At 60.4% G+C, this 228,227-nt stretch carries 210 protein-coding genes and 3 pseudogenes (2 of these 213 only partly in view); 100 read left to right on the top strand and 113 right to left on the bottom strand.

Annotation, left to right across the window (positions count from 1 at the left end):
• The 5 genes from hflK to AC1DIH_RS01340 all read left to right on the top strand — a co-directional run.
• Positions 1–692 carry the 3' portion of an FtsH protease activity modulator HflK gene (gene hflK, locus AC1DIH_RS01360; protein WP_477770311.1) on the top strand. 343 nt of this gene lie to the left of the window's left edge, so only the last 692 of its 1,035 coding nucleotides appear in the window; its start codon lies off the left edge, out of view; it ends in the stop codon at positions 690–692.
• Positions 689–1,570, top strand: coding sequence for a protease modulator HflC (gene hflC, locus AC1DIH_RS01355; protein ID WP_477770310.1), 882 nt, complete (start codon positions 689–691; stop codon positions 1,568–1,570). The genes hflK and hflC overlap by 4 nt, the downstream gene beginning before the upstream one ends.
• A 94-nt stretch (positions 1,571–1,664) precedes the next feature.
• Positions 1,665–2,888 (top strand): YjbE family putative metal transport protein, encoded by a 1,224-nt coding sequence (locus AC1DIH_RS01350; RefSeq protein ID WP_477770309.1) that lies wholly within the window; start codon positions 1,665–1,667, stop codon positions 2,886–2,888.
• A gap of 104 nt (positions 2,889–2,992) precedes the next feature.
• Positions 2,993–3,760 (top strand): SDR family oxidoreductase, encoded by a 768-nt coding sequence (locus tag AC1DIH_RS01345; protein ID WP_103316355.1) that lies wholly within the window; start codon positions 2,993–2,995, stop codon positions 3,758–3,760.
• A gap of 173 nt (positions 3,761–3,933) precedes the next feature.
• The gene (locus AC1DIH_RS01340; RefSeq protein ID WP_477770308.1) at positions 3,934–4,842 is read left to right on the top strand and encodes a cation diffusion facilitator family transporter; all 909 of its coding nucleotides are present in this window, start codon (positions 3,934–3,936) and stop codon (positions 4,840–4,842) included.
• 107 nt (positions 4,843–4,949) lie between these two features.
• Here AC1DIH_RS01340 and AC1DIH_RS01335 read toward each other — a convergent pair whose 3' ends face one another.
• The 7 genes from AC1DIH_RS01335 to AC1DIH_RS01305 all read right to left on the bottom strand — a co-directional run bounded on the left by AC1DIH_RS01335 (position 4,950) and on the right by AC1DIH_RS01305 (position 10,160).
• A complete protein-coding gene (locus AC1DIH_RS01335) occupies positions 4,950–6,083 on the bottom strand; it encodes an AGE family epimerase/isomerase (protein ID WP_477770307.1) in 1,134 nt (377 codons plus the stop codon).
• Positions 6,084–6,256: 173 nt separating this feature from the next.
• Positions 6,257–6,829 carry a HupE/UreJ family protein gene (locus tag AC1DIH_RS01330; protein WP_477770306.1) on the bottom strand — a complete coding sequence of 191 codons (573 nt, stop codon included), beginning with the start codon at positions 6,827–6,829 and terminating at the stop codon, positions 6,257–6,259.
• Positions 6,830–6,867: 38 nt separating this feature from the next.
• The gene (gene ureG, locus AC1DIH_RS01325; protein ID WP_054595395.1) at positions 6,868–7,482 is read right to left on the bottom strand and encodes an urease accessory protein UreG; all 615 of its coding nucleotides are present in this window, start codon (positions 7,480–7,482) and stop codon (positions 6,868–6,870) included.
• 23 nt (positions 7,483–7,505) lie between these two features.
• Positions 7,506–8,180, bottom strand: coding sequence for an urease accessory protein UreF (locus AC1DIH_RS01320; RefSeq protein ID WP_477770305.1), 675 nt, complete (start codon positions 8,178–8,180; stop codon positions 7,506–7,508).
• Positions 8,177–8,677 (bottom strand): urease accessory protein UreE, encoded by a 501-nt coding sequence (ureE, locus tag AC1DIH_RS01315; protein WP_427529554.1) that lies wholly within the window; start codon positions 8,675–8,677, stop codon positions 8,177–8,179. The genes AC1DIH_RS01320 and ureE overlap by 4 nt, the downstream gene beginning before the upstream one ends.
• Before the next feature lie 216 nt (positions 8,678–8,893).
• Entirely contained in the window at positions 8,894–9,526 is a 633-nt protein-coding gene (locus AC1DIH_RS01310) for a TetR family transcriptional regulator (RefSeq protein ID WP_401124554.1), read from the bottom strand.
• Between the two features lie 157 nt (positions 9,527–9,683).
• Positions 9,684–10,160: a hypothetical protein gene (locus AC1DIH_RS01305; RefSeq protein ID WP_477770304.1), complete on the bottom strand. Its 477-nt coding sequence runs from the start codon at positions 10,158–10,160 to the stop codon at positions 9,684–9,686.
• A gap of 388 nt (positions 10,161–10,548) precedes the next feature.
• Between AC1DIH_RS01305 and AC1DIH_RS01300 the strand changes: the two genes are divergently transcribed.
• On the top strand, positions 10,549–12,624 hold the full coding sequence (locus AC1DIH_RS01300; RefSeq protein ID WP_477770303.1) for an AsmA family protein: 2,076 nt from the start codon (positions 10,549–10,551) through the stop codon (positions 12,622–12,624).
• A gap of 60 nt (positions 12,625–12,684) precedes the next feature.
• Here AC1DIH_RS01300 and AC1DIH_RS01295 read toward each other — a convergent pair whose 3' ends face one another.
• Positions 12,685–13,611, bottom strand: a complete 927-nt coding sequence (locus AC1DIH_RS01295) for a LysR substrate-binding domain-containing protein (RefSeq protein WP_477770302.1) — start codon at positions 13,609–13,611, stop codon at positions 12,685–12,687.
• A 142-nt stretch (positions 13,612–13,753) separates the two neighbouring features.
• Here AC1DIH_RS01295 and AC1DIH_RS01290 point away from each other — a divergent pair, with 142 nt between their 5' ends.
• Positions 13,754–14,392 (top strand): FMN-dependent NADH-azoreductase, encoded by a 639-nt coding sequence (locus AC1DIH_RS01290; protein WP_477770301.1) that lies wholly within the window; start codon positions 13,754–13,756, stop codon positions 14,390–14,392.
• A 164-nt stretch (positions 14,393–14,556) separates the two neighbouring features.
• A complete protein-coding gene (locus AC1DIH_RS01285; RefSeq protein ID WP_477770300.1) occupies positions 14,557–15,447 on the top strand; it encodes an esterase/lipase family protein in 891 nt (296 codons plus the stop codon).
• A 105-nt stretch (positions 15,448–15,552) separates the two neighbouring features.
• On the opposite strand, the gene AC1DIH_RS01280 is transcribed toward AC1DIH_RS01285, so the two are convergent.
• Complete coding sequence (locus AC1DIH_RS01280; protein WP_477770299.1) at positions 15,553–16,428, bottom strand: DMT family transporter; 876 nt, start codon at positions 16,426–16,428, stop codon at positions 15,553–15,555.
• 96 nt (positions 16,429–16,524) lie between these two features.
• Here AC1DIH_RS01280 and AC1DIH_RS01275 point away from each other — a divergent pair, with 96 nt between their 5' ends.
• The 4 genes from AC1DIH_RS01275 (at position 16,525) to AC1DIH_RS01260 (ending at position 23,652) form a co-directional block, all read left to right on the top strand.
• Complete coding sequence (locus AC1DIH_RS01275; RefSeq protein ID WP_477770298.1) at positions 16,525–17,307, top strand: AraC family transcriptional regulator; 783 nt, start codon at positions 16,525–16,527, stop codon at positions 17,305–17,307.
• 189 nt (positions 17,308–17,496) lie between these two features.
• Positions 17,497–21,885 carry a dermonecrotic toxin domain-containing protein gene (locus tag AC1DIH_RS01270; protein ID WP_477770297.1) on the top strand — a complete coding sequence of 1,463 codons (4,389 nt, stop codon included), beginning with the start codon at positions 17,497–17,499 and terminating at the stop codon, positions 21,883–21,885.
• 161 nt (positions 21,886–22,046) lie between these two features.
• Positions 22,047–22,352, top strand: coding sequence for a PsiF family protein (locus tag AC1DIH_RS01265; protein WP_019693799.1), 306 nt, complete (start codon positions 22,047–22,049; stop codon positions 22,350–22,352).
• Positions 22,353–22,638: 286 nt separating this feature from the next.
• A complete protein-coding gene (locus tag AC1DIH_RS01260) occupies positions 22,639–23,652 on the top strand; it encodes an AI-2E family transporter (RefSeq protein ID WP_477770296.1) in 1,014 nt (337 codons plus the stop codon).
• Between the two features lie 144 nt (positions 23,653–23,796).
• Here AC1DIH_RS01260 and AC1DIH_RS01255 read toward each other — a convergent pair whose 3' ends face one another.
• Positions 23,797–25,071, bottom strand: a complete 1,275-nt coding sequence (locus tag AC1DIH_RS01255) for an Hsp70 family protein (RefSeq protein ID WP_477768479.1) — start codon at positions 25,069–25,071, stop codon at positions 23,797–23,799.
• Positions 25,072–25,367: 296 nt separating this feature from the next.
• Here AC1DIH_RS01255 and AC1DIH_RS01250 point away from each other — a divergent pair, with 296 nt between their 5' ends.
• Together AC1DIH_RS01250 and AC1DIH_RS01245 are read left to right on the top strand one after the other, a co-directional pair.
• Positions 25,368–26,318 (top strand): DnaJ C-terminal domain-containing protein, encoded by a 951-nt coding sequence (locus AC1DIH_RS01250; RefSeq protein WP_477770295.1) that lies wholly within the window; start codon positions 25,368–25,370, stop codon positions 26,316–26,318.
• Between the two features lie 23 nt (positions 26,319–26,341).
• Positions 26,342–26,647 carry a chaperone modulator CbpM gene (locus AC1DIH_RS01245; protein ID WP_477770294.1) on the top strand — a complete coding sequence of 102 codons (306 nt, stop codon included), beginning with the start codon at positions 26,342–26,344 and terminating at the stop codon, positions 26,645–26,647.
• A 41-nt stretch (positions 26,648–26,688) separates the two neighbouring features.
• Here AC1DIH_RS01245 and AC1DIH_RS01240 read toward each other — a convergent pair whose 3' ends face one another.
• Positions 26,689–27,825 (bottom strand): sensor histidine kinase, encoded by a 1,137-nt coding sequence (locus AC1DIH_RS01240; protein WP_477770293.1) that lies wholly within the window; start codon positions 27,823–27,825, stop codon positions 26,689–26,691.
• A 251-nt stretch (positions 27,826–28,076) separates the two neighbouring features.
• Between AC1DIH_RS01240 and AC1DIH_RS01235 the strand changes: the two genes are divergently transcribed.
• The gene (locus tag AC1DIH_RS01235) at positions 28,077–33,362 is read left to right on the top strand and encodes a dermonecrotic toxin domain-containing protein (RefSeq protein WP_477770292.1); all 5,286 of its coding nucleotides are present in this window, start codon (positions 28,077–28,079) and stop codon (positions 33,360–33,362) included.
• Between the two features lie 72 nt (positions 33,363–33,434).
• Here the strand turns inward: AC1DIH_RS01235 and ureC are convergent, their stop codons facing one another.
• The 24 genes and pseudogenes from ureC to cbiE form a co-directional block, all read right to left on the bottom strand.
• Positions 33,435–35,135: an urease subunit alpha gene (ureC, locus tag AC1DIH_RS01230; protein ID WP_477770291.1), complete on the bottom strand. Its 1,701-nt coding sequence runs from the start codon at positions 35,133–35,135 to the stop codon at positions 33,435–33,437.
• A 148-nt stretch (positions 35,136–35,283) separates the two neighbouring features.
• Complete coding sequence (locus AC1DIH_RS01225; RefSeq protein WP_429539031.1) at positions 35,284–35,589, bottom strand: urease subunit beta; 306 nt, start codon at positions 35,587–35,589, stop codon at positions 35,284–35,286.
• Positions 35,586–36,119, bottom strand: coding sequence for a GNAT family N-acetyltransferase (locus AC1DIH_RS01220; protein WP_054595412.1), 534 nt, complete (start codon positions 36,117–36,119; stop codon positions 35,586–35,588). The genes AC1DIH_RS01225 and AC1DIH_RS01220 overlap by 4 nt, the downstream gene beginning before the upstream one ends.
• A gap of 6 nt (positions 36,120–36,125) precedes the next feature.
• Positions 36,126–36,659 carry an N-acetyltransferase family protein gene (locus AC1DIH_RS01215; protein ID WP_477770290.1) on the bottom strand — a complete coding sequence of 178 codons (534 nt, stop codon included), beginning with the start codon at positions 36,657–36,659 and terminating at the stop codon, positions 36,126–36,128.
• Between the two features lie 9 nt (positions 36,660–36,668).
• Positions 36,669–36,971, bottom strand: coding sequence for an urease subunit gamma (gene ureA, locus AC1DIH_RS01210; protein WP_019693787.1), 303 nt, complete (start codon positions 36,969–36,971; stop codon positions 36,669–36,671).
• A 201-nt stretch (positions 36,972–37,172) separates the two neighbouring features.
• Complete coding sequence (locus AC1DIH_RS01205) at positions 37,173–38,012, bottom strand: urease accessory protein UreD (protein WP_477770289.1); 840 nt, start codon at positions 38,010–38,012, stop codon at positions 37,173–37,175.
• A 31-nt stretch (positions 38,013–38,043) separates the two neighbouring features.
• Positions 38,044–38,742, bottom strand: a complete 699-nt coding sequence (gene urtE, locus AC1DIH_RS01200) for an urea ABC transporter ATP-binding subunit UrtE (protein WP_427538185.1) — start codon at positions 38,740–38,742, stop codon at positions 38,044–38,046.
• Positions 38,743–38,876: 134 nt separating this feature from the next.
• Entirely contained in the window at positions 38,877–39,746 is an 870-nt protein-coding gene (gene urtD, locus AC1DIH_RS01195) for an urea ABC transporter ATP-binding protein UrtD (RefSeq protein ID WP_477770288.1), read from the bottom strand.
• 11 nt (positions 39,747–39,757) lie between these two features.
• A complete protein-coding gene (gene urtC, locus AC1DIH_RS01190) occupies positions 39,758–40,837 on the bottom strand; it encodes an urea ABC transporter permease subunit UrtC (protein ID WP_477770287.1) in 1,080 nt (359 codons plus the stop codon).
• A complete protein-coding gene (gene urtB, locus AC1DIH_RS01185; protein ID WP_477770286.1) occupies positions 40,837–42,339 on the bottom strand; it encodes an urea ABC transporter permease subunit UrtB in 1,503 nt (500 codons plus the stop codon). Before urtB ends, urtC begins: the two co-directional genes overlap by 1 nt.
• A gap of 156 nt (positions 42,340–42,495) precedes the next feature.
• Entirely contained in the window at positions 42,496–43,761 is a 1,266-nt protein-coding gene (gene urtA, locus AC1DIH_RS01180) for an urea ABC transporter substrate-binding protein (protein ID WP_477770285.1), read from the bottom strand.
• Positions 43,762–44,089: 328 nt separating this feature from the next.
• Positions 44,090–45,100 (bottom strand): FecCD family ABC transporter permease, encoded by a 1,011-nt coding sequence (locus AC1DIH_RS01175; protein ID WP_477770284.1) that lies wholly within the window; start codon positions 45,098–45,100, stop codon positions 44,090–44,092.
• The gene (locus AC1DIH_RS01170) at positions 45,097–46,056 is read right to left on the bottom strand and encodes an ABC transporter substrate-binding protein (RefSeq protein ID WP_477770283.1); all 960 of its coding nucleotides are present in this window, start codon (positions 46,054–46,056) and stop codon (positions 45,097–45,099) included. The genes AC1DIH_RS01175 and AC1DIH_RS01170 overlap by 4 nt, the downstream gene beginning before the upstream one ends.
• Position 46,057: 1 nt before the next feature.
• Positions 46,058–46,840, bottom strand: a pseudogene (locus tag AC1DIH_RS01165) (ABC transporter ATP-binding protein); the annotation flags it as partial.
• Positions 46,841–46,918: 78 nt separating this feature from the next.
• Positions 46,919–48,301 carry a PepSY-associated TM helix domain-containing protein gene (locus AC1DIH_RS01160; RefSeq protein WP_477770282.1) on the bottom strand — a complete coding sequence of 461 codons (1,383 nt, stop codon included), beginning with the start codon at positions 48,299–48,301 and terminating at the stop codon, positions 46,919–46,921.
• 137 nt (positions 48,302–48,438) lie between these two features.
• Complete coding sequence (locus AC1DIH_RS01155; RefSeq protein ID WP_477770281.1) at positions 48,439–50,568, bottom strand: TonB-dependent copper receptor; 2,130 nt, start codon at positions 50,566–50,568, stop codon at positions 48,439–48,441.
• 89 nt (positions 50,569–50,657) lie between these two features.
• Complete coding sequence (locus AC1DIH_RS01150) at positions 50,658–51,077, bottom strand: DUF2946 domain-containing protein (RefSeq protein WP_477770280.1); 420 nt, start codon at positions 51,075–51,077, stop codon at positions 50,658–50,660.
• 54 nt (positions 51,078–51,131) lie between these two features.
• Positions 51,132–51,611, bottom strand: coding sequence for a copper chaperone PCu(A)C (locus tag AC1DIH_RS01145; protein WP_477770279.1), 480 nt, complete (start codon positions 51,609–51,611; stop codon positions 51,132–51,134).
• Positions 51,612–51,658: 47 nt separating this feature from the next.
• Positions 51,659–52,060, bottom strand: coding sequence for a DUF2946 domain-containing protein (locus tag AC1DIH_RS01140; protein ID WP_477770278.1), 402 nt, complete (start codon positions 52,058–52,060; stop codon positions 51,659–51,661).
• A gap of 112 nt (positions 52,061–52,172) precedes the next feature.
• Entirely contained in the window at positions 52,173–52,496 is a 324-nt protein-coding gene (locus tag AC1DIH_RS01135) for a helix-turn-helix domain-containing transcriptional regulator (RefSeq protein WP_123423706.1), read from the bottom strand.
• Between the two features lie 4 nt (positions 52,497–52,500).
• Positions 52,501–52,836: a type II toxin-antitoxin system RelE/ParE family toxin gene (locus AC1DIH_RS01130; RefSeq protein ID WP_123423705.1), complete on the bottom strand. Its 336-nt coding sequence runs from the start codon at positions 52,834–52,836 to the stop codon at positions 52,501–52,503.
• A gap of 56 nt (positions 52,837–52,892) precedes the next feature.
• Positions 52,893–53,618, bottom strand: coding sequence for a cobalt-precorrin-6A reductase (locus tag AC1DIH_RS01125; protein ID WP_477770277.1), 726 nt, complete (start codon positions 53,616–53,618; stop codon positions 52,893–52,895).
• Positions 53,615–54,712, bottom strand: coding sequence for a cobalt-precorrin-5B (C(1))-methyltransferase (locus tag AC1DIH_RS01120; RefSeq protein WP_477770276.1), 1,098 nt, complete (start codon positions 54,710–54,712; stop codon positions 53,615–53,617). Before AC1DIH_RS01120 ends, AC1DIH_RS01125 begins: the two co-directional genes overlap by 4 nt.
• Entirely contained in the window at positions 54,705–55,916 is a 1,212-nt protein-coding gene (cbiE, locus tag AC1DIH_RS01115) for a precorrin-6y C5,15-methyltransferase (decarboxylating) subunit CbiE (protein WP_477770275.1), read from the bottom strand. The genes AC1DIH_RS01120 and cbiE overlap by 8 nt, the downstream gene beginning before the upstream one ends.
• A gap of 131 nt (positions 55,917–56,047) precedes the next feature.
• Between cbiE and cobG the strand changes: the two genes are divergently transcribed.
• From cobG to AC1DIH_RS01085, 6 genes are all read left to right on the top strand, one after another.
• Positions 56,048–57,355, top strand: coding sequence for a precorrin-3B synthase (gene cobG, locus AC1DIH_RS01110; RefSeq protein ID WP_477770274.1), 1,308 nt, complete (start codon positions 56,048–56,050; stop codon positions 57,353–57,355).
• Positions 57,348–57,974: a precorrin-8X methylmutase gene (locus AC1DIH_RS01105; protein WP_427529489.1), complete on the top strand. Its 627-nt coding sequence runs from the start codon at positions 57,348–57,350 to the stop codon at positions 57,972–57,974. The genes cobG and AC1DIH_RS01105 overlap by 8 nt, the downstream gene beginning before the upstream one ends.
• Positions 57,974–58,705 carry a precorrin-2 C(20)-methyltransferase gene (locus AC1DIH_RS01100; RefSeq protein ID WP_054598226.1) on the top strand — a complete coding sequence of 244 codons (732 nt, stop codon included), beginning with the start codon at positions 57,974–57,976 and terminating at the stop codon, positions 58,703–58,705. The genes AC1DIH_RS01105 and AC1DIH_RS01100 overlap by 1 nt, the downstream gene beginning before the upstream one ends.
• Complete coding sequence (gene cobJ / locus AC1DIH_RS01095; RefSeq protein WP_477770273.1) at positions 58,705–60,408, top strand: precorrin-3B C(17)-methyltransferase; 1,704 nt, start codon at positions 58,705–58,707, stop codon at positions 60,406–60,408. The genes AC1DIH_RS01100 and cobJ overlap by 1 nt, the downstream gene beginning before the upstream one ends.
• Positions 60,409–60,643: 235 nt before the next feature.
• On the top strand, positions 60,644–61,456 hold the full coding sequence (locus AC1DIH_RS01090; RefSeq protein WP_477770272.1) for a hypothetical protein: 813 nt from the start codon (positions 60,644–60,646) through the stop codon (positions 61,454–61,456).
• A 59-nt stretch (positions 61,457–61,515) separates the two neighbouring features.
• A complete protein-coding gene (locus tag AC1DIH_RS01085) occupies positions 61,516–62,166 on the top strand; it encodes a hypothetical protein (RefSeq protein WP_477770271.1) in 651 nt (216 codons plus the stop codon).
• 89 nt (positions 62,167–62,255) lie between these two features.
• On the opposite strand, the gene AC1DIH_RS01080 is transcribed toward AC1DIH_RS01085, so the two are convergent.
• The 16 genes from AC1DIH_RS01080 to gcbA all read right to left on the bottom strand — a co-directional run bounded on the left by AC1DIH_RS01080 (position 62,256) and on the right by gcbA (position 81,948).
• Positions 62,256–62,852: a MarC family protein gene (locus AC1DIH_RS01080; RefSeq protein WP_477770270.1), complete on the bottom strand. Its 597-nt coding sequence runs from the start codon at positions 62,850–62,852 to the stop codon at positions 62,256–62,258.
• 64 nt (positions 62,853–62,916) lie between these two features.
• Positions 62,917–65,694: a hybrid sensor histidine kinase/response regulator gene (locus tag AC1DIH_RS01075; protein ID WP_477770269.1), complete on the bottom strand. Its 2,778-nt coding sequence runs from the start codon at positions 65,692–65,694 to the stop codon at positions 62,917–62,919.
• Between the two features lie 99 nt (positions 65,695–65,793).
• Positions 65,794–67,089 (bottom strand): phosphoribosylamine--glycine ligase, encoded by a 1,296-nt coding sequence (purD, locus tag AC1DIH_RS01070; RefSeq protein WP_477770268.1) that lies wholly within the window; start codon positions 67,087–67,089, stop codon positions 65,794–65,796.
• 167 nt (positions 67,090–67,256) lie between these two features.
• On the bottom strand, positions 67,257–68,864 hold the full coding sequence (gene purH / locus AC1DIH_RS01065; protein WP_477770267.1) for a bifunctional phosphoribosylaminoimidazolecarboxamide formyltransferase/IMP cyclohydrolase: 1,608 nt from the start codon (positions 68,862–68,864) through the stop codon (positions 67,257–67,259).
• Positions 68,865–68,946: 82 nt separating this feature from the next.
• The gene (fis, locus tag AC1DIH_RS01060) at positions 68,947–69,267 is read right to left on the bottom strand and encodes a DNA-binding transcriptional regulator Fis (protein WP_007921650.1); all 321 of its coding nucleotides are present in this window, start codon (positions 69,265–69,267) and stop codon (positions 68,947–68,949) included.
• Positions 69,264–70,274 carry a tRNA dihydrouridine synthase DusB gene (gene dusB / locus AC1DIH_RS01055; protein ID WP_427529475.1) on the bottom strand — a complete coding sequence of 337 codons (1,011 nt, stop codon included), beginning with the start codon at positions 70,272–70,274 and terminating at the stop codon, positions 69,264–69,266. The genes fis and dusB overlap by 4 nt, the downstream gene beginning before the upstream one ends.
• 197 nt (positions 70,275–70,471) lie before the next feature.
• A complete protein-coding gene (locus AC1DIH_RS01050) occupies positions 70,472–71,734 on the bottom strand; it encodes a DUF3426 domain-containing protein (protein WP_477770266.1) in 1,263 nt (420 codons plus the stop codon).
• Between the two features lie 30 nt (positions 71,735–71,764).
• Positions 71,765–72,643: a 50S ribosomal protein L11 methyltransferase gene (gene prmA, locus AC1DIH_RS01045; RefSeq protein WP_216743484.1), complete on the bottom strand. Its 879-nt coding sequence runs from the start codon at positions 72,641–72,643 to the stop codon at positions 71,765–71,767.
• A 311-nt stretch (positions 72,644–72,954) separates the two neighbouring features.
• On the bottom strand, positions 72,955–74,316 hold the full coding sequence (gene accC / locus AC1DIH_RS01040) for an acetyl-CoA carboxylase biotin carboxylase subunit (protein ID WP_019693757.1): 1,362 nt from the start codon (positions 74,314–74,316) through the stop codon (positions 72,955–72,957).
• A gap of 17 nt (positions 74,317–74,333) precedes the next feature.
• A complete protein-coding gene (gene accB, locus AC1DIH_RS01035; RefSeq protein ID WP_054595440.1) occupies positions 74,334–74,798 on the bottom strand; it encodes an acetyl-CoA carboxylase biotin carboxyl carrier protein in 465 nt (154 codons plus the stop codon).
• A gap of 48 nt (positions 74,799–74,846) precedes the next feature.
• On the bottom strand, positions 74,847–75,299 hold the full coding sequence (aroQ, locus tag AC1DIH_RS01030; protein WP_019693755.1) for a type II 3-dehydroquinate dehydratase: 453 nt from the start codon (positions 75,297–75,299) through the stop codon (positions 74,847–74,849).
• Between the two features lie 131 nt (positions 75,300–75,430).
• Entirely contained in the window at positions 75,431–77,194 is a 1,764-nt protein-coding gene (locus tag AC1DIH_RS01025; RefSeq protein WP_477770265.1) for a protein-disulfide reductase DsbD, read from the bottom strand.
• A 93-nt stretch (positions 77,195–77,287) separates the two neighbouring features.
• Positions 77,288–77,752 (bottom strand): hypothetical protein, encoded by a 465-nt coding sequence (locus AC1DIH_RS01020; RefSeq protein WP_477770264.1) that lies wholly within the window; start codon positions 77,750–77,752, stop codon positions 77,288–77,290.
• On the bottom strand, positions 77,730–78,068 hold the full coding sequence (locus AC1DIH_RS01015) for a polymorphic toxin type 44 domain-containing protein (protein WP_145017187.1): 339 nt from the start codon (positions 78,066–78,068) through the stop codon (positions 77,730–77,732). The genes AC1DIH_RS01020 and AC1DIH_RS01015 overlap by 23 nt, the downstream gene beginning before the upstream one ends.
• Positions 78,069–78,263: 195 nt before the next feature.
• Complete coding sequence (locus AC1DIH_RS01010; RefSeq protein WP_427529596.1) at positions 78,264–79,307, bottom strand: methyl-accepting chemotaxis protein; 1,044 nt, start codon at positions 79,305–79,307, stop codon at positions 78,264–78,266.
• A gap of 970 nt (positions 79,308–80,277) precedes the next feature.
• Positions 80,278–81,948 (bottom strand): diguanylate cyclase GcbA, encoded by a 1,671-nt coding sequence (gene gcbA / locus AC1DIH_RS01005; RefSeq protein ID WP_477770263.1) that lies wholly within the window; start codon positions 81,946–81,948, stop codon positions 80,278–80,280.
• 291 nt (positions 81,949–82,239) lie between these two features.
• Between gcbA and AC1DIH_RS01000 the strand changes: the two genes are divergently transcribed.
• The 6 genes from AC1DIH_RS01000 (at position 82,240) to AC1DIH_RS00975 (ending at position 88,976) form a co-directional block, all read left to right on the top strand.
• Positions 82,240–83,307 (top strand): DUF2333 family protein, encoded by a 1,068-nt coding sequence (locus AC1DIH_RS01000; protein WP_477770262.1) that lies wholly within the window; start codon positions 82,240–82,242, stop codon positions 83,305–83,307.
• Between the two features lie 3 nt (positions 83,308–83,310).
• Positions 83,311–83,880, top strand: coding sequence for an NUDIX hydrolase (locus tag AC1DIH_RS00995; protein ID WP_477770261.1), 570 nt, complete (start codon positions 83,311–83,313; stop codon positions 83,878–83,880).
• Positions 83,881–84,072: 192 nt separating this feature from the next.
• Complete coding sequence (locus AC1DIH_RS00990; protein WP_054595446.1) at positions 84,073–84,444, top strand: translation initiation factor Sui1; 372 nt, start codon at positions 84,073–84,075, stop codon at positions 84,442–84,444.
• A gap of 220 nt (positions 84,445–84,664) precedes the next feature.
• Positions 84,665–86,578, top strand: a complete 1,914-nt coding sequence (speA, locus tag AC1DIH_RS00985; RefSeq protein ID WP_477768630.1) for an arginine decarboxylase — start codon at positions 84,665–84,667, stop codon at positions 86,576–86,578.
• Positions 86,579–86,811: 233 nt separating this feature from the next.
• Positions 86,812–88,194 (top strand): contractile injection system protein, VgrG/Pvc8 family, encoded by a 1,383-nt coding sequence (locus AC1DIH_RS00980; RefSeq protein WP_477770260.1) that lies wholly within the window; start codon positions 86,812–86,814, stop codon positions 88,192–88,194.
• Positions 88,191–88,976, top strand: a complete 786-nt coding sequence (locus AC1DIH_RS00975; RefSeq protein ID WP_477770259.1) for a DUF4123 domain-containing protein — start codon at positions 88,191–88,193, stop codon at positions 88,974–88,976. The genes AC1DIH_RS00980 and AC1DIH_RS00975 overlap by 4 nt, the downstream gene beginning before the upstream one ends.
• Before the next feature lie 197 nt (positions 88,977–89,173).
• On the opposite strand, the gene AC1DIH_RS00970 is transcribed toward AC1DIH_RS00975, so the two are convergent.
• Positions 89,174–90,514: an MATE family efflux transporter gene (locus tag AC1DIH_RS00970; RefSeq protein ID WP_477770258.1), complete on the bottom strand. Its 1,341-nt coding sequence runs from the start codon at positions 90,512–90,514 to the stop codon at positions 89,174–89,176.
• Positions 90,515–90,775: 261 nt separating this feature from the next.
• The gene (locus AC1DIH_RS00965; protein WP_054595451.1) at positions 90,776–91,069 is read right to left on the bottom strand and encodes a hypothetical protein; all 294 of its coding nucleotides are present in this window, start codon (positions 91,067–91,069) and stop codon (positions 90,776–90,778) included.
• A 312-nt stretch (positions 91,070–91,381) separates the two neighbouring features.
• Here AC1DIH_RS00965 and AC1DIH_RS00960 point away from each other — a divergent pair, with 312 nt between their 5' ends.
• From AC1DIH_RS00960 to AC1DIH_RS00940, 5 genes are all read left to right on the top strand, one after another.
• Entirely contained in the window at positions 91,382–91,684 is a 303-nt protein-coding gene (locus AC1DIH_RS00960) for a MazG-like family protein (protein WP_477770257.1), read from the top strand.
• The gene (locus AC1DIH_RS00955; protein WP_477770256.1) at positions 91,684–92,433 is read left to right on the top strand and encodes a methyltransferase domain-containing protein; all 750 of its coding nucleotides are present in this window, start codon (positions 91,684–91,686) and stop codon (positions 92,431–92,433) included. The genes AC1DIH_RS00960 and AC1DIH_RS00955 overlap by 1 nt, the downstream gene beginning before the upstream one ends.
• A 24-nt stretch (positions 92,434–92,457) precedes the next feature.
• On the top strand, positions 92,458–93,036 hold the full coding sequence (locus AC1DIH_RS00950) for a DUF4136 domain-containing protein (protein WP_477770255.1): 579 nt from the start codon (positions 92,458–92,460) through the stop codon (positions 93,034–93,036).
• A 28-nt stretch (positions 93,037–93,064) separates the two neighbouring features.
• A complete protein-coding gene (locus tag AC1DIH_RS00945) occupies positions 93,065–93,622 on the top strand; it encodes a DUF4136 domain-containing protein (protein WP_477770254.1) in 558 nt (185 codons plus the stop codon).
• 295 nt (positions 93,623–93,917) lie between these two features.
• Positions 93,918–94,685: a response regulator transcription factor gene (locus AC1DIH_RS00940; RefSeq protein ID WP_477770253.1), complete on the top strand. Its 768-nt coding sequence runs from the start codon at positions 93,918–93,920 to the stop codon at positions 94,683–94,685.
• Between the two features lie 556 nt (positions 94,686–95,241).
• On the opposite strand, the gene AC1DIH_RS00935 is transcribed toward AC1DIH_RS00940, so the two are convergent.
• From AC1DIH_RS00935 to AC1DIH_RS00925, 3 genes are read right to left on the bottom strand one after another with little or no spacing between them, the layout of a single operon-like run.
• A complete protein-coding gene (locus tag AC1DIH_RS00935; RefSeq protein ID WP_477770252.1) occupies positions 95,242–96,126 on the bottom strand; it encodes a type II secretion system F family protein in 885 nt (294 codons plus the stop codon).
• A 1-nt stretch (position 96,127) separates the two neighbouring features.
• Positions 96,128–97,012, bottom strand: a complete 885-nt coding sequence (locus AC1DIH_RS00930; protein ID WP_477770251.1) for a type II secretion system F family protein — start codon at positions 97,010–97,012, stop codon at positions 96,128–96,130.
• Between the two features lie 18 nt (positions 97,013–97,030).
• Positions 97,031–97,849: a CpaF family protein gene (locus AC1DIH_RS00925; RefSeq protein ID WP_477770250.1), complete on the bottom strand. Its 819-nt coding sequence runs from the start codon at positions 97,847–97,849 to the stop codon at positions 97,031–97,033.
• Here AC1DIH_RS00925 and AC1DIH_RS00920 point away from each other — a divergent pair.
• Both AC1DIH_RS00920 and AC1DIH_RS00915 read left to right on the top strand, forming a co-directional pair.
• Positions 97,746–98,090 (top strand): hypothetical protein, encoded by a 345-nt coding sequence (locus tag AC1DIH_RS00920; RefSeq protein WP_477770249.1) that lies wholly within the window; start codon positions 97,746–97,748, stop codon positions 98,088–98,090. The genes AC1DIH_RS00925 and AC1DIH_RS00920 overlap by 104 nt on opposite strands.
• A 259-nt stretch (positions 98,091–98,349) precedes the next feature.
• The gene (locus AC1DIH_RS00915; protein ID WP_427529418.1) at positions 98,350–98,799 is read left to right on the top strand and encodes a DMT family transporter; all 450 of its coding nucleotides are present in this window, start codon (positions 98,350–98,352) and stop codon (positions 98,797–98,799) included.
• A gap of 6 nt (positions 98,800–98,805) precedes the next feature.
• Here the strand turns inward: AC1DIH_RS00915 and AC1DIH_RS00910 are convergent, their stop codons facing one another.
• Together AC1DIH_RS00910 and AC1DIH_RS00905 are read right to left on the bottom strand one after the other, a co-directional pair.
• On the bottom strand, positions 98,806–99,660 hold the full coding sequence (locus tag AC1DIH_RS00910) for a MaoC family dehydratase (protein ID WP_477770248.1): 855 nt from the start codon (positions 99,658–99,660) through the stop codon (positions 98,806–98,808).
• Between the two features lie 2 nt (positions 99,661–99,662).
• Complete coding sequence (locus AC1DIH_RS00905) at positions 99,663–101,015, bottom strand: 3-oxoacyl-ACP reductase (RefSeq protein WP_477770247.1); 1,353 nt, start codon at positions 101,013–101,015, stop codon at positions 99,663–99,665.
• 291 nt (positions 101,016–101,306) lie between these two features.
• Between AC1DIH_RS00905 and AC1DIH_RS00900 the strand changes: the two genes are divergently transcribed.
• Positions 101,307–102,584: an acetyl-CoA C-acetyltransferase gene (locus AC1DIH_RS00900; protein WP_477770246.1), complete on the top strand. Its 1,278-nt coding sequence runs from the start codon at positions 101,307–101,309 to the stop codon at positions 102,582–102,584.
• On the opposite strand, the gene AC1DIH_RS00895 is transcribed toward AC1DIH_RS00900, so the two are convergent.
• A complete protein-coding gene (locus tag AC1DIH_RS00895) occupies positions 102,571–103,599 on the bottom strand; it encodes a bile acid:sodium symporter family protein (protein ID WP_477770245.1) in 1,029 nt (342 codons plus the stop codon). The two genes, AC1DIH_RS00900 and AC1DIH_RS00895, sit on opposite strands and share 14 nt — an antisense overlap.
• An 83-nt stretch (positions 103,600–103,682) precedes the next feature.
• Here AC1DIH_RS00895 and AC1DIH_RS00890 point away from each other — a divergent pair, with 83 nt between their 5' ends.
• Positions 103,683–104,474 (top strand): AraC family transcriptional regulator, encoded by a 792-nt coding sequence (locus tag AC1DIH_RS00890; RefSeq protein WP_477768604.1) that lies wholly within the window; start codon positions 103,683–103,685, stop codon positions 104,472–104,474.
• 93 nt (positions 104,475–104,567) lie between these two features.
• Here the strand turns inward: AC1DIH_RS00890 and AC1DIH_RS00885 are convergent.
• Together AC1DIH_RS00885 and AC1DIH_RS00880 are read right to left on the bottom strand one after the other, a co-directional pair.
• A pseudogene (locus tag AC1DIH_RS00885) lies at positions 104,568–105,164 on the bottom strand (methyl-accepting chemotaxis protein); the annotation flags it as partial.
• Between the two features lie 261 nt (positions 105,165–105,425).
• Positions 105,426–106,358: pseudogene (locus AC1DIH_RS00880) on the bottom strand (HAMP domain-containing protein); the annotation flags it as partial.
• 524 nt (positions 106,359–106,882) lie between these two features.
• On the opposite strand from AC1DIH_RS00880, the gene AC1DIH_RS00875 reads away from it, so the two are divergent.
• Positions 106,883–107,776 carry a PA4780 family RIO1-like protein kinase gene (locus AC1DIH_RS00875; RefSeq protein WP_477770244.1) on the top strand — a complete coding sequence of 298 codons (894 nt, stop codon included), beginning with the start codon at positions 106,883–106,885 and terminating at the stop codon, positions 107,774–107,776.
• A 54-nt stretch (positions 107,777–107,830) separates the two neighbouring features.
• Here AC1DIH_RS00875 and trmA read toward each other — a convergent pair whose 3' ends face one another.
• Together trmA and AC1DIH_RS00865 are read right to left on the bottom strand one after the other, a co-directional pair.
• Positions 107,831–108,910 carry a tRNA (uridine(54)-C5)-methyltransferase TrmA gene (gene trmA, locus AC1DIH_RS00870; protein WP_477770243.1) on the bottom strand — a complete coding sequence of 360 codons (1,080 nt, stop codon included), beginning with the start codon at positions 108,908–108,910 and terminating at the stop codon, positions 107,831–107,833.
• Positions 108,907–110,202, bottom strand: coding sequence for an NCS2 family permease (locus AC1DIH_RS00865; RefSeq protein WP_477770242.1), 1,296 nt, complete (start codon positions 110,200–110,202; stop codon positions 108,907–108,909). Before AC1DIH_RS00865 ends, trmA begins: the two co-directional genes overlap by 4 nt.
• Positions 110,203–110,406: 204 nt before the next feature.
• Between AC1DIH_RS00865 and AC1DIH_RS00860 the strand changes: the two genes are divergently transcribed.
• Positions 110,407–110,865, top strand: coding sequence for a DUF4879 domain-containing protein (locus AC1DIH_RS00860; RefSeq protein ID WP_347928825.1), 459 nt, complete (start codon positions 110,407–110,409; stop codon positions 110,863–110,865).
• An 80-nt stretch (positions 110,866–110,945) separates the two neighbouring features.
• Positions 110,946–111,497 (top strand): DJ-1 family glyoxalase III, encoded by a 552-nt coding sequence (locus tag AC1DIH_RS00855; RefSeq protein WP_427534060.1) that lies wholly within the window; start codon positions 110,946–110,948, stop codon positions 111,495–111,497.
• A gap of 6 nt (positions 111,498–111,503) precedes the next feature.
• On the opposite strand, the gene AC1DIH_RS00850 is transcribed toward AC1DIH_RS00855, so the two are convergent.
• From AC1DIH_RS00850 to AC1DIH_RS00840, 3 genes are all read right to left on the bottom strand, one after another.
• Positions 111,504–111,791, bottom strand: a complete 288-nt coding sequence (locus tag AC1DIH_RS00850) for a HigA family addiction module antitoxin (RefSeq protein WP_173860029.1) — start codon at positions 111,789–111,791, stop codon at positions 111,504–111,506.
• 14 nt (positions 111,792–111,805) lie between these two features.
• Positions 111,806–112,084, bottom strand: a complete 279-nt coding sequence (locus AC1DIH_RS00845; protein WP_019691583.1) for a type II toxin-antitoxin system RelE/ParE family toxin — start codon at positions 112,082–112,084, stop codon at positions 111,806–111,808.
• 61 nt (positions 112,085–112,145) lie between these two features.
• Positions 112,146–113,420: an MFS transporter gene (locus tag AC1DIH_RS00840; RefSeq protein WP_477770241.1), complete on the bottom strand. Its 1,275-nt coding sequence runs from the start codon at positions 113,418–113,420 to the stop codon at positions 112,146–112,148.
• Positions 113,421–113,818: 398 nt separating this feature from the next.
• On the opposite strand from AC1DIH_RS00840, the gene AC1DIH_RS00835 reads away from it, so the two are divergent.
• Genes AC1DIH_RS00835 through AC1DIH_RS00825 form a run of 3 tightly spaced genes read left to right on the top strand, consistent with a single transcriptional unit; the run spans position 113,819 to position 116,491 of the window.
• Positions 113,819–115,255, top strand: a complete 1,437-nt coding sequence (locus AC1DIH_RS00835) for a cytochrome ubiquinol oxidase subunit I (protein WP_103316873.1) — start codon at positions 113,819–113,821, stop codon at positions 115,253–115,255.
• Between the two features lie 3 nt (positions 115,256–115,258).
• Complete coding sequence (gene cydB, locus AC1DIH_RS00830; protein ID WP_477770240.1) at positions 115,259–116,266, top strand: cytochrome d ubiquinol oxidase subunit II; 1,008 nt, start codon at positions 115,259–115,261, stop codon at positions 116,264–116,266.
• Positions 116,267–116,323: 57 nt separating this feature from the next.
• Entirely contained in the window at positions 116,324–116,491 is a 168-nt protein-coding gene (locus AC1DIH_RS00825; protein ID WP_427534066.1) for a DUF2474 domain-containing protein, read from the top strand.
• Between the two features lie 81 nt (positions 116,492–116,572).
• On the opposite strand, the gene AC1DIH_RS00820 is transcribed toward AC1DIH_RS00825, so the two are convergent.
• Together AC1DIH_RS00820 and AC1DIH_RS00815 are read right to left on the bottom strand one after the other, a co-directional pair.
• Positions 116,573–117,697 (bottom strand): methyltransferase, encoded by a 1,125-nt coding sequence (locus AC1DIH_RS00820; protein ID WP_477770239.1) that lies wholly within the window; start codon positions 117,695–117,697, stop codon positions 116,573–116,575.
• Between the two features lie 204 nt (positions 117,698–117,901).
• Positions 117,902–118,618 (bottom strand): autoinducer binding domain-containing protein, encoded by a 717-nt coding sequence (locus AC1DIH_RS00815; protein WP_477770238.1) that lies wholly within the window; start codon positions 118,616–118,618, stop codon positions 117,902–117,904.
• A 334-nt stretch (positions 118,619–118,952) separates the two neighbouring features.
• Between AC1DIH_RS00815 and AC1DIH_RS00810 the strand changes: the two genes are divergently transcribed.
• The gene (locus AC1DIH_RS00810; RefSeq protein WP_477770237.1) at positions 118,953–119,729 is read left to right on the top strand and encodes a ferredoxin--NADP reductase; all 777 of its coding nucleotides are present in this window, start codon (positions 118,953–118,955) and stop codon (positions 119,727–119,729) included.
• 43 nt (positions 119,730–119,772) lie between these two features.
• Here the strand turns inward: AC1DIH_RS00810 and mscL are convergent, their stop codons facing one another.
• A complete protein-coding gene (mscL, locus tag AC1DIH_RS00805; protein WP_477770236.1) occupies positions 119,773–120,186 on the bottom strand; it encodes a large-conductance mechanosensitive channel protein MscL in 414 nt (137 codons plus the stop codon).
• Between the two features lie 284 nt (positions 120,187–120,470).
• Here mscL and katB point away from each other — a divergent pair, with 284 nt between their 5' ends.
• The 3 genes from katB (at position 120,471) to radA (ending at position 124,043) form a co-directional block, all read left to right on the top strand.
• Positions 120,471–122,012, top strand: a complete 1,542-nt coding sequence (gene katB / locus AC1DIH_RS00800) for a catalase KatB (protein WP_477770235.1) — start codon at positions 120,471–120,473, stop codon at positions 122,010–122,012.
• Positions 122,013–122,075: 63 nt separating this feature from the next.
• The gene (locus AC1DIH_RS00795) at positions 122,076–122,630 is read left to right on the top strand and encodes an ankyrin repeat domain-containing protein (protein ID WP_477770234.1); all 555 of its coding nucleotides are present in this window, start codon (positions 122,076–122,078) and stop codon (positions 122,628–122,630) included.
• Positions 122,631–122,675: 45 nt separating this feature from the next.
• Positions 122,676–124,043, top strand: a complete 1,368-nt coding sequence (gene radA, locus AC1DIH_RS00790; RefSeq protein ID WP_019691594.1) for a DNA repair protein RadA — start codon at positions 122,676–122,678, stop codon at positions 124,041–124,043.
• Between the two features lie 34 nt (positions 124,044–124,077).
• On the opposite strand, the gene AC1DIH_RS00785 is transcribed toward radA, so the two are convergent.
• Entirely contained in the window at positions 124,078–124,458 is a 381-nt protein-coding gene (locus tag AC1DIH_RS00785; protein WP_477770233.1) for a PilZ domain-containing protein, read from the bottom strand.
• Between the two features lie 170 nt (positions 124,459–124,628).
• On the opposite strand from AC1DIH_RS00785, the gene AC1DIH_RS00780 reads away from it, so the two are divergent.
• From AC1DIH_RS00780 to AC1DIH_RS00770, 3 genes are all read left to right on the top strand, one after another.
• Complete coding sequence (locus AC1DIH_RS00780) at positions 124,629–126,695, top strand: carbon starvation CstA family protein (protein ID WP_477770232.1); 2,067 nt, start codon at positions 124,629–124,631, stop codon at positions 126,693–126,695.
• Positions 126,696–126,710: 15 nt separating this feature from the next.
• On the top strand, positions 126,711–126,908 hold the full coding sequence (locus AC1DIH_RS00775; RefSeq protein ID WP_216742984.1) for a YbdD/YjiX family protein: 198 nt from the start codon (positions 126,711–126,713) through the stop codon (positions 126,906–126,908).
• Between the two features lie 251 nt (positions 126,909–127,159).
• Positions 127,160–127,978, top strand: coding sequence for a DeoR/GlpR family DNA-binding transcription regulator (locus AC1DIH_RS00770; RefSeq protein ID WP_477770231.1), 819 nt, complete (start codon positions 127,160–127,162; stop codon positions 127,976–127,978).
• A 9-nt stretch (positions 127,979–127,987) separates the two neighbouring features.
• Here AC1DIH_RS00770 and otnI read toward each other — a convergent pair whose 3' ends face one another.
• From otnI to AC1DIH_RS00730, 8 genes are all read right to left on the bottom strand, one after another.
• Positions 127,988–128,770, bottom strand: coding sequence for a 2-oxo-tetronate isomerase (otnI, locus tag AC1DIH_RS00765; protein ID WP_477770230.1), 783 nt, complete (start codon positions 128,768–128,770; stop codon positions 127,988–127,990).
• A 21-nt stretch (positions 128,771–128,791) separates the two neighbouring features.
• Positions 128,792–130,252, bottom strand: a complete 1,461-nt coding sequence (locus AC1DIH_RS00760) for a GntT/GntP/DsdX family permease (protein ID WP_477770229.1) — start codon at positions 130,250–130,252, stop codon at positions 128,792–128,794.
• A 191-nt stretch (positions 130,253–130,443) separates the two neighbouring features.
• Positions 130,444–131,082 (bottom strand): 3-oxo-tetronate 4-phosphate decarboxylase, encoded by a 639-nt coding sequence (otnC, locus tag AC1DIH_RS00755; RefSeq protein ID WP_477770228.1) that lies wholly within the window; start codon positions 131,080–131,082, stop codon positions 130,444–130,446.
• Positions 131,079–132,368 carry a 3-oxo-tetronate kinase gene (gene otnK, locus AC1DIH_RS00750; protein ID WP_477770227.1) on the bottom strand — a complete coding sequence of 430 codons (1,290 nt, stop codon included), beginning with the start codon at positions 132,366–132,368 and terminating at the stop codon, positions 131,079–131,081. Before otnK ends, otnC begins: the two co-directional genes overlap by 4 nt.
• Before the next feature lie 10 nt (positions 132,369–132,378).
• A complete protein-coding gene (gene ltnD / locus AC1DIH_RS00745) occupies positions 132,379–133,284 on the bottom strand; it encodes an L-threonate dehydrogenase (RefSeq protein WP_019690449.1) in 906 nt (301 codons plus the stop codon).
• 26 nt (positions 133,285–133,310) lie between these two features.
• Complete coding sequence (locus AC1DIH_RS00740) at positions 133,311–134,015, bottom strand: FadR/GntR family transcriptional regulator (protein ID WP_477770226.1); 705 nt, start codon at positions 134,013–134,015, stop codon at positions 133,311–133,313.
• Positions 134,016–134,179: 164 nt separating this feature from the next.
• The gene (locus AC1DIH_RS00735; RefSeq protein ID WP_477770225.1) at positions 134,180–135,799 is read right to left on the bottom strand and encodes a methyl-accepting chemotaxis protein; all 1,620 of its coding nucleotides are present in this window, start codon (positions 135,797–135,799) and stop codon (positions 134,180–134,182) included.
• A gap of 95 nt (positions 135,800–135,894) precedes the next feature.
• Entirely contained in the window at positions 135,895–136,335 is a 441-nt protein-coding gene (locus AC1DIH_RS00730) for a CBS domain-containing protein (RefSeq protein ID WP_477770224.1), read from the bottom strand.
• Positions 136,336–136,844: 509 nt separating this feature from the next.
• On the opposite strand from AC1DIH_RS00730, the gene AC1DIH_RS00725 reads away from it, so the two are divergent.
• A complete protein-coding gene (locus tag AC1DIH_RS00725) occupies positions 136,845–137,504 on the top strand; it encodes an MliC family protein (RefSeq protein ID WP_477770223.1) in 660 nt (219 codons plus the stop codon).
• Positions 137,505–137,585: 81 nt separating this feature from the next.
• Here AC1DIH_RS00725 and AC1DIH_RS00720 read toward each other — a convergent pair whose 3' ends face one another.
• From AC1DIH_RS00720 to AC1DIH_RS00705, 4 genes are all read right to left on the bottom strand, one after another.
• Complete coding sequence (locus AC1DIH_RS00720; protein WP_477770222.1) at positions 137,586–139,196, bottom strand: gamma-glutamyltransferase family protein; 1,611 nt, start codon at positions 139,194–139,196, stop codon at positions 137,586–137,588.
• A 156-nt stretch (positions 139,197–139,352) separates the two neighbouring features.
• Positions 139,353–140,150, bottom strand: a complete 798-nt coding sequence (locus AC1DIH_RS00715) for a transglutaminase family protein (protein ID WP_477770221.1) — start codon at positions 140,148–140,150, stop codon at positions 139,353–139,355.
• Complete coding sequence (locus tag AC1DIH_RS00710) at positions 140,147–141,097, bottom strand: alpha-E domain-containing protein (protein ID WP_477766978.1); 951 nt, start codon at positions 141,095–141,097, stop codon at positions 140,147–140,149. The genes AC1DIH_RS00715 and AC1DIH_RS00710 overlap by 4 nt, the downstream gene beginning before the upstream one ends.
• A gap of 3 nt (positions 141,098–141,100) precedes the next feature.
• Positions 141,101–142,510 carry a circularly permuted type 2 ATP-grasp protein gene (locus tag AC1DIH_RS00705; protein WP_477770220.1) on the bottom strand — a complete coding sequence of 470 codons (1,410 nt, stop codon included), beginning with the start codon at positions 142,508–142,510 and terminating at the stop codon, positions 141,101–141,103.
• Positions 142,511–143,429: 919 nt separating this feature from the next.
• On the opposite strand from AC1DIH_RS00705, the gene AC1DIH_RS00700 reads away from it, so the two are divergent.
• The 8 genes from AC1DIH_RS00700 to AC1DIH_RS00665 all read left to right on the top strand — a co-directional run bounded on the left by AC1DIH_RS00700 (position 143,430) and on the right by AC1DIH_RS00665 (position 150,189).
• Entirely contained in the window at positions 143,430–144,020 is a 591-nt protein-coding gene (locus tag AC1DIH_RS00700) for an amino acid synthesis family protein (protein WP_216742977.1), read from the top strand.
• 45 nt (positions 144,021–144,065) lie between these two features.
• Entirely contained in the window at positions 144,066–144,899 is an 834-nt protein-coding gene (locus tag AC1DIH_RS00695) for an alpha/beta fold hydrolase (protein ID WP_477770219.1), read from the top strand.
• Complete coding sequence (locus AC1DIH_RS00690) at positions 144,896–146,377, top strand: aldehyde dehydrogenase (protein WP_477770218.1); 1,482 nt, start codon at positions 144,896–144,898, stop codon at positions 146,375–146,377. The genes AC1DIH_RS00695 and AC1DIH_RS00690 overlap by 4 nt, the downstream gene beginning before the upstream one ends.
• 12 nt (positions 146,378–146,389) lie before the next feature.
• Positions 146,390–146,875: a flavin reductase family protein gene (locus tag AC1DIH_RS00685; RefSeq protein WP_477770217.1), complete on the top strand. Its 486-nt coding sequence runs from the start codon at positions 146,390–146,392 to the stop codon at positions 146,873–146,875.
• 45 nt (positions 146,876–146,920) lie between these two features.
• A complete protein-coding gene (locus tag AC1DIH_RS00680; protein WP_477770216.1) occupies positions 146,921–148,396 on the top strand; it encodes an NAD-dependent succinate-semialdehyde dehydrogenase in 1,476 nt (491 codons plus the stop codon).
• Positions 148,393–148,782, top strand: coding sequence for a carboxymuconolactone decarboxylase family protein (locus AC1DIH_RS00675; protein WP_046049783.1), 390 nt, complete (start codon positions 148,393–148,395; stop codon positions 148,780–148,782). The genes AC1DIH_RS00680 and AC1DIH_RS00675 overlap by 4 nt, the downstream gene beginning before the upstream one ends.
• Before the next feature lie 88 nt (positions 148,783–148,870).
• A complete protein-coding gene (locus AC1DIH_RS00670; RefSeq protein ID WP_019690463.1) occupies positions 148,871–149,623 on the top strand; it encodes a GntR family transcriptional regulator in 753 nt (250 codons plus the stop codon).
• Positions 149,624–149,625: 2 nt separating this feature from the next.
• Entirely contained in the window at positions 149,626–150,189 is a 564-nt protein-coding gene (locus AC1DIH_RS00665; RefSeq protein ID WP_477770215.1) for an NUDIX hydrolase, read from the top strand.
• 6 nt (positions 150,190–150,195) lie between these two features.
• Here the strand turns inward: AC1DIH_RS00665 and AC1DIH_RS00660 are convergent, their stop codons facing one another.
• Positions 150,196–150,489 carry a DUF1330 domain-containing protein gene (locus AC1DIH_RS00660; RefSeq protein ID WP_427527802.1) on the bottom strand — a complete coding sequence of 98 codons (294 nt, stop codon included), beginning with the start codon at positions 150,487–150,489 and terminating at the stop codon, positions 150,196–150,198.
• Positions 150,490–150,560: 71 nt separating this feature from the next.
• On the opposite strand from AC1DIH_RS00660, the gene ribBA reads away from it, so the two are divergent.
• From ribBA to AC1DIH_RS00620, 8 genes are all read left to right on the top strand, one after another.
• Complete coding sequence (ribBA, locus tag AC1DIH_RS00655) at positions 150,561–151,670, top strand: bifunctional 3,4-dihydroxy-2-butanone-4-phosphate synthase/GTP cyclohydrolase II (RefSeq protein WP_477770214.1); 1,110 nt, start codon at positions 150,561–150,563, stop codon at positions 151,668–151,670.
• 228 nt (positions 151,671–151,898) lie between these two features.
• Positions 151,899–152,924: an ABC transporter substrate-binding protein gene (locus AC1DIH_RS00650; RefSeq protein WP_477770213.1), complete on the top strand. Its 1,026-nt coding sequence runs from the start codon at positions 151,899–151,901 to the stop codon at positions 152,922–152,924.
• Positions 152,921–153,865: an ABC transporter permease gene (locus AC1DIH_RS00645; protein ID WP_477770518.1), complete on the top strand. Its 945-nt coding sequence runs from the start codon at positions 152,921–152,923 to the stop codon at positions 153,863–153,865. The genes AC1DIH_RS00650 and AC1DIH_RS00645 overlap by 4 nt, the downstream gene beginning before the upstream one ends.
• Positions 153,866–153,871: 6 nt before the next feature.
• Positions 153,872–154,681: an ABC transporter permease gene (locus tag AC1DIH_RS00640; RefSeq protein WP_123581628.1), complete on the top strand. Its 810-nt coding sequence runs from the start codon at positions 153,872–153,874 to the stop codon at positions 154,679–154,681.
• A gap of 17 nt (positions 154,682–154,698) precedes the next feature.
• A complete protein-coding gene (locus AC1DIH_RS00635) occupies positions 154,699–155,853 on the top strand; it encodes an ABC transporter ATP-binding protein (protein WP_477770212.1) in 1,155 nt (384 codons plus the stop codon).
• A 98-nt stretch (positions 155,854–155,951) separates the two neighbouring features.
• Complete coding sequence (locus tag AC1DIH_RS00630) at positions 155,952–156,437, top strand: flavin reductase family protein (protein WP_477770211.1); 486 nt, start codon at positions 155,952–155,954, stop codon at positions 156,435–156,437.
• Positions 156,438–156,473: 36 nt separating this feature from the next.
• Positions 156,474–157,517: an LLM class flavin-dependent oxidoreductase gene (locus AC1DIH_RS00625; protein WP_477770210.1), complete on the top strand. Its 1,044-nt coding sequence runs from the start codon at positions 156,474–156,476 to the stop codon at positions 157,515–157,517.
• A gap of 177 nt (positions 157,518–157,694) precedes the next feature.
• Positions 157,695–158,609 (top strand): LysR family transcriptional regulator, encoded by a 915-nt coding sequence (locus AC1DIH_RS00620; RefSeq protein ID WP_477770209.1) that lies wholly within the window; start codon positions 157,695–157,697, stop codon positions 158,607–158,609.
• A gap of 111 nt (positions 158,610–158,720) precedes the next feature.
• Here AC1DIH_RS00620 and madM read toward each other — a convergent pair whose 3' ends face one another.
• The 9 genes from madM to mdcA form a co-directional block, all read right to left on the bottom strand.
• Positions 158,721–159,485, bottom strand: coding sequence for a malonate transporter subunit MadM (gene madM, locus AC1DIH_RS00615; RefSeq protein WP_427527814.1), 765 nt, complete (start codon positions 159,483–159,485; stop codon positions 158,721–158,723).
• A gap of 1 nt (position 159,486) precedes the next feature.
• The gene (gene madL / locus AC1DIH_RS00610) at positions 159,487–159,903 is read right to left on the bottom strand and encodes a malonate transporter subunit MadL (RefSeq protein WP_477770208.1); all 417 of its coding nucleotides are present in this window, start codon (positions 159,901–159,903) and stop codon (positions 159,487–159,489) included.
• Positions 159,904–159,967: 64 nt separating this feature from the next.
• The gene (mdcH, locus tag AC1DIH_RS00605; RefSeq protein ID WP_477770207.1) at positions 159,968–160,888 is read right to left on the bottom strand and encodes a malonate decarboxylase subunit epsilon; all 921 of its coding nucleotides are present in this window, start codon (positions 160,886–160,888) and stop codon (positions 159,968–159,970) included.
• Complete coding sequence (locus tag AC1DIH_RS00600; RefSeq protein WP_477770206.1) at positions 160,885–161,505, bottom strand: malonate decarboxylase holo-ACP synthase; 621 nt, start codon at positions 161,503–161,505, stop codon at positions 160,885–160,887. The genes mdcH and AC1DIH_RS00600 overlap by 4 nt, the downstream gene beginning before the upstream one ends.
• Positions 161,499–162,302, bottom strand: a complete 804-nt coding sequence (gene mdcE, locus AC1DIH_RS00595) for a biotin-independent malonate decarboxylase subunit gamma (protein WP_477770205.1) — start codon at positions 162,300–162,302, stop codon at positions 161,499–161,501. Before mdcE ends, AC1DIH_RS00600 begins: the two co-directional genes overlap by 7 nt.
• On the bottom strand, positions 162,299–163,150 hold the full coding sequence (locus AC1DIH_RS00590; protein ID WP_477770204.1) for a biotin-independent malonate decarboxylase subunit beta: 852 nt from the start codon (positions 163,148–163,150) through the stop codon (positions 162,299–162,301). The genes mdcE and AC1DIH_RS00590 overlap by 4 nt, the downstream gene beginning before the upstream one ends.
• On the bottom strand, positions 163,143–163,442 hold the full coding sequence (locus tag AC1DIH_RS00585; RefSeq protein ID WP_477770203.1) for a malonate decarboxylase subunit delta: 300 nt from the start codon (positions 163,440–163,442) through the stop codon (positions 163,143–163,145). The genes AC1DIH_RS00590 and AC1DIH_RS00585 overlap by 8 nt, the downstream gene beginning before the upstream one ends.
• The gene (locus AC1DIH_RS00580) at positions 163,442–164,317 is read right to left on the bottom strand and encodes a triphosphoribosyl-dephospho-CoA synthase (protein WP_477770202.1); all 876 of its coding nucleotides are present in this window, start codon (positions 164,315–164,317) and stop codon (positions 163,442–163,444) included. The genes AC1DIH_RS00585 and AC1DIH_RS00580 overlap by 1 nt, the downstream gene beginning before the upstream one ends.
• Complete coding sequence (mdcA, locus tag AC1DIH_RS00575; RefSeq protein ID WP_477770201.1) at positions 164,317–165,987, bottom strand: malonate decarboxylase subunit alpha; 1,671 nt, start codon at positions 165,985–165,987, stop codon at positions 164,317–164,319. Before mdcA ends, AC1DIH_RS00580 begins: the two co-directional genes overlap by 1 nt.
• 404 nt (positions 165,988–166,391) lie before the next feature.
• Here mdcA and AC1DIH_RS00570 point away from each other — a divergent pair, with 404 nt between their 5' ends.
• The 3 genes from AC1DIH_RS00570 (at position 166,392) to AC1DIH_RS00560 (ending at position 167,860) form a co-directional block, all read left to right on the top strand.
• On the top strand, positions 166,392–167,054 hold the full coding sequence (locus AC1DIH_RS00570) for a carbonic anhydrase (RefSeq protein WP_477770200.1): 663 nt from the start codon (positions 166,392–166,394) through the stop codon (positions 167,052–167,054).
• A gap of 34 nt (positions 167,055–167,088) precedes the next feature.
• Positions 167,089–167,559 (top strand): cyanase, encoded by a 471-nt coding sequence (gene cynS / locus AC1DIH_RS00565; protein WP_477770199.1) that lies wholly within the window; start codon positions 167,089–167,091, stop codon positions 167,557–167,559.
• A gap of 109 nt (positions 167,560–167,668) precedes the next feature.
• Positions 167,669–167,860, top strand: coding sequence for a hypothetical protein (locus AC1DIH_RS00560; protein WP_019690485.1), 192 nt, complete (start codon positions 167,669–167,671; stop codon positions 167,858–167,860).
• A 70-nt stretch (positions 167,861–167,930) separates the two neighbouring features.
• Here AC1DIH_RS00560 and AC1DIH_RS00555 read toward each other — a convergent pair whose 3' ends face one another.
• The 6 genes from AC1DIH_RS00555 to AC1DIH_RS00530 form a co-directional block, all read right to left on the bottom strand.
• Entirely contained in the window at positions 167,931–168,284 is a 354-nt protein-coding gene (locus tag AC1DIH_RS00555; RefSeq protein ID WP_427527831.1) for a DUF1428 domain-containing protein, read from the bottom strand.
• A gap of 110 nt (positions 168,285–168,394) precedes the next feature.
• Positions 168,395–169,687: a sensor histidine kinase gene (locus AC1DIH_RS00550; RefSeq protein ID WP_477770198.1), complete on the bottom strand. Its 1,293-nt coding sequence runs from the start codon at positions 169,685–169,687 to the stop codon at positions 168,395–168,397.
• Between the two features lie 26 nt (positions 169,688–169,713).
• Entirely contained in the window at positions 169,714–172,791 is a 3,078-nt protein-coding gene (locus tag AC1DIH_RS00545; RefSeq protein ID WP_477770197.1) for an efflux RND transporter permease subunit, read from the bottom strand.
• Positions 172,788–173,981, bottom strand: coding sequence for an efflux RND transporter periplasmic adaptor subunit (locus tag AC1DIH_RS00540; protein WP_477770196.1), 1,194 nt, complete (start codon positions 173,979–173,981; stop codon positions 172,788–172,790). Before AC1DIH_RS00540 ends, AC1DIH_RS00545 begins: the two co-directional genes overlap by 4 nt.
• Entirely contained in the window at positions 173,978–175,378 is a 1,401-nt protein-coding gene (locus AC1DIH_RS00535; protein ID WP_477770195.1) for an efflux transporter outer membrane subunit, read from the bottom strand. The genes AC1DIH_RS00540 and AC1DIH_RS00535 overlap by 4 nt, the downstream gene beginning before the upstream one ends.
• A gap of 104 nt (positions 175,379–175,482) precedes the next feature.
• The gene (locus tag AC1DIH_RS00530; RefSeq protein ID WP_477770194.1) at positions 175,483–176,172 is read right to left on the bottom strand and encodes a response regulator transcription factor; all 690 of its coding nucleotides are present in this window, start codon (positions 176,170–176,172) and stop codon (positions 175,483–175,485) included.
• Positions 176,173–176,285: 113 nt separating this feature from the next.
• Here AC1DIH_RS00530 and AC1DIH_RS00525 point away from each other — a divergent pair, with 113 nt between their 5' ends.
• Positions 176,286–176,978 (top strand): response regulator transcription factor, encoded by a 693-nt coding sequence (locus AC1DIH_RS00525; RefSeq protein WP_477770193.1) that lies wholly within the window; start codon positions 176,286–176,288, stop codon positions 176,976–176,978.
• Positions 176,956–178,329, top strand: a complete 1,374-nt coding sequence (locus AC1DIH_RS00520) for a sensor histidine kinase (protein WP_477770192.1) — start codon at positions 176,956–176,958, stop codon at positions 178,327–178,329. Before AC1DIH_RS00525 ends, AC1DIH_RS00520 begins: the two co-directional genes overlap by 23 nt.
• Before the next feature lie 112 nt (positions 178,330–178,441).
• Here AC1DIH_RS00520 and AC1DIH_RS00515 read toward each other — a convergent pair whose 3' ends face one another.
• Positions 178,442–178,732, bottom strand: a complete 291-nt coding sequence (locus AC1DIH_RS00515; protein WP_477770529.1) for a hypothetical protein — start codon at positions 178,730–178,732, stop codon at positions 178,442–178,444.
• On the opposite strand from AC1DIH_RS00515, the gene pmrG reads away from it, so the two are divergent.
• From pmrG to AC1DIH_RS00440, 15 genes are all read left to right on the top strand, one after another.
• Positions 178,707–179,306, top strand: a complete 600-nt coding sequence (pmrG, locus tag AC1DIH_RS00510; RefSeq protein ID WP_477770517.1) for a lipopolysaccharide core heptose(II)-phosphate phosphatase PmrG — start codon at positions 178,707–178,709, stop codon at positions 179,304–179,306. The two genes, AC1DIH_RS00515 and pmrG, sit on opposite strands and share 26 nt — an antisense overlap.
• Before the next feature lie 528 nt (positions 179,307–179,834).
• Positions 179,835–181,484 (top strand): lipid IV(A) 4-amino-4-deoxy-L-arabinosyltransferase, encoded by a 1,650-nt coding sequence (gene arnT, locus AC1DIH_RS00505; RefSeq protein WP_477770191.1) that lies wholly within the window; start codon positions 179,835–179,837, stop codon positions 181,482–181,484.
• Positions 181,485–181,638: 154 nt separating this feature from the next.
• Positions 181,639–183,174, top strand: a complete 1,536-nt coding sequence (locus AC1DIH_RS00500; RefSeq protein ID WP_477770190.1) for an ArnT family glycosyltransferase — start codon at positions 181,639–181,641, stop codon at positions 183,172–183,174.
• Positions 183,175–183,497: 323 nt separating this feature from the next.
• Positions 183,498–184,514 carry an iron ABC transporter substrate-binding protein gene (locus tag AC1DIH_RS00495; RefSeq protein ID WP_477770189.1) on the top strand — a complete coding sequence of 339 codons (1,017 nt, stop codon included), beginning with the start codon at positions 183,498–183,500 and terminating at the stop codon, positions 184,512–184,514.
• A gap of 4 nt (positions 184,515–184,518) precedes the next feature.
• Complete coding sequence (locus tag AC1DIH_RS00490) at positions 184,519–186,132, top strand: ABC transporter permease (RefSeq protein ID WP_477770188.1); 1,614 nt, start codon at positions 184,519–184,521, stop codon at positions 186,130–186,132.
• A complete protein-coding gene (locus tag AC1DIH_RS00485) occupies positions 186,129–187,235 on the top strand; it encodes an ABC transporter ATP-binding protein (protein ID WP_477770187.1) in 1,107 nt (368 codons plus the stop codon). The genes AC1DIH_RS00490 and AC1DIH_RS00485 overlap by 4 nt, the downstream gene beginning before the upstream one ends.
• Before the next feature lie 469 nt (positions 187,236–187,704).
• Positions 187,705–188,844, top strand: coding sequence for a UDP-4-amino-4-deoxy-L-arabinose aminotransferase (arnB, locus tag AC1DIH_RS00480; protein WP_477770186.1), 1,140 nt, complete (start codon positions 187,705–187,707; stop codon positions 188,842–188,844).
• A gap of 5 nt (positions 188,845–188,849) precedes the next feature.
• Positions 188,850–189,869, top strand: a complete 1,020-nt coding sequence (arnC, locus tag AC1DIH_RS00475) for an undecaprenyl-phosphate 4-deoxy-4-formamido-L-arabinose transferase (RefSeq protein ID WP_054597464.1) — start codon at positions 188,850–188,852, stop codon at positions 189,867–189,869.
• Positions 189,866–191,857, top strand: a complete 1,992-nt coding sequence (gene arnA / locus AC1DIH_RS00470) for a bifunctional UDP-4-amino-4-deoxy-L-arabinose formyltransferase/UDP-glucuronic acid oxidase ArnA (RefSeq protein WP_427527861.1) — start codon at positions 189,866–189,868, stop codon at positions 191,855–191,857. The genes arnC and arnA overlap by 4 nt, the downstream gene beginning before the upstream one ends.
• Entirely contained in the window at positions 191,857–192,741 is an 885-nt protein-coding gene (arnD, locus tag AC1DIH_RS00465) for a 4-deoxy-4-formamido-L-arabinose-phosphoundecaprenol deformylase (RefSeq protein WP_477770185.1), read from the top strand. Before arnA ends, arnD begins: the two co-directional genes overlap by 1 nt.
• Entirely contained in the window at positions 192,738–194,387 is a 1,650-nt protein-coding gene (arnT, locus tag AC1DIH_RS00460) for a lipid IV(A) 4-amino-4-deoxy-L-arabinosyltransferase (protein WP_477770184.1), read from the top strand. Before arnD ends, arnT (AC1DIH_RS00460) begins: the two co-directional genes overlap by 4 nt.
• On the top strand, positions 194,384–194,728 hold the full coding sequence (gene arnE / locus AC1DIH_RS00455) for a 4-amino-4-deoxy-L-arabinose-phosphoundecaprenol flippase subunit ArnE (protein WP_427527867.1): 345 nt from the start codon (positions 194,384–194,386) through the stop codon (positions 194,726–194,728). The genes arnT (AC1DIH_RS00460) and arnE overlap by 4 nt, the downstream gene beginning before the upstream one ends.
• Complete coding sequence (arnF, locus tag AC1DIH_RS00450; protein ID WP_477766921.1) at positions 194,725–195,138, top strand: 4-amino-4-deoxy-L-arabinose-phosphoundecaprenol flippase subunit ArnF; 414 nt, start codon at positions 194,725–194,727, stop codon at positions 195,136–195,138. Before arnE ends, arnF begins: the two co-directional genes overlap by 4 nt.
• Positions 195,135–196,508 (top strand): UDP-glucose dehydrogenase family protein, encoded by a 1,374-nt coding sequence (locus AC1DIH_RS00445; protein ID WP_477770183.1) that lies wholly within the window; start codon positions 195,135–195,137, stop codon positions 196,506–196,508. The genes arnF and AC1DIH_RS00445 overlap by 4 nt, the downstream gene beginning before the upstream one ends.
• A gap of 14 nt (positions 196,509–196,522) precedes the next feature.
• Complete coding sequence (locus tag AC1DIH_RS00440) at positions 196,523–198,130, top strand: ArnT family glycosyltransferase (protein WP_477770182.1); 1,608 nt, start codon at positions 196,523–196,525, stop codon at positions 198,128–198,130.
• A 416-nt stretch (positions 198,131–198,546) separates the two neighbouring features.
• On the opposite strand, the gene AC1DIH_RS00435 is transcribed toward AC1DIH_RS00440, so the two are convergent.
• Positions 198,547–199,512 carry a LysR family transcriptional regulator gene (locus AC1DIH_RS00435; RefSeq protein ID WP_477770181.1) on the bottom strand — a complete coding sequence of 322 codons (966 nt, stop codon included), beginning with the start codon at positions 199,510–199,512 and terminating at the stop codon, positions 198,547–198,549.
• Positions 199,513–199,806: 294 nt separating this feature from the next.
• On the opposite strand from AC1DIH_RS00435, the gene argH reads away from it, so the two are divergent.
• The 9 genes from argH to AC1DIH_RS00390 all read left to right on the top strand — a co-directional run bounded on the left by argH (position 199,807) and on the right by AC1DIH_RS00390 (position 209,284).
• The gene (gene argH / locus AC1DIH_RS00430) at positions 199,807–201,234 is read left to right on the top strand and encodes an argininosuccinate lyase (RefSeq protein ID WP_477770180.1); all 1,428 of its coding nucleotides are present in this window, start codon (positions 199,807–199,809) and stop codon (positions 201,232–201,234) included.
• Between the two features lie 148 nt (positions 201,235–201,382).
• Positions 201,383–202,258 (top strand): amino acid ABC transporter permease, encoded by an 876-nt coding sequence (locus AC1DIH_RS00425; RefSeq protein ID WP_054597473.1) that lies wholly within the window; start codon positions 201,383–201,385, stop codon positions 202,256–202,258.
• Between the two features lie 20 nt (positions 202,259–202,278).
• On the top strand, positions 202,279–203,043 hold the full coding sequence (locus AC1DIH_RS00420) for an amino acid ABC transporter ATP-binding protein (protein ID WP_477770179.1): 765 nt from the start codon (positions 202,279–202,281) through the stop codon (positions 203,041–203,043).
• Positions 203,044–203,067: 24 nt separating this feature from the next.
• The gene (locus AC1DIH_RS00415; protein ID WP_427527883.1) at positions 203,068–203,892 is read left to right on the top strand and encodes an ABC transporter substrate-binding protein; all 825 of its coding nucleotides are present in this window, start codon (positions 203,068–203,070) and stop codon (positions 203,890–203,892) included.
• A 141-nt stretch (positions 203,893–204,033) separates the two neighbouring features.
• Positions 204,034–204,882 (top strand): polysaccharide deacetylase family protein, encoded by an 849-nt coding sequence (locus AC1DIH_RS00410; RefSeq protein WP_477770178.1) that lies wholly within the window; start codon positions 204,034–204,036, stop codon positions 204,880–204,882.
• On the top strand, positions 204,875–205,762 hold the full coding sequence (locus tag AC1DIH_RS00405; protein WP_477770177.1) for a polysaccharide deacetylase family protein: 888 nt from the start codon (positions 204,875–204,877) through the stop codon (positions 205,760–205,762). The genes AC1DIH_RS00410 and AC1DIH_RS00405 overlap by 8 nt, the downstream gene beginning before the upstream one ends.
• Positions 205,759–207,108 carry an MmgE/PrpD family protein gene (locus AC1DIH_RS00400; protein ID WP_477770176.1) on the top strand — a complete coding sequence of 450 codons (1,350 nt, stop codon included), beginning with the start codon at positions 205,759–205,761 and terminating at the stop codon, positions 207,106–207,108. Before AC1DIH_RS00405 ends, AC1DIH_RS00400 begins: the two co-directional genes overlap by 4 nt.
• Positions 207,109–207,243: 135 nt before the next feature.
• Positions 207,244–208,443 carry an MFS transporter gene (locus AC1DIH_RS00395; protein ID WP_477770516.1) on the top strand — a complete coding sequence of 400 codons (1,200 nt, stop codon included), beginning with the start codon at positions 207,244–207,246 and terminating at the stop codon, positions 208,441–208,443.
• A gap of 133 nt (positions 208,444–208,576) precedes the next feature.
• Entirely contained in the window at positions 208,577–209,284 is a 708-nt protein-coding gene (locus tag AC1DIH_RS00390) for an HPP family protein (protein WP_477770175.1), read from the top strand.
• An 11-nt stretch (positions 209,285–209,295) separates the two neighbouring features.
• On the opposite strand, the gene astA is transcribed toward AC1DIH_RS00390, so the two are convergent.
• The 7 genes from astA to AC1DIH_RS00355 form a co-directional block, all read right to left on the bottom strand.
• Positions 209,296–210,330: an arginine N-succinyltransferase gene (gene astA, locus AC1DIH_RS00385; protein ID WP_477770174.1), complete on the bottom strand. Its 1,035-nt coding sequence runs from the start codon at positions 210,328–210,330 to the stop codon at positions 209,296–209,298.
• Positions 210,330–211,265 (bottom strand): citrulline utilization hydrolase CtlX, encoded by a 936-nt coding sequence (gene ctlX / locus AC1DIH_RS00380; RefSeq protein ID WP_477770173.1) that lies wholly within the window; start codon positions 211,263–211,265, stop codon positions 210,330–210,332. Before ctlX ends, astA begins: the two co-directional genes overlap by 1 nt.
• A 346-nt stretch (positions 211,266–211,611) precedes the next feature.
• On the bottom strand, positions 211,612–212,088 hold the full coding sequence (locus tag AC1DIH_RS00375) for an Lrp/AsnC family transcriptional regulator (protein ID WP_054597482.1): 477 nt from the start codon (positions 212,086–212,088) through the stop codon (positions 211,612–211,614).
• 12 nt (positions 212,089–212,100) lie between these two features.
• Entirely contained in the window at positions 212,101–212,862 is a 762-nt protein-coding gene (locus AC1DIH_RS00370; RefSeq protein WP_054597483.1) for an ABC transporter ATP-binding protein, read from the bottom strand.
• A gap of 76 nt (positions 212,863–212,938) precedes the next feature.
• Entirely contained in the window at positions 212,939–213,649 is a 711-nt protein-coding gene (locus AC1DIH_RS00365; protein WP_427527898.1) for an ABC transporter permease, read from the bottom strand.
• Positions 213,646–214,371 (bottom strand): ABC transporter permease, encoded by a 726-nt coding sequence (locus AC1DIH_RS00360; RefSeq protein ID WP_102667261.1) that lies wholly within the window; start codon positions 214,369–214,371, stop codon positions 213,646–213,648. Before AC1DIH_RS00360 ends, AC1DIH_RS00365 begins: the two co-directional genes overlap by 4 nt.
• Positions 214,372–214,446: 75 nt before the next feature.
• Entirely contained in the window at positions 214,447–215,226 is a 780-nt protein-coding gene (locus AC1DIH_RS00355) for a transporter substrate-binding domain-containing protein (RefSeq protein WP_054597486.1), read from the bottom strand.
• 458 nt (positions 215,227–215,684) lie between these two features.
• Between AC1DIH_RS00355 and AC1DIH_RS00350 the strand changes: the two genes are divergently transcribed.
• Both AC1DIH_RS00350 and AC1DIH_RS00345 read left to right on the top strand, forming a co-directional pair.
• Positions 215,685–216,791 (top strand): enoyl-CoA hydratase/isomerase family protein, encoded by a 1,107-nt coding sequence (locus AC1DIH_RS00350; RefSeq protein ID WP_477770172.1) that lies wholly within the window; start codon positions 215,685–215,687, stop codon positions 216,789–216,791.
• A 3-nt stretch (positions 216,792–216,794) separates the two neighbouring features.
• Complete coding sequence (locus AC1DIH_RS00345; RefSeq protein WP_427527904.1) at positions 216,795–217,946, top strand: acyl-CoA dehydrogenase family protein; 1,152 nt, start codon at positions 216,795–216,797, stop codon at positions 217,944–217,946.
• A 109-nt stretch (positions 217,947–218,055) separates the two neighbouring features.
• Here AC1DIH_RS00345 and AC1DIH_RS00340 read toward each other — a convergent pair whose 3' ends face one another.
• The 6 genes from AC1DIH_RS00340 to AC1DIH_RS00315 all read right to left on the bottom strand — a co-directional run bounded on the left by AC1DIH_RS00340 (position 218,056) and on the right by AC1DIH_RS00315 (position 224,838).
• Complete coding sequence (locus AC1DIH_RS00340; RefSeq protein WP_477770171.1) at positions 218,056–218,829, bottom strand: enoyl-CoA hydratase; 774 nt, start codon at positions 218,827–218,829, stop codon at positions 218,056–218,058.
• Positions 218,830–218,843: 14 nt separating this feature from the next.
• Positions 218,844–219,971 (bottom strand): acyl-CoA dehydrogenase, encoded by a 1,128-nt coding sequence (locus AC1DIH_RS00335; protein WP_477770170.1) that lies wholly within the window; start codon positions 219,969–219,971, stop codon positions 218,844–218,846.
• Positions 219,972–219,980: 9 nt separating this feature from the next.
• Positions 219,981–221,174 carry an acetyl-CoA C-acyltransferase gene (locus AC1DIH_RS00330; RefSeq protein WP_103316484.1) on the bottom strand — a complete coding sequence of 398 codons (1,194 nt, stop codon included), beginning with the start codon at positions 221,172–221,174 and terminating at the stop codon, positions 219,981–219,983.
• 12 nt (positions 221,175–221,186) lie between these two features.
• The gene (locus tag AC1DIH_RS00325; protein WP_477770169.1) at positions 221,187–221,948 is read right to left on the bottom strand and encodes an SDR family NAD(P)-dependent oxidoreductase; all 762 of its coding nucleotides are present in this window, start codon (positions 221,946–221,948) and stop codon (positions 221,187–221,189) included.
• A gap of 16 nt (positions 221,949–221,964) precedes the next feature.
• The gene (locus AC1DIH_RS00320; RefSeq protein WP_477770168.1) at positions 221,965–223,629 is read right to left on the bottom strand and encodes an AMP-binding protein; all 1,665 of its coding nucleotides are present in this window, start codon (positions 223,627–223,629) and stop codon (positions 221,965–221,967) included.
• Between the two features lie 192 nt (positions 223,630–223,821).
• Complete coding sequence (locus tag AC1DIH_RS00315) at positions 223,822–224,838, bottom strand: AraC family transcriptional regulator (RefSeq protein WP_477770167.1); 1,017 nt, start codon at positions 224,836–224,838, stop codon at positions 223,822–223,824.
• A gap of 164 nt (positions 224,839–225,002) precedes the next feature.
• Here AC1DIH_RS00315 and efeU point away from each other — a divergent pair, with 164 nt between their 5' ends.
• The 3 genes in view from efeU to efeB are tightly spaced (at most 18 nt apart) and all read left to right on the top strand, a layout consistent with a single transcriptional unit that may run on beyond the window.
• Positions 225,003–225,854 carry an iron uptake transporter permease EfeU gene (efeU, locus tag AC1DIH_RS00310; RefSeq protein WP_477770166.1) on the top strand — a complete coding sequence of 284 codons (852 nt, stop codon included), beginning with the start codon at positions 225,003–225,005 and terminating at the stop codon, positions 225,852–225,854.
• 8 nt (positions 225,855–225,862) lie between these two features.
• Entirely contained in the window at positions 225,863–227,062 is a 1,200-nt protein-coding gene (gene efeO, locus AC1DIH_RS00305) for an iron uptake system protein EfeO (protein ID WP_477770165.1), read from the top strand.
• Between the two features lie 18 nt (positions 227,063–227,080).
• Positions 227,081–228,227 carry the 5' portion of an iron uptake transporter deferrochelatase/peroxidase subunit gene (gene efeB / locus AC1DIH_RS00300; protein ID WP_477770164.1) on the top strand. It continues 152 nt past the right edge of the window, so 1,147 of the gene's 1,299 nt are visible here — the first part of the coding sequence; it begins with the start codon at positions 227,081–227,083; the stop codon falls past the right edge of the window.

Here is a 228,227-nt window from a genome sequence, read left to right as displayed (position 1 = left end):
GCGCACGCGACAAGCAGATGCTCACCGGTGACGAAAACATCGTCGAAGCCGATTGCACGGTGTTCTGGCGGATCAAGGACGCGCGACTCTACCTGTTCAAAATCAGCGACCCGGAGCGCTCGGTGAAACTCGCCGCCGAAAGCGCGCTGCGCGAGGTGATTGGGCGTACGCCGATTCAGTCGGTGATGTCCGACAAGCGTGCGCAGATCGCCGATGAAACCCGGGACTTGCTGCAGCAGTTGCTGGACCGCGAACAGGCCGGGATTCTCGTCACTCAGGTGCAATTGCAACGGGTCGACCCGCCGCCACAAGTGATCGATGCGTTCAACGATGTGCAGCGGGCCCGCGCCGACCAGGAGCGCGCCCGCAACGAAGCCGAAGCCTATGCCAATGACGTGATTCCCCGCGCCCGTGGCGACGCGGCGCGTATCACCCAGGAAGCCGAGGCTTACCAGGCGCAAGTCGGCAACCTGGCCGAGGGCGAGGCCAAGCGCTTTCTCTCGGTTTACAACAGCTACGTGCAATCCAAAGACGTCACCGCCTGGCGCCTGTACATGGAGAGCATGGATGAGGTCCTGAAAAAGGCTTCCAAAGTCATCATCGACTCTTCCGGCAAGGGCATGTCCGGGGTGGTGCCGTACATGCCGCTGAGCGAGCCTGGCAAACCGCAGCAAAAGGACGCCCGACCATGAACCGCACCGTCAAAGGGTTGGCCGCAGCCAGCATCGCGATAGCGCTTTGGGCATTGGCGGCGTCGGCCTATGTCGTCGATGAATCACAGCAGGCACTGATCATCCGCTTTGGTGCGCCGATGGGCGTTGCCGGGGAGCCGGGGCTCAAGTTCAAGGTGCCGTTCAGCGACTCCATCGTGTTTTACGACAGCCGTCTGCAAACCCTGGCATCGCCGGCCGAGCAAGTGATTCTCGGCGATCAGAAGCGTATCGAGGTCGAGACCTATACGCGTTTTCGCATTAGTGATCCGCTGCGGTTTTATCAGGCTGTCGGGACCCTGGACCAAGCCAATGCCCAGCTGACGCAGATGGTCAGTTCCTCGCTGCGCCGTGAGTTGGGCGAGGTATCGCTGCGCTCGCTGTTGTCGCCGGCCCGTCAGCAGGAGGTCGCGATCATCGAGAAAGACGTCGCCGACAAGGCCCGCGCACTCGGCATCGAGGTGACGGAGGTGCGTCTGCACCGCGCCGATCTGCCGCTGGAGGCCAGTCAGGCGATTTACGACCGGATGAAATCCGAGCGCCAGCGCGAAGCCAAGGAGCTGCGCGCGCAGGGCTTTGAATGGGCCCAGCAAATCCAGGCCAAGGCCGACCGTGATCGCACGGTGTTGCTCTCGGAAGTCCAGCGCCAGTCGGCAATCACCCATGGCGAGGCCGATGCAGCGGCCAACCAGATCCTTTCGGCGGCGTTCAGCAAAGACCCGGAATTCTACAAGTTGTACCGCTCGTTACAGACCTACCGTCAGGCGCTGTCTGACAGTCAGCCGATGTTGGTACTGACGCCCGACGCGGAATTTCTCAAGCAGTTCCGGAACGGGCCGGCAACGACCAACGGCAAGTAGCGACGGCCATGAGTGACCTGCGTGCAGACCACCGGCCTGAGCGTTCGCCGGGATGATGTTCCGATGACACCGTTTTTTGCCAGGAAACCGCTCGATGTTATTTGATGGTGTACTGCACGCGCTGAGCATGGTCTTTGAAGTGTTCCTGCTGGACTTGATCCTGTCGGGCGACAACGCGTTGGTGATTGCCCTGGCCTGTCGCGGGCTGCCGCCGGATCAACTCAAGCGGGCCGTATTGATCGGCACCAGCGGCGCCATCGTCCTGCGGACGTTATTGACCACACTGGCCGGTTGGTTGCTGCTGGTGCCGTGGCTCAAATTGATCGGCGCGCTGCTGTTGCTGGTGATCGCCATACGGTTGCTGACCGAGGAAGAGGCGGGCGAAGAGGGCGATTCGTCAGGCGGTTCGCCGCAGACGCTGGGCGGCGCAGTGGTCACGGTGCTGACTGCCGACCTGATCATGAGCATGGACAACGTGGTCGGTCTGGCGGCGGTGGCCCAGGGCAGTGTCTTTTATCTGGTGCTGGGCTTGCTGTTGAGCGTGCCGCTGCTGATGTTCGGCAGCCTGCAAATCACTCGGTTGCTACAGCGTCAGCCGGTGCTGGTGTCGATTGGTGCGGCACTGCTGGGCTATGTCGCGGGGGATATTGCGGTCTCTGATCCAGTGGTCGTGGGCTGGGTCAACAGCCAGTCGCCTGCACTCAATCAAGTGGTGCCCTTGTTGTGTGCGGTGTATGTGGTTCTTCAGGCCCGGATCATTCTTCGGCAACGTGCGCGATTGCCCAGACCTGCGGTCATGCAGCCGGTTGCGCGGGCGGTCAGGTTTCAGGAACTGGTCAGCGAAACGGTTACGTTGCCTGTGGTGAAACCCGAGGTGGTCCTGACTGCATCGCCAGTACCTGCGATCGAAGCGTCCAGTGAGCAGCCGCCGCGTCGCCTGTTTGGCAATTACAACGGGCTGGCGACAGTGTTGGCGGGGCTTGCCGGTATTTTCGTGATCAGCGCTGCGTTGTATAGCCTGGTGGGCGGATTGTCCGGTGGCCTGCTGCCCACACCGCAAAAGGATTATGCGTATGTCTGCACCGGGGCGAGCACCACCCTTTACTATCGGCCCGGCGGCAGCACGATCCGGCTGGTCACGGGCGGCGGTGAAGCCAGCGGTTACGTGAGGTACAAGACCATTCTCTGGCAGACCCCGCAGAGCGCCCTCAAGGACTTGCACCTGACGCTCCCCAACGAGATCGAGAAAACCAGCGCCACGGTGGTCACCCTCAATGGCGGCAGCTTCTCGCAGATCCAGTGCGCACGCAGCCTGTGACGTGACCACCAATGACCCGGTTGCCGCTGCGCTCCGGGCCGGGCATGCTGCTGGTTGGTTTTCTATCCCAACGGCTGCGTATCAGCCCCAACCAGGAGAACACGATGTCCAACACCCTGTTTATTACCGGCGCGACGTCCGGTTTTGGTGAAGCCTGTGCCCGTCGTTTTGCCGAGGCCGGCTGGAAACTGGTACTGACTGGCCGTCGTGAAGAGCGTCTGAATGCCCTGTGCGCCGAATTGTCGAAGCAGACCGAAGTCCATGGCCTGGTGCTCGACGTGCGTGACCGCAAGGCCATGGAGGAGGCGATCGCCAACCTGCCGCCGTCGTTTGCCAAGCTGCGCGGGCTGATCAACAACGCGGGCCTGGCCCTGGGTGTAGACCCGGCGCCCAAGTGCGACCTGGACGACTGGGACACCATGGTCGACACCAACATCAAAGGCCTGATGTACAGCACTCGCCTGCTGCTGCCGCGCTTGATCGCCCACGGCCGCGGTGCCGGGATCATCAACCTGGGTTCCATCGCCGGCAACTACCCGTACCCGGGCAGCCACGTGTATGGCGCGACCAAAGCGTTCGTTAAACAGTTCTCGCTGAACCTGCGTTGCGATCTGCAAGGCACCGGTGTGCGGGTGAGCAACATCGAGCCCGGCCTGTGTGAAAGCGAGTTCTCGCTGGTGCGTTTTGGCGGTGACCAGGCGCGCTACGACGCTACCTACGCGGGCGCCGAGCCGATCCAGCCGCAGGACATCGCCGAGACGATTTTCTGGGTCCTCAATGCCCCGGCGCACATCAACATCAACCGTCTGGAATTGATGCCGGTGAGCCAGACCTGGGGCGGGTTTGCGATTGATCGCAGTAGCAAGGCGTAAGACCGGGTAACGGCCAATCGCGAGCGGGCTCGCTCCCACAAGGACACCGTTGAACCTGTGGGAGCGAGCCTGCTCGCGATGGCGGCAAATCGGCCAAAACATGGCATAAGGTACACTCCCTCTCGAAACCCCCACCGCAAACCGCGGTTTTCAGGGTTTCAGAAGGAGGAAATGTGAGTAACCGAGGTGAGCAGGTACTGCTCAAACAATCGACCATCCTGATGTTCGCCGTGGCGGTCGCCGCGATCGTCACGGGTTTTTTTTCTGGCTCCCAATCGATCTTGTTTGATGGGTTTTTTTCGCTGATCGCGACCTTCATCAAGGTCCTGATGCTGATCACCGCCAAGCTGATCGCCAAGGAAAGTAACCAGCGCTTTCAGTTCGGCTTCTGGCACCTCGAACCGATGGTGCTGCTGATCGAAGGCAGCTTCCTGCTGCTGATTGCGATCTACGCCTTTCTCAGCGGTATGTTCGGCATCATCCAAGGTGGCCGCGAGATCGAACTGGGCCTGGTGATCCCTTTTGCGGCGGTGCTTAGCGTCGTCTGTTTCAGCTATTTCTTCTACGTCCGTTATCGCAATCGCACGTTGAAATCCTCGCTGATCCAGTTCGACAACATCAGTTGGCTGGTGGACGCGATGCTCTCGGTCGGCTTGTTGGTGAGCTTCCTCACCGCGCTGCTGCTCAAGTCGCAGGGCTATGGCCAGTGGGCCGCTTACGTCGACCCGGCGATCCTGATCCTGCTGGCCCTGAGCATGCTCGCGCCGGCCTTCAATATCCTCAAGCCGGCGTTACGCGATGTGCTGGGGATTGTCCCGGACCAGTTGGATGACAAGGTTCGCCAGGTGATGGATGAGGCCAAGGCCGAGCATGGTTTTGCCGAGTACATCTCGTATGTGCAAAAGCACGGGCGGGCGCGGTTTATCGAGATTCACGTGGTATTGCCGGCGGATTACCGACTTGATGGCGTGGCTACGCTGGATGAGCTGCGTGAGCGGATTTCGGCGAAGCTCGGCAAGCCTGACGCGGCGCGTTGGCTGACCATCAGCTTTACCGGTGATCGCAAGTGGATTGCTGGCTGAAGACCGCGTCGCTGCCATCGTCGGATCGCCGCCCGGAGCAAGCTCGCTCCCACAGGTTCAACGGTGTCCTTGTGGGAGCGAGCCTGCTCGCGATAGCGGTCTTTCTGTCAGCCGAAATATTCGCTGAGGCCACGATAACAGGTCGCCAAATGGTAAGGCGTGGTCGACGGCATGTCCCGGCGGCTGACCGCGCCATCCCTGTCCAGGCACTCGTACCAGCCACCGGCATGCAGGAAACGCTGTTGCAAGGCGTTCAATTGACGTTCAAGCAGCGCCTCGCTGTCCGGGCGCAAAGTCAGGGCGCGCAGGTATTCTGCCTGGGCCCAGATGCGCTGGGTTTCATCGCGAGGTCGGCCGTCCAGTACAAGATCGAGCATCGCTCGCACTGCGCCTGTTTGCTGATTAACCCCCAGTTGCTCGGTGAACGGGAATGCGCGGGTCAGCGACGCGTGCAGTTTTGATCCGCGCAGCAACGCCGATGACTCCAGCAGGAAAAACCATTCGAACTGATGTCCCGGCTCAAACCAGTTATCCACAGCTCCCAGCGGCTTCTCCATCATCACCCCGTGCTGCGGGTCGATGAAGTGCTTTTGCATCGCCCCGCACAGTGCATTGAGCGCGGCCTCGACCGGGGCATCGTCGCGTACTGACAGCGTGGCGAGGAACGCTTCGGCCAGATGCATCAGCGGGTTCTGCAACGGCCCGGACTTGAGCGATGACCAGTCGCGGTCGAGGCTGGCTTCGTACAGACCGTCGTCTGTGGCGAAACGCTGAGCGACCACTTCCAGCGCGGCATTGAGCACCGACTCCACCAGCGGCTCGCGAACCTTGGCCCAGTAATGGGCGCAGGCAAACAGAATGAAGGCGTGGGTGTAGAGGTCTTTACGCTGATCCAGCGGCGCGCCATGGGCGTCGATGCTGTAGAACCAGCCGCCGTGCTCGGCATCGTGGAAATGCCGTTGCAGGGAGCGAAACAGTGCAGCGGCGCGCTCTTCGGCGGCCGGCACGTCACCGATCAGGCTGGCGAACAGATACAGCTGCCGCGCGCAGGCCATGGCCCGGTAGCGTTGTGGCGGCAATGGCCGGTGTTCGGCGTCCAGCGCTTCATACGGCAGCGCCATGTCTGCGTTCCAGCCGGGCCCTTGCCAGAGCGGCACGATCACGTCCTGGAAGTGCTGCTGCACAGTGGCGAACAGGGCGGTCAATTCAGGCTGGGAGGCGGAGCGGGGAGCATCGGGCATTGGCTGGCGTCGTCACGGCAGGAGTGTTTGCGCGACATGGTAGCAGGCCTGAGAGACGCAGTGTCTGTCCGTCCCCATCGCGAGCAGGCTCGCTCCCACAGTGGAACTGCGCACACAGTCCCATTGTGGGAGCGAGCCTGCTCGCGATGGGGACGGTACTGACAATAGAAAACTCAGCCGGCGAGCAGCCAGACTCCAGTCGCCGCCGAAGCTGCACCCGCCACCCGAACCAACGGCGCAGCGGCCTGAGGCAATACGCGCACCAGTGCGTAACCGGCAGCATGCAGGGCTGCGGTCGCGGCGACGAAGCCAGCGGCATACGCCCAAGGGCTGGACATCTCCGGCAACTCCAAACCATGCGCCACACCGTGGAACAAGGCGAACAGCGCTGTCGCGCCAATCGCCAGGCTCAACGGCGGACGCACCGCCAATGCCACCGCCAGGCCCAGCGCCAGCACCGAAGCGGCAATCCCGCTTTCCAGCGCCGGCAGGTTCAAGCCTTCAAACCCGAGCAGGCCGCCGATCAGCATGACGCCGATAAAGGTACACGGCAGTGCCCAGCGCGCTGCGCCCTTTTGTTGCGCGGCCCATAACCCCACGGCCAGCATCGCCAGCAAATGGTCGAGACCGCCAATCGGGTGGCTGATCCCGGCCAGCAAACCGTTGTCGCCATGGCCAGGGTGGGCAAAGGCCAGTGCGGGTGTGAGCAGCAGGGCTGCGGCGGCAAAAATGCGCTTGAGTGTCATGAATAAGCTTCCTTGTTGATAACGCCTGTGGATAAGTTTCAGGCAGCGGTCAGCAGCCCCTGGCGCTCGATGAAGGCGATGATTTCTTCAAGGCCCTGGCCGGTTTTCTGATTGCTGAAGACGAACGGCTTGCCGCCGCGCATGCGTTGGGTGTCGCTGTCCATCATCGACAGCGATGCGCCCACCAGCGGCGCCAGGTCGATCTTGTTGATCACCAGCAGGTCGGATTTACAGATCCCCGGTCCGCCCTTGCGCGGCAGTTTGTCGCCGGCCGAGACATCGATCACGTAGATCGTCAGGTCCGAGAGTTCCGGGCTGAAGGTCGCCGACAGGTTGTCGCCACCGGACTCCACCAGAATCAGATCCAGGCCGGGAAAGCGCCGGTTCAGTTGATCCACCGCTTCGAGGTTGATCGATGCATCTTCGCGGATCGCCGTGTGCGGGCAACCGCCGGTTTCCACGCCAATGATCCGCTCGGGGGCCAGCGCTTCGTTGCGCACCAGAAAGTCGGCGTCTTCGCGGGTGTAGATGTCGTTGGTGACCACAGCCAGGTTGTAGCGATCACGCAACGCCAGGCACAGGGCCAAAGTCAGCGCGGTTTTGCCGGAACCGACCGGGCCGCCGATGCCGACGCGCAGAGGTTGTGTGTTCATGTGATTCTCCAAAATAACAGGCCCTAGGAACGGAACAGACGACTGTACTGGCGCTCATGGGCCATGCACGCCAGGGACAGGCCGAAAGCGGCGCTGCCGTAATGTTGAGGGTCAAGGCTTGAGGCGTTCTGCTGAGCCTGTTGCAGCAGCGGCAGCAGTTCGCTGGTGAGGCGTTGTGCGGCTTGCTGGCCCAGCGGCAGGGTTTTCATCAACACCGCCAATTGATTCTCCAGCCAGCTCCAGAGCCAGGCGGCGAGTGCGTCTTGCGGGCTGATCTGCCAGGCGCGTGCGGCCAGCGCCCAGCCGAGGGCCAGATGCGGTTCACTACGTTGTGCGAGAAAGCTGCGGGCGGCGTCATCCAGTTCCGGCAAACCGTTGAGCAGTTGCTGCAGGGAATAGCCCATTTGCCGGCTTTCCTGATGCAACTCGCGGGTTTCCCGGCTGGCGCGGTGTTCTTCACAGCGTTGCAGCAGCTGTGGCCAGTCGTCATTGGCCGCGGCGGTGCAATGGGCAAGCAACAACGGGGCTTCGAAGCGCGCCAGGTTCAGCAGCAACTGATCGCTGATCCAGCGTTTGGCTGATTCCGGGTCGCTTACGCGGCCGTTATCCACAGCCATTTCCAGGCCTTGGGAATAGCTGTAGCCGCCAATCGGCAATTGCGGGCTGGCCAGACGCAGCAGCGCCCAGGCCGGGTTCACGTGCGTACGCCGAACTGATGCAGTTTCGGCGGATAGTTGAAGTCCTCGTCGCCGTGCCGCGAATGATGATGGCCACCGCCATAGGCACCGTGCTCCGGCTGGAACGCGGCTTCGATGTTTTCGGTCTGTGCGCCCAGCTGTTCGAGCATGGCTTTGAGCACGTAATCGTCGAGCAGGCGCAGCCAGCCATCACCGACTTGCAGGGCCACGTGGCGGTTGCCCAGGTGATAGGCGGCGCGGGTCAGTTCGAACGTATTGGCGCAGGTGACGTGCAGCAGTTGTTCGGGGCGGGCACAGACGCGGACGATGCGGCCGTCTTCGGCCTCCAGGCATTCGCCGTCGTACAGCGGCGGTTGCCCGCGCTCCAAAAACAACCCGACGTCTTCACCTTCGGCACTGAAACAGCGCAGGCGACTTTTACTACGCGCCTCGAAGTTCAGGTGCAACTCGGCGGCCCAGACGGGTTGAGGGTCGATTCTGCGATGAATCACCAGCATTGGAAGGCTTCCAGCAAAGGACAATGCTCAGGCTAGAGCAAGGGGCTTGCCAATCGGACGAGACGTAGGAAAACCCTGTCAGAGCGTAGAAGATGTTTCTGGATGTTGCGGGATTTTGAATAAGTGCGGGTGGGTTTGGTGCGTGCGGATTCTTGTGTGCACCCTTTTGTGGCGGTCTTGATCGTTCCCACGCGCAGCAAAGGAATTGATCGCTGGCTACTCGGTACTGCCGAGGCCTTGCCAGTGTTTGAGACCGATAAAGATAAAGCGCAGCTGTTGAGTGATCTTCGCCTGTGGCGTCAGGTGCGCGGGCAAGGCTTCGGCGGGCGGGTCGATGATGTCGGGGAGGGTGGCGAACACGCTTTTGACGATCAGGTCGGCCATGACCGACAACCCGGCAAAATCGAGGTGTTGCAGTTTGGGCATCAAGGACAGGTCGGCGGCCAGGTCCGAGCTGATGTTTTCGCGCAGTTTGCCGATGGCCAGGCGCACAGGCAGCGAGCCGCCATATTGTTCGCGCGCCAGAAACAGGAACTGCGAACGGTTGGCCGCGACCACATCAAGGAAAATTCGCACCGAGGCATCGATGATCCCGCCCATGACGAATTCATTGTGGCGCACCAGGCGGATGGTTTCGCGGAAGGTCTGGCCGACTTCGCTGACCAATTCCAGCCCCAGCTGATCCATATCGGCAAAGTGCCGGTAGAAACCGGTCGGGACAATGCCGGCGGTTTTCGCCACTTCACGCAGGCTCAGGCTGCCGAATCCTCGGCCGCATTCCATCAGGTGGCGGGCAGCGTCCATCAAGGCGTTGCGGGTCTGTTGTTTCTGTTCGGCGCGGGGCAGCATCAGGCGGCTGACTTCTAATCAAGGACAGCGGCGCACTCTAGCAAATCAGCTTTGCTGGCGTCGAACTTGAGTAAAGGAAGGTGAGGCGGGGAGTGCAAGCTACATAAAGTCAAAGCCCGATCCAGGAGATCGGGCTTTTTTCCAGGCCAGCATGGCCTTAGCTCAGGCTAGCGTTGCGTTCGATCACACGGTCACCACCACCTTCAGCAAGGGTTTGGCCTTGTGGGGTGCGATCGGAGCCGTCGGAAGCCAGGGTCTGGCCTTGTGGAGTGCGATCGGATCCGTCAGAAGCCAGGGTCTGGCCTTGTGGAGTGCGATCGGAACCGTCGGAAGCCAGGGTCTGGCCTTGTGGAGTGCGATCGGAGCCATCGGAAGCCAGGGTCTGGCCTTGTGGAGTGCGATCGGAACCGTCAGAAGCCAGGGTCTGACCTTGTGGTGTCTTGTCGTAGCCGTCCTGAGTGATCAGGCCTTTTTCTTTCAGGCGTTCGTTACCGTTGGCACCATCGGCAACCGTTTGGCTGTAAACCGAGTGGCTGGATTTGACTTGCGGAGTTGCCTGATCGGCAGCTGGCAGGGCAAAAGCGGTGCTGGCTAACATCGAAAGGGTCAGGCTAAGCAGTATTTGGCGTTTCATGATCGGTTGCTCCTTGGGAGGGCTATAAAGTGGGTACGAAGCTAATGCTACTCTCGATAAGTCGATATAAAAGTTCATAAAGACAATGGTAATAATCAACGGAATTGATTGTTCGGCGGAAAGCCTCTAGAACGGACGTTTCCGGGGAGCGCTTTTGCACCGAGGTGGGTATTTTCGACTCACTTGCGGGTCGAAAAAGTGCGGGGGCGGGTAACGCGAGCTGTCTGATCGGTCAGGAAAGTTGGTTTTTTCATGTCTGAATGGAAGGAGCGTTAAACCTGCGGGCCATTTGCCAGTCGTAGCTCCTATAATCGGCCGATTTTTGTCCTACCGTTTCCATGCAGGCGTCGCAGTCAGGGCGCTGAGTCGCAATCAGGAGTTCTGTGCAATGACGCGCACTCGTAAAATTCTCGCCTGGGTTGTCGGCAGCCTCGTGCTGCTGATGGCCGTGCTGGTGCTGATCATCGCGTTCTTCGACTGGAACCGGATCAAACCGCCGCTCACCACCAAAGTCTCCGAAGAACTGCACCGCCCCTTTGCCATCAACGGCAACCTGACGGTGACCTGGAAACGTGAAGTCGATGAAGGCGGTTGGCGCGCCTGGGTGCCGTGGCCGCATGTGGTGGCCGAGGACTTGAGCATGGGCAACCCGGACTGGTCGAAAAAGCCGCAAATGGTCAGCCTCAAGCGCGTCGAGTTGCGGATCTCACCGTTGGCGCTATTGGCGCAGCGGGTGGTGATCCCGCGCATCGACCTCACCGAACCCAATGCCGACCTGCAACGCCTGGCCGATGGCCGTGCCAACTGGACCTTCAAATTCGATCCGAAAGACCCGAACGCCGAACCGTCCCGCTGGACGGTAGACATCGGTGCTATCGGCTTCGACAAGGGCCACGTCAGCCTCGATGACCAGAGCCTCAACACTCAGCTCGACCTGCTGATCGACCTGCTGGGCAAGCCGATCCCGTTCAGCGACATCGTCGGTGATAAAGCCGCGAAGAAAGCCCTGGAGAAGGGTTCGGCGCCGCAAGACTATGCGTTCGCGCTGAAGGTCAAAGGCCAGTACCACGGTCAGAAACTGGCGGGCGAAGGCAAGGTCGGCGGGCTGCTGGCATTGCAGGACGCGGCCAAGCCGTTCCCGTTGCACGCGCAGGTGAAGATTGCCGACACCAGCGTCGAGTTGGCCGGCACCCTGACCGACCCGCTGAACCTCGGTGCGCTGGACCTGCGTCTGAAACTGGCCGGTACCAGCCTGGGCAATCTTTATCCCTTGACCGGTGTACCCCTGCCGGCTTCGCCGCCTTACACCACCGACGGTCACTTGATCGCCAACCTGCGCCAGGCGGACGGTGCGACGTTCCACTACGAGGCATTCAACGGCACCATCGGCAGCAGCGATATTCACGGCGACCTGACGTATGTCGCCAGCCAGCCACGGCCCAAGCTCAGTGGCGCAGTGGTCTCCAATCAACTGTTGTTCGCCGACCTCGCGCCGTTGATCGGCGCCGACTCCAACGCCAAGCAAAAGGCCCGGGGCGGCGAAAGCAAGCAGCCGGCAGACAAGGTGTTGCCGGTCGAGGAGTTCCATACCGAGCGCTGGCGCGATATGGACGCGGATGTCGAATTCACCGGCAAACGCATCGTTCAAAGTGAGAAGCTGCCGTTTACCGATCTGTATACGCACCTGGTGCTCAACGATGGTCAGATCAGCCTGGAGCCGCTGCGCTTTGGCGTAGCAGGCGGCAAGCTCGATGCGCAGATCCGTCTGAACGGCCTTGCCACGCCGTTGGAAGGACGGGCGAAACTGACCGCGCGCGGCTTCAAACTCAAGCAACTGTTCCCGGGCTTCGAGACGATGAAAACCAGCTTCGGTGAGCTCAACGGTGACGCCGACCTCGCAGGTCATGGCAACTCGGTGGCGGCGTTGCTGGGCAGCGCCAATGGCGATCTGAAGCTGTTGATGAACGACGGTGCGATCAGTCGTCAACTGATGGAACTGGCCGGGCTGAATGTCGGCAATTATGTGGTCGGGAAAGTCTTTGGCGACCAGGACGTGAAGATCAACTGCGCGGCGGCCGACTTCGACGTCAAGACCGGTCTGGCGACCTCCCGGCTGTTTGTGTTCGACACCGAGAACGCGATTGTCTACATCGACGGCACGGCGAACATGGCCAGTGAGCAGCTTGACCTGACCATCACGCCAGAGTCCAAGGGCGTGCGGCTGATCTCGTTGCGTTCGCCGCTGTATGTGCGCGGCAAATTCATCAAGCCGGACACCGGTGTTAAGGGTGTGCCGCTGATGTTGCGGGGCGCGGGGATGGTGGCGCTGGGCGTGATTGCCGGTCCGGCGGCGGGACTGCTGGCACTGGTGGCGCCGAGTGGCGGTGAGCCGAATCAGTGTGTGCCCTTGTTGGCGCAAATGAAGGCAGGCAAGGCGCCGGTGACGGTCAAGCCGACCAAATAGTCGGCTGTCTATGTGATCGTTCCCACGTGTGGGAGCGATCATCGTAGCCAGCGGCGGCACCTACGGGCGTTCGTGTGATGGCTGCGATTTTGGCAAAAGCCCCGAAAGCTTTGCCTCTTCATCCAGCCACTGGAAAAACGCCCGCACGGGCGGATGCCGTTCGCGACCGGGCACACACAATGCGCTGTAGCCGGCGCCATCCACCTGAACCTCAGGGCGATACCCCACCAGCAAACCACTGGCGACACTTTCCGACACCAGAATATTGCTCGCCAGCACCAGGCCCTGGCCGGCAATCGCCGCTTGCAGGGCGTAATGCTCTTCGTCGTATTCACGCGTGACGGGATGGCGACTCAGCCAGGTTTCCCCGGCTTGTGCGCACCAGGCTTCCCAGCCGTGGGCGTAGAGCTTGGAATTGTGCCAATTCACGCTGATCAGCGTCGGTGTCCGGCTGCTGCCCAGGGCGACTTGCTCGGGCGAGCCGTAGACCCCGAATTGCTCATCGAACAGGCACTGGCCGTAGAGGTTCGGGTAATCGTCGAGGCTGTAGCGGATCACCAGGTCGACACTCGCGTCCTGATGCAGGTCGATGACCTCGCAGTGGGTGTCCAGCCGCAGTTTGATGTTCGGGTGGCTGGCGTAGAAGCGCCCCAGGCGCGGCACCAGCCACAGCGTGGCAAACGCCGCCGTGGTGGAAATCATCAGCGTGCTGCCACTGCGTTGCGGGCGCAGGGTGTCGACGCTTTGCGCCACTTCGAGCAAGGCGCCATGCAGGCTGCGGAACAGCCGGTCACCGCAGTCGGTCAGTTTCACGCGGCGCGGCAAACGTTCGAACAACGGTACGCCGAGCCAGTTTTCCAGCGAGCGGATTTGATGGGAAATCGCCGTCGGCGTCACCGACAGTTCATCGGCGGCCGCTTTGAAGCTCAGCAGCCGTGAGGCGGATTCGAACGCGCGCAGGGCGGTCAGGGGCAGCGAGGCAAACATCCGGAAAGCTCCATGGATGAAATGGATTCATCCTGACTGACTTTTACTCATTTGAAGACAGGTGGCTGTGCGCTTCAAGCTTAAGTCCACCTGCTTCAACACAGTTTGATCTTTCAGGTTTAGTCATTTCAAGGGAATTCAGATGAGTAAGATTCTTGCAATACACGCCAGTCCTCGTGGTGACCGTTCGCACTCACGGCGGTTGGCCGAAGTGTTTCTTGCCGCGTGGCAGACCCATCATCCGCAGGCGCGGTTGACCCGTCGGGAAGTCGGTCGGGCGCTGATCCCGCCGGTCAACGAAGCGTTCATCGCCGCGGCGTTTCATCCTGAGCCCGAGTCTCGGCTGCTGTCGATGCAAGCCGACCTGGCGCTCAGCGATGAACTGGTTGGTGAGTTGCTCGGCCACGATTTGCTGGTGATCTCCACGCCCATGTACAACTTCAGCGTGCCCAGTGGCCTCAAGGCCTGGATCGACCAGATCGTGCGCCTGGGCCTGACCTTCAATCACTCGCTGGACAATGGCATCGCCCAGTACGAGCCATTGGTGAAGGGGAAAAAAGCCCTGATCATCACCAGCCGTGGCGGTTTTGGTTTTGGCCCTGGTGGCGAGAATGAAGCGATGAACCACGCCGATCCGCTGCTGCGCACCGCATTGGGTTTTATCGGCATCGACGACATCACCGTGGTCGCGGCCGAAGGTGAAGAGTCCGCCGAACGGACATTTGCGGTTTCATCCGCCGAGGCTGAGCAACGCTTGTTGGCGCTGTCCAGGGTGTTTTGAAATGGCCTGGGTGTTTCTGCTGATTGCCGCCGCGTGGGCTTGAAGTAGGGGGGCTGGAATGTCATAGACTGGTCGTGAAGGTGTCATCCTCGGTGGCGATGCTCAAGTCCGACGTCTTGCATCCCGCCCTGGGCCTTCTTACTCGATCACAAGGATGTCTGCCCATGTCGCAAGAGACCGCCACGCGTTATCCCTTGGTGCTGGTCCCGGGCATGCTCGGCTTTATTCGCCTGCTGTTCTACCCCTACTGGTACGGGATCATTTCGGCGCTGCGCCGGGGTGGGGCGACGGTGATCGCGGTTCAGGTTTCGCCGGTCAACTCCAACGAAGTGCGCGGTGAAGAGCTGTTGGTGCAAATCGATGAAATATTGCGCGAAACCGGAGCGGGCAAAGTCAATCTGATCGGCCACAGCCAAGGTTCGCTGACCGCCCGTTACGCGGCCGCCAAGCGCCCGGACCTGGTAGCCTCGGTGACGTCGGTAGCGGGGCCCAACCATGGCTCGGAGCTGGCGGACTATCTGCACAGACACTGTCCACCCGACAGTGCCAAAGGCCGTGTGCTGAGCGCCTTGTTGCAGCTGGTTGCGTGGCTGATGGGGCTGCTGGAAACCGGTCATCGCAGGCACAAATGGCCGGTGGATGTGCATGCCTCGCACAACTCGCTGACCAGCGAAGGGGTCGCGTTGTTCAACCGGTGTTATCCACAGGGATTGCCCGAAACCTGGGGCGGGCAGGGGCCGGAGCTGGTCAACGGCGTGCGCTATTACTCGTGGTCCGGGACCTTGCAGCCAGGCAAGACCGACCGTGGCGGCAACCTGTTCGACGGCACCAACCGCAGCTGTCGCTTGTTCGCCACCACCTTCGTCCGCGAAGCGGGGCATTGCGACGGTATGGTCGGGCGCTACAGCTCGCACTTGGGCACGGTGATTGGCGATGAATACCCGCTGGATCACTTCGACATCGTCAACCAGTCGCTGGGGCTGGTGGGCAAGGGCGCGGATCCGGTGCGGTTGTTTGTCGAGCATGGTCAGCGGTTGAAGGCGGCGGGAGTGTAGTCGCTTTTGTGGCGAGGGAGCTTGCTCCCGTTGGGTTGCGCAGCAGCCCCAAAACAGGCGACCGCTTCGCGGTCGAGCGGGAGCAAGCTCCCTCGCCACAGGGGATCAGGTGCGACCTAACACCGTGGTCCAACGCTCCGAAAGAATCACCCCGCCCAACGTCAGCACTCCACCCACCAGGTGATACAGCGCCAGTTGCTCATGCAGCACCACCGCGGCAATCAATGCGGTAATCAGTGGCAGCAGGTTGAAGAACAGCGTGGTTCGGCTTGGCCCCAGACGCACCACCGCTTGCATCCACGCCAGTGGCGCGAGCATCGAGGCCAGCAGGCAGGCATAAAGCACCAGTGGAATGTTCTGCAAGGTCGGGCCGACTTTGGGCGAGGCCAGGAACAGCGGAAACAGCACCACCACCGCCACCAGCACCTGCAAATACAACAACACCAGCGGCGGCAAACGCAGCTGCCATTTTTTCAGCAAGGTGCTGTAGACCGCATAGGCCAGGGTCGCGATCAGCATCATCGCATCGCCCAGGTTGACCCCGTGTTCCAGCAGCGCGCCCAGGCTGCCGGACGACACCACCACCAGCACGCCGGCAAACGACAGCACCGCACCGGCCAGCGCGCCTGCGGTCAGCCGTTGGCCGAGGCTGATAATGGCCATGGCCAGCGACATCAACGGCATCAGCGACAGGATGATGCCCATGTTGGTGGCCGAGGTCAGCGTTGCGGCGAAGTAGGCCAGGCTTTGATAGACCGCCATGCCAAGCACGCCGAGGACGAAGACCTTGCCCAGGTTCGGGCGAATGACCGCCCAATGACGCATCACCGGTCTGAGCATGAACGGCGTGAACAGCAACCCGGCGAGCAGCCAGCGATAAAAACCGATCTCGGCGGGAAAGATCGCGCCGACCGCCAGTTTGTTGATCACGGTATTGCCGGCCCAGATGAAAATGGCCAGCAGGGGATAAGCGTATTGCATGGGGGAAAACCAGAACGTTGATGAGGGGTGATTATCGCTTGTCTGGATGCGCGCCTATACTGCGATCCAGACAACCTGCCCCTGATGACGGACAGCATGAACAGTAAACACATCGATCTGCTGGATTTCAGCGAACTGCCGGCCCCCGTGTACTTCCGCTATGCCGACTTTGATGCTCACCGCTTTGCCTCGGCCCATCGTCATCCGTGGGGCACGCTGGAGTATTCGGCCCACGGCGTATTGCACATGGAAATCGGCGGCAGCCGCTTCATGTCGCCGCCGCAATACGCGGTGTGGGTGCCGCCGCAGACCGAGCACAGTTTCTACAGCAACCAGCCGATCAATTACCGCGCTGTTTGCCTCGCGCCACCCCTGTGTCGCGACCTGCCGCAACAGGCCTGCACGCTGGCGATCAGTGACATTCTCAAGGCGATCCTCAAGGACTTCGCCGTCCGCGACGTCAAGATCCCCGAGCGCCCGGCAGACAAGCGCCTGGCCGAGGTGTTGGTCGATCAGCTTCAACAAGCGCCGGTGCATAATTGTTATTTGCCTTACGCCAGCAGCGCCGGATTGCTCAGTGTGCTCGAAGCCTTGCAGGCATCGCCGGGCGATAATCGGCCGTTGGCGCAGTGGGCCGAGCAGATCCACGTCAGCGAACGTACCCTGGCCCGGCAGTGTGTTCGGGAGCTGGGCATGAGCTTCGGTGAGTGGCGCCAACGCCTGCGTTTCCTCGCTTCGATCGAAGCGCTGGACAGCTCGCGCAGCATTCAGGAGATCGCCTTCGATATGGGCTACAGCACGTCGTCGGCGTTTATCGCGATGTTTCAGCGCCAGGCCGGTTGTACGCCCGAGCACTACCGTCGGTACAACATTTTTTGAACGGTTTGATGACACGTTGAGTCGGCTGTTGGTTATATCGACTCATGAAACTTCAGCAAGAAATATCTTACGATCTAATCAGACGTGCACTCCATTAATGGGGCACCGAGCGTTGTACGCTTTTAGCGATGCGGCGCCACTATTTCTTAAGGGGCTGTTCATTCAAATAATTAATTCAGGTAGTGTCAGATGGTTTCGTCATCAACAAACAGTACGTCGCCTGCCAACGTTACTCAGGCAAGTATTCACCACGAATTTATAGAGCGTGCACTTCCTGCCTGGCTGACCCTGGCGACGCCGCACAGGCTTCGGGCCCTGAAAGTGAGCGGTGCAGGTATTCCTGAGTGGATCAGGAATGCTTCCAAAGCTGAACACCTCAGCATGCTCAACGCCGTGGAAGCAAGTTGGTCGTCACAGAATGATGTCGACAAAATGCTGATGGATTTGCAAGACGTCTATACATTTTCCGAGCCATTGCTGCGTCAGGCGTTAAAGGAAAAATACGGGGTTGAAGATGACGTCAAGGACACGTTCCTGAAGTTGTACTCCGAAGTAAAGTTGTCTCCATGGACCCATAACTTTGATGGCGGTGCGACCAGTCGTACTGTTTCCTTGCTGGATGCGGCGCTGCACAACTTTTCAAGTTCCGAGGTGTTTTTGTCGGGGTCGGAGTTTATCTCCCGGCCTGATGCGCAGGGACGTTTTGATATAAAGAAGATACGAAACACTATGTCCATTGAGCAATTCACGGCACTGTGTCGCGAGTTGGATATTGGCGCCAGGTACAAACACTACCTGGAAAGTTACTTGCGCCCCACCGATGGTCTGGCCCGCGGGGTCTTACAGCACAAAATCATAAAAAGCCAGCAGGCCGCGCTGAAAGTCGCCCTGCAAACCGCGCTCTTGAAAAAAGACATCGGGGCGCAGGCGTATCTCGTTGTGCAGGGCGTGATCAAGGGGCTTAAAGGCCTGACCCTGGACGGTATTCCCGTTCGTTACTATCACCTGACGATGCTCGACACGCTCCTCAAAGGCATCGTGCTCATCGCCGCGGATCTCGATGCGCCCTATGGCGCAAACAGGCGAATCATTGCCTATGTGCCGCACGATCCCGAGCATCCATTGAAAGAGTACGCCTCGCTCATCGAGTTCAGCCGCGAACTGACTCGCCAATTACGTGACACCGGCCAGGCGTCGTCACCTGCACAGACCTCGTCCGGACTCAGTTATCAGCAGTTCTTCAGTCGCTTTGTCGACCATCAGCAGCGTGGGCATTTTTTTGCCGCGCTCAATGGTCAACTGGTGCGGGTCACCCAGCACGATAAAGAATGGGGAGTGGACCTGCCCGTATGGCGAGAAACTCCTGTGGAAAACCCACGTCTGCACTTTGGCGTCGTGCGGTTCGAGAACGACACCGAGACCCGTTTCAACGGTGACTTGTGGGTTTATCTCTATCAGCAACAGCAAAACAAAATCCTCAACGACGCCCGGACGTTGGTCATTTCCACTGCCGATGCCGATCGTACGGAACGTTGGGCGTGGGTTGAAAATCTGCAAAAAATGCTCTCGGATATCTTCAATGTCGCGTTATTGGTGGTGACCCCTTTCGTGCCTTTTCTGGGTGAATTGATGCTGGCCTATACGGCTTATCAGTTGGTCAGTGAAGTTGTTGAAGGCGTACTCGATCTGTCTGAAGGATTGTATCTGGAGGCTGCTGAACAACTGATCGGTTTCACCGAGAGCGTGGTTCAACTGGCAGCGTTTGCCGGCGACATCAAGATTGGCGATCTGGCGTTCTCCAGGCTGTCACCCTTTATCGAAGGGGCAAAACCGGTCACCCTGCCCACTGGCAAACAACGCCTGTGGGGGCAGAATCTTGAGCCTTACCAGCAAAAGAACCTGGTTCTGGCCGCAGACTCAAAGCCCGACGCTCTATGGCTGCATCAGCACGACGGCAAGCCGATCCTGCGCCTCGATACATATCACTTCGAACTCAAAAGCGACCCGCAAACCGGCAAGCACCGGGTGCAGCATCCAACCCGGCCAGATGCCTATCAACCTGTGGTCGAGAGCAACGGGGCGGGGGCATTCGTGATCGAAGGTGAGCAGCCTCAGTCGTGGGATGAGCAGACGCTGATGGCGCGGATGGGGCAACCGCTTGACGGTTTGACCGATTCGTTCGACGACATCCGCACGGTCAGTCGCACCCATGTCGACGCGATGCGCCGGATGTATATCGACAATGAGCCTCCATTGCCGTTACTGAGCGATACCGCTACACGATTCAGGATTGATCGGGATATTCAGACGTTCATCGATCGGATCAGCAGCGAACAACCACAGCATTACTTGAAAGCCGATGTACGCACACAGCTGCAACTGCTGGATGGCGTGTGGCCCAGAGAAAGGCAACTGCAACTTGTTGCGCGCGATGGAAGCGTCATTTGGGAGACAGGTTCCAAGGAGTCTGCACCTGTGCGGATAAACGAGGACCGCCTGAACGATGGCGACCTGATTGCAACCTTGCTTTCGCACCTTGATGAAGGTGAAACAAAAACACTGATGGAAGACGTTTTCGGTACGTCGGTCACGACTACCGGGGCTCATGCAAAAATCCTGCGGGCGGAACTCGCTCGCCGTGCCCGTGCCAAGCGAAGCTTCATGTTCGATGCTCGCTACAAAGAACACGAGTTGCGCTGGAGTGCTCAGGTACAAGCCGTTCAGTCCGAAATGCCGGGGCTGCCTGGCGCTGTAGCGCAAGAGTTGCTGGCGGTCGCCACACCCGAGGAACTGCAAATAGTCGCCCAAGGGCGCTTGCCATCGCGACTCAAGGGGTTGGCGCTCTATGCGCGTGAAGAGGTGAGGGTTGCTCGTGCTTATGAGGGGCTTTATCTGGCGTCGGTCGAAAGCGTCGATACCGATACGCTGGTGCTGCATTCGCTTGAGAACCTGCCGGGCTGGCCCGCCGAGGTGTTCATTCAAGTCAGGCTGTTCGAGTACGAAGGCAGGGTGCTGGACAGTATCGGTACAGAACACGCCAAGCTTAAACGCACGATTGTCTCGCGCGCAGATGGCAGCTTCCAGACTTACGATGATCAAGGTAATGCCTTGCACGCAGAGACTGACCTCTACTCCTCGATCTTGCAGGCACTCCCGGATGCCGAACTGAGCGGTTTGAATATTCGCAGGAGTGACGTTCAGACACTGAAGCAGGCCGTACGTGACCACGCGGTAAGGCCTGACAGGTTGTCCACGATACTTTCGCAGTCCCCGGTCCCGATACCACCGGCTTTAAATCCCAGCTTGCTTCGTCTGCGTGGTGGTGCTCCCGCAGAGGAGGCGGTGGGGTCACAGCCGCCGAATATCCAGGAGGTTTTTGAGGATCTCGTTTTGCGGGCATATTCCTCTGAGCCCCAGCCGTCGGTAAAAAACGACTATTTGAGTGGGCTCGAGTTAATACACGACAACCTGTCGGTACTGGACCTGAATTATCTCCAGTGGGCGTTTCACGACGCTGCCGACAGTCCTTTGGTGACTGCAACAATGAGGCAGAGTGTCGAACTGTTGCCTGAGTTGAAAAAGCTGCTGTCCCCTGAGCAATTCACCGAACTGCTGGGCAACATGTTCATGGACGGTGAACCAACGCCCTTGTCGGATTCGCAGCGGGAGCTGGGAATGACCGCTCGTTACCTGAGGAGAACAGAACGTACGGATCAATATGAGTCGCTGGCCCTGGCAACGAAAGCAGGCAACGTCCCGTCGGGCATGCTGGCTGATTTGTATAGCTACGTGGAGATGCTGGGTGAGCATATGACCGCAGCCGATAAGGTCATTGAAGTCTCGTCGCAGACTATGGCCGATCTGAATATGGCGCAGCGTGCGATCACCCGCGCCAAGGAGCTTCTCCCCTTGTCCGGCAACCAACTACCGAGCATCTGGGAAAAGGGCGGATCGGCTATTGCCGCACTGAAAAACCTCCGAAAAATCGACTTGGCTACCGGCTTGCCTACGGCCGAGCTAACCATTGCCGAAGCTGCACAGGCCGCTATCAACATCAAGGGCGGGAACTGTTCGGAGAATTCGAAGGTGACGTTCTCGATCCTCGCGAACCAGCCCAGGACGTCTGAAATACACATTGTCAAAGCCAGCAACTTTGACCATCAGTATGTGGTCATTGGTGACTTGAGCCACCCGGAGCAATTGGTCGCTGCCGATTCCTGGCCAGAGTTTCCCGGTGCCCATCTGGTCAGCGAAGGCTATTTCACGTTTGATCCTGAACCGGTGCTGACCCTGAAGCCTGGCCCTGCCGTCGCTGAATATGCGTTTATCGACGATGCACCTTCTGGCCCTGCCGTTATTCCGCCTCGAGGCTCGGATGATTCAACGCTCAGGGCGATAAAAATTCCCAAGCTGCATCAGAAAGGCGGTTATGCCCAATGGACTTCATTGAAAGAGCTAGGCGCTACCTATGTAGCGCCTGATGAGCAAGCGGTTTCTTTCGAGCGACACAGCGCCTCGGTTATCGAGAATCGCCTCGAGACGTTTGAGGGCTACCACAAAGCGATCTCGTCCCGTTAACGGCCATTCTTGAAGCGTTGTTCGAGCCGGGGCCGAGTCACTGATAACTCGCTCCCGGCTTTTTTGCAGGTCGTCATAGTTGAAAGATGAAGGTGTAACGGCATTTGTCTACACTCCGTTCGAGGCCGTGCCCATCGGCGCGGTAACAAGGAGAAAACTCCATGAAGATGCTGCGTATCCCTTTGTTGATGATCGGTCTGCTGCTCTGTTCCCAGGGCTTCGCCGCCACGGCCCAGCAGAACAAAATGGCCACCTGCAACGCCGACGCCACCGCGAAAGCCCTCAAGGGTGATGAGCGCAAAGCCTTTATGAGTACCTGCCTCAAAGCCGCGCCAGCAGCAGAAGCGGCCAAGCCGATGACCCCTCAACAAGAGAAGATGAAAACCTGCAACGCCACCGCTACCGCGCAGGCGCTAAAAGGTGATGCGCGCAAAACCTTCATGAGCGATTGCCTGAAGAAAAAATAATCTGATTGAGTAACACACGGTCGAGTGTGGGGGCGAGCTTGCTCGCGATTCAGGCAACTCGGTATGACTGCTGAACGCGGTGATGCCATCGCGAGCAGGCTCGCTCCCACATTTGATCTCGGGGGGGCACAAAACCTGTGCCACGAACAATCCAGTGTGGGAGCGAGCCTGCTCGCGATGAGGCGGCAAGAACGCGGAAATACCCGCACTGTGCCCGAATCCCTAGTGCTGGCATCGGAAGGCTGGCAGACTGCCAATCCTTTAACGCCGTTTGTTTTGAGGCTGTATGCCAACGTTTTCTCAGCGTCACATGTTGCTGTCGGTCAGTTGGGTGATCATTTTTGGTGGGCTACTGCTGGTGATACCGCTGCGACTGTTGCCCAGTCTGCTGGCCGGGTTACTGGTGTTCGAACTGGTCAACATGCTCACCCCGCAACTGCAACGACTGATCGAAGGGCGGCGCGCACGCTGGCTGGCCGTGGCCTTGCTCGGCACGCTGGTGGTCAGCGTACTGGCACTGATTTTTGCCGGTGCTATCAGTTTTCTGCTGCATGAGGCGGAAAACCCCGGGGCTTCCCTGGACAAATTCATGCTGGTGGTCGACAAGGCACGCGGTCAGTTACCGCCGTTCATCGATGCCTATCTGCCGGCCAGCGCCGCCGAGTTTCGCGTGGCCATCGGCGAATGGTTGAGCAAGCACCTGAGCGATCTGCAACTGGTCGGCAAAGATGCCGCACACATGTTTGTCACGTTGCTGATCGGCATGGTGCTGGGGGCGATCATCGCCTTGCAGCGCATCCCTGACCTGACCCAACGCAAACCCCTGGCGGCGGCACTGTTCGACCGTTTGCACCTGTTGGTTCAAGCGTTTCGCAATATCGTCTTTGCGCAGATCAAGATTTCCCTGCTCAACACTTTTTTTACCGGGATCTTCCTGGCGGTGATCCTGCCGCTGTTCGGGATCAAGCTGCCGTTGACCAAAACCCTGATCGTGCTGACCTTCCTGCTGGGCTTGTTGCCGGTGATCGGCAACCTGATGTCCAACACGCTGATCACCATCGTCGGTTTGTCGCTGTCGATCTGGGTCGCGGTGGCGGCGCTGGGCTACCTGATCTTTATCCACAAGCTGGAATACTTCCTCAACGCGCGGATCGTCGGTGGGCAGATCAGTGCCAAGTCCTGGGAGTTGCTGCTGGCAATGCTGGTGTTCGAAGCCGCATTCGGCCTGCCGGGGGTGGTGGCGGGACCGATTTATTACGCGTACTTGAAGAGCGAGTTGAAGCTGATCGGGATGGTTTGATCTGGCATCTGTAGTGCCTGGACTGACATCATCGCGAGCAGGCTCGCTCCCACATTTGCTCACCTGTGTTCACACAGAGTGTGTTCACCGGAGATCCGGTGTGGGAGCGAGCCTGCTCGCGATGGACGCGCCGCGAAAGTCAGGTCAGGCCAAGGTACCGTAACGCTTCATCGCCTCGATCGCCAATCCGCTGCCGATGCTGCCGAAGATATTCCCTTCAACATGCTGCGCGTTCGGCAGCATCGCCGACACGCTGTTACGCAGCGCCGGAATCCCGCTCGAACCACCGGTGAAGAACACCGTATCCACCTGATCGACGCGCACATTGGCGTCGTTGAGCAATTGAGTCACGCTGTTGCGCACCCGCTCCAGCAGGTTGTCGATGGCCGACTCGAACAGCGCCCGGCTCAGTTCGACGCTCAAACCCGGCTCGATCCGGTCCAGCAGTACGTGGCGATTGTCGGCGTGGGTCAGCTGGATCTTGGTTTCTTCCACTTCCATTGCCAGCCAGTGCCCGGCGCGCTGGTCGATCAGCTTGAACAGGCGATCGATACCACCGGTGTCTTCGATGTCGTAACGCATGCTGCCCAAAGCCAGGGTCGACTTCTGCGAGTACACCGAGTTGATGGTGTGCCAGGTCGCCAGGTTCATGTGGTGGCTGGTGGGCATGTAGGCACCGCTCTTCATCCGGCTGCCGTAGCCGAACAGCGGCATCAGGCCCTGCAGACTCAGTTGCTTGTCGAAATCGGTCCCGCCGATGTGCACGCCGCCGGTGGCGAGGATATCGTCGTGACGGTTGTCGTGGCCGCGTCGTTCGGGGGACAGGCGCACCAGGGAGAAGTCCGAGGTACCCCCGCCGATGTCGACGATCAGCACCAGCTCTTCCTTTTCGATGGTCGACTCATAGTCGAACGCTGCGGCAATCGGTTCGTACTGGAACGAGACGTCCTTGAAACCGATGGCGCGGGCTACGTCCACCAGGGTGTTTTCGGCTTCCTGGTCGGCCATTTCATCGTCATCGACGAAAAATACCGGACGCCCCAGCACCACTTCTTCGAATTCTCGACCGGCGGCGGTCTCGGCACGCTTCTTCAGCTGGCCGATGAACAGCCCGAGCAGGTCCTTGAACGGCATTGCCGTGCCCAGGACGCTGGTGTCGTGTTTGATCAGCTTGGAACCCAGCAGGCTTTTGAGCGAGCGCATCAAGCGTCCTTCGTAGCCTTCCAGGTACTCGTGCAGCGCCAGCCGGCCGTACACCGGGCGGCGTTCTTCCATGTTGAAGAAGACCACCGACGGCAGGGTGATCTTGTCGTCCTCCAGCGCGATCAGCGTTTCCATGCCAGGGCGCAGCCAGCCGACAGTGGAATTGGACGTGCCGAAGTCGATACCGCAGGCACGGGCCGGAGATGCGTTTTTCATGTCTTTCAGGTTCCGGTTAAAAAACGGCCGCGCAGTGTATGTCAGAGCGGCGCAGAATCGAAGGCCGACTATCCGCTAAATTCAAGGTCATCGCTCACTTGAAAGACTATCCTTGCCCCCAAACTTACAGGCATGAGCCTGGCAGCCACTCTGCGATCAAGTGATCCACCCCGGCTGCCGATAAACTTCAGATGTGCTGCCCGATCGTATACTTGAGATTGGTCAAGCCTGCGACAGCCAATCAGTGCATGCTGTGTCTGGCTGCGTGATATCGATAACGGATGGTGATTCCCTCGATGGACTTCAAAGACTATTACAAGATTCTCGGTGTGGAGCCGACCGCTGACGATAAGGCGATCAAGGCCGCCTATCGCAAGCTGGCGCGCAAATACCACCCCGACGTCAGCAAGGAAAAGGACGCCGAGGCCAAGTTCAAGGATGCCTCGGAAGCCTATGAAGCGCTGAAAAGTGCCGACAAGCGCGCCGAATACGACGACTTGCGCAAATACGGCCAGCACGGCCAGCCGTTCCAGGGCCCGCCGGGTTGGCAGCGGCGAGGTGGTGCGGGTGGCTTTGGCGGTGGTCAGGACAGTGGCGACTTCTCGGACTTTTTCAGTTCGATTTTTGGTAACCGTGGCCCGGGTTTCGGGGGTGGACAGTCTGGTCGCAGTGCCGGTCGTCGAGGGCAAGACGTGGAAATGGAATTACCGGTTTTTCTGGAAGAAACCCTGTCGACCGAATCGAAGAAGGTCAGCTTCCAGGTGCCGCAGTACAACGCGGCCGGCCAGCACGTCAGCAATACCAGCAAAAGCCTGAACGTGAAGATTCCGGCGGGTGTCACCGACGGTGAGCGCATTCGGCTCAAGGGCCAGGGCGCACCGGGTGTCGGTGGCGGCGCCAATGGCGACCTGTACCTGACCATTCGTTTTGCGCCGCACCCGAAATACGACGTCGAAGGTGAAAACCTGATCATCACCTTGCCGCTGGCCCCGTGGGAGCTGGCGCTGGGTGCAGAGGTCGCGGTGCCGACCCTGACCGGCAAGATCAACCTGAAAGTTCCAGCCGGTAGCCAGAACGGCCAGCGCATGCGCGCCAAAGGCCACGGCTTGCTGAACAAGGCTGGTCATCGCGGTTACCTGTTCGTGCAACTCAAGGCGGTAATGCCCAAACACACCGACGATGACGTCAAGGCGCTGTGGCAAGAGCTGGCGAAGAAAGCCGCTTTTAATCCGCGGGAGCATTTTTGAGTCAAGAGAAGGAGTAGCCAATCATGAGCAACCCCCTGATCGTTCAACTGGACATGGCAGAATTCTGTGAGGCGACCGATTTGTCGGACGTCTACGTGATCGAAATCGTCGAGCACGGCATCCTCGAACCTCAGGGCTCGCAGCCCAAGGATTGGCGTTTCAACGACTACGAACTGGCGGTCGCCAAACGCGCCGCCAAGTTACGCCGCGACCTGGAACTGGAATGGGAAGGCGTCGCCCTGGCGCTCGACCTGCTCGACGAAGTGCAGCAACTGCGTGCCGAAAACCGCATGCTCAGGCAACGGTTGGGGCGGTTGGTGATCGAGTAGCCCCCTCGCCACATGCGGTGCTATGGAGCCGCTGACTGCTGCTAAACCACCCGCGACACTCTCGGCAACACCACGCTGAACGTCGTGCCCTGGGCCTCGCTGGAACTGACTTCGATCGTGCCCTGGTGGGCGTCCACCACTTGTTTGACGATGAACAAGCCGAGCCCAAGGCTGGTGGAAGGGCCGGCGAGTTCTTCGCCGGCGCTGCGTACCAGTGGGTCGAAAATCGTCGGCAGTGCCTCGGCGGGAATCGGCTCGCCATGGTTGTGCATGGCCAGCGTCACCTGATCTTTTTCTCCGATGATGCTCAGGGTTACCGGACGGTGATCGGCACCGTGTTGCAAGGCATTACCGATGAGGTTTTGCAGCAGTTGGCCGAGGCGCGTGCGGTCCCAGATGCCATGGGTGTCGCCTTCGACGATCAGTTGCGAGTTACAGCCGGGCTGCCCGGCGCCGGCTTCGTCCAGCGCAGCTTTTGCGGCGGCGGACAGGTCCATCGGTGCCGGTTCGATCGGCAGGCTGCTGCCCAGTCGGCTGCGTACCAGCTCCAGCAAGTCGCTGACCATCGCAGCCATGTGCCGGGCACTGGTCTTGATGCTTGTCACATAGGTCTGGGCGTCGGTGTCCAGTTTGGCCTTGCGTAGCAGCATCTCAGTGGACATGTTCACCGCCTGCAAGGGGGTGCGCAGATCATGGCCCAGAATGGCCAGGAAGATGTCCCGTGAACGATTGACCTGCTCGGCGTAGGCCGCAGTGGACTCGGCCAGGGCTTCGTCGATGGCTTCGTTGAAACGGATCATGTCCTGCAAGTACGCCACGTCCGGCGACTCCAGGCTGTTGACCCACAGGCGAATCACGCTGGCCCGCAAGTGCCGGAACTCAGAGGTCATCTGCACCAGATCAAACCCCACGTTATGCCGAAGCTCGCCATGGCTGGCGGCTGCCTTGTCCAGGCCCGGGGTTTTTTCCGGGCCTTCGCCCCTGGCCTTGGCCGCTTGTTCGCGGGCGGTCTGGGCGGTCTTCATGTCGCGGGAAGCGGCCAACAGGATCGATGTGGCGTGGTCGCGCAGGAGCGTCCGGTCCATGGAGTCAGGGTCGGGGGCTATGGTTCGGGCGAACTGCTCCCATTCGTCGACGATGCGGTCGACGTGAGTCACGATGAATTCGGATAGACGCATGGTCGAAGGCTCCACGCAGTAAGCGCCGGACTGTCTCGCATTCTAGCGCCTTTAAGATCGGGTCAAAACTACCGTTGACGAGCAGGATCAGCCACGGTGGTTGTCAGGGTGGTATTTAATTGTTTTTCAGGTTCTGAAGTTGAATGTTGTTGGGCGTTTATTCTGGTTTTACAGCAGTTATTTAATCTTTTGTTATCGGGTGTATTGAATAAGCTGGTGGTTCTTATACGCGCACAGGGACAGTTGCGAAAATGAATGAATTATCAGAAATGCCGCGCTCGGAAGTTTCCCCGGTGGCGGTGGGTGACAACGAAAACAAGTACCTCGATTATTTAGTGGGAAACATTCCAGCGCTGCTGAAAAATGCACCGGTTTCGAGGCTTGCATCGATCACTGATCTGAAACCAGCCTTTCCCGAGTGGTACAGCAATGCACGTGGTATCGACCGCCAATACCTGAAAGAGCTCATTAATGAACACTGGCGTTTGCGGGACACGCTGGACAAAACACTGGGAGATTTGCAAAAGGATATTAAAGGGTTCGCTGAACCGTTGCTCGTTCAGGCGTTGAAGCAACAGTTGAATCTGGAACTGGATGTCAGGGCGACGTCACTGCGACTTTATGTTCCCGCCAAACTGGGGTTGGGTACCATCGATACGAATGCCAGTCGACTCAGACACTCCACACTGCTGGAAGCCGCGCTGCATAACTTCGAAGAACCTGAAACCCTGGCGGGGGCATTTCGCGAGGGTTCTGGCGTCTTTACGACGGACGCCGAAGGCGCTCCCCTGCGCCATGAACTGACCGTCGAGAAGTTTGCAGCCCTGTGTCGGACACTGGACATCGGAGCGCAGTATCAACGACACATCACGGCCTTGCTGAGGCCTGTAGATGCCGAGGCCAGGGCGATACTTGAGTTACAGTCCATTGCCAGTGAAAAAGCAGCTTTCAACGAGTCGGCGCTCATTGCCTATTTGAAGAAGGACATCACTTCCGATGTCTATGGAAAGTTGCAACAGGTGCGCGATGACAAGACGGACATACGGCTGGGTAATCGCCCCTTGCACTGTCATCGACTGTCACTCATGGGGTTCAAGCTGACCGGTATTGTGCTGTTCAGTGCAGTGGCTGATCCGTCGACAATCAAAACCACTTTTGACAGCCTGGTTCCGGAACATCGGCGAACGATGATGGAGTGGTCGCGTCGGCTGATGCTTCTACCGGGGCAGGAGTTTGAGCAATTCAAGGTGCTGAAGGCGTTTTTTGCCAACGGTCCCAGCGCGATGGTCGAGGAAATGTTTCGCCGCGACGATATCCATGAACAAAGTCGTCTGGAGGGAAGGCTGATCGCTTATATTCCCGACGACCCCGATCATCCGCTCAAGGAATATGCCTCCTTCACCGACTTCATGAAGGCGCTGACGAGCCAACTGCGCACCTCGGACTATCAACAGTTTTTCAGTCGGTTCGTGGCGCACAAAGACCAGGGCAGATTCTTCAGCCGAGTCCGGGAGCGGTTCACCACCTTTACCTGGACGCAGCGCGAGCCGTTGGACATGGGGCCGTGGTGGCGAGAGAGCGCGGTCGAGAACCCCGACGCGGAGCCCATTACCAACATCATTTCAGGCGATCTCTGGCCGCAGCTTAGTCGGTGGCGGGTGGACAAAGCGATTGCCGATGCGCGACAGATCGCCGTGCCGACCGACGATGAAGACAGTGCCACCCGCTGGAATCGGCTGACCAGCTACCTGAATATCGGCTGGAACGTGTTCAACGTTGGTGCCATGTTGGTCCCGGGCCTTGGGGAGGCGGTTCTGGCTGCCATGGTCGGGCAGATGCTGTTCGAAACCATGGAAGGGATCGAAGAGTGGAGCAAAGGGGACAAGGAAGAAGCCGCTGCCCATCTCACCGGCGTCATGATCAATTTCGCCCAGTTGGCAATCATGGCTGCCGGGCATGTGTTGCCGGGCGGTACGCCCGCGCCCGTCAAACCATCGTCTTTTATCAACCAGCTGAAACAGGTTGAGCTCCCTGGCGGCAAGACCCGCCTCTGGAATGCGGACCTGAAGCCCTACGAATACGACATGACGTTGCCACAAGGGGCAAAGCCGAGCGAGCAGGGCCTGTATCGGCACAACGAAAAAGACATCCTGAAGCACGAGAACAGGTATTTCGTCGTCAGTGAGGATCCACACACTGGCCAGCCACACCTGCGGCACCCGAACAGGCCGGGGGCTTATCAGCCAAAACTTGCGCACAACGGTGCAGGGGCCTGGAAAACCGAGCTGGACCGCCCCGTTGAGTGGGACAAAACCACACTCATGCGCCGCATGGGGCCGGCGGTCGAAGATTTCTCTGATGCCACACTGGAGCAAATTCGTATTGCCAGTGGTGTGGAGGAAGACGTGTTGCGCAGACTGCATGTCGTGAGCGAACCGCCACCGGCGCTGCTGAGCGACACGATCGAACGCTTCAATGCGTGGGCTGATGTGCGCAAGCTGCCCGAGCAGATTCTGGCCAGTGAAGTCCCGCCAGCGTTCGTTGAGCAGGTGCCTCGTTTACTGGCAGAGCTGCCGAGATGGCCCGAGCAGAAAGGCATCGAGGTTTTTGAAGGGGCCGAGCATCGGGGGCCTTCGATCAAGTATGGCAATGCCGATGCGTCGCCGGCCAACACGCTGAAGATAACCCACGCCGAGGTCCGCGCCGGGAAGCTTCCGGAGCTCGCCGTGAAGTTCGTTGATGAGAGCGACATCCACGCGCTGCTCGGGCAGGGTATATCCACTGACGAGCGCATCCGTATCGACGCGTTGAAAGGCAGGCTTGCCGTGCAGGCTGGCAAGCAACGCGCAGGTCTGTTCGATACGCTTATCCGGCGGCAGCAACAGGCGAGCAATCCTCAAGTGCTGGTGCTTCAGGACGCCTTTAACGAACTCCCCACTTCGGTAGCCCGGGAGTTGCTGGCCAGTCTCGACGCCGAAGAGCTGCGCAAAATGACGGAGCCATCGCGCATACCCTTGCAACTCAGGGAGCGCGTGCGCATGACCTTGCAAGCGTTGCGAACAGCACGTGCCTATGAAGGGCTGTTCCTCGATTTTGCAGGCACTGTGGATACTGAACGGCTGGCGCTGCATTCATTGCAGACGTTGCCGAATTGGCCCGAGAACGTTCGGATCGAAATCCGTGAATACTCATTCGACGGGCCGTTGCGCGACAGCGTCGGCCCGGTAAATGCCGCCATACGCAAAGTCCTGGTCAACGAGGATGGCCAATACCAGGCACGCGATGCCGAAGATAATCATCTGCATGGGGCCGACGACCTTTACGCTTCCGTGTTGCATGCCTTGCCTGATGCTGAACGAAACGCGCTGGGGTATGAGATCAATCAAGGTGCGCAGTTGAGACGGGCGATTCAAACAGCGCCGTTGCCACGCGACACCCTCAACGTCCTTCTGGCGGACAACCCGATCCGCAAACCGGCCTATGACCCGGCCACGATGAAACTGCGTGGTGGCATGCAAGGCATCACTCAAGGTGTCCGCCAGGTAACCGGAAGGCTGACGCCACAAGAACGGGTCAGGATCGTTCGCCCCGGCTGGTCAGAGGCCGAAGCCCAGGTCTATCTGGAGGGCGGCGGCAGTGAAAGTAGCGTGGAAGAGCGGGCAAGCGCGCTTGAAGCAGAATTCAACCGGCTGAACGCCAATTTTCAACGCTGGTTGAAGTCGCCTACCGAGGCCTTCGGATTCAGCGCTGCCGGCATCGCCGAATGGCAATCCAGAAACGCTTTGTACAAAGCGATCAGGGAAGCCTGGCAGCGAATCGGCCGGCGGGATGTGGATCCATACGGGAATCTGCATGGCGTGGTACTCGACCTTGAACAGGTTCCGCTGGGGCGGCACCTGGGGACAATGCCGCCCCTGGAAGGCAACTTCAACCATGTCACCCGACTCAACCTGAACCGAACCGAGTTGATCGATGCACAGGTTTCTTTTCTCGACCACTTCCCGCGGCTTCGGTCGTTGAACCTCGATAACAACCCACTGACACGGCTTCCTCACGTCATCGGTCGTATGCGAGGGCTGATGGAGTTGACCCTGCGCGGGAATCGAATCGTGCTGGATGGACAATCGGTGGCCGACCTCAGAAACCTTACCCGGCTTCAGACCCTGGACTTGCAGGGGAACCCTTTGGGGCGAGTTCCTGATATCGGCCATATGCGCAATCTGCATTCGTTATACCTGGCTGATACCGGCATTCGCACCTGGCCCGACGGCCTGTTTTCCCAGCCGCGGTTCCGGCATTTTTACCTGGATATGCGGCACAACGAAATCACCTACATTCCTGCGGTTGCGCCAGGCTCCGTCCAGGCAGAACTGATGGCTCGCACGCTCTTGAGCCGAGAGCGCCAGTGGTTGCCGGAATTCAATCTCCAGACACTCAGGCATTACATCCGGTCCGTCGGCATGGACCCTGATCGTCCCTATCCACCTCGCGGCGTGCGCGACAGTCTTGACTGGGAAGCGGGCATGACGCGACCTGAATGGGTTGCCCGACAGCCCATCTGGAATGCCGTCGAAGACGAGTTCGACTCGGTGCCGTTTTTCAACCAGATCAGGAAACTCACCGAGTCCGCCCACTTTCAGAACGATCCGGCATTCAGGGTGGACATGACGAGCAAGCTCTGGCGAATGCTGGAGGCCATGTCCAAAGACAGCGAACTGCGCAAGAACCTTTTTGTCCTGGCGAAAGAGACCACCCATTGCGTCGATGCCGGCGCGCAGCTGTTCAATGCGATGGGCGTTGAGGTGCTGATTCATGAGGCCTATGAGCTTGCCAACCCGAGTCTGGTAGAGGCTGAACTGCTGCTGGCCAAAGGCAAATCGCGGCTCGATGAGTTGAGCCGGATCGCCCATAAGCACATTGCCGAACGACTGGAGAACAATGAGACATTCAGGGTTTTCGATCCGGAAACTGGCCTGTACTCGGGATCCATTGATGAGGTCGAGACCCATCTGGCCTACATGACGGACCTGGCCGGTCGACTGGATCTACCCTGGCAGTCACGCGACCTGCAGTTTCGAACGCACTCCGGTGTCACTTCCCAGATGATCGAAAGTGCCTATCGGCGTGTGCTCAGTCTGGAGGAGGGGGATCTACTGCGCGATTCGATCATCGAGCAGCCATTCTGGGAGTCTTATGTTCAGGGCTCCAATCGGAGTGCTTTCAAAGCCTTCAGGCGACGAATCGATGCGACCACAGAGTTCTACACGGCGCTGGAGAGGAGGGCGACTGAACCCACCCTGTCACTTGAGGAAAAAGCCCGGCTGAAGGAGGACATCCGGGTGCTCGCCGCAGAGTTGGGCAAACAGGAAAGCGAGTTTGCTCCGGGGCGGATCATGACTGAAGAGGAGTATGCCGCCGAGCTGAGTCTGATAGACGCCGAGATGAAGGCGTTGCTCAAGACATTGACTCAGCAGGCAATGGATCGGGCAAGACTGCAACGGGTTGAAATCCCCTTCACTGTCGAACCAACAAACTGATCACCGCACAGGCTGTCCTCCCGGCACGAAGACTGACGATCTTCGTGCCGGTTTTTTAGGTGTGGACGAACCTCAAAACAAGAAGTAGCGCTGCGCCATCGGCAGCACATCCGCCGGCTCACACCACAGCAGCACACCGTCGGCCCTGACCTGATAGGTCTGCGGATCGACATCGATGTTCGGCAGGTAGTCGTTGTGGATCAGGTCGGTCTTCTGCACCTCGCGACAACCTTTGACCACGGCGATTTTCTTTTTCAGCCCCAGCGCTTCGGGAAGGCCCGCCTCCTGCGCGGCCTGGCTGATGAACGTCAGGCTGGTGGCGTGCAGCGAGCCTCCATAGCTGGCGAACATCGGGCGGTAGTGCACCGGTTGCGGCGTTGGAATCGAGGCGTTGGCATCGCCCATCAGGCTGGCCGCGATGGCGCCGCCCTTGAGGATCAGCGTCGGTTTGACCCCGAAAAACGCCGGGCGCCAGAGCACCAGGTCGGCCCATTTACCGACTTCGATCGAGCCCACTTCATGGCTGATGCCGTGAGTGATTGCCGGGTTGATGGTGTATTTGGCGATGTAGCGTTTGACGCGGAAGTTGTCGTTGCCCTCGCCATCACCTGCCAGTGCGCCACGCTGCTTTTTCATCTTGTCGGCGGTTTGCCAGGTGCGGGTGATGACTTCACCGACGCGGCCCATGGCCTGGCTGTCGGAACTGATCATCGAGAATGCGCCGAGGTCGTGAAGGATGTCTTCGGCTGCAATCGTTTCGCGGCGGATACGGCTTTCGGCGAAGGCCACGTCCTCGGCGATGCTCGGGTCCAGGTGGTGGCAGACCATCAGCATGTCGAGGTGTTCGTCGATGGTGTTGCGGGTGAACGGCCGGGTCGGGTTGGTCGAGCTCGGCAGCACATTGGCGAAACCGCAGGCCTTGATGATGTCCGGCGCGTGGCCGCCACCGGCTCCTTCGGTGTGGTAAGTGTGGATGGTCCGCCCCTTGAACGCGGCGAGGGTGGTTTCGACGAAACCCGATTCGTTCAGGGTGTCGGTGTGGATCGCCACCTGTACGTCGAACTGGTCGGCGACGTTCAGGCAGTTGTCGATGCTCGCCGGCGTGGTGCCCCAGTCTTCGTGCAGCTTGAGGCCGATGGCGCCGGCCTTGACCTGCTCGATCAGCGGCTCCGGCAGGCTGGCATTGCCCTTGCCGGTGAGGCCGATGTTCATCGGGAACGCGTCCGCCGCTTGCAGCATGCGCGCCAGGTGCCATGGGCCGGAGGTGCAGGTCGTGGCGTTGGTGCCCGTCGCCGGTCCCGTGCCGCCGCCGATCATGGTGGTGACGCCACTCATCAATGCTTCTTCGATCTGCTGCGGGCAGATGAAGTGGATGTGCGTGTCGACACCGCCCGCCGTGAGGATCATCCCTTCGCCGGCGATCACTTCGGTGCTGGCGCCGACCGCGATGGTGACGTTCGGCTGGACGTCCGGGTTGCCGGCCTTGCCGATCGCCGCAATACGCCCGTCCTTGAGGCCGACATCGGCTTTGACGATGCCCCAATGGTCGATGATCAACGCGTTGGTGATCAGCGTGTCGACCACTTCCGCAGCCAGTAACTGGCTCTGGCCCTGGCCATCGCGGATCACTTTGCCGCCGCCGAATTTCACCTCTTCACCGTAGGTGGTGAAGTCTTTTTCGACTTCGATCCACAGCTCGGTATCGGCCAGGCGAACCTTGTCACCGACGGTAGGGCCGAACATGTCGGCGTAGGCTTGACGGGAAATCTTCATGTGCTTGCCTTGGGATTCAATTGATTTTGAGACCGCTCGCGTAGCTCGCTATCGCAGCCTCGCGCTGCTCGACAGCTCCTACAGGGGAATGCGATCAACTGTGGGAGCGAGCCTGCTCGCGATTGGGTCGGTGGAGACGCCGCATGATTTAAAGGTCGCCCATGATCCTGCCGGCAAACCCGAACACCCGGCGATGCCCGGCCAGGTCCACCAGCTCGACCTCGCGGCTCTGCCCCGGTTCGAAGCGCACGGCGGTGCCGGCCGGGATGTTCAGGCGCATGCCACGGCTGGCGGCACGGTCGAACGTCAGGGCGTCGTTGGTTTCGAAAAAGTGGTAGTGCGAACCGACCTGAATCGGCCGGTCGCCACTGTTGGCCACGGTCAGGCTCAGGGTGCGACGGCCGGCGTTGAGCTCGATATCGCCTTGCTTGATCTGATATTCGCCAGGAATCATTCGGGTTGTCCCAGGGTCTTGTAGTAGATGGCGGTCGGGGTGTAGCGACCGTCCGGGCTTTGGCAGTAGTTGGGCAATTCACCGACGCGGGTATAACCCAGGGACTGATAGAACGCTTCGGCCGCCGACCCCGCTTCGGTGTCGAGGTACAGCAGGCCACGTTTGTGCTGGCGCGCGGCAAGCTCCACAGCATTCATCAGTTGTTGCGCCAGGCCGCGTCGCCGCGTGTCATGGCGCACCTGCAGCTTTTGCACTTCGGCGCGATTGCGGCCGTTGGCTTTCTGGCACAGGGCCAGTTGCACGCTCGCCAGGACCTTTTCATCGTGAACCACGACCCACAGCAACAGACTGCCGTCCTCGAGCCCGGCCTGGACACTGTTGATGTAGGCGCGGGCCTGGGCATCATCAAGGTCGGCCATGAAGCCGATCGAGGCGCCGTGCTGCACGGCGTCAAACAGCAAATCGATCAAGCCCTGACGGTAGTGCGCAAAGCTTTCGGTGTTCACGCGTCGCAGTTGGGCAGTGTTCATGACATATCACTCCTTGTTGGCGACGGGCGGCTCCGCGCCCGGATTGAGGATCAGCTGCATGAAGGTCAGGTCGAGCCAACGGCCGAACTTGGTACCCACTTGCGGCATGTGCCCGGTGGTGATGAAACCGACCCGTTCGTGCAGGCGAATCGAGGCGGCGTTAGCGCTTTCGATGGCGGCGACCATCACGTGTTTATTGCAGTCCCTGGCGCGTTCGATCAGTACGTCCATCAGCTGTGGGCCGAGGCCGTTGCCGCGCTGATCACTGCGCACGTACACCGAATGTTCGACGGTGTGGCGGAAACCGTCGAACGGCCGCCAGTCGCCGAACGAGGCATAACCGAGCACGCTGTTGTCGGCGTCGACAATCACCAGAACAGGGTAGCCCTGGGATTGCCGGGTGCTGAACCAGGCCAGGCGGTTGGCGAGGTCCACGGCCTGTTCGTTCCAGATCGCGGTCGTATTGAGGACCGCGTCGTTGTAGATGTCGCGGATCGCCGGCAGGTCGGCGGATACGGCATCACGAATGTGATAAGTCATGGCGCAGTCTCAGACGATGGGTTGGTGGACGGTGACCAGTTTGGTGCCGTCGGGAAAGGTCGCCTCGACCTGAATCTCCGGGATCATTTCCGGGATGCCTTCCATCACTTGCTCGCGGTTCAGCAGGGTGGTGCCGTAGTGCATCAGTTCGGCGACCGTCTGGCCGTCGCGTGCGCCTTCGAGCAGCGCCGCGGAAATGTAGGCCATCGCTTCCGGGTAATTGAGTTTCACGCCACGGGCCAAACGCCGCTCGGCGACCAGGCCGGCGGTGAAGATCAGCAGCTTGTCTTTTTCGCGTGGGGTCAGGTCCATCGTTAAAAATCCGTATTGGGCAGTTAAAAAAAATAGTGACTCGGTCCCTGTAGCAGCTGGCGCAGCCTGCGTTCGGCTGCGAAGCAGTCGTGATCTGTCTGACGCGGTCTACCTGACACAACGCATTGGCAGGTTTTACGACTGCTGCGCAGCCGAACGCAGGCTGCGCCAGCTGCTACGGGGATCGTGTGCGCGGTCATGTCAGGTGCTCCAGATTCTGGGGGGGACTGCTTCGCGACCGAGCAGGGCCGGTCTGAGCAGTTTCCACAAATCAATCAGCCAGCCTCGTGCCAGTAATGCTTCACTGGCCAGGCAACGAGCGACGAGCAGCCCCGGTAACTGAGTCAGGTCACCGCGTACTGGGTTGGGCAACGAGCGGCAGGTCTGTAGTAAATCGCTGTCGATTTCCCCCGTCACCAGCAACGTCGCAAACACCGGCTGGCCATCCAGCCCTATTGGCGAATCAAGCAAGCCGTCATTCCCGACAATGCGCTGGCGTTCGTGCCAGAGCAACTGGCCGTCGCGGCGGATTTCCAGCTGTGACTGAAAGTGCCCGCGTTCGAAGCGTTCACCGCTGGCCGGGCGACCCAGCGCCACTACGTCCCAATAGAACAGCCGGGCGTCACCTTGCAGTTCAATCGACGTGCTGAGCTCAGCCTGGGCGGCGCTGAACACGATGGTTTCCTGCGGTAGCCACTCCAGCGTGGCACCGGCGGCGACGTTCAAGTCGAGCCGCTGATAGGCTGGCCCGGCAGCGCGATACCACTTGGCGGCACCTGGGCTGGTCAACTGCGCCCAGGCGTCGGCACCGACGCAGGCCGTGATGTCCAGCCGATCACCACCGGCAATGCCGCCGGGCGGGTGGACGATGATGTGCTGGCACACCTCGGGGCCTTCGGCGTACAGGTGTTTTTGCACCCGCAGCGGGCCCTTGTGGCGACGCAGGACCGGGCGCGTGCTGTCGCCGAAGCGGGCGTAGCCGAGCTCAAGCTCGGCGTGCCAGCTGGGCGTGAACAGTGCGTTTTGCGCAAGAGCAGTCATATATTTTTAATTATCGTCAGGACGCTACAGACTAGATCGTAACCAGTCCGCGCACACCCTCGGCTTCCATATTTTCTCCGCGGCCTTGCTGGACGATCTCGCCCCGGGACATCACCAGGTACTGATCGGCCAGCTCGGCGGCGAAGTCGTAGAACTGCTCGACCAGCAGGATCGCCATGTCACCCCGTGATGCGAGCTTTTTGATCACCGCGCCAATCTCCTTGATCACCGACGGCTGAATGCCTTCTGTAGGCTCGTCGAGGATCAGCAAGCGTGGCCGACTGGCCAGTGCGCGACCGATGGCCAATTGTTGTTGCTGGCCGCCCGACAAGTCGCCACCGCGGCGTTGCTTCATTTGCAGCAAGACCGGGAACAGCTCGTAGATGAATGCGGGGACCTCTTTGGCCTCGGAACCCGGGAAGCGCGACAGGCCCATCAGCAGGTTTTCTTCCACCGTCAGCCGCCCGAAAATCTCCCGGCCTTGCGGCACGTAAGCGATGCCGGCGTGAACCCGTTGATGCGGCTTGAACGAGGTGATCGGTTGACCTTCCCAATTCACCGCGCCTTCCTTGGCTGGCAACAGCCCCATCAGGCATTTGAGCAAGGTGGTCTTGCCGACGCCGTTGCGCCCGAGCAGGCAGGTGACTTCACCGACCTTCACCTCAAAGCTCAGGCCCCGCAGGATGTGGCTACCGCCGTAGTACTGGTGCAGCTTGTCGACTTGCAGCATGTTCAAATCCCTTGTAGTTCACACAACCCCTGTGGGAGCGAGCCTGCTCGCGATAGCGGTGTGTCAGCCGCGGTGATGTTGGAGGTGCCGCCGCCATCGCGAGCAGGCTCGCTCCCACAAAAAAGCGGATTGCGTTATCGGCCGAGGTAGACCTCGATCACCCGCTCGTTGTCCTGCACCTGTGCAAGCGACCCTTCGGCCAGCACGCTGCCCTGGTGCAACACGGTGACGTGGTCGGCAATCGAACCGACGAAGCCCATGTCGTGCTCCACCACCATCAGCGAATGCTTGCCGGCCAGGTTCTTGAACAGCTCGGCGGTGAATTCGGTTTCGGCGTCGGTCATGCCCGCCACCGGTTCATCGAGCAGCAGCAGTTGCGGGTCTTGCATCAGCAACATGCCGATTTCCAGAAACTGCTTCTGCCCGTGCGAAAGCAGGCCGGCCGGGCGATTGACCGAGGTGGTCAGGCGAATGGTCTCCAGCACCTCGCAGATACGATCTTTTTGTTCGCCGCTCAGGCGAGCCCGCAGGCTGGCCCACACCGACTTGTCGGTTTTCTGCGCCAGCTCGAGGTTCTCAAACACGCTCAAGGCTTCGAACACCGTCGGCTTCTGGAACTTGCGGCCGATCCCGGCCTGGGCGATCTGCACTTCGCTCATCCGTGTCAGGTCCAGGGTTTCACCAAACCAGGCGTTGCCGTGACTGGGCCGGGTCTTGCCGGTGATCACGTCCATCAGTGTGGTTTTGCCGGCGCCGTTGGGGCCGATGATGCAGCGCAGTTCGCCGACACCGATGTACAGGTTCAAGGCGTTGAGTGCCTTGAAACCATCGAAGCTGACGCTGATGTCTTCAAGGGTGAGGATGGTGCCGTGGAGGGTGTTCAGGCCTTTTTCGACACGTTGCCCCAGACCGATGGCGTCGCGGCTGCTGCCGGCGTCCTTGTTGGGCTCCGGTGGAAAAAAGACCGGTTCGAGCATGAACTCGGCTGTTGGAGCTGCTCTCATTTCTATAAGCCTCATGATTCGCCCCTTTTCTTCAGCAAACCGATCACGCCTTTGGGCAGGTACAGGGTCACGACGATGAACAGCGCGCCGAGGAAGAACAGCCAGTATTCGGGAAAGGCCACGGTGAACCAGCTCTTCATGCCATTGACCACACCCGCGCCGAGCAGCGGCCCGATCAACGTGCCGCGCCCGCCGAGTGCAACCCACACGGCGGCTTCGATGGAGTTGGTCGGCGACATTTCGCTGGGGTTGATGATTCCGACTTGCGGCACATACAGCGCACCGGCCAGACCGCACAGCACGGCACTCAAGACCCAGACAAAAAGCTTGAACCCGCGTGGGTCGTAGCCGCAGAACATCAGGCGGTTTTCCGCATCACGCAGGGCGGTCAGTACCCGGCCGAATTTGCTTTGCGCCAGGCGCCAGCCGATGAACAGACTGGCGACCAACAGCAGCACCGTGGCGACGAACAGCACCGCACGCGTGCCCGGTTCAGTGATGCCGAAGCCGAGAATCGTGCGGAAATTGGTGAAGCCGTTGTTGCCGCCAAACCCGGTCTCGTTGCGAAAAAACAGCAGCATCCCGGCGAAGGTCAGGGCCTGGGTCATGATCGAGAAGTACACGCCCTTGATCCGCGAGCGGAAGGCGAAGAAACCGAACACCAGCGCCAGCAAACCCGGCGCCAGCACCACCAGGCACATCGCCCAGATAAAGCTGCTGGTACCGGTCCAGTACCACGGCAGTTCGGTCCACGAGAGGAAGGTCATGAATGCCGGCAGGCCATCGCCCGATGCCTGGCGCATCAGGTACATGCCCATGGCATAGCCGCCGAGGGCGAAGAACAGGCCATGACCCAGGGACAGCAAACCGGCGTAACCCCAGACGAGGTCCAGGGCCAGCGCAACGATGGCGTAACAGAGGATCTTGCCGACCAGCGTCAGTGTGTAGGCCGAGACGTGAAACGCACTGTCGGCAGGCAGCAATGACAGCAGCGGCAGCGCCAGCAATAAGGCGAGAATCACTGCGCCCAGCGCAATCGTGACTTTGGGGCCGGCCTTTTGTGTGGCCGTGAGCATCAGGGGCTGGTTCATCAGTCGATCACCCGTCCTTTGAGTGCGAAGAGTCCTTGCGGGCGTTTCTGGATGAACAGAATGATCAGCGCGAGGATCAGGATCTTGCCGAGTACGGCGCCGATTTGTGGTTCAAGAATCTTGTTGGCGATCCCCAGGCCGAACGCGGCAAGTACGCTGCCGGCCAGCTGACCGACGCCGCCGAGCACCACCACCAGGAACGAGTCGATGATGTAGCTCTGGCCGAGGTCCGGGCCGACGTTGCCGACCTGACTCAGGGCCACGCCGCCAAGGCCTGCGATGCCCGAACCGAGGCCGAAGGCGAGCATGTCGACACGCCCGGTGGGCACGCCGCAGCAGGCGGCCATGTTGCGGTTCTGGGTGACTGCGCGCACGTTCAGACCGAGGCGGGTCTTGTTCAGCAGCAGCCAGGTCAGCACCACCACACACAGTGCGAACGCGATGATCACGATGCGGTTGTATGGCAGCACCAGATTAGGCAGTACCTGAATCCCGCCTGAAAGCCAGGCCGGGTTCGCCACTTCGACGTTCTGCGCACCGAACAACAAACGCACCAGCTGAATCAGCATCAGGCTGATGCCCCAGGTGGCGAGCAGGGTTTCCAGCGGTCGGCCGTAGAGGTGGCGAATCACCGTGCGCTCCAGCGCCATACCGACGCCTGCGGTGACGAAAAACGCCACCGGCAAAGCGATCAGCGGGTAGAACTCGATGGCTTGCGGCAGGAAACGCTGGAACAGCAACTGCACCACGTAAGTGGAGTAAGCCCCGAGCATCAGCATCTCGCCGTGGGCCATGTTGATCACCCCAAGCAGGCCGAAAGTGATCGCCAGGCCGAGGGCCGCCAACAGCAGGATCGAGCCCAGCGACATGCCACTGAAGGCCTGGCCGAGCAATTCGCCGATCAGCAGTTTGCGTTTGACTTGCGCCAGGCTGGTTTCGGCAGCCGTGCGCACCGCGGCGTCGGCTTCGACACCGGGTTGGAGCAAACCTTCGAGGCGGGTACGGGCCAGCGGGTCGCCGGTTTCACCGAGAAGGCGCACTGCGGCGAGGCGCACGGCCGGCTCGGCGTCTACCAGTTGCAGATTGGCCAACGCCAGGCTCAGGGCGGCGTGAACGCTCGGGTCTTTTTCGCCAGCCAGTTGCTGGTCGAGGAACTTCAACTGCGCCGGTTTGGCGCTTTTTTGCAGTTGCAGCGCGGCACTCAAACGCACTTTGACGTCAGCGGCGAGCAGTTGATGACTGGCCAGTGCAGTGTCGATCAAGCCCCGCAGACGATTGTTCAGGCGCAGGGTCTTGGCTTCACCGTCGACGGTCAATTGGCCTTGTTGCAGGGCGTTGATCAGTTCGATGCGGGTCGGGTCGGGTTGCGCGGCCCAGCTTTCCAACAGCTTGGCTTGCTGCACCGGATTGGCCGCGACAAAGTCTTCGGCGTCCCCGGCATGGGTGGCCATCGGCAACAGCAGTGCGATGGCGAGGATGAAGCGGTAAAGGGCAGTGGGCATGTCGTTGGCCTTGCGCGGACTAGTGTGGGAGCGAGCCTGCTCGCGATAGCGGGCTGACATTCAGCATCAATGTCGACTGTCATGGCCTCATCGCGAGCAGGCTCGCTCCCACAGGAGTTGTGTCGGTCCCGAGCTCCATGCTCGGGGCCCAGTGGCTTAGTTGCTCTTCACCGCATACTCCGGCTTCTTGTCGTTACCCGGTATGAACGGGCTCCACGGCTGGGCGCGGATCGGGCCCTCGGTCTGCCAGACCACGTTGAACTGACCGTTGGCCTGGATCTCGCCGATCATCACCGGCTTGTGCAGGTGGTGGTTGGTCTTGTCCATGGTCAGGGTGTAGCCCGACGGCGCGGCGAAAGTCTGGCCGGCCAACGCTTCGCGGACCTTGTCGACATCGGTGGACTTGGCTTTTTCTGCGGCCTGCGCCCACATGTGGATGCCGACGTAGGTGGCTTCCATCGGGTCGTTGGTCACCGCTTTGTCGGCGCCCGGCAGGCTGTGTTTCTTGGCATAGGCTTTCCAGTCGGCGACGAACTTCTGGTTCACCGGGTTTTCCACCGATTCGAAGTAGTTCCACGCCGCGAGGTTGCCTACCAGCGGTTTGGTGTCGATGCCGCGCAGTTCTTCTTCGCCCACCGAGAAGGCCACGACTGGAACGTCGGTGGCTTTCAGGCCCTGGTTGGCGAGCTCTTTATAGAACGGCACGTTGGAGTCGCCGTTGACCGTGGAAATGACCGCCGTCTTGCCGCCCGCCGAGAATTTTTTGATGTTGGCGACGATGGTTTGATAGTCGCTGTGGCCGAACGGCGTGTAGACCTCTTCGATGTCCTTGTCAGCCACACCTTTGGAGTGCAGGAACGAGCGCAGGATCTTGTTGGTGGTGCGCGGGTAGACATAGTCGGTGCCGAGCAGGAAGTAGCGCTTGGCGCTGCCGCCTTCTTCGCTCATCAGGTATTCCACTGCCGGGATCGCCTGCTGGTTAGGCGCGGCGCCGGTGTAGAAGACGTTCGGCGACATCTCTTCGCCTTCGTACTGCACCGGGTAGAACAGCAGGCCGTTGAGCTCTTCGAACACCGGCAATACCGATTTGCGCGACACCGAGGTCCAGCAGCCGAACACCACCGCGACCTTGTCCTGGGTCAGCAACTGCCGGCCCTTTTCCGCGAACAGTGGCCAGTTCGACGCCGGGTCGACCACCACCGGTTCGAGCATCTTGCCGTTGACCCCGCCCTTGGCATTGATCTCGTCGATGGTCATCAGCGCCATGTCTTTGAGCGAGGTTTCGGAGATCGCCATGGTTCCGGACAACGAATGCAGAATCCCGACCTTGATGGTCTCGGCGGCCTGGACTGTCCAGGTCATACCCATCGCGGCAATGCTTGCCGATAGTGTGAAAGCCTTGATCAAACTGCGACGCTTCATTGTGCGATCTCCATGAACTTATGAGTTTTCTTGGTTGGCAGATGCGGACTACTGAAGGGTCTTTAGCAAGGGCTGTGCCCGGTCGGAGAAAGGCAGGGAAATGTCGTATTAGAGCGGTTGCGTGGTTTGCTGGCGCACCATGAAAGAACGTGTCTGGTGTGCTGGTGCGCGAAGGTGCGCCACATTAGGGCGCCGAGTAGTTCGGGGGGGGTACCCCAATCAACTGTGGGAGCGAGCCTGCTCGCGATGACGGTGTGTCAGTCGCTATCAATGCTGACTGATCCACCGCTATCGCGAGCAGGCTCGCTCCCACAGGTTCGGTGCTGGATCAACGGCGGCGCATCAGGCCGATGAAGAACAGACCGCCGATGGCGGCGGTGGCGACGCCGATTGGCAAATCTTCCGGTGCAATCAAGGTTCGTGCTGCTACGTCGACCCAAACGAGGAAAACACTGCCGAGCAACACGCATACCGGCAGCAATCTGCGGTGTTCCGCCCCGACCAGACGCCGGGCAATGTGCGGCACCATCAGCCCGACAAAACCGATGGAGCCGCTGATCGACACCAGCACTCCGGTCATCAGCGACGCAATCACAAACACCCGTAAACGCACGGTGCGAGCATTCAGGCCGAGAGTGACCGCGGTTTGCTCGCCAGCCATCAAGGCATTCAGTGGCCGGGCCATGCCCAGCAGTAAAACCAGCCCGAGCAGCACGCTGGCCGCCGGCACTGCCAGCAACTCCCAGCGCGCCAGCCCGAGGCCGCCGAGCATCCAGAACATCACCGCAGAACTGGCGCGGTGGTCGCCGAGAAACAGCAGCAGGTTGGCGACCGCCATCATCACGAACGACACTGCCACCCCGCACAGCAGCAGCCGATCGCTGTCCAGCCGCCCGTTGCGGTTGGCGATCGCCAGGACGATCAGCATGCTCAACAGCGCGCCGATGAACGCAGCAATCGGCAAGGTCAGCAGGCCGACGATCTCGCCCACATGCAGCACCACGATCACCGCGCCAAGGGTCGCGCCGGAGGTCACACCGAGCAAGTGCGGATCGGCCAACGGATTGCGCGTGACCGCTTGCAGCACCGCGCCGATCAGCGCCAGCCCGGCGCCCACCAACGCGCCGAGCAACATGCGCGGTACGCGGATCAGCCAGACGATATGCTCCTGTCCGGCGCTCCAGTTCACCTCGCCAATCCCGAATGCCTGATGCAGCAGAATCCGCCAGACCACGTCCACCGGCACCCTTGCTGCACCAAAGCCCAGCGATACCACACAAGACACCAGCAACAGCGCGCCGAGGGCGATCAGCAACAAGGCATAACGACGATTGATCATTCGCCGTGGAAACCCTTGGCCAGGGTCTCAACCGCCAGCACGTTGTCGATCCCTGGCGTGGCTTGCACATAAGGAATGACGATGAAGCGCTGGTTCTTGATCGCATCCACCGATTGCAGGGCCTTGTTGTTCAGCAGGAATTGTTCCTTTTGCTCGGCGCTGACTTCGCCGTAGTCGACGATCACGATCACCTGCGGGTTGCGTTCGACGACGTTTTCCCAGTTGACCCGGGTCCAGCTCGCGTCGACGTCATCGAGAATATTGCGCCCGCCGGCGGCGTCGATCAGCGCTTGCGGCATGCCCAGGCGACCCGAGGTCATGGCCCGGTCTTCGCCACTGTCATAGAGGAACACCCGCGGTTTTTCACTTGGCAGGTCTTTGCGAACCTCGGCCACTTGCGCCTGCATGTCGCTGATCAAGCGGTTGGCGCGATCCTGTACGTCGAAGATCTTGCCGAGGTTGCGCAGGTCGTTGTAGGTGTCATCGAGGCTGGCCGCCGAGCGCTTCATTACGAAGGCGCACGACTCGCTCAGTTCATAGACGTTGATCCCCAGCGGCCCGAGGGTTTGCGGGGTCAGGTCGCCACCAATGCGCATGCCGTAATCCCAACCGGCGAAGAAGAAATCGACGTTGGCGTTGAGCAGGGTTTCCACCGATGGGTACTTGGCGGCGAGTTCCGGCAGGCCGTCGAGTATGTTCCGCATCTCGGGGGTCACGGCTTTCCAGCCACTGATGCCGCTGTAGCCGACCATCCGCGGTTTGAGGCCGAGGGCGAGCATCATCTGGGTCATGTTGATGTCGTGACTGAGGGCGTGTTTCGGCGCCTCCTTGAACGTCACTTCACGGTTGCAGCTCTGTATCGTCAACGGGTAGCGGGTTGCTTCGGCGAACGCCTGGGTGCTGCCCAGCAGCAGGGCGATGGACAGGCCGGAGCGGAGCAGGGTGCGCAAAGTCATGTTGGGTTATCCAGGTAATTCGGGGGTAGCCGGACAGCGGGTGTTCATCGATCAACGCTTCGACGCCGAACACCTCGCGCAGCAGGGTGGTGGTCAGCACTTCTTTTGGCGTGCCGCTGGCGACGATGCGTCCGTGGTCGATCACGTACAGCCGATCGCAGAACGCCGCGGCCAGATTGAGGTCGTGGATGCTCGCCAGGGTGCCGATCTGCAAGCGCTTGACCAGTTGCAGCAATTCGAGCTGATAGCGTGGATCGAGGTGGTTGGTCGGTTCGTCGAGGATCAGCAATTGCGGTTGCTGAGCCAGGGCGCGGGCGAGAATGACACGTTGTTTTTCACCGCCCGACAGCGTGGCGAAGGCGTGATCTTCAAAGCCTTTGAGGCCCACCGATTCCAGTGCCTGTTCGGCGATTCGGCGGTCTTCCAGCGTATCGCCATCGAACAGGCCTTTGTGCGGTGTGCGGCCCATGGCGACCACTTCGTCGACGGTCAGGCCGAAGGCATCGGGGAACTCCTGCAACACCACGGCGATACGCTGCGCGCACCAGCGCGACGACTGCTTCCAGACATTGTGATGGGCCAGATGCACCTCGCCGGATTCCGGTTTGCTGAACCGGTAGGCGCAGCGCAACAGGCTGGTCTTGCCGCTGCCGTTGGGGCCGATCAAGCCGACGAACTCACCGGCCGCCACGTGCAGGCTGGCCTCACGCAGCTGGAACTGGTGATGACAGTGGCCATGGCCCAGCGGTGTCCAGGCGAGGTGGGTGAGGTTCAGCGAGGTCATTGCATGCTCGTTTGGCGGGTGTTCGCAGCGGGCCGACATTGTAAGGTCAACCGCGCTGCTATAGGCATCTCGCTGTATTCAGGATGAAGATGAGGCCGATTCAGGCTGGCGGCTCAAGCGCGACAGCAGCACGCGGTCCAGCAGCCACACCACGACCAGCGAAGCACCCACCAACGGGAATATCACCGCCAATGCGAGGATGATCACCACCCCGGTTTTCCAGGTCGGCAGGTCATGACGCAACGGTGGAACACCGAGCTTGCCCTGCGGGCGGCGCTTCCACCAGATCACTACACCGCTGACGGCGCTGAGCAGGATCATCAGGCAGATCAGCAACACGACGATCTGGTTGAACGGCCCGAACAGTTTGCCTTCGTGCAGCATCACGCCCATTTCCGTGGCGCGGGCAACGTTGCCGTAATGCTCCCAACGCACGTCGGCGAGGACTTCACCGCTGTACTGGTCGACATGCAGGGTGGCGTCGTTGCGCGGGTCGTCGGCGAATACGGCGATGGTGAACACGCCGCTGGCGGTGGTCGGGAAGGTGATGCTGTAACCCGGTTCGACCCGGCGTTGAACGGCAATGTCCTGCACGTCTTGCAGGCTGATGGTGGGCGCCGCCGGGGCGCTGCTGCCGCCGTTGTGCGCCATGTGTTCGGCGTGGTCACCGGACATTGGCATCGGCGTGTTTTCCATGGCCCAGGGCACGGTCTGGCGCGTTGCGGTGTTGAGGCTACGGGCCTCTTGGTCGGATTTCGGTACGTTATTCCACATGGCTGCCGGGAAGCGGTTCCAGACTTCAGCGTATTGCTTGCCCCAGAACCCGGTCCAGGTCATGCCGCTGAGCAGCATCACCAGCAAAAACGCCGCGCCCCAGAACCCGGTCACGGCGTGCAGGTCACGCCAGAGCACACGTCCGCGACTGCTGAATCGCGGCCACACGATCCCCGCGCCGGTTCGCCCGCGTGGCCACCACAGGAACACCCCGGAAACCACCAGCACCACGCCCCAGCCAGCGGCGAGTTCGACCAGCCGATCACCGACGGTGCCGATCATCAACTCGCCGTGAATCGCCCGGGCGATGGCTTGCAGGTTTTTCTTCGCGTCCTGCTCGCCGAGGATATCGGCGTGATACGGATCGATGAAGACGTTGAGCTCGCTGCCAGCATTTTTAACGACAAACTGCGCACTGCGCTCGGCATTGAGCGGCGGCAGGTACTGTTTGATCTGGCCCTGTGGATACGCCTCTTTGACACGGCGCAGCAACTCGTCGGCACTGACGGTGTGATGGCCGTCCGGCACAGTGAGCAGGCTGCCATACATCAGTGGGTCGAGTTGCGGTTTGAACAGGTAAACGATGCCGGTCAAGGCCAGCATCACCATGAACGGCGCAACGAACAGCCCGGCATAAAAATGCCAGCGCCAGGCCAGGTTGTAGAAATTCGGTTTGGGTTGGTTCATCAGGTGCTCCGCTTGGCGTGGATCTTTGTTGTTTGTTTGTGGTCGCTGCGCAACCGATCGCGAGCATTCGAGCGTCGACCGGCTGCTCCCACAGGTTCAGCAGCGATCCTGTGGGAGCGAGCCTGCTCGCGATGCCTTTAGAAGCTCATATCGACCTTGGTCCAGAACGTGCGCCCTGGTTCGTTGATCGCTTGCGGGTTATTGGCCGGGTAGCCGAACCCGGCGTTGCCGGCCAGGTTCAAGTGCTCGGCGTAGGTCTTGCCAAACAGGTTGTCGACGCCGCTACTGACCTTCCAGTGCTTGTCGATCCGGTAGGCGCCATTAAGCGAGAACACACCGAACCCCGGGCTCTTGTCGTAGTCCTTGCCGACCACGTTGCCCTTGTTCTGCTCGATGCGGTTCTGCGCCGCGACCACTCGCCACAAGGCGCCGGCGCTCCAGTTGTCTTCGCTGTAGGTCAGGCCGAAACGTGCATCCAGCGGCGGCATTTGCGGCAGTGCCGTGTCGTGGGTGGTGTCTTTGCCCCAGGCGTAGGCCAGGGTTGCATCGGCTTTCCAATGGGAGGTGAGGTTGTAGGCTGCGCCGAGTTCGCCACCCATGATGCGCGCGTTGATGTTTTCGGCCCGAGAGGTCACGCCCATAATGCCGGGGGTGTAATCGAACAGGATGTAGTCGTGCACTTCGCCGACGTAACCCGAGACCCAGGCTTCGAGGTCCTGGGTTTTGTATTGCAGGCCGACGTCGAGCTGGGTGGTTTTCTCGGGTTTGATCGAGTCGAAGGCGTTGAGCGAACCGGCAGGGCCGGATTTCGGTGAGAACAGCTCCCAGTAGTCCGGGAAACGTTCAGCGTGGCCGAGACCGGCGTAGAGCGTGGTCGGGCTGTCCGCCAGGTCATGTTCATAGCGCGCGAAGCCGCTCGGCAAGGTATCGGCGCGGGACTTGTCGGCGGTCGGGTTGGGTCGGCTCATCATCCCGGAACCGATGGTCTGGCGAAAATCCTTGGCCGAGGCGCGGTCCAGTCGTGCTCCGCTGATCAGGCGATCACGGTCGGCGGCATACCAGGTCAGCTCACTGAAAACGCCGTAGTTATGGAAGTCCGCATCCTTGTTGCGCGGCACTTCTTTGTAGGTGTCGATGCCCATGGCGGCGCGCTGACGGTGTTCGTTGGTTTGCGCATCGATGCCGCTGATCAACTGCACATCGGCCCAGCGCCAGGTGGCCTTGATCCGTGCTCCGAGGGTGCGGCGGTCGACGTTGGAGGCCATGGGCCCGGCCATCATCCCTGTACCGGATGGCGTGCGCAGGGTGTAGTTGTCCATTACATGGTCGGCGTAGTTGTAGTAGACCTGCGCTTCGACTTTATCCAGTACTTCGCCAAGGTTCGACTTCTCGAAACGCAGGCCCAGGCTTTCGCGCTTGAACTGCGAACCGTCCATGCCACGCCCGGCCGAACGTGCCTCGCCGTCGCCCTTGCCGGCGGTCAACTCCAGCAGCGTGTCGGCATCCGGCGTCCAGCCCAGGGCGACATCGCCGTTCCATTTGTCGTAGCGCGACGGCACGGTGTCGTTGTTACCGTCGCGGTAATCGTCGGCGTGCGCGGTGTTGCCGATCACCCGGATGTAACCCTGTGGGCCACCGGCAGCGGCGTCGACGAGCTTGTCGAAACGCCCATTGGAGCCGGCCAGCAGGCTGGCGTTAACCCTCGTGCCCAGCTCGCCGAAGCTCTCCGGCTCGCGGTCGAACAGGATGGTGCCGGCAGAGGCGCCAGGTCCCCAAAGTACGGTTTGCGGGCCTTTGATCACGGTCAGCTTGTCGTAGGTTTCCGGTGAGATGTAGGAGGTCGGGGCGTCCATCCGGCCAGGGCAGGCACCGAGGATCATGCCGCCGTTGGTGAGAATGTTCAGCCTTGAGCCGAACATGCCGCGCAGCACCGGATCGCCGTTGGTGCCGCCATTGCGAACCAGTGCGAAGCCGGGAATGGTCTTCAGGTAATCGCCGCCATCGCTGGCCGGCACCGGTTGGCGCGGGTCCTTGGGGTTGGTGACGATGGTCAGCGGCGAACTTGGGGCGATGGCGGTGATCACCGTCGGGCTCAGCTCTTCAGTGTGCTGGCTGTGATCAACCGGTTGCTCGGCCGCACTGGCCAGCGGGGAAAGCAGGGCGCCGCACAGAACGGCAGCGGCCTGTTTGAAACGGGCGCGTGGCGCGTTCAGGGTGAAAAATGCCTGAGCAGCGCTCAAGCGTGTGTCAGCAGAAAACCTGGACATAAAGGTTCCATCAATCAGTCGTCAACAACACGGCCAGCAGCCTGCGGCTGTCGTTCTCTACAGTCGGCCGTATGAGTAGGGGTGGGTGTTTACGCGACGATGGGCGGGGCGCGGGTGCGGGCGCCGGGGAAGACGGTTTGCCGGGCATGGCCCAGGCGGGGGGAGGGGCTGATGAAACTGTGGGCGGAAGGTGTGTCGAAGGCCGCGAACGACAGGCTGCCGGGCAGCGCGGGGCAGTTGAAGAGCAGGCTGCAATAGCCGCACTTTTCCCAGAGCGCATGATGATCGGGTTTTGGTGCGCAGTGTTCGGCAGCCGCTTGCGCGTCAGGCTCGGCGTGGGCGTTCGCCGACATATCTATGCTCATGTCCATCGACATGTTCATGGGTATCGGCATGCGTTGATCCATCGGCATCGACTGAGAAATCAGTGGGCCGATAAAGATCATCAACATGGCGAACAGGCTGATCCAGCTACCGCGTGCAACCTTCAACGAGGTGTTACGCGGCACTGATTGCCTGACGCTGAGCGAGCGCCGTGCGTTCACAGGTTTTTCAGGCTGTGATTACTGGGCGTGCATGTGCGCTTCGGTGCCGGCGGGCGGTTGTTTCTGTACCGCGACTTCGACGGTCACATCGCCGGACTTTTCGAAATGCAGGGTCAGCGGGAAGCGCTTGCCGTCGCGGAGCAGGCTGCGGTCTTTGAGCTCCAGCAGCATCACGTGATAAGCCATCGGTGCGAACGTGATGTCATCGCCAGCCGGAATCTCGACGCTCGGCACTTGCTGCATTTTCATCAAATCACCTTGCATCACATGCTCGTGCAGCTCGGCAATGCCTGCGATCGGCGAAGCAACGCTGAGCAGGCGGTCGGCGGTTTTGYCGTTGTTGTGAATCACGAAATAGGCAGCAACCGTTGGCGCGTTGGGCGGTAGCTCTTGCGACCAAGGGTGTGCGATTTCCAGTTCGCCGGCTTTGTATTCATGGGCATTGGCAAAGCACGCAGGCAGCAACAAGGCGGCCAGAACGATGAGTTTCTTCAACATGGCAGTTCTCCAGAACGATTAGACACGCAGATCAATTGCGAGGGTAATCAGACCAGAGGAGAGGCTCGGGGATTGAGGCTGGGCCATTGCTGGCGTGGCGTGGGGATGTCGAGGGTCGGCGCCGGTCGGCTTCGATTGGCCTCGAAACGTGCGAAATACAGTTGCGGAACATGGCCCGGCAACGCCACCAGAGGCGCCGAGCCCGAGCAGCACCAGCAATGCTGCATGTTCGAGTGATCGTCGTTTGAGGGGGCTTTTTGTTCAAGCTTGCCCAGAGAAATCGCCACCATCTTCGTCCCGCTGGACGAGCAGAAACTGCCCCACAACAACTGCTCGGCCGGCGACTGACTGGCCGCCTTGGCCATCGCGCCGGACATTGGCATGGCGAGCATATTGAACAGCACTGCGAAGCAGGCGATCCAGGCAAATGCTAGCCGTTGTCGGGACATGGGTCATATCCGGTTGGGTGGGTGATCAAGCCGGGTATTTAGCCTGATCGGGGGCGATAAGTAAAAAACCGCCGTGCGGTGTGGTGTCGCAGCGGCTTTTGATTCATTCCTGTCAGTGAGCAGGTACGGCATGCACTTGTATATCTACGCCGAGCGTCGTTCGAATGACTGCAAATATTGCCGCCAGGTTATCCATGCTTGGGTTGCCCTTGGCAGACAACATTCGATGCAGGCTTTTGCTGGGTTTTGACGTTTCCTTTGCCAGCTCTTCGAAACCTACGGTGGCGTTGACCAAATCGCGAAGAATGATCCGAGCGATTTCCGGCTCTCCATTGAGGAACAGAGTAGCAGCCTCATCCAATAGCGCCTGGGCGAACTCGGGGTCACGCTGGGCGCGCTCGGCAATTGTATGTTTGTAACTTCGGGTGAGAGCCATTGCGTTACCTCATGTTCCGTTCAGCTTTTTTTCGGGTCCGAAATTCGGCAACGAGCGTTTTTGCCTGTTTGATATCCTTTTTCTGGGTGGACTTATCGCCTCCTCCAAACAGGATGATGAGGCGCTTACCCTCTTGCACCAAATAGATTCTGTATCCCGGGCCCCAATTGATACGGTATTCGCCGAGACCGTCGAACCATTTGATGTTTGACGTATTGCCGATCTCCAGCCGCACCAGAGCGTTGGACACCTTGCGTGCCGCCTGTGCGTCCAAGGTGGAGAACCAGCGCCCGAACGGGCTCGTATCGTTATCCTGAAGGTATTCTTCGAGTGTGATCACAGGTGGCCTTGAAGGTAACAAATAGGTTACTGTTCATGCAAGCAAGTGATCCTGCCTCATCGAGTGAAGGCTGCCAACGTCTGAAGTGTTTCGTCGAGCGTCAAGAACTCCCGCTCAACCTCCGGCAACTCCGGCCGCTTGAGGATCAGCACCGGCACCCCGCGTTCGCGGGCGACTTCAAGCTTGGGTTCGGTGGCGCTGCTGCCGCTGTTTTTGCTGATCAGTACATCGATCTGCCGGCGTTCGAACAGCGCGCGTTCGTCTTCGATGAAAAACGGTCCGCGTGCACCGATCACTTCGCAGCGCTCGTTGCCGGGATAAACCTCCAGCGTGCGCAAGGTCCAGAACTGCTCGGGCGGGATTTCATCCAGGTGCTGCAGCGGCTCGCGGCCCAAGGTAAACAATGGGCGCTTGAACGGTTTCAACGCTTCGATCAGTTCGGCCCAGTCGTTGACTTCGCGCCAGTCATCCCCGGCCTGCGCTTGCCACGCCGGACGGCGTAGCGCCCAGCACGGGATGCCGCTTTGGTGCGCGGCAGTGGCCGCGTTCCGGCTGATTTGCGCGGCGTAGGGGTGTGTGGCGTCGAGCAACAGATCGATGCCTTGATCCTTGATGAATTGCGTCAGGCCTTCAGCGCCGCCATAGCCGCCGACTCGTACCTGGCAGTTCAGGTCGGTCGGCACCCGACCTACGCCCGCCAGGCTGTAGATATGTTGCGGGCCGAGTGTTCGGGCAATTGCCAGGGCTTCGGTGACGCCGCCGAGCAGCAACAGACGTTTCATTGAAAAGCTCCGGCATGACCGACGATGCCACCCTGGCGATCGATGGCAAACACTTCGACCTGAACCTGTTTGGGCACTACGCTGCGGGCGAAATCCAGCGCGTGCCGGCACACTGCATCACCCAACGCGATCCCAGCGGCGCTGGCCATCGCCAGGGCTTGCTGGCTGGTGTTGGCCTCGCGGATGCCTTGCTGCAATGCAGCGTCAGCGCCAACGTTCGCGGCCCATTCGGCCAGTTGTGGCAGGTCGATGCTGGAGTGGCGACTGTGCAAATCCATATGTCCGGCGGCGAGTTTGCTGATCTTGCCGAAGCCGCCGCAAATGCTCAGTTTATCCACAGGCACTTTGCGCAGATGTTTGAGTACTGCACCGACGAAGTCGCCCATCTCGATCAGGGCGATTTCCGGCAGGTCGTAGACCCGGCGCATGGTGTCTTCGCTGGCGTTGCCGGTGCAGGCGGCGATGTGCAGGTAACCGTTGGTTTTGGCGACATCGATGCCCTGATGGATCGAGGCAATGTACGCCGCGCAGGAAAACGGCCGAACGATGCCGCTGGTGCCGAGGATCGACAGCCCGCCAAGAATGCCCAATCGCGGGTTCATGGTTTTCAGCGCCAGGGCCTCGCCGTTCTCGACGTTGACCGTCACCTCAAAACCGCCGCCGTAGCTGAATTCTTGCGCGAGCAGTAGCAGATGGTCGGTGATCATCTTGCGCGGTACCGGGTTGATCGCCGGTTCGCCGACACTCAGTACCAGCCCCGGGCGAGTGACAGTGCCGACGCCTTTGCCGGCGCAGAAACGAATACCGGGTTCGCTGATCAAACGCACCTGACTGTAGAGCAACGCACCGTGGGTTACGTCCGGGTCGTCGCCGGCATCCTTGATGGTTCCGGCTTCGGCGCCGTCGACAGTCAGGCGACAAAACTCCAGGCGCATCTGCACCTGTTTGCCTTTGGGCAGCACGATCTCCACCGCGTCGCTGGTCACAGCGCCGAGCAACAGGCGCGCGGCGGCGAGGCTGGTGGCGGTGGCGCAACTGCCGGTGGTCAGGCCGCTGCGTAGGGGCGCGGGTTGTTCGGCGGTTTCGTCACGCATCGAAGGGTTTAACCACGTCCAGCAAGGTGATCGGCAACGCCTGGCGCCAGGTGTCGAACTCTCCCAGCGGCTGCGCCTGAGCGATATGAATCCGCGTCAGCTCGCCACCGTGTTGTTCGCGCCAGGCCATCAAGGTCATTTCGCTTTGCAGGGTGACCGCGTTGGCGACCAGTCGACCGCCGGGTTTGAGCTGGGCCCAACAGGTGTCGAGCACACCGTCCCGGGTCACACCGCCACCGATGAAGATAGCGTCAGGTCGCTCAAGACCGTCCAGTGCCTGCGGCGCGCTGCCACGAATCAGTTGCAGGCCGGGCACGCCGAGGGCGTCGCGATTGTGTTCGATCAGTTGCTGGCGGCCAGCATCGGCCTCGATGGCCAGCGTGCGGCAACTCGGGTGTGCACGCATCCACTCGATGCCGATCGAGCCGCTGCCGGCGCCGACGTCCCACAACAGTTCACCGGGCACCGGCGCCAGGCGGGCGAGGGTGATGGCGCGGACATCGCGTTTGGTCAGTTGGCCGTCGTGCTTGAAGGCGGCATCCGGCAAACCAGCCAGGCGCGACAAGCGCGGCGCATCAGGGGCAGCGAGGCACTCGATGGCAATCAGGTTGAGGTCGGCGACGACCGGGTCGGTCCAGTCGCTGGCGATGCCGTCGACGCGTCGTTCGCTCGCGCCGCCCAGGTGTTCCAGCACGGTCATCCGGCTCGGCCCGAAACCGCATTCGCGCAGCAGCGCGGCAATTGCGGCGGGGCAGTGCCGGTCGTTGCTCAACACCAGTAAACGAACGCCGCTGAACAGCTGGGCGTTCAGCGCTGCGATTGGCCGGGCAACCACCGACAGCGTGACGACTTCTTGCAACGGCCAGCCCATCCGGGCCGCAGCGAGAGAGCAGGAGGATGGCGCGGGCAGGATCAGCATCTCATCGTTCGGCACTTGCCGCGTCAGGCTGGCGCCTACGCCGAACAGCATTGGATCACCGCTGGCCAGCACACAGACCGGCTCACCGCGCTGCGCCAGTACCGGCTCAAGGGAAAACGGACTCGGCCAGAGCTGTCGTGCGCCACGAATGCACACGGGCAGCAGATCCAGTTGCCGTTGGCCACCGAAAATCCGCGAAGCACCCAGCAGCGCGCGCCGAGCGTTCTTGCCCAGGCCGTTGAAGCCGTCTTCACCGATTCCCACTACTGTCAGCCAAGGGGCCATTTATATTCCTCAAACCGGGTGTTCCGACGGGCAGGCTTTTCATGCCGTCAGACAAAGCAGGCATAATACCGCGCCTTCGCTCGCGAAGTGCTTCTACCTCTTAGCCGGTCGCCCCCTTGAACGAACGTCAGATGCACACCGCCTTACGCCCCTCGGCTTGTCCGGGGTTGCTGCGTATCGTCCAGGCTTCGGACGGCGGCATTTGCCGGATCAAGTTGAATGGCGGGTCGATCAGCGCTGCCCAGGCCATGGCTGTGGCCGAGGCCGCCGAGCGTTATGCCGGTGGAGTGATTGAGGCGACCAACCGCGCCAATCTGCAAATTCGCGGAATTGGTAGTGAGCACCGGCCCTTGATCGACAGCCTGCTGGCCGCCGGATTGGGCCCAAAGACGGCTGCCGGCGATGATGTACGCAACCTGATGCTCAGCCCCGGTGCCGGCATCGATCGGCACATGTTGTTCGATACTCGTCCGCTGGCCGAGCAGATCCTCGCCACCTTGCAAAGCCATGAGCGTTTCCATCAGCTGTCGGCCAAGTTTGCCGTGCAACTGGATGGCGGCGAGGCGCTGGCGATGCTCGAGCATCCGCATGACCTCTGGTTGAGCGCGGTTGAACGCAATGGCGAGCAATGGCTGGCGTTTGGCCTGGCGGGTTGCCCCACGGATACACCGGCAGGGGCGGTGTTGCGCAATGACGGTCACGCCTTGGTGGTGGCGGTGCTGGAGCTGTTTCTCGATCTGGCGCGGCCGGATCAGACTCGCATGCGGCATGTGCTGGCCGAGCGTTCGCTGGCATCGGTAGTGCAGGCCTTGGCCGAACGGGTGCCGTTGACCCCGATCAGTGACTGGCAACGTCCCGAGTCGCGCCCCGGGTTGCACATCGGTACTTATCCACAGCGCCAGGAAGACGTGGTCTATGTCGGCGCTGTCCCGCCGCTGGGGCGGCTGGATGCTTCGATGCTCGAAGGCGCGGCGCGCCTGGCCGAGGCGTTCGGTGACGGCAGCTTGCGTTTGACTCCCTGGCAAAGCCTGCTGCTGCCGAACATTAGCCCGCAGGATGCCCCGGCGCTCAGTGAGCGATTGCAGGCGTTGGGTTTTCTGGTGAGTGCCGATCAAGCACTGGCGCATCTGGTGGCCTGCACTGGATCGGCCGGGTGCGGCAAAGGTCTGGCAGAGACAAAGGGTGATGCCCTGCAATTGTCCACACAGCTGCAAAGTCGCGGCGAGCGAGTTCACGTTCACCTGTCTGGCTGCCGACGTTCGTGTGCTGCCGCGCACATCGCGCCGGTCACCTTGCTGGCAGTCAGCCCCGGTCATTACGACCTCTATTTTCGCGATGCAGGGCAGCCGGGTTTCGGCGCCCTGCAAGCACGCAACCTCACTATTGAAGCGGCCGGCGCAGCGCTTGATGCCCGCCCACGGAGTCCCCTTGATGCTTGATTACATCCGCGACGGTCAGGAGATCTATCGCAACTCCTTCGCGATCATTCGCGCCGAGGCCAACCTCGACCGGATCCCGGCCGATCTGGAAAAACTCGCGGTGCGGGTGATTCACGCCTGCGGCATGGTCGAGGCGATCGACGGTCTGCAATTTTCCGAAGGCGCCGGCAAGGCCGGACGCGATGCGCTGGCCGCCGGTGCGCCGATTCTGTGCGATGCGCGGATGGTCTCCGAAGGCGTGACCCGCGCGCGGTTGCCGGCGAACAATCCGGTGATTTGCACCCTGCGTGACGAGAGCGTTCCGGACCTGGCCCGTGAACTCGGCAACACCCGTTCGGCAGCGGCGCTGGAGCTGTGGCGTCCGCACCTGGAAGGCAGCGTGGTGGTGATCGGCAATGCCCCGACCGCGTTGTTCTACTTGTTGGAAATGCTCGATGCCGGCGCGCCAAAACCGGCGCTGATTCTTGGCTTCCCGGTGGGCTTCGTCGGTGCCGCCGAGTCCAAGGCGATGCTGGCGGCGGACAGCCGTGGCGTGCCGTTTGTGATCATGCAGGGCCGGTTGGGTGGTAGCGCCATGGCTGCCGCTGCGGTCAATGCCCTCGCCACGGAGATTGAATGATGCAGCAGCCTGGACGTTTGATCGGCCTCGGCGTGGGGCCTGGTGATCCGGAACTGATCACCGTCAAAGCCTTGCGCCTGTTACGCGAGTCGCCGGTGGTGGCGTACTTCGTCGCCAAGGGCAAAAAAGGCAATGCGTTCGGCATCATCGAAGCGCATTTGCAGGACGCGCAGACGCTGTTGCCGCTGGTCTATCCGGTAACCACCGAGACCTTGGCGCCACCGCTTTCCTATGAGCAAGTGATCAGCGATTTCTATGATGCGGCCGGCGAACAGCTCGCCGCACATCTGGATGCCGGGCGTGACGTGGCGGTGATTTGCGAAGGTGATCCGTTCTTCTACGGCTCTTACATGTATTTGCATGATCGTCTGGCCGAACGTTACGAGGCCGAAGTGGTGCCGGGCGTCTGCTCGATGCTCGGCGGCGCTTCGGTGCTGGGGGCGCCGCTGGTGTATCGCAATCAGAGCCTGTCGGTGTTGTCCGGGGTGCTACCGCACGAAGAACTCAAGCGTCGTTTGGCCGATGCCGACGCGGCGGTGGTGATGAAGCTGGGGCGCAACTTTCCCAAGGTGCGTCAGGTGCTGGAAGAGCTCGGTCTGGCAGAGCGTGCGCTGTACGTTGAACGCGCCACCATGGCCAATCAGAAGATCGTGCCGCTGGATCAGGTCGAGCCGATGTCCTCGCCGTATTTTTCCTTGATCATCGTTCCCGGCGAAAGGTGGCAAGGCTGATGACTCGTCCAGTTCCGGCGATTGTCATTCTGGGTAATGGCAGCCTCGCGACCGCGCGCAAGATCCAACAGCTGTACCCCGGCGCCTTGATCCACGGCCTGGCCGAACGGGTCGACGGCGCGGACCGCGTTTACCACGAGTTCGGTGCGACGCTGCGCCAGCTCTATCAACAGGACACGCCAATCATTGCCTTGTGTGCCGCCGGTATCGTCATTCGCACGCTGGCGCCATTGCTCCTGGAAAAAGGCGCTGAGCCGCCGGTGCTGGCCGTCGCTGAAGATGGTAGCGCGGTCGTGCCGTTGCTCGGAGGGCTGGGCGGAGTGAATGTGCTGGCCCGCGAGATTGCGGATGGGCTGGGAGTGGCGGCTGCCATTACCACCAGCGGTGAGTTGCGCTTCGGCACTTGCCTGCTCAACCCGCCGAGTGGCTATGCGTTGGGTGACCTGGAACTGGGCAAGCGCTTTGTTTCGGACTTGCTGGCCGGTGAGAGCGTACGTATCGAAGGCGCCGCCCCGTGGCTGGCGCAGGCGCAGTTGCCGCAGGATCCCCAGGCGCGTCTGGCCATTCATATTGGTAGCGCCGAACGCGCACCTGCGGCCAATGAGTTGCGGATCTACCCGAAAAACGTTCTGGTCGCGGTGAGCGCCGATGTTGCCGATCTGCCGAACGCCGTACGCGATGCCTTGCACCAGGCGAAAATCGCCGTGCAATCGGTCGCATGCCTGTTGGCCAGCGATCTGCAGATGGCCAGCCCAGCGTTGCGTGAAGCGGCGCTGGAATTGGGTGTGCCACTGCGTTTTGCGGTGGCTGCCGGGAGTCTCGGTGAACTGGCGCACAATGCGCTCGCAGAGCCGGTCAGCGTCTGTGACGTTAACGGAATCACCCTCGCGATGGCTGAGCAACCGCTTGACCCGTTGCAGATTGGTCGTGCTCGTGGCCGTTTGGCGGTCATTGGTCTGGGGCCTGGCGCTGCCGAACTGATGGTGCCGGCGGTCAAGGCGGAACTGACTCGTGCCAACGACGTGCTCGGCTATGAAACCTACGTGCGCATGGCCGGGCCGTTCCGTGCCGATCAAGTGTTGCACTGCACCGACAACCGCGAGGAGATGCAGCGCGCGCGCCACGCATTCGAACTGGCCGCCCAAGGCCGTTCAGTGGTGGTCGTCTCATCCGGTGACCCAGGCGTATTTGCCATGGCAGCGGCGGTGCTCGAAGCGCTGCACGAATCTACCGATACGAGCTGGCACAGCGTCGATCTGGAGATCCTGCCGGGTGTCTCCGCTTCATTGGCGACCGCCGCTCAAGCGGGCGCACCGTTGGGGCATGACTTCTGCGTGATGTCGCTGTCGGACAACCTGAAACCCTGGACGATCATCGAGAAGCGTCTGGACCTGGCGGCAGAGGCTGACCTGGCCCTGGCCTTCTACAACCCGATCTCGCGTTCGCGGCCGTGGCAATTGGGCCGAGCGCTGGAAATCGTCGCGCAGCACCGCACGCCGGAAACGCCTGTGGTGCTGGGGCGGGATATTGGGCGTCCGGGGCAGACGTTGCGGGTCACGACCCTCGGTGCATTAACGCCTGATCAGGTGGACATGCGCACTATGGTGCTGATCGGTTCATCCACCACCTGCGTGTTCCCGCGCGCTGAAGGTGGTGAGTGGGTTTATACGCCACGCTGGTATCCAACCAAGCCGGTCTCCTGAATAACGGCGACCTCACCTCGAGGTCGCTTGCGTTCTAATAATGATTAGCCTCGAAACTAACGCCGCCAATAAGCGGCGTTTTTTTGTGCTCTGGGTGTGGCGGGCAGTTGGAAGTGCTTGGGGTTGGAAACTATTGGCATAGGTTCTTTTTTGAATAAGTTTGACGGTTGCGGTTGGCTATCTTAGTTTTGTTTCTACCGCATGGAGCGGTAGTTAATGACTAAGGATGATTTATATGAAGAACGAAATAATCAATGTTGTTGAAGGGCTCCCTTTCGATGAGGCCGTGCAGGATAAATACTTTGAGGGAATTGAGGCTCAGTTAGTTGAGGTTTCCGCGCGTCCCCGACTCAAAATGCTTGCGAGGAGCGGCGGTACTCTGGCGAACCTCACCGCGGAGAAAATTGATGCGTCGGTCGTCGGTCCGTCCCTTGTGGTATTTGATCAGCAGCTTGGCGAAGATGATAAGCAGGATGCTCTGGATAGTCAGGCCTTTGCCGAGGCTGTCGTCAGAAAGTTGCCTGCAGAAACATCGAGAGAGCAGCGATACATGGCATATAACGAAGCCTTGTCAGCGATTGGCTGGGTCACGGAAAGCTACACGTATAAGAAGTATGACTCCAAAAAGCTGACGCTGACGATGAACGACGCACTGTTGCAAGTGCTTGAGACCGTGATCAGCGCGGGCTCTGGGAATGTGTTGAGCCTGGTAGCGGCAGGTTTTGACAAGCTCAAGGGCGATAAAGCAGCACTGAAGATCGTGGACGTCGGAAGCAAGGAAAGTTCGGTTGTCAGCTTTAAAGCAGTTCCTTGTATCGTGGCTCCTGGTGGTGGCATGGCGATGGTCATGGGCGGCCTGGATGTGTTCAGTAAGGACTACGATGGCGATTTTCTGTTTTTTACGTTCAAGACGGAGGGGGTTCATCTTTTTCAGGCGGCGGGTGTTCGCAAATTCAATAAGCGTGCATTCGACCGGAAGCGTCAACAGGTGTATTCCTACATTGATCAGTTTGCGGATGACCTGTTTAAAAAGATTACAGAGTCGTAAGGTCGTCAGGACTTTCAGTCGCGCGTTTGTTTTTAACGTCGATGAACAAGGTGTTCAATATGTCAGAGCTTGCTGATGCTGTAGTAGTGGGTGGCTGCTTATTATCCTTTGTGCCCGAAGTTTGCCCGCGGGACCAGCAGGATATACAGGACTGTTTGTTGTATGCGGAACTGGCCGCGAATGATAAATACCCAGGGCAAGTATCAAAAAAAGTCTGGTTCGATTATTACCAGGGCCGGTTGTTGAAGGCGGGTTTCACACTCAAAGCTATCGTCCCCTCTGAGCCGTTGAGGGTGTCGAATGTCAATCAACTGCTGAATGTCAGCCATACCATCATCGGTGACTTGGGGGCGGAACGTTTAGGTCAGCTGGTTGAGGAAACTTACGCGGCGTTGAAGCTGGACGAGTTTGCCTGGAACTTCTTTCGCGGCAACGTCGCGAACAGTGGCTCGGGTATTCTCAAATGTGCACCTTGCGAACGTCTTGATTCCGGCGACGTGGTCGTCTGCCTGTACGGATTGCGCTATAGCACCACCGTGATTGAGGATGACTTCTTTTTCTGGAGTGAATTCGACAAAGAAGTGGTCATCATCCCGGATGGCGGCGTTTTTGCTTTCAATCGGGAGGTGTTTGAAAACTACCGTGGACGGGTCCACGAGAAAATCGACGCTTACTCAGACAAGATCCTGGTGAGGAAACTGAAGCTCTGAGTTGTTTGGTTTGATCAACATTGGCAAGGCCTTGTGCTTTAACGACAAGGCCTTGTTTTTCGGTGGGCAATCTCGTGATGGACGACGAACTAAGGCACCAAATACCCCTTCACCCCGGTAAAGATAATCTGCGCCGCCAACGCACACACAAACAACCCCATCAACCGGCTGACAATCTGCAAACCCTGGTCACCGAGAATCCGCTCGATGCGGTTGGACAGGTACAGCACCACGCCGACGGTCAGGCTGGCCATGGCGATGCTGAGGATGGCGGTGAGTTTGTCGTCCCAGTGCGGCTGGCTGACGCCCATCACCAGCAAGGCGCCGATGGTGCCGGGGCCGACAGTGAGGGGAATGGTCAGCGGGACGATGGTCACGTCTTGCTGCACGTTGTCGGTCTGGACCGCTGACTTGCCCTGAGCCATGCCCAGTGCCGAAATGAACAGCACACTGCCGGCGCCAATGCGGAAGGCGTCTACGGTGATGCCGAACACGCTGAAAATCATCCGCCCGAACAAATACAACAGCACGCTGGAAACCAGGGTCGCGAGGGCGACATTCCAGGCCAGTCGACGTTGTTCCTTGCGCGAATAACCGCGGGTCAGGCTGATGAAGCAGGACAACACGAAGAAGGGGCTGTAGAGCACCAGCATCTTCAGGTAAACGCTGAACAACACGTGGAGCATGGGGCAAGCTCACTGGCGAGGGAAGTCGGGGAGGAGTCTATCAGGCGCGGCGGGGTCTGTCGGCTCAGGACGTTTGAGCCGTTGCCTGATTCTGCTGATCGCGCTGTGCGACCCAATGCTCGATCAGTTCGCGCAGTTGTGAAAGCTCGACGGGCTTGGCCATATGGCCATCCATGCCGGCCTGGCGCGCGCGTTCTTTGTGTTCGGCGAGGATATGTGCGGTAAGTGCTACGACCGGTGTGCGGGTTCGCTGGTTGCCGACCTCCCAGGCACGCAGTTGCTGGGTGGCGGAGAAACCATCGAGGATCGGCATTTCGCAGTCCATCAACACCAGGTCGTAGCGCTGGGCCTTCATCGCCTTCAAGGCTTCTTCACCATTGCAGGCGGTGTCCGGCTGAAGGTTGAGCTTGCCGAGCATGCCGCGAATCACTTTGGTTGAAATGCTGTTGTCTTCGGCCACCAGAATGCGGAAATCGCTCGGCACCTTGACCACCGCAGGCGCGCCAGTCGGCAGTTGCAGTGAGATCGCCAGGCCTTTGCTGCGTTGGCTCAGTTCGTCTGCCAGCGTGGTCTTGAGGGTGTAGCCGGCCACGGGTTTGGCGAGGATGCGTTTGATTCCGGCATTGCGTGCGATGACCTTGCTCGGCGCGTTGCTGATGCCGGTGAGCATGATCAGCAGTATGTCGTGATTCAGGCTCGGGTCTTCCTTGATCTTCGCCGCCAGTTGCATGCCGGTCATGCCGGGCATGTTCTGGTCGAGCAGGACCACGTCGAAGTAGTCACGCAGGTGCGCCTTGGTGCGCAGCAGGGCGAGGGCTTCCTTGCCGGAAGGTACGGCGCTGACGTTCAGCCCCCAGGCGCTGCATTGCTGCACCAGGACTTTGCGGCAGGTGTCATTGTCGTCCACCACCAGCACCCGTGCGCCTTGCAGCGGGCCATCGAGATCGGAGGTCGGGTGTTCGAGGCGCTCGGGGTCCAGCGGCAAGGTCAGCCACAGTGTGCTGCCCTGATTGCTGCCGCTCTTGATGCCGAATTCGCCGTGCATCAGCAGAATCAATTGCCGGGCGATCACCAGCCCCAGGTTACCGCCCAGGCGGGTGGCGGACAGGAAGTTCTTGCTGTGCAGTTCGGCATGCAGCAGGGCTTCTCGTTCTTCGGCATCCATGGGTTGCCCGCTGTCTTGCACGGCAATGCGCAGGCGCGGTTTGAGGCTGCGTTCGTCGAGGGCTACGACGATCAGGATTTCGCCTTCGTCGGTTTTCTTCAGGGCGTTTTCCAGCAGGCTCAGCAGTGTCTGGCGCAGACGCGTCGGGTCGCCGCTGATCACGCGAGGGACCTGTGGCTGGATGAAGCTGATCAGCTCGACGTTCTGTTGTTCGGCCTTGGCGCGGAAGATGCTCAGGCAGTCTTCGATCAGTGCGTTGAGGTCGAACTGCACATCGTCGAGTTCGATTTGCCCGGACTCGAGCTTGGAGATGTCGAGGATTTCATTGATCAACGTCAGCAGTTCATTGCCGGCGCTATGGATGGTTTGTACGTAGTCGCGTTGCTTGACCGACAGCGGGGTGCCCAACAGCAGTTCGGTCATGCCCAGCACGCCATTCATCGGGGTGCGGATTTCGTGGCTGATCTTTGCCAGGAATTCGGCTTTGGCGTTGATCTCGGCGTTACTCGCCGCCAGGTCGCGGCTGATGCTGAAGCGGTCTTCGGTGATGCTGCGCTGGCGTTCGCTCAGGGCGATGCTCATCAGCACGCCGCAGATGCAGATGAAGGCCATCAAGGTCATGATCAGGCCTTGCGGCGCAACCAGGGTCAGCCCCAGCAGCGCCGGCAGGATGATCAGCGTGCCGACGTTGAACACCACCATTGCGGCCACGAACAGGCGTGCCGGTCGGTATCCCTTTTGCCAGTGATAGGCGCTGACAAAGAGCATGCTCAGGCCCGCCAGGGCCACCAGCGCATAGGTGATGATGTTCAGCGGCAGGGTGTCGACGAACAGCAACAGCAGGCTGCACAGGACAATGAACAGGATGTCCCCCAGCAGCAACCTGTTCAATGGATGCGGGCCCAGCGGGGCAAAGAAGCGGTAGGCGAACATCAGGCCGCAAGGGGCCGTCAACAGCAGCGCCAGATAGGCGCCGGGTGTCTGCACGGCATGCCAGTCGGGAAGCCATGGGCCTGCCAGGTTCAGCAACAGCACCAGGCTGAGCAACAACAGCCCCTCGCACGCCGCCAGCCAGAGGCTGCTTCGCGAGCGCGAATAACCGTAGCGCGTGAGGTTATACAGGATCAGCATCGCGATGCAGCCAAAAAACAGGCCGTAGATCAGCGTCTGGTTCTGGTGGGCTGCCGTCATCACTGCCGATTGCAGGGTGATATAAGGCCGCAACTCGTGCTCGGAAACCAGCCGCAGATAAACGTCGAGGGGTTTGTCGCTTTGGGGCAGCGGCAACATGAAGTCGCTGCTGGGGAGTGGTCGCTCGCTCTGCGGTTGTTCGTTGCCGCTGGTCAATTGCTCGACCAACGTGTCGCCATCCAGAACGTAGAGGTTCAGGTGCGACAAATCGGGGGCGAAGATGCGCAGCAGTTGTTCGTGTTTGCCGGGACTGAGCTTGAAACGCAGCCACAACGCGCCACTGGGTTCGGCGGCGGTGATCTGGTCGAGTTCAATCGGGCTGAATTGGTTGGTGTAGCGAGGCGAGCGGATATCGCTCAGTTGCAGGTCTGCCTGTTCGTCGAGCAATACCGCCCAGCCACTGCCTTGCGCGGCCTGGGCCGGGAGCATGCAGAGCAGGGTCAGCAGAGTGACGGTGAAACCTATGGCAATCCTGAGCCAGCGCACGGCGAAATCCCTTCGTAGGTTGATGCCAGATTATAACTATGCGCGGCGCCGGAATAGTACGGCAAGGGCCATAGGCCCTTGCCTAGCCGAATGGATAGCTTATTCCTGATTTTCGCCACGCTCACGGGCAATGGCGCGATAGCCAATGTCCTTGCGGTAGAAACAGCCTTCCCAGTTGATTTTGCCGGCCAGTTTGTAGGCCTGCTGCTGGGCGGCATCGACGCTTGCACCCATGGCGGTGGCGCAAAGTACCCGACCACCGGCAGTCACAACCTTGCCGTCCTTGAGCGCGGTACCGGCGTGGAAGACTTTGCCTTCCAGCGCAGCGGCGGCATCCAGGCCTTCGATCACGGCGCCCTTGGCGTAATCACCCGGGTAGCCGCCAGCCGCCAGTACGATGCCGACGCTTGGACGTGGATCCCACTGGGCTTCGACCTTGTCCAGTGCCTGTGCCAGCGCCGCTTCGACCAGCAATACCAGGCTCGACTGCAGGCGCAGCATCACCGGTTGGGTCTCGGGGTCGCCGAAACGGCAGTTGAACTCGATGACTTTCGGGTTGCCGGCCTTGTCGATCATCAACCCGGCATAGAGGAAGCCGGTGTAGACGTTGCCTTCTTCGGCCATGCCGCGCACGGTTGGCCAGATCACCAGGTCCATGACGCGCTGGTGAACTTCGCTGGTGACCACCGGGGCAGGGGAGTAGGCACCCATGCCGCCCGTGTTCGGGCCGGTGTCGGCGTCGCCAACACGTTTGTGGTCCTGGCTGGTGGCCATCGGCAGCACGTTCTTGCCGTCGACCATGACGATGAAGCTGGCTTCTTCGCCATCGAGGAACTCTTCGATGACCACGCGCGAACCGGCGTCGCCAAAAGCGTTGCCGGCGAGCATGTCGCGTACGGCGTCTTCGGCTTCGGTCAGGGTCATGGCGACGATCACGCCTTTACCGGCCGCCAGGCCGTCGGCCTTGATCACGATCGGCGCACCTTTTTCACGCAGATAAGCCAGGGCTGGCTCGATCTCGGTGAAGTTCTGGTAGTCGGCCGTCGGGATCTTGTGGCGAGCCAGGAAGTCCTTGGTGAATGCCTTGGAGCCTTCCAGCTGGGCGGCGCCAGCCGTTGGGCCGAAGCAGTCCAGGCCACGTTGACGGAACAGATCGACCACGCCCGCGACCAGCGGGACTTCCGGACCGACGATGGTCAGGGAGACGTTTTTCTCGGCAAAGTCAGCCAGTTGTTCAAGGGCCAGCACGTCGATAGCGACGTTCTCGCACTTGGCTTCAATGGCCGTGCCGGCGTTGCCCGGGGCAACGAAGACTTTCTGTACGCGCGGATCCTGAGCGACTTTCCAGGCCAGGGCGTGTTCACGGCCACCGCTGCCAATGATCAAAACATTCATTTCAAAAACCTCGGATGACGCTAATTCTTGATAGCACCGCAGGGGTGCTCTTATGTGGGAGCGAGCCTGCTCGCGATGGCGGCGGTACATCCAGAATCAATGTGGCCGGCAGAACGCTATCGCGAGCAGGCTCGCTCCCACAGGAGTTCGCCCACAGAGGGCAATAATCAGTGACGGAAGTGGCGCATGCCTGTAAAGACCATTGCGATGCCGGCTTCGTCAGCAGCAGCAATCACTTCGTTGTCACGCATCGAGCCGCCTGGTTGAATCACGGCGGTGATGCCGACCTTGGCGGCGTTGTCGATGCCGTCGCGGAACGGGAAGAACGCATCCGAGGCCATGACCGCGCCCTGCACTTGCAGGCCGGCGTGTTCAGCTTTGATGGCGGCGATGCGCGCAGAGTTCACGCGGCTCATCTGGCCGGCGCCGACACCGATGGTCTGACGGTTCTTGGCGTAGACGATGGCGTTGGATTTGACGTACTTGGCGACTTTCCAGGCGAAGATCAGGTCGTTGATCTCTTGCTCGGTCGGTGCGCGCTTGGTCACAACCTTCAGGTCTTCGCTGCCGATCATGCCGATGTCGCGGCTCTGTACCAGCAAGCCGCCATTGACGCGCTTGTAGTCCCAGGCAGCTGCACGATCAGCCGACCATTGGCCGCAGGCCAGCAGGCGAACGTTGGCCTTGGCGGCGACGATGGCGCGGGCTTCTTCGCTGACCGATGGGGCGATGATCACTTCGACGAACTGACGCTCGACGATGGCTTTGGCGGTTTCAGCGTCCAGTTCGCGGTTGAACGCGATGATGCCGCCGAACGCCGATTCGGTGTCGGTGGCGTAAGCCAGTTCGTACGCCTGGCGGATTCCGCCTTCGGCATCCGGGCTCACGGCAACGCCGCACGGGTTGGCGTGCTTGACGATGACGCAGGCCGGTTTGACGAAGCTCTTCACGCATTCCAGCGCAGCGTCGGTGTCGGCCACGTTGTTGTACGACAGTTCTTTGCCTTGCAGTTGGGTCGCGGTCGCGATGCCTACTTCGGCTGGCTTGGCTTCAACGTAGAACGCCGCGCTCTGGTGCGGGTTCTCGCCGTAGCGCATTTCCTGAGCCTTGATGAACTGGCTGTTGAAGGTGCGCGGGAACTCGCTGCGACCTTCGGTGCTGAGGGTTTCAGCAGCCTGGTTCACGGTGCCCATGTAGTTGGCGATCATGCCGTCGTAGGCGGCAGTGTGTTCGAAAGCCTTGAGCATCAGGTCGAAACGCTGGGCGTAGGTCAGGCCACCGGCCTTGAGGTTTTCCAGCACGCTGGCGTAATCGCTGGCGTTCACCACGATGGCCACGTCTTTGTGGTTCTTGGCAGCGGAGCGCACCATGGTCGGGCCGCCGATATCGATGTTCTCGATGGCGGTCGGCAGGTCGCAACCTGGCTTGTTGATGGTGGCTTCGAACGGGTAGAGGTTAACGGCGACCAGATCGATCGGCTTGATGCCGTGTTCGTTCATGATGGCATCGTCGATACCGCGACGACCGAGGATCCCGCCGTGGATTTTCGGGTGCAGGGTTTTCACCCGACCGTCCATCATTTCTGCGAAACCGGTGTAATCCGCGACTTCCACAGCGGCTACGCCATTGTCCTGCAGCAGCTTGAACGTCCCGCCGGTGGAGAGGATCTCGACGCCGAGGGCTTCGAGTTCCTTGGCGAATTCGAGGATCCCGGTCTTGTCGGAAACGCTGATCAAGGCGCGGCGGATCGGCAGGCGGGTGGTCTGGTCGGTCATCTCAATTTCCATCAAAAGCAAAGGAAGTCAGCAAAAAAGGCGACCGGTTTTACGCGGGCGCCTTTCTGGTTTGATTGAATGCTTACAACAAATCGTACTGCTTGAGTTTCTTGCGCAAGGTGCCGCGGTTCAGTCCCAGCAGCTCACTGGCCTTGGTCTGATTGCCCTTGACGTAGTTCATCACGCTTTCGAGCAGGGGAGCCTCGACTTCGGAGAGCACCAGGTTGTACACATCCGTGACGGCCGCGCCTTCAAGGTGGGCGAAATAATTGTGCAGCGCCTTCTCGACACTCCCGCGAAGGGTCTGGCCTTCTTCGCTCGGTGTATTGAGGTGCTGTTTCAAATTTACGTTGTCGCTCACGGGTGCTGTTCCACTCACTAAAGTCTCGGTCATCATCGTCATGCGGCCACCCCTTCTCCGTCCCCTGTCAGGCTCTTGTAGCGCTCGGAGAAGAACTCCCGAACGTTGGCGCATTGTGTTTCCGTACCATCCAAACGATTGAAGTGGGCGCGAAACTCCCTGGCGCCCGGCAGGGTTGCGAGATACCAGCCGACATGCTTGCGGGCGATGCGTACGCCCATGACATCTCCATAGAAAGCATGGAGCGCGGCCAGATGCTCAAGCAGAATACGTTCCACCTCGATCAACTCTGGTGCCGGGAGTTTTTCGCCGGTACGCAGAAAATGCTCGATCTCACGAAAAATCCATGGCCGCCCCTGGGCAGCCCGGCCTATCAACAGGCCATCGGCACCGGTCGCGTCAAGCACGTGCCGGGCCTTCTCGGGCGAGTCGATATCGCCATTGGCGAAGACCGGAATCGACACCGCCTGCTTGATCGCGGCAATGGTGTCGTACTCGGCTTCCCCGGTATACAGATCGGCACGGGTCCGGCCATGCACCGCCAGCGCCGTAATGCCTGCCTGTTCGGCGATTTTCGCCACCGTCAGGCCATTCTTGTTCGCCCGGTCCCAGCCCGTGCGGATCTTCAGCGTGACCGGCACATCAACCGCCGCCACGACGGCGTGCAGGATCTCGGTCACCAACTCTTCATCTTTCAGTAACGCGGAGCCGGCGGCCTTGTTGCAGACCTTCTTGGCCGGACATCCCATGTTGATATCAATAATCTGGGCGCCCAACTCGACGTTGGCGCGTGCTGCCTCCGCCAGCATCTGTGCATCGCCACCGGCGATCTGTACCGAGCGTGGCTCGGGATCGCCTTCGTGGACCATGCGCAGACGCGATTTGCGGGTGTTCCACAAACTCATGTCGCTGGTGACCATTTCCGAGACTACAAGCCCTGCGCCCAGTCGTTTGCACAGCTGACGAAAGGGCTGGTCGGTGACACCCGCCATTGGGGCGAGAATCAAGCCGTTGTGCAATGTATATGGGCCGATGCGTACCGCCGACATAGGACTTCCCTGTTGTGGGGTCGGATCATGAGAGTTCGAAAAAGGGTTGGCATGATACCCGCTCTCGATGACTGGATAAAGGCTGAATTGGATAAAATCTGAACAGTTATTCCGTTATTGCCAGCAGTTTGGTTCGAGGCGCCGGGAGTCGGAAAATTGCCGTCAACGGCGCGAGACTCAGCGCCGAGTGAGGTGATTCACTCGGGCGAGTGGAAGCTCAGGCTGTAGTTCACGGCTTTTGGGCCGGGATCGAGGATGTCCAGGGCAATATGGATCGGGGTTTGCGGCGGCATTTCTGCGAGGTCCGCGAGGTCGCCATTGAGGTACTCGCCCGGTTTGAAGCGGCGGCTGGCGATCAGATGGCCATTGAGGTCGGCAAAGCGCAGTTCCAGCAATGGGAACGGCTGCGAGAACGACGCGCGGTTGTAGATGATCGCGTCGACTACCAGCGCGCCGTTGAAGTCCGGGTGGCTACGCACCACCAGATTGCTGCTTTTGATTTTCGCGATGTCGACTTTGGACGGCACGCTGCAACCCATCTGCGGGCACAGTTGCTGGAACCAGKGGCGGTATTGGTCCTGACGGGCCAGTTCGTCGAAGTGATAGGCAACGTACTGGCCGGCAAGGGCTACTGCGCCCAGCAGGACCATCAGGCCCCAGAAGAGCCGGCGACCCCAGGGTGAGCGGCGTTTTTGCCAGTCGAGTTGCAGCGGATCGTCGACCAGGTCCTGCAGCACCTCGTCATGCACGGCTGATTCGTTGCGCGTGCGCTTCTTGCGTACTGGCTCGGCTTCAGGGGCTTCGTCGTCGATATCGTCATCGGTTGCGGACAGGCGTTCGTGTTTGCCTGCAGGCTCCGGCGTTTCGAAGGGCTGGTCGAGGCGCAACTGCGGTGCCTCGGGCTCATCGTCCAGATCGACCAGCTCAAGCGACAGCGAGGGTTCGGTGCGCGAGGGTTTTTCCGGTTCGTCGATGATGTCTGGTGGTCGATGGCTTTCGGTAGGCGTATGCGTGTGCTCGCTGGCCCGCGCGCGTTCGGCGGCGGAATCGCTGAACAGGCTGTCGGCCCAAGGCTCTTCACCTTCGGGTGTATCCCGGCGGGCGCTCAGCGAGTCTTCCTTGTGCTTGCGCTCATGATGGCCGAACTCTTTGGTGGGCTGGATTTCCCGTTGTTCAAGCTTGGCGAGTTCTTCGTCGAGGTCGAGGCTGTCCAGATCCAGTTCGGCGGCTGTCCACTGCTTCTGGCTGATCGCCCGTTGCGTGGGCGGCTCGACCGGAGGCGGGGTCGTGAGGGCGCTAGCTTCCTTGCCCATGCGCTGCTCGAGCAACTGCCGCGCAGCATTGAACACTTGCAGGCAAGAGCCGCAGCGAACCACTCCACGGGCCACGCTCAATTGGGCGTGGCTGACGCGGAAACTGGTCTGGCAATGCGGGCACTGGGTGACGAAGCTATCGGTCATGCGGCCATCCGGAGTATGCAGGCGCTCATTTTAGCGCCGACGGCCGGTAATGCGCACCCAGCCATCGCGATTGGCAATCGGGTCCAGATCAAAGTCTTTGGCATAAGCCTCTGCGACTTCCGCACCTTGCTCGGCAAGGATGCCCGACAGGGCCAGGCGACCGCCGGGCTTGACCAGGCTGGAGAGTTGCGGGGCCAGGGAAACCAGTGGTCCGGCGAGAATGTTGGCCACCAGCACGTCAGCCTGCACCTGCGGCAGATCCTGGGGCAGGTACAGTGGGAACAGCGCTTCGTCGATGTTGTTGCGCCCGGCGTTGTCGCGGGAGGCTTCCAGTGCCTGCACGTCGATGTCGGTGCCGACGGCTTCCTTGGCGCCCAGCAGCAGGGCGGCGATCGCGAGGATCCCCGAGCCGCAGCCGAAGTCCAGTACGTGGCAGTCCTTCAGGTCCTGGCCATCGAGCCATTCCAGGCACAAGGCGGTGGTCGGGTGGGTGCCGGTGCCGAACGCCAGGCCCGGATCGAGCAGCAGGTTGACCGCATCAGGCTCGGGTGCGGCGTGCCAGCTCGGGACGATCCACAGGCGCTGGCCGAAGCGCATTGGCTGGAAGTTGTCCATCCAGCTGCGCTCCCAGTCCTGGTCTTCGATGACTTCGCTGTGATGCTCGGGCAGCGGGCTGCCGGTCAGTAGCTCAAGGTGAGCCAGCACGCTGGCGGCTTCGGTGCCACCTTCGAACAGGGCCAGCAGGTGCGTGTGCGACCACAGTGGGGTGGTGTTCAGTTCCGGCTCGAAGATCGGCTGATCTTCGGCGTCCATGAAGGTCACCGAGACGGCGCCGACTTCAAGGAAGGCGTCTTCGTAGGTTTCGGCTTGTTCTGGGCTGATGGCGAGACGGACTTGCAGCCAAGGCATGGCGGGCACCTTTGAAAAATGTAATGTGCAGCCTGGCGGGCTGCGAGAAGCGGGCAAGTTTACGCGAGAGCGGCGCAGAAGACGACCGGCTTGCCAGGGATATACCTGTGGCGAGGGAGCTTGCTCCCGCTGGAGCGCGAAGCGGTCCAAAAATGGGCACCTCGGTTTTACCTGGGGCACTGCTGTTGGATGGTTTGCGGCTGCTTCGCAACCGAGCGGGAGCAAGCTCCCTCGCCACAAGGGTTCTGCATTCAGTAATCCCGGAAACAACAAAGCCGCTCGAAAGCGGCTTTGTTGGTCTGGATCAAGCTTTAGTGCTGTGCAGCCAGCTTGTGTTCCAGGTAGTGGATGTTGACTCCACCTTTGCAGAAGCCTTCATCGCGGGTCAGGTCGCGGTGCAGCGGGATGTTGGTCTTGATCCCGTCGACCACGATTTCGTCCAGCGCATTGCGCATGCGCGCCATGGCTTCTTCACGGGTTGCCCCGTAAGTGATCAGTTTGCCGATCAACGAATCGTAGTTCGGCGGAACGGCGTAGCCGCTGTACAGGTGCGAATCAACCCGCACACCGTTGCCGCCCGGGGCATGGAAATGCTTGACCGTGCCTGGGCTTGGCATGAAGGTTTTCGGGTCTTCGGCGTTGATCCGGCATTCCAGCGCGTGACCGCGGATGACCACGTCATCCTGGGTGAACGACAGCGGGTTGCCAGCGGCGATGCTGAGCATCTCCTTGACGATGTCGATGCCGGTGACCATTTCCGAAACCGGGTGCTCTACCTGGACACGAGTGTTCATCTCGATGAAGTAGAAGCTGCCGTTCTCGTACAGGAACTCGAAAGTCCCGGCGCCACGGTAACCGATGTCGATGCACGCCTTGACGCAGCGAGCGAAGACTTCCTGGCGAGCCTTCTCGTCGATGCCCGGTGCCGGCGCTTCTTCGAGAACCTTCTGGTGGCGACGTTGCAGCGAGCAATCGCGGTCACCCAGATGGATAGCATGGCCCTGGCCATCGGAAAGTACCTGAACTTCCACGTGACGTGGGTTGGTCAGGAATTTTTCCAGATAGACCATCGGGTTGCCGAACGCCGCGCCAGCTTCGGAGCGGGTCAGTTTTGCCGAGGAGATCAGGTCTTCTTCTTTGTGCACAACGCGCATGCCGCGACCACCACCGCCGCCAGCGGCTTTGATGATCACCGGGTAACCGACTTCACGACCAATGCGCAGAGCGGTTTCTTCGTCTTCCGGCAGCGGGCCGTCGGAACCTGGAACGGTTGGTACGCCAGCAGCGATCATGGCGTGCTTGGCCGAAACCTTGTCGCCCATCAGGCGGATGGTTTCAGCTTTCGGGCCGATGAAGGCGAAGCCGGAGTTTTCCACCTGTTCGGCGAAGTCGGCGTTTTCCGCGAGGAAGCCGTAGCCTGGGTGAATGGCGGTGGCGCCGGTCACTTCGGCAGCGGCGATGATCGCTGGAATGTGCAGGTAAGAGTGCGCGGCCGATGCCGGACCGATGCACACCGATTCGTCTGCCAGGCCCAGGTGCATCAGCTCCTTGTCGGCCTTGGAGTAAACGGCGACGGTCTTGATGCCCATCTCTTTGCAGGCACGCAGGATCCGCAGGGCGATTTCACCGCGGTTGGCGATCAGAACTTTTTCCAACTTCGCAGGTTTCAACATCGTTGGCTCTCCGCGGTTCAAACGATGGTGAACAGCGGTTGGTCGTACTCAACCGGCTGGCCGTCTTCGACGAGGATGGATTCGATCACACCGCTGGTTTCAGCTTCGATGTGGTTCATCATCTTCATGGCTTCGACGATGCACAGGGTGTCGCCTTTCTTCACGCTCTGGCCAACTTCAACGAAGGACGGCGAGGACGGCGAAGATTTGCGATAGAAAGTGCCCACCATTGGCGAACGGGCAACGTTGCCGTTCAGCGCTGGCGCAGCGGGAGCAGCAGGTGCAGCGGCGGCAGCAGGCGCGGCAGCAGCGACAGGTGCCGGAGCCGGAGCGTGCATTGGCGCAGGAGCGTAGTACTGCTGAGCCGGGGTTTTGCTGTGGCGGCTGATACGTACGGACTCTTCGCCTTCCTTGATCTCGAGCTCGTCGATGCCGGACTCTTCCAGCAGTTCGATCAGTTTCTTAACTTTACGGATATCCATGAATCATCAACTCCCAAGGGTCGGTCAGGGGCGTTTAACGCTTGTTGTTCAAGCCGTTGCCTGTCTTTCAAGCTGTTCTAGTGCGGCCTCCAGGGCCAGTCGATAACCGCTGGCGCCAAGGCCGCAGATCACTCCCACCGCAACGTCGGAGAAGTAAGAGTGATGGCGGAAAGGTTCGCGTTTGTGCACGTTAGACAAATGCACTTCGATGAATGGGATGCTCACCGCCAGCAGCGCGTCACGTAATGCGACACTTGTATGCGTAAAAGCTGCTGGATTGATCAAAATGAAATCCACACCCTCGCCGCGAGCGGCGTGAATGCGGTCGATCAATTCATACTCGGCGTTGCTTTGCAGGTAGAGCAAATGGTGGCCGGCATTTCGCGCACGCTGTTCCAGGTCCTGATTGATCTCGGCCAGGGTCACAGCCCCGTAGACGCCCGGTTCGCGGGTGCCGAGCAGGTTCAGGTTGGGTCCGTGCAGTACCAGTAGGGTCGCCATCGGCTGTTCCTTGTTATCTGTGTGCAGTTATCAGAACCCGGCGACTATGCCGCAAAGCGTTTGTGACTGTCCAGTTCTCTGCAATAGCCAGCACAATGACCGATGATTGCGCGAATTATGTGACCAACTGATTAAATCCGGTCATTCGCTTTGGCGACACGTTCGGCGAAGTCCCTTGCATTGATCTCGCCAATCACTCGCACATCGCTACGTTCATTGCCGTCCTTGCCGAAAAACATCAGCGCCGGTGGTCCGAACAGCTTGTAACGGTCGAGCAGGGCGCGTTGTTCGGCGTTGCTGGCGGTGATGTCGAAGCGGATCAGTCGATAACCTTTAAGGCGTTCGACGACGCTGCTGTCGTTAAGCACCTCGTGCTCGATGACTTTGCAGCTGATGCACCAGTCGGCGTACCAGTCGAGCAGCAGCGGGGTGTTGGCGGATTTTGCTTCAGTCAGCACTCGATCGAGTTCCGCCGGGGTGCTGATGGTTTGCCATTCACTCGGGTTTTGCGCTTGAGCGCTGCCAGGAGTGTTGATGACTTTTGGCTGGCTTATCGGGCTGAACGGATCGGCCTGGCCGCTGAAGGCCCCGTACCAGCACGCCAACCCGTAAAACACCAGGAGTATCCCGAGCAATTGGCCCAGGCGTTTTCGCGGTGGCTTATAGCCAAGCTCCAGCGCCCCGAGGAACAAGCCAACCCCGGCCGCCAGCAAACCGATCAGCAGCAAGGTGATGGGGCCTGGCAATACCCGGCTGAGCAAGCCGATTGCCAACCCCAGCAACAACACGCCAATCGCGTTTTTCACGTAGATCAGCCACGGTCCGCTTTTCGGCAGCCAGGCCGCGCCGCCGGTGGCGACCAGCAACAATGGCGCACCCATCCCCAGGCCCAGAACGAACAGCTTCAACGCGCCGCCCAACGCATCGCCGCTGGCGCTTATATACAGCAGTGCTCCGGCCAAAGGTGCAGATACACACGGCGAGACCAACAGGCTCGATACCACTCCGAGCACGGCCGCGCCCCACAGCGAACCCCCTTCGGTGCGACCGGCAATACGGTCCAGGCGGCTGCTGATTGCATAGGGCAATTTCAGTTCGAAGATCCCGAACATCGCTAACGCAAACACCATGAAGAACAAGGCAAATGGCGCCAATACCCACGCCGATTGCAGGCGTGCCTGAAGGTTGAGCTGGGCGCCGAACAACCCCATCAATGCACCGAGTGCGGCGAAACAGGCGGCCATCGGCAAGACGTAGGCCAGTGACAGATTAAAACCGCGCAGCCCGCCGACCTGACCGCGCAACACCACGCCGGAGAGGATCGGCAGCATCGGCAGCACGCATGGGGTAAATGTCAGGCCAAGGCCCGCAAGGAAGAACAGCGCCAGTTCGCGCCAGCTCCAGCCTGCGGCACTGGCCGGGGGGGTAATGGCTGCACCGTCGATTGTCAGGCGTTCGGTTTCCGGTGGATAACACAGGCCTTTATCGGCGCAGCCCTGGTAGGTGACGGCCAGCGTGAAAGCCCGCTGATCAGCACTGTTGCGTGGCAGGTCGACGTCGAGAATGCCGTGGTAGACCTCGACATCGCCGAAGTACTCATCGTGCTTTTTTTCGCCTGTAGGCAGTTGCGCGGCCCCCAGGCCAATGTCGGCGGGCTCGCTGTGAAACTGGAAGCGATGCCGGTAAAGGTAGTAACCCTCGGTAGCGACGAAACGCAGTTTGATCGATTGCGGCGTGCTCTCCACCAGGCTCAGTTGAAAAGCTTCGCGCACGGGCAGGAAGTCGGCGCTGTTATTGATCGAGCCCAGGGTTGAACTGGGGCGACTGTCCAGAAGGCCGGCGGCATTCACCGGCAGGACCAGCACTAACAGCATCAGGCAGAGCAGACGGCGCATGACAATCTCGCGTATCGAAAGTGGGAACATGATAACTGAGTGCGCGATGCATGCGCCTACGCCGAATCTTCGACAGCTCCCAGGGGAACGCGTTTACTTTGTTGATTGATCGCTGGAGTGGTTGCACAAGTTGATTGTCACGGGGCTGTAGTCGGCGCTGTTGGCATGTCGGAACAGCGTGCTGCTGTGATACTCATAGACTTCCTGATGGGTCGATACATTGATGACCGAGCCTTGGACATTGATCTTTATGGCTGGATCTCGGGTGACTAAAAACGGAGCTGCAGTCTTGAGTTCAGACGCTATTTGTTCGTCGGATGCCAGTTCGCGATAGACATAGTATCGATAGCTGAACGGTACTGTTGCTCCGCCTCGATCATCCTTGACGCCGTAGACGAAGCCATTTTCGCCAACGGATAGTTTGAGTACTACATCGGTCAGCACCGGGGCGCCGGGAGACATAAGCCAGGTCCAGCCGATGTAGCCCAGGCATACCGCCAGCAGGCAGGAGGTGACGATGGTATATACAGTTTTTTCAGTAGTTCCTGAAGCGGGCATACCTGACTCCTTTTTTGATCCATTCCTGATCTGCAGGGTCATCGCCAAAAGGGGCCTCGCTCCACCAGCTTCCAAATTCTACTTTTGTCGTTTTTGCCTGCGTCTGGGCAAAACCGGCGGCACGTAACAGGACATTTTCGGAAAAACCCGCAGCAATCCCGGCCGCGCCATAATTGAAATTACCGAAGGCTTCATAGTCAGGAGACAGTTTTTTGTAATCCCAAGGGCCGCGATTCCTGACCTGGGTATAGAACCAGGAGTAAATGAACGCGGATCCCTCTTTCAAAACTTTTTTCTTATGGAAGGCAACAGCCATGTTTTCCTCCACAGATACACTAGGGGGCGAAGTTGGAACTATCACGGGGCACTCCTTTGCGCGCTCGATTAATTGAAGCGCTAAACCTTAGCATCAAAGCGAAGACTAAATACTGCCGTATGGACAAATAGGTGTGTTTATACAAGAGCTTAGGTGGCGATAGTCCTGCTGGCCAGTGTGTTCGGGGCCGCAGACTTAAACCCGAAATGCCTGCACTGCCGTATGCAATTGCCCACCCAGCACCAGCAGATTCTCGCCCTGGCTGCGGCCTTCACCGATACGCACCAGGTTATCCCCGCCCAACTGATGAATCCGCTCGCTGTGATCGCGGATTTCACTGACGGCGCCACTTTGCTGGGCCGTGACATCGGCGATGCGCACCGCGGTGTCGGCAATGGTCTGGATCGCCCCGACGATTTTATCCAGCGCACCGTCAGCCGCTTGTGCCTGACTGGCGGTGGCTTCTGCGTGCTCGACCTGGGCACGCATGCCTTCTACCGATTGTCTTGCGGCCTGTTGCAGGCCGGCAATCAAGGTCTGGATTTCTGCGGTAGCACCGGCGGTGCGTTGCGCCAGCGAGCGAACCTCCTCGGCGACCACCGCAAAACCGCGGCCCATTTCCCCGGCGCGAGCGGCTTCAATCGCCGCGTTCAGGGCGAGGAGGTTGGTCTGATCGGCAATCGAGCGAATCACCGTCAGTACGCCACCGATGGTGGCCGACTCTTCGGCCAGATGCTCGATCATTTGTGCGTTGCCCTGGACTTCGCCGACCAGTGCGTGCAATCCGGTCAGGCTCAAGCCAATGACCTTTTGCCCGTGCTCGACCGCCAGACCGGCGTGACGGCTGGCGTCGGCAGCCTGGCTGGCATCGCCGGCGACTTGCTGAATGGTCGCTTCCAGCTCGCCAAGCGAGTCGCGGATCAGCGCGGTGTCGCCGGCCTGATGTTCGGCGCCACTGTGCAAGTCGCTGCTCAGTTCGGCTAATACCCGGCTGCTGCCGGCCACCTGTTCGGCGTTCAAACGGATTGTCCCGACCAGATCCACAAGATAAGCGCGCAGGCGATTCAGCGATTCTTGAATATCGTGCAGTTCACGGTTGGTTGCGCCGAGCTGAATGTCCCGACTGAAGTCGCCTTCGGCCCAGGTCGACAGCGCTGGCGCCAGATTGGTCAGCACACGGGCGAGGCGTCGTTGCAAGGTGTCGATGAGCAGCGCGATCAGCAGGATCAGGCCGATCATCACGCCCTGCATGAGCCGCACTTCACCCTGGATTTGCCCATGTTGCGCGCGAACGGTGGGTTCCAGCCCGGCGATGGCCTGTTGCACGGCGGCAATTTTCAGGTGGGTGGCGGCGCTGAGGTCGGCGCGTTTCTGGATCTGTTCGCGGGTGCGACCGAGTTCGGCGGGGTAGCGGGTCAGCAGGCTGGCAAGATCACGCTTGAAACCGGTGCCGGCATCTTCGGCGACGGTTTTTTCAGTGTTCTCCAGGCCCATCATCGCCGAGAAATCGTCGGTATTCGATTCTTTGCTGGCGGTCACGCCAAGCAGCGGCAGTGCTTCGATCAGCTCGGCCTGAGCGCGGATGCTGCTGACTTCGCGCTCGACATCGGCCGCCAGTTCGCTGCGGCCACTGCTGACCAGTTTGTCCCGGGCCAGCGAGAGTTTGCCGACGTGCTGCGAGGCAATGAGCAAGGGTGGAAGATAGGCGGCAGCGGCAGGTGTATTGGCGTTGGTGGCGTATTGGCTGAGTTGCTCCAGACTGGCGCCCAGTTCGCGCTCGGCCTGGAGCAGCAAGGCTTGCGGATCACCCGCCAGTTTGCCAGCGGCCAGCAGGTCGGTCTTGCTGAAGTCATCGAGGCTGGCGAGGCTCGGACGCAGGCTGTCGGCCAGCTCGGACGGCAGTTCGTCGAGGTCTTTTTGCAGGGTTTCGATGGCCTGGCTGGCGCTGCTCAGGCGCAGGGCATCGCCGCTGGCCAGGTAGTCTTCGACGTTACGCGCCACTTGATTTTGAAAGTGTTGCGACAGGCCCAAGTAGCGCTCCATCAACAGATAGGGGCGCTCCAGAGCTTTTTGCGACCACCAGAGGGTGGCGCCGAGTGCGAGGCACACTGCGACTAATAGCAGGGTATTGAGATTGGTCAGCAACTTCAGGCGCATCGCGGTTCTACCAACGACAGAATGGTAAGTGCCTGAAGTTATTGCGTTTGTGTTACAGGGTTATGACCGAATCGGTGGATTCAGGTGAAAAAGTGGCACTTTGATTTGACGACCGCGCGGCTTGAACGCGATTGCGTCCGGCGTGCTTGGCGCGGTACAGCGCCTCGTCTGCCTGGCTGGCCATCATCAGGCTGTCGGAATCCTCGTGCAGGTCCACCACGCCGGCGCTGAAGGTGCACCAGAGGTCCTGCGGCTGGGCCGGGTAGTGGATCTCGGCAAAGCGCTGGCGGATTTCATCGAGCACTTTATAGGCCGATTCGATATCGGTGTCCGGCATCACAATGGCGAACTCTTCACCGCCATACCGGCCGATGAAGTCGGTCTTGCGCAGGCGTTGCTTGAGAAACAGAGCCAGGCTCTTGATCACCCGGTCGCCCATGGGGTGGCCGTGGCTGTCGTTGACCCGCTTGAAATGGTCAATGTCGAGCATCGCAAAGCTCAATGGCTTGTTCTCGCGGCGGGCGCGGAAGCTGCAGTCTTCGAGCAATTGCAGAATATGGGTGTGGTTATAGAGGCCGGTCAGGCTGTCACGGACCATCCGCGCCTTGAGGTTGCGCGCCCGGGCCGCCCGGTTGCGCACGGTGGTGATCAGGTGTCGCGGCTTGATCGGCTTGGTCAGGAAGTCGTCGCCACCTTCGCTCATGGCGTCGAGCTGCTTGTCCAGGTCGTCTTCGGCCGACAAGTAGATGATCGGCACGCTGACATAACGATCATTGTGCCGGATCACCTTGGCCAGTTCGGTGCCGGTGCAGGYCGGCATGTACATGTCGAGGATGATCAGGTCCGGCTGGAAATCCGCCAGCTCGGCCATTGCCTGAATCGGTTCGATCAAGGTGCGGGTGACGATTCCGGCACTGTTGAGCAGGCGCTCGGTGTGCAGGGCCTGGGCACGGGAGTCGTCGATGATCAGCACTTTATAAGGTTCGTACTGGGCGACGCAGGTCAGCACTTCGATCTTTTCCAGCAGGCTCGACGCTTCGAGGGTGCCGGTCAGAAACTCCTGGCCGCCGGCGCGTACGGCTGCGAGGCGGGTCGGGGTGTCGGTTTCCAGCAGGCTGAAAAACAGCAGCGGCAGTTTTTGCTCCAGGCCTTCCTGGGCTTCGGCTGCCAATTGCAGGCCCATGCCGGGGCCGCTGAAGTCGACGTCCATGACAATCGCTGCCGGCAACCGCTCGACCATCGAGGAGCGAAACGCCGCCACGCTGTCCAGCGATTGCGCGCTGAGACCGAAAAACTCGAGTTGCTTGGCCAGTCGCTCGGCGCGGTCGTGATCTTGCAGCATCACGTAGATCGGCTTGCGCAGTGGCGGTAGAAAGGTTTGTTCGAGCTGGTCGCCATGCCGCAGGCCGGTGCGCGACAGGCGCTGCATCAGGCGATTGAGGTCGGTGATCAGCCCGCTGCTCAGGCGCCCGCGGTTGGCATCGACGGCCGCAAGCGACTGGCTGATGCTGTGCGCCAGGTGGGTGTGCTCGGGTTGTTCGAAACGTTCGGCGAAACGCAGCAGCCGCAGGTTCGCTTCACTCAGCTCTGCCAGGTCGGCGCCTGACCATTCACAGCGTTGCAGGCGCTGCCATATCTCAAGAATCTGACGTGCTTGATGAATTACCCGCTGGGCAAAGTGGTGCTTGAGGCGCTCACGGCTGGGGTCTTCTGGCTCGGTCATATCCTGACTACTAGTTAGGGTGCATGCTGAGATCGACTGGTGGCTCTATGCTAGCACCTCTTTCCGATGCCATGAGTGTCGTACATCAATAAACTGTAAAGCGACGTTATTCAGTTCCTGACCGACTGGTCGCATAGGCTCAACGCTGTGCTTCATTTATAGTGGCTGCTCGACTCGCGGCCACTGTGCGATCCACGGTCTGCCGGGCAGATTTAATCTGCTCGCAACAAAGCACGATGGGGTAGGGTTGTGGTCGAACCGACGAACTCAAGTGATTGAAAGGATATCGCCATGCTGGACTGGAAGAACCGCACAGGCAGCGCGCCTGAACGTGCCGCCGAACCCAAGTCGGCAACCCGCAGCTATTTAGGTGGCCTGCTGTTCAGCCGCGCATTGGCCACCTTGATCGGCCTGTATTTGCTGGTGGTCCTCGCCGTGGGCTGGTACTGGAGCCATGAACCTGCGCTGTTTCCGGTTCAGCAGAACGCGCAACTGGCCGCCGAGAAGGAAGGCAAACAGATGGTCATCGGCTACACCACGGTCGAAACCCTCAAGACCGTCGCCGGTACCTTGCTGCACAAGCCGGGTGGCTATATTTCCAACGACCGTTTTCCACCAGGCTTGTGGCTGGACGACATGCCGAATTGGGAATATGGCGTGCTGGTGCAAGTCCGCGATCTGACTCGCGCCTTGCGTAAAGACTTTGCCCGTTCGCAATCGCAATCGGCTGAAGACGCTGATCTGGCCAAGGCCGAGCCGCGTTTCAACTTCGACAACAAGAGCTGGATGCTGCCGTCCAGCGAGTCGGAATACCAGGAAGGCATCAACTCCCTGAGCCGTTACCAGGCTCGCCTGTCCGATCCAACGCAAAAAAACGCCCAGTTCTATGCGCGTGCCGACAACCTGAACAACTGGTTGGGTGATGTCGCGACCCGTTTGGGGTCACTGTCGCAACGCCTGTCGGCCAGTGTTGGCCGGGTCAAGCTGAACACCGCGCTGAAAACCGAAGCCCTGGCGCCGGGTCAGGTGCCGCAGGTCGATGAAGAGCGGGTGGAAACCCCTTGGCTGCAGATCGACGACGTATTCTATGAAGCGCGCGGTCAGGCCTGGGCACTCTCGCATTTGCTGCGCGCCATTGAAGTCGATTTCGCCGATGTGCTGGCGAAGAAGAACGCGACGGTCAGCGTACGTCAGATCATTCGTGAACTGGAGGCCTCCCAGGAAACAGTCTGGAGCCCGATGATCCTCAACGGCAGCGGTTTCGGGATTTTGGCCAACCACTCGCTGGTCATGGCCAACTACATCTCGCGGGCCAACGCGGCAGTTATCGATTTGCGTCAATTGCTCAATCAGGGCTGAGTCATGGTCGATAACCTGAATGAGGCTGCGCACCGCGCAGCCTCGGACGCCGAACAGATCGCCTGGGTCGACGAGCAGGACAACCTGCTCGGCTCGCTGGTGCGCTCGGACTTACGCGTGCGCGGGCTGATCGGGCGCGGCACTTACATCATGCTGTTCAACTCGGCCGGCGAGCTGTGCGTGCATCAGCGCACGTTCAGCAAAGCCATCTATCCGGGGTTCTGGGATGTGGCGGCGGGGGGCATGGTGCTGGCGACCGAAACCTACGCCGAATCGGCGGCCCGTGAACTGGAAGAAGAGTTGGGCGTCAGTGGGGTCGAGCTGACCGCCCATGATCATTTTTTCTTTGAAGACACTGGCAACCGCCTGTGGTGTTCGGCGTTTTCGGCAGTCTGGGACGGGCCATTGATCCTGCAGCCGGAAGAAGTGCTTCAGGCCCGCTTTATTCCCATCGAACAGGTGATGCTGGAAATCACGCAGAAGCCTTACTGCCCGGACTCTCTGGCGGCGTTGAAGCGCTATCTGCGCGCGCGCGGGGGTGACGCTCTGAAGGGCGTCGCAAAAGATCTATAAAATGGCGCCGATTGGCTCTTAGCAAGTGCGCTTTTTGCCGTTACACTGCGCGACCTTTTCAAGCTGAACCGGCACTCCTTTTTGTAAGGGCGTCCGGTCAGTAGCGCTGCCCCTGCCTGAGTGGGGCTTCGCGGTCGATAGCACGTGCCAACGTTGCTGCGACCAGTCTTTGTCCTCCCAAGAGGATTGCCGGTGGCCAAAAAAGCCGCATCCTTCGCCGCCCTTGGTGGCCTGGTATTTTCCACCGACGCAGGTCGACATTGCCCGGACTGTAGCCAGCCGGTGGCAGCCTGCATCTGCAAACAAACCGTTATCCCGGCCGGCGACGGCATCGCGCGCGTGCGCCGCGAAAGCAAGGGCCGGGGCGGCAAGACGGTGACCACCATCAGTGGCGTGCCGCTGGCCGAAGACGCGCTGAAGGAGCTTGCCACGACGTTGAAGAAACGTTGCGGCACCGGTGGTGCGTTGAAGGACGGGATCATCGAGATCCAGGGCGATCATGTCGAGCTACTCTTGGCAGAGCTGATCAAACACGGTTTCAAAGCGAAGAAATCCGGCGGCTAGCAGCCTCTGTGAAAACCACCCCGACTTGATGCAGTCCTGATCCGATTCAGGTTGAACGTCGTCTCCATGGTTTTCACAGAGCCTGTTCTGACCGGTTTCTAAACTCAGCGCTGCAAGTGTGGTCTATCCCGCTTGCAGGCTAATCGTCATTTTTTCACTTTAGACTGCGCCAGCCCTCAACCCGGGTGGCGCTCTTTGACTTCATTTATAGGGGACTTCGATGTCCGTACGACGCACACGCAAAGACGATGGCAGCCAATGGACAGTTGCGGACAGCCGCAGTGTTTACGGGATTCGCCATTGGGGGGCCGGGTATTTCGCGATCAGTGACGCCGGTCGCGTAGAAGTTCGTCCGAACGGTCCGAACAGCTCGCCTATCGATCTGTTCGAGCAAGTCGCACAGCTGCGCAAAAGCGGCCTGTCCTTGCCACTGCTGGTGCGCTTCCCGGACATCCTGCAGGACCGCGTCCGTCAGCTGACCGGCGCCTTCGACGCGAACATCGAGCGTCTGGAATACCAGAGCAAGTACACCGCCCTGTACCCGATCAAGGTTAACCAGCAGGAAGCGGTGATCGAGAACATCATCGCCACCCAGAACGTGTCCATCGGCCTGGAAGCCGGTTCCAAGCCGGAACTGCTGGCCGTGCTGGCCCTGGCGCCAAAGGGCGGCACCATCGTCTGCAACGGTTACAAGGACCGTGAGTTCATCCGTCTGGCACTGATGGGCCAGAAGCTGGGCCACAACGTGTTCATCGTGATCGAGAAAGAATCCGAAGTCGGCCTGGTGATCGAAGAAGCAGCCTCGCTGAAGGTCAAGCCTCAAGTCGGCCTGCGGGTTCGCCTGTCGTCCCTGGCATCGAGCAAATGGGCTGACACGGGTGGCGAAAAGTCCAAGTTCGGGCTGTCTGCTGCCCAGTTGCTGTCGGTAGTCGAGCGCTTCCGTGCAGCCGGCCTGGATCAAGGTATTCGTTTGCTGCACTTCCACATGGGCTCGCAGATCGCCAACCTGGCGGACTACCAGCACGGCTTCAAGGAAGCGATCCGTTACTACGGCGAACTGCGCAACCTTGGCCTGCCGGTGGATCACATCGACGTGGGTGGTGGCTTGGGCGTCGACTACGACGGTACTCACTCGCGTAACGCCAGCTCGATCAACTACGACATGGACGATTACGCCGGTGTCGTGGTCGGCATGCTCAAGGAATTCTGCGACGCGCAGAGCCTGCCGCATCCGAACATCTTCTCCGAGAGTGGTCGTTCGCTGACCGCTCACCACGCCATGCTGGTGGTGCAGGTCACCGACGTCGAGAAACACAACGACGACGTGCCGATGATCGAGAACAAGGAAGAGCTGCCGGAAACCGTGCAATGGCTGGTCGACCTGCTCGGTCCGACCGATATCGAGATGGTCACCGAAACCTACTGGCGCGCGACTCACTACATGAGTGACGTGGCCAGCCAGTACGCCGATGGCAAGCTGACCCTGGCCGAGAAAGCCCTGGCCGAGCAATGTTACTTCGCCGTCTGCCGTCGCCTGCACAACTCGTTGAAAGCCCGCCAGCGCTCGCACCGTCAGGTGCTCGACGAACTCAATGACAAGCTGGCCGACAAGTACATCTGCAACTTCTCGGTATTCCAGAGCCTGCCGGACACCTGGGCCATCGGCCAGGTCCTGCCGATCCTGCCGCTGCACCGTCTTGATGAGGAGCCGATGCGCCGTGCCGTGCTGCAAGACCTGACCTGTGACTCCGACGGCAAGATCAAGCAGTACGTCGACGAGCAGAGCATCGAAACCAGCCTGCCGGTACACGGGCTCAATGATGGCGAAGACTACTTGCTGGGGATTTTCCTGGTGGGCGCTTACCAGGAAATTCTCGGTGACATGCACAACCTGTTCGGTGACACCGACTCGGTAAACATCTACCAGAATGCCGATGGCAGCGTTTACCACGCCGGTATCGAAACCCACGACACCATCGAAGACATGCTGCGTTACGTGCACTTGTCGCCGGAAGAGCTGATGACGCACTACCGCGACAAAGTGGCCAGCGCCCGAATCAGTGCTACCGAGCGCACCCAGTACCTCGATGCCTTGCGCCTGGGTCTGACTCGCTCGTCTTACCTGTCTTCTTGAGGTAGCGAACCGCTGTGACCAGGTTGTCTGAAAATACTCTGCGTAGTGCGGAATTTTCGGAGGACCTGGTACGGCATTTCTTTATTTTTGTAGCGATTTGCCGTGCCCACGCACTTTCAACGCTGTGTGGTCTTCATTTCGCGTAGGTCATTTCCTAAGTTGTACTTCGGCACTCTACTCGGCCATGTCTCTCAGCGAGAATCCCCGGCCGTCCCTCCTGTAGAGAAACGCCGATGTTCGATCCCGTCAACGAGCCGTCATTTCGTCTGGAGATAGCGGGTCAGCCCCAACCCTTTGTCGTCGTCGCCTTTACCGGCTGCGAGTCCATCAGCCAGCCCTTTGCTTTCCAGCTGGATGTGCAGCTCGATGAGCCGCGGCTGGACATTGCGAGCCTGATGTTTCGCCCGGCGTACCTGAGTTTTGGGGGCGCGGGCACCGGTATCCACGGACAGATTCATGACCTTGCCCCGCTTCATGACGACGCGGTGCCGACGCTCTGGCGTCTGTGCCTCGGGCCGAAGCTGGCCTGCCTGGCGCAACGCTGCAACCAGCGAATTTTCAGCGGACTGTCAGTCCCGCAGATTCTGGCTCAGGTACTGAAGGAGCACGGCATAGATGATAGAAACTGTCGATTCGAACTCAGGAACGACTACCCCGTGCGGGAGTTTTGCACTCAGTACCGTGAGTCGGATTTGACGTTTCTTCAGCGCCTGTGCGAGCAAGAGCGGATTCACTACCACTTTCAGCACCGCAAGCAGGGTCATTGCCTGATCTTTGGCGACTCCCGACGAAACTTGCGTCCCGGTGACAGCGCACCCTTCGATGCGCAGGGCACTGCACCGGCGGTCAGGCGTTTCAAGGTTCGTGCTCATGTTGATGTGGCCACTCAGGATCGGTCGCCGCAACCCGTCGCAGAAGCTGAAACGGACCTGCCGAACCTGCGTAGCGGCATGCTGATGCCGTTGTCGGGCCATCCGTTTGCTGACTGGAATCACCTGTGGTTGCTGACCCGGGTCGAGCATTCGGGCAGTCAGGCGCGGGTGCCGTACTACCACAATCGCATTGATGCGATTCCCTGGGAGGTACCGTTCGTAGCGTTATGTCCAGGCGCGAAGCCTCGGATGAGCAACGTGCAGCGTGGTTGGGTGGTCAAGGTTGACGAACTGCGCAGCGACGCGGCGCTACGGATCGCCGTGCAGTTCGATTGGCTTTATCAGGGTGAGGGTGCAAGGCCCAGCCATTGCTGGCTGCCGGTTTCGCCCCAACTGTCTGCAGAGTCGGTTGCCGGTTTAACGGCGGGGGTTGAGGTCTGTGTGAGCTTTATCGAGGGCGACCCGGACCAGCCATTGATCACCGGCATATTTCGGAGGGCGACGTTGAACGTCGACAGCGTATTGTCGACCGAAACCTCCCCGCCCTCAGCGGTCGAGGAGGCGCCCCCGGCACTGGAAGATTTATCGCCCGAGGATCGCCAAGACTTATTGGCGTTGGTTCAGAGCAGTCAGCCCCTGGTGTTGCTGTGTCTGATACCTGGCGGGGGGAGTTTCATGTTTTGCCGGCAAGCGATCTGCGCCTGCCGCACAGTGGCAGGGCTTGGCCAAAGTGGTGCGGCATGATCGCTGCCCAGTCGGCTCAATGGCTTTTGCTGGATGTACCGGGTTCGCCGCAGGCAAGGTGGAACCTGCAACAGCGGTTTGCCGATGTACCGCGTTACGCGTTGTTCGAGAACACCGACCTGCATGCGTTGCGCGACCAGGGGCCGCAGCTGATCGAACTGTCGGCGCAATCGCCGCTGATGCAATGTTGCCACGACGAGCCTGCGGACTGGCCGGGGTTGTTGCTGGTCAGCGCAGCATCGCCGGAGCAATTGCTCGGGCACCTTCGACGTATGCTCACGGTCACGTTCGGGCTTCATTACAAAGGCTTGCTCAGCTATTACAACCCCTTTATCGCCAGTTACTTTTTTGATGCCAGCGATGCCCACGAGTTGAGCCGCTGGCTGGGGCCCATCGATAAGCTGTACTGGTACGGTGGAACCTGGGCGGACCGGGCGATCGGCAGTCTGGGGTGGTTGCATTTGATCAATCCACGATTGGCCGTCAGCGAACTGGTCATCGACGACAGCCTCAGTTTTCTCCAGCAGAACAAGTTGCAAGCCTGCCTGCTCGAGCGCCATGCATGGCACTGGAGTCGCTCGACGGGCCACGACTTTGGCACGATCTGGTCTTTTGTGCAGGAAGGACTCGAACAGGGTTTCAGCGAACGCCCGGTGCTCGATGGCTGGATGCGATTGCGTTTGCAGTACCCGTCAGCCACACCCGAAGCACACCTGCCGGGGCGCACTCAGCAAGAGCGGCTCGACAGCCTGCGCAACCGCTGGCAGGGCCATCGTTCCTGAACTCGTAAATTATGATGAAGATCTGTACTCGTAGCAGCTGTCGAGCCCGCGAGGCAGCGTTCGAGGACGAAGTCCTCGTAAATCCTGAGTACGCGGTTTGCCTGAAAGAACACGCTGCCTGATTCAACGACTGCTTCGCAGCCGAACGCAGCCTCGCGGGCTCGGCAGCTGCTACACGAGCTGGAGCAGCACGATGTTCAGACGGTGAACCAGCCATCGTTCTTGCGCAGGGTCCAGGCGAATACTCCAAGTGTCAGGCTGCGCAGCACCATGAACAGTAGAAAGGTCAGCCACAGTCCATGGTTGCCGAACCCTTGCAGTGCCCAGGCAAATGGCAGCAATAGCAGCACCGTCAGCAGCATGCCGTTGCGCATTTCCCGGGCCCGGGTGGCGCCGATGAACAGGCCGTCGAGCAAGTAGCTCCAGACGGCGATCAGCGGCAGTGCGGCAAGGTACGGCAAGTAGACGAACGCAGTGTCGCGCACGCTCTGGATGTTGGTCTGCATCTCGATGAACAGATGTCCGGCGCAGAAAAACAGCAGCGCAAAACCCAGGCTGGCAATCAATGACCAGCCGCAGGCGACCACCAGGGACCGACGCAAGGCCTGGCGGTCACGGGCGCCGATGGCGTGGCCGCACAGGGCCTCCACCGCATGGGCCAGGCCATCCAGGGCATGGGCGGTCAACAGCAAACCATTCAGCAATAATGCATTGGCCGCCACCGTCGCATCGCCGAGCCGTGCGCCTTGCACGGTCACCATGAAAAACACCGATTGCAGCGCCAGGCTGCGAATGAAGATATCGCGGTTGACCGCCAGCAGCGGCCGCCAGCTCTGCCACAGCGCCAGTGCCGCCCAGGCGATATGCCCGGGGTAGGCGCGCAGGGCATGACGGGTCATGGCCAGGCCGAGCAGGGCGCCGGTCCATTCGGCGATCACTGAAGCACGGGCCGCCCCGACAACGCCCCATTGCAGACCCAAGACGAACCACAGGTTCAGAGCGATGTTCACCAGGTTGGTGGTCAGCAGAATCGCCAGCGGTGCGCGGGCGTTCTGGGTGCCGAGGAACCAGCCGACCAGTGCATAACTGGCCAGCGCCGCCGGTAAGCCAAACAGCCGTGTGTGGAAAAACTCGCGGGTCAGTTGATCGAGCTCGGCAGAGGGTTGCATGAAGTGCAACGCCACGCCACTGAGCGGTACGCCCAGCATCCCGAGCAGCAGCGCCAGCCCCATCGCCAATAGCAAGCCTTGCAGCAGGATCTGCCGCAACGCCGCGCCGTCACCGCGCCCGGCCGCCTGCGCCGCAAACCCGGTGGAGCCCATGCGCAGAAACCCCATGGCCCAGGCCAGAAAGGTGTACAGGCTGGCGCCCACCGCGACCGCGCCGAGCTGATGCGCGTGAGGCAGGTGGCCGACCACCGTGCTGTCGACCAGCGCCACCAGCGGCACGGAAATGTTCGAAAGAATCATCGGCGCGGCAAGCGCCCAGACGCGGCGATGGGTCGCACGATCGCGCCAGTCGGTGATCAACGTAGACATTCAGGCTCCTTTCGAGAGCGGGCATTGTAGCGGTAGATCCAGGCGTCGTTGGGCGCTTGTTGTGGGGCATCAGTCAATCTGCCACGCACGACGAGCGCCCCGCGTTTAACCGTGCCGAAGATGGTAATTCAGGCCACTAGTTGCCGCGCACGCTGAATGGTGGGAGCGAGCCTGCTCGCGATAGCGGTCTTGCAGGCAGCCTGTTTGTCGAGTCTGAAACCGTCATCGCGAGCAGGCTCGCTCCCACATGGGGTTTGGGTGTTAGTGAACCACCCAGCTCAACACCCACAACCCCAGCACCAGCCAGATAATCCCGGCGATGATCGACGCACGCATGAACGCGCGGACCGCGGAGTACAGCAGCATCAAGCCGATGATCAGCACGAGAATGCTGATGATCGAGGGCTCCATGCCCAGTGCTCGTGACAGCCCGTCGACAAAATTGCCGCTGGCGTGAGTCAAGGCGCTGAACAACCCACTGAGCGTATCGACGATGAACCGGATGACCGAACCCAACGCCTGACCGAGCCATTCGAAAAAGCTATCTACCTGCATGTGTACGTCCTGATGAAAGAGTGGGTGCCGGCGCTGAGCGCTTTGGCCATTGTCAGGGCTGGCGAGCACCCTTGAAGCATAGAGGTTTGGTGGTTTGAATTCGCGAATAGTAACTGAACGCCTGCGCCCACTGGGCAAGCTTCTGAGTTCTGTACTGGCCAGAGTCGGAATCGGGCTTTTTAGTCCCACCCACCCCTTCAAGTCTGAACATACAAGCGGGCTCGCTCGCGAACTGTCGCGAAGCGACAGCAGTGTTCGGCGCTTGCCTTCATCCGCCATCGGCCCGAAGCTATACGCCTTCAGGAGAGCCCGATGAACCTTGTTGAACTGACCGAACGCCTACACTGCATCCGTGACCGCAACGACTGGCGGCAATTTCATAGCCCGAAGAACCTGGCCATGGCCGCCAGTGTCGAAATGGCAGAACTGGTGGAAATTTTCCAATGGTTGAGCGAAGACCAGTCACGCCAGTTGTCGGCGGACAAACTCGCGCATGCCGGTCAGGAAGTCGGCGATATCGTGCTCTATCTACTGCTGCTGTGCAGCGAGCTGGGGTTGGACATGGAACAGGTAGTACGCAGCAAGCTGGCTGACAGCGAACGGCGGTTCAGCTGATGAGTGACCGTCATTTCGATCAGTTGGCGACCCGTTTCGCCGAAAAAATCTACGGCGGTGCCAAAGGCGCAATCCGTCTGGCGGTGCTTCAGGCCGACCTGGCCGAAACCCTGCCGGATCGCCCGTTGCGGGTGCTGGATATCGGTGCCGGTCTTGGGCATATGTCGTTGTGGCTGGCCCAGCGCGGCCATCAGGTGACCCTGGCCGAGCCTGCCGAACCGATGCTCGAAGGCGCCCGCCAGCGCTTCGCCGAGGCCGGGCAAGCGGCGACGTTTATCCAGGCGCCGTGGCAAGAGCTGCTCGGTCAACTCACCGAACCTTACGACCTGGTGCTGTGCCACGCGGTGCTGGAGTGGTTGGCCGAACCCCACGCGATTCTGCCGGTGCTGCATCAACTGACGACCAAAGACGGCTGGCTGTCGCTGGCGTTCTATAACCGTGATGCACTGATTTATCGCAATTTGCTCAAGGGCCATTTCCGCAAGATGCGCAAGAACGACATGGCCGGCGAGAAGCAGAGCCTGACCCCGCAGATGCCTCTGGATCCGCGCGAACTGGCGACGCAACTGGACGGTTTGTGGCAGGTCGAAACCCAGAGCGGAGTGCGGGTTTTTCATGACTATATGCCGCTGGAGTTCCAGGCCCGTGCCGAACTCATCGACCTGCTGGAAATGGAGCTGGCCCACCGTCGTCACCCGAGTTTTGCGGGGCTGGGGCGTTACCTGCACTGGATCTGCCGCCCGGTCTGAACCATGGTTTCTGTGGAGAGCATCATGAAACGCCGATTGGGAATGATCATGTTGTGTCTGGGGCTGGGTGCCTGCCAGGGCAGCAATCCGTATGTCGCCAGCTCCAATCCGCTGCCGCCGGCTCCRCCACACGCCGCCAACACCTTTGACCGTAGCGCCTACCCGGCGGCGCCGCGTGATTACAGCCGTTATCAAAGTTGGGCCTGGCTCAACGGCCGGTTGCCCAACGGCTCGGCCTTGGCCGACTCGGCGCAGATCGCCGAAGCGGTCAGTAATGCGCTGGATCAACGGGGGTTACGCCCGCTGCACGACAATCGTCCGGCGGACCTGTGGGTCAGCGCCGACCTGCACCAGGAAACCCGTCTGAAGCAGGTTCAGGAGGACTACGGTTATGGCGGCTACGGGATGTACAACACGGTGCCGATCGTTCGTACCTATCAGGTGCAAGTGCTGGTGATTCGTGTGGATCTGTTCGACGCCAGCACCGGGCAGCCGGTCTGGAGTGCCAGCGCTGAAACCGGCCTTCAGGGCAACGAAATCGAGCGTGGCGATGCGTTACGAACAGCTGTAGAAAGGGCGGTTGCGGCGTATCCTCCTAGTTAGGTTCCCTGATTAGAACCGGAGAAAAATCATGTCCCGCCGTCTCTCATTACTGGCTTGCGCCGTGCTGCTCAGCGCCTGCCAAACGACCCAGGTCAATCACGATTTTGATGCCAGCCGCGACTTCGCCGCCTACCGCAGCTGGGCCTGGAAAGAGCCTGCCGTGCAATACCGTCCCGACGATCCGCGGATCAAGAGCGACCTTACTGAACAACGCATTCGCCAGGCGGTTGCCGATCAACTCGACCAGCGTGGCCTGCGCCCGGCCGCTACCGGTGCCAAGGCTGACGTCAATGTGCGGACCTACCTGATCGTCGAGGACCGCCAGCAGCAAATCACCACCAACTATGGCGGTGGTTGGGGTGGCCCCTGGAACGGCTACTGGGGCGCGCCGATGTACAACGAAACCCGCAACGTCTCTTACAAGGTCGCCACGCTTCAGATCGACCTGTTCGATGGCAAGGATGGCAAGCTGGTCTGGCGTGGCAGTGATGAGCAACTGCTCAGCAGATCGCCCCAGCCCGCCGACCGCAGCGCCGCGATTCGCGCGACGGTAGGGCGGATATTGAGCAATTACCCGCCGAAGTAAATGCGGGAATATGACTGGCCGACCTTTCAAGGAGCTGCCCTCACCACCGGAGGTAGCGCTCGGCAGTGCGCCGGCAAAGGAGTGCTCGATGTCTCCCCGTTTGCGGTTTCGCAGCCCCGCCGGGCAACGTGGTGCTATTGGATTGCTCGCGCACTGGCCTGGATCCGCTAGTCGTGCGGCTCGACTAGCGCTATGTACATAGTAGGAAAGTAGGTCTACTTTCAGTTCAGGCCTGTACAGCTCGCCGCTGTCGGTACAGGAAGTGACAGTCTTCGGACAGGGCATGGAGGCGCACATGAACAAGCCTACCTCTGCGGTAAAAGTGCTGGTGGTCGACGATCAACCGTTGATCGTGGAAGAGCTTTGCGAGTTTCTTGAAAGCAGCGGTTACCGTTGCGTCCCTTGTGATTCCAGCGAGCAAGCCATCGCGCGCTTCAGTGAAGATGTCGACATCGGCCTGGTCCTCTGTGATTTGCAAATGCCCGGGCTCGACGGTATTCAACTGGTTCAGGAGCTGCAACGCATCGCCGGCAAGCACCGGGTATTCGAAGCCATCATGCTCACCGGGCGCGCCGACAAACAGGATGTGATCAAGGCCCTGCGCGCCGGGATCGCCGACTACTACCAGAAACCGATTGACCTGGATGAGCTGCTGGAAGGCTTGCAGCGTCAGGAAGTCGCGCTTCAGGAACGGCAAAAAAGTGTGCAGTTGGGGCACTTGAATCAGAAGCTGCAAGACCTTTCCGAATCGATCGATGACCTTTATCAGGACCTTGATAAAGTTCGTCGTGCTCCGTTTGCGCCGTCGGGTGGGGAGGGTGATCGGGAGCAGATGCCGGCGATCTTTGATCAGCTGTCGCCTCGTCAGCTCGATGTTGCGCGGTTGGTGGGCAAGGGGCAGACCAATTATCAGATTGCCTGTGAGTTGGGGATTACCGAGAACACGGTGAAGTTGTATGTGTCGCAGGTGTTGCGGTTGACGCATATGCATAATCGGACGCAGTTGGCGTTGGCTTTGTCGCCGGGTAGTTCTGGGGGGCGGTCGCGGGTTACGGCGCACTAGGCTTTGGTGTACATATCCGTTGCTGCGGTAACGGCGGCTGACGGTTTCGCCCTTACGGCGAGTCCCTTTTGGCAAACGCCCGGGGTGCCGGCCCAGCCAAAAGGAACCAAAAGGTCTCGCCGGGGTATGACTCACCCCCTGATGAACACCTCCACTCGGCCTCCCGAAGGGGCGGGTGGATCAAAAGCACAGCAAGGCGGCCTGAGTGGTAAGAGCGCGTACGGCGTTAGATTGATCGTTTCCACGCGCAGCAAAGGAATGCCGCCAGGACCCCGACGAACCGGCGGAGTATGTCGTTAAACCTTGGTCGCTTGGGACGGCGATTTTTCAACGTTGAAATACGGTGCAGGACTCCCTCCGTAGCAGCTGCCGAGCCTGCGAGGCTGCGTTCGAGGACGAAGTCCTCGCAAATCCTGCATACGCGGATTACCTGTAAAAACGCGCCGTCTGATTCAGCGACCGCTTCGCGGTCGAACGCAGCCTCGCAGGCTCGGCAGCTGCTACGGACTACTCGCCCGTCGTATTTCAACGTTGTATAGCAACCTGTGACGCGATTTTAAGACCCAAACGCCCGGCCAATAGCAGTGAACCCCGGGCAGGCCAAGACGATCAGCAAGGCGGGAAACAGAAACAGCATCATCACCACGGACATCTTGGCGGACATTTTCGAGATGTATTCCTGCTGGTGTGTCAGGCGCCGGTCGTCGAGCAATTGCTTGAGTGTGAGCAGCGATTTCATGGCGCCGCCGCCTTGATGGATCAGTTGCTGGAGGATCACGCAGGTGTCGGTGAGTTCGTCCACCGCCAGCAGTGTCGCGCTCTTGTGCAGCTCCTGGCCGAGTTCCAGGCCAGAGTCGACCCGAGTCAGGATCAGGCGTAGTTCACTGGTCAACTCCGGCAGCAGTTTGTGCGCCTCGCTGCTGAGCACTCGCAGTGACTGTTCTACGGCCATGCCCGATTCGAAGAGAATCCGCAGCAATGGAATGAACGTCGAGATCTCGATGGCAATGTTTCTTTGCCGACGTTTTACGCAATAGGCCAATAGTCTTTTGGGCAAGAGATAACCCAGCCCGGCGCCCAGTAACGGCGCAAGCCAGTGGTTTTGCGCAGTGGGGTGGAGCACCTGTTGAAAGAACACCGCGAGCCCGAGCACCAGCAGGGGCGTGCCGACCTGGCACGCGGCGAATAATGAGCGCTCGCTGGATTTGCGCCAACCCAGGCGTGCGAGCAAGGTCTGGGTTTCACTGTCGATGCTGAGCGAGCGCTGGCCAAACCGGCTGTTGCCGAGTGCCCGCAGCCAGTTGCCGAATGCATTGTCGTGCGCCACATGCCCTTGCAGGCGTTGGGTGACGTGTCGCGCGCGTCGTCGCTGTTCCAGCCAATGGCCGAGCACCAGCGCCAGGGCTCCCAGGAACAGCAAGGCGCTCACCAGTAAGGCCATCTCAGACACTCCGTAACATGCGCCGTAGCGCCAGGCACCCGACGATCTGTAAGCCAACCGCGGCGATCAGCATGTGCTGGCCGGCAGGGTCGTGCCACATGCTCAGCATGTAACCGGGGTTGGTCAGCATGAAGTAACTCGCGATGAGGAGGGGCAAGGCCCCCAGAACCCAGGAGGTCATTCGGGTTTCGCCGGTCATGGCCCGAAGCTGACGGGCGCCTTGCTCGCGTTCGCGAATCAGCTTCATCAGGTTCTCCAGCAGCTCGCTGGCATTGCCGCCGTAACGGTGATTGACCTTCAATCCCAGGGCAAACATGCGCAGTTCGTCCTGATCGTAAAACTCGGCAAAATCGTGCACGGCGTCGGGCAGGTTGATCCCCAATTGCACGTTGCGCTGAATTCGTCCCATCGCTCTTTTAAGCGGGTCGGCGCTGGCGTCGATACCGCCCATCACCGCGTCGGCCAGAGTGCGCCCGGACTTGAGGCTGCGTATGGTGTGATCGAGCAACGGCGGCAACTGCTCGATCATTCGCCTCAGGCGACGTCGATAACGCCAGGAAATGTACAGGCGCAGAATCAAGGGTTGCAGCACTAACAGTGTCAGCAGTCCCAGCCAGCCTCCCAGCATAAAACCAAGCAGGCCGATAAACCCCCAAAGTCCCAGCCATAGCGGCAGACGCTCGGTCGGACGGCCCAGGCCGGCACGTAAAAACGCGCGTTCCAGGCCGGTCCACGCCGGGTTTTCGACGATCAGATGCGGTTGCCCCTGAGAGAGGCGATTCAGCACGCGTTCGTTGCTGGTCTTGCGCAGGCCTTGATAGAACAGCCAGATCGACAGTCCCAGCAACACGAGGAACATCAGGCTGAGCAGTATCGGACCGATCATCGCGCAAGCCTCGCCAAGTCAGTTGAGGGGCAGAGTCAGCTCATGGCGCAGCTTGTCGCCAGCGGGGTTGAACGCATCGCGCAGAAAGCCGAAACCGGTCCGTCGGTCGAAACGAAACAGGGTGTTGGTGACGTAGATGTCCTCGCGGATACTCACCACTTCCACCACCTCGCTGACACAGCGCCGGCCATCGGGCAGGCGCGTCAGTTGAATCACCACGTCGAGTGCCGCGCAAATCATCTGCCGTAGCGTGCGTTCGGCGATTTGACGCCCGGTCAGGCCTACCAATGTCTCCAGGCGCAACAGTGCGTCCTGAGCATTGTTGGCGTGGACAGTGCTCATCGAACCGTCGTGACCGGTGTTCATGGCGGTCAGTACGTCGAGCACTTCAACGCCACGGATTTCGCCAAGGATGATTCGGTCCGGGCGCATCCGCAGGGCGTTGCGGATCAGGTCGCTGGCTTTCACTTCGCCGTGGCCCTCGGCGTTCGGCGGGCGGGTTTCCAGGCGCACGACATGAGGGTGCCCCAGTTGCAGTTCGGCAACGTCTTCAATGGTCACCAGGCGTTCGTGAGGGTTGATCAGTTGACTGAGGATGTTCAGCAGCGTGGTTTTACCGGTGCCGGTCCCGCCGCTGATCAAGATGTTGCAGCGTTTGCCGACGGCTCTCTCGATGAAGTCGAAAATGGCCTGGTCAATGGTTTGCATCGCCACCAGGTCACTGCTTTTAAGCATGTCCTTGCGAAATTTACGAATCGACAGGCACGGCCCGTCCAGCGCGATGGGCGGGATGATCGCATTGACCCGGCTACCGTCCGGCATGCGCGCATCGACCATCGGCGACGACTCGTCCAGACGCCGTCCGAGGGGGGCGAGGATCCGGCGCCTGCGCGAACACACTTCCCGCCAACACTTACCCGTTATCGTCACCTCGGGTCATGCCGATATGGACGATGTCAGCGATCTGTTGCGTTTGCAGGTTCTGGACCTGTTTCGCAAACCTGTCTATCACGTGCGTCTGCTGGAAACCCTGGACACTCTTTTTCCTCAGCCGAGGATTCACAGGGTCAGTCCTTGAGCGTTCGTGCCTTGCTCTGATGCAAAAATTGACGTCATGCATTGGCATTTTTTGATGATCTCTAAATGACGGCTCCTGTAGATTGCCCGCGCCTGAACCTGCCCCCGCTGGTTGGCCGGTAGGATGCCTGAAATAAGCTGGGCGCCATCGATTTTGCACCCCTGCCTGAAACCTGAAAAATCGCAGCCTTCGGCAGCTCCTGCGGCTGACGGTGAGAGCGGCGTATACTGCGCGCCTCATTCACTCAATGGAGAACAGCATGCCGGCCCCCGTCTGGTGGTTGCTTTGCCTGCCTTTTATCGCGGGTGCGTTTTTGCCCTTGCAGGCCGGTATCAATGGCCAACTGGCCAAACAAGTGTCGAGCGTACTGGCCGCCGCGCTGATTTCGTTTTTTGTCGGCACCGTGGCGTTGTTGCTGCTGGTCGTGATCCAGCGCGAAACCCCTGCATTGGAGACACTCAAGAGCCTGACCTGGTGGCACTGGAGCGGTGGTCTGCTCGGCGCATTTTTTATTACCACGGCGGCTTTCGCCGGGCCGCGCATTGGCGCCATGCTGTTCATGGCGCTGGTGCTGGCGGGGCAACTGGGGATGGCGATGACCCTGGATCATTTCGGCTGGGCCGGGTTTCGCGAAGCGCCCGTCAGCGCCGGCAAAATTGCCGGGCTGGTGTTGATCATGGCGGGTGTGTTTTTTATCCGGCGCGGCTGAGCTGCCTCAGGCAAGCGGTCGCCAGGTGCCGAGCATGTGTTCCAGATCCCCGGCGCCGATCACCTTGAAGTCACCGCTTGAGCCGGCAGCGCTGGTCAGCAAGGAGACCTCGCTGGGCAAACGCACCGGTTTCTTGAACTGCACGGCAATCTCGATGTTCGACGTCGGCAGATGCCCGCTCAGGGCCGCGAGGGTACGCGCCTTGATCCACAAACCGTGGGCGATGGCCCGGGGGAAACCGAAGAGTCTGGCGCTGAAAACGCTCAGGTGAATCGGGTTGTAGTCACCGGAAACCCTGGCGTAGCGCCGGCCAATTTCACTGGGCGCCCACCAGCGGGTGACCTCGTTCATGGTCAGAACCGAATCCGACGACGGCTCAATCGCTTCGCCGGGAAGCTTCACGCCTTTGCTGAGCATCTGGCTTTCGGCTTCCCAGAGCGGCCCGAGCGCGTCGTCAATCGTGGTGATCAACTCAAACACCGCACCCTTGGCGTGGGGTTGCAGGTTCTGCACCCGCACGCTCACCCGCACTCGAGCGACTGCGCCCAAGGGACGCAGAATGCGGATGCGATTGGCCAGGTGAACCAGCCCCAGCAGTGGAAACGGAAACGTCCTGGCCGTGAGCAATTGCATCTGCAAGGCGAACGCCAGCACATGAGGATAGGTCGCTGGCAGCACGCCGTTATCGGTAAACCCGCACACCTTGCGATAGGCGGCCAAGCGCTTGGGGTCAACGTTGACCCAACAACGAAAGCCATCCTCGGGCAGGGTGGTGCCGGTGATCTTGCGTCGCGTCGCCGCCCGCCAATACAACTCGGGCAAGTACGGTGTCGTACTCTGTGAATGCCAATCTGTTGCCATGTTCAGGCCCCCAATACACTTTGCCCACACACCCGCAGCGCTTGCCCGCTGACCGCGCCGCTACCGGGTTGGGCGAGCCAGGCCACGGCTTCGGCGACGTCTTGCGGCAGTCCGCCTTGGCCCAGTGAACTCATGCGTCGCCCCGCCTCACGCAAGGTAAACGGAACCTGCGCAGTCATTCGGGTTTCGATAAAGCCTGGGGCAACAGCGTTGATGCTGATTCCGCGCGCTGCCAGCAGTGGCGCCCAGGCCTGCGCCAGGCCGATCAACCCGGCCTTGCTCGCGGCGTAATTGGTTTGCCCGCGATTGCCGGCGATGCCGCTGATCGATGCCAGCAGAATCACCCGACCGTTATCGTGCAGGGCGCCGCTGTCGAGCAGCGCTTTGGTCAACACTTGCGGTGCATTCAGGTTGACGGCGAGCACCGCATCCCAGAATTCCGGCGTCATGTTGGCCAGGGTTTTATCGCGGGTGATGCCCGCGTTATGGACCACAATGTCGATGCCGTTCGGCAATTGCTCGATCAATTGCGTGGCAGCGTCTTCGGCGCAGATATCGAGGGTGATGCTGTGGCCGCCGAGGCGGGCGGCGAGGGCATCGAGATCGGTCTTGGCCGGTGGCACATCCAGCAGCACCACCTGCGCACCATCGCGGGCCAGGGTCTCGGCGATCGACGCACCGATTCCGCGAGCCGCGCCAGTGACCAGCGCCGTGCGCCCCGCCAACGGACGAGTCCAGTCCTGGACCTGAGTGACGCACGCGTTCAGCCGCACCACCTGTCCCGAGACAAAAGCACTCTTTGGCGAGAGGAAAAACCGCAGCGCGCCTTCGAGTTGGCCTTCAGCCCCGGCCCCGACATACAGCAACTGCAAGGTGCCGCCACTGCGCAGTTCCTTGGCCAGCGAGCGACTGAAGCCTTCGAGTGCACGTTGGGCACTGGCGGCGAACGGGTCGCTCAAGGTCTCCGGCGCGCGCCCGAAAATCACCAGATGGGCACTGTGCTCGAGATTTTTCATCAGCGGCTGAAAGAATTCACGCAGCTGCTTGAGTTGCCCGGTCTGCATCAGGTCACTGGCATCGAACACCACGGCCTTGAGCTTGGGCCCGTGGCCTGGAATCCACGCCTGGGCCAGCAAGGGTTCGGGGCCGTAGCTGTAAATCTGCTCGGTGAGTTTGTTGGCGAACGCGCTGACGTTCTGAGACAACGGGCCGCCACCGATCAGCAGCGCGCCATCGACGGGCCTTAGGCGACCGGCCTCCCAGCGTTCCAGGCGAACCGGCGACGGCAGGCCAAGGGCCCCGACCAGGCGGTGACCGAGGGCCGAATTGGCGAAGTCGATATAGCGGTCAGACATGGAAGGCTCTCCGGTAGTAGGGGCAAGGTGTGGACCACGAGTCGCGATCAGTCGTTCGATCCGCGAGATAAGGCCTACGCTTGATCACAGCAGATTAGTTTGGATCCGGGGTTTTTGTTGGTTGGCATGGAATACAGAACTTGAAGCGCAATGCAGTACCTGTGGGAGCGAGCTTGCTCGCGATTGCGGTGTGTCAGCCAGCAAAAACTTTGAATGTGCCGGCCTCATCGCGAGCAAGCTCGCTCCCACAGGGTCCTGTTTTTACATTCAGATATTGATAGGGAGCTTTTCATGACTCAGCTGCGCCGCGTCGCGATCATCGGCGGTAATCGCATTCCTTTCGCCCGTTCCAACGGGTCGTATGCAACCGCCAGCAACCAGGCAATGCTGACGGCGGCGCTCGAAGGCCTGATCGAACGCTACAACCTGCATGGCCTGCGCATGGGCGAAGTGGTGGCGGGGGCGGTGCTCAAGCTTTCCCGGGACCTCAACTTGACCCGCGAATGCGTGCTCGGCTCGCGGTTGTCCCCGACCACCCCGGCCTACGACATTCAGCAAGCCTGCGGCACCGGCCTGGAAGCGGCGTTGCTGGTGGCGAACAAGATTGCCCTGGGGCAGATCGACTGCGGCATTGCCGGTGGTGTCGACACCACGTCCGATGCGCCGATCAGTGTCAGCGACGGCTTGCGCAAGATTCTGCTGCAAGCCAACCGCGCCAAGAGCACCGGCGACAAGCTCAAAACGTTCCTGCAATTGCGTCCCCGGCATTTGATCCCCGAGTTTCCGCGTAACGGCGAGCCGCGCACAGGGCTATCGATGGGGCAGCATTGCGAGTTGATGGCGCAGACCTGGAACATTCCCCGTGCCGAGCAGGATCAGCTGGCGCTGGAAAGCCACCAGAAAATGGCCGCGGCCTACGCCGAAGGCTGGCAGAACGATCTGATGACCCCGTTCCTCGGCCTGACCCGCGACAACAACCTGCGCCCGGACGTGACGCTGGAAAAACTCGCCTCGTTGAAACCTGCTTTCGAAAAGAGCGACAAAGGCACGCTCACTGCCGGCAACTCGACACCGCTGACCGATGGCGCGTCGCTGGTGCTGCTCGGCAGTGAGGAATGGGCGAAAGAGCGCGGCTTGCCGATCCTCGCTTACTGGCGCGATGGCGAAGCGGCAGCGGTGGATTTCGTCAACGGCGCCGAGGGATTGCTGATGGCACCGGTCTACGCCGTGCCGCGTTTGCTGGCACGCAATGGCCTGACCTTGCAGGACTTCGACTATTACGAAATCCACGAAGCCTTCGCCGCGCAAGTGCTCTGCACCTTGAAGGCCTGGGAAGACCCGGACTACTGCAAAAACCGACTCGGCCTTGACGCACCGTTGGGCTCGATCGACCGCAGTCGGCTCAACGTCAAGGGCAGTTCACTGGCGGCCGGGCATCCGTTTGCCGCGACCGGTGGGCGAATCGTCGCCAACCTTGCCAAGCTGCTGGACGCCGCCGGGAAAGGGCGCGGATTGATCTCGATCTGCGCCGCCGGCGGTCAGGGTGTGACGGCGATTATTGAGCGCTGAGGGCAGCCGCATTTTGTCGCTCGGCCAATACCCGATTGCGATTGGCATAACTCTCGGCCATCACCGAACAGACGACCAGTTGCAGCGGGTGATAGATCATGATCGGCAACAGGATCAGGCCCAGCCCCGGGTTGGCGCCGAAGATCAGCGCGGCCATCGGTGCCCCGGCGGCCAGGGACTTTTTGCTGGCGCAGAACACTGCGGCGATCTCATCGGCGGGGCTGAACTTCAGGGCACGGGCGGTGCGGGTGGTCATCCACAGAATGATCGCCAGCAACACGGCACTGCCGACCAACGCACTGAGAATCACCGTGTCGCCCTGTTGCTGCCACATCCCGGAAACCATTGAGTTGCAGAACGCCGCGTAGACCAGCAGCAGGATCACCAGTTTGTCGACGATGTTGGTGTAGCGCTTGTGGCGACTGAAAAACTTGCCGAACAGCGGCCGCAGCAACTGACCCAGTACCAGCGGCAGCAACAACATGGCGCAGAGATCGAGCAAGGTTGAACCCAGGTCGATACCGCCAGCACCGCTGCCCACCACCAGGCTCACCAGCAACGGCGTGAGGAAAATCCCCAGCACGCTGGACAGGCTGGCGTTGAGAATCGCCGCCGGAACGTTGCCGCCGGCGCTGCCGGTCAAGGCTACGGAAGAGGAAATGGTCGAGGGCAGGGCGCACAGGTAGAGGAACCCGAGCATCAGCAGCGACGGAATGTGTGAGCCCAGCAGCTTGTCGCTGACCAGCCAGATCAGCGGGAACACCAGAAAGGTGAAGCTCTGGACCATCAGGTGCAGGCGCCAGTTTTTCAAACCGTGGCGGATCTGCTCGCTCGACAGGTTGACCCCGTGCAGGAAGAACACCAGGAACACGCCGATGTTGATCACCCACTCGGCGTGCATCGTGCCGCCAGTGGCGCCGAAGCGCGGGAAGATGTACGACAGCAGCGTGGCGATCAGCATCCCGCACAGGAACCAGTCGGTGACCACGCGTTTGAGGTGTTTGAAGGCATGCATAACGGGCACCGAAGGCATTGTAAGAAGAGATGACCTAGCCTAAGGTCAAGACTTCCGCCCGTCTTGCGACATAAGGCCAACCAATGCCGGCTAACGGACAAGTTTCCCTCGAACGGACCATTCCGACCCTGACGGCGTTGCCGCGCCCGCTGTTTGCCCGTGCGGAAAGCCTCAGCGCCGGCTCGTGGACGCCACCTCATCGCCACGATTGGGTGCAGTTTTCCTACGCCATCAGTGGCGTGCTCGGCGTACACACCGCCGAGGGCAGTTTCTTTGCGCCGCCGCAGTGGGGGATCTGGATTCCGGCTGATCTGGAGCACCAGGTGGTGACCTCGATGCGCGCGGAAATGCGCAGCCTCTATGTGCGGCGCGAGGCATGTGCCTGGGCGGACGAGCGGTGCCGGGTGCTGGAAGTCACGCCGCTGGCGCGTGAGCTGATCAAGAGTTTTTGCCTGCTGCCGGTGGACTATCCAGAAGGCGACAGCCGTGAAGCACGCCTGGTCGAGGTGCTGCTGGATCAGTTGGCGAGCCTGCCGGAAGTCGGGTTCTCTCTGCCGTTGCCGCGTCACCCGCGTTTGCTTGGGCTGTGCAACGAGCTGATCGAAAGCCCCGGGCAGAACGTGACGTTGCAGGTATGGGCCGAACGATTGGGGACGTCGGAGAAAACCTTGATGCGCCTGTTCCAGCGTGAAACCGGATTGAGTTTCCGCAGCTGGCGCCAGCGCATGCGGCTGTTGTCGTCATTGAGCCTGCTGGAAGACGGCAACAGCGTGACCACGGCGGCGCTGTCCAGCGGTTATGACTCGACCTCGGCGTTTATTGCGGCGTTCAAAGGCCTGTTCGGGTTTACCCCGGGAGAGTTGTTCAAGCAGTGACGGCCTCATCGCGAGCAGGCTCGCTCCCACAAGGACACTGCAAAAACCTGTGGGAGCGAGCCTGCTCGCGATTGACCGCGAAGCGGTCACCGGTCAGGTACGGAACCGCCGCACCAACCCGTCCAGTTCATTCGACAGCCCCGCCAGACTCTGGGAGTCGAGCCGTGCCGAGTTGGCCAGTTCGGCCACCAACTGCGCATCGCCGTGGATCTGGCTGATGTGCCGATTGATGTCTTCGGCGACCTGATGCTGTTCTTCCGCGGCCGTGGCGATCTGGGTGTTCATGTCGCGGATCACGTCCACCGATTCGCGGATTTGCCCAAAACTGTTGCGCGCTTCGCCGATCCGGCTGACCGACTGTTGCGACACCTCGAGGCTGGCGTGCATCTGCTGAGTGACCTGGCTGGTGCGCTTGGCCAGGTTACCGAGCAGTCCGTCGATTTCCGCAGTGGAATCGGCCGTGCGTTTGGCCAGTGCGCGAACCTCATCGGCCACCACCGCAAAACCGCGACCTTGCTCGCCGGCACGGGCCGCTTCGATCGCGGCGTTCAGGGCCAGCAGGTTGGTTTGTTCGGCGATGGAGCGAATGGTGCCGAGGATCGACTGAATGTCATTGCTGTCGCGTTCCAGCTGCTGCATCGACTGCGCCGACTGTTCGATTTCCTGGCTCAACTTGTCGACGCTGTGCACGGCCGCATCGATCTGTTGCTGACCTTCGCGGGCCTGACGCTGACCGCTGTCGGCCGACTCGGCGGCCTGGCTGCAGGAGCGCGCGACTTCGTTGGCGGTGGCGACCATCTCATGGAAGGCCGTGGACACCATGTCCACCGCTTCACGTTGGCGCCCGGCGGCGTCGGCCATGTCGCTGGAGACCTGGGTCGCGCTTTGCGAGTTGGCAAGAATTTTGGTCGCAGCGCCGCCGATGTGCTGGATCAGGCTGCGAATCGCGGCAAGGAACTGGTTGAACCAGTTGGCCAGTTGCGCGGTTTCGTCGCTGCCACGGATCTGCAGGTTCTGGGTCAGGTCGCCTTCACCTTGGGCAATGCCTTCCAGGCCGCTGGCGACGCTGCGGATCGGCCGCACGATGAGGCTGGCGAAACTGGCACCGACCACGGCGAAGATTATGGCCAGTACGGCGGCGATGATCGCGATCAGCCAGGTCAGCGCAGTGGCGGAGCTCATCACGTCGGTTTGCTTGATCAGGCCGATGAAGGTCCAGCCTAGTTGCTCCGATGGCCAGACGTTGGCCATGTAGCGCTCGCCGTTCAGCTCGACTTCGACCAGGCCTTTGCCGGCCTTGGCCAGCTGTGCGTAACCGTCGCCCAGGCTGCTCAGCGCTTTGAAGTTGTGCTCTGGCTGTTTCGGGTCGACCAGCACGGTGCCGTTGTTTTCCATCAGCATCAGGTAGCCGGTTTCACCGAGCTTGATCTGTTTGACGATTTCGGTGAGCTGCTTGAGCGTCACGTCGATGCTAACCACGCCGCCATTGGTGCCGAGCTTGTTATCAATGGTGCGCACGGTACTGACGTAAGTCGCATCATCCTGGGCCCAGTAATAGGCCTCGGTGCGAAACGGTTTGCCCGGTTTGGCTTGCGCTGCCTTGTACCAGGGACGCTGGCGCGGGTCGTAGTTGGCCAGTTTCGGGTCATCGGGCCAGGACACGTAACCCCCGGCACTGGTGCCAATGATGGCGTACGCGTATGACGGATGACTGGCGCCCAGGTCTTGCAGCAAGGCAAACACCTGCTTGTCCATCTCGCCTTGCGGAATCTGCGTCGCATTGGCGCTCATGTAGGTCTTGAGGCTGGCGTCGCTGTTTTTGATCAGCGGCTGGGAGGCCAGGTAGTTGACGTTCTGGCTGATGCCGTCGAAGAACAGTTGCATGGCATTGCTGACCTGGCGGATCTCTCGACCGCTGCCGTCGACAAAGTTTTCTTTGGCATCGCTGCGCAGGTTCATGACCACCAGGGTGGCGACCAGCACAACCGGCAAGCAGGCGATGATTGCAAACGCCCACGTCAGTTTTTGTTTGATGTTCATCCGCGCTCCAGTTTTTTTCTTATTAAGCCCACGTAGTGCTGACGCCCCGCGGATTGTCGGACAAACTCCTTTCTCTTTGATGACTTCGGCCGCCAGAGGCGGAAATTGAGGACTATCGGTAAAAATCCTACAAGGAGTGACTTGTCTGATCTCAGACTCTGTCGCAAATGCCCGCTGATCCAGTCGCCAACGTGCGGCTGGCTCTCGGCTATGATCTTCGTCGCTCAACAGGGTTTACCTGATTAATCTGGCACATTGGGTGCATCTGCAACGTTCATAGGTCGGCAACCCCTCCCCGACGGGGAAGGATTGCCGTATAACGAATGACATTCGCGTGTTTGGTAATAAAGGACCCACAATAAAAGCTGATGAAGACTCCAAAACGCATTGAACCGCTGATCGAGGACGGTCTGGTTGACGAGGTGCTGCGCCCACTCATGAGTGGTAAAGAAGCAGCTGTTTATGTGGTGCGCTGCGGCAACGAGTTACGTTGCGCCAAGGTTTACAAGGAGGCGAATAAACGAAGTTTTCGTCAGGCGGCCGAGTATCAGGAAGGTCGCAAGGTCCGTAACAGCCRTCAGGCTCGCGCCATGGCCAAGGGCTCCAAGTTCGGTCGTAAAGAAACCGAAGACGCCTGGCAGAACGCCGAGGTTGCGGCATTGTTCCGTTTGGCCAGTGCCGGGGTGCGAGTGCCCAAGCCGTTCGACTTCCTGGAAGGCGTGCTGCTGATGGAACTGGTGGCGGACGAGTACGGCGATGCCGCACCGCGTCTCAATGACGTGGTGCTGGAAGCGGATCAGGCGCGTGAATACCACGCCTTCCTGATTTCGCAGATCGTGCTGATGCTGTGTACCGGTCTGGTGCACGGTGACCTGTCCGAGTTCAACGTACTGCTGACCCCGGACGGCCCGGTGATCATCGACCTGCCCCAGGCCGTCGACGCTGCCGGCAACAACCACGCGTTCAGCATGCTGGAGCGTGACGTGGGCAACATGGCCTCGTACTTCGGGCGCTTTGCGCCGGAGTTGAAGCGGACCAAGTACGCCAAGGAAATGTGGGCCCTGTATGAAGCCGGCACCCTGCACCCGGCCAGCGTACTGACCGGTGAGTTCGACGAGCCGGAAGAGTTGGCGGACGTGGGCGGCATCATGCGTGAGATCGAGGCCGCGCGCCTTGACGAGGAGCGTCGGCAAGCGGTTCGCGCCGCAGACGACGCACCGCCAGGGAAAACCGAAGAACCGCCTCCGCCGTGGATGCAGTGATCGGTTGACAAAAAACCCGGCTTCGGCCGGGTTTTTTGTATTGAGCGAATGTAATCAACGTCGGGTCAGCAAGACCCCGGATTCCATGTGGTGCGTCCACGGGAACTGATCGAACATCGCGCAGCGGGTGATGCGGTGGGTGTCGTGCAATTGGGCGATGTTGGCTGCCAGCGTTTCCGGGTTGCACGAGATATACAGAATGTTCTCGAAGCGTCGGGTCAGCTCGCACGTGTCCGGGTCCATGCCGGCGCGCGGTGGGTCGACGAACACGCTACCGAACTCGTAGCTCTTCAGATCAATGCCGTGCAAACGGCGGAACGGGCGAACTTCATTCAGCGCTTCGGTCAGCTCTTCGGCAGACAGACGCACCAGGCTGACGTTATCCACAGCGTTTTCACTGAGGTTGCTCAGCGCCGCATTCACCGAGGTCTTGCTGATTTCGGTGGCCAGCACTTTGCGCACGCGGGTCGCCAGCGGCAGGGTGAAGTTGCCGTTACCGCAATACAACTCCAGCAAGTCGTCGGATCGATCGCCCAGAGCGTCGTAAGCCCAGTTGAGCATCTTCTGGTTCACCGTGCCGTTCGGCTGGGTGAACGCGCCTTCCGGTTGGCGATAGCTGAAGGTACGACCGCCGACTTCAAGCTGCTCGACCACATAATCATGCCCGATCACTTCGCGCTTGCCCTTGGAGCGACCGATCACGCTGACATTGAGGTCCGCGGCCAGTTTCGACGCCGCCGCGTGCCAGTGCTCGTCCAGCGGGCGGTGATAACACAAGGTGATCATCGCATCGCCGGCCAGGGTGGTCAGGAACTCCACCTGAAACAGCTTGTGGCTCAGGGCGGCGCTGGCTTGCCAGGCGGCCTTGAGTTGCGGCATCAACTGGTTGATGCGCAGGCTTGCGATCGGGAACTCTTCGATCAGGATCGGCGTGCGTTTGTCTTCCTGGGAGAACATCGCGTAGTGACGCTCGCCGGCTTCGCGCCACAGGCGGAATTCGGCGCGCAGGCGAAAGTTCGCCAGCGGCGAGTCGAACACCGCAGGTTCGGGTGCATCGAACGGCGCCAGCAGGTCACGCAGGCGCGTGGCCTTTTCTTCGAGCTGAGCGGTGTAAGCCTGGGAATCGAAAGTCATGCGTTGAACCAACCCAACTTGATCACGAACAGAATCGACAGAACCACCAACGCCGAGTTCAGTTCACGGCCACGGCCGGACAGCAACTTGATGCCGGTCCAGGAAATGAACCCGAACGCGATACCGTTGGCGATGGAGTAAGTGAATGGCATGGCCAGCGCGGTAACGACCACGGGCGCGGCAACGGTGATATCGTCCCAGTCTATTTCCGCCAGGCCCGAGGTCATCAGTACGGCGACGAACAGCAAGGCCGGTGCGGTGGCGAAGGCCGGTACGCTGGCGGCCAGTGGTGCGAAGAACAACGCCAGCAGGAACAGAACGGCCACCACGACGGCTGTCAGGCCGGTACGGCCGCCGGCACTGACACCCGCTGCCGACTCGATGTAACTGGTGGTGGTCGAGGTGCCCAGCAGGGAACCGGCCATGGCCGCGGTGCTGTCGGCGATCAGCGCACGCCCCATTTTCGGCATGTGACCGTCCTTGCCCATCAGGCCGGCGCGCTTGGCGACGCCGATCAGGGTGCCGGAGTTATCGAACAGGTCGACGAACAGGAAAGCGAAAATCACGCTGACCAGGCCGATGTTCAGGGCGCCCTTGATGTCCAGTTGCAGGAAGGTCGGCGCCAGCGAAGGTGGCATCGCCATCACGCCGCCGAACGCTGTGAAGCCCAGGGCGATGGAAACGATGGTCACCGCCAGGATGCCGATCAGCACTGCACCGCGGACTTTCAAGGCTTCGAGGGCGACGATCAGCGCAAAACCCAGGGTCGCGAGGATCGGTGCCGGTTGTTTCAGGTCGCCGAGGCCAACCATGGTCGCCGGGTTGCTGACCACGATGCCCGCGTTATGCAGGGCGATCAGCGCCAGGAACAGACCGATGCCGGCGGCAATCGCCGAGCGCAACGCCAGCGGGATGCTGTTGATGATCCACTCGCGGATGCGAAAGATCGACAGCAGGAAAAACATGACCGCCGAGATGAACACCGCCCCCAGCGCCACTTGCCAGGTATGGCCCATGTGCAGGACAACGGTGTAGGTGAAGAAGGCGTTCAGGCCCATGCCCGGCGCCAGCGCGATCGGGTAGTTGGCGATCAGGCCCATCACCGTCGAGCCAATGGCTGCTGCCAGGCACGTCGCGACAAACACCGCGCCCTTGTCCATGCCGGTCTCGCCGAGGATGCTCGGGTTGACGAACAGAATGTAGGCCATGGCCAAAAAGGTCGTGATACCGGCAAGAATCTCGGTACGCACGTTGGTGTTGTGTGCCTTGAGTTGAAACAGCCTTTCCAGCATGTCTGCTCCCCGTGGCGCGCCCGGCGCCGTGAATGTATCGACTTCAACAGCAAAGCACAGGCCGTGCCAGGCGCCTGAGTATTTTCTGTCGGTCGGAAAAAGCCGCGCATCATACCAGCAGCGTGCGGCTATGGCTGCGATCGTCGCCGATGTTTTGCCGTAAACCGGAGTGGGGCATACTGCGCGCTGGTTTTGGGAGTGGATATGTCTTCTATAAAGAACAGGATGATTCTGGCTTTTGGCCTGTCTGGCGCCATGTTGCTCGGTGCGCACACCGCACTGGCAGCGTCCGCACCACCGCTGAGCGAAGTCAAGGTGCTCAAGGTCCAGTCGACCTCCTGCGGCATTGAAGATATTGCGCCAGGCCAGGACAAGACGAAGTGCGATCACGCAGGCCCCAACATCAAGATCTACGTGCTGGAGATCGGCTACGGCCGCCTGCCGAATGCAACGCTGGACGGCTTTGAAGTCAATGGCGTGCGGGCCCCGGTCTGCGCCTATGGCAACGGCAATCTGACGGAATGCTCCGGGGTGGCCAGCAAAATCGTCGGCAACCTCTACACCTTTGATCTGGCGGGTAAGCAGGAAGGCACGTTCACTTTCAGCAATACCTCGATCAATGCGCCGGGCAATACGATGTCGACGCAGCTGTACATCAAGTAGCTTTCATTGGGTAACAGCACACTCGAACATCTGTCGGCAAAGCTGACTACGCTTTAAGGATCACCCTGTGGACGCAGACCATGACCTTTAGAGCCCTGATTACCCTTGCCGAAGGTATCGACGACCTGCAAGCCGTGACACTGATCGACGTGTTGCGCCGGGCGAAAGTCGAAGTGGTGGTGGCGAGCATCGAGTCACGGCGCATGCTCACCTGCGCCCGTGGCACCCGATTGACCGCCGACGCGATGCTGATCGATGTGTTGGCGCAACCGTTCGACCTGGTCGTTTTGCCGGGTGGCGCCGTCGGTGCTCAGCGCCTGGCCGCTCATCAACCCTTGTTGCAGCTGGTCCAGGATCAATCCGCCGCCGGGCGCATGTTTGCCGGTATCGCCGAATCACCGGCGCTGGCGCTGCAAGCCTTTGGCGTATTGCGTCAGCGGCGCATGACCTGCCTGCCCTCGGCCAGTCATCAACTGCTCGGCTGCACGTTCGTCGATCAACCCGTGGTCATCGACGGCAACTGCATCACCGCCCAAGGTTCGAGCGCTGCCCTGGCGTTTGCCTTGGTGCTGGTTGAACGACTGTGTGGCAAAGCCGTCAGGGCTGCGGTGGCGGGGGAGTTGCTGGTATAGCGGCTTTCACGCCTGGGCGGCGAAACGCTCGATGGGGGGTTGTTCGCGGTGCTCGGCTTGCCAGAGGTCGTAGTCAGTCTGAACGCCTAGCCACGTTCTTGCCTTGCCGATACCGGCGCGCTCCAGCCGTACCGCCAGATCCGGGCTGATAGGGGCATGACCATGAAGCACCCGCGAGAAATGCGGGCGGGCGTAGCCAAGCCGCTTGGCCAGTTCGGTGATACTGACGCCGAGTTCCGGCAACACATCCAGCAGAAGTGTTTCGCCAGGGTGTGGCGGGTTGTGCATAGGCATGTCCTGCCTCCTGTTCAGTGATAGTCCAGATAATCGACCAGTTCGATGTCTGAACCGATAAAGCGAAAGATCAGCCGCCAGTTCCCGGAAACGTTCAGTGACCAATAGGTCTGAAGATCGCCCTTGAGCGGATGCAGTCGCCAGCCGGGAAGGTCCAGGTCGCCCGGGCTCAGTGCACGATCCATGAACGGCAACATGCGGGCCAGGCGTTTCGCATGATCGGCGCGGATCCCACGAGTCGAACCGGTTTCATAGAAGCCACGAAGGCCTTTGTGCTGAAAGGATTTGATCATGGCGTCAGTGTAAGGCGATACATTACACCTTATGCACTAACTATGTACCGCCCTGCGTCGCCTAAATGCTGCTTTGTTCACCTGGCAAACGCTCGGTACTTGCCTTCGTTTCATCCACCGGCACATGCATGCGGTCGCGTTGGGCCAGGGTCGGGAACAGTTTGATCCATGTCCCGGTGACCAGCAGCGTACCGATCCCGCCCATGACCACCGCCGGTACGGTGCCGAACCAGTGGGCGGTGAGTCCGGATTCGAACTCGCCCAACTGGTTCGAGGCACCGATGAACAAGCCGTTCACCGCGCTGACCCGGCCGCGCATTTCGTCCGGGGTTTCCAGTTGCACGAAGGACGCGCGGATCACCATGCTGATCATGTCGGCGGCGCCGAGCACCACCAGCACCGCCAGCGAGAACCAGAACGAGGTCGACAGGCCGAAGGCGATGGTCGCGACGCCAAACACCCCGACGGCCGTGAACATGACCCGTCCGACGTTGCGTTCCACGGCAAACCGCGCCAGCCATAACGACATCAGCAAGGCCCCGACCGCTGGCGCCGAGCGCAACAGGCCCAGCCCCCAGGGACCGGTCAGCAGGATGTCCTTGGCAAACACCGGCAGCAGCGCCGTGGCGCCTCCGAGCAATACCGCGAACAAATCCAGTGAGATCGCCCCGAGAATGTCCGGGCGGCTGCGAATGAAGCGAATCCCCGCGAGTAACGAATCCAGGGTCGCCTTGCCCTTGTTCAGCGGGGTTTGCCGTGCGGGCAGGTTGAGCATCAGGCTGCAGGCGATGAGGTACAGAATCACCGTCGGGCCATACACCCAGACGCTGCCGAAGGCATACAGCAATCCGCCCAGCGCTGGCGCGACGATGGTGGCTGACTGTTGAGCCGACTGGGACGCGGCCACCGCGCGCGGAAACAGTGCACTGGGGACAATCGTCGGCAATAACGCCTGGGTGGTCGGTAGTTCGAATGAACGGGCGGCGCCGAGCAGGAACGCGAGGATGAAGATCATCTCGCGCGTGACGTGGTCAGTGGCGCTGCCAATGGCCAGGGCTAGAGCGATCATCGCCTGCACGGACTGGCAGATGGCCGCGACCTTGCGCCGGTCATAACGGTCTGCCACATGCCCGGTGTGGAGCATGAACAACACCCGTGGCGCGAACTCCACAAGCCCGACCAGACCCAGGTCCAGCACGTTGCCGGTGAGTTGGTAGAGATTCCAGCCGATGGCCACGGTAAGCATCTGGAAACCGCTGGCGGTGAATACTCGTGCCAGCCAGAACGCAATGAACGGGCGGTGATGGCGCAACAACAGCGGGGCTTGGGTCGGCATCGGCGGGTAGTTCTGAGCGGGGAAAAATCGAGATTATCACCAACTTGTAACCTGAAGTTGCGTGTGCGGAGAATTTAGTTAGCTAGACACCTATCCCGGAGCCCGCGTCCTGTCTTCGCTACAGCCAATACCGCAGCCCTGAACAGAGCGGTGAGGCAACCTGTCACGCGGCAAAAGACCACACAGTCGGGCGCTGAAAATGGGACTACTCTTTCATCGTTACTTGATCCAGATCAAAACCCTTGGTGGATTTGCTCTGGCGGCCAGATGGCCAGACTCCCTGCGTTGCGATGGTTGTAAAAAAAACAACGAATTTGAATTCGCCACACTCCATAACCGTGGGGGCGGTGGGTGCAGGCTTCCAGCCAGCAGCCGTATTACCAGACAGAGGAAGACTTATGTTCGGTTTGGAGGCACTTGATCTCGCCCGAATTCAGTTCGCGTTCACCATCTCGTTCCACATCCTGTTCCCGGCGATCACCATCGGCCTGGCGAGTTACCTGGCGGTGCTCGAAGGCTTGTGGCTGAAGACCCACAACGATACCTACCGTGATTTGTACCACTTCTGGTCGAAGATCTTTGCCGTCAACTTCGGCATGGGGGTGGTCTCCGGGTTGGTCATGGCCTATCAGTTCGGCACCAACTGGAGCCGCTTCTCGGACTTTGCCGGTTCCGTCACCGGGCCGCTGCTGACCTATGAAGTACTCACGGCGTTCTTCCTCGAAGCCGGTTTCCTCGGTGTCATGTTGTTCGGCTGGAACAGGGTCGGGCGCAAGCTGCATTTTTTCGCCACCGTCATGGTGGCCATAGGCACGCTGATCTCGACGTTCTGGATTCTGGCCTCCAACAGCTGGATGCAAACTCCGCAGGGCTACGAAATCGTTAACGGCCAGGTGATTCCGGTGGATTGGATCGCGGTGATCTTCAACCCGTCGTTCCCCTACCGCCTGATGCACATGGCTACGGCAGCGTTCGTTGCCACTGCATTCTTTGTCGGCTCGTCGGCCGCCTGGCACCTGTTGCGCGGCCGTGATAACCCGGCGATCCGCACGATGCTGTCGATGGCCATGTGGATGGCCTTGATCGTTGCGCCGATTCAGGCGGTGATCGGTGACTTCCATGGCCTCAACACACTCAAGCATCAGCCGGCAAAAATCGCTGCGATTGAAGGTCACTGGGAAAATGTCGGCAATGAGCCGACCCCGCTGATCCTGTTTGGCTGGCCGGACATGAAAGCCGAGAAGACCAAATTCGCGGTAGAAATTCCGTACCTGGGCAGCCTGATCCTGACTCACTCGCTGGACAAACAGGTGCCGGCACTCAAGGAGTTCGCGCCTGAAGACCGGCCGAATTCGACCATCGTGTTCTGGTCGTTCCGGATCATGGTCGGGCTGGGCTTCCTGATGATCTTTACCGGGCTGTGGAGTCTGTGGCTGCGCAAGCGTGACAGGCTGTATTCGAACCGTGCGTTCCTCTACCTGGCGCTGTGGATGGGGCCATCGGGCCTGATCGCGATCCTTGCCGGTTGGTTCACCACTGAAATCGGTCGCCAGCCGTGGGTGGTGTACGGGTTGATGCGCACTGCCGATGCTTCATCCATGCACAGTTTCCTGCAGATGAGCATTACCCTGGCGCTGTTCGTCGTGGTGTATTTCTCGCTGTTCGGGGTCGGTCTGGGCTACATGATGCGCCTGGTGCGCAAAGGGCCGAAGATCAACGAAGGTGCCGAACCGAGCCACGGTGGTCCCGGGCAGCAACGCACACCGGCCCGTCCGCTTTCCGCTGCCGATGAAGGCGACGAAAACGGTGACGCCAGCCTGAACAAGGGGAATTGAGTCATGGGTATTGATCTTCCGCTGATCTGGGCCGTGATCATCATCTTCGGGATCATGATGTACGTGGTCATGGATGGTTTTGACCTGGGAATCGGCATTCTCTTTCCCTTCATCAAGGGCCACCGTGACCGCGATGTGATGATGAACACCGTCGCGCCGGTCTGGGACGGTAACGAAACCTGGCTGGTATTGGGCGGCGCGGCGTTATTCGGCGCCTTCCCGCTGGCGTATTCGGTGGTGCTGTCGGCGCTGTACATGCCACTGATCCTGATGCTGATCGGCTTGATTTTCCGCGGTGTGGCCTTCGAGTTCCGTTTCAAGGCCAAGGACCACAAGCGGCACATCTGGGACAAGTGCTTCATCGGCGGCTCGCTGACGGCGACGTTCTTCCAGGGTGTGGCACTGGGTGCGTTTATCGACGGCATACCGGTGGTCAATCGGCAGTTTGCCGGCGGCACGCTGGACTGGCTGACACCGTTCTCGCTGTTCTGTGGCGTGGCGCTGATCGTCGCTTATGCGCTGCTCGGTTGCACCTGGCTGATCATGAAGACCGAAGGCAAGTTGCAAAAGCAAATGCACGACCTGGCCCGTCCGCTGGCATTCGTGGTGTTGGCGGTGACCGGTATCGTCAGCATCTGGACCCCGCTGGCCCATGCCGAGATTGCTGCGCGCTGGTTCACCCTGCCGAACCTGTTCTGGTTCCTGCCAGTGCCAGTCCTGGTGCTGGTGACGATGTACGGTTTACTGCGCGCTGTGGCCCGTAACGCTCACTACACGCCGTTCCTGTTGACGCTGGTGCTGATCTTCCTCGGCTACAGCGGTCTGGGAATCAGCCTGTGGCCGAACATCGTGCCGCCGTCGATCTCGATCTGGGACGCCGCCGCACCGCCGCAAAGCCAGGGCTTCATGCTGGTCGGCACCCTGTTCATCATCCCGTTCATTCTGGGCTACACCTTCTGGAGCTACTACGTGTTCCGCGGCAAGGTGACCCATGACGACGGCTACCACTAGTCTGCGTGACTGCGGCTCGGGCCCGGTGCCCGAGCTGCCTGACAGGAGCATTCGACAATGGCTGGCAAACACTCTTTGCAGGAAATCGAACAGGCTGAAAAGAAGCCGCTCTGGCAGCGGCTTGGCTGGCTGGTAATGATCTGGACCGGTAGCGTACTGGCGCTGTTTGTCGTGGCCAGCCTGATGCGCATGTTCATGAATGCTGCAGGCCTGACTACTCACTGATCGACCCGAACATCCCATCCCGTGCCTTGCGGCATGGATTTATAACCCTCCGCTGGAGGGTTTTTTGCCTGGGGCCGGCGGTTATTTACGGGCCTTGAGGATCACGAATTTGGGCGTTGCCGCGACCTGTTCGACACCGCGGAACAGGCGCGCCAGTTTGCTGTGATAGCCCAGATGACGGTTGCCGACGATGTACAGCGCGCCGCCCACCACCAGCGCTTCGCGAGCTTGCTGGAACATCCGCCAGGCGAGGAAGTCACCGACCACTTGTTGCTGATGGAAAGGCGGATTGCACAGCACCACGTCCAGCGACTGTGGTTCCTGCCCGGCCAGGCCATCGCCCGCCCGCACGATGACTTCGCGCTCACCGAGAGCGGCTTGCCAGTTTTCGGCAGCGGATTGCACGGCCATGAACGATTCGTCCACCAGCGTGTAGTGCGCTTGCGGGTTTTGCAGGGCACTGGCGATGGCCAACACGCCGTTGCCGCAACCCAGGTCGGCGACTCGCGCGCTACCCAGGTTTTTCGGCAGGTGGGGGAGAAATGCCCGGGTACCGATGTCCAGGCCTTCGCGACAAAACACATTGGCGTGGTTCAGTAGCTCGATCGCCGGCTCGTCGAGCGTGTAGCGAGTCGGGTAGGGCGACTGCGCGGGTTGCCTGGCGTCGGGTGTGGCAATCAGCAAGCGGGCTTTCTTGACTGCAAGCGACGCTTGTACCGGGCCGATGTAGCGCTCCAGCAGATCACCTGCTGCCCGCGGCAGGTGTTTGATCATGGCCGCAGCAACCACTTGCGCGCCGGGTGCCAGTTGCGTTTGCAGGCGGATCAGTTGCTCTTCCAGCAACGCCAGGGTTTTGGGGACGCGGATCAGTACCCGATCGAACGGACCGACCAGTGGCGCGCTGGCCGGTAGCACTGACACGACATCAAAGGGAAGGCCATTGCGTACCAGGTTCTTTTCCAATGCCTGGGCGGCGAGAAACGAATCACCGCTACTGCTGACCCGAACCTTGCCGACAAGGCTCGCTGCCAATGCACCAAAGCTATCATTGAGCACCAGCACCCGGGTATCGGCGCCGGGTTGCTGTTCGGCCAGATGATTGAGCAGGTACTCGTCGGCTGCATCGAACGCTTGCAGCGGTTCATTCTGCTGTTCGGGCTGGCGGATCAGGTCAAGTTGGGCGAAGGGGCTTTCGAGCAGGGGCATGGGGCGGGGACTCTGGATAATCAACGGGTGTCCCGCGGTTTTGCACGTATTCGATGCTGGACGGGACCGTCTGAGTGGACTGCGTCGCGGTGTCGTTCGCGGCATCACTCAGAAGGGGCGTAAATGGTACGTTTTTTTCTGTTGGATTACTCGCGGGTTTTACCGTCGTGATCAGCACTGACAAGCGGTGGTGCGGGCTTTGGCTCAGATCAGATGGCACTTCGTTGCTTGCACCACGGCAGAAATCCTATTGGTGACGCCCAGTTTGTGGATCGCATTTTTCAAGTGAAAAGTCACCGTGCGCGAGCTGAGATTGAGGATGATCCCAATTTCCGTCGCGGTCTTGCCTTTCGCGGTCCAGCTCAAAACCTCAGTTTCTCGTGACGATAAATGAGGCGCGCTCATGCCATCCGGATGCTTGCTGGCCTGCGTTTGCATCGCGAGAACATGCAGCTTATGGCTGATGAACGTCGCATAGCCGAGGTTTTCATAGAGTTCATACGCGGTGATACGGCAATGGCTTCGGGCGACACTGAGCATGCCGCTGTAGTGCTTGTTCAGGTCATGCACCGGCAGCGCCCAACCGTATTGCATGCCATGAGCTGCAAGTGCACGCCGCAGATCGGGGACGTTGGTGAAGGTCTCGCTGTCCCAGAGAATAGGCAGCATTGAGTGATTGCAATGGGCTACTGTCGGGTCTATCACGCAGTAATTGTTTTGCTCATAACGGGTGTTCCAGCCCTGTGAGTAATTATTAAGGTTTATCGTGTTAAAACAGTGGGTTGGTGCATGGGAAAACATCGAAAATGCACAATATTCGTAGCCAAGATTATTAAAGAAACCGAGTGCTATTTTGTAGGCGTTTTCAATGTTTGGCTCATGAATCAACTGTTGTAGCTGAGTCTCCTTCCAGGTATCCATAGAAACCACTCCCTGTATCTCACCTTGCAGATGTAGATTAGATCCAGAATTTATGTCACGAGTGTAGGGTAAATCTTACATATGTGAAGTGAGTTTTTGCTCTTGAGGGACTCTTCAAATGAACAGCCGGTTCTTAGAAGAACAGAACTTGTACAGAACATGAGATTTCGTCCGTCATCTGTAGAAATATTAAAATTGTCTTCTCGCTATAGAGCCAGCTCTTAACTCTTTAGTTAACACTTTGTCGTCTGTTCATTAATACCACTACAAACCGACGGTGTTTCTTCGGCCGGCTTTGCGGGACACTGGAGCAACCCGATCTATGGAGCGCCCCATGACAGTCAGCGCAGAGAAGTTCACCCGCCAAACCCTGCTCGATGTCCAGCCATTGACCTCCAGCCTGTTCACGCTGCGTACCACGCGAGATCCGGGCTTTCGTTTTCGGGCGGGGCAATTTGCTCGTTTAGGGGTTACCAAGGCTGACGGCAGTACGGTATGGCGTGCCTATTCCATGGTGTCTTCACCCCATGACGAATTTCTTGAGTTCTTTTCCATCGTCGTTCCGGGGGGTGAATTTACCAGCGAGCTGAGTCGTCTGGAGGTGGGCGATACCCTGATGGTCGACCGTCAGGCCTTTGGTTTCCTGACCCTTGATCGCTTCGTCGATGGGCGTGATCTCTGGTTATTGTCCACCGGGACGGGGATTGCGCCGTTTCTGTCGATCCTGCAGGACTTCGAGGTCTGGGAGAAGTTCGAGCGAATCATTCTGGTGTATAGCGTGCGCGAAGCACGGGAGCTGGCATATCAGGCGCTGATTGCTGAATTGGAAGAGCGTGAGTATTTGGCGGAACACGCCCATAAATTGCAATTTATCACCACGGTCACCCGTGAGCCGCATCCGCAAGCGTTGAGCGGGCGTATCACCCGGTTGATCAAAAATGGCGAGCTGGAGCGGGTGGCTGGCGTCGCCATCACGGCCGAACATTCGCGAGTGATGCTCTGTGGAAACCCGCAGATGATCGATGACACACGCAACCTGCTGAAAGCGCGCGACATGCAACTGAGTCTGACGCGGCGACCCGGCCAGGTGGCTGTGGAAAATTACTGGTAAAAAAACGACGCCATCAGGCGCCGTTTATTTCGCAACGCAGCCTTCAGGGCTTGTTGTTCTGCGCTTTAAGCAGGTCGCGAATTTCGCTCAACAGCTCTTCTTCCTTGGTCGGAACCGGCGGCAGGCTTGGCGCCACCGCTTCTTCGCGCTTCAGGCGGTTGATGGCTTTCACGCCCGCGAAGATTGCGAACGCGACGATCAGGAAGTCGATGATGCTCTGGATGAATTTACCGTAGGCCAACACCACGGCCGGGACCGTGCCTTGTGCCGCTTTCAGCGTGACCGCCAGGTCCGCGAAGTCCACCCCACCGATCAGCAGGCCGATTGGCGGCATGACAACATCGCCGACAAACGACGAAACGATCTTGCCGAACGCGGCGCCGATGATAATACCGACGGCCATGTCGACCACATTACCTTTGACCGCGAAGGCCTTGAACTCACTGAGCACGCCCATAGGTTATTCCTTGTTACAGATGAGGTTGGTGAACGCAGTGTAAATCAGCAAGTCGGGTCTTGCTCGACACAACTACTTACAGTGCTCGCGGTTATCGACCCGCTTACTGGCAAATAGTTTACAAAGTGCCATCAATCGCGCGTGAATACGCGCCAACCCGCTGATAGACCAGAAAAAACTCTCAATCGACGCATTGCGTTCTTTCTATTTATGTTTTGACTAACTGGTCACTAGCCTCTGTTCAGCGCACCTGGATGCGCTACACAAAACCAGAGGAGCTCGACATGACCACCGCCATTAGCCGAGGGGCTTTTTCCCATCGCCGTGCATTCGGCGTCTTGACCGCCAGCCTGCTGTCATTCTCCGTTCACGCGGCGACCCTGACCCGTGATAACGGCGCCGCCGTGGGCGACAACCAGAACTCGCAAACTGCGGGGGCCACTGGCCCGGTGCTGTTGCAGGACGTGCAACTGATCCAGAAACTCCAGCGCTTTGACCGCGAACGCATCCCGGAGCGGGTCGTCCATGCCCGCGGTACGGGTGCCCATGGCAGTTTCACGGTAACCGATGATCTCAGTGACCTGACCAAGGCCAAAGTCTTTGCCGCTGGCCAGACGACGCCGGTGTTCGTGCGCTTTTCCGCGGTGGTACACGGTAACCATTCCCCGGAAACCCTGCGCGACCCACGAGGCTTTGCCACCAAGTTCTATACCGCAGACGGCAACTGGGACCTGGTCGGCAATAACTTCCCGACCTTTTTCATCCGCGATGCAATCAAATTCCCGGACATGGTCCACGCCTTCAAGCCAGACCCGCGCACCAACCTGGATGATGACTCACGCCGGTTCGACTTCTTTTCCCATGTGCCGGAAGCCACTCGGACGTTGACCGAGTTGTATTCCAACTCCGGTACGCCGGCCAGTTACCGGGAAATGGACGGTAATGGCGTTCACGCCTATAAATTGATCAATGCCAAAGGCGAAGTCAGCTATGTGAAGTTTCATTGGAAGAGTTTGCAGGGGATTAATAACCTCGACCCACAAGCCGTTACCAAGGTTCAGGGGCAAGACTACAGTCATATGACCAATGACTTGGTGGCTCATATCAATAAAGGCGACTTTCCAAAGTGGGACTTGTACGTTCAGGTTATAAAGCCGCAAGATTTGTACAAGTTTGACTTCGATCCGTTGGACGCTACCAAGATCTGGCCGGGTATCCCTGAGCGGAAAGTTGGACAAATGGTGCTCAATCGTAATCCTGCGAATGTCTTCCAGGAAACCGAACAAGTTGCCATGGCGCCGGCCAATCTAGTGCCGGGAATTGAACCTTCGGAAGATCGTTTGTTGCAAGGTCGAGTGTTTTCTTATGCCGATACGCAACTGTATCGCCTGGGCGCCAATGCGTTGCAGTTACCGATCAATGCGCCAAAAGTAACGGTGAACAACGGTAATCAGGACGGAGCGATGAACGCGGGTCGCAGCAGCGGCGGTGTGAACTATCAGCCGAGTCGCCTGGAGTCACGTGAGGAACCTCAAGCGGCACGCTACAGCCAGTCGACGCTGTCGGGGACGACCCAGCAGGCGAAGATCCAGCGCGAGCAAAACTTCAAGCAGGCCGGTGATCTGTATCGCTCGTTCAGCAAGAAGGAGCGCAGCGACCTGATCGAAAGCTTTGGTGGCTCGCTGGCTACCACGGATGACGAAAGCAAGCACATCGTCCTGTCCTTCCTCTATAAGGCTGACCCGGAATACGGCACCGGCGTGACCAAGGTCGCCAAGGGGGATCTGAGTCGCGTCAAGGCGCTCGCGGACAAACTGGTCGACTGATCGTCATTGCCTCAACCGGTTCTCGCACGACTCAGTGCCGTGCGAGAACCCAGGAGCTTTGCCATGCGAATGTATCTTTACCTGTTTCTGGCCGGCCTGGCGTGCAGCGTTCATGCAGAGCCGGGTGCCGACCTGACCAAGGATCCGGCAGCGCTCAAGGCGCAATTGCAGGATTACTACTTTGACGCCGCTCGTCGCGGCGACGTGCCGATGCTCGAGACGTTCATCGAGGCGGGTTATTCCCTCGATACTCGCGACAGTAAGGGCTACACCGCGTTGATCCTGGCGGCTTACCACGGTCAGTCTGCGGCGGTGGAGCGCTTGCTCGGCGCCGGGGCCAATGCCTGTGCCCAGGACCTGCGTGGCAACACGGCGCTGATGGGGGCGATCTTCAAGGGCGAAGTGCAAATCGCCCGGCGACTGTTGGCGACCGATTGCAGCCCGGAGCAGCGTAATGGCGCAGGCCAGACAGCGGCGATGTATGCGGGCCTGTTCAAACGGGTCGAGTTACTCGACGCCCTGGCTGCCAAGGGTGCCGACCTGAATGCCGAAGATCCGCTGGGTAACAGCGCCGCGCGTCTAGCCGCGGGTGAAATCCGTACCCCGGCGCCGCGCTGATCGTGTCCAGCTGAGCTATCATCGCGGTTTTTTCCGGGAGTTCAGATGGCCAAGGCAAAGCGCATGTACGGCTGCACCGAGTGCGGCTCGACCTTCCCCAAGTGGGCCGGCCAATGCGGCGAATGCGGGGCCTGGAACACCCTGACCGAAACCCTGGTGGAAAGTGGCGGTGCTGCCGCCCCCAGCGGTCGCACCGGCTGGGCCGGGCAGCAGGCACAGATCAAGACGCTGGCCGAAGTCAGTGTCGAAGAAATTCCACGTTTCTCCACCGCGTCCGGTGAGCTGGATCGGGTGCTCGGTGGCGGCCTGGTCGATGGCTCGGTGGTGTTGATCGGCGGTGATCCGGGGATCGGCAAGTCGACGATCCTTCTGCAAACCCTGTGCAACCTCGCGACCCGGATGCCGGCGCTCTATGTCACGGGCGAAGAGTCCCAGCAGCAAGTGGCCATGCGTGCCCGACGTCTGGGCTTGCCGCAAGATCAACTGCGGGTCATGACCGAAACCTGCATCGAAACCATCATTGCCACGGCTCGGGTGGAAAAACCCAAGGTCATGGTGATCGACTCGATCCAGACGATTTTCACCGAGCAACTGCAATCGGCACCGGGCGGCGTCTCTCAGGTTCGCGAAAGCGCGGCTTTACTGGTGCGTTACGCGAAACAAAGCGGCACGGCGATTTTCCTCGTCGGCCATGTGACCAAGGAAGGCGCATTGGCGGGGCCCCGAGTGCTGGAGCACATGGTCGACACCGTGCTGTATTTCGAAGGCGAGTCGGATGGACGCCTGCGTCTGTTGCGGGCGGTGAAAAACCGCTTCGGTGCGGTCAACGAGTTGGGTGTGTTCGGTATGACCGACAAGGGTTTGAAAGAGGTCTCCAACCCTTCGGCGATTTTCCTCACCCGCGCGCAGGAAGAAGTGCCGGGCAGCGTAGTGATGGCGACCTGGGAAGGCACGCGACCGATGCTGGTGGAGGTTCAGGCGCTGGTGGACGACAGTCACCTGGCCAACCCGCGCCGTGTCACCCTCGGCCTGGATCAGAATCGCCTGGCCATGTTGTTGGCGGTGCTGCACCGTCATGGCGGTATACCGACGCACGACCAAGACGTGTTCCTCAACGTGGTCGGCGGGGTCAAGGTGCTGGAAACGGCATCCGACCTGGCGTTGATGGCGGCCGTGATGTCCAGCCTGCGCAATCGACCATTGCCACACGATCTGTTGGTGTTCGGTGAGGTTGGTTTGTCTGGTGAAGTGCGGCCGGTGCCGAGCGGTCAGGAGCGCTTGAAGGAAGCGGCCAAGCACGGTTTCAAACGCGCCATCGTGCCCAAGGGCAATGCGCCGAAGGAAGCGCCTGCCGGGTTACGGATCATCGCGGTGACGCGACTGGAACAGGCCCTCGACGCTTTATTTGAATAAACCCAGCCCTCGTAGGAGCAGCCTGCGGCAGCTCCTACGAGAGTGGTCTGATTTGGATCAGCGCACCCAGTTCCCGCTCAAGCTCGGCGTGATCACCGATGTTGAGTTCGACCAGCCGCCGCAGTTTGCTGACAGACTCCAGATCGATGTACCGACAGACGAAGCCTAACTGGTTGTTATTGTCATGGGACAGTTGCACGTCCATGCGGATCTCGGTGTCACTGCTCAGGTGAATGTCGACCGAAAACATCTTCTCTTCGTCCCCAAGCCAGGGCTCGGGACGTTCGATCAACAGGCCCTTGAGTGACAGGTCGAGCAGTTTCACCGGCCAGCGATGCTCGCCTTGGCTGAGCTCGGTTTTGGCATCGAAGGCAATACGTTTGAAACGGCGGTGATTGGCGGGGTGGTCCCTCATGGCGCAATCCTCTGGGTGTTCGCTGACTATAGACCGGCATCCGCATAGGCTGCCACCCAAGGCAGCTTTCATACAGAGCCTGGGACCTATGTCGGGGTATGGTCTTTGGCGCCAGTAGCGCTAAACTCGGGGTGACGGTCTTTTTTGTCCACTCTGGCTGGAATAAAAAAATGAAAAATAATAATAGCCCGCTGCGCCACTTACCCTGGCTGTTGCTGGCAATCGTAGGCGCCTGTGCCCTGGGCGTAGTGGCTTTGCGTCGCGGCGAGGCGATCAATGCCTTGTGGATTGTGGTCGCGGCAGTGGCGATCTATCTGGTCGCTTACCGTTACTACAGTCTGTTCATTGCCAATAATGTGATGCAGCTCAATCCACTGCGGGCCACCCCTGCCGTCGTCAACAACGACGGTCTGGACTACGTGCCCACCAACAAACACATCCTCTTCGGTCACCACTTCGCGGCCATCGCGGGTGCTGGTCCGTTAGTCGGTCCGGTACTGGCGGCGCAGATGGGCTATTTGCCCGGCACGCTCTGGCTGATCGCCGGCGTGGTGCTGGCCGGTGCGGTCCAGGACTTCATGGTCCTGTTCATGTCGACCCGCCGCAACGGTCGCTCCCTGGGCGACATGGTCCGTGAAGAAATGGGGCAGATCCCCGGGACCATCGCGCTGTTTGGCTGCTTCCTGATCATGATCATCATCCTCGCGGTGCTGGCGCTGATTGTGGTCAAGGCCCTGGCCGAAAGCCCGTGGGGCATTTTCACGGTGATGGCGACCATTCCGATCGCGATGTTCATGGGCGTGTACATGCGCTACATCCGCCCGGGCCGCATCGGTGAAATCTCCATCGTCGGCGTGCTGCTGTTGCTCGGTTCGATCTGGCTGGGCGGGCAGATCGCCGCTGATCCGGTCTGGGCCAAGGCCTTCTCCTTCACCGGGATCCAGATCACCTGGATGCTGATCGGCTACGGTTTCGTCGCGGCAGTATTGCCGGTCTGGCTGATCCTGGCGCCGCGTGACTACCTGTCGACCTTCCTCAAGATCGGTACCATTGTCGCCTTGGCAATTGGCATCCTGATCACCATGCCCGTGCTGAAAATGCCGGCACTGACCCAATTCATCGATGGCACCGGACCGGTGTGGAAAGGCGGGCTGTTCCCGTTCCTGTTCATCACCATTGCCTGCGGCGCGGTCTCGGGTTTCCATGCGCTGATCGCTTCCGGGACCACCCCGAAACTGTTGGCCAGTGAAGGTCATGCCCGTTACATCGGTTACGGCGGCATGCTGATGGAGTCCTTCGTGGCCATCATGGCGATGGTGGCGGCGTCGGTGATCGAACCGGGCGTCTAYTTCGCGATGAACAGCCCGGCGGCGATCGTCGGCGGTGAAGTGATGCAAGTCGCGCAAACCGTCAGCAGTTGGGGCTTTGCGATCACCCCGGACGCCCTGCAAGCGGTGGCCAGGGACATCGGTGAAACCACCGTGCTGGCCCGTGCCGGCGGTGCGCCGACCCTGGCGGTCGGTATCGCGCAGATCCTGCACAGTGTTCTGCCGGGTGAAAACACCATGGCGTTCTGGTACCACTTCGCGATCCTGTTCGAAGCGCTGTTCATCCTGACGGCGGTCGACGCCGGCACCCGTGCCGGGCGTTTCATGCTGCAGGATTTGCTCGGCTCCTTCGTTCCGKCGCTTAAACGYACSGARTCCTGGACCGCCAACCTGATCGCGACCGCCGGTTGCGTGGCAATGTGGGGCTACCTGCTGTACCAAGGCGTGATCGACCCGYTGGGSGGCATCAACACCYTGTGGCCGCTGTTCGGTATCTCCAACCAGATGCTSGCCGGTATCGCGCTGATGCTCGGCACSGTKGTGCTGATCAAAATGAAACGCCAGCGCTACATCTGGGTGACCTTGCTGCCCGCCGCCTGGCTGCTGATCTGCACCACCACCGCAGGCTTCATCAAGCTGTTCGACGCCAACCCGGCGATCGGCTTCCTGTCRCTGGCCAARAAATACAGCGATGCCCTGGCCAACGGTCAGATCCTCGCCCCGGCCAAGGACATCACGCAGATGCAGCACGTGATCTACAACGCCTACACCAACGCRACGCTGACGGCGCTGTTCCTGTTCGTGGTCTTCAGCATCCTGTTCTATGCGATCAAGGTCGGTATCTCSGCCTGGGGCAGCAAAGAGCGCACGGATAAAGAATCGCCATTCCAGGCTGTTCCAGAAGCGTAATCGAGGGTTGCAAGCATGTTCAATGACCTGAGTCGCCTCGGTAAATACCTCGGTCAGGCCGCGCGCCTGATGGTCGGCATGCCCGACTACGACACCTACGTCGAGCATATGCAAACCAAGCACCCGGACAAACCGGTGATGAGCTACGAGGCGTTCTTCCGGGAGCGCCAGGAGGCTCGTTACGGTAGCAAGGCTGGGCCGAAGTGCTGTTGACCCGCTGACGGCGGGTGATCAGATGTGATGTGGGAGCAGGCTTTTTGTGGGAGGGAGCCTGCTCGCGATAGCGGTCCGACAGTCAGCTGCAATATTGGATGTCAAGCCGTCATCGCGAGCAGGCTCGCTCCCACATTGACCTGCTCCCATTTTTCGTTAGTGATCCGCAACAACTCGTTCCTTGAACGCAGATTCGCTACTATGTTTGCCCCGCTTTCCTTGTCTGCGGATTTCTTCGTTCTGGAGCCCGAATGCCTAGCCAAAAGGACATCGCCGCCGAAAGCGGCGCACCGATGATTCCGGAACAACGCCGTGAATTGATGCTGCGCCAGTTACGCAAGCATCAGGTGTTGAGCGTTCATCAGTTGATGGAAATGTTCGAGTGCTCGCACATGACGGTGCGCCGCGACATTGCGTTGCTCGAGCAGGAAGGTCGGGCCTACTCGGTCACCGGTGGCGTTCGAATCGCCAGCCAGCTCCACAGTGAGCCCAGCCATCAGCTCAAAGCCGTGGTCGAGTTGCCGCAGAAGCAGGCGATGGCGAAACTCGCCGCCCGGCTGCTGCATGCCGATATGACGATTTACCTGGATGCGGGAACCAGTACCCTGGAGATCGTCCCGTACGTCAAGGCGCTTTCCGGCATGACCGTGGTGACCAACGACTTCGGTGTTGCCCAAGCCTTGATGGACGCGCCCCACGTCACGGTCATTCATACCGGCGGACAGCTGGATCACTCCAACCATTCCTGCGTAGGCGGTTTGGCAGTCGCCACCTTGCGCCAGGTGGTCACCGATATCGCCTTCATCTCCACCAGTTCCTGGGATTTGCGTCGCGGCCTTACCACACCTTCGGCGCTGAAGGTGGAGGTCAAGCAAGTGGCGATGCAATCGGCCGCGCAAACGGTGCTGGTAGCCAGCAGTTCGAAGTACGGCACTTTCAGCATGTACCGGATCGCCGGGCTCGAGCAGTTCGACATCATCCTCAGCGACGACGCGCTGACCGCTGCGGCGGCCGATGGCATCCGCAAGCATGGTGTGGAACTGCTGTTGCCCTCCGGGAGCGGCGCGTAGGGCTTTGTCTTAACGCGCTTTCCAGTCGCGCAACCACTGCAAGCCCGCCGAGGTGTCGCCGCGGGGCCGGTATTCGCACCCTACCCAACCGTCATAACCCAACTGGTCGATCAACTCGAACAGATAGGGATAGTTGACCTCTCCAATATCCGGCTCGTGCCGGTCCGGCACACCGGCTATCTGAATATGGCCGATCCCCGCGAAGTCCCGGCGCAATTTGCTGGCCAGGTCACCCTCGACGATCTGGCAGTGATAACAGTCGAACTGGACCTTGAGGTTGCTGGCGCCCACTTCCTTGCAGATAGCCTGGGCCTGATCCTGCCGATTGAGGAAAAAGCCCGGCATGTCTCGGGTATTGATCGGTTCCAGCAACACCGTGACACCGACCTTGGCCGCCTGAGCGGTGGCGTAGGCAAGGTTCTCCAGGTAAATGTTGTGATGCCGTGGCCGGTCGTTCTCGGAGGGCAGCAGGCCAGCCATGACATGGATGCGCGAGTTGCCCAGCACGGCGGCATATTCCAGGGCGCGATCAAAACCGCTGCGAAATTCACTCTCCCGGCCGGGCAACGTCACGGTGCCCCGCTCCCCCGCCGCCCAGTCACCAGGCGGCGCGTTGAACAGCGCCTGCACCAGACCGTTGTCGCTCAAGCGCTGCTTGAGTTCCTGGGCGCTGTAGTCGTAGGGAAACAGGTACTCCACCGCTTCGAAACCATCGGCGGCGGCAGCGGCGAAGCGATCCAGAAACGCATGTTCCGGGTAGAGCATGCTGAGGTTTGCAGCAAAACGAGGCATGGTAGCTCCCAGGGTCAAGGGTTAGACAAACGGCCAGATCAGCAAGGTAATACCGAAACCCAACGTACCGAGCAAGGTGGTCAGTACCGTCCAGGTGCGCAAGCCGTCGGCCACATTCAGCCCGGCCAGTTTGGTGAAGATCCAGTAACCGGCATCATTGATATGCGACATGGCCAACCCGCCACCGCCCATGGCCAGGCACAGCAGGGCCATGTGGTTCGGGGTGAGGTTGAGGGTCGCGATCAGCGGACTGATAATGCCGGCGGTGGTCACCAGCGCCACCGTGGTCGAGCCCTGCACCGCACGCAACAGCATGGTCAGCAGAAAGCCCAGCGCGAGTACCGGCAGACCGGTGGTACGCAACATGTCGGAGACCACGGCACCGATTCCGGTGTCCACCAGGACCTTGCCAAATACACCGCCGGCACCGGCAATCAGGATCACCATCGCCACACCGGGCAAGGCCGAGCCGATCACATCGGACACCTGAGTGCGACTCCAGCCCCGACGCGAACCCAGCAACCAGGCACACAGCAAGGTATCGATCAGCAGCGCTACCAGCGGCGCGCCGAGCACGGTCATGATCCCACGCAGGATCGATTCGGCCGGGAGCATCGAGGTGGCCAGGGTGCCCAGCAGAATCAGAATGATCGGCAACAGGATCAGGCTGACGATCAGCCCGAAACCTGGCGGCGGTGCCGGTGGCAATTTGGAGACGATACTGCTGACGGCCTCTTCCAGGCCCATGTGCGACACGGCCTCGGCAGCTCGCTCAGTGCTCTTGCCATTGCCATTGGACCAGGCGACCAGGTCTTCATTGGTGACATGCGGGCCGTAGACCTCGGCACGAATGTCGTCAGTCATCGGGTACACACGACGGGTCATGCGCCCGGCCACGCGGTAACCGACGTAGCACAGCAGCGCAGTCATCGGCAGACCGAACATCAGCACGCGGCCAAGGTCGGCGCCCAACTGGCTGGCAGCGGCCACTGCGCCCGGGTGTGGCGGCAGGAAGGCGTGTACGGTCAACAAGGCCGCACACATCGGCAGCGCGAACACCAACAGTGGCTTACGCGCGCTGCGAGCGACGCTATAGGCCAGCGGCATCAGGATGATCACGCCAACTTCGAAGAACACCGGCACCCCGACCATGAAGCCGGCAATCGTCAGCGCCAGAGGCGTACGCCGGTTGCCGAAACGGCTGATCAGCGTCTTCGCCAGCGCCTCGGCACCTCCGGACAGCTCGATGATCCGGCCGATCATCGCGCCCAGGGCAATGATGATCGCGATATGGCCCAGGGTCTTGCCCATGCCGCCTTCAATGGTGGCGACCAGTTCGGCCGGCTTCACCCCGGCCACCAGCGCCACCAGGATGCTCACCAGCATCAAGGCTACGAAGGGCTGGAATTTGTACTTGAGCACCAGGAACAGCAACAGCGCGATGCCCACCCCTGCGGTCACCATCAGGATCAACGGGCTCATTTCAGAAACCCTCCACGCCGGGTGAACGAAGCGGTCCTGCCACTGGATCTGAAAATGCCGCGATGAAGATAAGTCATGCCTGGATTTCCTGTTGTTATTGTTTTTTCAAGCAAGCCGGGACCATCGAGAGTCGCGCGCGTCTCCCGGACAGGGCCTGCGTTATCAATCTGTCGTATTAGAAAATCAGCGCTCTACCAGTGCGCACCGAAGGTCTCTCGCAGCTCATCCAGCGCTGCCTGATCGAGCGGTTCGGGCTTGGGGTTGCTCATCAGCCAGAGCCGTGCAGTTTCCTCGAGTTCTTCCAAGGCGTAGCTGGCCTTGGAAACCGAACTCTCCCAGACCACCGGGCCAAGCCGTTCGAGCATCACACCGCGAACGCTGTTGGCCAGCTGTGCGACCTGCTCGGCGACCTTCGGCGAGCCGGGTCGCTGATAGCCAATCAACGGGATATGCCCGACTTTCATCACCTGATACGGGGTCAGCGGCGGCAGGATGTCGTCTGGCTGCCAGACTCCCGCCAGGGTCAATGCCACCAAGTGGGTGGAATGGGTGTGAACCACACCGCCCACACTTGGGTTGCGGTCATAGACCTGGCGATGCAGCGCCAGGGTCTTTGAAGGTTTGTCACCGGACACCCACTCGCCAGCCAGATTGACCTTGGCAATCGTCGCGGGGTCGAGGCGACCGAGGCAGACGTCAGTCGGTGTGATCAACCAGCCATCGTCCAGGCGCGCACTGATATTGCCGGCGCTGCCGACGGTATAACCGCGCTCGTAAAGGCTGCGGCCAACCTCACAGATTTCTTCGCGCAGGGCGTTTTCATTGCTCATTTCGCATCTCCGACCTGGGCCAACTGCTGCAAGGCTTTGCTAAAAAAATCACGGCCACCGAAGTTGCCCGACTTGAGCGCCAATGCCAGAGGTTCATCCGTACTGCTGACCGTCGCCGGTACCCCCGGATCAATCTGCGCCCCGATCCGTAGCAGTTGCACGCCCAACGCCTGAACCACAGCGCCCGAGGTTTCACCACCGGCAATCACGAAGCGCCGCACGCCGCTCTGGCGCAGACCCTTGGCGATTTCACCCAAGGCGTTTTCCACCAGGCTGCCAGCCCGTTCGACGCCCAATTGCTGTTGCACCGCCTTGACCTCTTCCGGCGAGCTGGTGGCATAGATCAATACGGTTTCCTGGTGATCACGGGCGAAGGCCAAGGCTTGCGCGACGACAGGTTCGCCGGCGGCCAATGCCAGCGGATCGATACGCAGAGCCGGTCGGCCGGCTTCGAGCCAGGCCGCCACTTGGCCGTTAGTCGCCACCGAGGCGCTACCGGCCAACACCACTTCGCCACCGGAGACCGGCGTCAGTTTCGATGCGTCGAGGTCGCGCAATTTTCCGGCGCGACGGAAGTTATCCGGCAAACCCAGGGCCAACCCCGAACCTCCGGTCAGCAACGGCAGGTCAGCGCAAGCCGTGCCCAGGGTGTACAAATCGCTGTCCGACAAGGCATCGGCGATCGCGATGCCGACACCTTGAGCCCGCAACTCGGCGATTCGGGTACGCACCTGTTCGGCCCCTTGGGCAATGGTGTCGTAGCGCAACAAACCGACATTCAGGCCTGTCTGCGATTGCAGAACCCGAACCAGGTTGGCATCGGTCATTGGCGTCAGCGGGTGGTGCTGCATGCCCGACTCGCTGAGCAGTTGATCCTGGACAAACAAGTGGCCACGAAAGATCGTCCGCCCATTCTCCGGGAACGCCGGGCATGCGAGGGTGAAGTCACCGCCCAGTGCCGCCAGCAGCGCTTCGCTGACCTGACCGATGTTGCCGGCTGCCGTGGAGTCGAACGTCGAACAGTACTTGAAGAAGATCTGCTCGCAGCCTTGTTCGCGCAGCCAGGCCAGCGCCGCGAGGGACTGTTCGATCGCCTCGGCGACCGGTGTGGTGCGCGATTTCAGGGCAATGACGATCGCATCGGCGTCGATCCCGGCGGCGACTTCGCTGCTCGGGATACCGATGCTTTGTACGGTGCGCATGCCGCCACGCACCAGCATGTTGGCAAGGTCGGTGGCGCCGGTGAAATCGTCGGCGATGCAGCCCAGCAATGGACGTGTACTCATTGTGCGTTCCTCAAACAGGCTCGGTCTTGGCAGTTGGCAGCGTGATGCCCGGGAAAATCTTGATCACTGCCGAGTCATCCTCGCGACCGAAACCTGCACTGGAAGCCTGCATGAACATCTGGTGAGCCGTGGCCGACAGCGGCAGCGGGAATTTGCTGGCGCGCGCGGTATCCAGCACCAGGCCCAGATCCTTGACAAAAATATCCACCGCGGACAACGGCGTGTAGTCGGCCTTGAGAATGTGCGGAACGCGGTTTTCGAACATCCAGGAGTTACCGGCGCTATGCGTAATCACCTCGTAAAGCGCGTCGGCATCAACCCCTTCACGCAGACCCAATGCCATGGCTTCGGCAGACGCTGCGATATGCACCCCGGCGAGGAGCTGGTTGATGATCTTGACCTTCGAACCCAGGCCATGGACGTCACCGAGGCGATAGACCTTGCCGGCCATGCCCGCAAGAATCGCCTCGGCCTTGGCGTAAGCATCCGCCGGGCCCGAGGTCATCATGGTCATCTCGCCGGCAGCCGCCTTGGCCGCACCACCGGAGATCGGTGCATCCAGATACAGCAGGCCTTTCTCGGCCAAGCGCTGGCCAAGATCGACGGCGTAGGTTGGGGCCACGGTGGCGCAGCCGATCACCAGGCTGCCAGGACGCAACGCCGCCACGGCGCCGCCTTCGCCAAACAATACGGTTTCGGTCTGCTCGGCATTCACCACGACAGTAATGATCACGTCGCACTCGCCAGCCATGTGCGCCGGGGATGCGCACGCCACTCCGCCCTCGCTGGCAAACTGTTCCGTCACCGCCGCCCGCACATCACAGGCATGCACATTAAAACCGCTGCGCAACAGCGAGCGGGCAATGCCCAGGCCCATCGCGCCGAGACCGACAACACCGACATTCTTGTTATTCATGGCGTACTCCAGGAGAAAACAGCGGCTTATTCAGCGCCAGCAAGGCGCAGACGGCGGGCCGCGTTGTAGATATGAGCGCGGGCGGCATGGCCGGCAGCGAGCGGATCGCCCAGCCGTATGGCCGCGACGATCGCCAGGTGTTCTTCATGGACCTGACGGGAGAAATCCGCCCTGCCCGCTTCATTGGTACGGGTGATGCGGGTCGCGGCCTCCAGGTACTGGCTGACGAATTCAAGGGTCTTGAGGAAGTAAGGATTGCCCGTGGCCTGAGCGATGGCCCGGTGAAACGCCACATCGGCGCGAACGCCGTCCAGCCCTTCAGCGACCTCTTCATCGATGCGCGCCAGCGCTTCGTCAATCAGCACCAGATCGGCTTCGCTGCGATTGAGCGCCGCCTCGGAGGCTATTTCCGCTTCGATGGCACGCCGCAGCGCCAACAGGTGAAAGACACTGCCGGGCAGATGGGCTTCAGCGTAATCGATACGCAGCGGACGGATATTGGCGTTGGCCGTGACGAAGATGCCGCGCCCTTGGCGGGGCTGCAGCACGCCTTCGTTCTTCAGACGGGAAATGGCTTCGCGAACCACGGTGCGACTGACACCGAACGCTTCTGAAAGCATGGCTTCGCTGGGCAGCTTGCTCCCAGTGCCGAAGACACCGGATTCAATCTTCTCCAGCAGTTGCTGAGCGACGCTGTCGCTCAGCACGTGAGTGGGGACCTTGTCGAACATCGAGACGATCCTGGTTTTGTCTTGTTATCAGGTTGTCATACAGGTTGAGCAGATAATCCTCCAATGAACAGATAATGTGAAGCTGTTTTTTAAAATAACATTTTTTAACATGCAGTTTGAAGGGCCGCGCCGGAGCATTGACCCGCAACCCGCCCCATGCCTGACTAGGTTTTGAAACGCGCCACCGTCTGGTGCAGTGCTCCTGCCATCTGCGCCAATTCCAGACCGGCAGAGTGGGTATGCTGGGCACCCAGCAAGACCTGCCCGGACACGTTACGAATGCTCACCAGATTGCGATCCACCTCACGAGCCACCAATGCCTGCTCCTCCGTGGCGCTGGCGATCATCAGGTTGCGCTCATTGATCTGCGAGATCGACCGCGTGATCGCCTCCAATGCCTCCCCGGAGCGTTGCGCGACTTCCAGGGTCGTCTGCACCAGGTGACCGCTGCTTTGCATGGCGGTCACCGCATGCCCGGTATCACGCCGAATGTTGCCAATCATCTGCTCGATTTCCTGGGTCGACACCTGAGTGCGATGGGCCAGTGCCCGCACCTCGTCGGCGACCACCGCAAAACCTCGTCCGGCATCGCCGGCACGGGCCGCTTCAATTGCCGCGTTGAGGGCCAGCAGATTGGTTTGCTCGGCAATGCTGCGAATCACCTCCAGCACCGTGCTGATGTCTTGCACACGCCCGGCTAGTTGCTGGATACGCTGCGAGGTATCCGTCATGCCGTCCGCCAGCACACCGATCGAGGCCACTGTTTCCTGAACGTGTTCACGGCCGCGCTGCGCGGTTTGCTCGGACACCCGGGACGCCTCGCTGGTGCTGACGGCATTGCGTGCGACCTCGTCGACGGCCGCGGTCATTTGATTGATCGCCGTCGCAGCCCGCTCGATCTCCAGGCCCTGCAACTGCAAACTGTCACGGGTCTGGCTGCTGACCGCACTCAGCTCTTCGGACGAACTGGCCACCTGATCAACCGACGCCGCGATGTGTTTAACCATTGCGTTCAGGCTTTGCTGCATCTGGTGCATGTTCATCATCACGCTACCGTCGGCATTGGCCTTCACTGGCACTTGAATCGTCAGATCGCCTTGCGCAATTTGACTCAGTGCCCGCGCAGCGACATCGGGTTCTCCACCCAAGGGCCGGGTGACACTGCGCGTCACGATGACCGCCGCGGCGATGACCGAGGCCAGGCAGAAAACCAGCAACCCCAGCATGTTCAGGCGCGCATCGCTGTACAGGGCCTGCGCCGACCTTTCACGATCGGCGAAGATCTGCCCTTGCTGTGCCATCAGCACGTCCAGGCTTTTATAAACCTGCTGTTCGGCGGGGATCACTTGCTGTTTCAACTGCGCCATCGCGGCATCAAAGGCGCCTTGCCTGATCAACGCCTGCACCTGGGTGAACGCGGCGACGTAAGCCTCGCGATTCTTTTTCAGGGCCACATAGGCAACCTTGCCTTCCGGTAGATCGAACAACGACTCGAGCGTTTCAAGTGCCTGGCTGATGCGCTTTTTGGTGGCATCGATGGCCTGTTGCGCTTGCTGATTGTCTTTGTCAATCAGCAAGTCCCGGGTGTTCCTGGCGTTGTCCCGAACACCTGTGGCAATGACCATGATCGGATCGATTTTCGGCCAGTCCTGTTTGACGATCACCATTGCCTGGTCCTTCAGCGTTGCCAGATCGTGCAACGCATAGAACGCCAGGCCTGTCAGTACCAACGGCGCGATTGCAAAGCCGATGACGATGCGTTGAGCCGTGCTTAACTTGGCCAAATCAAATGCTCCCTGATGAGTACCTGCCCGACGGGCAGCACACTTGAAAACTTCATGTACCAATAAGCCTTGAATCCAGCTCGTCCAAGGTCGCTTTAATGTCCGCGAATGTAGTGTTCCAGTTGCCGTATCAGGTCGGCCTGCTCGGCGATGGCTTCTTTGACCAGATCACCAATCGACAACAGGCCAATCAACTGGTCGCCTTCCACCACCGGTAAATGGCGCAAATGACTGTCGGTCATGACCGCCATGCAACGCTCGATGCTCTGCTGACTGTCTGCCGTCACCACGGGCGCGCTCATGATGTCCCTGACCGGCGTACCGACCGAAGAGCGCCCCTGTAGAACAACCTTGCGCGCATAGTCGCGTTCGCTGATAACGCCGACCACCTGCCCCTCCTCTATGACGGGTAGAGCACCCACATTCTTTTCGGCCATCAGCTTCAGCGCTTCAAGGACCATCTGGTGTGGCGCGATGCTATGCACCTGCTGATTTTGCACGACCTTGAGCTTCAGCAATTGCGCGGCTGTTTTCATACGGATCTCCAAAGCCAATCACGGATAAAAAGCAAAAAAAAACGCCTGAAACCTTTCGGTTCCAGGCGCCTTTGCCTGTTCTTACTGCGGTGTTAAAACCAGACATCCATGCCTGATGCAGCGAAGTTGCCCATGACCTGTTCGGTCGATCGATCATCGTTGACCGAGGGGGCTGTCCACTGGAGTCCGTTCCAGATGAACCTGATACGAGCCTTGCAGCCTTTGTGCCAGTCGGCAACAGGAAGCGTCATCCTGTGCGCGAATCCAGGCTCCTGAGCGATAGAGGCAGGCGAAAGTTCATTGCGCTGTCCCCCACTGGTGCAAATCGTTACGCATAGCGCTTTATAAAAGTGCATCCAGGCGGTCGACCCGGGACCGCCGAGCGGTGTGGCAAGTTTTGAGCACTGCCTTACACTGCGATACACCCACTGCGAACGAAGGACTGTTCATCGGATCGATAGGTCCCACGGCAATCCGTGGCATCACCTCATGATCTGGGTGAAACCACCATGAAAACGGTCACCGCCCTTTTCACCGGTCTGCTCGCTGCCAGCGTGTGCGTGGCGACAAGCCCCTGTGCGAATGCTGCCCCTCCTTCGCCCACCTTCAAGACCAGTTTCGACTGTGCCCAGGCAAGGGCATCCATCGAAAAGCTGATCTGTCGCGATCCGCAACTGGCGCAGATGGACATCGAACTGACGCGTCTTTATCGACTGGCGCTCACGGATGAACATTCAGTGCCGCCTCCAGACACAGTCATGATCGACCAGCAGTTCTGGATCGAGGCCCGTAATCAGTGTGCTTCCGCGCCTGCGCCCAAGGTGTGCACGATCCGAAGTTATGCCGAACGCGCGCACCAGTTGCGCCAAGGCTCGGCAATTGTGAGAACCAAGGATCCAGACCGGCTCACCGAAGGCCCCCTGGCTTTTCGTTGTACGGGGTTTGACGCGCTGATTACCGCCACCTTCTTCAGCACGCAACCGGGTGTCGTGTACCTGAAATGGGCGAATACTTCGATCACCCTGAGCCAGGTGCCGAGTGATTCGGGAACCCAATACAAGGGCAAGGACTACCAGGGGAATTACAGCTTCTGGCAAAACGACAACGTGGTCCTTTTCCAAAAACCAGGCTCAGCGGAAATGAGTTGTACGGCGGAGCCGGCTGGCTGACTGCTCTGGCGCAACGGGCGTTTAGTTTCCGCTTGGAGACCCGCAGGCGAGGATAGAGCACCCTCGCCACTCACCCGTCCCTCAACAAACAGCGATATGCGCGTCCGTTCGCGGCTCGGTTCCGCCACACAACACGCCCGTTTCAGGATCGCGCAGGATGATTTGTCCGCGGCCATAACGGGTCCGGTCGCTGGCCACTTGCACTTGATGCCCCCGGCGCGCCAACGCTGCGACCATGTCCCGTGAAGCGTCCTGCTCGATGCCGACCTGCAGCCCGCCCAGCCACTGCCAGCGCGGTGCATCCAGCGCCGCTTGCGGGTTGAGGCCAAAATCCACCAGGTTCATCACCATCTGCACGTGCCCTTGGGGCTGCATGTAGCCGCCCATCACGCCAAAGGGGCCCATCGCCACGCCATCTTTGCTGAGAAACCCCGGGATAATGGTGTGGAAGGTTTTTTTGCCGGGCGCCAGGCAGTTCGAGTGCGCCGGATCAAGGCTGAACTCTTCACCGCGGTTTTGCAGGGCGATGCCGCTGTCGGGCAAAACCACGCCGGAGCCGAAACCGTGGTAGTTGCTTTGGATAAACGAAACCATGTTGCCTTCGGCATCGGCGGTGGCCAGGTACACCGTGCCGCTGGCGTGAGGGTCACCCGGTTGTGGGGCCACCGCCTGCTCACCAATCTGTGCCCGACGATGGGCGGCATAGTTTTCGCTGAGTAAATCCTCCACGGCGACCCGCATGTGCTGCGGGTCAGTGATGTAGTGCAGGCCGTCGCTGTAAGCGAGTTTCATGGCCTCGAGCTGACGGTGCCAGGTCTGCTGACTGTCGCGGTGATCGAAGTCGAACCCCTCGAGAATCTTCAAGGCCATCAAGGCCACGAGGCCCTGGCCGCTCGGCGGAATTTCCCAGACGTCGTAGCCTCGATAATTGACCTTGATCGGATCGACCCATTGGGCGCGGTAACCCTGTAGATCACTGGCGCGCAGATACCCGCCAGTCGCCCTGGAATGGGCGTCCAAGCGTTGCGCCAGTGCCCCACGATAAAAGCTTTCGCAACCTGTGGCCGCGAGCTCCGTCAGGGTCTGCGCCTGGGCCGGGTTGCAAAACATCTCGCCGGCGCGGGGTGCCCGGCCGTCAATCAAGAAGGTTTCGAACCAGCTGTCGAGCACTTCGTTGCGGCTCGGGGTGAAGTTCTCCAACGCGGCTTGCCATTGAAGAGCAACCACTGGCGACACCGGAAATCCGTCGCGCGCCAAACTGATGGCTGGCTGCAACACCTCAGCAAAGGGCAGACGACCGAAACGTTTGGACAGCTCAGCCCAGGCCGACGGGCAGCCTGGAACTGTCACGAGTGTCCATCCGTGCAATGGCATTTTTTCGTGGCCGGCAGCTCTCACCGCGTCGATGCTCAGGGCCTGCGGGGCCCCGCCATTGGCGCTCAAGCCATGCAGTTTGTTCTGCGTCCAGACCAGTGCAAAGGCGTCGCCACCGATACCGCAACCGGTCGGTTCGACCACGGTCAACGCGGCGGCGGTGGCAATCGCGGCGTCAATGGCGTTGCCACCGCGCCGCATGATCTCGATACCGGCTTCGGCGGCCAACGGCTGGGAGGTGGCGACCATGCCGCGTTTAGCGAAAACACTTTGACGCTGTGAGGCGTAGGGATACTCATGGGCAGAAAATGTGAACATGGCAGGTCTCACGCATTAAGGATGTTCGGGCTCACAGCACCCAACTGAGAAAGGCGCGGGAGCGGGCGTGGCTCGGCTGGCGGAAGATCTGAATGACGACCGGCCATACCGTCATGGAGACGGTATAGCCGGTTTTGGTGACGGTGCGAGCGGGTTTTATTGGTGCTGAACCTGAAACAGCGACGTCACTTGTACCCGCGCGAGCATTTGCTCGGCCCCTCCCCCGCGACGCATGCCACGCACCGGGCAAGCGTCGAGGTACTCGAGACCCACCGCCAGTTTCAGATGGCGCTCGGGCCGTGCCAATCGGTTGGTGACGTCGAAACTGTACCAACCATCGTCGAGCCAGGCTTCGGCCCAGGCATGGCTGGCCAGATGACTTTCATCTTCTGTGCACAGATAACCGGAGACGTAACGCGCAGGAATGCCCAGGCTGCGAGCACAGGCCAGGAAGGCATGGGTATGGTCCTGGCAGACCCCGACGCCAGCGGCAAAGGCTTCGGCTGCGGTGGTGTCCACCGCGGTAGCGCCCGGGCTGTAGGCCATGTGCTCGGCGAGGCCATTCATCAGGTCAATCAACGCCCCGCGATCACGCCGCGTACCGCACTTTTGTATGGCAAAGGCATTGAGGGCGTCGTCAGCCTTGGTCAGTTGGCTGGTGCGCAAGAACGGCAACGGCGACTGACTGTCGTGCTCCACCTCCAGCGCCTGGTCGATTTCAACCTGACCATAGGCGGTCAGCACGAGGGCACCGTGGGGCTCGTCCATCGTCAATACATGCAGGATGTTGCCGTATGGATCGAGTTGGCTGCGCACCAGGCGCGGCAGTTCCAGATGCCATTCCAGAATGTGCTGGCGCTCGGTGTTCTTGGGCGTCAAACGCAGGAACTGGATGCTGGTGCAGACATCGTCGGTGTAGCTGTAGGTGGTGTCGTGGCGTATGGACATTTTCATACGGCCTCCAGATAGGATTCGTGGACGGTCTGGCCAAGATGGCGAACCTGGGAGATGAAGTCAGTCAGCCAGAGGTGCAGACCGAAGCCGAGGATTTCGTCGATCCCGGTGTAGCGCAGCCGCGCATTCAATTCGGCGGCCAGCCGCTGGGCCGCCCGCCCGTTACTGCCCGGCAGGCTGGCGAGGATCTGGTCCAGTTCCTCGATGCAGGCGTGCAGCGAACGCGGAACGGCGGCGCGCAACAGCAGCATTTCGGAGACCTGCTCGGCGTTCGGTGCATTGCGGTAGAGCTCATTGAATGCCTCGAAGGACGACAAGGCACGCAGCAAGGCGCTCCATTGGTAGTAGCCGCGAGCCGAGTTGTCACTGACCTCCTCCGACTCCTCGCCATACATTTCGTAACGCGCATCCAGCAGGCGCAGGGTGTTATCGGCGCGCTCGAGGAAGGTGCCCAGTCGAATGAAGCAGTAGGCATCGTTGCGCATGATGGTGCCGGAGGTCGCCCCGCGGAACAGGTGCGAGCGCTCCTTGACCCACTCGCAGAAATGGCTGATGCCATAACGCCCCAGGCCATTGCGGGCGATGTTGCGCATCTCCAGCCAGGTGGCGTTGATGTTCTCCCACATGTCCGCGGTGATCCGTCCGCGCACCGCGTGGGCGTTGGCCCGCGCCGCTTGCAGACAGCAATAGATACTGCCGGGGTTGGTTTCATCCAGCGCGAAGAAATGCAGCATGCGCTCGGTGTTGAGTTCGCCATAGCGCTGGTTGTAGTCGTCCAGCGTACCGGCGGCCAACAGCGACATCGCCAGCTCGGCATGGCCATCGGTGCGCCCGGCCTGGGGCATCAGCGACAGCGAGTAACTGACTTCGAGCATGCGCGCCAGGTTTTCGGCGCGCTCCAGGTAACGGGACATCCAGTAGAGGTCCGAAGCGGTTCTTGAAAGCATGTCTTAGTCCTCCACTACCCAAGTGTCTTTGGTGCCGCCGCCCTGGGACGAGTTCACCACCAGCGAGCCTTCGCGCAATGCCACGCGGGTCAGGCCGCCGGGCACCAGGCGGGTTTCACGGCCCGACAGCACAAACGGGCGCAGGTCGATGTGGCGTGGGGCGATACCGCTTTCGACAAAGGTCGGACACGTGGACAGGCACAGCGTTGGCTGGGCGATATAGGCTTCGGGGCGGGCCTTGAGACGCGCGCGGAAGTCCTCGATTTCCGCCGCCGTGGCGGCCGGGCCGACCAGCATCCCGTAGCCACCGGACCCCTGGGTTTCCTTGACTACCAGCTCGGGAAGATTGGCCAGCACATGGGACAGCTCTTCTGGTTTACGACATTGCCAGGTGGGAACGTTCTTGAGAATCGGCTCCTCGTCGAGGTAGAAACGGATCATTTCGCCTACATAGGGGTAGATCGACTTGTCATCCGCCACGCCGGTGCCGATGGCATTGGCGAGGATCACGTTCCCCGCGCGATAGACCGCCACCAGCCCCGGCACGCCCAGCATGGAGTCCGGATTGAACGACAGCGGGTCGAGAAACGCATCGTCGAGGCGCCGATAAATCACATCCACCTGTTTCGGGCCAGCGGTGGTACGCATGTAGACATGATCGTCGCGGACGAACAGATCGGCGCCTTCAACCAGTTCCACGCCCATTTCACGGGCCAGGAACGCGTGTTCGAAGTAAGCGCTGTTGAAGCGACCCGGGGTCAGTACCACGGTCGTCGGGTTGTCCAGGGGGCTGGAGCTCTTGAGGGTGTCCAGCAGCAGGTTCGGATAGTGGTCGATGGGCGCCACACGCTGGGCGGCGAAGAGTTCGGGAAACAGGCGCATCATCATCTTGCGGTCTTCGAGCATGTAGCTGACGCCGCTGGGTGTGCGCAGATTGTCTTCGAGTACGTAGTAACTGCCGTCGCCATCACGGACCAGATCGACCCCGGAGATGTGGGCATAGATGCCGCGGTGCAGATTCAGGCCCTGCATGGCGACCTGATAACCCTCGTTGGCCAACACCTGTTCGGCCGGGATAATGCCCTCCTTGAGAATCCGTTGTCCGTGATAGATATCGGCCAGGAACATGTTCAAGGCCTTGACCCGCTGAATGCAGCCACGCTCGACCATCTGCCATTCGCTGGCCTTGATGCTGCGTGGAATGATGTCGAACGGAATCAACCGCTCGGTGCCTTGCTCGTCCCCATATAACGTGAAGGTGATGCCGGCTCGATGGAACAGCAGGTCGGCTTCGCGACGACGCTGATCCAGCAGCTCCAGGGGCGTGTCCGCCAACCAGCGCGCAAACTCCTGGTAATGTGGGCGGCAGCCACCACTCGCATCATACATTTCATTAAAAAAAGCTCGGGACATACCCCACTCCTTGCCGCGATACAGCCGGCATTTTTTTATAACTTTGTCATTCCAATAGATGAAGCCTTACGTTGTTTTAGTGAGTACTGTTTCTGTAAAGCACCTCAGTGTGCATCGTGAACTTCCTGTCCCTTTATGAAGCTGGAAGCTCACGATTCCGACAGCGTCCTGACGCATTTTGGCGTCAGAGATCTGGCCGTTTCCGGATTAGCTTACTGGCGCTCCTACTTGTAACGCCCCCAGTTTCTTTTTCTCGCAAAAACCACACTTCCGGTGGTTTGAAAGTGCTTTTGCAAGGGCTGTGCCCACGCAACGCCAGGGCCGCTAAAAATCGGAAAACCCCCAGTAATGATACTGAGGCGACATTTCCGTTCATTTTTACGGTGTTTTTCTTGTAACACGCTGAAACGTTTATTGCACTTATCGTTTGCACAACTCTGGCGCGGACAAAATCGGTGCATTGGGTAAACAAGTTGACTTTATTGCCCTGTAAACGGGAAATTTTTACCCACTGTTTTTTATGAGGTTTGTAATACCAATCTTTCAGAGCCGTGCATCGAACTGCATCCTTGCACCATTAATGCGCACACAAATGCACACTGTGGCTGCGTATGGAATTAAAGTGCCTGTTAGTGATGCACGACGGTATTCAGTTGAATGTGCGTTCAGGTGCCGTCGAACTCCCGGTTGTCAGGCAGACCCAGCCTTCAACCCTATCCCCGTTTCGAAGCGACCGATCGGTCCTGCCTGCAAGCGATCTCCATAGCACCTGCGGCACAGCGCATGACCTGCCCGCGAGATGCCCTTTGCTCTTTTTATCGCCTTCCGACCGGAAACTCATTGCCGCCTCTTGCGCTACCGATATTATGGTATACCATCATACGCACAGACACCTCTCAACCCGAATACGGAGCAGCTCATGAGTTTCGAAATCCGCAAGATCGTCAGCTACGTCGAAGAAACCTTTATTGAAGGCGGCAAGGCCGCCGACAAGCCGGTGACCATGGTCGGCCTGGCCGTGGTGATGAAAAACCCCTGGCTGGGCCGCGGCTTTGTCGAAGACCTGAAACCGGAAATCCGCGCCAACTGCTCCGACCTCGGCGCACTGATGGTCGAACGCCTGGTGGGCATCATCGGTGGTGCCGAGAAGATCGAAGCCTACGGCAAGGCGGCTGTAGTGGGTGCCGACGGCGAAATCGAGCATGCCTCCGCCGTCATCCACACCCTGCGCTTCGGCAACCATTACCGCGAAGCGGTTAAAGCCAAGAGCTACCTGAGCTTTACCAACAAACGCGGCGGTCCGGGCACCTCGATCCAGATTCCGATGATGCACAAGGACGACGAAGGCCTGCGTTCGCACTACATCACCTTGGAAATGCAGATCGAAGATGCACCGCGTGCCGACGAAATCGTCGTGGTCCTGGGGTGTGCCGATGGCGGCCGTCTGCACCCACGCATCGGTAACCGTTACATCGATCTGGAAGAACTGGCTGCCGAGAAAGCCCAGTAATTCCGGTGAGAGCCACTACAACAAAAAGGCAAGCAGGAGCGCTCCATGATTCGGCTCACCGCTGAAAGCACCCCGGCTGGCACCAGTTACCTGGCGACCGGCCAAGGCCAGCCCGTGGTCTTGATCCACGGCGTGGGCCTGAACAAAGAAATGTGGGGCGGACAGGTCGTTGGCCTGTCCACTAAATACCGTGTGATTACCTACGACATGCTGGGCCATGGCGCCAGCCCGCGTCCGGAAAGCGGTACGCCCCTGCTCGGCTATGCCGATCAGTTGCTGGAACTGCTCGACCATCTGCAATTGCCGCAGGCGACGGTCATCGGCTTTTCGATGGGCGGGCTGGTGGCCCGGGCATTTGCCTTGCATTACCCGCAACGCCTGCAAGGCCTGGTGGTGCTTAACAGCGTGTTCAATCGCAGCCCCGAACAGCGCGCCGGGGTGATTGCCCGCACCGCCCAGGCTGCCGAGCACGGACCGGATGCCAATGCCGAAGCAGCGCTGTCGCGCTGGTTCAGTCGCGAATACCAGGCGGCTAATCCGGCGCAGATTGCCGCACTACGCCAGACCTTGGCGGATAACGACCCGCAGGGTTACCTGACCACTTATGAGCTGTTCGCCACCCAGGACATGTACCGCGCCGAGGATCTGGCCAATATTAAGGTGCCGACACTGATCGCCACCGGTGAACTGGACCCTGGCTCGACACCGGAAATGGCCCGGCAACTGGCCGAGCGAATTCCCGGCGCAACTGTGGCCGTACTCGCCGAGCAACGGCATATGATGCCCGTAGAATCGCCGCGCCTGGTCAACCAGCTGTTGCTGGAGTTTCTCGACACCGCGCACGCCCGACAAAACCCAATAAAGGGGATCGTTGCATGACACTCGCACGCTTCCAGATGTGCATCGGCGGTGAATGGGTCGATGCCCTGTCCGGCAAAACCTTTGAAAGCCTGAACCCGGCCCTGGCCCAGGCCTGGGCTGAACTGCCCGATGCCGACGAAGCCGACGTCGAACGCGCCGTACAGGCGGCGCAGACGGCTTTCGACAGCCCGGCCTGGCGTGGCCTCACCGCCACCGCTCGCGGTAAATTGTTGCGTCGGCTGGGCGACCTTATCGCCGAAAACAAGGAACAACTGGCGCAGCTGGAAAGCCGCGATAACGGCAAGCTGATTCGCGAAACCCGTGGCCAGGTGGGCTATTTGCCGGAGTTCTTCCACTACACCGCAGGCCTGGCCGACAAACTCGAAGGCGGCACCCTGCCCCTCGACAAGCCGGACCTGTTTGCCTACACGGTGCACGAAGCCATGGGTGTGGTCGCAGCGATCATTCCCTGGAACAGCCCGCTGTACCTGACGGCGATCAAGCTGGCCCCGGCCCTCGCGGCGGGCAACACCATCGTGATCAAGCCGTCGGAACATGCTTCGGCAACCATTCTTGAGCTGGCCCGCCTGGCGCTGGAAGCCGGGATTCCGCCAGGCGTAGTCAACGTCGTCACCGGCTACGGCCCAAGCACCGGCGCGGCCCTCACCCGCCATCCGCTGGTGCGCAAGATCGCCTTCACCGGCGGCGCCGCCACGGCGCGGCATGTGGTGCGCAGCAGCGCCGAGAACTTCGCCAAGCTGTCGCTTGAACTGGGCGGCAAATCGCCGAACATCATCTTTGCCGACGCCGATCTCGACAGCGCGATCAACGGTGCGATTGCCGGGATCTATGCGGCCTCCGGTCAGAGCTGTGTTTCTGGCTCGCGCCTGCTGGTGCAGGACGAAATCTACGATGAGTTCGTCTCGCGTCTGGTTGAACGCGCCAAGCGCATCCGCATCGGCAATCCTCAGGAAGACAGCAGCGAAATGGGCCCGATGGCCACTGCGCAACAATTGGCCGTGGTCGAAGGCCTGGTGGCCGATGCCATCGCCGAAGGTGCGCGCCTGCGCCTGGGCGGCAAGCGCCCAGAGAATCTGGGCGACGGCTGGTTCTACGAACCGACCTTGTTCGAGTGCGACCGCAACTCGATGAAGATCATGCAGGAAGAAGTCTTCGGGCCGGTGGCCTCGGTCATCCGTTTCAAGGACGAAGCCGAAGCGCTGGCGATTGCCAACGACTCGCAGTTCGGCCTCGCCGCCGGCATCTGGACGCGCGATCTAGGCAGGGCTCATCGCCTGGCACGGGATGTGCGATCCGGGATCATCTGGGTCAACACCTACCGCGCCGTATCGGCCATGGCACCGATCGGCGGCTTCAAGAACAGCGGCTATGGACGCGAAAGCGGCATCGATTCGGTGCTGGCCTACACCGAGCTGAAAACGGTGTGGATCAATCTCTCTCAGGCCCCCATGCCTGATCCCTTCGTGATGCGCTAGGAGACCGCCGACATGATCGAACCCGGCATTTATAAAGACGTCATGAGCTCGTTCCCTTCCGGGGTCACGGTGGTCACCACCCTGGACTCGGACGGCGGCATCGTCGGCATTACCGCCAGTGCTTTCAGTGCACTGTCGATTGATCCGGCGCTGGTGCTGTTCTGCCCCAACTATGCCTCCGACACGTACCCGATCCTGCGTGACAGCAAGCAGTTCGCGATTCACTTGCTGTCGGCCGACCAGACTGCCGAAGCCTATGCGTTTGCCGGCAAGGGCAAAGACAAGGCCAAAGGCATCGCCTGGCACCTCAGTGAGCTGGGCAACCCGCTGCTGGACAACGCCACGGCGATCATCGAGTGCGAACTGTGGCGTGAATACGATGGCGGCGATCACGCCATCATCGTCGGCGCGGTGAAGAACCTGATTCTGCCCGAGCAACCGGTGACGCCGATGATCTACCACAAAGGCAAGCTGGGCCCCCTGCCCGCCCTGGCCTGATATTTTTCTTCAGGGGCGCGCCCCCCCATTTTCTCAGGAGCCGGCATGAGCCCAGCAGCCTTGCAACTGTTCCGCCAGCAGGCCTTTATCGATGGCCAATGGCTGGATGCGCCGGATGGCGCCTGTCAGGACATATTCAATCCGGCCTCCGGTGAACTGATCGGCCGGGTGCCAAACCTTGGCGCCGACGAAGCACGCCAAGCCATCGCCGCCGCCAACAAGGCCTGGCCGGCCTGGCGTGCGCTGACGGCCAAGGAACGCAGCCAGACGCTCAAACGCTGGCACGCACTGATGCTGGAACATGCCGACGCACTGGCCGAAATCCTCACCCTCGAACAAGGCAAGCCACTGGCCGAAGCCAAGGGCGAAATCCTCTACGCCGCAAGCTTCATCGAGTGGTTCGCAGAAGAAGCCAAGCGCATTTATGGCGACACTATTCCCAGCCACAAAGGTGACGCGCGCATCGTGGTCAGCAAAGAGCCGATCGGTGTGGTGGCGGCCATCACTCCGTGGAATTTCCCGGCGGCGATGATCACCCGCAAGGCCGGTCCGGCGCTGGCGGCAGGATGCCCGTGTATCGTCAAACCGGCCCCGGAGACGCCGTTCTCGGCGCTTGCGATGGCCGTGTTGGCCGAACAGGCGGGAATTCCAGCGGGCATCTTCAACGTGATTACTGGCGACGCGGTTGCCATCGGCGCCGAGCTCACCGCCAGCCCCTTGGTGCGCAAACTGTCGTTCACCGGTTCCACTGCCATCGGCAAGCTGTTGATGGCGCAATGTGCACCGACGCTGAAGAAGGTGTCGCTGGAGCTGGGAGGGAATGCCCCTTTCATCGTGTTCGACGATGCCGATCTGGAGCGAGCCGTGGAAGGTGCGCTGATCGCCAAGTTCCGCAACGCCGGACAGACGTGCGTCTGCGTTAACCGCTTCCTGGTCCAGCGCGGTATTCATGACGCCTTTGTCGCGCGACTGGCCGAGCGCGTAAAACAACTGCGCGTTGGCAGTGGTTACGATGCCAACGTAAATCAGGGTCCGCTGATAAACGAACGCGCCGTGGCCAAGGTCGAAGATCACGTTCAGGACGCGCTCGCATTAGGCGCGCAGCTGCTTTGCGGCGGCGAACGTCATGCGCTGGGCCACGGATTTTTCCAGCCGACGGTGCTGGCCGGCGTGACCGGTGAGATGAAAGTCGCTCAGGAAGAGACCTTCGGCCCGCTGGCGGCGGTGTTCCGCTTCGACACCGAAGCAGAGGCGATCCACAGGGCCAACGACACCGAATTCGGCCTCGCCGCTTATTGCTACACCCGCGACCTGGGTCGTGCCTGGCGCATGAGCGAGGCGCTGGAGTACGGCATGGTCGGGATCAACGAAGGGCTGATCTCCACCGAAGTCGCGCCGTTTGGCGGAATCAAATCCTCGGGCCTCGGCCGCGAAGGTTCCAAGTACGGCATCGAGGATTATCTGGAACTCAAATACACCCTGATGGGCGGTTTGGAAGACTTCGGGAGCACACCGCGATGAGCAACGAGAAATATGAACAGGGGCTGAAAATTCGCACCCAGGTGCTGGGCGAAGCCTACGTGAAACGCTCCATCGAGAATGCCGACGACTTCACCCGGCCGCTGCAAGAGATGGTCACCGAGTACTGCTGGGGCCACGTCTGGGGCCGTGAGGGTTTGTCGCTTAAAGAGCGCAGCATGATAAACTTGGCAATGATTTCGGCCCTCAATCGGCCCCACGAACTCAAGCTGCATGTGCGCGGTGCCTTGCGCAACGGGCTGACTCGTGAACAAATACGCGAAATTCTGCTTCAGGTCGGTATTTATTGCGGTGTCCCCGCTGCCGTAGACAGTTTCCGGCTTGCCCGTGAAGCCTTCGCCGAAGCCGATGCCGAGGCCTCCAGTTAACCCTTGGCTGTTTGATCTGACCGAGCACGGAGATTCTTGCGATCGAAGTGCTCTTTTTGCATGGACAGCCACATTCAGAGCGGACCCCATGAAACGCCTGCCACTCGACGACAGCTTCAAGGTCAATCGCAACCCCGTTACCCTGCGCGAAATCGTGCTGGATAAACTGCGAAGCGCCATCATGAACTTCCAGCTTCTGCCGGGAGACCGTCTGGTCGAACGCGATCTGTGCGATCGCCTGGGGGTCAGCCGCACTTCCGTACGGGAAGCCTTGCGCCACCTGGAATCCGAAGGCCTGGTGGAGTTCGCCGACGCCAAGGGCCCACGGGTTGCGATCATCACCCTGGCCGATGCCGTCGATATCTATGAGCTGCGTTGCGTGCTCGAAGGCCTGATCGTCCAGCTGTTCACCCTGCGCGCCAAGGCCAAGGACATCAAGGCACTTGAGAAAGCCCTCGAGGAAAACCGCAAGGCCCTCAAGGATGGCGAACTGCAACAGGTTATCGACTCGGTCCAGGGCTTCTATGACGTCCTGCTCGAAGGCTCCGGCAACCATGTCGCTGCCACCCAGCTGCGTCAGTTGCAAGCACGGATCAGCTACCTGCGGGCGACGTCGGTCTCCCAGGAAAACCGTCGCAGCAGCAGTAACCAGGAAATGGAACGCATGGTCGAAGCGATCAAGAGCGGCGATCCGTTGGCCGCTCACCAGGCGTGTGTCGACCACGTGCGCGCCGCCGCCAAGGTCGCCCTGGATTACCTCAAGCGCAAGCAGGAAGAAACCGGTGTGATTCCGGAGATCACCCTGCCCATCGCGCTCAAAGAACCGCGCATAGGTCGCTAACCATGTTCAGCCCGAGCTTTTGTCCAAAGTGCGGTGGCAATGACCTCAGGTCTCAGCTTCCGCCGGGCGATACGCACGAGCGCCTGATGTGCTGCGGTTGCGGCTACATCCATTACGTCAATCCGAAAATCATTGCCGGCTGCATCATCGAGCAGGACGGCAAGTACCTGCTGTGTCAGCGCGCCATCCCGCCGCGTCCAGGCACCTGGACCTTGCCGGCGGGGTTTATGGAAGGTGGCGAGACCACCGAGCAGGCAGCACTGCGCGAAGTCTGGGAAGAGAGCGGCGTGCGCGCGGAAATTATCTCGCCCTACTCGATCTTCAGCGTGCCGACGATCAGCGAGGTGTACATCATCTTCCGCGCCATTGCGCTGGAGATCACCGGCCAGTACGGGCCGGAAACCCTCGACTACAAATTCTTCGCGCCCGAGGACATCCCTTGGGACAGCATCTACTACCCGGCGATCCGGCAGATCCTCGAACGCTATATCGAGGAACGCCAGGCCGGGGTCTACGGCATCTACATCGGTAACGACGACACCGGCAAGATCCACTTCATTCGCTGACAGCCCTCAGGGCGCTACGCCCTCGACAATGATCACTTCGGCCCGAGCCGCGCCCTCGCGGTGCCGTTTCGCCTCTTGATACTGCTCGCTGTGGTAACAGGCCAGCGCCTGCTCGTAGGAATCGAACTCGATCACTACGCTGCGTTGCGGTGTGGACCGCCCTTCCAGCGCTTCGCTGCGCCCGCCCCGGGCCAGCATCCGCCCACCGTATAGCGCGAAGGCCGCCGGTGCCCGCTGGGTGTAATGGAGGTATTGATCGGGGTCGGTGACATCCACATGTGCAATCCAGTACGCCTTCATAGTGACCTCTTGGTTTAATTTGTATTATGGTATACCAACAAATGTACCCACCCAACACTGAGAGTTCCAGCATGGCCTTCAACAGCATCGAAGAAATCATCGAAGATTATCGCCTCGGCAAAATGGTGCTGCTGGTCGATGACGAGGATCGGGAAAACGAAGGCGACCTGCTGCTCGCCGCCGACTGTTGCAACGCCGAGGCCATCAGCTTCATGGCTCGCGAGGCTCGTGGCCTGATCTGCCTGACCTTGACCGACGAGCACTGCCAACGCCTCGGGCTGGAGCAGATGGTGCCGAGCAACGGCAGCGCCTTCAGCACCGCCTTCACCGTGTCTATCGAGGCCGCCACTGGCGTGACCACCGGTATCTCTGCCGCCGACCGGGCGCGCACCGTCGCGGCGGCAGTTGCCGCCAACGCCGGGCCTGCCGATCTTGTGCAACCCGGCCATATCTTTCCCTTGCGCGCCAAGGAAGGCGGCGTGCTGACCCGCGCCGGGCATACCGAGGCCGGTTGCGACCTGGCGCGCCTGGCCGGCTTCACACCCGCTTCAGTGATTGTCGAAGTGATGAATGATGACGGCACCATGGCCCGCCGCCCGGACCTGGAAGTGTTCGCGCGCAAGCACGGGATCAAGATCGGCACCATCGCCGACCTGATCCACTATCGCCTCAGCACCGAACGCACCGTGGTGCGTATCGGTGAACGCGAGCTGCCGACGGTGCATGGCACCTTCCGGCTGATCACCTTTGAGGACCGCATCGAAGGCGGCGTCCACATGGCAATGGTCATGGGTGAGTTACGCCATGGCGACCCGACGCTGGTGCGTGTGCATGTGATCGACCCGCTGCGCGATCTCGTGGGCGCGCAATACAGCGGCCCTTCCAACTGGACGTTGTGGGCCGCGTTGCAGCGAGTGGCCGAAGAAGGTCGCGGCGCGGTGGTCGTGCTGGCCAACCATGAATCGTCGCAGGCACTACTTGAGCGCGTGCCCCAGCTGACCCAGCCGCCACGGCAGTTCAGCCGTTCGCAATCGCGCATCTATTCTGAAGTCGGTACCGGGGCGCAGATTCTGCAGGAACTCGGCGTGCGCAAGCTGCGTCATCTCGGCCCGCCATTGAAGTACGCCGGTTTGACCGGTTACGACCTGGAAGTGGTGGAGAGCATCCCTTTCACCGAATGATTCCGGGCTTGTCGCTATACCCGCGCAGGCTGCTACCCGGCGGCCTGATGAAAAAAAAAAGCGCTTTTGGCTGATAGCCGGTCAGGCAAAGTGCTTGCACAAAGTTTGGAATACCATAATATGATATTCCATAGACCGGACAGTCGTAACTGACCAGATGGACCTACTGCTCCCGATAGGCGGGCACTCAAAAGCCCCGCTCATAAACACAACAATGAGGGCGTGAAAATGGTGTTGAACAAATCTGCAACCGCAATACTTTTTGCGGGACTGCTTAGCGTGACCAGCCAGGCGTTGATGGCGGCGGAAAGCGTCAACTTCGTCAGTTGGGGCGGTAGCACCCAGGATGCGCAGAAGCAGGCCTGGGCCGATCCGTTCAGCAAGGCCAGCGGCATCACCGTGGTCCAGGATGGCCCTACCGACTACGGCAAGCTCAAAGCCATGGTCGAAAGCGGCAACGTGCAATGGGACGTGGTCGATGTCGAAGCCGACTTCGCCTTGCGCGCAGCCTCCGAAGGCTTGCTCGAACCTCTCGATTTCTCGGTGATCCAGCGCGATAAAATCGACCCGCGTTTCGTCTCCGATTACGGCGTCGGTTCGTTCTTCTTCTCCTTCGTCCTCGGCTACAACCAGAGCAAGCTCGGCGCCAGCAAACCTCAGGACTGGTCAGCACTGTTCGACACCAAGACCTATCCCGGCAAACGCGCCCTCTACAAATGGCCGAGCCCGGGCGTGCTTGAACTGGCCCTGCTGGCCGATGGCGTAGCCTCGGACAAGCTGTATCCGCTGGACCTGGATCGTGCCTTCAAGAAACTCGACACCATCAAGAAAGATATCGTCTGGTGGGGCGGCGGTGCTCAATCGCAACAACTGCTGGCCTCTGGCGAAGCGAGCATGGGGCAGTTCTGGAACGGTCGGATCCACGCCCTGCAAGAAGATGGCGCACCGGTGGGTGTGAGCTGGAAACAGAACCTGGTCATGGCCGACATTCTGGTAGTGCCTAAAGGCACGAAAAACAAGGCAGCGGCCATGAAGTTCCTGGCCACCGCCAGCGGCGCCAAAGGCCAGGCCGACTTCTCCAACCTGACCGCCTACGCGCCGGTCAACGTCGACAGCGTGGCGCGCCTGGATTCGGTGCTGGCCCCTAACCTGCCGACTGCCTACGCTAAGGATCAGATCACTCTTGATTTCGCGTACTGGGCCAAGAACGGTCCGGCCATCGCGACACGGTGGAACGAATGGCTAGTCAAATGAAAATGACGGCCACTGCGTCCCGTCACTCCATTGCGACCGGGGGCGTCTCTGACGCCGCCGGCTCGTCCTCAGGCAAGGCGGCTGTGATGAAGCAATCCCCGTCACTGGCACAGCGCTGGCGTGGCGCGAGTAATCTGCTCCCCGCCCTGCTGTTCCTCGGCCTGTTCTTTCTGGCGCCGTTGATCGGCCTGTTGTTGCGTGGCGTGCTGGAACCGACTCCAGGCCTGGGTAACTACGAACAGCTGTTCGCCAACTCGGCCTATGCGCGGGTATTGTTCAATACCTTCTCGGTGGCCGGACTGGTGACCCTGTTCAGCCTGCTGCTGGGCTTTCCTTTGGCCTGGGCGATCACGCTGGTGCCCCGTGGCTGGGGCCGGTGGATCCTGAACATCGTGCTGCTGTCGATGTGGACCAGCCTCCTCGCCCGCACCTATTCCTGGCTGGTGCTGCTGCAAGCCTCCGGGGTGATCAACAAGGCGTTGATGGCGATGGGCATCATCGATCAACCGCTGGAGATGGTGCATAACCTGACCGGCGTGGTGATCGGCATGAGCTACATCATGATCCCGTTCATCGTGCTGCCCTTGCAGGCGACCATGCAGGCCATCGACCCGATGATCCTGCAGGCCGGTTCGATTTGTGGTGCCAGCCCGTGGACCAACTTCTTCCGGGTGTTCCTGCCGCTGTGCCGGCCGGGACTGTTCTCCGGTGGCCTGATGGTGTTCGTGATGTCTCTCGGTTACTACGTGACCCCGGCCCTGCTGGGCGGCGCGCAAAACATGATGCTGCCGGAATTCATCATTCAGCAGGTGCAGTCGTTCCTCAACTGGGGCCTGGCCAGCGCCGGCGCCGCCTTGCTGATCGTGATCACGCTGGTGTTGTTCTACTTCTACCTGAAGCTCCAACCGGAATCCCCGGTTGGCGCCAGCAACGCGAGGTAAGTCGTCATGCTCCTGACCCCCAATGCCATGAGCCGGCGCATGCGTTTCGGCCTGTATTTCACCACTGGGCTGATTGCACTGTTCCTGCTGTTGCCGATCGTGTTCATCGTGCTGCTGTCCTTCGGCTCCTCCCAGTGGCTGGTGTTCCCGCCACCGGGCTGGACGCTGAAATGGTACGGCCAGTTCTTCTCCAATGCCGACTGGATGAACGCGGCCATGGCCAGCCTCAAGGTTGCGGTGCTGACCACGATCTGCGCCGTAGCCCTTGGATTGCCGACCGCGTTTGCCCTGGTGCGAGGACGCTTCCCGGGACGGGAAATGCTTTATGGCCTGTTCACCCTGCCAATGATCGTGCCGCTGGTGATCATCGCGGTGGCGGTGTACGCGCTATTTCTCAAGCTCGGCTACACCGGGACAATGTTCGCCTTCGTGGTCAGCCACGTGATCGTTGCGTTGCCGTTCACCATCATTTCGATCATCAACTCGCTGAAGCTGTTCGACCAGTCGATCGAGGACGCTGCGGTGATCTGCGGTGCCTCACGCCTACAAGCGGTGTTCAAGGTGACCTTTCCGGCGATTCGTCCGGGCATGGTTGCCGGCGCGCTGTTTGCCTTCCTCGTTTCCTGGGATGAAGTGGTGCTGAGCGTGATGATGGCCAGCCCGACCCTGCAAACCCTTCCCGTGAAAATGTGGACCACCCTGCGCCAGGACCTGACGCCTGTGATCGCCGTCGCCTCGACGCTGCTGATCGGCCTCTCGATATTGGTCATGGTCATCGCCACCGCCGTTCGCCGGCGCAATGAAATCAGCGCCTGAGCGCCCAGGAGTACGACATGAGTGCCGTGATCAAAAATTCCTCGCAGCAGAACGACCAGCCGCTGGTCAGCCTGTGCAACCTGAACAAGCACTACGGCGACTTTGCCGCCGTGGACAACATCTCGCTGGACATCAAAGACGGTGAATTCCTGACCTTCCTCGGCTCCAGTGGCTCCGGTAAAAGTACCACCCTGTCGATGCTCGCCGGTTTCGAAACCCCGAGCAGCGGCGAGATCCTGGTCAATGGCCAGTCGCTGGTCAACGTGCCGCCGCACAAGCGCGACATCGGCATGGTGTTCCAGCGCTACTCGCTGTTCCCGCACCTGTCAGTGCGCGACAACATCGGTTTCCCCCTGGCCATCCGCAAACTGGCCGCCAGCGAACGCGAACGGCGTGTCGATGCGATGCTCAAACTGGTGCAACTCGAACAGTTCGCCCATCGCCGCCCTTCGCAACTCTCCGGTGGCCAGCAACAACGGGTAGCGATCGCTCGGGCGCTGGTCTATGAACCGCGCATCCTGTTGATGGATGAGCCTTTGGGCGCGCTGGACAAAAAACTCCGTGAAGACCTTCAGGATGAACTGCGCCAACTGCATCGGCGCCTGGGTATCACCATCGTCTACGTGACCCACGACCAGGAAGAAGCCATGCGTTTGTCCCAACGTATCGCGATCTTCAGCCACGGCAAGATCGTCGGTCTGGGCAGCGGCTACGACCTCTACCAGAACCCGCCGAATGCCTTTGTCGCGTCGTTCCTCGGCAACTCGAACTTCCTCAAGCTCAAGGCCCAGGGCAATGCAGCCGCGAGTTTCGAGGGCCAATCACTGTCGATCCGACTGACCGCCGGGCTGAAAACCGATCAGGATGTTCTGCTGATGGTGCGTCCGGAAAAGGCCCAGGCATTGAGCGTCCAGCAAGCCGCTCAGGAACCCCTGGCCGCAGGCTGGAACGAAGTCTCGGCGACGGTCGGCGAAGTGCTGTTCCTCGGTGAAAGCCAGACCTGCACCGTGATGACCTCGGGCGGTACGTCGATGACTGTCAAGGCGCTCTCTGCCGCCGGGATGCCACTCAAGACCGGCGACCCGGTGCGCGTACGCTGGGCCACAGCGGATGCGTGCGTGTATACCGAATGGACCGAAAGCGACCTGAACAAAGCCGCTGGCGCCCACTGATCCGGCCTCACAAAAAGCGCTTGCAAACGATGTATTACGGTATACCATCAGACCAATATAAAGATAAAAACCGTCGTACAACGCCAGAGGACCGTCCAATGATCGATGCCGCCATCTACAAACAAGTCATGGGTTCGTTTCCGTCCGGGGTGACCGTGATCACCACGCTGGATGACGATGGGCAGATCGTCGGCCTCACTGCCAGCGCCTTTAGCTCACTGTCGATGGACCCGGCCCTGGTGTTGTTCTGCCCCAACTACAGCTCCGATTCCTACCCGGTACTGATCAAGAACAAACGCTTCGCCATCCACGTTCTTTCCGGCGGCCAGCAAAACGAGGCCTATACCTTTGCCCGCAAAGGCAAGGACAAGGCGCAAGGGATCGAATGGACATTGAGCGCGCTGGGCAACCCGCTGCTGAACAACGCCACAGCGATCATCGAATGCGAGCTGTGGCGCGAATATGAAGGTGGCGATCACGCGATCATGGTCGGCGCAGTGAAAAACCTGATCGTGCCGCACCACACGGCCGGCCCGCTCGTGTACTGCCACGGCAAGATGGGCGCGCTGCCCGTCCTCGCCTGAACCGACAGCCAATAACAAAGACTTGAGGTAAGCGTCATGAAATTTTCCCTGTTCGTGCACATGGAACGTTGGGACGAGAGCATCAGCCATCGGCAGCTGTTCGAGGACCTGAGCGAACTGACCCTGATGGCCGAGGCCGGTGGCTTCAGCACCGTGTGGATTGGCGAACACCACGCCATGGAATACACCATCTCGCCCAGCCCGATGCCGCTGCTGGCTTACCTGGCGGCCAAGACCACGACCATTCACCTTGGCGCCGGCACCATCATCGCGCCGTTCTGGCACCCGTTGCGGGTTGCCGGCGAATGCGCGCTGCTGGACGTAATCAGTAATGGCCGCATGGAAGTCGGGCTGGCCCGTGGCGCCTATCAGGTAGAGTTCGATCGCATGGCCGGCGGCATGCCCGCCTCCTCCGGCGGCCAAGCCCTGCGGGAAATGGTCCCGGTGGTTCGCGCACTGTGGCAAGGCGACTATGCCCATGACGGCGACATCTGGAAATTCCCGACCTCCACCAGTGTGCCCAAGCCGATCCAGAAGCCTAACCCACCGATGTGGATCGCCGCCCGTGACCCAGACTCCCATAACTTCGCGGTAGCCAACGGCTGCAACGTCATGGTCACGCCGCTGATGAAGGGCGACGAAGAAGTCCTCGATCTGAAGAACAAGTTCCAGGCCGCCCTGGATAACAACCCGGAAGTACCACGCCCGCAATTGATGGTGCTGCGTCATACGCACGTGCACGCGGTGGATGATCCTGAGGGCTGGAAAGTCGGCGCCAAGGCGATCTCGAAGTTCTACCGTACGTTCGATGCCTGGTTCGGCAACAAGGAAGTGCCGGTCAACGGTTTCCTCGCGCCGAGCCCGGAAGAAAAATTCGCCGGGCGCCCGGAATTCGAGCTGGAAAACATCCACAAGAACACCATGATTGGTACTCCGGAAGAAGTCATCGCCCGCATCAAGTATTACCAGGAGCTGGGCGTCGACGAATTCAGCTTCTGGTGCGACAACAGCCTGCCCCACGCAGAGAAAAAGAAGTCCCTGGAGCTGTTCATCAAACAAGTGGTACCCGCGTTTCGCTGAAATCTCCTCGCGCCCGCTCACTGCGTGACGGGCGCCACGCCTCAACGGACGCCAGCAATGGCGTCTTCCTCAGCGACGGTTGGCGCCCCTGCAAGTTAACCAAGGAGAACGCAACCGCACATCGGACAACACAACAGCGCATGGGCATAATCAACGGACTGAAAAAGAGAAGTGGCCATGCTGATCGACGAAGAACTGACCCTGAAAAAACTGGAAGTGTTCCTGGCGTTCATGCGCACCGGCAACCTGGCCCGTGCGGCGGCCGAACTGCAGACCAGCAACGTCAGCGTGCACCGGGCCATTCACTCGCTGGAAAGCGCACTGCGTTGCCCGCTGTTCAAGCATGAAGGGCGTAACCTGACACCACTGGAAAGCGCCTATGTGCTCGAAGAGCGAGCGCAAAAGCTGATTCAGGATGTGCTCGAAAGCGTGCGCCTGACCCGTGAAGCCGCGGGGTTTTCGGCCGAACGCTTCAAGCTCGGCTCGCTGTATTCGCTGACGGTCAAGACGGTGCCGCAGCTGATCATGGGCCTGAAGATCCGCCGCAGCGAACTTAATATCGACCTGATCCTCGGTTCGAACATCGACCTGCTGTACAAGCTCAAGAACATGGAAGTCGACGCGATCCTGGTGTCCCTGGACGACAGCGTCAACGACCCGGACTGCGAGCAGATCCCGCTGTTTTCCGACGACATATTCCTTGCCACGCCAGCTGACTCGCCATTTGCCCAGCGGGCCGAAGTCGACCTTGCCGAAGTGCGTAACGAGACCTTCATTACCCTGACCCAGGGCTTCGCCACGCACCAGGACGGTATTCGGGTTTTCCAACAGGCGGGGTTCGAGCCCAAGGTGGCGATGCAGGTCAACGATATCTTCACCCTGCTGAGCATGGTCAGCTCCGGGGTCGGTTATGCGCTGCTGCCAGGGCGGATTGCGGCGGTCTACGAGAACCGGGTGAAGCTGATCCCGCTGCAGGAGCGCTATCGGTTGCAGCAGCACATTGGGGTGGTGTTTCTGAAGGCCAAGGAGCGCGACCCGAATCTGCTGGCGTTGTTGGCGGAGTGTCGGATGTATGCCAATCGGCAGGCCTGAAACCGAGTCGCGTCCATCGCGAGCAGGCTCGCTCCCACAGGGGAACGCATTCCAATGTGGGAGCGAGCCTGCTCGCGATGGGGGCAGCCCCTTCAACAAATAATCAAAGCCCTACCCCACAATCCCGCGAACGATGAAGTACAGCAACGACGGCCCCAGCAAGCACCCGAGCCCGGTATGAAACGTCGCCGTCAGCGCCCCATAAGGCACCAACCGCCGATCCGTCGCTGCAAGCCCCGCCGTCACACCGCTGACAGTGCCGGCCAACCCACCGAAGACCATCGCCGAGCGCGGGTTATCAAGTCCCATCCAGCGCGCCGCCATCGGTGTGCCGACCATCACCAGAATCGCCTTGATCAAGCCGGTGGCAATCGATAGCGCGACCACGTCGGAACTGGCGCCAATCGCCGCACCCGTCACCGGGCCGACGATGTAGGTCACCGCGCCGGCGCCAATGGTGGTGATGCTCACTGCATCCCGATAGCCGAATGCCCAGGCGATGCATGCGCCGACGATAAACGGCAGCACCGTGCCGAGCAGCAGCGCGAGCGCGCCGATCAACCCGGCCTTGCGGGCTTCGGTGGCCTGCACTTCGAACGCCGTGGCGACGATCGCAAAGTCCCGCAGCATGGCGCCACCCATCAGGCCGATACCGGAAAATAACGAAATGTCTGCCAGGCCTTTCTGCCCACCGGTGAGTGTGCCGCCGACCCAGGCCAGCACCAGGCCGATGACGATGGCAATCGCCGAGCCGTGAATCCGTCCGAACGTCAGGCGTTTGGAGAGCACGACGGAGATCCACATGATCACCCCGACGAACGCGAACGCGGTGACCAGATCGTTATGTTTCAGACCCGCTTCCATGAGATTCCACATATCAGCGACCTCCTGCAGGAGCTGCGATCGAGACACTGTCGACCGGTTCATCCGGCAATGGCTCGCCTTTGTGGATCCGGCTGATCAGGGCGATAGTGCAACCACAGATCACCACTGAACCGATGGCCGCCAACACCGCCACCGGGCCGCCGTGCAAGGCGGCGACGACGTTCTGTTGCGCAGCCATGGCCACCACCACCGGAATGTACATGGCGCCCCAGAAGCCGACACCCAACTCGCAATCCTTGGTCATGCCGCCGCGCTTGTGCATCCACAGCTTCGCGAAAATCAGCAGGATCATCGCGATACCGACCCCGCCGACGTTGGACTTGACGCCCAGCAACACGCCGAGCATGTCACCCATGATCACCCCTGCCAGCGTACAGATCGCCAACAGCGCCACACCGTAAATAATCATTGTTGTTATCCTCAAAGTGCATCGTCGAAGTTATTGTTTTTGTCCTTCGCAGCGTGAGCGGTGTCTAGGGTTGGCGACGTCCCTCCTCACGCAGCAGCGCTTGCAACGTGTCCAGGCGCGCACCATCGAAGGCGATCACCGTGCCTTGTTCAAACACCCGTCGCGCCAGTGCGGTCAGCACTGCGCCGGGCGGCAGTTCGATGTGCAACCGCACGCCACGTTCGTAGGCGCTTTGTACGGTGCCGCGCCAGTCCACGAGCCGGCACATGTTGAACGCCAGGTCATCGCGCAACGCCTCGACCGAACGGATCGGCCGGGCGCGGCTGCCACTCAAATAGCCGATTGTCGGTAGCTTCAATGGCACTTTGGCAAACGCCTCGGCCAGTACCTGCGCGGGCTCATCGAGCAGCGGGCAATGCGACGGCACGCTGACCGCCAGCCGTTTGGCCAACCCTGCGCCACACCCTCGGGCCAACTCGGCAACGGCGTTCATCGCCGCATCACTGCCGGCAATCACCATCTGGTTGTCGGCATTGATGTTGGCCAGGTAGACCGGCGTTTCAATGCTGTGAACCCGTGACAGCAAGCCTTCCACGGTCGCGAGGTCCAGACCGATGATCGCGGTCATGCCGTAGCCCTGCGGCCAGGCCTGTTGCATCAACTCACCCCGCAGGCCGACCAGATGCAGCGCATCGCTGAAACGCAATGCACCCGCCACCACCGCCGCCGGATACGCGCCGATGGACAGCCCGGCCACGTAATCTGCCGTACATCCCTGCAGCAACAACAAACGCGCTGCAGCAACACTTGCGATCAGCAGGCACAGCTGAACCGCACGGGTTGATTTCAGCGCCTGGGCAGAATCGAGTAGCAGAACATCCTCCCCCAACACCTCACTCGCCTCGATCACCGTCGCCTCGGGCAAACGATGGAGCATGCCCGGCTGCTGCGCGCCCTGGCCGGGAAACACCAACAGGCTGCTCACGCCGTTTGCTCCTGTGGATACCAAGGGTCGGTCACCAACCGCGCTTCGCGGGCGTTTTTGAGCAGCACCCGCTGTGCCGGACCGGCCCATTCGCGCAAGGCAACCGCGCCCAGTGGCGTTTGCAATTGCATGTCCACCGGGCACGCCGCGGCGTCCAGCCACGTCAGCAGTTCCCGCGCCTGAACCCGATCCAACGGTTGCGGCGTACGCAGGATCAAGTCGAGATCGCTGCGTTCATGCAAGGCCGTCACACCACAGGCCAACTCAAACCCGGCGCTGCCGCTGACGCCCCAGACCCAACCGCAGGCATCGAGCATTGGCCGCAGTTGCGCCAGGGCCTGCAAGGCCGGCAGGTCGCGATCACCCTCGACATGGCAAAGGTCTTCCGGTCGAATCCGCTGCCGGATCGCCTCGACCGCCATCCATGTGGCATAACGTTGCTCGCGCAACGCTCCTCGTACGCCCACCGCAATCTGATCGGTGGCACTCAAGGCGCGTCGAACCACGACCGGCTGCCCCTTACGTGTCACCTCGACGGCCCAGCGCGGCGCGTCCGCTGGCAACTGCTCCGCGGTCAGCCCCCAGAGCAGGTCATGGGCCAGAAATCCGTTCACCATTGCTCACGCAGCAGTTGGCGAACCTTGCTCGACGCCGAACGATTGGCCGCCCCCAGACGCGAGCTCAAATCAGCCCCGGTGGTTTCAACGTCGCCAATGGCCTGGCGCAAACAGTCGCTGACCCGAGCCAGATCGCCCGCGGTCGGCTGCTCGATCTGCTCCACCGTCAGGGTTTCCCAGAGCAGGCCAAGGCTGGCATAGCTGTCGATGTCATAGGCCATCGGCGGTACGCTGGCGGCCAGCACTTCGAGCTCTTCAACGCTGCGCAGGGTGACCCGCGCAGCCGAGACCTTGCCCATGGCGTGAACCATTACCCCAGGGTCACGCAGGGCAATCAGTCGGTTGGCCTGATAACCGTGGGCCAGAAACGCCCCGGACATCGCCTTGCCCACCAGCAAACCGATCACCGCATGCCCGGCCAGTCGTGCGCGGGCATAACTGTCTGCAGCAGCGGCCAGCGCCTGATGGATGCCCAGGGCTTCTTCGCGGCGACCATAGGCCTGGCTCGGCACATCGACGATGGCGATCAATGCGCGCTTTTGCGGTTTGGCGCGATCGGCTTCAATGACTTCATCCACCGCTTTGGCCAAACCCCAGCCCTCCAACAAACCGACCTCGCCGTGACGGGCGCGGATAAAGCGGTTCTGTGGATCGGCCACCACCGCGATAAACCGCACGGGCTGCTCGCCCAGCACGCCGTCGGCGACTTTCAACGAAGCGGACAATCCGTCGACGACGGTGGAGCCGGCACTCAAGGCCTGAAACCAGTGCAAACCTCTCAGGGAATAACCGCTCATGAGTGCGCTCCTTGATACAGATCGCGAACCGTCGCCGGTTCGATTTGTGGCATCGCGTCCAGACGGGCGAGGCGTTGCAGGAACCGATCCGCCTGACGACTGCGCTGTTCAGCGGGTAGCCCCTGCTGCAACAACTCGCTGACCTGTTGCTGAATCTGCGCCGCGTCATCGGCGACATACCGATCCACCAGCCCACTGGCAAACCGTTGCTCGCCGCCGGTCAGGCTCCAGATGAACGGACGGTCGCGCGAGTCGTATTCCTCGATCCCGGCTTCCTGCTCGATCACTTGCGGGCCATTGAGGCCAAGTCGCGCTTCCTGAGTGACCAGCAAATAGCTGCATAACCCGGCGGCAATCGACATGCCGCCGAAACAACCGACGCTGCCGGCCACCACACCGATCACCGGCTGGTACTGGCGCAAATCGACAATCGCCGCGTGAATATCGGCAATCGCCGCCAGCCCGAGGTTGGCTTCCTGCAAACGCACGCCACCGGTTTCCAGCAACAGCACGGCGCGGGTGGCGATGCCCTTGCGGTTGTCCTCGGCTGCCAATTCCAGCGCACCGGCAATTTTCGCCCCGCCGACTTCACCCAGGCTGCCGCCCTGAAAGGCGCCTTCGATGGCGGCGATCACCACTGGCAAACCACCGATACTGCCCTTGGCGATGACCACACCGTCGTCGGCTTGCGGTACCACGCCCTGACGCGACAGCCATGGCGACATGACGCGCTGGAACGGGTCGAGCAATTCACGGAAGGTCCCGGCGTCGAGCAAGGCCTTGGCGCGTTGCCGGGCACCGAGTTCGACGAAGCTGTGTTTGTTGAGCAGCGCTGCGCTGTCACTCATGGCCAATCTCCTCGAAGCCCTGTTCCAGACGCAAGCGCACCACGCCTGGCGTGGCCCCGAAATCATGAATATCGATGGCCACCGCTGGCGGTGTCTGGCCGTCAAACATCCGTGCAAACACATGCTGCCAGCGCTGTTGGCTGCCATTGACCGAGGTCTGCACCTGGATCGTCAGCGTGCCGGCCTGTCCCGGTTCAAGCAGCACTTCAAGATCGCCCGAGCCGACACAGCCGACCAGCGCCCTGCCCCGCGCCGGCTGCCCGGCGGGGAATTCAAAGGTTAAGGTTTCCATCAGAAAGCTCCCTGGATGACGCCGTCGCAGGATGAGTTGCGGTCGATAAACAGGCAGGCTGCAAGCAAATCCGCAGCGCCGCCGGGCGAGGCATTCAACGCAATTAATTGTTGGTCCAGCTCATGCAACCGGCGACGACCGGCCAGGCTGGCGCTGCCGCCCGCCTCCAGCACCGAGCGGGCGCCGAGTTGCATGGTTTGCAACCCCTGCTCGCCTGCGCGGTAAAGCACGCAGGTATCGGCGAGCGTGCTCATGATCGCCAGCAAGGCATCGAGCCGGGCGTTCTGTTCACCGCTACCCGCCGCGCGGCTGCGCAAGAGTTGTGGCAGGCCGAATTGCATCACGGCCGGAAAACCCAGTTGTGCCTCTTCCCGAGCGCCCCGCGCCCCGTAACGTTGCGCTACTTGAGCGCCGTGGCTGAACGGCCGCGGCGCATGGCGATCCTCGAGTAAGGCCAGACGCGCGGCGCGCACAGTGACCGCGCTGGCGGAAGTGGATTCAGGTTCCAGCGCGGCGGCGGCGACCAACAGGCCCAAGGCCCAGATCGCTCCGCGATGGGTGTTCACGCCATCGGTGGTGGCCAGCATCGTTTGTTCACCGTCGCGACCGATTTGCCCGAGGGCCTCGCGCAGCGGCAAGCCGACTTCGCCAAACACGCTGGCCGCTTCAGCCATGTCCTTGAAGGCCGGCCACAGCGACAGCGCCGAAGCGTGCATCAGCCCCAGGTGCAAATCGTTGTGGGCACCGTTGCCGCGACGATCGACCAGCGCCGGTTTGGGTGACAGGTCGGCTTCGTCGATCAGCGCGTCTACCGCCAGGTCCGCCAGCCGTTCGGCCAGCGTCAGGCGCTTGGGTTGCAGATTAAGTGCGTGCATTACCAGCTCCTGAATTTGGCGGGCGGGTTGTACAAGCCACCCGACCACTCCACCAGATCGGCGACGCTTTTCGCCGCCAGCAATTCGCGGGTGGCGTCGGTGCGGCGGATGCCGAGGTCTTCGGGCAAGGCGATCAGACCCTCGCGGCGCATCCGCGCAGTGTCTTTGGGGTTATGGCGCAGGCCGATGGCGGTGACCCCGGCCACCGCCGCGATCATTGCCTGGCGTTCTTCCAGGGAGCGCGCCTTGTACAAATAGGCGATGCCTTCTTCGGTGAGCAGGTGAGTGACGTCGTCGCCGTAGATCATGATCGGCGCCAGCGGCATGCCGCTTTTCTTCGCCACTTCAACCGCATCGAGGGTTTCAACGAAAGTCGGTTTGCCGCCCTCCTGGAAGGTCTCGACCATTTGCACCACCAGCTTCTTGCCACGTTCGAGCAGCGCTTCGGGGGCATCGTCGTGGCGCATGTCGAGCCAGGCCGGGGTCCCGTGGCGGCGGCCACGCGGGTCGTGGCCCATGTTCGGCGCGCCGCCAAAACCGGCCAGGCGTCCACGGGTCACGGTGGAAGAATGGCCGTCGCCGTCCACCTGCAAGGTTGCGCCGATAAACAGGTCCACCGCGTACTGCCCGGCCAGTTGGCAGAACATTCGATTCGAACGCAGGGAACCGTCGCGACCGGTGAAAAATACGTCCGGGCGCGCGGCAATGTAGTTCTCCATCCCGAGTTCGGTGCCGAAGCAATGCACGCTTTCGACCCAGCCACTTTCGATGGCCGGAATCAGCGTCGGGTGTGGATTGAGGGTCCAGTTGCGGCAGATCTTGCCCTTGAGTCCAAGCGATTCGCCGTAGGTCGGCAAGATCAATTCGATGGCGGCAGTGTTGAAACCGATACCGTGGTTGAGCGACTGAACATTGTGTTTTTCGTAGATCCCGCGGATCGCCATCATCGCCATCAGCACATGCACGGGCTTGATGTGCCGGGGATCGCGGGTGAACAACGGTTCAATGTAGAACGGCTTGTCGGCCACCACCACGAAATCCACCCAGGATGCCGGAATGTCCACGCGGGGCAACTCGCTGACGTCGTCCACCAACTGGTTGACCTGGACGATCACAATGCCGTCGCTGAAGGCCGCCGGCTCGATCAGCGCCGGAGTGTCCTCGGTGCTCGGCCCGGTGTAGATATTGCCGGCACGGTCGGCCATGAAACCGGCCGAGAGCACCACGTTGGGAATCAGGTCCACCACCAGCCGGGCGTAGAGTTCGATGTAGGTGTGGATCGCGCCGATTTCCAGCAAACCATCTTCAAGCAACTGGCTGATGCGCAGGCTCTGGGTGCCGGCAAAGGAGAAATCGAGCTTGCGCGCGATGCCTCGTTCGAACAGGTCCAGGTGCTCGGAGCGGCCGACGCTGGGCATGATCATGTGCAGGTCATGCAGCCTGGCCGGATCGGCCTTGGCCAGGGAACGGGATAGAAAGTCCGCCTGCTTCTGGTTGTTGCCCTCCAGCACCACGCGGTCGCCAGGCAGAATCAAGGCCTCCAGCGCCGCAACGATCTTGTCGGTGGGCAAAACCACGCCATCGGCGAGACCCCGCACCTGCTCCAGGCGACGCTGTTTTTCATTGCGCCGCCGCGTCCAGCGCGAGTCGGGGGATATTGTTGTTGTCATGCTCACTCCACGGGTTCGCTTACGTGGAGCTACCTTAGGAGCTAACGGAGGGCGGCATCAATCAAGATGAGCGGCGAACCGTTACGCTCAGGTTAATGTTTTCCCGCATTCATTGGACGCTCTGTCAGTTCAATTTCTTCAGCCGTGCTTCAATCGCTGAGTTCGCGTCCCAACTCGGTCTTCAGCCACTGGATAAACCACTCCACATCCGCCGACGGCGTCAGCACGCCCACGCCTACAAACAGGCGGGCCGCTGGTTCGAGCGCTGCCCTTCGCCGCTATTAAAATAAGCAAACCCTTCCAACTATAGGATCAGCCTATAAAAACCATAAGCCATCGATCTTGGACGCTATAGCTGTGCGCGTTCATTCTTTCAGCCAACCACAACGGCAAGGTACTTCACCATGAAAGAGTTGATCGATGGCTTCCTCAAGTTTCAGCGTGAAGCGTTTCCACAGCGCTCCAGCCTGTTCAAGCATCTGGCCTCTACCCAGTCGCCTAAAACACTGTTCATTGCCTGCTCCGACAGTCGTGTCGTGCCGGAGTTGCTGACCCAGCAAGAACCCGGCGAACTGTTCGTGATTCGCAATGCCGGCAACATCGTGCCGTCCTACGGCCCCGAGCCTGGCGGTGTCTCCGCCACGGTCGAGTACGCCGTTGCCGTACTGGGCGTCACCGATGTGGTGATCTGCGGGCACTCCGATTGCGGCGCGATGACCGCCATTGCCCAGTGCAAATGCCTGGACCACTTGCCCGCCGTCGCCAATTGGTTGCGCTACTCCGAAGGCGCCAAGGTGATCAATGCCGCCCGCCCTCACAACAGTGACGAAGCGCGCCTGACCTCACTGGTCAAAGAAAACGTCATTGCTCAACTGGTCAATCTGCAGACTCATCCCAGCGTTCGCCTGGCCCAGGAGCAAGGCGCGTTGAATCTGCACGGCTGGGTCTACGACATCGAAAGTGGCGGCATCGACGCGCTCGATGGTGTTTCCCGGCAGTTCGTCTCGATAGCCGATTTCCCGGACACCTGCGCCATGCCCGCCCGGGCTGTCGCCAACGTCGCTTGAACCACACACCCCATCAATCCGCAGGAGAAGCACCATGCAACAGTCCCATGCTTATCAAGACCCAACGCTGGCCCTGACCGGCAAAATCCTCGAAGCCAAGGCCCGCAAGGACCTGTCCTGGGAAAACCTGACTGAAGGCACCGGCCTGAGCCTGCTCTACGTCACAGCTGCCCTGCTCGGCCAACACCCACTGCCGGAAGCGGCTGCCAACGTGGTGGTCCAGCACCTGGGCCTGGACAACGACGCCGTCGCCCAATTGCAAACCATCCCGCTTCGCGGCTCTCTCGCCAGCGGCGTACCGACCGACCCGACCATCTACCGCTTCTACGAGATGATCCAGGTGTACGGCACTGCCCTGAAGTCGATTGTTCACGAGCAGTTCGGTGACGGCATTATCAGCGCCATCAACTTCAAGATGGACATCAAGAAGGTCGAAGATCCCGAAGGTGGCTCCCGTGCGGTCATCACCCTGGACGGAAAATTCCTGCCTTACAAACCGTTTTAAGCTGACGAACGTGGGCCGGCACTAATCTGCCGGCCCACTCAAAACGCATTTCTGGCGCCTTCAGTCATCCACGTTATAGTTGAAAGAGCCCAGACCACGTGGAGGGGGTATGCGCCAGATTGTCAGCAAGGAACCCTGGTGGGCTACGCCGCCGAAACCCGGGCAAGGTGAGTCCGAGCTGGAGTGGGGTTGGCTGGTCACCTACAACGAGGGCGAGCCGCGTTTCGAGTTCGTGAAAGAGCGGCCAACGGATAACGAAATCCGTAATCGCAAGAGTTGCCGAATCACCCTTCCGGAATAACCGGCGCGCCATCCGGGGCGGGCCTGCATCCTTTTCAGGCCCGCCTGACATCCGGATGTTGCGACATACTTCAGACGTTTACGATCATCTCGAAACCGCCGAAGATCAACCGTTGCCCATCGAAAGGCATCGAGTTATCCAGCGATTTAAGCCTGGGATCTTCCATGAACTTCTGCATGCCGGTGTCGCGCGTTTGGCGGTCCGGCCAGATGATCCACGAAAATACCACCGTCTCGTCTTCCTTAAGTTTCACCGCCATCGGGAACGAGGTCAGTTTGCCTTGAGGCACATCGTCGCCCCAGCATTCAGTCACGCTCAGCGCGCCGTTTTCCTTGAAAATACCGGCCATGAACTCGGCGTGCTGCTTGAATTTATCGCGGTTGGCGGTGGGTACGGCTGCAACGAAGCCATCGACATAGGACATGATCACTCTCCTCTTTGAAATGCGTCATCGATTTACCGGTTAGTCGATCTGCAAGAACGCAAATCGACCGGCCTTTCAGGCGAACCGACCAACGGGCATTTCCGCGCCTGCTAGAGCAGGAGTTGCTCCTGACGCTCTGCCAGGTCCACGGCGAAATGACAGCCGTGGGGTTCGCGGGTGGTGAGTTCCACTCGCCAGTTCTGGTTGGCGCAGATCCGCTGAACCAGCGACAGCCCCAATCCCAGCCCTTCGCCCCGGTGTTCGTCGCCCCTGACAAAGGGCTGGAACATCGCATGGCGTTTTTCTTCCGGAATACCGATACCGCTGTCTTCCACGCTGAAGCCATGATCACGCAGGGTCAGGCGAATGAAGCCATGATCAGTATAGTGCCAGGCGTTGCGCAGCAGGTTGCCCATCACCGATTGCAGGAACGTCAGGTTATAGCAGGTGTTTGAGGTCTGCTCGTCGAGGTAGATGAACTCCAGGCCTTTTTCCCGGATCAGCCTGCCCCAGATCTCCGCCAACGCATCGGCAACCTCTTTCAAGGAGGCGTTGCCACCGTTACCGGAGTCGTTATCCCGGTCACGCGCCAGCATCAGGAACGTGTCGACCAGCTGTCGCATTTCATCGCTGGCCCTGGCAATACGGCTGACCTGGGCCATCGAGCGCTGATCCAGGGCACGATTGCTCAACAACAGCTCACATGAACTGGCAAGCACCATCAACGGCGTTCGCAATTCGTGGCTGACATCGCTGGTGAAGAGTTTTTCCCGGCCCAGAGCCTCGCGCAGTCGACCCAGGGTTTGATCAAAGGACACTGCCAGTTCGCCGACTTCATCGACAGCGTACTTGGTCGCCAGCGGCGGTGCGAGTTCCAGCAACTGATCACGGTGGCGCACCTGACGCGCCAAACGGATCACCGGGGCCATAACGCGTCGTGCCAGCAGCCACCCCAACAGGATCGCCAGCAGGATGCTCAACACGAACCCGACAATCACCACCGCGTACAGCACGCGTTCGCGTTGTTCATGGCTTCGCTGATCTTTCAGCAGGACGTATTGGCGACCTTCGACCACCTTCACCATGGCGTAGTAGTCCTCACCGCCAAAGACGATTTCCTGAAACCCCGGCTGCAACGCCTTGAGCTGCGCGTCGGGGGCCATTTCACCCAGCCCGCCCTCAAAGAAAAACAGCTCGTCTTTCTCCGGTCGATGGGTCCAGTCGTCGGTGTTGTCCATCAGCAGCAGGCGTTGCAGCCCGCCACCCAGGCTGGTGGTGGTGAGCTTTCTTTCAACGATATGCACGGTCGCGACAATGCCAACCGCAAAGACCCCTGCGACAAACGCAGTCATCAGTGCGAAAACAATCACAATCCTTTTTGCCAGGCTTTGCTTGGAGTCCATGTCTTTCCAGTGTTTGAATGCCGACGTCACACCCTGATGTTCTGCGCGACGAGTTTTTGGCTGCGACGCCGACGCTCAAACCAAAGGTAGACGACCGGGGTGGTGTACAACGTCAGGATCTGCGAGACCGCCAGGCCACCGACAATGGCAATGCCCAATGGCTGGCGAAGCTCCGAGCCGGCACCGTGGCCGAACGCCAATGGCAGCGCACCGAGCAATGCCGCCAGCGAGGTCATCAGGATCGGCCGCAACCGCAACAGGCACCCTTCGCGCACGGCGTCTCGGGCAGACAGGCCACGTTGCTGGGCCGACAGCGTGAAGTCAACGATCATGATCGCGTTCTTCTTGACGATGCCGATCAGCAGAATAATGCCGATCATCCCAAGGACCGACAGGTCCTGTCCACAGAGCATCAATGCCAGCAGCGCACCGAACCCGGCGGACGGCAGGGTCGAAATGATCGTCAACGGGTGAATCGCGTTCTCGTAGAGCACGCCCAACACGATATAGACGGTCAGAATCGCCGCCAGAATCAACCAGGGCTGTGATTTCAACGAGTCCTGGAACGCCTGGGCGGTGCCCTGAAAACTGCCGACGACGGAGTCGGGCATCGCCACCGCCAAAGACGCCTGGTTGATCGCACTGACCGCATCGCTCAGGGCTTGGCCGGGCGCCAGGTCAAACGACAGGGTGATGGCCGGAAATACCCCTTGGTGGTTGATGATGATCGGCACCTGCTCGGTCTTGATGCTCGCCAACAGATTCAATGGCACCAGGCTTCCGGAGCTGGCGCGTACGTACAAGTGTTCCAGCGTGCTAGTGGACGTCTGCCAGTGCGGGTCCAGTTCGAGAACCACATGGTTCTGGTCGAGTTGGGTGAACATCGTCGCGACCTGACGCTGGCCGAAGGCGTCGTACAGCACGTCGTCGATGGCCTGCACCGTCACGCCCAGACGGGCGGCCGTGGCACGGTCGATCACCAGGGTTGCCTGGGCAATGGCCTGTTGCTGGTCTGAGGTCACGTGTTGCAGTTGCGGCAAGCTCTTGAGTTTTTCCAGCAGCACCCCGCTCCAGTGATCCAGTTCTGCGCTGTCCGGGTCCTGAAGGGTGTACTGGTACTGGGTTTTACTGGCGCGGCCACCGATCTGGATGTCCTGGTTAGCCTGCAAGTAGACCTTGACCCCGGACAACTGATCGAGCGCTGGCTGCAAACGGCTGATCACCTTTTGGGCACTGTCGGTGCGCTCGCTGAACGGCTTGAGGTTGATCATCACCTTGCCCTGGCTGACCGTCGGGTTCGGGCCGATCCAGAAATACACCTTGGCCACCGCCGGGTCATGACCGACAACCTCGGCGACACGGTTGACCTGGTCCCGCATGGCCATCGGCGAAATATCGGCGGAGGCTTCGGCGACACCCTGGATCAGGCCGTTGTCCTGCTGCGGGAAGAAGCCCTTGGGAATGCTCACGTACAACACCGCGGTCGCCAGCAATGTGGCCAGCGCCACGCCAAGGGTCAGACGTTGATGGTCGAGCACCCAGTCAAGGCTGCGGCGATAGCCATTGTGCAGGCCGGTGAACGCCCGTTCGCAGACCTGGGCGAAACGCCCCTCCTCGCTCTCGGCATGCGGTTTGAGCAGCCAGGCGCAAAGCATCGGCGTGATCGTCAGCGAGACGATGCAGGACATGATGATCGCCACGCTGACCGTGACTGCGAACTCGCGCATCAAGCGCCCGACGATCCCCGACATCAACAGGATCGGCAAGAACACCGCGATCAACGACACCGTCATCGAGACAATGGTGAACGCCACTTCGCGCAAACCATCGACCGCCGATTGCAGGCGTGACTTGCCCATCTCCAGATGGCGCACGATGTTTTCCATCACCACGATGGCATCGTCCACCACAAAGCCGACTGCAATGGCCAGGCCCATGATCGACAGGTTGTCGAGGCTGTAGCCGAGCAAATACATCACACCGAAGGTCGACACCAGCGACAGCGGAATGGTCAGGCTGGGAATCAACGTGGCGGTGGCCTTGCGCAGGAACACGAAGATCACCACGACCACCAGGGCAATCGACAGCAGCAAAGTGAACTGCATGTCGTTGACCGAGGCTTCGATGGTCTGGGTACGGTCGCCCACCACCTGAACCTGCACGTCGCGAGGCAACGACGCGGTCAGTTCGGGCAACTTGGCCTTGATCGTGGCGATGGTCGACAGCAGGTTGAAACCCGGTTGTTTGTGAATGTCGACGATCACTGTCGGCTCGCCGCCCAACTGTGCGGCTTGCTGGGTATCTTCGGCACCGGCGATTACCCGGCCAAGGTCACCGAGCTTGATCGGCATGCCGTTTTTATAGGCAATCACCTGATCCCGATAATGCTGTGGGTCGAGCATCTGGTCGGTCGCACCGAGCGTGACGGAGCGGGTCGGCCCGTCAAGGGTGCCCTTGGGCTGATCGACGGTACTGACGCCGATCACGCTGCGCACGTCTTCCAGGCTCAGGCCCCGTGCGGCCAGCGCATCCGGGTCGATCTGAATCCGCACCGCCGGTTTTTGCTCACCGTGGAAATCCACCAGGCCGACGCCCGGCATCTGCGACAAACGCTGGGCAATGTAGTTGTCCGCGTAACGGTCGAGTTCCGGCAGCGTGCGCGTCGGTGAGGTCACGGCCAGCGACAACACCGTCCCTTCCGCCGGGTTGACCTTGTTGAAGGTCGGCGTACTGGTCATGGTCTTCGGCAGGTTCGGGGTCGCGGTGTTGATTGCGGTCTGCACATCCTGCGCAGCACCGTCGATGTTGCGTGACAGGTCGAACTGCAACACCACCTGGGTCTTGCCGGCTGCGCTCGAGGAGGTCATCGAGGTGACTTGCGGAACCGCGGCAAAGGCTCTTTCCAGTGGTGTCGCGACCGATGAAGCCATGGTCTCGGCGCTGGCCCCGGAGAGTCTGGCAGTGACCTGAATGGTCGGAAAATCCACCGTAGGCAACGGTGCTACCGGCAACTGGAAGTACGCGAAAGCACCCAGCAACATCACCCCAAGCGCCAACAGGCTCAGGCCCACGCGTCGTTGAATCAGTCCGGCGAGCCCTTTCATCGTGCGCTCTCCACCGGCGTGGCTGCAGCCAGCGCAGCGGCTTCGTCAGCCTTGATCGGTGCGACTTTGACCCCCGGCGCAATACGCGACTGGCCTTGCACGACGACCGTTTCGCCAGCGGCCAGCCCTTGGCGAATCCACTGCTTGCCATCGACCACGGCGGCCGCATCGACCTGACGTGGCTGCACCCGTTGATCGGCGCCGACTACATAGACGAAGTTGCCCTGACGACCGAACTGCACAGCATTGGCCGGCACCACCGTGACGTCCTGGCGGGTGCTGACCAGCAAGCGTGCGCTGACCAATTCGCCAGGCCACAACTGGTTGGCACTGTTGTCGAACTCGGCCTTCAACTGGATCTGACCACTGGCGGCAGCGACCTGGCTGTCAATGAAGCTCAGACGGCCGCGAGCGATTTCCTGATGGCCGTCGCGGGTCATGGCGACCACTTGCAAGGCGCCCTTGGCGTTTTCTTCAAGGATCTGCGGGAGTTCGTCCTGGGAGACGGCGAAAGCCACCGAGATCGGGTTCATCTGGGTAATGGTCACCAGGCCCGTGGCTTCCGCACCGTGGGCGATGGCGCCGACGTCCAGCAAGCGCTGGCCGGTACGCCCGGTCAGCGGCGCCTTGACCTGCGTGAACTCCAGTTGCAGGCGTGCGTTATCCAGTGCCGCCTGGTCCGCCTGCACCGTGGCCTGCTGTGCCGCCAGTTCGGCGCGATAGGTGTCGACATCCTGAGTCGGGCCAGCCTTGGCGGCCGCCAGTTTGCTGGCCCGGTCCAGACTCACCCGCAGGTTGGCCAGTTGCGCCTGATCCTTGGCCACCAGTGCTTGCGCCTGAGCCACCTGAGCCTGGTAAACCCGTGGATCGATCACCGCCAGCAGACTGCCGGCGTTCACGGTCTGGCCTTCCTTGAACAGGACTTTCTGCAACTCGCCATCCACCCGAACCCGAACATTGACGCTGTTGAGCGGCTGGACGTTGCCAATCGCACTGAGCCAGATCGGCAGGTCCTGCTGGCTGACTTGCGTCAGTTGCACCGGCACGGCGCTTGCCTCGGTTTTGGCCGGAGCCGCCTGAGCCCGCTTGACCCACTGAAATCCACCTGCACCTGCGCCCAACAGGAGAATCAGTAGCGCCCAGGAGAGTGCTCGATGGCGAGGGTTCGCAACGCGTTGCTTAGCATTCATGGGTGTGACGCCTGAGAAGGAGAAAGGGAAGCAAGGGTGTCGGGGGTGAAATCACCGCCCAGCGCCCGGAACAAACCGACGGCGGCCTGCAGGTGTTGCAGGCGTACCTGCAACAGCGTGTCTTCGGCCTGATACTGGGTGCGCTCGACGATCAACAAGGTCTGGAAATCGGTGGAACCCAGTCGATAACGCACCTGCGCCAGCCTCGCGGCTTCGCGGGCGGAGTCCACCGCGGCCTGATTCAAGGCAAAGCTTTTATCCAGTTCGCGGGTGGCGCTCAGTTGGGTTTCGACGTCTTGCAGCGCCTCGATCACCGATTCACGGTAACTGGCGGTCAGTTCCTGAACGTGGGCCTGATCAACGTGCAATTGACCCGTGAGCTGGCCGCCGGTGAACACCGGTTGGGCCAATGTGCCGACGACGCTCCAGATGGTGCCGCCGGCAATGGTGTCGATACCGCCGATCAGGTCCAGCGACAGATTCGGCAAGAACGCCGCACGGGCAACCCCGACATCGAAGTTGGCCGAGACCAGTCGCGCTTCAGCCGCTTGCACATCGGGCCGCTGACGCAGCAGGCCGATGGGCAGTCCAGCGGACGGACGCGGCACCTGCAAACCGTCAAGACCGGAGCTTTTCAGCTGAAAACCTTGCGGCGTCTCGCCCACCAGTACCGCCAATTGGTAAAGCGCCAGATCGCGTTGCTGACGCAAAGGTGGCATCGCCGCCTCGAAGGTTTGCAGGGCGTTGCGTTGCTGCGCCACTTCAAGATTGGACACGGCGCCCTGGCTGGCCTGGACTTCGACCAGATCGAGTACCTGCTTGGCGTCGTCGGCTATCGACTGGGCCAGGCGCAGCCGTTCTTCCAGCGACAGGACCTGGAAGTAGCTGTCGGCGATGCTCGCCCCCAGGCTCATGCGCAGGGTTTGTGCGTCGAACACACTGGCATTGGCCAGCGCGTCGGCAGAGTCGGCAGCAGCGCGCTGCTTGCCCCAGAAATCCAGCTCGTAGGTCGCTTGGGCGAATACGCTGCTTTTCTTGGTGGTGCCGTAATTGTTCTGACGCTGGACATTGCCGCCCAGTGCCAGGGTCGGATATTGCCCGGCGCCGACGACCTGAGCCGAAGCGCGGGCCTCTTCGATGCGGCTGGCCGCGGCTTTAAGGGTGTAATTGGCCGAGAGGCCGCGGGTGATCAGGTCATTCAGTTCAGCACTGTGGAATTCGCTCCACCACTGCCCTCCCCGTGCGGCGGACGTTTGCCCGGCGCCATTCCAGTTTGCCGCCAGCGGCAGCTCCGGTTGATGGTAAGCGGGCACCATCGAGCAGCCACCGAGCATCAATACGCCCAGCAGCACCGATAGGGATAAAAAGTTACGCCTCGGTGAGGTTGCAACTGACATTGGCACGCGATCTCCGGCTGAAACGTTTGTGGAGCCTGTCCACGAATCAGCCGAAGATAGCCAACAGCGCCTTGCAGAGCGTTCGCCTGCAGGTAAACATTTATTTAATCGGGCTCGCGACGGCCCTGAAAACTGTAACCCGCGCCCGGAACGGTCTTGATCAGCGAGTACTCGAAACCTTCATCGAGTTTGCGCCGCAGGCGATGGATATGTTTGTCGATGACATTGTCATTGGGGTCAAAGGCGTAATCCCAGGCACTGTCGAGCAGCATGTCGCGGGTGACCACCTGACCGCTGTGACGCATGAGTTTTTCCAGCAGCAGCGCCTCGCGCTGTTGCAAGACAATGCTACGGCCCTGACGCACCGCCGTACGGGTCGCGCAGTCGAGTTCGAGTTCGCCGACTTGCAGCTTACGCCCTGCTGCACTTGGTTGATCGGCGCCGCGCAATAAAGCGTCGAGACGTGCCAGCACCTCGGCGAACGCATAGGGTTTTGCCAGGTAATCGTCGCAACCGGCTTGCAAGCCTTCGACCTTTTGCGCGGTGGTCGACTGAGCGCTGAGCATCAACACCGGGATACGTGAGCCGCGACTGCGTATCGCCCGCACCAGGGCGATACCGTCGAGCCCCGGCAGGCGCCGATCGACAATCAATGCGTCATGAATACCTTCCAGGGCCATGGCCAGGCCATCGTTGCCGTCTTCGGCGACATCCACTACATGCCCGCTTTCCGTCAGCCCACGCAACAGGTAGGTGGCGGTCTGGGCATCGTCTTCAACGACTAGAATGCGCAAGGAGCTTTCTCTCTCAACCTAAACTTTTATTTATCCGGCGGCGACGTTGGCGCCTGCCTGGATTTGACACACTATGCCATCTCTAACCCGTTCAAGTGGCCGGTTCAACTCCCATGACCCACGTTCTGGTCGTCGAAGACGACAACTCCACCGCTCGCGAAATTGAAGCAGCCCTGCAGGACCACGGGTTTACCGTCACGTGCGTGAACAATGGCCGCGACGGTTTGCTCAAAGCCCTCAGCGAGCCCTTTGATCTGATCGTGCTCGACCGGATGCTGCCGGGCGGCATCGACGGGCTGGGCGTATTGACCGCCTTGCGAGCGGCGAGCGTGAGCACGCCGGTGTTGATCCTCAGCGCCCTGAGCGCGCTAGATGAGCGTGTTCGAGGCTTGCGTGCCGGTGGTGATGACTACCTGACCAAGCCTTTCGAATTCATCGAACTGACCGCACGGCTGGACGCCTTGAGCCGTCGCCGTGCCGAACCTGCCACCCGCGAACCGGACAATCAGTTGCGCGTCGGCAACCTGCACGTCGACCTGTTACGGCGCAGTGTGCGCCGTGGCGATCGAACCATCGACCTGGTACCGCGTGAATACGCGTTGCTGGAACACCTGATGCGCAACGCCGAACAAGTGGTCACGCGCACCATGTTGTTTGAAGCCGTGTGGAATTACAGCTACGACGAGCGCACCAATGTCATCGAGGTGCATATCGGCCGCCTGCGTCGCAAGATCGACGCCGAAGGTGAACCGCAGATGATCCACACTATCCGGGGGGCCGGCTATGTTCTCCGTTCACCTGAGTGAGATTCCGCGCACCATCAGTTTTCGCACGGGCCTGATGTTCCTCGGGCTGTTCGGTTGCTCGTTTCTGGCGCTGTTTGGTTACATTTACTGGCAAACCGCGTTTTACCTGAAGACCGAGGCCGACACTGCGCTCTATCGCCAGGTTGAGAACCGCAGTCAGCAAACTCCGCAACTGCGTGAAGAGGAAATCCGCAAACACGCCATTTCGGACACGGAAGGTCGCCTGCCCCACAGTTTGTTCGATGAAAACGGCCAGTACATTGTCGGCGCCATTCATCAAATGCCGACGTTCAAGAAATTTGATCGGCCCGCCGAGTTCGACTGGCAAAAATCCAATGATCGCTCCCGTCCGGTGCGGTTCATTGCCCATAAACTGGAAGACGGCAAAATCCTGCTGGTCGCCCAGGACATGCATGATATCGGCGAGTTCGACGAACTGTTGGTCCATGCGCTGGTTTCCGGTGGGGTCCTGCTGCTGGTGGTCGGCCTGTTAGGTGCGATCGGCCTCGGTTACTCGGCGCGGCGCCGGCTCGACAAGTTGAGCGACTCGATCAAAGGCATCATCGAGGGCGACTTGAGCAGCCGCTTGCCCACCCTGGGCAACAACGATGACATCGACCGCCTCGCCAACGTCGTCAACAGCATGCTCGATGAGCTGGAACGCCTGATGAGCGAGGTCAAGGGCGTCTGCGACGACATCGCCCACGACCTGCGCACGCCCCTGACCCGACTGATTGCAGGCCTTGAGCGCGCGCAACGCCGGGGTCTGCGCGAAGACGAATACGCGGCAAGCATTGACTCGGCGCTGAGCGAGGCCAAGGGCCTGCTGATGACGTTCCGTGCCTTGCTGCGCATTTCCGAAATCGAGGACAGCGCACGACGCAGCCACTTTGCGCCGGTCGATCTGAACCTGATCGGCGCCGATGCCACCGAACTCTATGAACCGCTGGCCGAGGAGCGCGGCATCAGCCTGGCATTCCATGCCGGCACGCAGCCAACGCTGATCGCTGGCGATGCGCAACTGCTGTTCGATGCCTGCTGCAATCTGCTGGACAACGCGATCAAGTTCTCACCCGACCATAGCCGCGTCAGTCTTAGCGTCATCAGTGATGCAACGGGCGTCGGCATTCGGGTCATCGATAACGGTCCGGGGATTGCGGAAGACGAGCGCGAGGCGGTATTTCGCCGGCTCTACCGTTCAGAACTGAGCCGTCACACACCCGGCAATGGGTTGGGCTTGAGCATGGTCTCGGCCGTGGCGCGGTTGCACGACATGAAGCTTGCGGTCTACGACGCGGGCCCGGGTTGCCGAATCGATCTGCTGGGAAAACAGACTCACGAAACAGCTTGAAACAATCGGGCTTGAGCGGCTCTTGCCGCCTTCCCCACGACCTCGCGCGGGGTCTTGGCGGAGGCGTCTCTGGTCGATGGCAATGCAATTAAAATCAAACAATTAGCTGTCGTTAAGGGTGGGTTAAGCGTTCCAGCGAAATTTTCACATTCGTTTCACTTATCCCCCACTTGCCCGCCTCTACATTGATCATTGCAAATCGACCTTCAATGCTCGCGTTTTCCGTGAACTGTCTATGCTGACTGCTTGAACGGATTCGAAATTCTTCATCCCAATACGACTTACAGGTGAAAGGCGTGGTTAATACTGTATTACCCAAGGACTTGCCTAAACGAGCGGTCAAAAAACGGTTTTTGAAGGTCACGCTAGCGGCGTCAGTGGTGATAGTGGCCGCTCTGGTCACGGGGTTCACCTTGTGGCCCCGGTCTCCGGCGATGCTGGCGGAAGGTGATCACATGACAACGGCTGGCGTATTCCAACACTGGCAGGCAGGCGATGTAGTGGTGCTGGTTCGACATGCCGAACGCTGCGATCAGTCGAAAAACCCGTGCCTGGGCCCAGCCGATGGCATTACCCAGGTAGGCAGCGTGGCATCGACAGACGTCGGCAAGGGGTTCAACGCCCTGGGCATGGACCATGCTGATGTGTTCAGCAGCCCGGCGACCCGCACGATGCAAACCGCGCAGTTCATGTTTGGCAAAGAGGCGTCGCATCAGGAATGGCTGGCCCAATGCGGCAAGGCCATGCGTGACGATGTGGTCGCACACAAAACGGCGCATCGCAATCTGGTCCTGGTCACGCACAGCGGCTGCATCAGCGACTTCGAGAAACAAACCGGCTTCAAGCATGCTCCCACCAGTCAGTACACCAGCGCCCTGTTCGTCTCGGTGACCGCTGACGGGCAGCTTAAAGTGCTCGGCATCGTGAATTCCGGGGACTGGCCAGCTGTGCTGGATAAGCGATTCGCCAGCAAATAGTACGGATGAACAGGACACGCCGGCGCTGTTAACGAACCCCAAAAAAAACGCCATAACGGCAGTTCGCCAGCGCTCGCGTGTACTAGAAACAAATTGAATAACTTTATTTTTTTCAGCGAGTTACTGGAAATCCGGGGATTTCACGCTTGAATGCCAGCCTGGGGGAAATCCTCAATGGAAGACTCGACGCTCCACTTGTAGCATGCGGTGTCCGCTCATAGCGGCTCACCCACCTACATTCGTCCAGTCCGCTGCCAGGAGGCCCAGGAATGTCATGCGTCGACTTTATCCTTTTGCCGAGTAATACGGCCGGCTCGCCACAGCGATGCCTGCGCCCCTGCACGCGTCTTTGTTGAAGAAGAGCGGGCAGCATCGAACGTCGTAACCAAAACACCCAAAACCGAGCAACGTCTTCCGGTATCAAGGCCGTCCCATGAAGCGAAAAACAATACTCGTCACGCATCACTTTACTGATTGCTCACGCAGCAACCCGAACTGTCGAATGAAGTCGCAGGGAGCACGAGTCAAATGATCAAGCGCTGGGCTCTACCCTGCCTGTTGTTGGCCTTCGGCCTGTTCTACCTGTTGCCGATGGTTGGCCACGGGTTATGGATTCCTGACGAGCCTCGCTACGCGCAGATCAGCCAGGAGATGTTGCTGAGCGGTGACTGGGTGTCTCCGCATTTCATGGGCTTTCGCTACTTCGAGAAGCCCATTGCCGGTTACTGGATGATTGCCATCGGTCAGGCGATCTTCGGCGAGAACCTGTTTGGCGTGCGTATTGCCTCGGCAGTCGCCACCGGCCTGAGCGTGTGGTTGGCGTATCTGATCGCCCGTCGCCTGTGGAATGATCCGCGCAAGAGTTTCGCTGCCGCCCTGCTTTATATGAGCTTCGGCCTGATCGCCGGCCAGGCTGGCTACTCCAACCTCGATCCGCAGTTCACCTTCTGGGTCAACCTGAGCCTGGTTGCCCTGTGGTTTGCCCTGGATAACAAAACCCCACGCAGTAAACTCGGGGCCTGGGCGCTGCTCGGCTTCGCCTGCGGCATGGGTTTCCTGACCAAGGGCTTCCTGGCCTGGCTGTTGCCGGTGTTGATCGCACTGCCTTACATGATCTGGCAAAAGCGCTTTGGTGAATTGCTGCGTTATGGCCCGGTAGCGCTGGTCGTCGCCATCGTCGTCAGCCTGCCGTGGGTGCTGGCGATCAATAGTCACGAACCGGATTTCTGGCGGTTCTTCTTCTGGCACGAACACATTCGCCGGTTCGCCGCCGAAGATGCCCAGCACACCCGGCCGTGGTGGTTCTTCCTGCCAATCATGGTGGTTTCGAGCCTGCCGTGGGCCGCCCTGTTGCCCTCGACACTGGCTCAAGCCTGGAAAAACAAGACTCAGAACACCACCGGTTTCCTGCTGCTGTGGATGCTCCTGCCGCTGGTATTTTTCAGCCTGAGCAAAGGCAAGCTGCCAACCTACATCATGCCGTGCCTGCTGCCGCTGGCCTTGCTGATGGCCAGCACACTGATCGATCTGGTGAGCGAGGCCCGTGGCCGGGCGATTCGTATCAACGGCCTGATCAACGTAGCGATCGCGACGATTGCCCTGATTGTCCTGATCTATCTGCAGATCAGCAGGCCAATCTTTGAAAACACCGAGATGTTCACCCTGTCGCTGGGCTTCATCGTGCTGGCCGGCTGGATCATCGCCAATGCCCTGCAAGCGCTTCGGCCACTGGTCTATTGGGCCACTCCGGCGCTGGGAATCTGGCTACTGGTCGCCCTGCTGCCAGCCGCCATGCCCGCCGTCATCGTCAACAGCAAGATGCCTGACCAGTTCATCGCCGAGCATGTTCAGGAATTGAGCGAAACCAGCTCGCTGCTGAGTAACGATCTGGGCGCGGCTTCGGCATTGTCCTGGCGCCTGAAACGCCCCCAGGTTGATCTGTACAACACGGTGGGTGAGTTGAAGTACGGTACCGATTTCCCTGAGGCCGCACACCGCAAAGTCGACATGGACAGTGTCCAGCAGTGGATGACCGAAGCCCGTAAAAAGGGTTCGGTGGGCGTGGTCATGCGGGTGAAAAATGCGCTGGAAGAGCAGGAAGTCTTGCTGCTGCCGATCGATGGCAAGCACTACAAACGGGGCGAACTGGAGATCCTGATTTTCCCGAAACTGCCCTGAAGACTCCTGATGAGCGGGTTTACCGGGTGATGATGTGCAAATCGTCACCCGGCAAGTAGATGATCTGCATTTTCTGACCCGGCGCGCAGGTTGTGGCGTTCAACGGCACGGCGCAATCCTGCAGCTGGCGGTCAAGACCGAAGGGAAATACCACATGAAGTCGCGGGAAACGGAAACACGCGCGCTGCTGATCCTGCTTGGGGTTTCAGCGCTACTCCTGTTATTGGGACTGGGTACTCGAGAACTTTGGGGCCCGGAAACCCGTTGGGCCAATATCACGCTACAGATGCTGCAAAGCGGTAACTACTTCGACCCATACCTCATGGGCGGCTCCTATTACGACAAGCCGTTGCCCTCCTACTGGTTGATTACCGCCACCACCTGGTTCACCGGCGGCCTTGGCCACTGGTCCTTGCGCCTGACTTCGGTGATTTCAGCCTGGCTCAGTGTCTGGCTGGTCTACCTGATCGGCGAGCAGCTATTTCGCAAAGGCACCGGCCTGATCGCCGGCTGGATGCTGGCAACCACCTTCTATTTCGTCTTCTGGGCCAGGGTCGCAACGGCTGACATTCTGACCGTATGCGGTGTGCTGGCAGCGATCTGGTGGTATTGGCGCGGGCCGGACGACACTCGACTCGGTCGCTACTGCGTGTTCTTCCTGCTGCTGTCGGTGACCTCGCTGTTCAAAGGCCTGATCGGTTTCATCCTGCCCGGCCTGGTGCTGCTGCCCCATCTGCTGCAGGACGGCCGCTGGAAACGTCACCTCAACCTGCGCCTGTGCGTCGCCCTACTGGTCGGCGGTCTGGTCTACGCAGTGCCGTTCGTGTTGTCGAATATCTACGGCGCCCCCACCTCCGCCGAAAATGGCCTGGGACTGGTCTTCCGGGAAAACGTGGTGCGGTTTTTCCAGCCGTTCGACCACATCGGGCCCATTTACACCTACCTGATCTACTTGCCGGTTTATACCCTGCCGTGGGCCCCGTACTGGGTGCTTGGGCTGTGGGTCGCGGCTCGTAACTGGCGCACGCTCGAACCCAATGCCCGTTGGTTGATCTGGGGTCTGGGCTTGCTGTTCCTGTTCTTCACCGCCAGCGGTAGCCGACGCAGTTACTACGTCTTGCCGCTGGTGCCGTTTGCCCAACTGTTGGCGGCCTGGTGGGTCACCCGCCGCATGGAAGAACGACGCGCTGCCGGCAAAACCGAAGGACGCGGCCTGAAGATCGGCTTTGGCGTCACGACGGCCCTGCTGTTGCTGATCCTCGGGATTATCGTGCCCTGGAGCAACACGGGTGGCGGCGTCATGCAGTTTGGCAAGGACGTCAAGGCTCAAGCCAGCCTGATCGCCCCGTGGAATCAATGGCGGATGGTGATGGTCGAGGTCGACAACAAAGTCCCGATGTACCTGCAAAACGGCGGTGCACCGTTCTACTACGTGCCTGATACCCAGGACTTCCCCCGTGAAGGCACCACCGCGCAGTTCATGGCATGGCTGGATAAAACCAGCGGCCAGCACTGGGATCCGCAGCGCACCATCATCGTGGCGCACTACAAACGTGGCGATCAGCTGCCGTTGAACTACTTGACTGCCGACCATCAGGCCGTCGTCACGCAACCAGACAACGGTGAACGGCTGCTGCATCCGCGCTCGGACGCCAGCGTCGCCTTCATCCCCAACGCCCCCGCCCAATAACAAAGCATCGAGAGGCCCAACGGGCCTCTCGATCCTTCCTTTCCAGCACCGCTCACATGAAATCAGTGGGCCTCATCGACGATAGTGTTTGAATTCAAACCGCTCTGTCCTTCAAACTCCCTCCTCAGCGCCTCAATCTAAATACAAACGACATTGATTAACGACTGATTTGACGTTTTTTTCACATATCCCGCACTACATTGCCGCCACCAAAATCTATGCGAATGATTCGCATTGTTCGGGGCGAGCTGCAGGGATAGCGGGAAGCGAACGACAGGCTCGCCCACCTGATTCTCAATAAAACTGCAGGAGCTGCTAACAACATGAATCACCGTCGCCCTTCGTTTCTGAAAACCGCGCTGCTCGCTACCGCTCTTATGGGGGCTGGCCATGTCTTTGCTGCGCCAAGCAGCGACGGCATCGTGGTCTACAACGCTCAACATGAGACGCTGACCAAAGCCTGGGTCGAAGGTTTTACCCGTGAAACAGGGATCAAGGTCACGCTGCGCAACGGCGATGACAGCGAGATGGGCAATCAGCTCGTGCAAGAAGGTGCGGCCTCCCCGGCAGACGTGTTCCTGACCGAGAACTCCCCGGCCATGGTACTGGTGGATAACGCCGGGCTGTTTACCCCTGTTGCGCCGTCGACCCTGGAACAAACCGGTTCGGCCTACCGTCCGGCCCATGGCAAATGGGTGGGGATCGCTGCTCGTTCGACCGTGTTTGTCTACAACAAAAGCAAACTGGCCGAAGCCGACCTGCCCAAGTCGCTGATGGACCTGGCGTCCCCAAGCTGGAAAGGTCGTTGGGCCGGTTCGCCTGCCGGCGCCGATTTCCAGGCAATCGTCGCTGCCGTACTGGAACTCAAGGGCGAAGCCGCCACCCTGGAATGGTTGAAGGGCATGAAAGCCAACGCCACCGCCTACCGTGGCAACAGCGCTGTACTTAAAGCAGTGAATGCCGGCCAGATTGAAGGCGGCGTGATCTATCACTACTACAGTTTCGTCGACCAGAGCAAAACCGGCGAGAACAGCAAGAACACCTCGCTGCACTACTTCAAGCACAAAGATCCGGGCGCGTTTGTCAGCCTCTCCGGTGGCGCTGTCCTGGCATCCAGCAAACACCAGGAAGAAGCTCAGGCGTTCCTGAAGTGGATCACCGGTAAAGAAGGCCAGGCCATTCTGAAAAACGGTAACTCGTTTGAATACGCCGTCGGCCAGAAAGCCGAGTCGAACCCGAAACTGGTGCCGCTGGCGCAACTTGACGCGCCTGTGGTCGATGCCTCCAGACTCAACAGCAAAAAGGTTGTCGAGCTGATGACTCAGGCGGGGTTGTTGTAATCCGATGTCCAAGCCAGTCGCGCTGCCAGAAGCTAGTAAAGTCGCCCAACTGACGACTCTGGCCCACCCTCGTCAACACCCTCGCCGCGCCTCCGGGAGGCGTAGCGGCTCGTGGGTGGTGGCCATATCCATTCTGGTGTCGTTGCTGGCCCTGCTGCCGTTGGCGTTTGTCATCGGCATTTCCATCAAGACCGGCTGGGCGACTATCGCCGAGCTGGTCTTCAGGCCTCGAGTGGCCGAACTTTTGATCAACACCGTTCTACTGGTGGTGATCACGATTCCTTTATGTATCGCGCTTGGCGTGGCACTCGCCTGGTTGACCGAACGCACCGACTTGCCGGGCCGCCGCCTCTGGTCGGTGCTGGCAACGGCGCCGATCGCGGTGCCGGCCTTTGTCCACAGTTATGCCTGGGTCAGCCTGGTACCACCGATTCACGGGTTGTTTGCCGGGGTACTGGTTTCGGTCATCGCCTACTTCCCGTTCCTCTATCTGCCCATCGCCGCCACCCTGCGGCGCCTTGACCCGGCCATCGAAGATGTCTCCGAATCGCTGGGCCTGAAGCCCTGGGCAGTGTTTTTCCGGGTGGTGCTGCCGCAACTGCGCCTGGCCATCTGTGGCGGTTCCTTGCTGGTCGGGTTGCACTTGCTGGCTGAATACGGCCTGTACGCGATGATTCGCTTCGACACCTTCACCACAGCGATCTTCGACCAGTTCCAGTCGAGCTTCAACGGCCCGGCGGCGAACATGCTGGCCGGGGTCCTGGCGCTGTGCTGCCTGTTGATGCTGACCGCCGAGTCCGCCTCCCGAGGCCACGCCCGTTACGCACGAGTCGGTTCCGGCAGTGCGCGCCTGCAACGCACCCAGCGGCTGACACGCAACACCAAAGCCGCCGCACTGTTGTTGCCAATCATCACCAGCGTGCTGGCCCTCGGTGTGCCGCTGATTACCCTGGCCCAATGGTTGATCGCCGGTGGCGCGGACGTCTGGCGCATGGCGGAAATTCTCCCGGCATTGAAACAGACCCTCGTACTGGCCAGTGTCGGCGCGCTGATCACCACCTGCGCAGCCGTACCGGTGGCCTGGTTGTCGATACGTTCGCCGGGGCGCCTGCATCGCATCCTGGAAAGCTGCAACTACATCACCAGTTCATTGCCGGGAATCGTCGTGGCGCTGGCGCTGGTGACCGTCACCATCAGCTTCGCCCGGCCGATTTACCAGACCACCATCACGGTGCTGCTGGCGTACCTGCTGATGTTCTTGCCACGCGCGCTGGTCAGTTTGCGCGCCGGTATTGCCCAGGCACCGGTAGAGCTGGAAAATATCGCCCGCAGCCTGGGCCGTTCGCCGAGCCAGGCGCTCTGGCTTATTACCATGCGCCTGGCCGCACCGGGGGCAGCCGCCGGCGCAGCGCTGGTGTTTCTGGCAATCACCAATGAACTGACCGCGACCCTGCTGCTCTCGCCAAGTGGCACCCGCACCCTGGCCACCGGTTTTTGGGCCATGACCAGCGAAATCGACTATGCCGCAGCGGCACCTTACGCGCTGATCATGATTTTGCTGTCGCTTCCGTTGACCGCGCTTCTCTATCATCAATCCAAACGCACGGCAGGCCGATGAACGCTCTCGAACTGAACTCCATCTACAAAACCTTCGGTGCCCTGCCTGCCCTGGACAACGTCAGCCTGTCGGTGCCTGCGGGCAGCCGCACGGCCATCGTCGGCCCTTCCGGCTCGGGCAAGACCACCTTGCTGCGAATGATTGCCGGGTTCGAGTTCCCCGATTCGGGCAGTATCTCGCTCAACGGCCAGACACTGGTCGACGGCTCGACCGAAGTCCCCGCGCATCAGCGCATGATTGGTTATGTGCCCCAGGACGGTGCACTGTTCCCACACATGACGGTGGCCGGCAACATTGCCTTTGGACTGTCGGGTGATGCCGCCTTGAAACAAGAACGCGTCGCCGAGTTGATGGACATGGTGTCGCTGGATTCACGCATGAGCCAGCGCTGGCCGCACGAGCTTTCCGGCGGTCAGCAGCAACGGGTCGCCCTGGCCCGGGCCTTGGCGCAACGGCCTCGGCTGATGCTGCTCGATGAACCCTTTTCAGCACTGGACACCGGCCTGCGGGCGTCCATGCGCAAGATGGTTGCCAAACTTCTCTCAGACACCGGCGTGACCACCATCCTGGTTACCCATGATCAGTCCGAGGCGTTGTCATTTGCCGATCAACTGGCCGTGATGCGTCAGGGCCGACTGGTGCAGACCGGGCAACCGATGGATCTGTACCTGCATCCTCAGGATGAAGAAACCGCGCTGTTCCTCGGGGATGCCGTGGTCATGCCGGCGCTGATCGAGAATGGCTACGCGATCTGCGACCTGGGCCGGGTTCAAGTCAGCAGCACCTCGCCAAACGGCGCAGCGCAGATCATGTTGCGACCCGAGCAGTTGGAGATTTCCAGTCAGCCGGCCGACCTGGAACAGGTGGATGGCTGCATCGGGGTGGTGACCGATCGCGACTTTGGCGGCAATACCTGCACCTTGACGGTAGACCTGAAGGCCCCCTCACCTGCTACGAATGAACAGTCGGCGAGCCGCTCGTTACTGGTTCGCAGTTCCGGGGTGCATGCGCCAGCCGCTGGCAGCCTGGTACACATTTCGACCCTGGGTAGCGCGCACGTGTTGACTCAGCCTGTTCGCCGCCAGGCGGTTACGACGCCATAGCTTGGCGCTTGGCGCTTGACGCAGGCTCGGGTTGCAGTAGTCTTGACGACCTCTTTGCTATCATTTTCAGTGATGTGCGGGCTAAGTAGTGGTTTTCTTCGCGGCGCCTGAAAAATGGCGATAGCCGTCAGAAAGGACTGTAAGCGTTGAAAAACCCTGAACATTCGCTGTAAAGGTTACAGTTAAACATTCTCGACACCGGTTTTTCATGTCCCTTTCACATTTTCGAGATTACCCTCTGCGCATCCGGAGCGATGCCTTTGGGTCGCTCAAACCGCCGAACGACAAAATAAAAGTCAATTAGTGCACTTTTCCTAAAAGATTGGTTAACTGATTGATATACTTTTCATTTTTTCGTCTACGCTGTCACGGACGACGCTTCGAAGCACCGCTTCGAGCTGATTCGCAGGTTGTGACCGCTGATTTGCCGCCTTCCAGGCCTGTTGACATATCCAAACCCGAGGTCCACATGAATCAGGCTTTTCTCCCCTTCTCTCGCCCAAGCATCGGTGATGAAGAAATCGCCGCCGTCGAGCAGGTATTGCGCTCCGGCTGGATCACCACCGGGCCGAAAAACCAGGAGCTGGAGGAGCAATTCGCACAGTACACAGGCTGCAAGCACGCCGTGGCGCTGTCTTCAGCCACCGGCGGCATGCACATCACGCTGCTGGCGCTAGGCATCGGCCCTGGCGATGAAGTGATCACGCCGTCGCAGACCTGGGTCTCGACCGCCAACATGATCTGCCTGCTGGGCGCTACCCCGGTATTTGTCGACGTCGACCGTGACACCCTGATGACCGATGTCCAGGCCATCGAAGCCGCCATTACTCCACGCACCAAAGCGATCATTCCGGTGCACTACGCCGGTGCCGCGTTCGATCTCGACCCGCTCTATGCGCTGGCAGACAAACATGGCATCGCCGTCATCGAAGACGCCGCCCATGCTGCCGGTACCCGTTACCGTGGCCGCGCCATTGGCGCCCAGGGCACCGCGATCTTCTCGTTCCACGCGATCAAGAACATGACCTGCGCCGAAGGCGCAATGTTCGTCAGCGACAATCAGGCGCTGGCCGATCGAGTGCGCATGCTCAAGTTTCACGGCCTCGGCGTAGACGCTTATGATCGCCTGACCCACGGCCGCAAACCTCAGGCCATGGTCATCGAGCCTGGCTTCAAGTACAACCTGGCCGACATCAACGCGGCCATTGCACTGGTGCAGCTGCAGCGCCTCGACGAGATCAACGCCAAGCGCACAGCATTGGCGCAGACCTACCTGCAACGCCTCGAAGGCCTGCCGGTACAACCGCTGAGTGTGCCGACCTACCCGCAACAACACGCCTGGCACCTGTTTATCCTGCGCATCGACGCCGAGCGTTGCGGGATGGATCGCGAGGCGTTCATGAAGGCCCTGCAAGAACAGAATATCGGTACGGGTATTCACTTTGTGGCCACCCACCTGCACACTTACTACCGCCAGCGATTCCCGGGCATTCATTTGCCCAACACCGAATGGAACTCGGCACGACTGTGCTCGATCCCGCTGTTCCCCGACATGACTACCGACGATGTCGAACGCGTCGTTGGCGCCATTGAAAACATTCTGGACTGAAGCCTTTGAAGCCATATCCAATTAACTGCGTGTCGATCGTTATCCCGGTCTACAACGAAGAAGAAAGCCTGCCTGAATTGCTGCGTCGGACCGAAGCGGCCTGTCAGCTACTCAAACACGAGTACGAAATCGTCCTGGTCGACGACGGCAGCCGCGACAATTCGGCGCAAATTCTCGAAGAAGCCGCCGAGCGCGAAGGCAGCCAGGTCGTCGCGGTCATTCTCAATCGCAACTATGGCCAGCACGCGGCAATCATGGCCGGTTTCGAGCATTGCAAAGGCGATGTGGTCATTACCCTCGACGCCGACCTGCAGAACCCGCCGGAAGAAATCCCCCGTCTGGTGGAACAGGCCGAACTGGGCTACGACGTGGTTGCCACCGTGCGCAACAATCGCCAGGACTCGGCCCTGCGCCGCTGGCCGTCGAAACTGATCAACCTGGCCGTGCAACGTTCCACCGGTGTCGCCATGAGCGATTACGGCTGCATGCTGCGCGCCTACCGCCGCACCATCGTCGACGCCATGCTGGCCTGCCGTGAACGCAGCACCTTCATCCCGATCCTGGCCAACAGCTTCGCCCGCCACACCACCGAGATTCTGGTGCAGCACGCCGAGCGCGAGCATGGCGAGTCGAAGTACAGCCCGATGCGCCTGATCAGCTTGATGTTCGACCTGCTGACCTGCATGACCACTACCCCGCTGCGACTGCTGAGCATCATTGGCTTCAGCCTGGCGGCGCTGGGCATGCTGTTTGCCTTCCTGCTGATCTTCCTGCGCCTGATCTTCGGCGCCAGCTGGGCGGGTGGTGGCACCTTCGTACTGTTCGCCGTGCTCTTTGTGTTCACCGGTGGCCAATTCATCGGCATGGGCCTTCTGGGTGAATACCTGGGCCGCATGTACAGCGATGTCCGCGCCCGCCCGCGGTTCTTTATCGAAAAAATCCTACGTAACAAACCCGCTAGTCCTGCTCCCGTTGCCACTGTCGACGGTCTGCCTTCCACCACTACTGATCAGGTTTCGCCATGAGTTCAAAAGCTGTTGTTTTCGCCTATCACGATATTGGCTGTGCAGGTATCGAAGCACTGCTAAACGCAGGTTTCGAGATTGCTGCCGTGTTCACCCACGCCGACGATCCGAAGGAAAACACCTTCTACGGCTCGGTCGCTCAGCTGTGCGCCCGCAAAGGCATTCCTGTGCATGCACCGGAAGACGTCAACCACCCACTGTGGATCGAGCGCATCGCCAAACTGAACCCGGACTACCTGTTCTCGTTCTACTACCGCAACCTGTTGGGCGAGCAACTGCTGGCTACCGCCCGCAAAGGCGCGTTCAACCTGCACGGCTCGTTGCTGCCAACCTACCGCGGCCGCGCTCCAGCGAACTGGGTACTGGTCAACGGTGAAACCGAAACCGGCGTGACCCTGCACCGCATGGTCAAGCGTGCCGATGCTGGCGCAATCATTGCCCAGCAACGCGTCGCGATCGAGCGTGCCGACACTGCACTGACCCTGCACGGCAAGCTGCGTGAAGCCGCTTCCAACCTGCTGCGTGACACCCTGCCATTGCTGGCTCAGGGCAAAATCACCGAAACCGCCCAGGACGAATCCAAGGCCACTGTTTACGGTCGTCGTACCGCAGCAGACGGCAAACTGGTCTGGAAGAAACCGGCTGAAGAGCTGTTCAACCTGGTTCGCGCCGTGACCCAGCCTTACCCGGGTGCATTCTGCGCCGTGGGCGAGCACAAACTGATTGTCTGGAGCGCTGAAGTCGTCAAGGGCAACGAAGGTCTGGCTCCAGGCCGCGTGATCAGCGTTGATCCACTGCGTATCGCGTGCGGCGAAGACTCCCTGGTTATCACTTCCGGCCAGCGTAACGAAAGCGGTCTGTACCTGAGCGGCCCGCAACTGGCCAATGAGCTGGGCCTGGTTGACGGTTCCGTACTGCGTGGCGCCGAGTCGGGCCGTGCCCCGCGTCGTACCCGCGTACTGATCCTCGGCGTCAACGGCTTCATCGGTAACCACCTGTCCGAGCGCCTGCTGCGTGACGACAAGTACGACGTTTATGGTCTGGACATCGGTTCCGACGCTATCGAGCGTCTGCGCAGCCATCCAAACTTCCACTTCGTCGAAGGCGATATCAGCATCCACTCCGAGTGGATCGAATATCACATCAAGAAGTGCGACGTGGTTCTGCCGCTGGTGGCCATCGCCACTCCAATCGAATACACCCGCAACCCGCTGCGCGTATTCGAACTGGACTTCGAAGAGAACCTGAAACTGGTTCGCTACTGCGTGAAGTACAACAAGCGCGTGATCTTCCCGTCGACTTCCGAAGTCTACGGCATGTGCCAGGACAAGAACTTCGACGAAGACACCTCGAACCTGATCGTTGGTCCGATCAACAAGCAACGCTGGATCTACTCGGTCTCCAAGCAACTGCTGGACCGCGTGATCTGGGCCTACGGCGCCAAAGGCCTGAACTTCACCCTGTTCCGTCCGTTCAACTGGATGGGCCCACGTCTGGACCGTCTGGACTCGGCCCGTATCGGCAGCTCCCGTGCAATCACCCAGCTGATCCTGAACCTGGTGGAAGGCACCCCGATCCGTCTGTTCGACGGCGGCGAGCAGAAGCGCTGCTTCACTGACATCGCCGACGGCATCGAAGCCCTGGCCCGTATCGTTGATAACGAGAATGACGCGTGCAACGGTCAGGTCATCAACATCGGCAACCCGGACAACGAAGCCAGCATCCGTCAGCTGGGCGAAGAACTGCTGCGTCAGTTCGAAGCTCATCCACTGCGCGCCAACTTCCCTCCGTTCGCCGGTTTCCGCGACGTAGAGAGCAAGGCGTTCTACGGCGCTGGCTACCAGGACGTGGAACACCGCAAGCCAAGCATCGAAAACGCCAAGCGCCTGCTGAACTGGGAGCCGACTGTCGAGATGAGCGAAACCATCGGTAACACGCTGGACTTCTTCCTGCGCGAAGCCATGCTCGAAATCGCGGACAAGCGCTGATGCAGGCAGGTCTTCGGATCGATGTCGACACCTACCGAGGTACCCGTGAGGGGGTACCCCGGTTGTTGGAGATGCTCGATGAAGCACAAGTCAAGGCGACGTTTTTTTTCAGCGTTGGTCCGGACAACATGGGGCGCCATTTATGGCGCCTCATCCGTCCGCAGTTCCTCTGGAAAATGCTCCGCTCCAATGCCGCAGGTCTGTACGGCTGGGACATCTTGCTGGCCGGCACCGCCTGGCCAGGCAAGCCCATCGGCCGTGACCTGGGGCACCTGATGCGCCAGACCCTCGCGGCTGGCCATGAAGTGGGTTTGCACGCCTGGGATCACCACGGCTGGCAAGCCAACGCAGGGCGCTGGAGCGACGCCGAGCTGATCGAACAGATTCGCCGGGGCGTAGACACCCTCAGCGATATCATCGGGCAGCGCGTGGACTGTTCGGCGGTCGCCGGTTGGCGTGCCGATGAGCGGGTCATCGAAGCCAAGCAACATTTTGGCTTTCGTTACAACAGCGACTGTCGTGGACAAAGCCTGTTCCAGCCTCGGCTGGCTGACGGCAGCCTCGGCACGCCACAAATTCCGGTCGACTTGCCAACCTTCGATGAAGTGGTGGGTCCCGTCGTAGCAGCCAATGAGTTCAACTCATACATTCTGGACCGATTCAGCCCCTCGAAGCTGAACGTATATACGATACATGCGGAGGTAGAAGGGATTCTGATGGCCAATGATTTCCGTCAACTGCTGGTTGATGCGCGTCAGCGTGACATCCAGTTCCAGCCGCTGGGTAACCTCTTGCCCGCCCAACCGACAACCCTGCCTCAGGGGCGCGTAATACGTGGCGCCCTTGAAGGCCGAGAAGGATGGTTGGGAGTGCAAGGCGCATGAGCAAACGCTGGGCTTTGCCGTTACTGCTTATCGCTTTCGGTCTGGTCTATCTGTTGCCGCTGGGCACGCATGGTYTGTGGATTCCGGATGAAACCCGTTACGCCCAGGTCAGTCAGGAAATGCTCCTGAGTGGCAACTGGGTGTCGCCGCATTTCATGGGCCTGCGTTATTTCGAGAAACCGATTGCCGGTTACTGGATGATCGCCATCGGCCAGGCCGTATTCGGCGAGAACCTGTTCGGGGTGCGCGTTGCATCAGCTCTCGCGACCGGTTTGAGCATCCTGCTGACCTACCTGATCGCACGCAGGCTCTGGAACGATCCGCGTAAAAGCATCGCCAGCGCATTGCTCTACATGAGTTTCGCCGTGGTCGCCGGTCAAGGCGGCTATTCCAACCTCGACCCGCAATTCACGTTCTGGGTCAACCTGAGCCTGGTAGCCTTGTGGTTTGCGCTGGACAGCAGCAGCCGCAATGCACGGCTGGTGAGTTGGGCAACCCTGGGTCTGGCCTGCGGCATGGGCTTCCTGACCAAGGGTTTCCTGGCCTGGTTGCTGCCGGTGTTGATCGCCCTGCCCTACATGATCTGGCAAAAACGCTGGCGTGAACTGCTGGCCTACGGCCCGATGGCGATCGTGGTCGCGATTGTCGTCAGCCTGCCGTGGGTCCTGGCCGTGCATGCGCAGGAACCCGATTACTGGCGTTTCTTCTTCTGGCATGAACACATTCGCCGCTTTGCCGGTGACGACGCGCAGCACGCAGCGCCCTGGTGGTTCTACCTGCCGATGCTGGTAGCGTTCAGCCTGCCATGGGTGGCGTTCCTGCCGTCGGCGCTCAAGCAAGCGTGGCAAACCAGACGTCAGGCCAGCACCGGTTTCCTGCTGCTGTGGCTGGTCCTGCCGTTGGCGTTTTTCAGCCTGAGCAAAGGCAAGTTGCCGACCTACATCCTGCCGTGCCTGTTACCCCTGGCACTGTTGATGGGCAATGCACTGATTGACCGACTGAACCTGGGACAAAGCCGGCTGTTCAAGATCAACGGCCTGCTGAACCTGGTCATCGGTCTGACCACCTTGCTGGCGATGGTTTACCTGCAACTGAAAAAACCCGTATATGTCGATGAAATGCACAGCCTGGTGCTGGTATTCATCGTGCTCATGGGCTGGATCCTGTCCAACCTGTTGCTGGTGGCTCGACCATTGAGCGCATGGGCTGCGCCGGCAATCGGCAGCTGGCTGCTGATCGCCATCCTGCCGGCCGCATTGCCGCACTCGGTGGTCTACAACAAAATGCCCGACCAGTTTGTCCTCCAGCACATTGACGAACTCAGCCAGACCAAAAGCCTGCTGAGCAATGACCTGGGCGCTGCCTCCGCGCTGGCCTGGCGTCTGCAACGCCCTGAAGTGGCGTTGTACAACACCATCGGCGAAGTGAAATACGGCCTGGACTACCCGGACGCCGCGGCACGTCGGGTCGATACCGAACACGTGCAACAGTGGATGAGCGAAGCCCGCAAGACCGGCCCGGTGGGTGTGGTCATGCGCGTCAAGGGTGATGATGAAGTCCACGAACTCGACCTGCTGCCCAAGGATGGCAAGCGTTACGAGCAAGGCAACATGGTCATTCTGATCATTCCACAGAGCGCGCCATGACCCTGATTCTGCTGTTGTCCGCCTGTCTGCTGACCTGCATGGGCCAGATCGCCCAGAAATACGCCGTGGAAAGCTGGCGCGGCAAAGACTCCGGCTGGGGCGAGAAACTGCTCTCGCCGTGGTTGTGGCTGGCGCTGGCATGCCTGGGCTTTGGCCTGCTGGTATGGCTGCTGGTGTTGCAGCGCCTGGAAGTCGGTATCGCCTACCCGATGCTCAGCCTCAACTTTGTGCTGATCACCCTGGCCGCCCACTTCGTCTTCCACGAAACCATTGATCGCCGTCACTGGATCGGCGTTGCGCTGATCATCGCCGGCGTCGTTCTGCTCGGGAGGCACGCATGAGCCTTCGTCGCGGAATCAGCTTTGCCATGGGCAGCGTCGCGCTGGTCAGTGCCGCCCAGTTGGGCATGCGCTGGAGCATGAGCCATTTGCCGCTACCCGATCAGTGGCTGCAGGCCCTGAGTAACGGCACGATCGACCTGCTCGCGATCGGCGTGGTCCTTGCGTCGATCTGCGCTTACGCCCTGTCCATGCTGTGCTGGCTCGCCGCTCTGCGCGATCTGCCGCTGGGCCGGGCCTACTCGCTGTTGAGTATCAGCTATGCACTGGTGTATCTATTGGCCGCCAGCCTGCCGCTGTTCAACGAAAATTTCAGTCTTTCCAAAACACTCGGGGTGGCCTTGGTCATCCTCGGTGTCATCACTATCAACTCTCGAACTGCTCGCGCCACAGAAGTCAGGAATGCCTCATGAAAATCAGTGTAATTGGTAGCGGTTATGTCGGTCTGGTGCAGGCAACTGTCCTGGCTGAAGTCGGCCATGATGTCGTCTGCATGGACGTCGATCAGAACAAGATCAAGATGCTGCAGAAAGGCCACGTCACTATCTTTGAACCAGGGCTGGAGAGCATGGTCAAGGAGAACCTGKAGAGCGGGCGCCTGCACTTCACCAGCGACGAGAAGATGGCCATCGAGCACGGTCAGGTCCTGTTCATCGCTGTCGGCACCCCGTCGGACGAGGACGGCTCGGCCGACCTGAAATATGTCTTGTCGGTGGGTGATGCCGTTGCACGCCATCGGGTCGAGCCGCTGATTCTCGTGGAAAAGTCCACTGTTCCAGTCGGCACCGGCGACACCCTGCGCGCGCACATTGAAGGCGTGCTGAAAAAAGCCGGGCGTACCCTGGAGTTCGATATCGTCTCCAACCCGGAATTCCTCAAGGAAGGCTCGGCCGTCAGCGACTGCCGCCGCCCTGACCGCATCGTCATCGGTTGCGAGCGTGAAGAAGTCCGTGAAGTGATGCGCGACCTCTACGCCCCTTTCAACCGCAACCATGACCGCATCATGTTCATGGACCTGCGCAGCGCCGAGCTGACCAAGTACGCAGCCAACTGCATGCTCGCGACCAAAATCAGCTTTATCAACCAGATCGCCGAACTGGCCGAACACCTGGGTGCGGATATCGAAGCCGTGCGCATGGGCATCGGTGCAGACCAGCGCATCGGCTACCACTTCATCTACCCTGGCTGCGGCTATGGCGGTTCGTGCTTCCCGAAAGACATGCGCGCGCTGATCCACAGCGCCCAGGAAGCCAATTGCTCCAGCGACCTGCTGGAAGCGGTCGAGGCCATCAACCAGCGCCAGAAACACAAGCTGTTCGAACGCATCAACGCGTTCTACAAAGGCGAGCTGAAAGGCAAGACCTTCGCCCTCTGGGGCCTGGCGTTCAAACCCAACACCGACGACATGCGCGATGCTCCAAGCCGGGTGCTGATGGAATCGTTGTGGGCTGCCGGCGCACACGTACGCGCATTCGACCCTGAAGCCATGCAGGAAACCCAACGCCTGTACCCGGATCAACCGAACCTGTCGCTGATGGGCACACCGGAGTCCGCGCTGGTTGGCGCAGACGCGTTGATCGTTTGCACCGAATGGCAACAGTTCAAGGCGCCGGACTTCAAGTTGATCGAAGAGCGTCTCAAAGCTCCGGTGATCTTCGACGGTCGCAACCTGTACGACGCCGAACGTCTGGCACGCAAAGGCTTCAAGTACTTCCCGATGGGTCGTGGCGAGTCGCGCAACCTGCCAATCCCTCAGCAACAGTGGCCAGCTTCGTCCGTCTAAGCCCAGGAGGCCGCGTGCACGCATATCCATCGACAGGGATCCGTCAACAATCGTTAGGTCTGGGGCTACTGGCGCTGTTGCTGTTCTGCGCCGGGGTCTACCAGCAATCGGCGATCGGATTCGACACGCGGTTTGTACTGTTTGCCCAGGAAATGCTGCGCCATGGGCCGGGATTCTTCCCGACCACCTATGGTCAGCCTTACGCTGATTACTGGGCCACCTCGACGTTTTTTACCTGGCTGCTTTCACAGCCCTTTGGCCAGGTAAACGCGTTGACGGCCTGGTTACCCAGTGCCATTGCCTCGGCGACAATTGTCACGCTGATGTACCGCTTGGTAGCGCCCTACTCCAGAACCTGGGCGCTGATCAGCATTGCCTTGATGATGCTGAGCAACACCTTCATCACCGAAACCCGCGCCGTATCCCTCGACCAGATGGTCGCGGCCGTGACCTTCGCCGTGTTCTATCTGGGTTATGCCGCCGACCACTTCCAGGCGCCACGACGGCTGCCGCTGATACTCGCGTTGCTGGTGCTCGGTTTTGCCATTCGCGGGCCGATTGGCCTGGTGGTGCCTACTGGCGTCTTGTGCAGTTATTACCTGCTCAACGGCCAATGGCGGCGGATGATCACGGTCGGCTTGCTGGCGGCGGTGCTGCTGGCCGCCGGTATTGGTTTGCTGTTGTGGCTGGCGAACGTCAGTGGCGGTCCGACCTTCGTGCAAGACGTGATCCGCATGCAGTTCATGGGACGCATGGATGGCCGTGAAGGTGCGAGCGGCGTGCTGTATTACTTCAGCAGCTCGCTGGGTAACTATGCGCTGGCGTATCCGTTGGCGGTGGTGGTGCTGGCCGCTGTGTTGCTGGTCGGCCGCAAGGATCGCGGACCGGCGTTGCGTCTGCTGACCTTGTGCACCGCTGCCGGGCTGATCGTGATGATTGGCCTGTCGATTCCGATGGCGAAAAAAGCCCGTTACATGCTACCGATGCTGCCAATGGCCGCGATCGTTGCTGCGTACCCGTTTCAGGGCGCACAGGGGCGGGTATTCAAGTGGTTACGCGGCCTGATGCAGGGCCTGTGGCTACTGATTCCTGGTCTGCTGATCGTCGGATTACTGGTCGCCAAGCGACGTTTTCCGGAGGCTCTCGCCTCGGGGACGACGATGATGGTGGCTCTCGGCGTGTTGCAGGTGATCGCACTGGGGCTGTTGTTCAAGCCACGCGTGCGTGCAGTGGGCTTGGCGTTCACTGCCGTACTGGCGCTGTGGTCGACCTACATTCTGGTGTTTGAACCGGTGGAACGTACGCTCTACGACACCCGCACGTTCAGCCGCGCAGTCGTTGAGCTGATTCAGAAAGACCCGGCGCCTGTGGTGCTGCACGCCATGGGTAAAGACGCCAAGGCCATCAAGTTCATGGTCAACGTCGAGCAAGACCTGTTCCCGGTGTTCACCTCTTCAGTGCAAGAGCTCGAGAACCTGACAGGCCCTGCCTGGCTGGTGATGGACAAGAGCGACTACGAGGCCCTGAAAGGCTCCCGGTTGGCGACACTGCAACCGGTGCTGAGCGGAAACTTCGACAAGAACGATTACGTCCTGCTGCATCTGGTACCTGTGCAGCCCTGAACTGATTCAAACTCTCGTAGCAGCTGCCGAGCCTGCGAGGCTGCGTTCGAGGACGAAGTCCTCGTAAATCCTGCGTACGTTGTTTACCTGAAACAACGCGTTGCCTGATTTTACGACCGCTTTGCAGTCGAACGCAGCCTCGCAGGCTCGACAGCTGCTACGGGCAATCCTTGTTTGCCGTTCGCCCGAAGTTGTCCCCAGCCCTCAACTTTAACGGCATTGCCCGATCTTTCGTTGAAAGATCTCAGATTGATATCAGTCAATACTTTGGGCAAAACAGATAGGTTGTTTTACTTGTCCGCCGACCACTTGAGGAAGTGTTCGACACTCCCGGCAGGCGCTATAAACGCCAAACTCTGCGACTAGCTTGCCGCGCGCTCAGCGACTACCGAGCAGGCAGACTTCTACAGCCAATCTCAAACGCTCGCCTTCAGATCCACCCCCAACGCCTGGGCGAACGCCTTGACCAACGGACTGCGTACCGTGTTGTGCCGCAGGATCAAATTGAACGGTGTATTGAAGCTGATCAGGTCCGGCCGCAGGGCTCTGAAGGTGCCTTGTGCAACCAGTGGCGCAGCATAGTGCTGCGGCAGGAACCCCAGGAAACGCCCGGTTTTGATCAGCATGGCGACCGCTTCGACCTGTGACGCCGAGGCGGAAAAACTGTCGTATCGGGCAAACGTCAGCTTGTCTCGGTGGATGGCGTAGCGATGGTTGATGAACTCATGCTGCTTGAGCACATCTTCACCCATCTCCTCATCCGGTACGCTGAACAACGGGTGCCCCACCGCGCAGTAGGCCTCTGATCTTTCTTCATACAACGTGAAGTAATCGAACTCTTCTCTTTTCTGATATACCGGCACTATTCCGGCGACCAACCGCCCTTCTACAACGCCTCTTTCCACTTCATCCAGTTGTGAGGCCTGAAGTTGAAAGCGCACCTTCGGCGACTCTTCATTTATTCGTTTTAATGCAGCAACTAACGGAGAGTTTTCATCGGTAATCGTATTGTCGATCACCCCCACTCCCAAGTCGCCAATCAATTCATTCTGCGCGCAACTAAGCCGGTCACGAAAGTTATCGACCGAGGCAAATAAATCGATCGACGCCTGGTACACAAGACGCCCCTCTTCGGTCAGGCAAAACCCCTCTCGCCCCCGGGTACACAAGCGCATGCCGATGCGAATCTCAAGGTCAGAGATCTGTTTGCTGATGGCTGCCAGCCCCACATTCAGCTCGTTTTGAGCTGCACTGAAACCTCCGGCCTCGACCACTGCCTTGAACACTTTGAGCAGTTTGAAGTCCAGCCCGCTCAGGGCCAAAGGCGCTCGATGGGCCGTTTTCAACGGCGGGTTTCCAGAATTGGAAAGTGGGGTTTCCATAATGCTTATTTACCTCTGGCGCCCGATTCAACAGTCTGTGTCCAACAACAAAAACAACGCTGGCTAATAATAATGAACACAGAAAACCAGGCTTGGCAACTCCCAATAATTCCCCCCGATCAGCGCCAACTCGCTGATTCGAAACTATTAAAAGCTGACACTTCGATCAGCTCTCACCACTTGCAACTGCCCTCTTGAAAACTGCATGAGCCGAACCACGTTGGGAAGATCCCGGCGAGTGTTCAAGGCTCTGCGTAACGACATCAGTTCGTGTTACCGACGAGGAAAACAACAATGACTCAAGCAACCGATCGTTTGTGGGGAGCGCGTTTCAAAAGCGGTCCGTCCGAAGCCCTCGCAGCCCTGTCCCGCTGCCCTGAGCGGTACTTCCGCCTCACCCCTTACGACCTGGCCGGTTCCAAGGCCCATGCCGGGGAACTGCAGCGCGCCGGCTTGCTCGATGCACAGGAAACCCAAACCATGCTCGATGCGCTGGAGCGCATCGGCGAAGACTTCCGTGCTGGCTTTGTCAGCCCGACCCTCGACGACGAAGACGTCCACACCTTCATCGAGCGCCTGCTGACTGAACGCCTTGGCGCACTGGGCGGCAAGCTGCGGGCCGGACGCTCGCGCAACGATCAGACCGCCAACGATCTGCGGCTGTTTCTGCGTGATCACGCTCGCACCCTGACCACCGAAGTGCTGGCCCTGCAACAGGCGCTGGTCGAGCAGGCCGAGCTGCACATCGACAGCATTTGCCCGGGCTTCACTCACCTGCAACAGGCGCAACCGATCGTGTTCGCCCACCACTTGCTGGCCCACGCCCAGTCGATGCTGCGCGATGTGCAACGTCTGGTGGATTGGGACGTGCGCACTTCCCTGTCGCCATTGGGTGCAGCGGCCATGGCCGGTTCCGCTATCGCCCGTCAGCCGCAGCAATCGGCGAAGGAAATGGGCTACAGCGGTGTCTGCGAAAACTCCATCGACGCCGTGGCCAGCCGTGACCACGTCGCCGAGTTCCTGTTCGTGGCGAGCATGCTCGGCGTCAACATCTCGCGTTTGGCTGAAGAGTTTTGTCTGTGGTCTTCACGGCAATTTCGCTGGGTTGCGCTGGACGATGCCTACGCCACCGGCAGTTCGATCATGCCGCAGAAGAAAAACCCGGATATCGCCGAACTGGCGCGGGGCAAGGCTGGCCGTTTGATCGGCAACCTGACCGGCCTGCTGTCGACCCTCAAATCCCTGCCGCTGTCCTACAACCGCGACCTGAGCGAAGACAAAAACGGTGTGCTCGACAGCGTCGACACCCTGCTGCTGGTACTGCCAGCCATGGCCGGGATGGTCGCGACCATGAAGGTCAACGTCGAAGAACTGCGTCGCCAGGCGCCATTGGGCTTCACCCTCGCCACCGAGGTCGCTGACTGGCTGGCGGTGCGCGGTGTGCCGTTCAAAGAGGCCCACGAAATCACCGGTGCGCTGGTTCAGGCCTGTGAGAAGCACGACATCGAACTGTGGGAAGCCTCTCCGGCACTGCTGGCCGAGATCGATGTGCGCCTGACGCCTGAAGTCCGCGATAGCCTGACCCTGGAAGCCGCCATCGCTGCCCGCAGTGGCTGGGGTGGCACCGCGCCGCAGCGGGTCCGTGAGCAGATCGGCCGCTTGAAAACCGCCCTCGCCGCACAGCAGCAATGGACCGAAAACTATCAAGGCTTCCGCCTCTGAAGCACCGCACAGAACCTGTGGGAGCGAGCCTGCTCGCGATTGCGGTATCACATCAACATCAATGTTGGCTGACCCGCCGCTATCGCGAGCAGGCTCGCTCCCACAGGGATTTGGCTGGACCTGAAAGACCAGCGTAAGGAGAAACCAAATGAACCAGACTCAGGCAGAGCTCCTCGCGGAGCGCAAAAAAGCCGAAAACCAGTTCGACATCACCCAGTACGAACATGTGCCTCGGCGCTATTACGGGCGGATCTTCTTCGCCACGCTGATCGTCGTCGCCATCGTTGGCCTGGTCAGGGCTTTCGCCGAGGGCAAGATCGAGTGGTCGTACATCGGCCAGTTCCTGACCTCCCAGGCGATTCTGTTCGGCTTGCTCAACACCATCGTCATGGCCGTGCTGGCGATGGCGCTGGGGATCGTATTCGGGGTGATCACCGCCGTGATGCGCATGTCGGCGAACCCGATCCTGCGCTATGTCGCGGTGACGTACACCTGGCTGTTTCGCGGTACGCCGCTGATTCTGCAACTGCTGTTGTGGTTCAACCTAGCGCTGATCTTCCCCACCATCGGCATTCCAGGGCTGTTCGAGCTCGATACCGTCAGCCTGATGACACCCTTCGTCGCGGCGCTGCTGGGCCTGAGCATCAACCAGGGTGCCTACACCGCTGAAGTGGTGCGTGCCGGCCTGCTCTCGGTGGACACCGGCCAGTACGAGGCGGCCAAGTCGATCGGCATGCCGCGTCTGCAAGCGCTGCGCCGGATCATCCTGCCGCAGGCCATGCGCATCATCATTCCACCGGTCGGCAACGAGTTCATCGGCATGGTCAAGATGACCTCCCTGGCCAGCGTGATCCAGTACTCGGAACTGCTCTACAACGCGCAGAACATCTACTACGCCAACGCCCGCGTGATGGAGCTGCTGATCGTCGCCGGCATCTGGTACCTGGCCGCCGTCACCGTCTTGTCCTTTGGTCAAAGTCGTCTGGAGCGTCGTTTCGCTCGCGGCGCCGGCAAGCGCTCGTGAGTCGCGCAGGAGAATTGAACATGAGAAGCATCGTCAAGGCTGTTGGCCTGAACAAGTACTACGACCAATACCACGCGCTCAAAGACATCAACATCGAAGTCGAACAGGGCGAAGTGCTGTGCATCATCGGGCCGTCCGGCTCCGGCAAAAGCACCCTGCTGCGCTGCGTCAATCAGCTGGAAAAAATCGACAAGGGCGGCCTCTGGGTCGACGGCGAACTGGTGGGTTACCGCATTGCCGGCAACAAACTGCACGAGCTCAACGAGTCGCAGATCGCCCGGCAGCGGCTGGCCACCGGCATGGTGTTCCAGCGCTTCAACCTGTTTCCGCACATGACCGTGCTGCAAAACATCATCGAAGGCCCGTGCCAGGTGCTCAAGCGTTCGCCCAAGGAAGCGCACGAAGATGCGCTTGAGTTGCTGGCCCGCGTCGGCCTGGCCGACAAGCGCAACAGCTACCCGATCGAACTCTCGGGGGGTCAGCAACAACGGGTGGCCATTACCCGGGCGCTAGCCATGCGGCCCAAGCTGATGCTGTTCGATGAACCCACTTCGGCACTCGACCCGGAACTGGTCGGTGAGGTGCTGTCGGTGATGCGCGATCTGGCGCAGACCGGCATGACCATGATCGTCGTCACCCATGAACTGGGCTTCGCCCGCGAGGTTTCCAATCGCATGGTGTTCATGGACGGCGGGCAGATCGTGGAGGCAGGAAGCCCCGAAGAAATACTAATAAGTCCACAAAACCCGCGCACCCAAAGCTTCATTTCTGCCGTTCGCACCTAACGACAACTCAAAAAGAGAACGACCATGAAAAAACTCCTTATCCCTGCAGTAGTGGCTGGCCTGATGGCCTCTTCGATGACCTGGGCAGCTGATTTGCCCGCGAGCATCAAGGCCAAGGGCGAAATCGTCGTGGCGATCATGCCCAACTATCCGCCGATGGATTTCAAGGACCCGGCCACCAACACCCTCACCGGCCTGGACTACGACCTGGGCAATGCCTTGGCCGAGCGTCTGGGCGTGAAGATCAAATGGCAGGAAACCGGCTTCGAGCAAATGATCAACGCCCTGACCACCGACCGTGTGGACGTGGTGCTGTCGGGCATGACCGACACCGCCGAGCGTCAGCAGAGCGTGACCTTCGTTGACTACTTCACCAGCGGGCCGCAGTTCTACACCCTGCAAAAGAACAAGGACACCAACGAAATTGCCGACCTGTGCGGCAAGAAAGTCGGAACCAGCCGACGTACGACATTCCCGGCGGAAATCGCTGAGTGGAGCAAGGCCAATTGCGAAGCGAAGGGTAAACCGGCGATCAACGTGATCGGCACCGAAGGCTCCGCCGACGCCCGTGCGCAGCTGCGCCAGAGCCGCATCGATGCGGCCATGCAGGGCAGCGAAACCCTGTCGTACCTGAAGACCCAGGAAAAGGACACCTACAAGACCGTGGGGGCGCCGATCTCGGTGCAGTTCAGTGGTCTGGGCGTCAGCAAGAAAAAACCCGAGTTGAGTGAAGCGGTGAAAGTCGCGCTGCAAAGCATGATCGATGACGGCAGTTATCAGGCGATCTTGAAGAAGTGGGATCTGGAGTTGGGCGCCATTAAGACCGTGACCATCAACGCTGGTAAGTAAGCATCAGAGGGACGCCCTTTGTGGGAGCGAGCCTGCTCGCGATAGCAGTCTGACAGGCGACATCAATGTTGAATGTGACAGCCTCATCGCGAGCAGGCTCGCTCCCACAGGGTTACCCCCATAAAATATCGGAGCGCCACGATGTCCTCCTCACCCCAACCGACCTGGCCCGACGGCCACACAGCCTGCCTGGCGCTGGCCTTCGATCTCGACGGCCCCACCGGCGACGCCATGCTCAACGGTTCGATCTGGCACAAGCCCGAGTACTTCGGTTTTGGCGGTTACGGGCCGTATCGAGCCTTGCCACGGATTCTCGACCTGCTCGACGAATTCCGCATCCCGACGACCTTTTTCGTTCCGGCCTGGGTCGTGGAAAACTGGCCGAAACAGTGCCAGTCGATCATCGAGCGCGGGCATGAAGTGGCTTATCACGGCTACAAACACGAGTCCTTTTATGCGCTGACGCTGGAGCAGCAAAAGGACGTCATGAATAAATGCCGCGAGGTGTTCTGGCAGCATTTGAACATCCGCGCAGAAGGCTTTCGCACCCCGTCCGGCGACTGGCGGGCCGAGACGCCGGCCATGTTGGTGGAAGCCGGTGTTACTTACTCCAGCAGCATGCGCGGCGATGACCGGCCGTACATGGTGAAGGTGCCGGGCTTTGATACGCCGCTGGTGGAAATCCCCGGCCGCTGGGAAATGGACGATTACGCCTCCATCGCCTACACCCGCGCGCCGGACTTTCCCTCGGGGCTGGACCGTACCGCCAGCTATGAGCTGACCCTCGACAATTGGTGCCGCGAATTCGATGGCGCGGTGAATGAAGGACTGTGCCTGACCACCCTCTTCCACCCGAAGATCACCGGCAAACCGGGGCGTATTCTGCTGCTGGAGAAACTTTTCGAACACATGCGCCAGCGTGATGACGTGTGGTTCGCCACCTGCCGCGATGTCGCCCACTGGTGGCTCAAGGAGCATCAACATGGCTGATTCGACGACCTGGCCCAAAGGCTACCGGTGCGCCGTAGTGTTGACCGTCGACTACAACGACGTACACGGCATCCTGACCCAGGCCCCGGAAGTCGCCGGCCGCGACAAGACCCTGTCGGTGTGGCGCTACGGTACCCAGCGCGGGGTCGAACGCTTGCTCGCACTGTTCAAGGAGTTGGGGGTTGCCAGCAGTTGGTGCATACCGGGCATCGTTGCCGAAGAAAACCCGGACCATGTCCGCTCGATCCAGGCCGCCGGTCATGAAATTGCCTGCGCCGGTTATCGTCATCAGAACTACGACACCCTGAGCCTCGCAGAGCAGACGGTTGCCCTTGAGCACGGCTGTCGGGCACTGGCCGACATTACCGGCCAGCGTCCAACGGGCTTCCGGATTCCCGCCGGCAACTGGGCACCGGGGTTTACCGAAGCGTTGCGCGAGCAAGGCATTCGCTGGTCATCCTGTTGGCGCGGCGATGATCTGCCGTTCGCCCATCCGACGGCGCCCGAGGTGATCGAACTGCCAATGCACTATGAACTGGAGGACGAACCGTACTTCGCGTTCAACCTGAGCCCGGCAGTCCCGCCCGCGCAATCGCGGATTGCTTCTTACAGCCATACCTTGGGCAACCTGCAAATGGACTTCGCCGGGTTTCATCGTTTTGGCCTGTGCTATGTGCTGCGTCTGCACCCGGAAATCATCGCGACCCCGGGACGCATCGGTGTCCTGCGTGAGTTGCTGCTGGGTATCCAGCAACACGATGACGTGTGGATCGCCACCGCAGGCGACGTCGCCCAGTGGTGGGCCAAGCGTGCTGTGCCGATGGACGAGGAACATCCAGCGGCCGTGTATGAGCGGCATTATCGAGCGTACTTGCCATGAGTGAACGATTGCAGCGTCTGGCGCAATTCTGCGTCGAGACCCGTTTCGAAGACTTGCCGCCGGCACTGGTGGCACAAGCCAAGCGGCATATTCTTGATACGGTCGGCGCGACCCTGGCCGGAGCCGCCAGTGAAATTGCCGTCGCCGTTCGGCAAACCTTTGCCAATGAAAACGGCAAAACGCTGGTCTGGGGCACCGCGCAACAGGTGGGCGCCGCGCAGGCAGCGATGCTCAATGGGATTGCCGCCCATGCGCTGGAACTGGACGATACCGGCGGCTGCGATCATTCCGGCGCAGTGGTGCTGCCCGCAGTGATGGCAGCCGTCAGCCTGAGTCCCGCGCCAGTGAACGGTCGCGAGCTGATTACTGCGGTGGTGATCGGCTACGAGATCGGTCGGCGGGTGCTTGAGGCTTGCGGCGGTTACTCGGCGCACAACGGCGCCGGTTGGCATTCGACCGCCACCTGCGGGGTGTTCGGCGCGGCAGCGGCCAGTGCGCGAATACTCGGTCTTGATCCGGCACAAACCCTCGCGGCACTAGGCATTGCCGGCAGTTTCAGCGGTGGCCTCTGGGCGTTTATCCACGATGGTTCGCAAAGCAAAAAGCTTCACAGCGGCCGCGCCGCCGAAGGTGGATTGCTGGCAGCGCGGTTTGCCGAGCAAGGGATCAGCGGGCCAACGAAGTTGTTCGACGACGTCTGGGGCGGCTTCCTCAAGACCCTCGCGGCGGAACACGCGCAGCCCGAAGCGCTGGACGCAGACCTTGGCGTGGTGTGGAAACTCGCCCGCTGCTCGATCAAGCCTTATGCCTCTTGCCGTGGCACGCATTCGGCCATTGATGCCTTGGGTTTGTTGCTTGAGCAGTTGCAGATCGATGCCAATCAACTGGAAGACGTTCAGGTGTCGCTGTGTGGCTTTCTCAACGAGATGTGCGGCGGGCGCGATATCGGCAGTTTGGCCGCCGCGCAAATGAGCCTGCCATATGCCCTCGCTGCTCGATTGGTCCATGGTCATTGCCGGCTTGAGGCCTATGACGACGAACAACGCAGTACGTCAGAAATTGCGCATTGGATGTCGCGCATTCACCTTGAAGTGGATCCGCACCTGTCAGAGGATGGCGAGCCGGTCGTGAGCATTCGCAGCCATGACGGCCGCGCGGCAAGCCTGTGTGTCGAGGTGCCGTTGGGCGCGCCGGGGAATCCGTTGAGTGATGCAGCGCTGGAGGAGAAGTTTTTCAGCCTGGCGACGCGGGTGATGCCGGTGGAACAGGCGACAGGGTTGCTGGAGCGGTTGTGGCAACTGGAAAAGCTGGAATCGGTTTGGGAACTGGATCGGTGGCTGGCATGAGCCCTGGTTTGTCAGGACCGGCCTCTTCGCGAGCAAGCCCGCTCCCACATTGGAATGCGTTCCCCTGTGGGAGCGGGCTTGCTCGCGAATGGCGTCGCCGCATTGCTAAATCTGAATAAGGACATCCGCACCACCGTGGCCACTTACTCGCTCGTTATTCGCCGCCTGATGATCTGCTCGCTGACCATCGTCGTCAGCCGCGCCATCACCAGCCCGTTGCTGACACTGTTCCTCAGCAACAAGCTGGGCCTGAACCAACAGGACGTCGGCCTGCTGTTGGGCATCGCGGTGTTCATCGCCACCCTGCTCGCGCTGTATGGCGGTTACATCATCGACCGCCTGGAGAAACGCCGGTTGCTGATTCTGGCGATGCTCTCCAGCGCCGTCGGTTTTGTCCTGCTGACCTTCGCCCACAACCTTTACCTGACCACGCTGACGCTGGTGATTACCGAAACCGCTTCGGCGCTGTTTCTGATCGGCTCCAAAGCGATCCTCAGTGAAAACCTGCCGATGGGCCAACGGGCCAAGGCCTTTTCACTGCGCTACACCCTGACCAACATCGGCTACGCCACTGGCCCGATGCTGGGGGTGGTGATTGCCGGGGTGCAACCATTGGCACCGTTCCTGATTGCCGGTGGCATCGCTTTTTTCAGTACCTTCCTGATGAGAGGGATTCCCGGATCGGCCAAGGAAGCGGCTGTTGGCCAGCCGCAAAGTTTTCTGAAAACCCTGGTGACCCTGAAAAACGACCGCACACTGATCATGTTCACCTGCGGCTGCCTGCTCAGCACCGTGGTTCACGGACGTTTCACCCTGTACCTGTCGCAATACCTGCTGGTGACGCAAAACGAGCACATTGCCCTGCAAACCATGGCCGCGATCCTCGCCTGCAACGCGATCAGCGTGATTCTCCTGCAGTACCAGATCGGCCGTTTCCTTAAACGCGAACAGCTGCGTTACTGGATTGTTATCGGCAGCAGCCTGTTCATCTTCGGGTTGATCGGCTTCAGCTTCGCGCAGAACCTGGTGCAGTGGTGCCTGGCGATGTTTGTCTTCACCCTTGGCGAAATGATCATCTACCCGGCGGAGTTCCTGTTCGTCGAYACCCTGGCTCCGGAAGAACTGCGCGGCAGCTACTACGGCGCGCAGAACCTGGCGGCGCTGGGCGGTGCGGCGAGTCCGGTGATTTGCGGTTTTTTGCTGACCCACACGGCACCGGCGACGATGTTTTATGCCCTCAGTGCATTGACCGCCATGGGCGGATTGCTGTGTTTCCTGAGTGGTCGGCGCGTCGCTAAACTTCAAAATAAATGCACTGAAAGCTCATTAATATGAATTTGTCAGGAGTCAGATAGATCGGCACACTGTGCCGGTTCCTCCCCCAAATGTTGGAACACTTAAAGGGCTTTCTGGTGATCCAGACAAGCCCTTCTTTTTGCCCGTTCTTTGCCACTGGATCGTTTTCGTTATGCTCGCTCGCTGGATACCCGCTGCCGTCAACACCCGCCCCTCCGAATGGAGCCGTGCCGCCATCGGCATGTCGCTCGGCACACTGCTGAGTGTCTGGCTGTGTGCTCAGGTGTTCGGCATGGACGTGGCCTTGCACTTGATCGGGCCGTTGGGCGCTTCGGCGGTGTTGCTGTTCGCCGTGTCTTCCGGCGCGCTGGCACAGCCGTGGTCGATTCTCGGCGGTTACTTGTGTGCAGCGGTGGTGTCGCTGTTGGTGGCCCATGTGCTTGGGCGCACGCTGGGCAGTGCCTGCCTGGCGGCTGGCATGGCGCTGATTCTGATGTGCTGGCTGCGTTGCCTACACCCGCCAGCGGGTGCGTTGGCGTTGCTGCTGGTGGTGGCGGACCCGGCGACCATCGCGATGGAATGGCGCGAACTCGGGCCGGTGATGCTCGCCGCGACGTGCATGCTGCTCAGCGCCCTGGTCTATAACAACCTGACGCGAATCCGTTACCCCAAGGGCCACAGCGAACCGGTCGCGGTGGTGCCCGCCGATCATCCGCCCGCAGACGTCCTGGCGATTACCGCCGAAGACCTCAAGCTGGCCCTGGCCGACATGCAGGAGTTCTTCGACGTCACGCCCGAGGACCTCGAGCAGTTGATCCACGCCAGCGAGCTGCATGCCAAACGCCGCAGTATCAGTGAAGTGTTTGGCACTCGGCCTTAACCACTAAACCACTAGGCCGCCGACTGCTGTCGCGCCGGCACGGCCAGGCTGACGGCGCGCACCGAAGCACCGGCAGTCAACCCCAGTGACTTGGCAGTGTGGGCATCGACAATCAAGGTCCCGGCAGCGACCCGCGCTGGCGCGGCGGTGATCCGGCAATCGGCGAACTGGCGGTTGTGAATCAGATACACCGCCGCCTGCTCTCCCGGCGTGCCGATGCTCAGTTGCAATACCTCGCTGTCACGCACCGCGCGAATGTCGCCGGTGGCGCACTCGATCAATGGGCCGCCGTCAAAGATGTCGATGTAGTCCTTGTGCTCGAACCCTTCAGCCTTGAGCATCCCCAGCGCCGGTTCGGTGTTGGGATGAACCCGGCCGATCGTCGCCCGCGCAGCCTCGGGCAGCAAACAGGTTGGCAGCGGGAACTTGGGCATCAGTTCGGCAATGAAGGTCTTGTTGCCCAGCCCGGTGAGGTAGTCGGCGTCGGCGAAGTCCATCTTGAAGAAGTGCCGGCCCAGCCCTTCCCAGAACGGCGAGACGCCGTGTTCGTCCGAGTAACCGCGCATTTCGGCGATCACCTTGTCGCCAAAGTACTGGCGAAATTCCGCGAGAAACAGAAACCGCGCCTTGGACAGCAAACGACCATTCAAACCGCTGCGATGCCCAGCGTGCAGGAACAACGAGCACAACTCCGATTGCCCGGTCATGTCATTGCCCAGAAATAGCGTGGGCAATTGCTGATTGATCCCGAGGTTTTTCGAGGCGGCGACAAACAACCCCATCCGGTAGTTGTACCAAGGCTCGCGCAGCCCGACCGCACCCGCCAGCGCGCAGATACCGACGGCCTCGCCGTTGTCGGCCTCCAGCACAAACAGGTAATCGGCATCAGCCCGTTCGGCTTCACCGGCGAAGGTTTTTTCAGCCCATTCCAGGCGCTGCCGCAAACGCCCGGCATCGGCCGGCAAAGTGGTCAAACCGGCGCCGGCGCTGTGGGCCAGTGCCAGCAATGCCGGCAGGTCATTCATCGTTGCAGGACGGACGATCATCAATGCTGCTCCTGTGGGCTAACGCGTTTAGGCAGATAGACTTCCGCGAGCATGCAGCGCGCACTGCCGCCGCCAATCCGCTCGATGGTGTCGATGTTCACGGGTAGAGGTTTGGCATACGCTTCGACCATCCGGCGCTGGTCGGCATGCAGCGACCGCCAGGCCGTACGCGACATCACCAGCAACGGCTCGCCAGCGGCGTTGTGCACTTCAAGCATGTTGCCGGCGAACGACTCCAGTTGATCGAAGCTCAGGGTCAAGACTTGCTTGCCGCTGCGTTCCAGACGTGAGCGCAGTGCATTGCGTTCGTCCAGGTCGCTGACCGACTCCAGGCAGACCACCGCCAGTTGCCTGCCGACGCTCATCATCACGTTGGTGTGATAGATCGGCACACCGTGACGGTCCACGGCGTTGAACGCGCAGAGTTCATAGCCGAGGTGTTCGACGATCTGGTCCAACGCCTTGGCATGGGTGCGGGTCGAATAGCCGGCGTAGCAAATCCGCTGTTCGCGATCGAGGACCATGCTGCCGGTGCCCTCGAGGAACACTTCCTGCTGCTCAAGGCCGGAGAGATCGAGCAATTGCTCGATACGGTAAGCATCGCGCAGCCAGTCGAGTACGCCTTTGTCGCGCTCCAGGCGGCGGTTGTGGCCCTGCATCGGGTACAGCACGAGCGTGCCGTCGGGATGGCTGCTCCACCAATTGTTCGGAAAGATCGAATCCGGGGTGTGCGGTGCTTCGCTGTCGTTGTGCACCATGACTTCAACGCCGTGCTCACGCAGGGCGGCGACATAGCTGTCGAACTCTTGCAGGGCCTTGAGTTGTACGTCCTCGGCCGCTGCTGCCGGACGCTGGAAACGGTTGTTGGCGGCCGTGTCCTGGTTGAAGGAGAAACGTGACGGGCGAATCATCAAAACGGTATTGGTGGTTTGCATGGGCACAGAATCAATGAGGGTTGAGAGGTGCTCATTGTCTGATTCGGCGCCGGAAAAACCCGGCTGATAAGGAGGGAGTTGGTGCTGGAAATGGCTGAAAACGCGGTGGCTTGCAGCCGATTTGGTGAGCGTGATAAATCGTCTGAAATCGCTGATTACCGTAGCAGCTGGCGCAGCCTGCGTTCGAGTGCGAAGCGCTCGTAAATTCTGACAACTCGGTGAGCCTGAAACGCCGCAGAGTATGGTTTTACGACTGCTACACAGCCGAACGCAGGCTGCGCCAGCTGCTACGGAACTGCGGTGCGGCCCTTTGATCGTCTGCGTGGGAACGAGAAGAGTCGGGTGATTACGTGGAGGTTTTGACCATTGCCAGCTCAGGGTGGCTGACCAGTTTGTCGATGTGCAGGTCCGGGTCGTCGAACCAGACTTCGGTCAGTACCCGGTAGTGTTCCATGTCGCGACAGCGCATCCGCAGGCTGTAGTCGAAGGCGCCGCTGATCAATTGGCACTCCAGCACCTGCGGGCAGGCTCGGACTTTGGCTTCAAAGGCTTTCTGCGCGGCGCGCCCGCTCTGGTTCGAGAGTGCCACCAGCACCAGCAGCGACAGACCGGGGGTCAGTTTTTTCTCGTCGAGAATCGCCCCGTAGCCACGAATGACGCCGAGCTGTTCGAGCTTGCGCACCCGCTCAAGGCATGGCCTTGGTGTCAGGTGCACGCGCTCGGAAAGCTTCTGATAGGTGATGCGCCCTTCGTGGCGCAGCACCTCAATGATTGCCTGATCGATACGATCAAGCACGATCGACATATCGCGGATGTCCGCCATGTACGCCTTGCCTCACTTCAAACGGCCCGATAGAAATTGCTGTAAACGCTCGCTTTTCGGCTGGTCAAGAATTGTTGCATCGCCTTGCTCCTCGACCCGGCCTTGATGCAGGAACAGCACCTGGCTGGACACCTGCCGGGCAAAGCCCATTTCGTGGGTCACCATCAACATGGTCCGGCCTTCTTCAGCCAACGCCTGAATCACCTTCAATACTTCACCCACCAGTTCCGGATCGAGAGCCGAAGTCGGCTCGTCGAACAACAGAATCTGCGGTTCCACCGCCAACGCCCGGGCAATCGCCACCCGTTGTTGCTGCCCACCGGACAGGAAGGCCGGGTACTGCTCGGCCACGCGTTGAGGCAGACCAACCTTGTCCAGATACGCCCGAGCGCTGACTTCAGCGTCCTTGCGGCTGACACCCAGGACTTTGCACGGCGCCAGCATGATGTTCTCCAAAACCGTCAGATGACTCCACAGGTTGAAGTGCTGAAACACCATCGCCAGCCGCGTGCGCAAGCGCTGCAACTGTGCCGGGTTGGCAACCCGCATGCCACCGGGCGCCTGGCGGGTGACAATCCGCTCGCCGTCCAGCTCGATGGCGCCTTCATCCGCCCGTTCAAGGAAGTTGATACACCGCAGCATAGTGCTTTTGCCGGAGCCACTGGCGCCAATCATGCTCACCACATCACCGGCGCGGGCATTCAACGAGACGCCCTTGAGCACTTCGTTGTCACCAAAGCGTTTATACAGATTTTCAACGGTCAATTTGTACATGCAACACTCCTGGAGCGCTGCCGTTGGCGACAGCGTTCTGGACAGAAAGAGGGAGGAAAAAAGCCGGTTCCGGATCTCAGTGAGCCGGCCCGAGGAAATTCAGCCAGCGCCGCTCGGCCAGGCGGAATGCGCCCACCAGGCCAAATGACAGCGCGAGGTACAGCAGCCCGGCGATACCGAAGGCCTGGAAGGTCATGAAGGTCGCAGCATTGGCGTCCCGGGCGACCTTGAGGATGTCCGGAATGGTCGCGGTGAACGCCACCGACGTGGCGTGCAGCATCAGGATCACTTCGTTGCTGTAGTAAGGCAGCGCCCGACGCAACGCCGAGGGCAGAATCAACTTCACATACAAACGCCAGCCACTCAGGCCATAGGCATGGGCCGCTTCGATTTCACCGTAGGGAATGCTGCGGATCGCCCCGGCGAAGATCTCGACGGTGTAGGCGCAAGTGTTGAGGGTGAACGCCAGCAAGGTGCAATTCATCGCATCGCGAAAGAACGCTTCAAGCAGCGGCTGCGAACGGACCACCGCGATGCCGTAGATCCCGCTGTAGCAAATCAGCAACTGGATATACAGCGGCGTGCCACGAAACACATAGGTGAACAGTTGCACCGGCCAGCGCAGCAGGCCCCAACGCGAAGTGCGCATGATCGCCAGTGGCAGCGACAGGCAGAAGCCGAGCACGATGCTCACCACCAGCAGCCATAAGGTCATGGCCAAGCCGGTGAAGGTGTAGCCGTCACTGAACAGGAAAGGTTTCCAGTATTCGGAGATCAATTCGATCATCGCGTCATCCCCCGCACGCCCTGGTTGTAGCGCCGTTCAAGCACGCGCAAGACATAGTTCGAAGCGCTGGTGATCAGCAGGTACAGCGCTGCCGCCAGCAATAGAAAATCCAGCATGTTGAAGGTGCTTTTGCCGGCTTCCTGCGCGACCTTGACCAGGTCCGACAAGCCGATGATCGACACCAGTGCCGTAGCCTTGAGCAGCACCAGCCAGTTGTTGCCCAGGCTTGGCAAGGCAAAGCGCATCATCTGCGGGAACACCACGCAGTAAAAACGCTGCCAACGGCTCAGGCCAAACGACGCACCGGCCTCCTGTTGCCCCCGAGGGACACTGAGGATCGCGCCACGAAAGGTCTCGGTGAAATACGCGCCGTAGATAAAACCCAGAGTCACGATACCGGCCACGAACGGGTCGATTTCCATGTACGGCCATTGCATGAACTCGGTCAGGCTGCTCAACCAGCCTTGCAGGCTGTAGAAGATCAGCAACATCAACACCAGGTCCGGTACACCGCGAATCAGCGTGGTGTAAAAGGTTGCCGGCAGGTTCAGCAGCCGCAGCGGCGAAAGCTTGGCCGCCGCACCGAGCAAGCCCAGCAGCATGCTGACCAGCAGCGACAACGCCGAGAGTTTCAGGGTTACCCAGGTGCCGTGCAGCAACAGTGGGCCATAGCCTTGCAGGGCCGAGAGATCCAGGCCCAGAGCATTGAGGAAGGTATTCACGCAAGTCACCTGTCTTGAAGCACCACAGCGAGGCGTTGGGTCGTGAACCACGGCCCAACGCTTCAGGTGCGCTGATCAGTTGTTGTAGAGGTCCAGATCGCCGAAGTATTTCTTCTGGATCTGCGCGTAGATGCCCTTCTCGTGCAGGGCCTTGATGGCGGTGTTGAGCATGCCCTTGAGTTCGTCGTTGTCCTTGCGCACACCGATGGCGATATCCGCCGGCACCAGCGGATCACTGATGCCTTGGCTGTTCTTGAAGGGGGCGCCTTGTGGCGACTCAAGGAAGCTCATCTGCGCTTGCAGCTTGTCCTGGATCGAGGCGTCGAGGCGGCCGTAAACCAGATCGGCGTAGACCTGATCCTGGTTCTGATAGGCGCGCAGTTTCACCCCGCCCGGTGCCAGTTTGGCCCTGGCGTAGGTTTCCTGAATGGTGCCTTGCATGAAACCAATGGTCTTGCCCTTGAGCGACTCGGCGGTGGGCTCAAGCCCCGAATCCTTGCGGGTGACGATGGCAGTCGGGCCGGCATACAGACGGTCGGTAAAATCGATCTGCTTCTTGCGGGCGTCGGTGACGGTCATCGACGACTCGATGGCGTCGAACTTGCCGGCCTTGAGCGCGGGAATCAGCCCGTCGAAGTCATTGCTGACCCACACACACTTGAGCTTCAGTTCGGCGCAGATCGCGTTGCCCAGGTCTACGCCAAAACCTTGCACGCCACCGTCGGCGGTGGTCGACTCAAACGGCGGATAGCTTGGGTTGGTGCCGAAGCGCAGTTCGGTCCACTCTTTGGCGCTAGCGCCGGCCGAGCAGAACAGCATCGCGAGTACAGGCAACGTCAGCCATTGGGTTTTCATCTTCATAAGTCCCGATTTGATTGGAATTATCGCGACCGGGCACGAATGCCTGGGCGCCTTTATGGGCAGGAACAGAGAGTCGATGCGGCTTGTGCCGCAGCAGCGTTCTTATTGTTTGTGTTCGGTGCACCGCCAAAGGCCGGCCACACCCCACCCTGAAACCCTTGGCGCAGACGGCTTCGAATGGAACGCCAGAATGCCAACAGACGATTGTGCCGAGGTGTCGAAAGGGCCGTCGCAGACAGCTCGCTTGTGCTGATGTCGGCATTTTCACAGCCGATCCTGTCGTGAATGCCCTATTGGGGCGTTTATGCGATGAATCAGCGTGTGGATGTTACAAAAATGCAGACCGGACCTGCATCTATCACGGTTGTACATCGCAAATTTGCACTGTTACGATCCGGCATCGTTCGCGCGCGAACACTTCTATAAAGAACAATAAAAGCAGGGAGTTAGTGATGACTGCTCAGGTTTCATCCCAGGCGAGCCACGGCATTGATGCCAGCGCCAACGACGTGTTGGCCGAGGTCCGCAACCACATTGGCCACCTGACCCTCAATCGCCCCGCCGGCCTCAACGCCATTACCCTGGACATGGTCCGCAGCCTGCACCGACAACTCGATGCCTGGTCGAAAGACCCGCATATCCACGCCGTGGTGTTGCGCGGGGCTGGCGAAAAAGCCTTCTGCGCCGGCGGCGACATCCGCTCGCTGTACGACAGTTTCAAAAGCGGCGGCACACTGCATGAAGACTTCTTCGTCGAGGAATACGCCCTCGACCTGGCGATCCACCATTACCGCAAACCGTTACTGGCGTTGATGGACGGTTTCGTCCTCGGCGGCGGCATGGGCCTGGTGCAAGGCGCAGACCTGCGGGTAGTCACCGAACGCAGCCGCCTGGCAATGCCGGAAGTGGCGATCGGTTACTTCCCGGACGTTGGCGGCAGCTACTTCCTGCCACGGATTCCCGGCGAACTGGGCATCTACCTTGGCGTCAGTGGCGTGCAGATTCGCGCCGCCGATGCGCTGTATTGCGGGTTGGCCGATTGGTACCTGGAAAGCCAGAAACTTGCCGAACTGGATCAACGCCTCGACAGCCTCGAGTGGCACGACACCCCGCTCAAGGACCTGCAAGGCCTGCTGGCTAAACTCGCGGTACAACAACTGCCCGATGCTCCGTTGCAGGCATTGCGGCCAACGATCGACCACTTCTTCGCCCTGCCGGATGTACCGAGCATCGTTGAGCAACTGCGCAGCGTTACGGTTGCCGACAGCCACGACTGGGCAATGACCACTGCCGATTTACTCGACAGTCGTTCACCGCTGGCCATGGGTGTAACGTTAGAGATGCTGCGTCGCGGCCGTCAGCTGAGCCTGGAAAACTGCTTCGCCCTCGAACTGCACCTCGATCGCCAGTGGTTCGAACGCGGCGACCTGATCGAAGGCGTCCGCGCCTTGCTGATCGACAAAGACAAGAGCCCACGCTGGAACCCTCCGACCGTGCAGGCGCTGGACGCCAAGCAGGTTGCGAGTTTCTTCAGCGGTTTTGACCAGAGCGGGAGCTGAGCCATGCACGATATCGAATTGACCGAAGAACAAGTGATGATCCGCGACATGGCCCGGGATTTTGCCCGCGGCGAAATTGCCCCTCACGCCCAGGCCTGGGAAAAAGCCGGCTGGATCGATGATGCGCTGGTGGCCAAGATGGGCGAGCTGGGTTTGCTCGGCATGGTGGTTCCCGAGGAATGGGGCGGCACGTATGTCGACTACGTGGCCTACGCGCTGGCGGTGGAAGAGATTTCTGCCGGCGACGGCGCCACCGGCGCCCTGATGAGCATCCACAACTCGGTGGGCTGCGGGCCGGTGCTCAACTACGGCACTGAAGAACAGAAACAGACCTGGTTGGCGGACCTGGCCAGCGGTCAGGCCATCGGCTGCTTCTGCCTGACCGAGCCGCAGGCCGGTTCCGAAGCGCACAACCTGCGCACCCGCGCCGAACTGCGCGACGGCCGGTGGGTGATCAATGGCGCCAAGCAGTTCGTCAGCAACGGTCGACGGGCAAAACTGGCGATTGTGTTTGCCGTGACCGATCCGGAGCTGGGCAAGAAAGGTTTGTCGGCGTTCCTGGTGCCAACCGACACACCGGGTTTTATTGTCGACCGCAGCGAACACAAGATGGGTATCCGCGCTTCCGACACCTGCGCGGTGACGCTGAACAACTGCACGATCCCCGAAGCCAATCTGCTGGGTGAGCGCGGCAAGGGTTTGGCGATTGCCCTGTCCAATCTCGAAGGCGGTCGCATCGGCATCGCCGCGCAGGCGCTGGGCATCGCCCGTGCAGCGTTCGAAGCGGCGCTGGCCTATGCCCGTGACCGGGTGCAGTTCGACAAACCGATCATCGAGCACCAAAGCGTCGCCAACATGCTCGCCGACATGCACACCCGGCTGAACGCCGCACGCCTGCTGATCCTGCATGCCGCGCGGTTGCGCAGCGCCGGCAAGCCATGCCTGTCGGAAGCCTCACAGGCCAAGCTGTTTGCCTCGGAGATGGCTGAGAAGGTCTGCTCGTCCGCAATACAGATTCACGGCGGCTACGGCTATCTGGAAGATTATCCGGTAGAACGCTATTACCGCGATGCGCGGATCACGCAGATTTACGAAGGCTCGAGCGAGATTCAGCGGATGGTGATTGCGCGGGAGCTCAAGAACTACTTGGTCTAACCCCTTAAAAGCATCGCGAGCAGGCTCGCTCCCACAAGGGATCTCATGAACACCAGAGATCCACTGTGGGAGCGAGCCTGCTCGCGATTAGGTCGGTGAGAGCGCTACATTACTTACCGACGAACTGCGCCTCGCGCTTGGCAATAAACGCCGCCATGCCTTCCTTCTGGTCCTGTGTGGCAAACGCCGCATGGAACACCCGACGTTCAAAGCGCACGCCTTCGGACAGGCTGACTTCAAAGGCGCGGTTGACGCTTTCCTTGACCATCATTGCAATCGGCAAGGACTTCTTGGCGATCAGCGCGGCGACCTTCAACGCTTCATCCAGCAGCTCATCCACCGGTACGATGCGCGCAACGATGCCGCAGCGCTCTGCTTCAACCGCGTCGATCAGGCGGCCGCTGAGGCACATTTCCATGGCTTTGGCCTTGCCCACGGCACGGGTCAGGCGCTGGGTGCCGCCCATGCCCGGCAACACACCGAGGTTGATTTCCGGCTGACCGAATTTGGCGTTGTCGCCGGCCAGGATGAAGTCGCACATCAACGCCAGCTCACAGCCACCGCCCAGAGCAAAACCGGCGACCGCCGCAATGATCGGCTTGCGTCGATTGGCCACCCGGTCACTGTCGCTGAACAGATCGTCGAGGTAGATCTGCGGGTAGGTCAGCTCGGCCATTTCCTTGATGTCGGCACCGGCGGCAAAGGCTTTTTTCGAGCCGGTCAGCACGATGCAGCCGATTTCCGGATTGGCTTCCAGACCGTCCAGCGCGTGGTTCAGCTCGCTGACAATCTGCGCGTTCAAGGCGTTCAGGGCTTGCGGGCGGTTGAGGGTGATCAGACCCACGCGACCCTGGACTTCCAACAAAATCGTTTCGTAGCTCATGTAAGCGTTCCTTCTCAAAGATTGCGCGAAATGACCATGCGCTGAATATCACTGGTGCCTTCATAGATCTGACAAACCCGCACGTCGCGGTAAATCCGCTCCAGCGGGAAGTCGCTCAGGTAACCGTAACCACCGAGGGTTTGCAAGGCCATCGAGCAGACCTTTTCGGCCATTTCGGAGGCGAACAGCTTGGCCATCGAGGCTTCCACCAGCGCCGGTTTGCCACTGTCACGCAGGGCGGCGGCGTAATGCACCATCTGCCGGGCGACGGCGATTTGCGTGGCCATGTCAGCCAGTCGAAAGGCTACTGCCTGATGCTCGATGATCGCCTTGCCGAAGCTCTCACGCTCGCGAGCGTAATCGCGGGCGGCTTCGAATGCGGCGCGGGCCATGCCGACCGACTGTGAAGCAATCCCGACACGTCCGCCTTCAAGGTTGGCCAAGGCGATTTTGTAGCCTTCGCCCTCCTCGCCCAGACGATTGGCCACCGGCACCTTCACATCCTCAAAGAGGATTTGGCAGGTGTCCGAGGCGTGCTGGCCGAGCTTGTCTTCAACCCGCGCAACCTTGTAGCCCGGTGAATCGGTCGGCACGATAAAGGCGCTGATCCCGCGTTTGCCGGCGCTCGGGTCGGTGACCGCGAAGACAATCACTAGCCCGGCGTTTTGCCCCGAGGTAATGAACTGCTTGCAGCCGTTGAGCACGTAGTGATCGCCGCTCAGGCGGGCACGGGTTTTCAGGCTGCTGGCGTCGGAACCGGCCTGCGGCTCGGTCAGCGCGAAGGCCCCGAGCATGGCACCGCTGGCCAGCGGCTTGAGGAAGCGCTCTTTCTGATCGTCGTTGCCGAACTTGAGGATCGGCACGCAACCCACCGAGTTGTGCACGCTCATGATGGTCGAGCAGGCGCCATCGCCGGCGGCGATTTCTTCCAGGGCCATGGCGTACGCCAGGTAACCGGTGTCGCAACCGCCCCACTGCTCCGGCACCAACATGCCGAAGAAGCCCAGTTCGGCCATCTCGCCGATGGCTTCCTTGGGAAAGCGGTGCTCGCGATCCCACTCGGCAGCGAACGGCTTGAGCCGTTCCTGGGCAAATTGCCGGGCCGCGTCGCTGATCTGTAGTTGTTCGTCAGTCGGTAGCATGTTGATTCCTTAGTACAGGCATTCAACGGCCATGGCCGTGGCTTCACCGCCGCCGATGCAGATCGCTGCGACGCCGCGCTTCAGGCCTTTCTGGCGCAAGGCCGAAAGCAAGGTCACAAGGATCCGCGCACCTGAAGCACCGATCGGGTGGCCCAGCGCACAGGCGCCACCGTGGACGTTGACCTTGCTGTGGGGGATTTCCAGCTTGGTCATCGTCACCAGGCTGACCACCGCGAAGGCTTCGTTGACTTCGAACAGCTCGACTTCATCCAGCGACCAGCCGGTTTTCTTCAGCAGCTTCTTGATCGCACCCACCGGTGCCACCGGAAACAGCCCCGGCGTATCAGCGAAGGCTGCGTGACCATGGATCACTGCCAGCGGTTTCAGGCCACGTTTTTCAGCTTCTGAACGACGCATCAACAGCAATGCCGCCGCGCCATCGGAAATCGAACTGGAGTTGGCCGCCGTCACGGTGCCGCCGTCACGGAACGCCGGTTTCAGGCTGGCGATCTTGTCCAGTTTGGCTTTCGGTGGTTGTTCGTCATCGGTGATGAGCTTCTGCTCTTTGCCGACCATGACCTGCAGCGGAACGATTTCAGCGTTGAAGCTGCCGTCCTTGATCGCCTGTTGCGCGCGGGTGGTCGAAGCGATTGCGAACTCATCTTGCGCTTCACGCGTGAAGCCATTGGCCTCGGCGCAGTCCTCGGCGAAGGTGCCCATCAGGCGGCCCTTGTCGTAGGCGTCTTCGAGGCCGTCGAGGAACATGTGGTCCAGCACTTTGCCGTGGCCCATGCGGTAACCGCTGCGGGCACGATCCAACAAGTAAGGCGCGTTGGACATGCTTTCCATCCCGCCAGCGACCACCACGTCGGCACTGCCGGCCAGCAGCATGTCGTGGGCCAGGATGGCGGCTTCCATGCCCGAACCGCACATTTTGTTCAGGGTGGTGCAACGGGTGGACTTGTCCAACCCTGCACCCAGCGCTGCTTGACGAGCAGGAGCCTGGCCGAGGCCGGCGGACAGCACGCAACCAAACAGCACTTCTTCTACCGCGTCGGCGGCCACACCGGCACGCTCAACGGCGGCGCGGATCGCAGCAGCGCCCAGTTGTGGCGCGCTGAGGCTTTTCAGTTCACCTTGAAAACCACCCATCGGGGTGCGGACGGCGCTGACGATAACGATTGGATCGTGGGACATTGTCATGACAAATACTCCTTATTTGGCGGCCATACGCAAGGCACCGTCGAGACGGATCACCTCGCCGTTGAGCATGCTGTTTTCTATGATATGCCTGACCAGCGCGGCGTACTCAACCGGTTTGCCAAGGCGTGGCGGGAACGGCACACCAGCAGCCAGCGAGTCGCGAACCTCCTGGGTCATGCCGGCCATCATCGGCGTTTCGAAGATGCCCGGGGCGATGGTCATCACCCGGATGCCGAAGCGCGCCAACTCACGGGCGGCGGGCAAGGTCAGGCTGGCAATCGCGCCTTTGGAAGCGGCGTAAGCAGCCTGGCCGATCTGGCCGTCGAAGGCCGCCACCGAAGCGGTGTTGATGATCACTCCGCGTTCGCCGTCTTCATTGGCTTCGGTTTCGGCAATCGCCGCAGCCGCCAGGCGCAGCATGTTGAAGCTGCCGATCAGGTTGACGTTGATCACCTGGCTGAAACTGGTCAGTGCGTGCGGACCGTTCTTGCCGAGGATTTTCTCGCCGCGGACCACACCGGCACAGTTGACCAGCCCGTGCAGACCACCAAAGGCTGCGACCGCTGCCTGCACCGCTGCTTCTGCCGCTGCTTCCTGACTGATGTCCGCGACGACGCAATGCGCGCCGAGCCGTTTTGCCTGAGCCGCGACGGCTTCGGCATTCAGGTCCACCAGCATGACTTTGGCACCGGCACCCACCAGCATTTCAGCCGTGGCCGCGCCCAGGCCCGACGCACCGCCGGTGACGAGAAAAACCTTGTTTTCGATCTGCATCATTGTTTCCTTGGATTCAAGCTGAAACGTTCTTCGCCGTGGCCTCTTGAGCTTTGGCGATTTCCTGGTTGCGCAAGATAAAGCGCTGCAATTTGCCGCTTGGGGTTTTCGGCAATTCGCTGACAAATTCGATTTCACGCGGGTATGAGTGCGCCGCCAATCGCTTGCGCACATGCTGGCGCAGCTCCTCGACAAGCTCGGGTGAAGCACGGTATTGCGCGCTGAGCACGACGAAGGCTTTCACCAGTTCGGTGCGCTCCGGATCCGGTTTGCCGATCACCGCTGCTTCAACCACGGCGGGGTGTTCGATCAACGCACTCTCCACGTCGAACGGGCCGACCCGGTAGCCGGAGGTGGTGATCACGTCGTCGCTGCGGCCGACGAAGCTGATGCTGCCGTCCGGGTTCAGCTCGACGGTATCGCCACTCAGGTAATAGTTGCCAACGAAAGCCTTGGTCGGCGCACCTTCGTAACCGGCAAACCAGCACATCGGCGATTGCGTGCGATCGATGGCAAGAATCCCCGGCTGACCGACCGACAATTCGTTATAGGCCTCATCCAGCACCACGATCCGATGACCGGGCGAGGCAAACCCTGCCGCACCGACGTGGACCGGATGCTCAAGGCCATGGTGGTTGCACAGCACCATGCCGAGTTCGGTCTGGCCGTAATGGTCGTGGATGATCACGCCGAGGTTGTCGGCGAACCAGCGGATCACTTCCGGGTTCAACGGTTCGCCGGCGCTGCTGACAATCCGCAGTTTGCCTTTGATCGAACGGGCGAACTCATCGCCGCCGGCGATCAGCAAGCGGTACGCGGTCGGTGAGCCGGTGAGGTTGGTTATGCCATATTTGTTGATCACGCGGCAGGTGCTTTCAAGGGTGAACGGGCCATCGTAAAAGGTGATCGGATGGCCCATGGACAGCGGTCCGGTCACACCAAAGTAGATGCCATAAGCCCAGCCCGGATCGGCGACGTTCCAGAACGCATCTTCAGGGCGCAGGTCCACTGCGTCGCGGGTGTAACTCTGGAACGCGACAATGGCCTTGAGCGGCACCGAAAGGGCTTTCGACGGGCCGGTGGTGCCTGAGGTGAACATCAGCAGGAACGGGTCTTCGCCGTCCAGCAGCACGGGTTCACATTGAGCGGAATAGTTGGGCAGTTCAGCCCAGAAACTGAAATCGCCACGGACGATGCCCTGGCCTTTCGGGCCGCCGACGGTGACGATGGTCGGGCAGTCGGCAACGTCATTGAGCTTTGGACGATTGACCGCGTCGCTCACCACCACCGCGGCGCCGGAACTGTTGAGGCGGTGTTCGATGGCTTTCGGGCCGAAGGCGGTAAACAGCGGCTGGTAGACCGCGCCGATGCGCCAGGTGGCGAAGACCACAATCAGCAATTCAACGTTGCGTGGCAACAGGCCGGCGACCTTGTCGCCCTTCTTCACGCCCTGAGCCAGCAGGAAATTGGCAAAGCGCGCGGCTTTGTCCTGCAGATCGTTGAAGGTGTACGTGGCACTGGCACCGTCGCGACCCTCCCAGAACAAGGCAATGCGCCCGGGTATCGCATGACGGTCGCAGCATTCAACGCAGGCGTTGAGTGCGGTCAACGAGCCGCTGAGCGCAGCATCGACGGTGTGCTGATAGTTGAACTGTGAAGTCGCAGACAGGTAATCGCGCATTGCCAGAATCCCTCTGTATTTTTATTAGGTTGGGGGAACCGTAAAAATCCAGGAAATACTCGCTCCGCGGGCGGCGCGGGACAATGGTCAAAGCTTTCAAGTTGCGTGACTGGTTTGGCCAAGATTCAACAGATGTAGTGTCTGGATGGACGTCATCGCGAGCAGGCCAGCCGTATCAACGCAGGGTCTGGATCAGTGGGCTTCGTTGAGGATCAGGCTACGGTAATGCCCGGGATTGGACCCCGACCATTTGCGAAACGCCTTATAGAACGAACTGGCATCGGCAAACCCCAGCCGCGTGGCGATCTCGGCGAAGCTGATCGAAGGTTCTGCCAGCCAGACAATCGCCAGCTCCTTGCGCACGCTGTCCTTCAAGCCTTGATAGGTTTGCCCTTCTTCCGCCAAGCGTCGACGCAGCGTCGAAGCGGACATACACAGGCGCTGGGCCAGGCTGTCGGTTTCCGGCCACTGTTCGGCGGGCAGTTGCCGTAAATCGTGTTTGATCCGGCTGGCGAGGCTTTGCGGGTCGCGATACTTGACCAGGATATTGGCTGGCGCATGGGCCAAAAAGCGCTTGAGCTCGTCGCTGCTGCGCTTGATCGGCAGGTCCAGGCAATCCGCCGAGAAAATCATCCGGGTGCGCGGTCGGTCGAAGCGCAGGTTCTCGGAGAACATCACCTTGTAGTCATCGCAGAAGTCCGGTTCCGCGCAGCGCAGTTCGATGGCCAGAATCGGTATCCGTCGGCCTGCCAGCCAGCAGGCAACCCCATGGACGATCATCCAGTAGGTGAAATAGGTAAAGGCGCGACGCGGGTCCTGGTCGTCTTCGAGCAGGACGATTTCTGCCAGGCTTTGCTGATGAACCAGCTGCGCCGGCATACGCTCCAGCATCAACGACAGAAACCCCAGCCCGGCGGTCAATCCTGCGGCCAACGTCGGCTGGGCCATGGCGCAACGACAGAGAAACTCCAGACTGCCGGATTTCAATCGGCGCGGGTCCATGCCAAAGAACTCGTCGTCCATGCGCCGCGCCAACAGTCGCCACAGCCGCGCATAGGCCGTGGCCGGAACACGCGCATCAGCCATATCAAGCAAGCGCGGTTCAATCCCGACCTTGAGCAAGACCTCAACGCTTACCGCGCTCGACTCGCAGCTTTGCAGCAGTGCTTCGCGCACCAGATGAATGGAGATGGTGTCTTTTTCCGACATTGAACGTGGTGAACCCTGTTTTTTGTTTGTCGGCCATCTTAGCGCAGGCATCGATATTTTGACTCGTTCAGCTGCCGTTCAGGCAAATGACAATCACCTCTATTTAGTAATGAGTATCATTATGTTACAAATTAGCTTCCACTCTATAGATGACGCGGTGCTGAATGCTGGTTCCCTTTCTGATCATGCTGCGCGAAGGCGTTGAAGCGGCGTTAATCGTCGGCATCATTGCCAGTTATCTCAAGCAAACCGGACGCGGCCAATGGATGCCCGCCATGTGGATCGGGGTTTTCCTCGCCGTCGCGCTGGCCCTGCTGGTGGGCGGTGGCCTGGAGTTGGTCAGCGCTGAATTCCCGCAAAAACAACAGGAACTCTTCGAGGGCGTCATCGGCCTGCTGGCAGTCGGCATTCTGAGCTCCATGGTGTTCTGGATGCGCAAAGTGGCGCGCTCGATCAAACATTCGCTGCACCTTTCCCTCGATCACGCGATGGCCGGTTCCAGACACCAGGTCACTGCGCTGATCGCCATGGTGTTCTTCGCCGTTGCCCGGGAAAGCCTGGAAACCGTGTTCTTCCTGCTCGCGGTATTCCAGCAGAGCGAAGGTCCGGGAGCGCCTGTCGGCGCCCTGCTCGGCCTGGCGCTGTCGATTGTCATCGGTTTCCTCATCTACAGCGGCAGCATGCGCCTGAACCTGTCGGCGTTCTTCCGCTGGACCGGGCTGTTCATCCTGGTGGTGGCGGCCGGCATTCTCGCAAGCTCAGTGCGCGCACTGCATGAAGCCGGGCTGTGGAATCACCTGCAAACCGTGCTCTTCGATTTCAGCGCAACCCTGCCGATGGATGGCCCGTTGGGTTCGGTATTGGCCGGCATGTTCGGTTATCAGGATGCACCGACTGTCAGCACACTGGGCGCCTACCTGATTTATCTGCTGGTCGCGCTGGTGATGTTCTTCCTCCCGGCTGGCGCGCCGGCCAAACCAGCCGCCACGCCACCTTCTTCTGTTTCCAGCCATTAAGGGCATTCATGTCAAACCAGGCCCCTCTTCAGACCTCGCCTCCCCGCGCCCTGCGCTGGGCGGTGGCCGGTTCGGTGATCGTGATGATCGCCGCTGGCGGGTTGTTCTACTACGCGTCGCAAATGGCCGCGGCCAAGCGCCAGGTCAACCACGACGAGATCACCGTCACCATTAATCCACACAGTTGCGAGCCAAATGCGCTGAGCGTCCCGGCGGGCCACAGCAGCTTTCGCATCGTCAACCACTCGGATCGCGCCGTGGAATGGGAAGTCCTCGACGGTGTGCTGGTGCTTGTAGAACGGGAAAACATCGCTCCCGGCCTGAGTCAGGTGGTCACCGCCAACCTGTTGCCCGGAGACTACGCGATTACCTGCGGCCTGCTCAGCAATCCGCGCGGCACGCTGCATGTGACACCTACCGCCGCATCCGATGCTGCGGCGCAGGCACGTCCGTCGATGGTGGCGTTTATCGGTCCCTTGTCGGAGTTTCGGGTTTACCTGAGCAGCCAGGGCACCGCACTGATCAACACTGTCACCGCATTGCAACAGGCAATCGACGCCGGTGACCTGGGTCAGGCCCAGGCACTCTACGTGACGGCCCGCGTGGCCTATCAACGCCTCGCCCCGGCGGCGCAACGCCTGGCGGAGCTGGACAAGGTCATCAATGCTCGCGCCGATTACTTTGAACAGCGCGAGCAGGATCCGGACTTCATCGGCTTCCACCGCCTCGAATACGCGCTGTTCCAGCAACGAAACATCGACGGTCTGGCGCCGGTCGCCCAGCGTCTGGTCGCCGATGTCACCGAACTCAGACAGCAATTGTTGGCTCAATCGCTGCCGCCAGAACAACTGGTGAGCATCGTCGCCCGCAATCTCCGCAACATGGCCGATGTACGCGCCAGCAGCGGTGAAGAAGAACGTTACAGCCACATCGACCTCAACGGATTCGCCGCCAACCTGGACGTCACCCGCAAAGTGGTCGATCTGCTGCGTCCGTTACTGACCAAGCCTGCCGCCGCGTTACTGACTCGATTGGACACGGCAACTCACGCTCTCGATGCCGAACTCAATGGCTTGCGAGTCAAAGACGGCTACAGCAGTTACGACAGTGTCGGCGCCGCTCAGCGCGCACGACTCACCGACAAGGCCAAGGTTCTGGCCGATGCACTCGATGGAATCGATCCCGCCCTTGGCCTCTCCGGCCTATAAGCAGAAGACCCTATTCAGATGAACGATTTAGATCAGATCAATGCCCAGCGTCGCCGCGTACTGTTGGGCATGGGCGCCGCCGGTGTCGCGTTGGCGGGCAGCACGTTGAGCTGTCCGGCGATGGCCGCCAGCCCGGCGCAAGTCACTGAAGCACCGAACAGCGACAAAACCCAGGATCGCCATGACTTCCATGGTCAGCACCAGACCGGCATCGTCACGCCGCGCCCGGCGTGCGGCATGCTGGTGTCGTTCGACGTATTGGCCACCGATCGCGAAGACCTCGAGCGGCTGTTTCGCACGCTGAACCAGCGCATTGCGTTCCTGATGACCGGCGGCCCGGTGGCTCAGGTCGACCCGAAGTTCCCACCCGTGGACTCGGGCATTCTTGGCCCGGTGGTAACACCCGACAACCTGACCATCACCGTCTCGGTGGGTGAATCGCTGTTCGACGAGCGTTTCGGCCTGGCCAGCGCCAAGCCCAAGCGATTGATCCGCATGGTCGGTTTCCCCAACGATGCACTGCAACCGGAGCTCTGCCACGGCGACCTGAGTCTGCAGTTCTGCGCCAACACTGCCGACACCAACATTCACGCCTTGCGCGACATCGTGAAGAACCTGCCGGACCTGCTGCTGGTGCGCTGGAAACAGGAAGGCAGCGTACCGCCGCAAGCGCCGGCCAAGCCTGGAACACCTGCGCAAAGTGCGCGCAACTTCCTCGGTTTTCGTGACGGCTCGGCCAACCCCGATTCCAACGACAAGAAAGCCATGGAGCAGATTGTCTGGGTGCAACCGGGCAGCGATGAGCCGGCCTGGGCGGCCAATGGCAGCTATCAGGCGGTGCGGATTATCCGCAACCTCGTCGAGCGTTGGGACCGCACGCCGCTGCAAGAACAGGAAAGCATTCTCGGTCGGGTCAAAAGTACCGGCGCGCCCATCGGCGGTAGCCATGAAAGCCAGGTCCCGGACTACACCAAAGACCCTCACGGCAAGCTGACCAAAATGGACGCGCACATCCGCCTGGCCAACCCGCGTACTGCCGCGACCCAGGCCAACCTGATCCTGCGTCGGCCGTTCAACTACTCCAACGGCGTGAGCAAAAACGGTCAGTTGGAAATGGGTTTGCTGTTCATCTGCTATCAGGCCGATCTGCACAACGGTTTCATCA

The organism is Pseudomonas sp. 05N36 (genome assembly GCF_056397385.1).
The sequence above is the reverse complement of the archived record's forward strand: the minus strand, read 5'-3'. Positions and strand labels throughout refer to the sequence as shown.

Bases quoted from the DNA above. Each gene is read 5' to 3' on its own strand.
- hflC (WP_477770310.1), top strand. From the start codon at position 689: ATGAACCGCACCGTCAAAGGGTTGGCCGCAGCCAGCATCGCGATAGCG.
- AC1DIH_RS01350 (WP_477770309.1), top strand. From the start codon at position 1,665: ATGTTATTTGATGGTGTACTGCACGCGCTGAGCATGGTCTTTGAAGTG.
- AC1DIH_RS01345 (WP_103316355.1), top strand. From the start codon at position 2,993: ATGTCCAACACCCTGTTTATTACCGGCGCGACGTCCGGTTTTGGTGAA.
- AC1DIH_RS01335 (WP_477770307.1), bottom strand. From the start codon at position 6,083: ATGCCCGATGCTCCCCGCTCCGCCTCCCAGCCTGAATTGACCGCCCTG.
- AC1DIH_RS01330 (WP_477770306.1), bottom strand. From the start codon at position 6,829: ATGACACTCAAGCGCATTTTTGCCGCCGCAGCCCTGCTGCTCACACCC.
- ureG (WP_054595395.1), bottom strand. From the start codon at position 7,482: ATGAACACACAACCTCTGCGCGTCGGCATCGGCGGCCCGGTCGGTTCC.
- ureE (WP_427529554.1), bottom strand. From the start codon at position 8,677: ATGCTGGTGATTCATCGCAGAATCGACCCTCAACCCGTCTGGGCCGCC.
- AC1DIH_RS01310 (WP_401124554.1), bottom strand. From the start codon at position 9,526: ATGCTGCCCCGCGCCGAACAGAAACAACAGACCCGCAACGCCTTGATG.
- AC1DIH_RS01305 (WP_477770304.1), bottom strand. From the start codon at position 10,160: ATGAAACGCCAAATACTGCTTAGCCTGACCCTTTCGATGTTAGCCAGC.
- AC1DIH_RS01300 (WP_477770303.1), top strand. From the start codon at position 10,549: ATGACGCGCACTCGTAAAATTCTCGCCTGGGTTGTCGGCAGCCTCGTG.
- AC1DIH_RS01295 (WP_477770302.1), bottom strand. From the start codon at position 13,611: ATGTTTGCCTCGCTGCCCCTGACCGCCCTGCGCGCGTTCGAATCCGCC.
- AC1DIH_RS01290 (WP_477770301.1), top strand. From the start codon at position 13,754: ATGAGTAAGATTCTTGCAATACACGCCAGTCCTCGTGGTGACCGTTCG.
- AC1DIH_RS01285 (WP_477770300.1), top strand. From the start codon at position 14,557: ATGTCGCAAGAGACCGCCACGCGTTATCCCTTGGTGCTGGTCCCGGGC.
- AC1DIH_RS01280 (WP_477770299.1), bottom strand. From the start codon at position 16,428: ATGCAATACGCTTATCCCCTGCTGGCCATTTTCATCTGGGCCGGCAAT.
- AC1DIH_RS01275 (WP_477770298.1), top strand. From the start codon at position 16,525: ATGAACAGTAAACACATCGATCTGCTGGATTTCAGCGAACTGCCGGCC.
- AC1DIH_RS01270 (WP_477770297.1), top strand. From the start codon at position 17,497: ATGGTTTCGTCATCAACAAACAGTACGTCGCCTGCCAACGTTACTCAG.
- AC1DIH_RS01265 (WP_019693799.1), top strand. From the start codon at position 22,047: ATGAAGATGCTGCGTATCCCTTTGTTGATGATCGGTCTGCTGCTCTGT.
- AC1DIH_RS01260 (WP_477770296.1), top strand. From the start codon at position 22,639: ATGCCAACGTTTTCTCAGCGTCACATGTTGCTGTCGGTCAGTTGGGTG.
- AC1DIH_RS01255 (WP_477768479.1), bottom strand. From the start codon at position 25,071: ATGAAAAACGCATCTCCGGCCCGTGCCTGCGGTATCGACTTCGGCACG.
- AC1DIH_RS01250 (WP_477770295.1), top strand. From the start codon at position 25,368: ATGGACTTCAAAGACTATTACAAGATTCTCGGTGTGGAGCCGACCGCT.
- AC1DIH_RS01245 (WP_477770294.1), top strand. From the start codon at position 26,342: ATGAGCAACCCCCTGATCGTTCAACTGGACATGGCAGAATTCTGTGAG.
- AC1DIH_RS01240 (WP_477770293.1), bottom strand. From the start codon at position 27,825: ATGCGTCTATCCGAATTCATCGTGACTCACGTCGACCGCATCGTCGAC.
- AC1DIH_RS01235 (WP_477770292.1), top strand. From the start codon at position 28,077: ATGAATGAATTATCAGAAATGCCGCGCTCGGAAGTTTCCCCGGTGGCG.
- ureC (WP_477770291.1), bottom strand. From the start codon at position 35,135: ATGAAGATTTCCCGTCAAGCCTACGCCGACATGTTCGGCCCTACCGTC.
- AC1DIH_RS01225 (WP_429539031.1), bottom strand. From the start codon at position 35,589: ATGATTCCTGGCGAATATCAGATCAAGCAAGGCGATATCGAGCTCAAC.
- AC1DIH_RS01220 (WP_054595412.1), bottom strand. From the start codon at position 36,119: ATGAACACTGCCCAACTGCGACGCGTGAACACCGAAAGCTTTGCGCAC.
- AC1DIH_RS01215 (WP_477770290.1), bottom strand. From the start codon at position 36,659: ATGACTTATCACATTCGTGATGCCGTATCCGCCGACCTGCCGGCGATC.
- ureA (WP_019693787.1), bottom strand. From the start codon at position 36,971: ATGGACCTGACCCCACGCGAAAAAGACAAGCTGCTGATCTTCACCGCC.
- AC1DIH_RS01205 (WP_477770289.1), bottom strand. From the start codon at position 38,012: ATGACTGCTCTTGCGCAAAACGCACTGTTCACGCCCAGCTGGCACGCC.
- urtE (WP_427538185.1), bottom strand. From the start codon at position 38,742: ATGCTGCAAGTCGACAAGCTGCACCAGTACTACGGCGGTAGCCACATC.
- urtD (WP_477770288.1), bottom strand. From the start codon at position 39,746: ATGAGAGCAGCTCCAACAGCCGAGTTCATGCTCGAACCGGTCTTTTTT.
- urtC (WP_477770287.1), bottom strand. From the start codon at position 40,837: ATGAACCAGCCCCTGATGCTCACGGCCACACAAAAGGCCGGCCCCAAA.
- urtB (WP_477770286.1), bottom strand. From the start codon at position 42,339: ATGCCCACTGCCCTTTACCGCTTCATCCTCGCCATCGCACTGCTGTTG.
- urtA (WP_477770285.1), bottom strand. From the start codon at position 43,761: ATGAAGCGTCGCAGTTTGATCAAGGCTTTCACACTATCGGCAAGCATT.
- AC1DIH_RS01175 (WP_477770284.1), bottom strand. From the start codon at position 45,100: ATGATCAATCGTCGTTATGCCTTGTTGCTGATCGCCCTCGGCGCGCTG.
- AC1DIH_RS01170 (WP_477770283.1), bottom strand. From the start codon at position 46,056: ATGACTTTGCGCACCCTGCTCCGCTCCGGCCTGTCCATCGCCCTGCTG.
- AC1DIH_RS01160 (WP_477770282.1), bottom strand. From the start codon at position 48,301: ATGAACCAACCCAAACCGAATTTCTACAACCTGGCCTGGCGCTGGCAT.
- AC1DIH_RS01155 (WP_477770281.1), bottom strand. From the start codon at position 50,568: ATGTCCAGGTTTTCTGCTGACACACGCTTGAGCGCTGCTCAGGCATTT.
- AC1DIH_RS01140 (WP_477770278.1), bottom strand. From the start codon at position 52,060: ATGTCCCGACAACGGCTAGCATTTGCCTGGATCGCCTGCTTCGCAGTG.
- AC1DIH_RS01135 (WP_123423706.1), bottom strand. From the start codon at position 52,496: ATGGCTCTCACCCGAAGTTACAAACATACAATTGCCGAGCGCGCCCAG.
- AC1DIH_RS01125 (WP_477770277.1), bottom strand. From the start codon at position 53,618: ATGAAACGTCTGTTGCTGCTCGGCGGCGTCACCGAAGCCCTGGCAATT.
- AC1DIH_RS01120 (WP_477770276.1), bottom strand. From the start codon at position 54,712: ATGCGTGACGAAACCGCCGAACAACCCGCGCCCCTACGCAGCGGCCTG.
- cbiE (WP_477770275.1), bottom strand. From the start codon at position 55,916: ATGGCCCCTTGGCTGACAGTAGTGGGAATCGGTGAAGACGGCTTCAAC.
- cobG (WP_477770274.1), top strand. From the start codon at position 56,048: ATGCACACCGCCTTACGCCCCTCGGCTTGTCCGGGGTTGCTGCGTATC.
- AC1DIH_RS01105 (WP_427529489.1), top strand. From the start codon at position 57,348: ATGCTTGATTACATCCGCGACGGTCAGGAGATCTATCGCAACTCCTTC.
- AC1DIH_RS01100 (WP_054598226.1), top strand. From the start codon at position 57,974: ATGCAGCAGCCTGGACGTTTGATCGGCCTCGGCGTGGGGCCTGGTGAT.
- cobJ (WP_477770273.1), top strand. From the start codon at position 58,705: ATGACTCGTCCAGTTCCGGCGATTGTCATTCTGGGTAATGGCAGCCTC.
- AC1DIH_RS01090 (WP_477770272.1), top strand. From the start codon at position 60,644: ATGAAGAACGAAATAATCAATGTTGTTGAAGGGCTCCCTTTCGATGAG.
- AC1DIH_RS01085 (WP_477770271.1), top strand. From the start codon at position 61,516: ATGTCAGAGCTTGCTGATGCTGTAGTAGTGGGTGGCTGCTTATTATCC.
- AC1DIH_RS01080 (WP_477770270.1), bottom strand. From the start codon at position 62,852: ATGCTCCACGTGTTGTTCAGCGTTTACCTGAAGATGCTGGTGCTCTAC.
- purD (WP_477770268.1), bottom strand. From the start codon at position 67,089: ATGAATGTTTTGATCATTGGCAGCGGTGGCCGTGAACACGCCCTGGCC.
- purH (WP_477770267.1), bottom strand. From the start codon at position 68,864: ATGACCGACCAGACCACCCGCCTGCCGATCCGCCGCGCCTTGATCAGC.
- fis (WP_007921650.1), bottom strand. From the start codon at position 69,267: ATGACGATGATGACCGAGACTTTAGTGAGTGGAACAGCACCCGTGAGC.
- dusB (WP_427529475.1), bottom strand. From the start codon at position 70,274: ATGTCGGCGGTACGCATCGGCCCATATACATTGCACAACGGCTTGATT.
- prmA (WP_216743484.1), bottom strand. From the start codon at position 72,643: ATGCCTTGGCTGCAAGTCCGTCTCGCCATCAGCCCAGAACAAGCCGAA.
- accC (WP_019693757.1), bottom strand. From the start codon at position 74,316: ATGTTGAAACCTGCGAAGTTGGAAAAAGTTCTGATCGCCAACCGCGGT.
- accB (WP_054595440.1), bottom strand. From the start codon at position 74,798: ATGGATATCCGTAAAGTTAAGAAACTGATCGAACTGCTGGAAGAGTCC.
- aroQ (WP_019693755.1), bottom strand. From the start codon at position 75,299: ATGGCGACCCTACTGGTACTGCACGGACCCAACCTGAACCTGCTCGGC.
- AC1DIH_RS01025 (WP_477770265.1), bottom strand. From the start codon at position 77,194: ATGCGCCGTCTGCTCTGCCTGATGCTGTTAGTGCTGGTCCTGCCGGTG.
- AC1DIH_RS01020 (WP_477770264.1), bottom strand. From the start codon at position 77,752: ATGCCCGCTTCAGGAACTACTGAAAAAACTGTATATACCATCGTCACC.
- AC1DIH_RS01015 (WP_145017187.1), bottom strand. From the start codon at position 78,068: ATGGCTGTTGCCTTCCATAAGAAAAAAGTTTTGAAAGAGGGATCCGCG.
- AC1DIH_RS01010 (WP_427529596.1), bottom strand. From the start codon at position 79,307: ATGATCGGCCTGATCCTGCTGATCGCGCTGCTCATCGACACCTTGCAA.
- AC1DIH_RS01000 (WP_477770262.1), top strand. From the start codon at position 82,240: ATGCTGGACTGGAAGAACCGCACAGGCAGCGCGCCTGAACGTGCCGCC.
- AC1DIH_RS00995 (WP_477770261.1), top strand. From the start codon at position 83,311: ATGGTCGATAACCTGAATGAGGCTGCGCACCGCGCAGCCTCGGACGCC.
- speA (WP_477768630.1), top strand. From the start codon at position 84,665: ATGTCCGTACGACGCACACGCAAAGACGATGGCAGCCAATGGACAGTT.
- AC1DIH_RS00980 (WP_477770260.1), top strand. From the start codon at position 86,812: ATGTTCGATCCCGTCAACGAGCCGTCATTTCGTCTGGAGATAGCGGGT.
- AC1DIH_RS00975 (WP_477770259.1), top strand. From the start codon at position 88,191: ATGATCGCTGCCCAGTCGGCTCAATGGCTTTTGCTGGATGTACCGGGT.
- AC1DIH_RS00970 (WP_477770258.1), bottom strand. From the start codon at position 90,514: ATGTCTACGTTGATCACCGACTGGCGCGATCGTGCGACCCATCGCCGC.
- AC1DIH_RS00965 (WP_054595451.1), bottom strand. From the start codon at position 91,069: ATGCAGGTAGATAGCTTTTTCGAATGGCTCGGTCAGGCGTTGGGTTCG.
- AC1DIH_RS00960 (WP_477770257.1), top strand. From the start codon at position 91,382: ATGAACCTTGTTGAACTGACCGAACGCCTACACTGCATCCGTGACCGC.
- AC1DIH_RS00955 (WP_477770256.1), top strand. From the start codon at position 91,684: ATGAGTGACCGTCATTTCGATCAGTTGGCGACCCGTTTCGCCGAAAAA.
- AC1DIH_RS00945 (WP_477770254.1), top strand. From the start codon at position 93,065: ATGTCCCGCCGTCTCTCATTACTGGCTTGCGCCGTGCTGCTCAGCGCC.
- AC1DIH_RS00940 (WP_477770253.1), top strand. From the start codon at position 93,918: ATGAACAAGCCTACCTCTGCGGTAAAAGTGCTGGTGGTCGACGATCAA.
- AC1DIH_RS00935 (WP_477770252.1), bottom strand. From the start codon at position 96,126: ATGGCCTTACTGGTGAGCGCCTTGCTGTTCCTGGGAGCCCTGGCGCTG.
- AC1DIH_RS00930 (WP_477770251.1), bottom strand. From the start codon at position 97,012: ATGATCGGTCCGATACTGCTCAGCCTGATGTTCCTCGTGTTGCTGGGA.
- AC1DIH_RS00920 (WP_477770249.1), top strand. From the start codon at position 97,746: ATGTCCTTGCGAAATTTACGAATCGACAGGCACGGCCCGTCCAGCGCG.
- AC1DIH_RS00925 (WP_477770250.1), bottom strand. From the start codon at position 97,849: ATGGTCGATGCGCGCATGCCGGACGGTAGCCGGGTCAATGCGATCATC.
- AC1DIH_RS00915 (WP_427529418.1), top strand. From the start codon at position 98,350: ATGCCGGCCCCCGTCTGGTGGTTGCTTTGCCTGCCTTTTATCGCGGGT.
- AC1DIH_RS00910 (WP_477770248.1), bottom strand. From the start codon at position 99,660: ATGGCAACAGATTGGCATTCACAGAGTACGACACCGTACTTGCCCGAG.
- AC1DIH_RS00905 (WP_477770247.1), bottom strand. From the start codon at position 101,015: ATGTCTGACCGCTATATCGACTTCGCCAATTCGGCCCTCGGTCACCGC.
- AC1DIH_RS00900 (WP_477770246.1), top strand. From the start codon at position 101,307: ATGACTCAGCTGCGCCGCGTCGCGATCATCGGCGGTAATCGCATTCCT.
- AC1DIH_RS00895 (WP_477770245.1), bottom strand. From the start codon at position 103,599: ATGCATGCCTTCAAACACCTCAAACGCGTGGTCACCGACTGGTTCCTG.
- AC1DIH_RS00890 (WP_477768604.1), top strand. From the start codon at position 103,683: ATGCCGGCTAACGGACAAGTTTCCCTCGAACGGACCATTCCGACCCTG.
- trmA (WP_477770243.1), bottom strand. From the start codon at position 108,910: ATGACTTTCGATTCCCAGGCTTACACCGCTCAGCTCGAAGAAAAGGCC.
- AC1DIH_RS00865 (WP_477770242.1), bottom strand. From the start codon at position 110,202: ATGCTGGAAAGGCTGTTTCAACTCAAGGCACACAACACCAACGTGCGT.
- AC1DIH_RS00860 (WP_347928825.1), top strand. From the start codon at position 110,407: ATGTCTTCTATAAAGAACAGGATGATTCTGGCTTTTGGCCTGTCTGGC.
- AC1DIH_RS00855 (WP_427534060.1), top strand. From the start codon at position 110,946: ATGACCTTTAGAGCCCTGATTACCCTTGCCGAAGGTATCGACGACCTG.
- AC1DIH_RS00850 (WP_173860029.1), bottom strand. From the start codon at position 111,791: ATGCCTATGCACAACCCGCCACACCCTGGCGAAACACTTCTGCTGGAT.
- AC1DIH_RS00845 (WP_019691583.1), bottom strand. From the start codon at position 112,084: ATGATCAAATCCTTTCAGCACAAAGGCCTTCGTGGCTTCTATGAAACC.
- AC1DIH_RS00840 (WP_477770241.1), bottom strand. From the start codon at position 113,420: ATGCCGACCCAAGCCCCGCTGTTGTTGCGCCATCACCGCCCGTTCATT.
- AC1DIH_RS00835 (WP_103316873.1), top strand. From the start codon at position 113,819: ATGTTCGGTTTGGAGGCACTTGATCTCGCCCGAATTCAGTTCGCGTTC.
- cydB (WP_477770240.1), top strand. From the start codon at position 115,259: ATGGGTATTGATCTTCCGCTGATCTGGGCCGTGATCATCATCTTCGGG.
- AC1DIH_RS00825 (WP_427534066.1), top strand. From the start codon at position 116,324: ATGGCTGGCAAACACTCTTTGCAGGAAATCGAACAGGCTGAAAAGAAG.
- AC1DIH_RS00820 (WP_477770239.1), bottom strand. From the start codon at position 117,697: ATGCCCCTGCTCGAAAGCCCCTTCGCCCAACTTGACCTGATCCGCCAG.
- AC1DIH_RS00815 (WP_477770238.1), bottom strand. From the start codon at position 118,618: ATGGATACCTGGAAGGAGACTCAGCTACAACAGTTGATTCATGAGCCA.
- AC1DIH_RS00810 (WP_477770237.1), top strand. From the start codon at position 118,953: ATGACAGTCAGCGCAGAGAAGTTCACCCGCCAAACCCTGCTCGATGTC.
- mscL (WP_477770236.1), bottom strand. From the start codon at position 120,186: ATGGGCGTGCTCAGTGAGTTCAAGGCCTTCGCGGTCAAAGGTAATGTG.
- katB (WP_477770235.1), top strand. From the start codon at position 120,471: ATGACCACCGCCATTAGCCGAGGGGCTTTTTCCCATCGCCGTGCATTC.
- AC1DIH_RS00795 (WP_477770234.1), top strand. From the start codon at position 122,076: ATGCGAATGTATCTTTACCTGTTTCTGGCCGGCCTGGCGTGCAGCGTT.
- radA (WP_019691594.1), top strand. From the start codon at position 122,676: ATGGCCAAGGCAAAGCGCATGTACGGCTGCACCGAGTGCGGCTCGACC.
- AC1DIH_RS00785 (WP_477770233.1), bottom strand. From the start codon at position 124,458: ATGAGGGACCACCCCGCCAATCACCGCCGTTTCAAACGTATTGCCTTC.
- AC1DIH_RS00775 (WP_216742984.1), top strand. From the start codon at position 126,711: ATGTTCAATGACCTGAGTCGCCTCGGTAAATACCTCGGTCAGGCCGCG.
- AC1DIH_RS00770 (WP_477770231.1), top strand. From the start codon at position 127,160: ATGCCTAGCCAAAAGGACATCGCCGCCGAAAGCGGCGCACCGATGATT.
- otnI (WP_477770230.1), bottom strand. From the start codon at position 128,770: ATGCCTCGTTTTGCTGCAAACCTCAGCATGCTCTACCCGGAACATGCG.
- AC1DIH_RS00760 (WP_477770229.1), bottom strand. From the start codon at position 130,252: ATGAGCCCGTTGATCCTGATGGTGACCGCAGGGGTGGGCATCGCGCTG.
- otnC (WP_477770228.1), bottom strand. From the start codon at position 131,082: ATGAGCAATGAAAACGCCCTGCGCGAAGAAATCTGTGAGGTTGGCCGC.
- otnK (WP_477770227.1), bottom strand. From the start codon at position 132,368: ATGAGTACACGTCCATTGCTGGGCTGCATCGCCGACGATTTCACCGGC.
- ltnD (WP_019690449.1), bottom strand. From the start codon at position 133,284: ATGAATAACAAGAATGTCGGTGTTGTCGGTCTCGGCGCGATGGGCCTG.
- AC1DIH_RS00740 (WP_477770226.1), bottom strand. From the start codon at position 134,015: ATGTTCGACAAGGTCCCCACTCACGTGCTGAGCGACAGCGTCGCTCAG.
- AC1DIH_RS00730 (WP_477770224.1), bottom strand. From the start codon at position 136,335: ATGAAAACAGCCGCGCAATTGCTGAAGCTCAAGGTCGTGCAAAATCAG.
- AC1DIH_RS00725 (WP_477770223.1), top strand. From the start codon at position 136,845: ATGAAAACGGTCACCGCCCTTTTCACCGGTCTGCTCGCTGCCAGCGTG.
- AC1DIH_RS00720 (WP_477770222.1), bottom strand. From the start codon at position 139,196: ATGTTCACATTTTCTGCCCATGAGTATCCCTACGCCTCACAGCGTCAA.
- AC1DIH_RS00715 (WP_477770221.1), bottom strand. From the start codon at position 140,150: ATGAAAATGTCCATACGCCACGACACCACCTACAGCTACACCGACGAT.
- AC1DIH_RS00710 (WP_477766978.1), bottom strand. From the start codon at position 141,097: ATGCTTTCAAGAACCGCTTCGGACCTCTACTGGATGTCCCGTTACCTG.
- AC1DIH_RS00705 (WP_477770220.1), bottom strand. From the start codon at position 142,510: ATGTCCCGAGCTTTTTTTAATGAAATGTATGATGCGAGTGGTGGCTGC.
- AC1DIH_RS00700 (WP_216742977.1), top strand. From the start codon at position 143,430: ATGAGTTTCGAAATCCGCAAGATCGTCAGCTACGTCGAAGAAACCTTT.
- AC1DIH_RS00695 (WP_477770219.1), top strand. From the start codon at position 144,066: ATGATTCGGCTCACCGCTGAAAGCACCCCGGCTGGCACCAGTTACCTG.
- AC1DIH_RS00690 (WP_477770218.1), top strand. From the start codon at position 144,896: ATGACACTCGCACGCTTCCAGATGTGCATCGGCGGTGAATGGGTCGAT.
- AC1DIH_RS00685 (WP_477770217.1), top strand. From the start codon at position 146,390: ATGATCGAACCCGGCATTTATAAAGACGTCATGAGCTCGTTCCCTTCC.
- AC1DIH_RS00680 (WP_477770216.1), top strand. From the start codon at position 146,921: ATGAGCCCAGCAGCCTTGCAACTGTTCCGCCAGCAGGCCTTTATCGAT.
- AC1DIH_RS00675 (WP_046049783.1), top strand. From the start codon at position 148,393: ATGAGCAACGAGAAATATGAACAGGGGCTGAAAATTCGCACCCAGGTG.
- AC1DIH_RS00670 (WP_019690463.1), top strand. From the start codon at position 148,871: ATGAAACGCCTGCCACTCGACGACAGCTTCAAGGTCAATCGCAACCCC.
- AC1DIH_RS00665 (WP_477770215.1), top strand. From the start codon at position 149,626: ATGTTCAGCCCGAGCTTTTGTCCAAAGTGCGGTGGCAATGACCTCAGG.
- AC1DIH_RS00660 (WP_427527802.1), bottom strand. From the start codon at position 150,489: ATGAAGGCGTACTGGATTGCACATGTGGATGTCACCGACCCCGATCAA.
- ribBA (WP_477770214.1), top strand. From the start codon at position 150,561: ATGGCCTTCAACAGCATCGAAGAAATCATCGAAGATTATCGCCTCGGC.
- AC1DIH_RS00650 (WP_477770213.1), top strand. From the start codon at position 151,899: ATGGTGTTGAACAAATCTGCAACCGCAATACTTTTTGCGGGACTGCTT.
- AC1DIH_RS00645 (WP_477770518.1), top strand. From the start codon at position 152,921: ATGAAAATGACGGCCACTGCGTCCCGTCACTCCATTGCGACCGGGGGC.
- AC1DIH_RS00640 (WP_123581628.1), top strand. From the start codon at position 153,872: ATGCTCCTGACCCCCAATGCCATGAGCCGGCGCATGCGTTTCGGCCTG.
- AC1DIH_RS00635 (WP_477770212.1), top strand. From the start codon at position 154,699: ATGAGTGCCGTGATCAAAAATTCCTCGCAGCAGAACGACCAGCCGCTG.
- AC1DIH_RS00630 (WP_477770211.1), top strand. From the start codon at position 155,952: ATGATCGATGCCGCCATCTACAAACAAGTCATGGGTTCGTTTCCGTCC.
- AC1DIH_RS00625 (WP_477770210.1), top strand. From the start codon at position 156,474: ATGAAATTTTCCCTGTTCGTGCACATGGAACGTTGGGACGAGAGCATC.
- AC1DIH_RS00620 (WP_477770209.1), top strand. From the start codon at position 157,695: ATGCTGATCGACGAAGAACTGACCCTGAAAAAACTGGAAGTGTTCCTG.
- madM (WP_427527814.1), bottom strand. From the start codon at position 159,485: ATGTGGAATCTCATGGAAGCGGGTCTGAAACATAACGATCTGGTCACC.
- madL (WP_477770208.1), bottom strand. From the start codon at position 159,903: ATGATTATTTACGGTGTGGCGCTGTTGGCGATCTGTACGCTGGCAGGG.
- AC1DIH_RS00600 (WP_477770206.1), bottom strand. From the start codon at position 161,505: ATGGTGAACGGATTTCTGGCCCATGACCTGCTCTGGGGGCTGACCGCG.
- mdcE (WP_477770205.1), bottom strand. From the start codon at position 162,302: ATGAGCGGTTATTCCCTGAGAGGTTTGCACTGGTTTCAGGCCTTGAGT.
- AC1DIH_RS00590 (WP_477770204.1), bottom strand. From the start codon at position 163,150: ATGAGTGACAGCGCAGCGCTGCTCAACAAACACAGCTTCGTCGAACTC.
- AC1DIH_RS00585 (WP_477770203.1), bottom strand. From the start codon at position 163,442: ATGGAAACCTTAACCTTTGAATTCCCCGCCGGGCAGCCGGCGCGGGGC.
- AC1DIH_RS00580 (WP_477770202.1), bottom strand. From the start codon at position 164,317: ATGCACGCACTTAATCTGCAACCCAAGCGCCTGACGCTGGCCGAACGG.
- mdcA (WP_477770201.1), bottom strand. From the start codon at position 165,987: ATGACAACAACAATATCCCCCGACTCGCGCTGGACGCGGCGGCGCAAT.
- AC1DIH_RS00570 (WP_477770200.1), top strand. From the start codon at position 166,392: ATGAAAGAGTTGATCGATGGCTTCCTCAAGTTTCAGCGTGAAGCGTTT.
- cynS (WP_477770199.1), top strand. From the start codon at position 167,089: ATGCAACAGTCCCATGCTTATCAAGACCCAACGCTGGCCCTGACCGGC.
- AC1DIH_RS00560 (WP_019690485.1), top strand. From the start codon at position 167,669: ATGCGCCAGATTGTCAGCAAGGAACCCTGGTGGGCTACGCCGCCGAAA.
- AC1DIH_RS00555 (WP_427527831.1), bottom strand. From the start codon at position 168,284: ATGTCCTATGTCGATGGCTTCGTTGCAGCCGTACCCACCGCCAACCGC.
- AC1DIH_RS00550 (WP_477770198.1), bottom strand. From the start codon at position 169,687: ATGGACTCCAAGCAAAGCCTGGCAAAAAGGATTGTGATTGTTTTCGCA.
- AC1DIH_RS00545 (WP_477770197.1), bottom strand. From the start codon at position 172,791: ATGAAAGGGCTCGCCGGACTGATTCAACGACGCGTGGGCCTGAGCCTG.
- AC1DIH_RS00540 (WP_477770196.1), bottom strand. From the start codon at position 173,981: ATGAATGCTAAGCAACGCGTTGCGAACCCTCGCCATCGAGCACTCTCC.
- AC1DIH_RS00535 (WP_477770195.1), bottom strand. From the start codon at position 175,378: ATGTCAGTTGCAACCTCACCGAGGCGTAACTTTTTATCCCTATCGGTG.
- AC1DIH_RS00525 (WP_477770193.1), top strand. From the start codon at position 176,286: ATGACCCACGTTCTGGTCGTCGAAGACGACAACTCCACCGCTCGCGAA.
- AC1DIH_RS00520 (WP_477770192.1), top strand. From the start codon at position 176,956: ATGTTCTCCGTTCACCTGAGTGAGATTCCGCGCACCATCAGTTTTCGC.
- arnT (WP_477770191.1), top strand. From the start codon at position 179,835: ATGATCAAGCGCTGGGCTCTACCCTGCCTGTTGTTGGCCTTCGGCCTG.
- AC1DIH_RS00500 (WP_477770190.1), top strand. From the start codon at position 181,639: ATGAAGTCGCGGGAAACGGAAACACGCGCGCTGCTGATCCTGCTTGGG.
- AC1DIH_RS00495 (WP_477770189.1), top strand. From the start codon at position 183,498: ATGAATCACCGTCGCCCTTCGTTTCTGAAAACCGCGCTGCTCGCTACC.
- AC1DIH_RS00490 (WP_477770188.1), top strand. From the start codon at position 184,519: ATGTCCAAGCCAGTCGCGCTGCCAGAAGCTAGTAAAGTCGCCCAACTG.
- AC1DIH_RS00485 (WP_477770187.1), top strand. From the start codon at position 186,129: ATGAACGCTCTCGAACTGAACTCCATCTACAAAACCTTCGGTGCCCTG.
- arnB (WP_477770186.1), top strand. From the start codon at position 187,705: ATGAATCAGGCTTTTCTCCCCTTCTCTCGCCCAAGCATCGGTGATGAA.
- arnA (WP_427527861.1), top strand. From the start codon at position 189,866: ATGAGTTCAAAAGCTGTTGTTTTCGCCTATCACGATATTGGCTGTGCA.
- arnD (WP_477770185.1), top strand. From the start codon at position 191,857: ATGCAGGCAGGTCTTCGGATCGATGTCGACACCTACCGAGGTACCCGT.
- arnE (WP_427527867.1), top strand. From the start codon at position 194,384: ATGACCCTGATTCTGCTGTTGTCCGCCTGTCTGCTGACCTGCATGGGC.
- arnF (WP_477766921.1), top strand. From the start codon at position 194,725: ATGAGCCTTCGTCGCGGAATCAGCTTTGCCATGGGCAGCGTCGCGCTG.
- AC1DIH_RS00435 (WP_477770181.1), bottom strand. From the start codon at position 199,512: ATGGAAACCCCACTTTCCAATTCTGGAAACCCGCCGTTGAAAACGGCC.
- argH (WP_477770180.1), top strand. From the start codon at position 199,807: ATGACTCAAGCAACCGATCGTTTGTGGGGAGCGCGTTTCAAAAGCGGT.
- AC1DIH_RS00425 (WP_054597473.1), top strand. From the start codon at position 201,383: ATGAACCAGACTCAGGCAGAGCTCCTCGCGGAGCGCAAAAAAGCCGAA.
- AC1DIH_RS00420 (WP_477770179.1), top strand. From the start codon at position 202,279: ATGAGAAGCATCGTCAAGGCTGTTGGCCTGAACAAGTACTACGACCAA.
- AC1DIH_RS00415 (WP_427527883.1), top strand. From the start codon at position 203,068: ATGAAAAAACTCCTTATCCCTGCAGTAGTGGCTGGCCTGATGGCCTCT.
- AC1DIH_RS00410 (WP_477770178.1), top strand. From the start codon at position 204,034: ATGTCCTCCTCACCCCAACCGACCTGGCCCGACGGCCACACAGCCTGC.
- AC1DIH_RS00405 (WP_477770177.1), top strand. From the start codon at position 204,875: ATGGCTGATTCGACGACCTGGCCCAAAGGCTACCGGTGCGCCGTAGTG.
- AC1DIH_RS00400 (WP_477770176.1), top strand. From the start codon at position 205,759: ATGAGTGAACGATTGCAGCGTCTGGCGCAATTCTGCGTCGAGACCCGT.
- AC1DIH_RS00390 (WP_477770175.1), top strand. From the start codon at position 208,577: ATGCTCGCTCGCTGGATACCCGCTGCCGTCAACACCCGCCCCTCCGAA.
- astA (WP_477770174.1), bottom strand. From the start codon at position 210,330: ATGATCGTCCGTCCTGCAACGATGAATGACCTGCCGGCATTGCTGGCA.
- ctlX (WP_477770173.1), bottom strand. From the start codon at position 211,265: ATGCAAACCACCAATACCGTTTTGATGATTCGCCCGTCACGTTTCTCC.
- AC1DIH_RS00375 (WP_054597482.1), bottom strand. From the start codon at position 212,088: ATGGCGGACATCCGCGATATGTCGATCGTGCTTGATCGTATCGATCAG.
- AC1DIH_RS00370 (WP_054597483.1), bottom strand. From the start codon at position 212,862: ATGTACAAATTGACCGTTGAAAATCTGTATAAACGCTTTGGTGACAAC.
- AC1DIH_RS00365 (WP_427527898.1), bottom strand. From the start codon at position 213,649: ATGATCGAATTGATCTCCGAATACTGGAAACCTTTCCTGTTCAGTGAC.
- AC1DIH_RS00355 (WP_054597486.1), bottom strand. From the start codon at position 215,226: ATGAAAACCCAATGGCTGACGTTGCCTGTACTCGCGATGCTGTTCTGC.
- AC1DIH_RS00350 (WP_477770172.1), top strand. From the start codon at position 215,685: ATGACTGCTCAGGTTTCATCCCAGGCGAGCCACGGCATTGATGCCAGC.
- AC1DIH_RS00345 (WP_427527904.1), top strand. From the start codon at position 216,795: ATGCACGATATCGAATTGACCGAAGAACAAGTGATGATCCGCGACATG.
- AC1DIH_RS00340 (WP_477770171.1), bottom strand. From the start codon at position 218,829: ATGAGCTACGAAACGATTTTGTTGGAAGTCCAGGGTCGCGTGGGTCTG.
- AC1DIH_RS00335 (WP_477770170.1), bottom strand. From the start codon at position 219,971: ATGCTACCGACTGACGAACAACTACAGATCAGCGACGCGGCCCGGCAA.
- AC1DIH_RS00330 (WP_103316484.1), bottom strand. From the start codon at position 221,174: ATGACAATGTCCCACGATCCAATCGTTATCGTCAGCGCCGTCCGCACC.
- AC1DIH_RS00325 (WP_477770169.1), bottom strand. From the start codon at position 221,948: ATGCAGATCGAAAACAAGGTTTTTCTCGTCACCGGCGGTGCGTCGGGC.
- AC1DIH_RS00320 (WP_477770168.1), bottom strand. From the start codon at position 223,629: ATGCGCGATTACCTGTCTGCGACTTCACAGTTCAACTATCAGCACACC.
- AC1DIH_RS00315 (WP_477770167.1), bottom strand. From the start codon at position 224,838: ATGTCGGAAAAAGACACCATCTCCATTCATCTGGTGCGCGAAGCACTG.
- efeU (WP_477770166.1), top strand. From the start codon at position 225,003: ATGCTGGTTCCCTTTCTGATCATGCTGCGCGAAGGCGTTGAAGCGGCG.
- efeO (WP_477770165.1), top strand. From the start codon at position 225,863: ATGTCAAACCAGGCCCCTCTTCAGACCTCGCCTCCCCGCGCCCTGCGC.